This window comes from Bradyrhizobium sp. USDA 3256 (assembly GCF_054058275.1).
Window position 1 is genome coordinate 7851828 of sequence record NZ_JBSSAE010000002.1, and the last position, 222004, is coordinate 8073831.

Here is a 222004-nt window from a genome sequence, read left to right on the forward strand (position 1 = left end):
CGAGGTGTCAATCCCGCTCGTCGCCGCCGATACCGGCGAGGCCAGCGGCTTCGCCGCGCCCGACTTGACGGGACAGTCGATCATGCTGGTGGCGCCGCACAGCATCGAGGTCTCGCTGATCTCGCGGCGGTTGCAGCGCTGGGGCGCGCAGACCTGCATCGTGTCGGATGCCAACGTCGCCGAGGCGCTGCTGCCAGAGCGGAGCTGGCACGCGGCCCTGATCGACCACACGCTCGGCACCCCGGCGATGGAGGCATTTGCCGACGCCGCCCGCCTCCATGCAACCCATCGCATCGTGATGTTCACGCCGGCGACGCGGCAGGACCTTTCGGCCTCCGAGTCAGCCATGTTCACCGGCTACCTGGTGAAGCCATTGCGCGCGTCGTCGCTCGCCGCGCGCCTGACCGCATCGCCGGAAATCGCGGCGCCGAGCCTCGCGATCGAGGCGGCCGCCGAGTCCGCACCCACTGCGCCCGCATCCGCGTTGCCGGACAAGGGGCTCTCGATCCTGGTCGCCGAGGACAATGAGATCAACGCGCTGTTGATGCGCTCGCTGCTCACCCGGCTCGGCCATAACGTGGTCATCACCACCAACGGCGAGCAGGCGATGGAGTCCTGGCTGTCGGCGACCTCGGCCGGCACGCCCTATGATCTCGTGCTGATGGATATCCAGATGCCGCGCCTCAACGGCATCGAGACCACCAAGCAGATCCGCGCCCATGAAGCGGCGCAATCCGTCCGCCGGACCCCGATCCTGGCACTGACGGCAAATACCCTGGTGGAGGACCGCTATGCCTGCTTCGAAGCCGGCATGGACGGTTTTCTGATCAAGCCGCTCGACCGCGAAAAGCTGGAAGAAGCGCTTGCGGGCCTCGCCGCCGCGCGGCATATCGCGGCGTAGTGCGCCACCTAACCCCGCGTCGTCCCGGCGAAGGCCGGGACCCATAACCACGAATGCCAATTGGTGAGCGACCGTCTCGCCGCGTGCCTTTTGCAGGGGCCGCAGAGTATGGATCCCGGCCTACGCCGGGACGACGCCGTTGATGTGGTCAGCTTTGGCGGATCAAACCTTACAGCCGGCGCAGCGCGACCGACTGCACCACGTGGTCGGCGCCCTTCTTCAGGATCAGCGTCGCGCGCGGGCGGGTCGGCAGGATGTTGTCCTCGAGATTGGCGAGGTTGGTACGCTCCCAGATCGCGATCGCGGTCGCCGTGGCTTCCTCGTCCGACAGCGGCGCATAGCGGTGGAAGTAGGATCTTGGATCGGTGAACGCGGTGTCGCGCAGCGCCAGGAAACGCTTGATGTACCACTCCCGCAGCACGGCCTCGTCGGCGTCGATATAGACCGAGAAATCGAAGAAGTCGGAAACGAACGGCACCGCCTTGCCGTCGCGCGGCAGCCGCCCGGTCTGCAGCACATTGACGCCCTCGACGATCAGGATGTCCGGCTGGTCGATCTCGACCCATTTGTTCGGCACGATGTCGTAGGTCAGATGCGAATAGACCGGCGCGCGCACGCGGCGCCGCCCCGCCTTGATGTCGCTGAGGAACGACAGCAGCGTCGGCAGGTCGTAGCTTTCCGGGAAGCCCTTCTTCTGCATGATGCCCTGCCGCTCGAGCACCGCATTCGGAAACAGGAAACCGTCGGTCGTGATCAGGTCGACCTTCGGCCGCGGCGACCAGCGCGCCAGCAGCGCCTGCAGCACGCGTGCCGTGGTCGACTTGCCGACCGCGACGGACCCGGCGACGCCCACGATGTAGGGCATCTTGCGGTCGCGGATGTTGAGGAACTGGCGCTGCGAGTAATATAGCCGCTGCGTCGCATCGACATAGATCGAGAGCAGCCGCGACAGCGGCAGATAGATGTCCTCGACCTCCTGCAAATCGAGGCGGTCGTGCATCGAACGCAGGCGGTCGAACTCGCCCGGCTCGAGCGTCATCGGCGTATCGTCACGCAAATGCGACCATTGCTGGCGCGTGAAGATGCGGTAGGGGTTGTACTGTTGATCTGGTGCCCGGATGTCCATGAGGCCGCCCCTCTCGATGCGCTCGATCATTTGCGCTAGTCGCGCTTGCGCGACGCCTTCTCTTCCAGTCCCGACATCGAGGTGCGCTTCTCCAGCGCGGCCTCGACATCCTCCAGCCTCACGCCGCGGGATTTCAACAGAACCAGCAGGTGAAACACGAGATCGGCACTTTCCGCGATGAGGTGATCGCGGTCATTCTCGACCGCGGCGATCACGGTCTCGACCGCTTCCTCGCCCAATTTCTTGGCGCAATGCTCCGCGCCCTTGTCGAGCAGCTTGCGGGTGTAGGACGCCTCACCGCCCGTTGCAGCGCGGGCGTCGATGGTGGCGGCCAGATCGTGGACCGTGAAACGCGACATCAACTCAACTCAAGCATGCACAGCGGCACCGCACGGGTGCCATCCCTCAGGTGGGGACTTAGCATTTTTGTGACAAGGAGTCCTCAACCACTCCGTTTGAGCGTGGTCTTTTCGGAAAACCGGTTTCCACTTTTCCGGACCACGCTCACGCTAGGGATCGAGCCGCATCGGCAGGCCGGCGCGCACCATGTGATCCTTGGCCTGGCGGATGGTGAATTCCCCGAAGTGGAAGATCGACGCGGCCAGCACACCGGTGGCGTGACCCTCGCGGACGCCGTCGACCAGGTGGTCGAGATTGCCGACACCACCGGACGCGATGACCGGTACGGGGACACTGTCCGCGATCGCCCGGGTCAGCGGCAGGTCAAAGCCCTGCCTGGTGCCGTCCCGGTCCATCGAGGTCAGCAGGATTTCGCCGGCGCCGAGCGCGACGACCTCCTGGGCGTATTCGATGGCGTCGATCCCGGTGGCATTCCGTCCACCATGGGTGAAGATCTCCCAGCGGTCCGAGCCGCCGGCGCGCTTGACCCGCTTGGCGTCGATCGCGACCACGATGCACTGCTCGCCGTATTTCTCGGCCGCTTCCTTGACGAACTCGCGCCGGCTGACGGCCGCCGAATTGATCGAGACCTTGTCGGCGCCGGAGCGCAGCAGGGTCTTGATGTCGTCAACGGTGCGGACGCCGCCGCCCACGGTCAGCGGCATGAAGCAGGCCTCCGCGGTCCGCCGCACCACATCCAGCATGATGCCGCGGTTTTCGTGGGTGGCGGTGATGTCGAGGAAGGTGAGCTCGTCGGCACCAGCGGCGTCATAGGCGATCGCGGCCTCGACCGGGTCGCCGGCGTCGCGCAGATCGACGAAGTTGACGCCCTTGACCACGCGCCCGTCCTTGACGTCGAGGCAGGGGATCACGCGAACCTTGAACATGATCTCCTCCTACGCGCCGCGGATCAGCTGAAGGGCAGCGGCCGGATCGAGCCGTCCGTCATAGAGTGCGCGGCCGACGATCGCACCGGCGAGCTTTTTGGCGCGCGGCTCCAGCAGCGCCTTGACGTCGTCGATCGAGGCAAAGCCGCCGGAGGCGATCACCGGAATCGAGATGCGATCGGCAAGCGCAATGGTCGCATCGAGGTTGAGACCCTTGAGCAGGCCGTCGCGGGCGATGTCGGTGAAGATGATCGCGGCGACGCCGGCATCCTCGAAGCGCTGTGCGATCTCGAGCGCGGTCACATGCGAGGTCTCGGCCCAGCCTTCGACCGCGACCTTGCCGTCGCGCGCATCGAGGCCCACGGCGACGCGGCCGGGGAATGTCTTCGCCGCGCCCTTCACGAGCTCGGGATCGCGCACCGCGGCGGTGCCGATGATGACGCGCGTGATGCCCTTGTCGAGCCAGGCCTCGATGGTCTTGAGGTCGCGGATGCCACCGCCGAGCTGCACCGGCATGGTGACGGCCTTCAGCATCGCCTCCACCGCATGCGCATTCATCGGCTTGCCGGCGAAGGCGCCGTCGAGATCGACGACGTGGAGATATTCGAAGCCCTGCGCGGCAAAGCTCGCCGCCTGCGCCGCCGGATCGAGATTGAACACGGTGGCGCGCGCCATGTCGCCCTGCTCCAGGCGCACGCACTGGCCGTTCTTCAGATCAATCGCTGGAAAGAGAATCACGGCTTCCACTTCAAGAAATTGGCGATCAAAGCGAGGCCGAAGCGCTGGCTCTTCTCGGGGTGAAACTGGGTGCCGATCGCGGTGTCCTTGCCGACGATCGCGGTCACCGGCCCGCCATAGTCGGCGCGCGCGAGCACGTCCGCCTCATTGGCGGCGTTGAGGTGATAGGAGTGCACGAAATAGGCGTGACGTCCCTTCGGCCCGAGCGGCAGCCGCTCCAGCACCGGATGCTCGCGCACCATGTCGAGCGTGTTCCAGCCCATATGCGGGACCTTCAGACTCACGTCGCGCGGCTCGATCTTCTCGACATCGCCGCCGATCCAGTTGAAGCCCTCGGTGATCACGTGCTCCTTGCCGCGCGTCGCCATCAGCTGCATGCCGACGCAGATGCCGAAGAACGGCCGCGCCTTGACCCGCACCGCCTCGGTGAGCGCTTCCAGCATGCCGTCGACCGCGTCGACGCCGCGGCGGCAATCGGCGAACGCGCCGACACCGGGCAGCACGATGCGATCGGCGCGATACACTGCGTCGGGATCGCGCGTCACCTTGATGGCTTGCGGATCCTCCACGCTGCGTGCGGCGCGCTCAAAGGCCTTGGCGGCCGAATGCAGATTGCCGGAGCCGTAATCGATGATTGCAACGGTCATCGCGATCCTCCTGGCTCTGGAAACAATCCGATGATGCCGCCCTGCGGCATCGGCGGGGCTTTTGAAAATGACTGACCCGGAATGTCGCGGGTCGGGGGCGGCGCGCCGCGATCGACGGACCGCTGGTCGTTGACAGCGCCGCGATGCCGCGCGGTCCAGCGCGCGAAGAAACGGCGCTCGGCTGCCTCCGCATCGTCGCCCACGACGATGTCGATCTGGCGCCACCTGCGCCGCGACAGCGTCCAGCGTTGCAGGGTCGCAGCCTCGAGGCCGAGCAACACCATCAGCACCAGGTCGACGAAGAAGATCGCGCTACGGCCGACGCCAAGCTTGGCCAGCGCGTAATCGATCACGAAAGTCAGAACGAACCAGCCGATCAGCGCCAGCCAGAGCCGATGCCAGGCCAGCCAGATCACGCCCGCAACCGCGGCCCAGAAATGGAAGCCGTCGCGCACGAAGACGAACTTGTCGGCCGCCGCGAGATCGGCGCCGTTGGCCACGGGGGCATGCACTGTATAGACCGGCATCGAACGCTCCGCCGAGGATGGACTCTTATTTAAAGCATGATCTTTCGGAAAACCGGCATCCACTCTTCCGGATCATGCTCCAGAGATCAGCCGCCGAGCTGACCCTTGGTCGAGGGCACTTCGCCCTGGGCACGCGGATCGATCGCAATTGCCGTCCGCAGCGCCCTCGCCAGACCCTTGAAACAGGATTCGGCGATATGATGGCTGTTCTCGCCATATAGGGTCTCGACGTGCAGAGTCACGCCGGCGTTCATCGCGAAGGCGTTGAACCACTCGCGCACCAGCTCGGTGTCGAACTCGCCGATCTTGTCGCGCGGGAATTCGGCCTTGAATACCAGCACCGGGCGGCCGGAAATGTCGATCACGACGCGCGACAGCGTCTCGTCCATCGGCATGTGGATCGAGGCGTAGCGGGTGATGCCGGCCATGTTGCCGAGCGCCTGCTTCACGGCCTGCCCGAGCGCGATCCCGACGTCTTCGGTGGTGTGGTGGTAATCGACATGGAGATCGCCATCCGCCTTCACCGTGATGTCGATGCGCGAATGCCGGGCCAGGAGGTCGAGCATATGGTCGAAGAAGCCAATCCCGGTCGAAACCGTGGATACGCCTGCTCCGTCGAGGTTGACCGTCACCTCGATGTCGGTCTCCTTGGTCTTGCGCTTGATGGTTGCGGTGCGCATGAAAATTGAGCTTTCCCGTGCCGAAAACGCCGGTCTTTTAACAGGCTGATGTCACCTTCGCTACTGCGGGATGACCTCGAAACGCCCCAACTTCCGGCCATGGTGACCGGAATTCGTTGTCGATCTGGTTCTGCCGCGTTTTCTTCACGCGAACCGGTGCCACCTCGCCTGAAAACGCTCCGATTTCGTCCCGATTGTAACCCCCTGCCCGACCGCCTAAATCTGCCCGGAAGAGAGGTAACCTATGCAAGCATCCCCAAATGAGCTGCCGGTCTGGCATGGCACCACGATCTGCACGGTCCGCAAGGGCGGCAAGGTGGTGATCGGCGGCGACGGGCAGGTCTCGATCGGCCAGACCGTGATCAAGGCCAATGCCAGGAAGGTCCGCCGGATCGGCAAGGGCGACGTGATCGGCGGCTTTGCCGGCGCCACCGCCGACGCCTTCACCCTGTTCGAGCGGCTGGAAAGCAAGCTGGAGCAATATCCGGGGCAGCTGACCCGGGCGGCCGTCGAGCTCGCCAAGGACTGGCGGACCGACCGCTATCTGCGCCGGCTGGAGGCCATGATGATCGTGGCCGACAAGGACGTTTCCCTGGTGCTGACCGGAACCGGCGACGTTTTGGAGCCCGAATCCGGAGTCATGGCGATCGGTTCCGGCGGCAATTACGCCCTTGCCGCGGCCCGCGCGCTGGTCGACACCGACAAGGACGCCGAGACCATTGTCCGCCGCGCGCTGGATATCGCCGCCGATATCTGCGTCTACACCAACCGGAATGTGACGATCGAGACGATCGGCGGCTGAGCATGGCCGGCCCCTATCATTTCCGCCCGATGACGCCGGCCGACCTGCCGCTGGTCAAGCGGTGGCTGGCGTTGCCGCATGTCCGCCAATGGTGGGGCGATCCGGCCGAGCAATATGAACTGGTCAGCAGCGACCTCGATGAGCCGGCCATGGACCAGTTCATCGTCGCGGCCGATGGCGGCGACCTCGGCTATATCCAGTGCTACGACCTGACGGCGTGGAATTCCGGCTTCGGGGCCCAGCCGGAGGGCACGCGCGGGATCGACCTCTTCATCGGCGAGCCCAGCATGATGGCAGGTGGCCACGGCTCGGCGCTGATCCGCGCCTTTGTCGACGACCGGCTGGCGCAGGGCGCGCCACGCATCGTCACCGATCCCGATCCGGCCAATGCGCGCGCGATCCGCGCCTATGAGAAGGCGGGTTTTCGGAAGATGGGTATGGTCGATACGCCGGACGGGCCGGCGCTGCTGATGGCGCGCGACGCATGACGATCGCGCACAAGCCCGTCGGCGTTTCAGCGTGGCATTGGCTGGCGATCGCGGCAGCGCTGCTCGTGCTGCAGGCGGCGCTGCTCTATGCGATGGGTCGTCTGCCGATCTGTGCCTGCGGCTATGTCAAGCTATGGCACGGCTCGGTTATGAGCTCGGAGAATTCGCAGCACATCGCCGATTGGTACACGCTGTCGCATGTGCTGCATGGCCTGCTGTTCTACGGTCTGAGCTTCCTCCTGGTGCCGCGCCTCGCCTGGCCCGGGCGGCTGATTGTCGCGATGCTGATCGAAGGCAGCTGGGAGCTCGTCGAAAACTCCAACTGGATCATCGAGCGCTACCGCGCCGGCACGATCTCGCTCGATTATTACGGCGACACCATCGTCAATTCGGTGTCGGACACGCTCGCGATGGTTGTCGGCTTCCTGCTGGCGCGCAAGCTGCCGATCGCCGCGACCGTCGCGCTCGGCGTTTTGTTCGAAACCGTGCTGCTGCTTCACATTCGCGACAATCTGACACTGAACATCATCATGCTGATCCACCCGTTCGAGACAATCCGGCAGTGGCAGGCCGGGCCGCCGATTCTTTAGAGGACGATGCCTTGGAGGACTGCCGCTTGCCGAGACCGCGATTCCAACCTAGCTAGAGCCAATGACTCACTTCTCTCCCCGTGAAATCGTTTCTGAACTCGACCGCTTCATCGTCGGCCAGACCGACGCCAAGCGCGCCGTCTCGATCGCGCTGCGCAACCGCTGGCGGCGGCTGCAGCTCGCCGGTTCCCTGCGCGAGGAGGTTCTGCCCAAGAACATCCTGATGATCGGGCCGACCGGCGTCGGCAAGACCGAGATCGCGCGGCGGCTGGCCAAGCTCGCCGGCGCGCCGTTCCTCAAGGTCGAGGCCACCAAGTTCACCGAGGTCGGCTATGTCGGCCGCGACGTCGAGCAGATCGTCCGCGACCTCGTCGAGGTCGCAATCGCACAGACCCGCGAGCGCAAGCGCAAGGATGTCCAGGCCCGCGCCCAGCTCGCCGCCGAGGAACGCGTGCTGGACGCGCTGGTCGGCCCGGGATCGAGCCCGGCGACGCGCGAGTCGTTCCGCAAGAAGCTGCGCGCCGGCGAGCTCAACGACAAGGAAATCGAGATCGAGACGCAGTCGGGCGGCAGCGGCATGCCGATGTTTGAAATCCCCGGCATGCCCGGCGCCCAGATGGGCGCGATCTCGCTCGGCGACATCTTCGGCAAGATGGGCGGACGCAGCAAGACCCGCCGCCTGACGGTGGAGGGCTCGCACGAAATCCTCGTCAACGAGGAATCCGACAAGCTGCTCGACACCGATCAGCTGGTGCAGGAGGCGATCAACGCGGTCGAGAACAACGGCATCGTGTTCCTCGACGAGATCGACAAGATCTGCGTCCGCGAGAACCGCGCCGGCGGCGACGTCTCCCGCGAGGGCGTGCAGCGTGACCTGCTGCCGCTGATCGAGGGCACCACGGTCTCGACCAAGCACGGCGCCGTCAAGACCGACCACATCCTGTTCATCGCCTCGGGCGCGTTCCATATCGCCAAGCCGTCGGACCTTTTGCCGGAGCTGCAGGGCCGCCTGCCGATCCGCGTCGAGCTGCAGGCGCTGACCCGCGACGACATGCGCCGGATCCTGACCGAGCCGGAGGCGTCGCTGATCAAGCAATATGTCGCGCTGATGAAGACCGAAGGCGTCACGCTCGACATCACCGACAACGCCATCGACGCGCTGGCCGATGTCGCCGTGGCGGTGAATTCCACGGTCGAGAACATCGGCGCAAGGCGGCTGCAGACCGTGATGGAGCGGGTGCTGGACGAGATCTCCTTCACCGCGCCCGATCGCCACGGCGAGACCATCCAGGTCGACGCCGACTACGTCACCAAGCATGTCGGCGACCTCGCCAAGAACGCCGACCTGAGCCGGTTTATTTTGTAGGCGGCCACCATAGTCGTCCCGGCGAAAGCCGGGACCCATAACCCCGACAGTCTGCGGTGACAAAGACTCGGGCCGACATTCCTTCTAGAACTACCTTCGGTGGTTATGGGTCCCGGGTCGCGCTTCGCTTGCCCGGGACGACGAGAGTGGGCGATCGATGAATCTGCGGGTGTGGCAAAACCCCTGGCGCCTGATGCTGGCCATCAATGCGGCCGTGCTGGTCGGCGTGTTCCTGCACAAGATCGCGCTGCCGCCCTTCGTTCCCTACATCCATCTGCTGGTCGACTATCATTACGGCTTCACCAAGCGCGCGCTGGTCGGGGCGATCGTGTCGCTGTTCACCGACAAGGTGCCCGTATGGCTGGTGTTCGCGCTGGCCGGCGCGATCTGGCTGGTGACGCTCGGACTGTTCATCAAACTGTTCCGCCGCACATTCGGCTTCAACGATGCGCATTGGCCGTTGTTCGTCTTCATCGCGGGCTCGCCGTTCTTCCTGAAGAACTTCATGCACACGCTCGGCCATTTCGACATCTATGGCTGTGCGCTGACGATCGTGCTGCTGCTGATCCCGGCGCGCTCAATGGCGTATGTGCTGATTGCCGCGCTGTTCTCGATCCTGCTGATCCTGGTCCATCATATCTTCGTCCTGATGTATGTGCCGACCATCACGGCGATCGTGGTGCTGCGCTTCTATCTGGTGCAGGGCGTGACGCCGAGGAACGCCGTCTTCGGCATCGCGGCCCTCGCAGGGGTCGGCATCCTGTTCCTGGTCGCGCAATTCGCTGGCACGGTCGACGTGCCCTATGACGAATTCATCCGTCATCTGCAGAGCCGGATGGCCGATCCGTCACGCACCGACTTGCTTCAGTTCGGCTACATCTGGTACCAGCCGCTGTCGAAGGAGTTCGCCGACACCTGGGCGCGCATGCCCTCGAACATCCTGGGCGTTCCGGTGTTTGCGCTGCTGATCTGGCTGCATACGCCACTATGGCGCTATTTCGCGCGGCTGATTGGCGCGCTCGCGAGTGAACTGCATCGCCGGATCGTGCTCGGCGCGCTCGTCATGATCAGCGCCGGCTATTTCGTGATGTTCGTGACCGTGTTCGACTATTCGCGCTGGATCTCGAACTGGGCGGTCTGCATGTTCCTGATGCTGCATGCCACCAGGATGCTGCCGGCGTCGAAGGACGTCCCGCTGATCCCGGCGGACGACCGCAAGACGACGATATCGGGCTGGATCGTGACGCTGATCCCGCGCGTCGGGATCGTCAGGCCGTTCTAACATTTTCGTTGAGCACGCTCAGCGCGCGCGCCGGACCCGCACATAGAGCGCGCCCTCGCCGCCATGGCCGATATGCGCTTCCTCGAAGCCGACGACCAGCGAGCGGAATTCCGGCAGGCTGAGCCATTCCGGAACCTGGCGGCGCAGCACGCCGCGTTCGGAATCGAGCCCGCCGACCTTGCCCTTGCCGGTGATGACGAGCACGAAAGTGAGCCCGTCGCTGTGCGCGCGCTGCAGGAAGGTGAACAGCACGCGATGCGCGCGCATCTGGGTCATGCCGTGCAGATCAAGCCGCGCATCGATCTCCTGCCGGCCGCGCGAGAGCTTTGCACGTTCGCGACGGCCGATCGGCGCCAGCGGCGGCACGTGCGGGCGTTGCGCCGGCGCAGCCTTGACCGCTGTCGCCGGCTTGACCGGGATGGGTTTGGCAATCGCGTGATGGGTGGCCGGATCGGAGGCGACGGCGTGTGCCTTCGCGGCGACCGGCCGCTTGCGCAGTGGCTTGACCTGCTTTGCCACGCTTTCCCAGAGCGCACGCTCCTCTTCGCTCAGCGCGCGCTTGCGCCGCAACGGAGCGGACAGATCGGGGATCGGCGCGGGTCGTTTCATTGCTCGCGGTGATGGCGATAGCGCCGGAAGCGCCGCTTCTCCGGTTGCGGAATATCGGGCCGGGCGACCGGCAGCGGCACCGGTTCTGCCACAGGTGCGGCCTGCGCGACAGGGGTCGTTGCTGCCGGCGCTGCGGGCGCGACATCCTTCGCGGCCGGGTTCCTGGCGGCGCTATTGCCAGAGTCTTTCGCCGCGCTTTTGGCGATGCCGGCGGTCGGCACATCCGCGGCCTTCGCCGCCGGCTTGTCCTTCGGCGGCTCGGTCTGCGGAAACAGCTTTGCGATCTTGGCCGAGGGCCGCTCATCCGGAACCGGCAGCTTGTGGCCGCGCGCGACGGGGTCGAGACCCCTCGGCACCAGCATGACGAACTGCATATTGTGCCGCAGCCGGCCCGAGACCTTTCCGGCTTCCGCGCCGGCGCCGAAATAAAGATCGGCGCGCGCCGGGCCGACGATCGCCGACCCGGTGTCCTGCGCGATCATGAGCCGGTGGAACGGCGTCTTCGACTGTTCGGATTCAATCGGCAGTTCGCCGGCGATGAAGAACGGCGTACCGTAGACATGCAGCGCCTTGTCGACTGCGATCGAGCGGCCCGGCGTCAACGGCACGCCCTGCGCGCCGACGGCCTCGTCCTTGTCGGACAGCGGGACCTCGCGGAAGAAGACGTAGGAGCGGTTCTGCCGGCGCAGGTCCTTGGCGCCGTCAGGGTTCTGCTCCATCCACTCCCTGATCTTCTGCATCGACATCTGATCCTTCGGGATGATGCCGCGGTCGATCAGAACGCGTCCGACCGGCGTATAGGGATAACCATTATGCGCATCGTAATTGATGCGCAGCGTGGTGCCGTCCTCGAGCTTGATGCGCGCCGAGCCCTGGATCTGCGCGAACAGGAGATCGGTCTGGCTCTTCAGCCAGCAGATCTCGAGCCCGCGGCCGGCGATCGCGCCGTCCTCGATCTGGCCGCGGTCGTAATAGGGCACGAGCTTGCGCCGGCCGATCTTGCGATACACCGCACCGCCATTGGGCAGGCCGACCGAATTCTGCGTCTTGCCGCGCACGAACAGGTTGGACGGACGTCGATAGACCGGCACGTTATAGACGTCGGTCTGGGTCCGCGATCCATCGAGCACCGGCTCGTAGTAACCGGTGACGAAGCCGGCGTCCTCGCCGAGCCGCGAGATGCGCAGTGGCACGAAATTCTGCTCGAAGAAGTCCTTCGCCCTGACGCCGTCGCTCAGCGCGAGTCCCTTGGCGATCCGGCAGGGATCGCGCAGCGAGCTCCCGAGCGCTTTCGAATCGGCAGGCGCACCCTGCTGGGCCGCGATCGGCTTGCAGCTGGTGCGGAACGCCTTGTAGGCTGCCAGATGATCGTCGTCGCGCCAGCCGGCGACGTTGGGCCAGGCGAGCGGCTCGTACTGGCTGCCGCTGACTTGCAGCGGCATTTCCAGATTGGGATAGGGGATCGGGTGGCTATGCTCGTGTCGCGGCGGAGGGTGCCGGCTTGATCTGTAGCGCGCAGCGATCGCTGCGGTGGAGCACAGCACCGCGAGCGCGCAGCACGCGACCGCGAGCCGCCCGTAGCTGAGATGCTTAGTGAGCGCTTCCAGTGCCAACCAGCTTCCAATTCGGATCGCGGGAAGTCGAGTCGCGGGCGAATGTCCAGATATCGGTGATGTCGGCGACCTTGTCCGGGCTGCCGTCGACGATGGTGCCGGCCTTGTCGCGCGTGACCGAGATCATCTGCGACACGAAGCGGACGGTGAGCTGGGTCGAGCGGTCGCGCGCCTCCGCGCTGACGATCTCGGCCTTGTCGATCGAGACGAACCGCGTCTCGGTCTTCTGCTCGTGCTTCTCGCGATCCTTGATCGCGGCCTCGAAGCTTTCATAGACCTCGGTCGACAGCAGGTCGCGCAGCGCACGGCGATCGCCATTGGCGAAGGCCAGCACGATCATTTCATAGGCCGAGCGGGCACCTGAGAGGAAATGCCGCGGATCGAACGAGGAATCCTGGACGGCCACCGCGTCGAGACCCTGCGCCAGCGCCGTGCCGGGCTCGGCGATGCCCTTCCAGCGTTCCGTGGGCTCGACCGGCTCGGCGGGCGCCGCCGAGGCCGGCTGGTCGATCACCGATCCAGGGATCGGAACGACGTTGTTGTCCTGACCGCGCTGCACGACGTTGGGCGCGGCGCGATCATAAGGCGGCCGCTCGCTTCCCGTGCGCTGTCCGAGAACGCTGCGCAGGCGCAGGAAGATAAACACGGCCAGCGCCAGGAAGATGATGGTGTAGATATCCACGTCGAATTCGCTTTCTGGTCTCTGCCGGCAACGGGCCGGCCGTCAAAGCGTTCCCGGTCGGGAACAGCAGAGATTACATCACCGATAGAGTCCGCAGATGTAGGCACGAAACTATGCCCGGCCAATGGCGCTTTTTGGCACGGGCAAGTGTAGCGCGTTTTGACCCCCGGGGGAAACCGTTCCTTTTCAGGAAATCGCGCATCTTCAATAATTTAGGAAGCTGTTAAGAGATTGGGCAGGCTCGCGCGCGCTGCCCTTTGCCGGGAGAACTTGCCGCCGGCCCGCCCTTTCGTCGTCCTTGTGGACCGAGCCGGGCCTATGATAGCCACTCGCCCGGCATCGGCATTCTCAACACCTTAACGCGTGCCGTCGGACATTCTGTCCATCGAGCGCTGCTCCAGGAGACATTTTCATGACCAATGGCAACGGCGCCCCCGTCGAACAACCCGCTCCCCAGCTCAACGTACTGGCGCAGTACACCAAGGACCTGTCGTTCGAGAACCCGAATGCGCCAGCCTCGCTCGGCCAGCAGCAACAGCAGCCGGCGATCAACATCCAGATCAACGTCTCCGCCAACAACCTGTCGGAGAACGAGTACGAGGTGATCCTCTCGATCGAGGGCAAGGCCGAGACCGCAGGCAAGGTGATGTTCAGCTTCGACCTCGCCTATGCCGGCGTCTTCCGGATCGTGAATGTGCCGAAGGAGAACCTGCACCCGCTGGTCATGATCGAGTGCCCGCGGCTGCTGTTCCCGTTCGCACGCGAGATCGTCGCGACCTCGGTCCGCGACGGCGGCTTCCCGCCTTTGTTGCTCGACCCCGTCGATTTCCTCGGTCTCTACCGCCAGAACATGGAGCGGCAGGCGGCCGCCCAGGCTGCTCCCGGCGTCAAGCCGAGCTGATTTGAGTCAGAGAATACCGGAGCCTAATCCGCCATCCTGAGGAAGCCGCAACGCGGCCGTCTCGAAGGATCGACGGCCCGACTGTGGCCGCGCATCTTTCGAGGCTCGCCCCATCAAGATGATGGGGATAGAGTCCAATAGGAGCTCAAGCCGCCGGTGCTGCCGCAGGCGCTGGCGGCGGCAGGTAATCGTTCCAGATCGGCTTGTCGCCGAGCGTGGCAATGAAGGCCCTGTGGGCCTCCCGATCGGTGTCACTGACCCGCGCGAGTAGCGGGATCTCGCGCTGCCGCCGCGGCGTGTCACCACTATGGCCGCCCACACGCGCATCCGACGTTTCCGATGCCAGGATCAGCTGCGACTGCCGCGCGCCGATCAGGTCGATATAGACCTCGGCCAGCAGCTCGGCGTCGAGCAAGGCGCCGTGCTTGGTACGGCGGGAATTGTCGATCTGATAACGCGAGCAGAGATCGTCGAGCCGGTTCGACACGCCGGGATGCTTGCGCCGTGCCAGCAGCAGCGTATCGACCAGCTGGTCCTTCGGGATCGCCTTCCGCTTGATACGGTCGAGCTCGGCGTTGATGAAGCTGACGTCGAACGACGCGTTGTGGATCACCAGCGGCGTATCGCCGATGAAGGCCAGGAACTCGTCGACCACTTCAGTGAACAGCGGTTTGGAAGCCAGGAACTCGGTCGACAGCCCGTGCACAGCGAACGCTTCCGCCGGCATGTCGCGCTCGGGATTGATGTAGACGTGGTAGGTCTGTCCCGTCGGCATCCGGTTGAAAATCTCGACGCAGCCGATCTCGACCAGCCGGTCGCCGCGCAGCGGATCGAGGCCAGTGGTTTCGGTATCGAGAACGATTTCGCGCATGACGTGATGGAATCCGAAAAGGCGGGCGAATCAGGCGCGCCGCTTCGGCATCTTAACAACCTCGGCCAGAATGTCGCGGATACGCGCCCGCACCGGATCGAGTCCGTGCGAGGTATCCACTATGAAATCCGCGCGTTTGCGCTTCTCGGCGTCCGGCATCTGCTTGGCGATGATGGCGTCGAGCTTGGCCACATCCATCGTGCCGCGGGCGAGCACCCGCTCGCGCTGCAGTTCCGGCGAGGTGGTGACGACAACGACGGCATCGACACGCTTCTCGCCGCCGGTTTCGAACAACAGCGGCACGTCGACGACGACGATCGGGTTGCCTGCGGCTTCCGCATCGGCGAAGAATTTCTGGCGCGAGGCGCCGAGCATCGGATGCACGATCTGCTCGAGCTGCTTCATCGCGGCAGGATCGTGCACCACGCGCGCCGACAGTTTCGCGCGATCGACCTTGCCGCCGGCGGTGGTGCCGGGAAAGGCGGCCTCGATCGCCGGCGCGGCTTCGCCTTCGTAGAGCTGATGCACGGCCGCATCGGCGTCATACACCGGCACGCCGGCCTCCATGAACAGTTTGGCCGTGGTGGATTTTCCCATCCCGATCGAGCCGGTCAGTCCCAGAATCAGCATCGCATCAACATCGGTTCAGCATCTCTCCCGTCGCCACGCCTCCGCGCCTCACACCACGAGCAGCTTCTCGCCGCGCAGGAACGCCAGCAGCGACAATAGCGGCAGGCCGAGGATGGTGAAATGGTCACCTTCGATCCGCTCGAACAGATGCACGCCGAGGCCCTCGAGCTGGTAGGCGCCGACGCTGGTCGTCACCGCCTCGCCGGCCTGGTCGAGATAGCTCTCGATCTCGCCGGCGGCGAGCCGCCGCATCGTCATGCGGGCCACGCTCACATCACTGAACAGGACCTTTCCATCGCGCGCGACCGAGACGGCGGAATGCAGCTCATGGGTCCGTCCGGCGAGCAGGCCGAGCTGCTCGGCGGCCTGCGTGCGGCCGGCGGGCTTGCTGAACATCCGTTGCCCCAGCGCCAGCGTCTGGTCGGCGCCGACGACGTATTGACCGGGCCTCTGCCTGGAGACGAACAACGCCTTCTCGCGCGCCAGGAGCGATGCGATCTCGCCCGGCGCCGAAAGGCCGGAATTCTTCTGCACCGCGCGTTCGTCGATGTCAGCCGGCAGCGCCTCGAAATTGAGGCCGGCATTTTCAAGCAGCATCTTTCGCGCGCGGCTCTGCGACGCGAGGATCAGCTTCTGTGGGCCACACCAGATGCTCATGACGTGAGAATCATTCCGACGGCCGAGAACGCTGGCGGTCGTTGAAGAGTTTCATCACCGCGGCCGCGGTCTCCTCGATCGAACGCCGTGTGACGTCGAGCAGCGCCCAGTTGAATTTCGCGCTGAGGCGCCGGGCAAAGGCGACCTCGTCGGCTACCGACTGCTTGTCGATGTAAGTGTCATTGTCGCGGTCGCCCATGGTGAGCAGGCGGTTCTGCCGGACCTGGATCAGGCGCTCGGGCGTCGCATGCAGGCTGACCACCAGCGGCTTCTTCAGGGTCTCGAGCTGATGCGGCAGCGGGATGCCCGGCACCAGCGGCACATTTGCCGTTCGGATACCGCGGTTGGCGAGATAGATCGAGGTCGGTGTCTTCGAGGTACGGGATACCCCGACCAGCACGACGTCCGCCTCCTCGAGGCCTTCGACATGCTGACCATCGTCATGCATCATCGTGTAGTTCAGCGCATCGATGCGGCGGAAATATTCCGCGTTCAGCACGTGCTGCGCGCCGACGCGCCCGGTCGTCGCGGCACCCAGATACGCCTCGAACAACTGCATCACAGGCCCGATGATCGACAGGCTCGGAACGTTGATCTCCTTGCACTTGCCCTCGAGCCGGCCGACCAGATCCTTCTCCAGCAGCGTGAACAGGACAATGCCGGGCGATTCCTCGATCTCGTCGAGCACACGATCGAGCTGCTTCTGGCTGCGCACCAGGGGGTAGACATGCTCGACCGCGGTCACATTGGCGTATTGCGCGGCGACCGCGCGCGCCACGGTGATCAGCGTCTCGCCGGTCGAGTCCGACACCAGATGCAAATGGAAGTAGTTGGAGGTCGTCGGCACCAGAGCCCCTGTCTATCCTGTGAATCCCTGTGGAGGTCGAGGAGAAGAATCAGGGTCCAGGGCCAGGCCCCTGTATATCTCGCCCCCTTCTTCACAGCACGTCGCAAAAGGATAAGTCGACGTCATGGCGAAGATGATAGTGAAGCAATGTGGATTTGTCTCTTCATAAGCTGGCCACAGAGGCGCGCAACCAATTGAGTCCTGCGACAGATTCCGGATATCCGCCGCTGCCGACCAGAATGTTGAGAGATGTGAACAAGCGCGCAGCAACCGCTGGACCGCCTTGCATGAGTCAAATTCACTGCCATTAAGACTCAAACCTTAGATTCTAAAATTAATTAGGTTTAGGAGAGCCGTGTGTGCGGATATGTATCCGTCCCTCGCCGGCAAAGCCTTGCGCGCAACGCTGAGTCCTCCCGAACTGTTCCCCGAAAGGCATCACTGCGATGTTCGACTGGATCAACGCCCTGCCGATCTATGCCTGGGTCAAGGCCCTGCACATCGTCGCCGTGATCTCGTGGATGGCCGGCATGCTCTATCTGCCGCGGCTGTTCGTCTATCATTGCGAGGCCGAGGTCGGCTCCAGGCAATCCGAGACCTTCAAGGTCATGGAGCGGCGGCTTTTGAAGGGGATCATCAACCCCGCGATGATCGTGACCTGGCTGGCCGGGCTTTTCCTGGTCTGGGCCGGACACTGGTACCTATCCGGCTGGTTTCACGTCAAATTTGCGCTGGTGCTCGCCATGTCGGGTATCCACGGCTTTTTGTCCCGCTGCGTGAAGGATTTCGCCGCCGACCGGAATCAGCGAACACAGAAATTCTATCGTATTATCAATGAGGTGCCGACGGTTCTGATGATCCTGATCGTGATCATGGTGGTGGTGAAGCCGTTCTAGACATCACGATGTTCAAGACGCATGCTTCAGTCCTTCTTGCGAAGGACGAATCGATTTTCTATATAGGATTTATCCCACCCCACGCAGGCGGATGTGGTCGCGTTCCGGTTCTTTTCGGACCGGCGCCGCATCAGGTTTGAAAGCCCAAACGGCACTTTCCTGGCTGAGACCTGCGGACCTTCCTTTGGCGTCCGCTTTTTCCAAAGCCACCTCGCACCCCTTCCCTACTTACTTCCTCACAGGACGACCCCAATGCGGGAAATCAAACTCCAGGACCTCAAATCGAAAACGCCGGCCGAGCTCGTCTCGTTCGCGGAAGAGAATGGGGTCGAGAATGCCAGCACCATGCGCAAGCAGGAGCTGATGTTCGCAATTCTCAAGCAGCTCGCGATCGCCGAGACCGACATTATCGGTGAGGGCGTTGTCGAGGTGCTGTCCGACGGCTTCGGCTTCCTTCGTTCGCCCGACGCGAACTACCTGCCCGGCCCCGACGACATCTACGTTTCGCCGTCGCAGATCCGCCGTTTCGGCCTGCGTACCGGCGATACGATCGAAGGCCATATCCGCAGCCCGAAGGAAGGTGAACGCTATTTCGCGCTGCTGAAGGTCAACACGCTCAATTTCGAAGACCCGGAGAAGTCGAAGCACAAGGTCAATTTCGACAACCTCACGCCGCTGTTTCCCAATCAGCGTTTCCGCATGGAGCTTGAGGATTCCACCAAGAAGGACCTTTCCGCCCGTGTGATCGATATCGTCGCGCCGATCGGCAAGGGCCAGCGCGCGCTGATCGTGGCACCACCGCGCACCGGCAAGACGGTGCTGATGCAGAACATCGCGCACTCCATCACCGCCAATCATCCTGACTGCTATCTGATCGTGCTTCTGATCGACGAGCGTCCGGAAGAAGTCACGGACATGCAGCGCTCGGTGAAGGGCGAGGTGGTGTCGTCGACCTTCGACGAGCCAGCGGTGCGTCACGTCCAGGTCGCCGAGATGGTGATCGAGAAGGCCAAGCGCCTTGTCGAGCACGGCCGCGATGTCGTGATCCTGCTCGATTCGATCACGCGCCTCGGCCGCGCCTACAACACCGTCGTGCCGTCATCCGGCAAGGTGCTGACCGGCGGTGTCGACGCCAATGCGCTGCAGCGTCCGAAGCGCTTCTTCGGCGCCGCGCGCAACATCGAGGAGGGCGGTTCGCTGACCATTATCGCGACCGCGCTGGTCGATACCGGCAGCCGTATGGACGAAGTCATCTTCGAAGAGTTCAAGGGCACCGGTAACTCCGAACTGATCCTCGACCGCAAGGTTTCGGACAAGCGGACCTTCCCGGCGATCGATATTGCCCGTTCCGGCACCCGCAAGGAGGAGCTGATCACCGATCCGCAGGTGCTCAAGAAGATGTACGTCCTGCGCCGCATCCTCAATCCGATGGGCACCATGGACGCCATCGACTTCCTGCTCGACAAGCTCCGCAACACGAAGAGCAACTCGGAATTCTTCGATTCCATGAACACCTGAGGCCACGGCCGAAAAGAACAGGGCGCTCCGCAAAAATGGGGCGCCTTTTTTCATGCTGCGGATTTGCTGCAGCGACGTGCAGCATAAAAGGAGCGGCCCACCGCACTGGCCTTTTCATTTAACTATCTGAATTTATTTATATTTATATCGTAGCCTTGTGATCTAGCTGACGACACCGCAGCAAAATTGCTGCGCGGCTGCTGCGGTGAAGTCAGACGATGCTGCATCGCAGCATTTTGCGGTATGGGGCGCGCAATCGGAGCGGCATTGCCTTTCCCGATTTGCTGGAAGAAATAGGCGATGCATCCGCGTGACCAGACCATCTTCGCGTTATCCTCGGGGCGTCCACCGAGTGCGATTGCCATCGTCAGGCTGTCTGGCCCAATGGCCGAGTCGGTCATTGCAGGACTGGCGGGCAAAACGCCGGTGCCGCGGCTGGCAACCCGCGCGCTGCTCCACGATTCGAACCATCAACCGATCGACGACGCGGTCGTGCTGTGGTTTCCAGGCCCGGCCAGTGCCACCGGCGAGGACGTCGCCGAACTTCATGTCCATGGCGGACGCGCGGTGTTGTCGGCGATGTTCGATGCGATCGCGGCATTCGACAACGTGCGGCCGGCCGAGCCGGGCGAGTTCACGCGGCGGGCCTTCGAGAACGGTAAGCTCGACCTGACCGAGGCCGAGGGCTTGGACGATCTGATCCACGCCGACACTGACCGGCAGCGGCGCCAGGCGCTGCGCCAGTTGAAAGGGTTGCTCGGCGACCGGGCGCGGGACTGGCGCGAGCGAATCATCGCGGCGTCGGCGCTGATCGAGGCCGGCATCGATTTCTCCGACGAAGGCGATGTGCCGGCCGAGTTGATCGCACCGGCGCTCGATAAGATCCGGGCGCTGCATGAGGAGATCAAGCAAGTCCTTGCAGGGCAGGGGCAAAGCGAGCGGCTGCGCGACGGCCTCGTGGTCGCGATCGCCGGTCCGCCGAATGTAGGCAAATCGACCCTGATCAATCAGCTCGCCAAGCGCGAGGTCGCGATCGTCTCGCCGCATGCCGGCACGACCCGCGATGTGATCGAGGTGCAGCTCGATCTCGACGGCTATCCAGTGACGATCATCGACACCGCCGGGATTCGCGAGACCGACGACCCGGTCGAGCAGGAGGGCGTCCGCCGCGCCCGCGCCCGCGCCGCCGAGGCCGACCTGGTGCTGTGGCTGGCCGACAGCGGCAATGCAAAGACGGGACATGGCGGCACGACGCCGACCTGGCTGGTGCGGAACAAGATCGACCTTGTCAGGACCACGGCGGGTGAGGGCGGCAGTTACCCTGAATTCAGGATCTCGGCTGCTCGCGGCGACGGGTTGTCAGAGCTCATCGCGGCGTTGGTCGGGTTCGCTCAGGACTATTTTGGAACCAGCGAAGGCGGCTTGATCAGTCGGATGCGGCAGCGCGGTTTGCTGCAGGAGACCATCGAATCTCTCCAGCGCAGCATCGACGTGGTCGGGCAGGGCGAAGAACTGGCGGCGGAGGAACTCCGCCGGGCCGCCTACTCACTCGGTCGCCTGCTCGGCCGGGTGGACGTTGAAGACATCCTCGATGTCATCTTCCGCGAATTCTGCGTCGGGAAGTAGCGGGCGTCCGTCTGTTTCACGTGAAACATGGTTTCGATCCGGTTAAGGACCCTCGTCCTGTTTCACGTGAAACAGCTCCCTCCGTTATTGCGAGCGAAGCGCAGCAATCCATATTTACCTCGGGTTTCGGTCTCAAAGCGGCGACCCCAACTTCGTTCTTCCGGCTTTCATGACTCCACGATAGAAGTCCCGCCATGATTTCCAGGGCAGACTCATTTGACGTCATCGTCATCGGCGGCGGCCATGCCGGCTGCGAGGCCGCGAGCGCTTCTGCCCGGATGGGCGCAAAGACCGCCCTGGTGACCCATCGTTTCGCGACCATCGGCGCGATGTCCTGCAATCCCGCCATCGGCGGGCTCGGCAAGGGCCATCTGGTCCGCGAAGTCGACGCGCTGGACGGTCTGATGGGCCGCGTCGCCGACGCCGGCGGCATCCAGTTTCGTATGCTCAATCGCCGGAAGGGTCCGGCGGTCCGCGGCCCCCGGGCCCAGGCTGACCGCAAGCTCTACGCCGCGGCGATGCAGGCGGCGATCACCGAGACCGCGAACCTCAGCGTCATCGAAGGCGAGGCGGATGAACTGGGCGTCGTCGATGGTCGCGTGACCGGCATTTGCCTGGGCGATGGCCGTCAGCTATCGGCGGGGGCGGTTGTCATCACGACCGGGACCTTCCTGCGCGGCCTGATTCATCTCGGCGAGAAGAACTGGCCGGCGGGCCGGGTCGGCGAGGCGCCGGCCATGGGCCTGTCTGCCTCGTTCGAACGGGCAGGGTTTGTGCTCGGCCGGCTCAAGACCGGGACGCCGCCGCGCCTCGACGGCACCACGGTCGATTGGTCTGCGGTCGAAATGCAGCCCGGAGACGAGCCTCCGGAGCCGTTTTCGGTCATGACTGACCGGATTGCGACCCCGCAGATCCAGTGCGGCATCACTCGGACCACGCCGGCGACCCATGAGGTGATCCGGGCCAATGTGCACCGCTCGCCGATGTATTCCGGCCAGATCAAGAGCTCCGGACCGCGCTATTGCCCTTCGATCGAGGACAAGATCGTCCGCTTCGGCGACCGCGACGGCCATCAGATCTTCCTGGAGCCGGAAGGGCTCGACGACACCACGGTCTATCCGAACGGCATCTCGACCTCGCTGCCGGAAGAGGTCCAGCTTGCGATCCTCGCCAGCATTCCAGGCCTCGAGCGGGCGAAGATGGTCCGGCCGGGCTATGCGATCGAATACGACCACGTTGACCCGCGCGAGCTCGATCCGACCCTGCAGACCAAGCGTCTGCGCGGGCTTTTCCTGGCCGGCCAGATCAATGGCACCACGGGCTATGAGGAGGCCGCGGGGCAGGGTGTTGTCGCCGGACTCAATGCCGCGCTCGCTGCCGGCAGTGCCGATCCGATCGTGTTCGACCGCGCCGACGGCTATCTCGGCGTGATGATCGACGATCTCGTGACCCGTGGGATCACCGAGCCGTATCGCATGTTCACCTCGCGCGCCGAATACCGGCTGACGTTGCGGGCCGACAACGCCGACCAGCGCCTGACCGACAAGGGCATTGCGCTCGGATGCGTCGGAACGGCGCGCGCCGAGCGCCATCGGATCAAGATGGCGGCGCTGGAGGCGGCCAAGCGGCTGGCAAAGTCGCTCGCGATCACACCGAATGAAGCCGCCAAGCACGGACTCGCGCTTAATCGCGACGGCCATCGCCGGTCGGCCTTCGAGCTGCTGGCTTACCCCGAGATCGAATGGCCCGCAGTCCAAGCGATCTGGCCGGAGTTGTCGGCCATTGACCCCGCGATCGCGGTGCATCTCGAGATCGATGCCAAATACGATGTCTATCTGAAGCGTCAGACGGCCGATGTTGACGCTTTCCGGCGTGACGAGGGTCTGGTTCTGACCGACATCGACTATGCCGATGTCCCCGGTCTTTCGAACGAAGCGCGCGCCAAGTTGCAGAAGGCGCAGCCGCGGACGGTCGGGCAGGCGGGTCGGATTGACGGCATGACGCCGGCGGCGCTGGGTATTCTGGCGGCCTATCTCCGGCGTGAGGCGCGAGGGAAGACTGCGAAGGCCTCTGCCTAACGTTTCACGTGAAACGGCAGGCGGTCCATCATTGCGAGGAGCGGAAGCGACGAAGCAATCCATCGCTTCCTCAGGTGGCACTATGGATTGCTTCGCTTCGCTCGCAATGACGAGCTCGATCGGCATTCCAGAGAATGGCTTCAATTTCGCAATCCGCTGAACTCCGCGTCGCCACCAAGGACAAGGCCGCGGCGCTCGCGCTGACCCCCGTTTCACGTGAAACAGAGGCGCGGCTCGACCGCTACGTCGCCCTCCTCCTGGCGTGGCAGGCCAAGACCAATCTCGTCGCGCCATCGACGCTGCCGACCCTCTGGACCCGCCACGTCTCCGATTCGCTGCAGCTCCTAGGTCTGGTGCCGACGGCGAAGTCGTGGGTCGATCTCGGCAGCGGCGGCGGCTTCCCCGGTGTCGTGCTGGCCTGCGCTCTGGCCGAGACCCCGGGCGCGTCGATTCATTTGGTTGAGCGAATCGCCAAGAAGGCGGCATTCTTGCGCGAGGCGATACGGGTGACCGGCTCGCCGGGGACGGTGCATCTGGCTGATATCGGGGATACTGTGGATAGAATCCCGGGGCCCATCGATTGCGTCACCGCGCGGGCGCTGGCTCCGTTACATCAACTCATCGGCTTTGCGGAGCCGTGGGTCAAAAACGGCGCCAAGGCGCTGTTTTTGAAGGGTCAAGATGTAGAGGCCGAATTGACCGAGGCCACTAAATATTGGATTATTGAGCCAAAGCTACACGCCAGCCGGACCGGCGGACAGGGCTGGATCGTCGAACTCGGGTCAATCGAGCGGCGCTAGGGGACTCCGCGAGAGCAAATGGTATTTTGGTATGACTGTGATGGACGAGGTTTATCAAGAGGATAAGGCGTCCCAGCCGCCTGGCCATCCGCGCATCCTGTCGCTCGCCAACCAGAAGGGCGGCGTCGGCAAGACCACCACAGCGATCAATCTTGGGACTGCACTCGCTGCGATTGGTGAGCGTGTCCTGATCGTGGATCTCGATCCGCAGGGCAACGCCTCGACCGGCCTCGGCATCGATCGCCGCAACCGCAGCTGCTCGACCTACGACGTCCTGATCGGCGAGGCGCCGCTGCGCGATGCCGTGGTCGCGACCGCGGTGCCGCGGCTGCATATTGCCGCCTCCACCATGGACCTTTCCGGCCTCGAGCTCGAGCTCGGCACGACGCCGGGCCGCGCGTTCCGGCTGCGCGATGCGATCGCGGGATTGAACAACAACGTCTCGCCGGAAGCCGACTACACCTATGTGCTGATCGACTGCCCGCCCTCGCTCAATTTGCTCACGGTGAATGCGATGGCGGCGTCGGACGCGATCCTGGTGCCGCTGCAATGCGAGTTCTTCGCGCTCGAAGGTCTGTCGCAATTGCTGCAGACCGTGGAGCAGGTGCGCTCGACGCTTAATCCGAACCTGTCGATCCACGGCATCGTGCTGACCATGTTCGACTCGCGCAACAACCTCTCCAACCAGGTCGTTGCCGACGTGCGCCAGTTCATGGGCGACAAGGTCTACGACACCATGATCCCGCGCAACGTGCGCATCTCCGAAGCGCCGTCCTACGGCAAGCCGGTCCTGGTCTACGACCTCAAATGCGCCGGCAGCGATGCGTATCTCAAGCTCGCCACCGAAGTGATCCAGCGCGAGCGTGAGCTGCGCACGCATTGATGTTGCGTAGGATGGGTAGAGCGAAGCGAAGCCCATCACTCTCATTGCGAGCCGCGATGGGTTTCGCTTCGCTCTACCCATCCTACGTTTCTTCTGAAATTCAAGTCTGGAGTACTGCGTGTGAATCCAAGGGAGCTCGCAACAATGGCCGATGAAGCGCGTTCGCGACTGGGGCGCGGGCTGGCAAGCCTGATCGGAGATGTCGGCGGCGAGGCGGCCGCGCATGTCGAGCGGCCGCGCAACCAGCGCAAGGTGCCGATCGAATTCCTCAAGGCCAACCCGCGCAACCCGCGGCGCACCTTCGCCGACACCGAGCTCGGCGAGCTTGCCGATTCGATCAGGCAGCGCGGCGTGATCCAGCCGATCGTGGTGCGTGCGATCAAGGGCACGCAGGACCGCTACGAGATCATCGCCGGCGAGCGGCGCTGGCGCGCCTCGCAACTCGCCGGCCTGCACGAAGTGCCGATCGTGCCGGTCGAGGTCTCTGATTCCGACGCGCTCGAGATCATGATCATCGAGAACGTCCAGCGCGAAGATCTCAACGCGATGGAAGAGGCGCAGGGCTATCACGCGCTCGCCGACGAGTTCAAGCGCAGCCAGGAAGAGATCGCCAAGATCGTCGGCAAGAGCCGCAGCCATGTCGCCAACATGATGCGGCTGACCAAGCTGCCCGCCGAGGTGCAGGCGCTGATCTCGAAGGGCGATCTCTCCGCCGGCCACGCCCGCGCGCTGATCGGCGTGCCGGATCCGCTCGCTGCAGCGAAGCGCATCGTCGCCGAAGGCCTCAACGTCCGCCAGGCCGAGGCGCTGGCGCATGAGGAGGGCGTGCCGGAGCGCAAGCCGCAGAAGGCGCGCAACGGCAGCGCGGCCAAGGTCGACAAGGATGCCGACACGCTGGCGCTGGAGAAGCGCGTCAGCGATGCGCTCGGCCTCACCGTCACCGTCAGCCATCGCGATCCCGGCGGCACCGTCCAGATCAGCTACCGCAATCTCGAGCAGCTCGACGAGGTGGTGCGGCGGCTGGAGGGCGGTTAGAACTTCCGGCATCTCTCCACGTCATTGCGAGCGAAGCGAAGCAATCCATTTCTCCGCTCCTGTGGAGCGATGGATTGCTTCGTCGCTTCAGCGCAAAATTGCTTTGCAATTTTGTCGCGAGCTCCTCGCAATGACGGCTGTACGACCATTGCGTCTCACCCCCGCCGCTTCGCATTCGCCGCGATCGAGAGCAGCGCGCGCTGTGCGATCACGGCCGCAAGCGCGGCCTGCTTGCGCATGTCGAGCGCCGCGGTCGCGAGTTGATCGATCACGTTCACCAGCCGCGGCGGCGTGAAGTTGCGCAGCGCGATCTCGACTGCGGGTTTGCGCGAGAAATGCAGCCGCGGAAATCCGCCTTCGAGCACGGCTGACGCCGGCGTGCCGTCCGCGATCGCCAGCGCCGATTTGTGCAGCCATGCCGCCTGGCGCTGCGCGGCCGAGATGATCACGCCGGGATAGGTGCCGGCGACCATTGCTTTCGTGAACTCGCTCTCGACCAGCGCGGCATTGCCGGCGAAGGCGCCGTCGACGATCGGGTCGAGCTTCAGCTCGGAAGCGTCGGACACCACGGTCATGACGTCCTCGAGCGTGATCTCACCCTTGCCGTGCGCGAACAGCGCCAGCTTGCGCAGCTCATTACGCGAGGCCATGCGGTCGCCGCCGAGCAGCGACATCAGCACCGCGCGCGCATCTTGTGCGAGCCGCAGGTTCGACACGCGCAGCTCGTCCTCGATCAGCTTGGTGAGGTCGCGCTCGGTGTCGGGATAGCAGCCGATCGCCACCGCATTCTTGGCGCGCTCGCAGATCTTGCGCAGCGGCGATTCCGGCCTGAGCTCGCCGGCCTCGATCACGATGCGGCAATCCCTGAGCGCGGTGGTCTCGGTCAGCGTCTCGACGCCACTCGAGAAGTTGCGCGAGCCGGCGCGGACGCGGATGGCGCGGCGGCCGCCGAACAGCGGCACCGTCATGGCTTCGTCGACCAGCCGCGACGGCTCGGCCGCAAGCTCGTCGCCATCGAGCCGCACCAGCGAGAACGGATCGTTGGGATCGTCGACCGCGGAGGCCATCAGCGCGTCAGCGCGCTCGCGCACCAGCCCGAGGTCCGGGCCGTATAGCAGGATGATCGGACGGCCGGCGTCAGGCCGGGCGAGGAAGCTGTCGATCTCTTTTCCGCGAAGCGCGACCATCTAGCCTTGAACCGTCATTCCGGGGCGCCTCGCCAGAGGCGAACCCGGAATCTGTAAATGATGGATCGAGATTCCGGGTTCGCGCCGCTGGCGCGCCCCGGAATGACGCCAACGCATCAAGTTCCGGTGGAGAAGAAGGAGGCGAGCCGGGTCTGGATGTTGTCGGCGATCTCCTGTGCGGCGCGGTCCTCGGCGTCGCGGAAGGCGCGGGCGCGGGCGAAGCGCTGGTAGGAGCCGGGCATGTCATAGGACACGCGCGAGAAGGTGGTGCCGGTCATGACAGACTTGTTCGACGCGATCTCGACCAGGTTGAACTGGGCGTCGATGCCGTAGTTCTCGCTGGTCGGCAGCGCCGTGGCCTGGTCGATCATCAGCGAGGAGCGGCTGGTGGTGAAGCGCAGCACCAGCCGGTGCGTCGGCGCCACGCCGGTGGCGGTGCCGTAGAGCTTGAAGGCGAGGGCGTTGCGGACCTCGACGCCGACCCGGGCCTCGCGCGAGGCGTTCGGCTTGTCGACCGGCGGAACTTCGACGGCCATCAGCTTTTCGCGCAGGGCGGACGACTGACCGTCGAGGGTGCGCTCGGCATACATCGGCTGGAAGCAACCGGCCGTCAGCGCGGCCAAGGCAGCCACGGCCACGAGCCGGGCGGCGATCCTGATCCTAGCCGACAACATTGACGATCCTCATGGGCACCACGATCACCTTGCGGACGGGTTTGCCGCCCAAGGCGGCTTTTACCGCATCGAGCGCCAAAACGGCAGCCTCTATATCCGCATTTTGGGCCGCCCGTGGCACGGTAACATCACCTCGTTTTTTACCGTTGACCTGGACGACCAGGGTCACGCTGTCTTCAACCAGCAAATCGCGCTCGATTTGCGGCCAATCGGCCTCGGAAACCAGCCCGGTCTGGCCCAGAACCACCCAGCACTCCTCGGCCAGATGCGGCATCATCGGCGAAAACAGCTGCACCAGGATGGTCGCCGCTTCCTTGACGGCCCAGGCCAGGTCCGGCGCTGGCTTGTCGCCTTTCGCCAGCACCTCAGACAGCGCATTGGCGAACTCGCGGATATGGGCGAGACACACGTTGAAATGCAGCCGCTCGATCCCGGACGACACCTTGTCGAGCGCGCCATGGGCGGCCTTGCGCAGCGCCAGCGCCTCGGGCCCGAACATGGCCGGCCGGGCCGCCGGCGCCGTCTTGGCGATCTCGGCCGATTCGTTCACCAGCCGCCACAGCCGCTGCACGAAGCGCGAGGCGCCTTGCACGCGTTCGTCGCTCCAGATCACGTCGCGATCCGGCGGCGAGTCCGACAGCATGAACCAGCGCGCGACGTCGGCGCCGTAGCTCGCGATGATGTCGTCGGGGTCGACGGTGTTCCTCTTCGACTTCGACATCTTCTCGATCGGGCCGATCTCGACGTCTTCGCCGGTCGCCATCAGCACCGCGCGGCGGCCATTGCCGGCAACCTCGATCTTCACCTCGGCCGGTGTGACCCAGCTGCCGTCGGCCTTCTGGTAGGTCTCGTGCACCACCATGCCCTGGGTGAACATGCCGGCGAACGGCTCGCTCATGTCGATGTGGCCGGTGGCCTTCATCGCGCGGGTGAAGAAACGGCTGTAGAGCAGATGCAGGATCGCGTGCTCGACGCCGCCGATATACTGGTCGACCGGCATCATCCGGTTGGCAACCGCGGGCGTGGTCGGCGCCGTCTCGTTCCACGGGTCGGTGAAGCGCGCGAAGTACCACGACGAGTCCACGAAGGTGTCCATCGTGTCGGTTTCGCGCACCGCCTTGCCGCCGCACTTCGGACAAGTGACGTGCTTCCAGGTCGGGTGATGGTCGAGCGCGTTGCCCGGCTTGTCGAAGCTGACATCCTCCGGCAGCGTGACCGGCAACTGGTCGTCGGGCACCGGCACCACGTCGCAGGTCGGGCAGTGGATCACCGGGATCGGGCAGCCCCAATAGCGCTGGCGCGAAATGCCCCAGTCGCGCAGTCGGAAATTCACCTGCCGCTCGCCGACCGGCGCATTGCCGCGCAATTCAGCCTCGAGGCGCTTGGCGACCTCTTCCTTGGCCGCTTCGATCGTCATGCCGTCGAGGAAGCGCGAATTGATCATGCGGCCGTCGCCGTCATAGGCAACGTCGGTGATCACGAACGTCTTAGGGTCCTGGCCCTCGGGGCAGACCACCGGCACGTTGCCGAGATCGTACTTGTTGACGAAGTCGAGGTCGCGCTGGTCGTGCGCCGGGCAGCCGAAGATCGCGCCGGTGCCGTATTCCATCAGCACGAAGTTCGCGACATAGACCGGCAGCTTCCAGTTCGGATCGAACGGATGCACCGCCTTGATACCGGTGTCGAAACCCTGCTTCTCGGCGGTGTCGATGATCGACTGCGCGGTGCCGATCTTCTTGATGTCGGCAATGAACTCCGCGAGCTTCGGCTTCTTCGCGGCAGCCGCCTGCGCCAGCGGATGATCCGCCGAGATCGCCATGAACTTGGCGCCGAACAGCGTATCCGGCCGCGTGGTGAAGATCTTCAGCTCGCTCTCGCCGGCCGGCGTGGTCGCCGCATCCAGCGCGAAGCGGATCAACAGGCCCTCGGAGCGGCCGATCCAGTTGCGCTGCATCAGCCGCACCTTGTCGGGCCAGCGGTCGAGACCATCCAGCGCTTGCAGGAGCTCCTGCGAGTACTTCGTGATCTTGAAGACCCACTGGCTCATCTCGCGCTGCTCGACGACGGCGCCGGAGCGCCAGCCGCGGCCGTCGATCACCTGCTCGTTGGCGAGCACGGTCATGTCGACCGGATCCCAGTTCAGCTTGCGCTTCTCACGCTCGGCGAGGCCGGCGCGCAGCATGTCCAAAAACATCTTCTGCTGATGCTTGTAGTAGCTGGGATCGCAGGTCGCGAACTCGCGCGACCAGTCGAGCGACAGCCCGATCGACCGCAGCTGCTTCTTCATCGCGGCGATGTTGTCGTAGGTCCAGGCCTTCGGCGCCACCTTGCGCTCGATCGCGGCATTCTCCGCCGGCAGGCCGAACGCGTCCCAGCCCATCGGGTGCAGCACGTTGTAGCCCTTGGCGCGCATGAAGCGGGCCAGCACGTCGCCGAGCGTGTAGTTGCGGACATGGCCGATATGGATGCGCCCCGACGGATAGGGGAACATCTCGAGCACGTAGTATTTCGGCCGCGGATCGTCGTTCTTGGAGGCGAAGATCGCCTTTTCGTCCCACAGGCGCTGCCAGCGGGGCTCGGATTCACGGGCGTTATAGCGTTCGGCGGTCATGAAATCGCAAGGATTTTGGGTGGCTTTGGGTGGTTTTCGGGTCCCGTCCGGGGACGGCGGACTAGGCCACAAAAGCGCCTGCGCGGTCAACGGCTTGGGGCCTCCAAACGCCCCATCCTCTCGCGCAGCCGCCCTGCCGCTGTCGCAGGGGCTCCGTCTGCAGCCTCCTCGTCGTCCTGGCGAAAGCCGGGACCATAACCACAGGGCGTTGTCGCGGCGTCGCCGATGGTCACGGTTCCGCGCTCATCGCGCCGCTCGACCAGGCACAATCTCAGCTCGCCAGCGCCATCCCGGCTTCGTCCAGCGTCTGCAGGAAGCCGTGCTCGATCACGGCGTTGCGGCCGCGGCGCTTGGCGGCGTAGAGCGCGGCATCCGCAGCTTCGATCAGGTCGCCGGGGCGCTGGGTCTCGTTGGGCCTGGTCGTCGCGACGCCGACGCTGACGGTGACGACGCAATGGCTCGAGGATGCATGCGGCACGGCGAGGCCGAGCACCGCGGTGCGCACGGTCTCGCCGATCGCGAGCGCATGCGCGGCGTCGGTGTTCGGCAGCAAGAGGCAAAATTCCTCGCCGCCATAGCGGCCGGCGAAGCCCATGGTGTCGGCGGCGATCCCGGACAGCACTTCGCCGATCCGGGTCAGGCAGGCATCGCCTTCGGGATGGCCGTAGGTGTCGTTGTAGAGCTTGAAGTGATCGACATCGATCATCATCAGCGACAGCTCGCATTCATATTGCTGCGCCCGCATCCATTCGAAGTCGAGCCGGCTCTGGAAGCCGCGGCGGTTGGCGAGGCCGGACAGCGCGTCGATCGAGGCCATCACGGTGAGACGATCGTTGGAGGCGACGAGCTCGCGCTCGCGCTGGCTGAGCTGCGCCGCCATCGCGTTGAAGGCGCGCGCCAACGGCACGAATTCCGCCGGCAGCTTGTGCTTGGCGACGCGCGCCGACCAGTCGCCTTCGCCGAACCGTCGCGCCATGCCGGTCATCAGCTCGATCGGATGGATGACGAGCCGCTCGGCGCCGACCAGCGCACCTAGCAAAACGAAAAGGCAGACGAATCCGAGCTGCAGATAGGCGGTGCGGATCTCGCGGTTGATCGCCGCCGTCACCTTGGCCTCGTCCATGCTCACGATCAGGCGGGACTGCGTGCCGGCGATGCGCGCGAAGCTCAGCGTGCGCTGTGCGCCGTCGGACGCGGTGAACGACACCGAGCCGGACGGCTCGTCATAGCTCAGTGCCTTCTCGGCGATCGCCGCCATCAGCGGGATGGTATCGAGCGAACGGCCGATCAGGCTCGCATGGTCGGCGGGCGCGGCGATCACGACGCCGGTAGAGTCGACCAGCACGGCCGACATGCCGGGCTGGCCGCCGAGATTGGCCATGATCTGCGACAGCCAGTCGATATTGATGCCGGCGACCACGACGGCATCCTGCTCCGGATTGATCGCGGCCACCGGATAGGCGGCCATCATCATCGGGCGGCCGTTGGTCCTGCCACGCAGATAGTCACTGAACACGAAGCCGCGGTTGTCCTGCGCCTTCTTGAAATATTCGCGGTCGCCGACATTGAGGCCGACCTGGACGTTGAGGGTCGAGCACTGCACCAGCCCGTCCCTGGAGACGAACATGATGCTGCGGATCCAGGGCAGCACCGTCGGCAGGCTGGCGCGCAGCACCTCGCAGCTCTGCGCGATGCCGCCGGAAGCGCGGATGTAGGCTGCGGATTTCAGCATGGTCTCGACCGAGGAGACCACCTCGCGCTGGGTTTCCGCGGCATGCGCGGTGAGGCTGGCATAGCCGGCCGCGGCCTGCGCGATCTGCTTGCTGCGGGAATCCTCGAGCGTGCGGACGCGGTCCAGCATCAGGGGCGCGACCAGCATCAGCGCAAGCAAGGCCAGCCGGGCACGAATTCCCAGAACCTTCTTGAGCCTGACCCGGTTGCGGTTGAAAGTGACGCCCGACATTCTGTTCCCTTGCCCGTGCGCAAGGTAGAATGCAGGGCTTCAAAAAGCCTTTCCCGAATTTGGTAAAATTCGAGCCAACCCCCCGCACCTGTCAGAGAACGGCACAAGCATGACGCAAAGCCCGACCACGCCGTTACCGGCCGATTCACCACATGGCCTAGCCGCCGTCGAACGCGAGATCGCGCATGCCTGCAAGGAAGCGCGGCGCGATCGTGCGTCGGTGACCTTGATCGCGGTGTCGAAGACGTTCGCGGCCGACGCAATTTTGCCGATTATCGGCGCCGGACAGCGCGTATTTGGCGAAAATCGCGTGCAGGAGGCCAAGGGCAAGTGGCCGACGCTAACCCAGGCTCATCCGGGACTGCAGCTGCATCTGATCGGACCGTTGCAGTCGAACAAGGCCAAGGAGGCGGTTGCGCTGTTCGATGCGATCCATTCGGTCGATCGCGCCAGCATTTGCGAAGCGTTAGCCAAGGAAATCAAAAATCAAGGCAAGCACCCGGAACTGTTCGTCCAGATCAATACCGGTGAGGAGCCGCAGAAGGCCGGCGTCGCGCCGCAGGATGCGGATACCTTCATCGCGGCATGCCGTGACACCTACGGCCTGTCGATCTCGGGACTGATGTGCATCCCGCCGGTCGACCAGGCGCCGGCGCCGCACTTCGCGCTCTGCGCCAAGATCGCCGCGCGCAACGGCTTGACGAATCTCTCGATGGGCATGAGCGCGGATTTCGCGGTGGCGATCCAGATGGGCGCCACCCATGTGCGGGTCGGGTCGGCGATCTTTGGCACGCGGACGGTGCCGCATAACTGACTGTCGTCCTGGCGAATGCCAGGACCCATAACCACCGTTGTCGCTTGCAGGATGAGTGTCTCGCCGCGCGCCCTTTTCTGAGGCCGCGGTGTATGGGTCCTGGCCTTCGCCAGGACGACATTGGTGCATGTGGCGGGTGCGCAGCCTACGCGAACTTCACCGACACATTTCCGATCGCGCCGAAATCGGCCGCGAATTCATCGCCGGCGGCAATCGGCAGCGGTGGGTGGCAGGTGCCTGTGGTGACGACCTCGCCTGCCCGCAAGGTCAGCCCCAGCGCGCGCAGCTCGTTGGCGCACCAGGCGAGCGCTGCGCGGGGATCGCCGAGCACGTTCTTGCCATGGCCGATATAGCGCTCGCCGCGCAGCGTGATGACCGGGCGGTCCTCGACCAGGTCGATCGCACGCCAGTCGGCTGTCGTTGCGGGTCCGAGCACGAACAGATGCGCACAGGCATTGTCGGCGATCAGCTGCGCCTCGCCAGCGGCGACGAAATCGGCGAAACGCGAATCCGGAATCTCGATCGCCGGATGCAGCGTCCCGACGGCCTCCAACACCTCCTGCACGCTGTAAGGCGTCGTGCGCGGCGCGAGATCGCGCGCCATGCGGAAGGCGTATTCCGGCTCGCCGACGCGCATCTCGTTACCCTGCATCGACGCGGTGCCGCCATCCGGTATCACCGTCTCGGCAAGGATGCGCCCGGCGAGCGGTCCGGTGACATTGATGTGCTTCTGGCCGGCCGCGCTGGTCGCCGCGATCTTCCAGCCGAACAGTTTTTCGCGCGACGTCTTTTCCAGCTCGGCCTGCACCGCATAGCCCTCGGCGCGATCGCGCGGCCGAATTGCGCCATCGAGCGCTGTGAGCTTGGTGCCGGCGTGCCAGTGATCGTGCAGGACCTTCGAGGCGGCGGCGATCCGGTTGTTGTCGAGCATGCTGTTTCGCTCCCCGCGGGAATTATTCTCTTCTGTGCACGATCTCAGCACAAACGCGTCGCGTCTGTCGCGTGGGAAAAGCGATGTTCAGCCATTCGACAACTCTAGCCGATGATGATCCTGGTCTGCGGCGACATCCGCCGCAACAGCCGCAGCATCGACGCCTTCGTCATCGAGACGCAGCCCGCGGTAGGCGAGAAATTCGGCCGCGCCAGATGCAGGAACACAGCGCTGCCGCGGCCGGCGACGCGCGGTGCGGCGTTGTGATCGATCTCGATAATGAAGTCGTAGAGATGGTCCTCGCGAGTCAGGCGGTCGCCGCCCTGCGCGCGATCGAGCCGGATCGGCTGGTTGTAGTGACGGTCGGCGGGGTCCTCGCACCAGGCGTCCTCGCGGCGGATCGGCCGGGTCGGCAGGAAAGTCGTCGGACGCTGGTGCCGGTCGGCGCGCCACCAGAGCTGGCGCGGATGGAAGACGCCGCGCGGCGTGCCGCCGTCGCCCTCGCGCTTGTTGGCGATGATTCCGCCGCGTCCGAGCGCCACCGGCACGGTCCAGCCGTCGGCCGACAGCCAGCCCCGGCGCGGGTCGCCGGCGGCTGCTCGGACCTCGATGATGGAGAGCGGGCGATCACGTTTAACTGTCATATAAGTGATTGAAATAGCTGACCTTCCCTTAAGAATCGTTCCAAACAGAGCTTGCCTTGGAGGTTCAGAACATCCTATCTCCCGGCATTACAGGACATTCACGTCCTGCCCCGCCGGATTTGAGGTAGACTGCGTTGCCTTGTGAATCGGTAACAATCGCCTACCTGAACACATATCTAGCCGATGTTACGGCCATAAGCGTCCTTCGCTTCTGACCGCCCCGCCCCCGAAGGATTGTACCTATGGCCAATGCCCGCAAGATCTTGATCGTGGATGACGATACCGATCTGCGCGATACGCTGGTCGAGCAGCTGTCGCTGCACGAGGAATTCGAAGCCTCCGCAGTCGACACCGGCGCCAAGGGCGCCACTGCCGCCAAAGCCAATTCCCCCGATCTGGTCCTGATGGACGTCGGCCTGCCCGACACCGACGGCCGCGAAGTGGTTCGCTCGCTCCGCAAGGGCGGCTTCAAGGCTCCGATCATCATGCTGACCGGCCACGACACCGATTCCGATACGATCCTGGGGCTCGAATCCGGCGCCAACGACTATGTGGCGAAGCCATTTCGGTTCGCGGTGCTGCTGGCCCGGATCCGGGCGCAGCTCCGCCAGCACGAGGCCAGCGAGGACGCGGTGTTCTCGGTCGGCCCCTACTCGTTCCGGCCCGGCTCGAAGATGCTGACCGGCGCCAATGCCAGGAAGGTGCGGCTGACCGAGAAGGAAACCGCGATCCTCCGCTTCCTCTACCGCGCTGGCCAGATGCCGGTGTCGCGCGAGACCCTGCTCCAGGAAGTCTGGGGCTACAATTCCGGTGTCACCACCCACACGCTGGAAACCCACATCTACCGCCTCCGCCAGAAGATCGAGAAGGACGCCGCCAACCCGGAAATCCTGGTGACGGAAGCCGGTGGCTACAAGCTGGTGCCGTGATACGCTTTGCGCTCAACGATTCGTGAAATCGAGGCGCACCGCGGTTACCGGACCTGAATGTCGATCGATGATGACGTAGCCCTGCTCGAGCGGGTCCCGACAATGCGTCTGTTGGGCGAGAGCTCCTTGCGCATGCTGGCGATCGGCTCCGAGCAACGTGATTTCAACGCAGGCGACGTGCTGTTCAAGGCCGGCGACGCTGCGGACGCCGGCTATGTCGTGCAGCGCGGCACCTTCCGGGTCGAGGAAGGCGGCGCCGAGATCATCGCCGGCCCCGGCGCGCTGATCGGCGAGCTCGCCTTGATCGTCGCCATGAAGCGGCCGTCGACCGCCACCGCGCTGGAGCGCGGCTCGGTGATCCGCGTCGCGCGCAGCCTGTTCCAGCGCGTGCTGGAAAGCGATCCCGCCGCGGCCCGCCGGCTGCGCGACGAGCTCGCGCTGCGCACCAGCCAGCTCGCAAGCGATATCCTGATGGCGGGCGGGAAGCTGAGCACTTAGCTGCTGAGATTTTGGCCGACAGCGGAACCGCGTACTCCACCTCTCCCCTTGTGGGAAAGGCAATCCGAGCAAGTTGACAGGATTAGTCCTAAACCTCCATCACCGCCGTGACCGGCACGTGATCCGACGGGCGCTCCCAGCTGCGGGCGTCGCGGGTGATCTTGAAATCGCTGACCTGGTCCTTCAGCGCGCGCGAGACCCAGATGTGATCGAGCCGTCGGCCGCGATCGCCGACGGTCCAGTCCGCCGCGCGGTAGCTCCACCAGGTGTAGACCTTTTCCGACATCGGGATCCGCTCGCGCGCGATGTCGAACCATTCGCCATGCGCCTGCGCGGCCAGCAGCTTCTCGGTCTCGACCGGCGTGTGCGAGACCACCTTGAGCAGCTGCTTGTGCGACCACACGTCGTTCTCATGCGGGGCGACGTTGAGGTCGCCGACCAGGATGTGGCGGTCGTCGCCGCGCGGATGCAGCGGCTCGCAGGCCTTCATCTCGTCGAGGAATTGCAGCTTGTGCTCGAATTTCGGATTGAGCGCGGGATCGGGAATGTCGCCGCCGGCCGGCACGTAGAAATTATGCAGCACCAGCGGCTTTGACAGCTGCGCCTTCTCGCCGAAGGACACCGAGATGTGTCGTGAATCGATCTTGTCGCAGAACGTCCTGATGTCGGTCGTCTCGAACGGCAGGCGCGAGACGATGGCGACGCCGTGATAGCCCTTCTGTCCGTTCAGCGCGACGTGCTCATAGCCGAGCCGCTTGAAGCGCTTGAGCGGAAACGCATCGTCGATGCATTTGGTCTCCTGCAGGCACAGCACATCCGGCCGCGCGCTCTTGATGAACTTGGCGACGGTGTCGATGCGCAGGCGCACCGAATTGATGTTCCAGGTGGTGACGGAGAACCGCATGAGGACAGCGTCTTAGCACGGTTCTCGGTGCGGGTTGGCGCTTTGTCCACAAGCAAGCGCTCTACCCATCCTACGCAACTACGCAGCGCGCCTACCCCGGCGAGGTGCCGGGATAGGTCGTGAAGTCGATCTTGAACAGCGCCGGATCGGGCTTCTGCGTCGCGTCGAGATTGTAGACCGCAACGGTCGTGTCGTAGCCCTGCGGGTCGGTGACGGTCCACTGCTTGAGCTTGCCGTCCTTGGCGCCGATCATCAGCAGGAAGCGGCTGGTGCCGACCAGCGCCTGCTTTTCCTCGATCGTGATGCTGACGAACACGTCGTCGGCGGTGACGCTGATGACGTTGGTGTCCTTCATCAGGTCGATGCGGTCCGACAGCAGATAGCGCAGCGGGGTCTGCGACAGCGGATAGACGTCCTGGGTGGCGAGCCTGCGGTCGCGCACCGCGACCGAGGAGCCGTCGGCGATCACCTCGATCGGGCTCGGATCGTCATATTCGAAGCGCAGCTTGCCGGGTTTCTGGATGTAGAAATCGCCCTTGGTCTTGGTGCCGTCGGGGCCGACCTGGACGAAATTTCCGACCAGCGTTTGCAGCGACGAGAGATAGGCCGAGACCTTGGCCGCCTGCGCCTTCTGGTTGGCGTCGAAGGTCTGGAAGATGTTGGCGGGCACGTTGCGGCGCGGATCGGGAATCACCGGGTTCGGCGGTGCCTGGGTGGCGCCGGTCGTCGTCGGGCCCTTGTCCGCATTGGTCTGCGCGCCGGCGTCCTTCTTTGGCGCAGCCTTGGATCCGGCGTTGGGCGCGGGCTTCGGGGGCGGCGCATTCTGCGCAGTCGCCGCGCCGGCGATCGCGGCGGTGACGAGAAGAGCCAGCGCGGTGCGCGTGCCGCGGTCAATGAGGTGTTTTGCCATCAGATGTGTCAGGTCTCTGTTCGACGCTCGTCCCGCTGCGCCGGATTTTATCCCGCCTCTTCCGAGGGAGATATGGTTTTTCCGTGATGATCGCCCCCGATCAGAACTGGCCTTCTTCCTCCCCGACCAGGATTTCGCGCTTTCCGGCGTGATTCGCCGGACCAACGATGCCCTCAAGTTCCATCCGCTCCATCAGCGAGGCCGCGCGGTTATAGCCGATCTGCAGCCGGCGCTGAATGTAGGAGGTCGACGCCTTGCGGTCGCGCTTGACGATCGCAACCGCCTGCGTGAACAGATCGCCGCCGCCGTCGCCGCCCATGCCGGTGGCATCGAACACGGCTCCGTCCTCGTCGGTCGGCTCATCCGCGGTGACGGCTTCGAGATATTCCGGTGCGCCTTGCGTTTTGAGGTGACGCACGACCTTCTCGACTTCCTCATCCGAGGCGAACGGTCCGTGCACGCGGCTGATGCGGCCGCCGCCCGCCATGTAGAGCATGTCGCCCTGGCCGAGCAGCTGCTCGGCGCCCATCTCGCCAAGGATGGTGCGGCTGTCGATCTTCGACGTCACCTGGAAGGCGATCCGGGTCGGGAAGTTCGCCTTGATCGTGCCGGTGATGACGTCGACCGACGGACGCTGCGTCGCGAGGATGACATGCAGGCCGGCGGCGCGCGCCATCTGTGCGAGGCGCTGCACGGCGCCTTCGATATCCTTGCCGGCGACCATCATCAGGTCGGCCATCTCGTCGACGATGATGACGATGTAGGGCAGCGGCTCGAGGTCTAGCTTCTCTTCCTCGTAGATCGCCTTGCCGCTCTCCTTGTCGAAGCCGGTGTGGACGGTGCGCGTCAGCTCTTCGCCCTTGGCCTTGGCTTCGACGAGGCGCGCATTGTAGCCGTCGATGTTGCGCACGCCGAGCTTGGCCATCCGCTTGTAGCGCTCTTCCATCTCGCGCACGGCCCATTTCAGCGCCACCACCGCCTTCTTCGGATCGGTGACGACGGGCGTCAACAGATGCGGGATGCCGTCATAGACGGAGAGTTCGAGCATCTTCGGATCGACCATGATCAGGCGGCACTGGTCCGGCCGCAGCCGGTAGACCAGGCTGAGGATCATGGTGTTGATCGCGACCGATTTGCCGGAGCCGGTGGTGCCGGCGATCAGCATGTGCGGCGTGCGCGCCAGGTCGATGATGACGGGGTCGCCGCCGATCGTCTTGCCGAGGCACAGCGGCAGCTTCGCAACCGAATCGACGCTTTCCTTGGCGACCAGAAGCTCGCGCAGATAGACCTTCTCGCGGTGTGCGTTCGGCAGCTCGATGCCGATCGCGTTACGGCCGGCGACGACCGCGACGCGGGCCGACAGCGCGCTCATCGAGCGCGCGATGTCGTCGGACAACCCGATCACGCGCGACGATTTGATGCCGGGCGCCGGCTCGAGCTCGTACAGCGTGACCACCGGGCCGGGATTGGCCTTGACGATTTCGCCGCGCACGCCGAAGTCCTGCAGCACGCCTTCGAGCGAGCGCGAATTGGTTTCGAGCTCGGCCTTGCTCAGCGGCTGGCGATCGCTGGCCTTCGGCGCACTGAGCACGGAGACCGAGGGCAGCTCGAACTTGTCGGAATTCTTCTTCTTCGGCTTCGGCTCGGCCTTCTTGCGCGGGGCGCGGGCGGCGGGAGCTTCTTCCTCCTCGTCCTCCTCTTCCTCATCGTCGTCGAAAGCTTCAGCCTCGTCCTCATCATGGTCTTCGTGTGCGGGTGCGATCGAGGGCGCCGAGCGGCCGCCGCCGATATTCGGCTCCTGGCGCTCGAACGCAGCACTGCGACCCTGGGCTCCGCTCGAGACCAGCGATTTGTAGGCGGTGGTCAGCAGCCAGCCGAGCCGCGCTTTCGCGCTCATCAGCGCATGGAACAGCCAGCCCAGCGAAACCGAGCTGCGGTCGTTGTCTTCGTCCTCGACGAAAGGCTCGTCATCGTCGGAGATCGGCGTCAGCTCGTCGTCCTGCTCCTTGGCGCCCCAGCCGCAGGCGAACAGGAAGCTTGCCGCCATCGCGACGAACAGGATCAGGCCGAGCACGACGCGATAGATGAAGCCGGGCGGGCCGAACACGACGGCTGGCGCGCGCAGCAACGCGTCGCCGACCACGCCGCCGAGCCCGGTCGGCAGCGGCCATGCGGTGTTGTGCGGCCAGCAGCTGGCGAAGCCCGCCGCGATCACCGTGCACAGGATCCAGCAGCCGAGCCGCAGCGCCTCGCGGTCGAACGGGCGATGCGTCAGCATCCGCCAGCCCCACACCGCGACCGGCAGCACCAGCATGATCGCGCCGAGGCCGAGAATCTGCATCAGGAGGTCGGCGCCGATCGCGCCGGGATAGCCGAGCACGTTGCGGATCGCGCGCGAGGTGGCGTGGCTCAGCGACGGATCCTGCACCGACCAGGTCATCAGGGCCGCCGTGATGGCGCCGGACAGCGCGATCAGGCCGAGCCCGGTGAGTTCGCGCAGCCGTCGCGCCAGCGCCTCGCGGAGCGAGAGCGGCAGATGGCCGACCAGGGGGATGACACGTTCGATCGCTGGCATACTCAATCTTCGCGCTTCGCGATTAACCCAGGGTTTCGACCAGGCGATGCATCGCCTCGGCCGTCGATTCACTGTCGGAGACGAGCGCAAGGCGGATATAGCCCGCGCCCGGATTGGAACCGTCGTTCTGCTGGCGCGCCAGATAGCTGCCGGGAATCACGCGCACGCCGGCGTCGCGATAGAGCCTGACCGCCGCGGCCTCGTCGCCGCCGCGCTCGGAGACGTCGAGCCAGACGCAGAAGCCGCCGGCGGGACGCTTGTAGCCGTAGCGGTTGCCGAGGATCTGGTCGGCGAAATCGAACTTGATGCGATAGAGCCTGCGGTTTTCCTCGACATGCGCCTCGTCGCTATAGGCGGCGACCGCGACATGCTGCAGCGGCACCGGCACCTGCGGTGCGGCGACATTGCGCAGCTCGTGGAATGCGGCCAGAAACTTTCTGTCGCCCGCGGCGAAGCCGACGCGCATGCCCGGCAGGTTCGAGCGCTTCGACAGGGACTGGAACGCCACCACATTGCTGAAGTCGGGACCGGCGCATTCGAGAATGCTGCCCGGCGCCTCGCGGGTGTAGATCTCCGAATAGCACTCGTCGCTCAGGATGATGAAGCCGAAGCGATCGGCGAGCTGCTTCAGCCGCGTGAAATAGGCGCGCGAGGCGACCGAGCCCTGCGGATTGGCGGGCGAGGCGATGAAGAACGCGACGGTCCGCGCCAGCGTCGCCTCGTCGATCGAATCAAGGTCGGGCAGGAAACCGTTGCCGAGCGTCGTCGGCAGGTAAATCTGCTCGCAGCCGGCCGCGCGGGCGCCGGCGCCATAGGCCGGATAGAACGGGTTCGGCATCAGGATCGCCGGCCGGCCCTTGCGCGGCGCGACGTAGCGCGAGGCTGATATCGCGGCAAAGAACAGCCCCTCGCGGCTGCCGTTCAGCACCATCACCTCGCTCTCGGGGTCGACCGGCCGCGGCAATTGGAACCGGCTTTCCAGCCAGCTCGCCACGGCGCGGCGGAACGGTTCGATGCCCTTGGCGATCGGGTAGCGGCCGAATTCGGCGGTATGCCTTGCCAGCACCGGGTCGACGAAATCGGGCACCGGGTGCTGCGGCTCGCCTAATGACAGCGTAATCAAGGGTTTGGCAGGCTGATAGGGCGCCAGCAGCTCGGTGGTACGCAGGAAAGGGGAACGCTCGGCCTGGCCGGCGGATGCGACATCGCCGGCGCCCTGCGCCAAGCCGGATGAGGCGGTCATTGCCATGATTGAAATGCCAGCACTTTCACTGCGGTCGGAGGGTAAGGGCGCCGACCGTAAACCGATCAAGTCACCATAGATAGGGCGAGGTTAAGACGCGATTAACCATCGGCGGTGCGGCACGATCGGCCGTCGCGTGATATCAGCGCTGACGCCAGAAAACCGCATCGAAGTTGCTCCGAGACATGATCCATCGCCGCGCCGTCCGGGCGCTCATCATCACCGGCGAGCGCGAAGTCCTGCTGATGCGGATTCGCCCGCCGCACGGCGGCGACTGCTTCTGGATCGCGCCGGGCGGCGGCGTCGAGAACGACGAGACGGCGGAAGCGACGCTGCAGCGGGAACTGGCCGAGGAATTGGGGCTGATCGATTTCGAGCCCGGGCCCGCCGTCTGGCGGCGTCACCACACCTTCAACTGGGGCGGCCGGCGGATTTCCCAGAAGGAGGAGTACCGGATCGTTCACGCGGATCGCTTCGCGCCCGTGATGGCCGACGAGGCCGAGGCGCGCATGCTCGATTGCTTCCGCTGGTGGCCGATCGCCGATCTATCAAGCGCGCGGGAGCGCCTGACGCCGGTGTCGCTTGCCGATATCCTGGAACGCTATTTGCGCGACGGCGCACCCAGCGAGCTGCCGGATGAGGAGGTCCTGATCGACTGACGCTCGACTATCGTAACCTCCCCTTGAAAAGGGGAGGTCGCTTTGCTCGCGGGAGCAAAGCGGGTGGGGATCTGCTCTCTCCGCTTGCAGCGTCGCCTGCGGCTGACCCCCATCCCGACCTTCCCCCTTTCAGGGGGAAGGAGAAGCGGGACCCGTCAGCTCGATCTGCGCTTCGGCCTCGATGTCTACCGCGCCGGCAGCTTCTCGAACGACGGCTTGCCCTCGGGCAGGTGGTGGAAGGTCTGCTTGTCGCAGGTGTAGATCGTCATCTGCGGGGTGAACACCGAGGGGTCGTCGAAGGTGCCGACCTTCAGGATGGTGGCGGGCAGGCCCGGCACCTTGGTCACGAGATGCGTGCCGCATTCCGGGCAGAACTCGCGCGTCACGGCGCGGTCGAGATCCTTGCGGGTGAACTGCTTGGGCTCGCTGGCGGTGTATTTGAAGCCGGTGGTCGGCATCGCCATGAACATGTTCGGTCCGCCGCCCGTGATGTACTGGCATTCGCGGCACAGGCACTGCGCCGCCATCATCGGCTCGCCCTCGGCCTCATAGCGCACGTTGCCGCAATAGCACCTGCCTTGCACCTTCATGACGTCCTCCCGTTTTCGTTGTTCGTAGCCTGTCATTCCACAATGGCAGCCAATTCCGACAATATTTTCTCAAGCCGCGGAAAAAAGAAAGGGGCCCCAGCTTGCGCTGGAGCCCCTCAACGGCCCGGACATTGCCGGGTATGTGTCCGGACCGTAGTTCTGGGAACGACCGCTTGGGGAGGTCGCGCCCCGGGAGAACCCAAATTAACGGCCCTCAAGGGCCGTTAATTTTACATGTTGTAGGCGCGCTCCGTGTGCTCGGTGATGTCGAGGCCTTCACGCTCGGTCTCGACGTTGGCGCGCAGCCCGACGATCACGTCGACGATCTTGTAGAGGATCGCCGAACCGATGCCCGACCACACCAACGTGGTGGAGACGCCCCAAACCTGCGAGATCATCTGCGCCGCGAAGTCGTAATCGGCGACCTTCGGCGGGATCGCGGTGTAGTCGATGATGCCAGCGCCACCGAGCGCCGGGTTGACCAGGATGCCGGTGCCGAGCGCGCCGACGATGCCGCCGACGCAGTGGACGCCGAACACGTCGAGCGAGTCGTCATAGCCGAGCGCGTTCTTCACGACCGTGCAGAAGAACAGGCAGACCACGCCGACCACGAGGCCGAGCACGATGGCGCCCATCGGACCGGCATAGCCGGCCGCCGGGGTGACCGCGACGAGGCCCGCGACCGCGCCCGAGAGCGCGCCGAGCAGCGAGGGATGGCCCTTGATGATCCATTCCGCGAACATCCAGGACAGCGCCGCCGCGGCGGTCGCCACGAAGGAGTTGGTCATGGCGAGCGCCGCGCCGCCATTGGCTTCGAGGTTGGAGCCGGCGTTAAAACCGAACCAGCCGACCCAGAGCAGCGAGGCGCCGATCATGGTCATGGTCAGCGAGTGCGGAGCCATCAGCTCCTTGCCGTAACCGGTCCGCTTGCCGATCAGCAGCGCGCCGACCAGGCCGGCGATACCCGCGTTGATGTGCACGACGGTGCCGCCCGCGAAGTCGATCGCGCCCTTCTTGAAGATCCAGCCGGCATCGGCGTTGATCTCGTCGAGCTTGGCCTGCGCCGCGGTCTTGGCCGCGCCGTCAGCCGCAGCGGCGAGCGCCTTGGCGGCATCCTGGATCGCGTCCGGGCCCGGCCAATACCAGACCATGTGCGCGATCGGGAAGTAGATCAGGGTGACCCAGAGCGGGATGAACAGCGCGATCGCCGCAAACTTCATGCGCTCGGCGAAGGCGCCGACGATGAGGGCCGGCGTGATCGCCGCGAACGTCATCTGGAAGCACATATAGATGAGCTCCGAGATGTTGGCGTCGACCGAGAAGGTCGCCGCCTTCGAGTCCGGCGTGACGCCCATCAGGAACGCCTTGGAGAAGCCGCCGATGAAGTCGGAGCCGCCGGTGAAAGCGAGGCTGTAGCCGTAGAGGGCCCAGAGCACGGTGACGAGGCAGACCGTGTAGAACACCTGCGCCAGCACCGAGAGCATGTTCTTGGAGCGGACCAGGCCGCCATAGAACAGCGCGAGGCCCGGGATGGTCATCAGCAGCACCAGCACCGTCGAGGTCAGCATCCAGGCGTTGTCGCCCTTGTTGACGGTCGGCTCGGCGTAGGCGGCGGTCGCGGCGAACAGGCCGACTGCAAGGGCCGCCAGTCCCGCGCCATAGGGACGCTTGAACGTCATGTTATTTCACTCCTGAGGTCTTAAGGTTTGAGCGCGAAATCAGAGGGCCGCGGCATCGGCCTCGCCGGTGCGGATGCGCACGGCGTGTTCGAGGCTGATGACGAAAATCTTGCCGTCGCCGATCTGGCCGGTCTTGGCGGCGGAGGTGATGGCGTCGATGGTCTTGTCGACCTGATCGGAATTGACCGCGACCTCGATCTTGATCTTCGGCAGGAAGCTCACGGCATATTCGGCGCCGCGATAGATTTCCGTGTGGCCTTTCTGACGGCCGTAGCCTTTGACTTCCGTCACCGTGAGACCGTGAACGCCAATGGCGGTCAGGGCGTCACGGACCTCTTCGAGCTTGAATGGCTTAATGATCGCCATAACAATTTTCATGAGTCCTATCCCCGCTTGGCCCGGTGCGAATGAACACCGGGAGTTTCGACTGAGGTTCACCACGCGGAGGACATCCACTACGCGGGCACAGCCTGGACCCTTAGAATCAAATGCCGTGCCAAACGGCCGGAGTTCGCTAATGGATTATGAATCCGGACCTTTTCCCGCTTTGCGGGAGGGGGTTGCCCCTGCGCTATTCCGCCGCGCCTAAAATATGGTCAGGCCTGTCTAGAACGCAGGCAGGGCTAACTCCGGACACAATTCTGCTCAGCCGCGGTGCAGTACGCGGTATCCGGCGAGGGCTTCCGGGCCCGCCCCGCGGTCCGCGGCCACTCTCTCGATCATGTCGCCATTCGCGTCTGCCGGACGGTTGCGCGATGGGAATTTGATGTTGGGTTTCATCGGCTTGTTTGGGTTCCCACCCGAAACAGGACCGGCGCAAAGACATTTGCGGGCACCTCGCCGCGTCGTTCTGCGCGAAGCGGACAAGGGCTCGCATCAGGTACGCCCGCCAGGATGGCAAATGCCGGACTTTTGCGGACGCTCGTTACGGATCGTTAGCTGTCTGTAGCATTGTAGTTCCGGCGTTAACGCCGCGGTTGCCGTCGTTGCGCTATTGCCGCCGCATAAGAACTTCAATGACAGGTGGGGCAACCAATGATTGAACGTATCCGCGCGCTGCTCGAGCAGCAGCCGATGATTTCGCTGGATTTCAACACAATCACCGACGACACGAATCTCTATGACGCAGGGCTGACATCGTTCGCCACGGTGCAGGTAATGCTGGCGCTTGAGGAAGAGTTCAACATCGAATTTCCCGAAGCGATGCTCACGCGACGGACCTTCTCGTCGCTCGCCAACGTCGCGGACGCCGTTTCACGGCTGACACAGCGGGCGGCGTAAAACCATGAGCGTGGTGAGAAAGATAGAGCCCGTGCCGGCCTCTGCCGCCACGCCGGCCGAGCGCATGCATCGGGTCGCCAAGGTCGCGGCGCAGCAGGTCGATGCGGTAGACCGTGAGGGCCGCTTCCCGGCCGATACCATCGAAGCATTGAAGCGCGAGCGCCTGCTCGGCGTCGCGATTCCCGTCGAGCATGGCGGGGAGGAATTGGGCACGATGGAGATCGCGGAGCTGATCGTTCAGCTCGCCCAGGCGTGCGGCTCGAGCGCCATGATCTACGCCATGCACCAGATCAAGACGTCGAGCTTCGTCAGCCATGGCGGCGCCAGCGACTGGCATCTGGCCTATATGCGCCGCATTGCGGCGGAGCAGTTGCTGATGGCCTCGGCGACCACGGAAGCCGGCATCGGCGGCAATTTGCGCAATTCGATCTGTGCGGTCGAAGTGGCAGACGGCCGCTTCTCGCTGACAAAGGAAGCAACCGTTATTTCCTACGGCCGCCACGCCGACGCGATTCTTGCCACGGCGCGGCGCGCTCCCGACGCGGCAAGCTCCGATCAGGTGATGGTTGTCATTCCCGCGGACCTGAACCGCACGCTGGAGCGCACCTCCGTATGGGATACGCTCGGAATGCGCGGCACCTGTTCGGACGGTTTCCATCTCGTCGCGCATGGCGACGCGGCGCAGATCTTCCCCAAGCCGTTCTCGGAGATCGCGGCACAGTCGATGCTGGCGAGCTCGCATATCTTCTGGGCGGCGACCTGGTTCGGTATCGCCACCGACGCCTTCAATCGCGCGCAAGCATTCGTCAAGGCAGCGGCGCGCAAGCAGGCGGACGGAAATCTGCCGCCGGGCGCGCTTCGGCTCGCCGAGGCGGCCGCCCTGCTTCAGGAGATGAAGGGTCATCTCACGGCCGCGATTGACCGCTTCGATGCGGCCAAGGGCAATGACGACGCGCTCTCCTCGATTGGCTTTACCGCCGAGATCAACGCGTTGAAGGTCGCTGCGAGCGAGAAGGCTGGGGCGATCGTGCGGCTCGCCATGCTGGTCAACGGCATCGTCGGCTACAAGAACGGCACGCCGTTCAGCGTCGGCAGACACCTGCGCGATGTGAGCTCAGCGCCGCTGATGATTTCGAACGACCGTATTCTTTCCAACACCGCGACGCTCCTGCTGATGAGCCGCTTTGACACCAGCCTGAGAGGTTGAGATGGACGCCAAGACGTTCGATGCCAAGAGCCTGCTCGACACCCTGTTCGACAAGAGCATCCTGTTCAAGACCGGAGTAGACGGGCTTTATGGCCGCTCCGGCGTTTTCGAAGACGTGATCGAGCGCTTTGAGCGGCTCGTGACCAGCATCGGAGCGCCAGACAAGGCAACCCGCATCCACTTCCCACCGGGCATGAGCCGCGCCACGCTTGAAGGCAGTGGCTATATGAAAAGCTTCCCGCAGCTTGCAGGCTGCGTGCATTCCTTCATGGGCGGTGAGCGCGAGCATGCGCAGCTTCTCGGTATGATGGCTGCGGGGGAGGACTGGACCGAACTGCAGCAGGCGACGAACGTCGTGCTGACGCCAGCCGCCTGCTATCCGCTCTATCCGACCGTTGCCGCGCGTGGTCCGGTGCCGGATGACGGTGTGCTATTCGAGCTTTCCTCTTATTGCTTCCGTCATGAGCCTTCCAAGGATCCCGCGCGCATGCAGCTGTTCCGCATGCGCGAATTCGTCCGCATCGGAACGGCCGAGCAGGTGTGCGCCTTCCGCGAAAGCTGGCTGGAGCGCGGCAAGGCGATGATCGAATCCCTCGACCTGCCCTGCGAGGTTGATCTCGCCAACGATCCGTTCTTCGGTCGCGGCGGCAAGATGATGGCCAACAACCAGCGCGACGAGGGACTCAAGTTCGAGCTGCTGATCCCGGTAACCAGTATCGAGAAACCGACGGCCTGCTTGTCCTTCAATTATCATCGCGACCATTTTGGCCAGACCTGGGGCCTCAAATTCGCGGATGGCAGCCTGTGCCACTCAGCCTGCGTCGGCTTCGGGCTGGAGCGCGTGGCGCTCGCGCTGTTCCGCCACCACGGGCCTGAGGTCGAGGCATGGCCGGCTTCCGTGCGCGACACGCTTTGGGGCAACTGAAATGCAGAGTGCCATCGCCGGGCTCGATCCGGCCGACTACAAACCGCACCTGCTCCACGACGCGGAGCGGCGATGGCCGCAAACCAACTGCTATGTCGATCTTCTGATCGAGGTCATGCATGCGAACGGGAATGACCCGGTCGCTGCGCTCGGCTTCACCGTGGCGCAGGATTTCGAAGGCGACCAGTTCACGTTCTTCAAGTTCCCGACGGCCGACCTGCAGCGATTGGCCGGCCTGGATATCCAGGAACTGTCCGTGTTCGATCGTCTGGAGGCGCACGTTCTCAATCAGATCGAGCGCGGGCGGCTGCCGCTGGTCGAGGTCGATGCTTTCTACCTGCCCGACACGAAGGGCATCACCTATCGCAGTGGCCATTCCAAGACGACGATCGGCGTCAACGTGCTCGTTCCCGGGCGCCGCCACATGGCCTACTTCCACAACGACGGCTACTTCGCCCTGGACGGCGAGGACTATGATGGCATTTTCGAGCAGCGCAACGGCGCGCCGGCCGGCGGCCTGCCGCTGTTTCCCTATGCCGAGTTCGTCAAGTTCGACACCACGCGCCCCTCGCGCGATCCGGTCAGTGCGGCCACGGAAATCCTCGCGCAGCATCTGCGGCGGAGGCCGAAGCGCAATCCGCTCGATGCCTATGCGGCCGTGTTCGGCGGCCATGCTGAGGCACTGGCCGCCCGGTCACCGGAGTATTTTCACGTCTACGCCTTCAACACGTTGCGGCAGGTGGGCGCCAATTTCGAACTCCTCTCCAGTCATCTGGAATGGCTGGGACGGCACGGCGAGACCGGTCTGGCCGAGGCGGTCGAAGCCGCCGCGACAATCGCCGAGGGCGCCAAGGTCATGCAATTCAAGCTCGCCCGCGCCATGGCCCGGCATCGGTTCGATGGGCTCGCGGACGCCATCGGGCCGATGGCCAAGGCCTGGCAAACGGTGATGAACGCTCTGGACGGTCGCATGGCGGATCTCGCCAGCAAGGCAGCGTAGGACCGGCCTTCCGGTCATGGGAATGCATGTGTATGGACGCTTTGGTGTCGACGACCGACACGGCCGAGCCTCTGGACAGCGGCTGGTGCATGGTCGTCTCGCCGGCCGGCGCGTGGGCGTCTCCGGCGGCGATCGACGGCAGCGCCGAATGGCTCGAGGCGGCGTGCCCCGGCACGGCCGCTGCTGCACTGGAACGGCTTGGCCGCTGGGACCGCAACCATCCCACTCCGCTGCACGACCAGGACGTTTGGTATCGTCGCCGGCTCGATGTCACCGGCCCGGCCCGTCTCGTATTTGACGGCTTGGCGACGGTTGCAGAGGTCTGGCTCGACGATCGCCTCGTGCTGTCCTCGACCTCGATGTTCGAGCGCCATGATGTGGCCCTGACGCTTGCCGGCGGCGAGCAACTGGCCATCGCATTCCGCAGCCTCGACCGCCATCTGGAAACCCTGACTGGTCCGCGTGCGCGCTGGCGGCCGCGCATGATCGACGATCAGCGGCTGAGGCTCGTACGGACCACGCTGATCGGTCATATGCCGGGTTGGTCCCCTGGCTTCGACATCGTCGGACCATGGCGACCGATCAAGCTGATCCGCGGTACCAACCGGCAAGGCGTGCGCGATGTGCAAATGCAGGCCGACCTCGCCGGCACAACAGGGCATCTTTCCATCGCGATCACGCTGGTCGAGCCGTTTGATGACGCGCCGGCCACGGTCGCCTGTGCGGGCGCTGTCGCCGCACTGATCTCAGAGACAGCGACGCGGCTGACGGCGAAACTGGATATTGCGAACGTTGCGCCATGGTGGCCGAGCAGCCATGGCGATCCGGCGTTGCACGAGGTTGTCGTCACGCTCGGCTCGATGCGAGTAACGCTCGGCCGCGTCGGCTTCCGGCATATCGAGATCGATCGCGGCACCGACGGACGCGGCTTTCGGCTGGTCGTCAACGGCGTATCCGTCTTTTGTCGCGGCTCGGTGTGGACGCCGTCCGACCTGGTGCGGCTGCCGTCCTCACGCGAAGAGATCGCGCGCGACCTCGATCTTGCACGACGGGCGGGCGTCAACATGCTCAGGGTCGGCGGCACGTTCGTCTACGAGGGCGACGCATTTCACGAGCTTTGCGACGAGATGGGCATCCTGGTCTGGCAGGACCTGATGCTCGCCAATTTCGACTATCCGGCGAAGGACGAAGCCTGGCAGGCGTCGCTCTCGCGCGAGGTCGGGAATTTGCTCGGGCGGCTCAGGCATTCGCCGTCACTCGCCGTCCTGTGCGGCGGCAGCGAGGTGGCGCAGCAGGCGGCGATGATGGGCTTGCCGATGTCGATGGACCCGACGCCCTGGTTCGACAAGGTGGTGCGCCCCATCGCCGAAGCGAAGCGTCCCGACGTGGTGCTTGTGACGTCATCGCCATCCGGCGGCAACCTGCCTTTCACGGCTGATGGCGGGCCGATGCATTATTACGGGGTCGGCGCCTATTGCCGCCCGCTGGATGACGCGCGCCGGGCCGAAGTGCGCTTCGCGAGCGAATGCCTTGCCTTTGCCAATGTGCCTGACCAGGCAACGCTGGATGCGCATCTGCCGGTGCCGCCGGTGCACGATCCGCGCTGGAAGGCGGGTGTGCCGCGCGACGTCGGCGCGTCGTGGGACTTCGAGGATGTGCGCGAGCACTATCTGGAAACGCTTTTTTCCGTCGACGCGCGCCGGCTGCGCATCGAAAATACCAGACGCTATCTCGAACTCTCCCGTGCGGTGACGACCGAGGTGGTGGAGCGCACCATCGACGAATGGCGCAGACCCTGTTCGCCGACGGCAGGAGCGCTGCTGTTCTTCTGGAAGGACTTGCGGCCGGGCGCGGGTTGGGGCGTGGTCGATTCGACCGGCCGGCCTAAGCCCGTCTGGCACGGGCTGAGGCGCGCATTTGCCCCGCTACGGCTGATCCTGAGCGACGAGGGCGTCAACGGGCTGACCGTCCATGCCGTCAACGATACCGCGAAGACCGTTCGGGCGACATTATCGCTGACCTGTCTGCGGGACGGCGTCACGCCGGTGGTGTCAGCGCGCCGACCGGTCAGCGTGCCGGCGCACGGCGGCCTGTCGCTTTCGGCCTTCTCGGTGCTCGGGGCCTTTTTCGATATCTCCTACGCCTATCGCTTCGGGCCGCCCGGACATGAAGTCACCGTTGCAAAACTGGAAGGCGATGACGGCAAGGTCTTTGCCGAGGCCTTCCATGTGCTGCCGGATGTCATGACCGCGCGGCGCGACGTCGGCCTGACTGTGAGTTTGGTGCGTCGGAAGGACGCGTGGCGGCTGCGGCTGGCCTGCAAACGCGCGGCCTACCACGTCTCCATCCAGGATGATCGGTTCGTTCCGACGGAGAACAATTTCCACCTGATGCCGGGCATCGAGCGGGAGGTCGGCCTTGACGGTCCGCCCCTGGCGACCCCTGGCGGCGCGGTGACGGCGCTCAATGCCGATCGCGACGCGAGCTACGAGGTGCCGAGAGCGGAAGAATTGGAAGTCGTGCGGACAAAGGAGTCCGCCGGGAGCATGACATGAAACCAGTTGTCTTTGCCGATACCATCGGCTGGCTGAACGGAGCGAAGGGGCGGCGGGGCGTTGTCATCGCCGGCGCGCATGGTCATGAGGATCTGTGCAGTCGCCGATTCCTGAAGCTGTTGTCCGACAAGGCGGCCGCGGCGGGCCTGCCTGTCCTGCTGTTTGACTATCCCGGCTGCGGCAACGCCGCCGGCGACCATTCGGCGCCGGGCCGGGTGATGGCCTGGACCGCAAGCATCGGCGCGGCGATCGACCGGTTGAAGCGGGATTGCGGCGTGGAGGATGTCATCCTCGCCGGCTTCCGTCTCGGCGCGCTGCTGGCCCCGCTCGCTGCGGCGGGGCGGGACGACGTGGCAGGCCTCGCGCTGCTCGCGCCACCGAGTTCCGGCAAGACCTATGTGCGCGAAATCACCGCGATGTCGCGCGTGATCGATGGGTCGCTCGCGAAGAGCGCCGTAAGCGACGCGACGTTCGCCGAGGGACGCGAGGCCGTCGGCTTCCGGCTTTCGCATGAGACGCTCGCCGATCTGTCGAGGCTGGATTGGCGGCGGGCCGTCGCGGCCCTTCCGCCCCTGCCGATGCTTTTGATCGCGAACGGAAAGCCGTTGGCAGGCTCTGACATCCGCGACGGTCAAACTTCTTTCGAAGGCGCGACAATCGCGGAGTTCAAGGACTATCACCTGCTCATGTGCGACCCGACCGCGAACCGGATCCCGGCCGACGTTGTCGATTGCTGGGCGGATTGGTTGTCCGACCGGGCCGTCGCCGGCGTAGCTCAGGGCGTCGTATCCTTGACCGGCCGCGAGCTATTGGAGGGATCGCACTACACGGAGGAACCGGTTGTGATCAGGCAGGCGCCATTGATCTGTGGCGTGCTGACCCGGCCACGTGACAGCCATGCTGCGGCCGATCCGGTCATCTTCCTCAACTCCGGCGGCGTGCCGCATGTCGGTTGGGCGCGCGGCACGGTCGAGGCGGCGCGCGAGCTTGCCGCCGCCGGCGTGGCGTCGCTACGCATTGACCTGCCGGGCCTCGGCCTGAGCGACGATCCCGGGAGCAATCGTCTGTTCCTCTACGATTCCCGCACCCGCTTCGACGTCGGCGCGGCGATTGACTGGATGCAGCGGGCTGGCTTTGCCAAAGTCGAGCTTGTGGGCACATGCTCGGGCGCCTTCCAGGCTCTTCACACGGCGCGCGCGGACCGCCGCGTCCGCGCCCTGACCATGATCAACCCGCTCTGCTTTGCCTGGAACAGTTCCTACGCGCTGGAGCTTACGGCCTGGAAAGCATACGAAGCCTCCAAGGCGAATCGCGGAAGCCAGCAGCAGATCGGTCCGGCGGAGGGGTCTGCGATGACGACCAAGTTCGCCTGGAAGCTGCCAGTGTCAGGTAGCGCCAGGCGGCTGGTGCGGCGCGGATTGGAAGCCGTCAAGTCGACGCTGTCGGCGATGCATCCGTCCGCATTGCTTGGTCGTAACCGTGTCGAGCGCTGGATGCGCGAGCTTTGCAGCCGCGGCGTGCGCGTCCTCATGGTCACCTCGGACGGCGATCTCAGCCTGCAGGAGATCGCACGGCATTTTGGTCAGGACGGCAAACGGCTCACAAGCATCCCTGGAGTGACGCGGTTGACGCTGCCGAACGCCGACCATTCGCTGACGCCTCGTCATGCGCGGCGCGCTGTCGTCGCGCGCCTGATCGACCACCGCGGCGGCGGCAGGCGCGGAGGATCGAGCCGTCCCGATGCCGTGCGGGTCACGGTGCAGCATGCCGAGGTGAAGCCTAAATCGATGGCGCTGTCATGAACGGTTTGGCCGCTCCAGCGACGAAGATCAGCGCGGCACCGGATCACGTTTTTCGGCGGCGTCGCGTTCGGCGAAGACCTTGTCGATCAATCCCCATTCGAGCGCCTGCTGCGCGGACATGAAGTGATCGCGATCCAGGGTCCGTTCCACGTCGGCTTCGGTGCGCCCGCAGTGCTGCGCATAGAGCCGGATGATGCGCCGCTTGGTCTCCTGCATCTCGGTGGCATGGATCAGGATGTCGGACGCCTGACCCTGGAAGCCGCCGAGCGGCTGATGCACGTGGAGGCTTGCATTCGGCAGCGCGGCGCGGTGACCGGGCTCGCCGGCCATCAAAAGGAACGATCCCATCGAGCGCGCCGTGCCCATGCACAGCGTGTGCACCGGTGCCTTGATGAACTGCATGGTGTCGTACATTGCAAGCCCGCTGGTGATCACGCCGCCATAGGAGTTGATGTAGAGGTTGATCGGCTTGTTGGGGTTGTCGGCTTCGAGGAACAGCAGCTGGGCGCAGACCAGTCCGGACATCGCATCATTGACCTCGCCGTTCAGGAAGATGATGCGCTCGCGCAGGAGCCTGGAATAGATGTCGAAGGAACGTTCGCCGCGGCTCGACTGTTCGACGACCATAGGGACGAGTTGCATCATGTCGCGCATCGGCGACCTCCATTGCTGCAGGTGATGAAGTTTCAGGGGGGTGACGAGGTTTGTGATCAGGCCGCGCGCATCAGGCAGCGGTTGTTGCTGTTGGCCGGTTGCGGCTGCTTTCCCCTGATGTCGCAGGCTTGCTGGATGATGCGAAAGCGGGTGCCGCCGGCCTCGTTCGGCTCGATCCGGAAGGTGACATGGCTTTCGCGAAACGGCGGCTCGGACTCGCGCAGCCGGAAGCGCACCTCTTCGCCAGCGATCGATGAGAGGGGTTCAGCGTCCGCGAGATCGCAATCCGGGAGCCAGCGTTCGCGCAGGGCCGGAATGGTCACCGCGCGCCACACTTTTTCAGGCGGTGCATCGAGCTCGTATTCGAGCACCAGGTCGGCGTCGGCATGATCAGGCTCAACTGCGTCGCTCATTGATCCATGTCCTTCAGCAGGTCGGAGAGCGCTTCGATGCGCTTCGGCCAATAGGCGCGGTAGCGGGCGAGCCAGGTCCCGATGCTGGCGATGCCGTCCGGGTCGACCTCATAATTCACGAAGCGGCCCTGCCGCTGCTCGCGCACCAGCCCTGCCGCGCGCAGCACCGCCAGATGCTGCGACATCGCCGGCTGGCTGATCTCCAGTCCGTCGCGCAAGGCGCTGGCGTTCAGGCTGCCGCCGGCCAGCTTCTCAAAGACCTTGCGGCGGGTCGGATCGGCCAGAGCCTTGAATATGTCGGTGTCGACCATGACGACACATAACCATACACTTATGTGTCGCGCAAGCCGGAACTGGCTCGACGTTCGGGACGGGGCGAGCCGGACGGCTTACTGCAGCGCCTCGCCGTGCTGGGAGATGTCGAGACCTTCGAGCTCCTGCTGCATCGAAACGCGCAGCGGGACGAAGGCGCTGACCAGCTTGAGCAGCACGAAGGTGACGCCGCCGCACCAGACAAAGGTAGCCGCGACGCCGTAGAGCTGGATCAGCAGCTGCCTCGGATTGCCCTCGAGCAGGCCGGACGTGCCGCCGATCGCCGAGGCCGCGAACACGCCGGCAAGCAGCGTGCCGGTCAGGCCGCCGATGCCGTGCACGCCGAACACGTCGAGCGAGTCGTCGTACTTGAAGCGATGCTTCAGCCAGGTGCAGGCCCAGAAGCAGACCAGGCCGGCAATGATGCCGATGATGACGCCGTGCCACGGCGCGACGAAGCCGGATGCCGGGGTGATGGTGCCGAGCCCCGCGACCGCGCCCGAGATCATGCCGAGCACCGACGGCTTGCGGCGCGTCGCCCATTCGATCGCGCCCCAGGTCAACGCGCCGGCGCAGGCCGCAAGGTGGGTGGCGGTGATCGCCATCACCGCGCGCGAATTGGCCGCGAGCGCCGAGCCGCCGTTGAAGCCGAACCAGCCGACCCAGAGCAGGCCGGTGCCGACCACCGCGAGCGACAGGTCGAACGGCGACAAATTGTCATGGCCATAGCCGTGCCGGTTGCCCATCACCTTGGCCGCGACCAGGCCGCTGATGCCGGCGGAGAGATGCACCACGAGACCGCCGGCGAAATCCAGCACGCCCGCTGAAGCGAGGAAGCCGCCGCCCCACACCCAATGCGCCAGCGGCACATAGGCGAAGATGAACCAGCCGATCGAGAACAGTACATAGGCGGAAAACCGCATGCGGTCGGCGACCGAGCCTGCGACCAGCGCCACCGTGATGATCGCGAACGTCATCTGGTACAGCATGAACAGCGCTTCGGGGATGGTCTTCGCCGCCGGATTGATGCTGTCCATGGTGATGCCGGCCAGGAACCAGCGATCGAGCGAGCCGAGCCAAGGACCGTCGCCGACGAAGCTCAGCGAATAGCCGAAGGTGACCCAGAGGATCGAGACGAGCGCAACGGCAGTGAGGCTCTGCGCCATCGTCGCCAGCACGTTCTTCTTGCGCACCATGCCGGAGTAGAACAGCGCCAGTCCGGGGATCGTCATCATCAGCACCAGCGCGGTGGCGACGATCATCCAGGCGGTGTCGGCGGCGTTGACGCCGGCGCTGGATGCCGAGTCTTGCGCGAAGGCCGGCGTGGCTTGCGCGAACAGGATTGCAGCAGTGATCGGCGCAGCTGATATCGCTGCACGAAGAGCTCGTGCCCCCATCATCATTCCCCGGCGGTCGTGGTTTCTTGGTGTGCGGTTGTGGCGTGCGCCGGCGTCGTTGCCGGCGATGATCTCGATCGTTTTGTTTGGGCATGATCTCCGCGCAAACGCTTTCCGCGTTTGTCGCGAGGGATCATGCTCCAGGGTTCAGAGCGCGTCGTTGTCGGTCTCGCCGGTGCGGATGCGCAGCGCATGATCGATCGGCGTCACGAAGATCTTGCCGTCGCCGATCTGGCCGGTGCGGGCGTGCTCGGTGATGACGCTGACCGCCTTGTCGGCGAGCTCGGTATCGACGGCGATCTCGATCCGAAGCTTGGGCAGGAAGTTCACGACATATTCGGCGCCGCGATAGATCTCGGTGTGGCCCTTCTGGCGGCCATAGCCCTTCACCTCGGTCACCGTCATGCCGTGGACGCCGATCGCGGTCAGCGCCTGGCGTACCTCATCGAGCTTGAACGGTTTGATGATCGCGACGACGAGTTTCATGGTTCAGGCCTTCATTCCCTTGAGGTTTTCCGTGTGCGCCCGTCCCGGAGCGGCACTTGCCGTCCCGTGAGCCGGCACCTGCTGCCTCCCGGAGCGGCAATTTGCCATCCCCGAGCGGCACTTCGCGTCCGCCAAATCTGGCAGCTTTCTGGGCAAATGGCATAAAAAACTTGCAGGTTGAAGCGGAAAACATGCGCAGCGCGTGCGCTCCCTCACTGTACGGAATGGAAACGCTCGGCCACAATGTGGCTTTCCCGCCCCGGCCAGCGCTCTTGCTGGTTCGTTTCGCCTATCGCGCGTCCCTGCGCGCGCGCCTGAGGAAACAAGAAATGTCGAACCGAAACTGGTTTTATGCATCCGAAGGCCAGCAAAAGGGCCCCTTGCCTGAAACCCAGCTCCGCGACCTGATCACCCGGGGCATGGTGGGGGCCGACACCCTGGTGTGGACCGAGGGCATGGCCGGCTGGCAAAAGGCCGGGGAGATTCCGGGCCTCGTCCCGAGCGCCGGCGCGCCGCCGGCATTTCCGCAGGCCGGCGGACCGCCGCCGGTGGTGGCGTCTGGAAGCTATAGCGGCGGCACGCTGTCCGCCGACTTCCCGATCTGGGGCCTGTTCGGCCGCAGCCTCCTGATGTTCATCGGCCAGATTCTCGTCATCCCGGCGCCGTGGACCGCGACCGGCCTGTACCGTTTTGCGATCCCCTATATCCGCGTGCCGGGCCGGCCGCATTTCGCCTTCACCGGGCAGCCGCTCGACATCTGGTGGGTCTTCATCGTGCTCGGCCTTCTGACCTATGCCGGCGCGGCCAACAGCAACATCGTGACGCTGCTCTCGCTGCTGTTGCAGGGCTTCCTGAGCTGGATGATCGTGCGCTGGATCATCGGCCATCTCAGCTCGAGCGGCCAGGATCTGCCGATCTCGTTCAGGGGCAGCCCGGTCGCCTATGTCGGCTGGTACGTGGCGATGGTGGTCTCGGCCATCACCATCATCGGCTGGGCCTGGGTGCTGACCGCCTGGATGCGCTGGATCTGCCGCAACATCGACGGCACGCGCCGCGAGGTCAGCTTCAATGCGTCCGGCATCGAGGTGCTGTGGCGAACCATCGTGTTCACGATCGCCTGCGGCTTCCTGATCCCGATTCCGTGGGTGCTGCGCTGGTACGGCAACTGGTTCGTCTCGCAATTCGCGCTGACCGAGCGCGGCTCCTACGCCGGCCAGTAAGCGCGATTGCATCGTGCCGACCGGCTCTGTTCGAGCGTGAGCTCTACGCCTTTCGCTCGCGCACCGAACCTTCTTGCGCGACGGATGCTACCAGCGTGCCGTCGGGCTTGAAGATCAGGCCGCGTGTCAGGCCGCGGCCGGACTGCGCGCTCGGCGAATCCTGGGCGTAGAGCAGCCATTCGTCGGCGCGGAACGGGCGATGAAACCACATCGCGTGATCGAGGCTCGCCGGCATCATGCGCTTGTCGAACAGCGTGCGGCCGTAGCGCGCCATCACGGCATCGAGCAGCGAGAAATCCGACGCATAGGCGAGCGCGCACAGATGCAGCGCGGGATCGTCGGGCAGCTTGGCCGCGGTGCGGATCCAGACATGGATGCGGCCGTCGTCGATCTTCTGGCCGAAATAACGGCCGAGCTCGACCGGGCGCAGCTCGATCGGCCGGTCGCTCTCGTAATAGCGGCGGATGAACTCCGGCATCTCCTTGAACATCGGCTGCTTCGACACTTCCTCCGCGGTCAGCTTCTCCGGCGGCGGCACGTCGGGCATCTTCTCCTGATGATTGAAGTTGCTCTCCTCCTCGGCATGGAACGACACCATGATGGAGAAGATCGCGTTGCCGTGCTGGATCGCGGTGACCCGGCGGGTGGTGTAGCTCTTGCCGTCGCGCAGCCGCTCGACCTGGTAGATGATCGGGATCTGCGGATCGCCGGGCAGGATGAAGTAGCAATGGATCGAGTGCGGCAGGCGGCCCTCGACGGTGCGGCAGGCCGCCACCATCGCCTGGCCGATCACCTGGCCGCCGAACACGCGCTGCCAGCTCGTCTTCGGGCTGTTGCCGCGGAACAAATTCACCTCGAGCTGCTCGAGATCGAGGATGGACAGCAGGTCGATCAGGCTCTTGGACATGGATAGGCCCCGGAATGACGATTGGGGCTGTTAGCCGCCCTTGTTTCTAAACTCTGTTTCGCCCAGCTAATATCAGGTAGCAAGTCTCCTTTGATGGCGTAATCGAGCAAGGATCGCATGCCGGCACAGCGAAGTATTGTCATCTGCGGGGGCGCATTTGCAGGGTTGGCGCTGGCCGTGGCGCTGCGCCAGGGGCTTGGGCCCGACATCCCGGTCATCGTGGCCGATCCGGCGCTGAGCCAGCGCCCGAGCCGCGATCCGCGCGCGACCGCGATCGTGGCGGCCTGCCGGCGGCTGTTTGAGACCCTCGGCGTCTGGGGCCAGGTGGCGCCGACGGCGCAGCCGATCACGGATATGGTCGTGACCGACTCCAAGCTGGAGGACGCGACGCGCCCGGTATTCCTGACCTTCGCCGGCAATGTCGCGCCCGGCGAGCCGTTCGCCCATATGGTCGAGAACCGCTATTTGATCGATGCGCTCGCGAGCCGTGCCGAGGCCGAGGGCGTCGAGCTGCGTGCCGCCGCGGTGTCGAGCTTCGCGTCGCGGCCCGACGGCGTCGGCGTTACGCTGGCCGGCGGCACCGTGATCGATGCGAGCCTGCTGGTTGCCGCCGACGGCGCCCGCTCGAAGCTGCGCGAGCGCGCCGGGATTGCGACCCATGGCTGGGACTACGACCAGTCCGGCATCGTGGTCACGGTCGGGCACGAGCGTGAACATCAGGGCCGCGCCGAGGAGCATTTCCTGCCCGCGGGGCCGTTCGCGATCCTGCCGCTGACCGGCAATCGCTCGTCGCTGGTGTGGACCGAGACGCGCAACGATGCCGCGCGCATCGTCGCCTTGAACGAAGAGCAATTCCACGCCGAGCTCGAGCAGCGCTTCGGCCTGCATCTCGGCGAGATCAAGCCGCTCGACAAGCCGCGCGCCTTCCCGCTCGGCTATTTCGTCGCGCGCTCGTTCATCGCCGAACGGCTGGCGCTGATCGGCGACGCCGCGCATGTGATCCATCCGATCGCGGGGCAGGGGCTCAACATGGGCCTGAAGGACGTCGCTGCGCTTGCCGAGGTCGTGGTCGATGCGGCGCGGCTCGGCATGGACCTCGGCCAGGCCGACGTGCTCGAGCGCTACCAGCGCTGGCGGCGCTTCGACACGATGGCGATGGGCGTCGCCACCAACTCGCTGAACTTCCTGTTCTCCAACGAATCGACGCTGCTGCGCACCGTGCGCGACATTGGCCTCGGTCTCGTCGATCGCGCGCCGCCGTTGAAGGAGATGTTCATCCGCCAGGCGGCGGGACTGTCAGGCGAGGTGCCGCGGCTGCTGAAGGGCGAGGCGCTTTAGCCCTCGTAGCCCGGATGAAGCGAAGCGAAATCCGGGGCAGACTATCCGCGGTGAGACTTTCCCGGATTGCGCTGCGCTTCATCCGGGCTACGCTTACATCAATCGATCTTCCTCGCCTCTTCCGGCAGCATGATCGGAATGCCGTCGCGGATCGGATAGGCGAGCTTGGCCGAGCGCGAGATCAGCTCCTGCCGCGCGGCGTCGAATTCCAGCGGCCCTTTGGTGATCGGGCACACCAGGATTTCGAGCAGTTTTGGGTCGGCGGTGCTCTCGAGATGGTCGGTCGTGGAATTCATTGCGGTCTCCGACTGGAGCGTTTTCGAGCGAAGTGGGCGCCGGTTCGCGTGAAGAAAACGCGTCAGAATGAACTGGCCGTGATGTAGCACATCCAAATGTCAGCTGTCAGCGCCTGGCCATCCGCAGCAGCTCGTCGATCGCGGCCTGCTGACGCGGCTTCGGCAGCGCCTGCTCGGACAGCGCGTAGCCGATGAAGGCCCAATAGAAGATCTGCGCGCGGCCGCGCGCCACGTCGTCCGGGAATCCGGACTGCCGCAGCAGGCTTTCGATATAGCCGATCCGGCGCTGGTCAACCTCGAGCACGGCGGCGCGCGCTTCGGCGTCCGCGGTGGCCCAGCTGCGCACCGCGCGTTCCAGCGCCAGCCGCGCCGAGAAGGCACGGCGTAGCAACAGCGCCAGCGCGTCGCCGCCTTGCGGAATGGTCTCGAGCTCGGCGATCACCTGCTCGGCCGCGACCTCGCGCCAATGGGTGAGGATCGCCGCGCGGTAGGCGCCGATGTCGGCGAAATGCCAGTAGAAGCTGCCGCGCGAAACGCCCATGGCCTTGGCCAGCGGCTCGGCCTTGAGCGCCGTGAAGCCGCGTCGCGCCAGCGTCTTCAGACCCTGATCGAGCCAGTCCTTGACCGAGAGCTGTTCCGTCATGGTTCCCCGTCCGCGCGGCCCACCATACACAAGTGTATTGACAGGCGCCAGCGGCCGGTATCATATCCATACAGTAGTGTATGGAGGCATCGCGATGCGTGATCTTCTGCTGCAAGGCGCCGGCGTCGTCGCCTTCCTGGTCAGTCTGATCCATGGCGTGCTCGGCGAGACCAGGATATTCGCGCGCGCCACCGTCGAGCCGCCGCGGCTGCGGCTCTTGCTTCGCCTGGTCTATCAGGCCGGCACCGTCGCCTGGATCGGCGGCGGCGTGCTGCTGATCGCCGCGCCTCTGATGGCCTCCGATGCCGCGCGGCACTGGATCGTGGCGACGCTCGGTGTCGTGTTCGGCGTAGCGGCACTCGCCAACGCGGTGGCGACCCGCTTCCGCCACTTCGGCTGGATGGCGATGAGCGTCGTCGTGGCGCTCGCCGCCGCCGGCTACTAGCGAGGGCGAGCATGACGGCCGATCGCGTCAGCCTCAGCATTGCCGATGGCGTCGCGGACGTCAGGCTCAACCGCCCGGACAAGCTCAATGCGCTCGATCCGGCGATGTTCGCCGCGATCGCCGAAATCGGTGCGCAGCTCGCGGATAACCGCAAGCTCCGCGCCGTGGTGCTCTCGGGCGAAGGGCAGGCCTTCTGCGCAGGCCTCGACATGGAGCGTCTGGTCGCAACGACGGAGGGCGAATCCATCCTGCCCTTCGCTGATCTCGGCCGTCGGACCCACGGCATTGCCAACTTTGCGCAGCATCTGGTGTGGCTCTGGCGCGAGCTGCCGGTGCCGGTGATTGCCGCCGTTCATGGCGTTGCGTTCGGCGGCGGCTTTCAGCTGATGCTCGGTGCCGACATCAGATACCTCGCACCCGGCACGCGCCTTGCGATCATCGAAGCCAAATGGGGGTTGGTGCCCGACATGGCCGGCACGCAGCTGATGCGTCATCTCGCGCGCGAGGATGTGGTCCGTGAACTCACCTACACCGCGCGCGTCTTTTCCGCGGACGACGCGCTTGGTCATGGCTTCGCGACCCGGATCGTCGAACAGCCGCGCGAGGCCGCGCTGGAGACGGCGCGCGCGATCGCGGACCGCAGCCCGGATGCGATCCGCGCCGCCAAGCGGTTGCTCAATCTTGCAGCCGATCGCGATGCGGCGACCGGACTTGCGGCCGAAACGGCCGAACAGGCGCTTCTGCTCGGCTCGCCCAATCACATCGAGGCCGTCAGGGCGAATCTCGAACGGCGGCCCCCGCAATGGAGTTTTACATGACGACTGGCCCGGGCTTCGATCTCGAACGTCTCGTTGCGACCAACGCGTCGGCGGCCTTCAACCGGCTTGCCGGCTTCGAGGTCGTCACCGCCGGCACCGGCACGGTGGAACTACGGATGCCCTGGCGCGACGATCTCACCCAATATGCGGGACACCTGCACGCCGGGATGATCGCGGCGCTGCTCGACACCGCCTGCGGCTTTGCCGCGGCGTCGATCGCGGGTTCCGTCACCGCATCCCATTTCTCGATGAACTGCCTGAAGCCCGCGCTGGGCCGCTGCTTCATCGCCAAAGGAACCACATTGCGTGCCGGGCGCAGGCAGGTCTTCGCGCGCGCGGAACTTTTTGCGGAGAACGCGCTGGGTGAAACCTCGCTGGTTGCAACCGGTGAAACCGTACTCGTTCCGCTGGCTGGCTGAGCCGCGCGGATCGCGCATCGCTGTGAAATTTATGGAGCCATCAATTTCGGTGCGGAATCGGCTTACGCGCGGATAACCATGCTACTGAAAGTTGCAGAATATTATCGAGAAGACAATTCAATCAGCCTAGCCTGTGCGTACGGACAACCATGGACCGACGCATGTTTCGTGTTCTTACGTGCCTTTCAGGTGAGCATGACTGGCGGCTCGTTCTGCTCGCCGGGCTGGTCTGCTTCGTCGCCAGTATTGTGGCGGTCAATATTTTTCATCGCGCAATTGCATCGCAGGCGAGGACACGGCTGATCTGGATTGCGATCGCGGGCGCCGCGATCGGCTACGGCATCTGGGCAACGCATTTCATCGCCATGCTGGCCTATGAGCCGGGAATCCCCACCGGCTACGGTATCGTCCTCACCGGGCTGTCGCTCGCCGCGGCGATGATGCTGACCTCCGGCGGCCTCGGCCTTGCCGCCAGCGACTCCAGCCGCTGGCGCGCGCCGGTCGGCGGCGCCGTGATCGGAGCCGGCATCGCCAGCATGCACTATCTCGGGATGTGGGCGCTGGAAGTACCGGGTCACGTGGTCTGGTCGCTCGATCTCGTGGCGGCTTCCGTGGTGCTCGGCATGCTGTTCGGTTACGCCGCGCTGGCGATCGCGGTGCGCCATCAGGATCGCTGGATGTCGCTCGCCGCGGCGCTGCTGCTGACGCTTGCGATCGTGTCGCATCATTTCACCGCGATGGGCGCGGTCGAGATCGTTCCGGATCCGTTGCTGGCTCCGGCGGCCCTGTCGCTCTCGCCGGCCTTCCTCGCTATCGTGATCGCCGGCGTGGCGCTCTCGGTGCTCGGCATGAGCCTGGTCGGCGTGCTCGCGGATCGCCGGCTGGCGCTTCGCACCCGCCGCTTCGAGGAGATCATCAGCCAGCTTTCGTCGGCGCGACAGCAGGTCGAGGCGTCGCAGAAGGAGCTGGAGGAGCAGAGGTTCCGGCTGGATACCGCGATCAACCACATGGGTGAGGGCCTCTGCATGTTCGATGCGGAGAAGCGCCTCGTCGTCTGCAATGATCGCTACGCCAAGATGTACCGGCTGCCGCCGGAATTGCTGCTGCCCGGCACGTCCCATCGCGAGATCATCAGGCATCGGATCGCCAACGGCATTCTCAAAGGCGAGACCAGCGACAGCGCCGCCACGCAGGTGCTCGCGACATTGAACGCGCTCCCGGCCGGCGAGATCAGCAGCCGGGTCGACGAGCTCGCCGACGGCCGCTTGATCTGCGTGACGCGGCAGCCGATGCCCGGCGGCGGCTGGGTGGCGACGCATCGCGACGTCACCGAGCAGCGGCGCTCCGAGGCCAAGATCACCTATATGGCGCAGCACGACGCGCTGACCGATCTGCCGAACCGCGTGCTGCTCAAGGAATGGATGGAGCGCGCGCTGTCCGGTGCCCGGTGCGGCGGACCGAGCCTTGCGGTGCTGATGCTCGATCTCGACCGCTTCAAGGACGTCAACGACACGCTCGGGCATCCGGCGGGCGACGCGCTGCTGAAGTCGGTGGCCGCGCGCTTGCGCAGATCCGTCAGCGATACGACGCTGGTCGCGCGGCTCGGCGGCGACGAGTTCGCGGTGATCGACTATGTCGGCGATCCGGTCACGGAAGCGGGCCTGCTCGCCGAGAAGATCAGGAAGGCGCTCAGCGAGCCGATCGATCTCGGCGATCATCGGGTGACCACCACGACCAGCATCGGCATTGCGATCGCACCGCGCGACGGCACCGATTCGGACGAGGTGCTGCGCAGCGCCGATCTCGCGCTTTATTCGGCCAAGAGCGGCGGGCGCGGCTCGTTCCGCTTCTTCGAGCCGGAGCTCGATCGGCTGCTGCAGGCCCGGCGCGGCCTCGAGCGCGACATGCGCAGTGCGCTCGCCAATGGCGAGTTCGAGCTGCACTATCAGCCGTTCATCCATGTCGCGAGCGGGGAGACCTGCGGCTTCGAGGCGTTGCTCCGCTGGCACCATCCGCACCGCGGCATGGTATCTCCGGCGCAGTTCATTCCGCTGGCGGAAGAGACCGGCCTGATCGTGCCGCTGGGGGAATGGGTGCTGCGCACCGCGTGTGCGGAGGCCGCCAAATGGCCGGGCGACCTCAAGATCGCGATCAACCTGTCGCCCGTGCAGTTCAGGAGTCCGGAGTTGGTCCCGGTGATCGTGCACGCGCTGGCGAGTGCCGGAATTTCGCCGGAGCGCCTCGAGCTCGAAGTCACCGAAACGGCCATCATTCAGGACAGCGAAGCGGTGTTTACCGCGCTTAGCCAACTGCACGATCTGGGGGTGCGGATCGCGCTCGACGACTTCGGCACCGGCTACTCGTCGTTGAGCTTTCTGCAGAAGTTTCCGTTCGACAAGGTCAAGATCGACCGCAGCTTCGTGTCCGAGCTCTCGGGCGCGACCGACGAGTCGCGCCGGATCGCGCGCGCGATCGTGCGCTTTGCCGTCAGCCTCGGCAAGACCACGACGGCCGAAGGCGTCGAAACCAGGGAGCAGCTCGACATCCTGCGCGCCGATGCCTGCGTGGAAGTGCAGGGCTTCCATTTCAGCCCGCCGGTGCAGAGCGAGAAGGTCGCGCAGATGATCGGCGGGCGAATCCCGGCAGCGGCCGAACGGCCTGCGGTTCGTTTCGCCATGGCGGGTGCCGCATCCTGATCGATGGGCTGCGCCGGGCGGCCGCGATACGCATGAGGCGTAAGGCCGCAGCACGCCGCCAAAACCAAACTGCGCGTGGAGCGCAAAGCGGTTTTCGCGACCGTTAGAATTCCTCTAAAGCCAGCCGTCGCGGCGCTTCCTTGACTTGGCAATCGCCTCAGCATTCTTCACGCATGTGCCCTGCGCGAAGGCGTTGTGGGTATGATTGTCAACGGAGGGGATATGCGCGTGAGAGTGATTTTGAGCGCTGCGCTTGCAGCATGCGTATTTGGGAGCGTTCTTGGGCTGACCGGATCGGCGGCGTTTGCCGACGGCTACAAGAATTGCACCAAGCTCGACAAGGCGTCGTGGAAGCCGGCAAGCGAGGCCGAAGCCAAGGCCAAGGCGCTCGGCTACGAGGTGCGCCGGTCGAAAATCGAGGGCTCCTGCTACGAGGTGTACGGCGTCAAGGAAGGCAAGCTCTACGAGCTGTTCTACAGCCCGGAAGACCTCAGCCTGAAGCACACGATCGCGAAGTGAAGCAGGCGCGATGACGAAGGCGGCGCCGGGCGCCCGCGGCGCGACCAGCGTGCAGGTCTGGGACCTGCCGCTGCGGCTGTGGCACTGGGCGCTCGCCATCCTCGTCCTGGTCGCCTGGGTGACGCCCAGCACCTATGACCGAGTGCACCGGGTGGCGGGGTATTCGGTGATCGCCCTGCTGGCATTCCGGCTGATCTGGGGCTTTGCCGGCACGCGCTACGCGCGTTTCGGCAGGCTCGGCGTTCGCCTGCGCGCGGCGCCGCGCTACATCTGGAATCTCCGCCGCGGCATCACCGGGCGCTATATCGGGCTCAATCCGGCGGGCACCGTGATGCTGGTGGCGCTGCTGTTCCTGCTTACGATCTCGACAATCACGGGCGCGATGGAGGTCACCGTGACCTTCTTCGGAGTCTGGTGGGTCGAGGACACCCACGCCTATGCCTCGGATGCGGTCATGGTGCTGGTCGGGCTGCACGTGCTCGGCGTCGTCGTGGTCGGCTTGCTGCAGCGTCAGAACCTGGTGCGCGCGATGTTCACCGGCCGCAAGCAGCTGCGCAATCGCTGATGGGTGGGAAGCTTTTCGGTTTGACGCGTTTCCTTCACGCGAGCCGGTAGCCGCTTCACTCGAAGCGCCTTACTGCACCGGCGGGTCGCCCGAGGTGCGCTTCTTGGCGAGGTCCATCTCGGTGACCGCGATCAGGATCTCGGCGCGGGTCTTCAGGTCCGGCGCCTCGAGCATCGCCTGCTTCTCGGCCGGACCATAGGGCGACATCATCGCCAGCGCATTGACCAGCGCCTCGTTGGGCGCGGACTCGATGCCTTCCCAGTCGACCTTCAGATTGTTGGCTTCCAGGAAATCGGCCAGCACTTCGAGCAGCGCCTTGCGGTCGACGGCCTCCTCGCCCTTGCGCGCGGTGAAGTCGCCGGCGAAGGAGAAGAAGTCGACCTTGCACTGCCGGTACGGCGTCTGCACGGTCAGCTCCTCGACCACCTTGAAGCGCGCGACGCCGGTCAGTTCGAGGATGTAGCGGCCGTCGCCGGATTCGGCGAGCTGGGTGATGCGGCCGACGCAGCCGATCCGGAACAGGACCGGCTTCGCCTCTTTCTGCGAATGCGTCACGTCGGGCTGGATCATGCCGATCAGGCGATGGCCGTCGCGCAGCGCGTCGTCGATCATCGCGAGATATCGCGGCTCGAAGATGTTGAGCGGCATCTGGCCGCGCGGCAGCAGCAACGCGCCGGGCAGCGGGAACACCGGGATCACCTCCGGGAGCTCGCCGGGCCCGCGATATTCGGCATTGATCGGCATCTGCGGTCCCGCTGCTGTGACGGGCGTGCTTTACGAGAACAGGATGGTCGACAACCGCTTGCGCCCCTCGACGGTTGCCTCATCGGTGCCGCCCCACGCCTCGAAGAACTGCACCAGCTGCTTGCGCGCGCCGTCGTCGTTCCACTTGCGGTCACGCCTGACGATGGCGAGCAATTGCTCGGTCGCTTCCGTGCGCTTGCCCATCGCGTTGAGCGCGGTGGCGAGATCGAATCGAGCCTGATGATCGAGCGGGTTTGCGGCGACTTTCTGTTCCAGCTCCGCGACCGGGCCGACCGCTTCCGCCTGTTCGGCGAGATCGATCGCCGCCTGCACCGCCTTCACCGCGGCGTCGTTGCGCTTGGATTCCGGAACCATCGCCAGCGTCTGCTTGGCCTGCTCCATCGCACCCGACGTGACGTAGCACTTGGCGAGGCCGGCGAGGGCCGCGATGTTGGTGGCGTCGTGCGCCAGCACCTCGGCATAGATCTGCGCGGCCTGGGCGGCGTCGCCCTCGGCAAGCACGGCGTCGGCCTCGGCCAGGATCTCGGCGAGATTAGGCTCGCCGGCGGCCGGCACGCCCTTGGTGATCTTCTCGATGAAGGCGTTGACCTGGCTCTCCGGCACCGCGCCCATGAAGCCGTCGGCGGGCTGGCCGTTAACGAAGGCGATCACGGCCGGGATCGACTGGATGCCCATCTGGCCGGGGATCTGCGGATGCTCGTCGATGTTCATCTTGACCAGCTTGACCCGGCCCTTGGCGTTGCGAACCGCCTTTTCCAGGATCGGCGTGAGCTGGCGGCATGGACCGCACCACGGCGCCCAGAAGTCGATCATGACCGGCTGACGGCGCGATTCCTCGATGACGTCCTTGACGAAGGTCTGGGTCGTCGTCTCCTTGATCAGATCGGGCGCTGCCTCGGGCGTGGGGCCGCCCTGCTCCATTATCGTCACGTTGTCCTCGCCTGCTTCTGAGGTCGGAAATCCGGGGGCGTTCTAACACGCCCGGAACGGCACGTTCAGCCGTTCTGTCAGCTAGAGCATGATCCCGGAAAAGTGGGAACCGGTTTCCGGGATCATGCTCCGTAAATGGCAGTCAGCCAGCAAAATTCAATCGCTTGGCCGTCCGTCCCGTTCCATCGGAGATCGGGTGGGTTGGTGCCGCGGAACGGCCGATGATGGCGATCCTTCATGACAGCAGGGGAGCGCCCGTGGCAAAGGCCTATTACAGCACGGTGTTCGAGCAGCCGGCCGGCGAAGTCTGGAAAATCATCCGCGATTTCAACAATTACCCGGTCTGGGTCCATGGCGTGGGGACGAGCGAGATCGAGGACGGCAAATCCGGCGATACCGTCGGGGCCGTGCGCAATGTGCTGTACCGGGGGCGGCGGATCCGGCAGCGGCTGCTCGCGCAGTCCGACGTCGAACGCTTCCAGACCTACGAATTTGTCGACACCCCGACCTTGCCGGTGACGGATTTCAGCGCGACGGTGCAGGTAACCCCGGTGATCGACGGCAACCGGGCCTTTATCGAATGGTGGGCCAAGTTCGATTGCGACCCGCCCCGCCGCGTCGAGCTGACGCAGACGCTGACCGGCTGGTTCGAGATCTGGCTCGAATCGCTCCGGGACGAGATGGCCCTGAGGCCGGTTCCGGCGGAAATCTGAAAAGAAATCGGCGGCGCAGCCGGTTTCGGCCGATTCGGGGTCAATTTTTAGAGAAACCATGCGATTTCGTGAGGTTCGGACCGCGCTCTTGTGTTGCATTCACAGACAGCTTTTGGCATAGGTCTGCCGTTGCCGGCGAGCGATCGCCGCCATTTCGGATGCGGGTGTAGCTCAGTGGTAGAGCACGACCTTGCCAAGGTCGGGGTCGAGGGTTCGAGCCCCTTCGCCCGCTCCAAAATTTCTCGCTGACCGAGCTGACAGTCTGATGAAGGCCTGCCATTGGCGCGGGCTTTTTGCTGTCCGGCCCGCGCCGCATCTCCAAGGCGTGATTGCGAGGTCAAGATGCCGCGGCCCGCCGTGGCGCTTTCCGGCTTTTGTTAACCGGCAAACGTTGCATTCTCAAAACTGATAGAAATCTGTGGTTGTGTTGGCGTTGGAATGGTTGCCGCCGGTTTTGCCGGCGCGGCAAACGCGTGAACGATGTCGATCAGTTGGAAGCCGGCTCCCGGATTAAATCGCCGCTTGGCTCGCGCAAACATTGCTGCGCTGGTCGTGCTCGTCGGCGTCTGGACATGTTCGGGCGCATCAGCGCAGCAATTGCCGAGCGACTCGGCGTATGCCCCGGCGCCCAGCTTCTCTCCCATGCCTGGCTTTGGGCCGGCGCCTGACCTCGAGCCGGCCGAACGGCCGCGAGCGCGGGTCTACATCACGACGCGGTCGCACCGGGGCGGCCAGCAAAACTTCTGCGTCAGGACCTGCGACGGCCGCTTCTTTCCGCTGCCGCGCGTGAGCGAGACGGCAGACGTCAAGGCATGCGAGGCGGCCTGTCCCGCCGCCGAGGTGAAGCTGTACTCCGGCTCCGATATCGACAGCGCCAGAACCGAAGCGGGCGAGACCTACAAGACGCTCGCCAATGCATTCCGCTTCCAGCGCGAGATGGTGCCGCAATGCTCGTGCAGCGCCGGCGCGTCTACCGGCCTGTCGCCGATTGCGATCGAGGACGACATGACGCTTCGGACCGGCGACATCATCGCCGCCGATGACGGCTTCAAGATCGCGGCGATCACGAGCGGGCAGCGGCGCAGCGTGTTGTTCAGGCCGCTGTCGAAGGCCAAGGCGCAGGCGCTCGGTCTGGCGCGCCTGTCGTCGCGATAGAGACGATCACGAGCGCTAGCTTCATTCGAATATCACGCTGCGGTGCAGAATGCCTTGTTATCAGGCAGGCTGCTCAGGAAAATTTCGTCTCAAATATCGTCTCAACTAGTTTTGACGCAGCGCACACCGGCGGACGCGCTTTTCAGCGTCGATGGATGTGCTACCATTTTGCCGTCTGACCTACCTCACAGACCGCCACCATCATCTCTCAGGGCGTTCAAAATCAATAACAGGCAAGCTGCAACGGCTTGCGTAGGGGAGTGACGCGATGAAATCCGCTTTCAATCGATCAATACTTGCGTTCGCGGCGATCGCGCTGCTGGCGGGGACGACCTTCGCCAGTGCGCAACAACAGACAGACAAGAATCGTGCGCTGAAGAAGTACGAATCGGGCACCAAGGAATTCTGGACCCATCCGCCGGATGACTGGTTCCTCGGCGACGAGACCGAAGCGCAGAAGGGCCTTGCCCCGCCGTCCGGTCCGCCGACCGGCGCGTCCGATTCCGAACTCGCGGCGATGATGAAGAAGATCAAGCTGCCGCCGGGCTTCAAGATCGAGGTCTATGCCTCGAACGTACTCGCGGCCCGGCAGATGGCCTGGGGCGACAAGGGCACGCTGTTCGTCGGCTCGTTCGGGCTCGGCAACGTCTATGCGATCAAGGACAACAACGGCAAGAAAGAGGTCAAGACCATCCTCAAGGGCCTCAACATGCCGACCGGCCTCGCCTTCCGCGACGGCGCGCTCTACGTCATCGCGGTCGACAAGCTGATCAGGTACGACAATGCCGAAGCCAATCTCGACAATCTCGGCAGCGGCAAGGTGGTCTATGACGACATGCCGTCCTACGCGGCGCATGGCTGGAAATACATCGCCGTCGACAAGGAAGGCTGGTTCTACATTCCGTTCGGACCGCCCTTCAACATCGGCATTCCGCCGACCTCGGTGTCGCAGATCCGCCGCGTCGATCCGAAGACCGGCAATGCGGAAATCTGGGCGCTCGGCGTGCGCAACTCGGTCGGCGGCGACGTCGATCCGCGCACCGGCAAGTACTGGTTCACCGAGAATGCCCGCGACTGGATCAGCGACGATCTGCCGAGCGACAAGCTCAACATGATCTCGAAGATCGGCGAGCACTTCGGCTATCCCTATTGCCACCAGGGCAACCTGCCGGACACCAAGTTCGCGATGGGTCACAAGTGCTCGGAGTTCACCCCGCCGGTGTACAATCTCGGTGCGCACGTCGCTCCGCTCGGCATGAAGTTCTATACCGGCAGCCAATTCCCGGCCGATTACAAGAACAGCATCCTGATCGCCGAGCACGGCTCCTGGAACCGGCATAAGTACCAGGGCGGCCGCATCGTGAAGATCACCGCGAGCCCCGACGGCAAGAACGCCAAGCAGGAGATCTTCGCCGACGGCTGGATCCAGGGAGACCAGGGCTATCTCGGCCGTCCCGCCGACATCCTGCTCGACAAGGATGGCTCGATCCTCGTCGCCGATGACTGGGCCGGTGCGATCTATCGCATCAGCTACAGCAAGAAGTAGCGGTTGAAACAATGCGGGGCTGCGGTGGCCGATCAGGCACCCGCAGCCGCGTTTACGTGGTTCGGCAAGCCCAACGACGGAACAGACTCGTCATGCCCGGACTTGACCCGGGCATCCATCCAAACAAAAACCCTTCTGCAAGCCAGATGGATTGCCGGGCCAGGCCCGGCAATGACCCGTGGAGAAAACTGGCAATGCGTGTTGCGTCCCTTGCAATCCTGTTCGCGGCGGCTATCGCAGTTGCGTCGTCCGCCAACGCCGCCGATGTCGCCGCCGGCAAGGCGAAGGCCGAAATCTGCGCCGCTTGTCACGGCGACAACGGCATCTCGCAGACCGAGAACATTCCCTCGCTCGCCGGCCAGCTCGACCAGTACGTTCAATGGCAGCTGGTGTTCTTCCGCGCCGGCGCGCGCAAGAACGAGCAGATGCAGCCGATCGTCGAGCAGCTCAACAACGACGACATCCGCAATCTCGGCGCTTATTTCGCGTCGCTGACGCCGTTCAAGGGCGGCAAGGACGACAATCCGGACTTGTCCGAAAAGGGCAAGCAGGCCGCCGCCGGCCGTCGCTGCGCCTCATGCCATGGCGATACGTTTGCCGGCACCAAGGCGGTGGCCCGCATCGCCGGGCAGCGCGAGGAATATCTCGTCAAGGCGCTGCACGATTACAAGTCGGGCCAGCGCTCCGGCGGGGCCCAGGCCGCGATGGCCGATGTCGCCTATCCGCTGAGCGACGAAGAGATCACCGCACTCGCGCATTATCTGGCGCATTTGTAGCTGCAAGTATGCGTAGCCCGGATGAAGCGAAGCGCAATCCGGGGGCCGCTCTATCTGCCGCGAGATGACTCCCGGATTTCGCTCCGCTCCATCCGGGCTGCAAGATCACCCGGCCCGCTGCTTCTCATACGCCTTGAGATGCGTGTAGGCCGTGCGCAGCTTCGGCACCGGGATCTTGGCGGCGTCGGCGCGCACGATCAGGTCGCCGATCACGTGATCGGCCTCGACCGGCAGGCCCGCCTTGATGTCGCGGAACATCGATGCGGTCATCGGCGAGCCCTCGGTGGTCAGGAGCCCGCGGGTGCGCTGGAAGAACGGGCCGCCCGGGCCATGGCCGGCGTCGGCGGCGATCGCGCTGCATTCGTCGAGGATGCCGAGCAGGAAATCCTTGCCGCCGGGCGCGGCCAGGATGTTGCCGACCGAGGTCCGCATCAGGCTGGTGGAGGCGGCGAGCGAGGCCAGGAACACCCACTTCTCCCACATGTCCTGCATCACATGCTCGCTGGCGTTGGCGCCGTTGATCGCCGAGAAGGTTTCAGCGATCGCGCGGACCCGGTCCGACAGGCCGCCGGCGAGCTCGCCGAAGCCGAGCGACTGCATCGGCTGCAGCTGCACCACCTCGCGTTTCTCGTTCAGCGTCGCCGCGATCGCGCACAGACCGCCGAGCACATGCTGAGGGCCGAACCTCTTGTCGAGCGCATCGAGATGCAGCATGCCGTTGAGCAGCGGGATGATCGCGGTCTTTTCGCCGACGGCGGGCGCAAACGACTTGATCGCATCCTCGAGATCGAACGCCTTGCAGCTCAACAGCACGACGTCGAACTTGTCCGACAGCTTGTCGGCCTGCACGGTCGGCGGGTTGTTCAGTGTGACGTCGCCGTTCGGGCTCTTGATCACGAGCCCGACGGAGGCGAGCTCGGAAGCGCGGCGCGGGCGCACCAGGAAGGTGACGTCGCGGCCGGCCTGAAGCATCCGGCCACCGAAATAACCGCCGATCGCACCGGCGCCGACCACGAGAACGCGCATGGGAATTTGTCCTTCTTTGTTGTTGCCCGAGGAGGCGAGCGAATAGGGAGTAGCGAATAGATAAGGATACTGCTCGACTATTCGCTACTCGCTATTGGGCATTCGCTCATCTCACTTTCCCGATACCATTTCCTCGACTTCGCGCAGCTGCTCCTTGCCGAAGAAGATCTCGTTGCCGACGAAAAAGGTCGGCGAGCCGAACGCGCCGCGCTCGACGGCGGATGAGGTATATTCGATCAGCTTGGCCTTCACGTCGGCGTCCCGCGCGCGGGCGAACAGTTTGGCGGCGTCAAGGCCGGAGGAGGCGATGGCTTTGCCGGCGACCTCAGGATCGTCCATCTTCTTCGGCTCGACCCACATGTGATGGAAGGCGGCCTCGATATACTTCTCGAACACGCCCTCAAACTGGGCAGCGACCGCCGCGCGCATCAGGTTCAGCGTATTGACCGGGAAAAACGGGTTCCAGGTGTAGGGCTTGACGTTGAAGCGCTTGAGAAAGCGTTCCGTCTCGATCTTCTGAAACTCCGGCTTGTTCTTGACGCCCGCCAGCGTCTCCGCCGGCGACTTGTTGTTGGTGGCCTTGAAGATGCCGCCGAGCAGGATCGGGACATATTCGAACGTGACGCCGGTGCGTTTTTCGATCGCCGGGATCGCTTCATGGCTGAGGAAAGCGTTTGGGCTGCCGAAATCGAACAGGAATTGCGGATTTTGGCTCACGGCGGTCTCTCCCTCGGCTCGTCTCGTTTGGACTTGTCTAGCATGGACCTGCTGTCGCAGGCGCCATCAGTAGAATATGATAATCATCATGTGAGCCGCGGCGCGCGATGTCAAATCAGCCGCTTGATGGTCTGCTTGCGCCATACCAGGGCGTAATAGGCCATCTGCAGCACGAACATGGTTGCAAAGGTGACGGGATAGGCGATCCAGATGCCGCTGACGCCGATGGCGCGGCTGAGCAGGATCGCGACCGGCACCTCGACCACCGCGATCGCCAGGGTCGAGAGCAACAGCGGCATCCACACCGTGCCGCCGGCGCGCATCGCGCCCGAAAACACCGTCGCCATGCCGAACAGCACCATGCTCCACAGCACGATGTACAAGAGCTGCTGCGCCAGCCCGAGCACGGCACTGTCGACGATGAAGAATCCCATCAGTGGCCGCGCGAAGAGATAGCCGAGCACGACCAGCCCGCCGGTCAATACCAAGTTCAACTCGATCCCGGTCCGGACGATGGCGCCGACCCGGGCGGAATCGCCGCGGCCGATCGCCTGCGCGCCGAAGATCGACACCGATATCGCGATCGAGATCGCCGGAAACTGCACATAGCCGATCACCTGGTTGACCGCGCCATAGGCCGCGGTGGCGTCCGAGCCGAAGCCGTTGACGAGGCCGAGCAGCACCAGCTCGGCAAGCGAGACCACCACCATGCCGATCGCGGTCGGAATGCCGAGCCGCAGCACGATGCGCAGCAGCGCGCCGTTCGGCCGCATCGCGCGCAGGAACGCGGCGTCGAAGGCCAGTGCATGGCGGTGCCGCAGCATATGGACATGCAGCCACAGCAGCGTGACCACGCCCGAGACCGCGGAGGCGATGGCAGCGCTGGCGACGCCGAGCATCGGCAGGCCGAGCCAGCCGCGGATCAGCGCCGGCGTCACAACCAGGCCGATGGCGGTCGAGACCGTCAGCGCAACCAGCGGCGTCACGGTGTCGCCGACGCCGCGCATCATCGCGGTCAGCAGCAGGAAAGCGAAGGTGATGGGCATCGTGATCATCATGATCCGCGCATAAGCCACCGCGGCGTCGAGGACGTCAGATGGCGTCGCGAGCGCGATCAAGAGCGGGCGGGCGAACAGGCCGCCGAGGACCGCGATCGCCAGCGCGAGCAGCAGCGTCACGGTCATGGTGGTGCCGGCGACCGCCTTCACCCGGTCGGGCTTGCCGGCGCCCCAGGCCTGGCCGATCATGACCGAGGCGCCGGCGCTGAGACCGATCACGAAGGAAATGAAGAAGAACATCACCGGAAAGAACACCGAGACGGCCGCGAGCGCGTCGACGCCGATCATCTGGCCGAGATAGACGCCGTTGATGCTGCCGAACAGCGACTGCAGCACGTTGCTGAGCAACATCGGCGCGAGGAAGGCGAGGAAGGCTTTTCGTAAGGAGGCAGGCTTGGACACGTTCAAATTCCAGGAATGATACCGAGCTTGTGGAGCTCGGTGAGTAGATCAGGCAGCAAATACCGCTGTCGTCCCTGCGAAAGCAGGGACCCATACTCCGCGGCCTTTGCTATGGGCACGCGGCCAGTTCGACGCGCTGCAATGCTCTTCGGTGGTTATGGGTCCCTGCTTTCGCAGGGACGACATCCCGTTTGAGGTTACTCGTCCACATTATTCAAAACGCGCTAGTCCGCTTGATCGCTATAGGCGAGCCGGATCGCGTGATCGCGGATATCGGCCGGCCAGTCCGCGATCAGCGTCGCAAAGCGGCGCCGGTCGTGGGCGAACAGCGCGCGGATCGCATCTTCATAGTTCGGCTGGTTGCCGGCCATGGTCGTCATGAAGCGATAGGTGGCTTCCTGCGCGCTGCGCGTGCGGTCCTTGTCGCCGCTGGAGCGCCGCGCCTCGTCGATCAGCTTGCGGATCGCGACCGATGCGCCGCCCTTCTGCTGCGCGAGCCAGTCCCAGTGCCGCGGCAGTAGCGTGATCTCGCGCGCCACGACGCCGAGCTTCGGTCGACCGGGCCCGCGCGGCGCGGTCGGCGCCGCCGGCTCCCCGTCGGGCGCAGGCGCGGGCTGCGGCAGCCGCGCCAGCACGTCATCGACCGAGCCGCGGAAATCGATATCGACCAGCGCCGAGGTGCGGCCGTTGAACACCAGGATCGCAGCGTCCTTGCGCCGGTCGAGGTGTTGCTTGGCGGCGCGCGCAACCTCCGGGAGGTCGCCGGCCCCGATGCGGTGCTCGCCTTCGAAGGCGACATAGGCAGGATTCATGATAGACCTCTCAGATTGCGCGACATACTGCCCGGACAATTCTTGGCAATCGCGGCGCGTGGATCTCGACTTTCTGGTTTCCCGCTGGCACCAAACGCCGCCCGATTGCGCTGATCTTTCAAAGGATGCCCATGCTGACGGTTCATCACCTCAACAATTCCCGCTCGCAGCGCGTGCTGTGGCTGCTCGAGGAATTGGGTGTGCCCTACGAGATCGTGCGCTACCAGCGGCAGCCCGATATGCGGGCGCCGAAGGAGCTGCGCGCGATCCATCCGCTCGGCAAGTCGCCCGTCGTCACCGACAACGGCCACACGATCGCGGAATCCGGCGCGATCCTCGAATACATCATCGCGACCTACGGCAACGGGCGCCTGATCCCGCAGGCCGATACCCCGGAGCGGCTGCGCTATACCTATTGGCTGCACTACGCCGAGGGTTCGGCGATGACGCCGCTGCTGCTGAAACTCCTGTTCACGCTGATGCCGAAGCGCGCCCCGGCGCTGCTGCGGCCCTTGGTGCGCAAGGTGTCCAACACGGCGCTGTCCACGCTGGTCAATCCGCAGCTCAAGCAGCACATGGCCTATTGGGAAGGCGAGCTCGGCAAGAGCGAATGGTTCGCCGGCAACGAATTTTCCGGTGCCGACATCCAGATGAGCTTTCCGCTCGAGGCTGCCGCGGCGCGCGGCGGGCTCGAGGATGGCCATCCCAACTGTGTCGCGTTCCTCGAGCGCATCCACGCCCGCCCGGCCTATGCGCGGGCGCTGGAGAAGGGCGGGCCGTATCAGGTCGGCCGATAAATTCGCGGTCATAACAGCGGCTCGGGTTTCGATGCCGTCTTTTTTATCCGGGTAATATCGCCTTGTCAATAATGCCCGGGTATAAATGGCGTGCCTAGACCACTGGAGCCGCCATGAAGACCCAGGACCGCAAGCAAGCCATCGCCGACTACAAGAAGCGCCCGAGCGTCGCCGGCGTGTTCGCGATCCGCTGCAGCGCGACCGGTGAGGTCTGGGTCGGCCAGGCGCTCGATCTTGACAAGATCGAGAACCGCATCTGGTTCACGCTGCGGATGGGCAGCCATCGTAACGCAGAGCTGCAGCGCGCCTGGACGGCTCACGGCGCGGATCATTTCTCACTCGAAACGCTGGAGCGGATCGAGGACGAGGAGCTCGCCTATGTGCGCGACACGCTGCTGAAGGAGCGCGTGCAGCATTGGCGCGCGGCGCTGGATGCGTTCGCGGTGTAGCCTAGTGTGACGGCAGCGGCTGCACGGTGACGCCGGGCGGCGGCACGTCGTCGTCGGGCACGAAGAAGTCCGACATCAGCGGCACCGAGGGATCGACGCGGTAGCGCTCGAAGTCGCGTACGCCATTGGCATAGAGCACCTTGTCGTCGATGCAGAAATGCCCGGTGAATTCGCGCGACGGCCGGGTGATGATCGCGTAGGCCGCATCGCCCATGATCTCAGGCGTGCGGCTCGCGCGCATCATCGCATCGCCGCCGAGCAGATTGCCGACCGCGGCGGTCGCGATCGTGGTGCGCGGCCACAGCGCGTTGACGGCAATGCCGGCCGATTTCAATTCGCCCGCAAGCCCGAGCACGCACATGCTCATGCCGAACTTCGCCATCGTGTAGGCGGTCGAGTGCTCGAACCATTTCGTCTTCATGTCCAGCGGCGGCGACAGCATCAGGATGTGCGGGTTCTCCGCCTTCTTCAGGTGCGGGATGCAGTATTTCGACACCATGAAGGTGCCACGGGTGTTAATCCCCATCATCAAGTCGAACCGCTTCATGTCGGTCGCCTGCGAATTGGTCAGGCTGATGGCGCTGGCATTGTTGACGCAGACGTCGATGCCGCCGAACTCGGCGACGGTCTGCTCGATCGCCGCCAGCACCTGGGCCTCGTCCCTGATGTCGCAGAGCACCGGCAGTGCCTTGCCGCCGGCGGCGCGGACCTCGTCGGCGGCGGTGTAGATCGTGCCCTTCAGCTTCGGATGCGGCTCGGCGGTCTTCGCCGCGATCGCGACATTGGCGCCGTCACGCGCGGCGCGCAGCGCGATCGCCAGCCCGATGCCGCGGCTCGCGCCCGAGATGAACAGCGTCTTGCCTTTGAGCGATGTCATCTGCTGGCTCCTCCACAGTTAGGGACGCACCATGTCAGGCTCCCTCTCCCCTTGTGGGAGAGGCGAAGCGAAGCAAGCGGCAACCTCATTACGCTACCTCATTAGGCTACCCATCCGCATGCAGCACGCGGCCGCGGGTTTCCGGCAGCGCGTAGGCGGCGAGGAAGAACACGCCGTAGGCCGCCACCGCGAAGATCGCGATCGCGTTGGCGAGCGTGGTCGTGGTCGACAGCGCGCCGACCAGGAACGGGAACAGCGCGCCGATGCCGCGGCCGAAATTGTAGCAGAAGCCCTGGCCGGAGCCGCGCAGCCGGGTCGGATACAGTTCGGTCAGGAACGCACCCATGCCGGAGAAATAGCCCGAGGCGAAGAAGCCGAGCGGGAAGCCCAGCACCCACAGCACCTCGTTGGACAGCGGCAGCTGGGTGTAGAGCAGCACCACCGCGATCGCGCCGATCGAGAAGATCAGGAACAGATTGCGCCGGCCGATCCGGTCGGCGAGCCAGGCGCCGACCAGATAGCCGATGAAGGAGCCGATGATCAGCGTCGCGAGATAGCCGGTCGAGCCGACCACCGAGAGCTTGCGCTCGGTGGTGAGGAAGCGCGGCACCCAGAAAGTGATGGCGTAATAGCCGCCCTGCATGCCGGTGCCGACCAGCGACGCCAGCAGCGTGGTCTTCAGGATCGGTCCGTGGAAGATCTCCCACAACGCGGCGGGGCCGCTGCCGGAGGCTTGCGCCTGCGCCATCGTCGCGGCGGAGATTTCCGGCTCGGTGACATAGCGGCGCAGGTAGAACACGAGCAGCGCCGGCAGCGCGCCGATCACGAACATCCAGCGCCAGGCGTTCTCCGCCGGCAGCACCGAGAACAGGATCGCCTGCGCCAGCACGGCGAGGCCCCAGCCGATCGCCCAGCCCGACTGCACCGAGCCGACCGCGCGCCCGCGATATTGCGGCCGGATCGCTTCGCCGATCAGCACCGCGCCGGCGGCCCATTCGCCGCCGAAGCCGAGCCCGAGCAACGCGCGGGCGACCAGCAGCTGGTCGAAATTCTGCACCACGGCGCAGACCAGCGAGAAGAACGAGAACCAGATGATGGTGAGCTGCAGCGTCTTCACGCGCCCGATCCGGTCGGACAGATAGCCGCCGAGCCAGCCGCCCACGGCCGAGGCCAGCAGCGTCACGGTACCCGCGAGCCCGGCGGTGCCGGCGTCGACCTTCCAGAGCGTGATGATGGTGCCGATCACCAGCGGATAGATCATGAAATCCATGCCGTCGAGCGTCCAGCCCGACGCGCAGGCCCAGAACGTGCGCCGCTCCTGCAGGTTCATGTCGCGATAGAAGGCGAGGAGGCTGGTGTCCTCGATCTCTGCAACTTCCATCGATTTGGATTCGGCTGTGCTCATGCGCGTTCCCCGGAGAAATCTTTCACCGGCTCTTTGCGATCCGCGGCCGGAGGTGCGCGGACCGCCAATCTATCGCGATGTTGCAGGTTGGGCAAAGCCGCTTTGCACGCCCTAGGCGCGGATCATCCTTTAGTATCCCGCGGCCTCCGAGCCGCGCGTGCGGGGATCCGGCGCGCCGAGCAGACCGTTGGTCGTGACGAGGATCGAGTTCGCGGAGGAGTAGCCGAGCGGCTCGACCAGTCTGTGGCCCTTGGCGCGCAGATCGCCCAGCACCGCGTCGGGAAAACCGCGCTCGATCCGGACCTCGTCGGGCAGCCATTGATGGTGCATGCGGGGCGCGGCGACCGCGGCCGCGATGTCCATCTTGTAGTCGATCACGTCGACGATGATCTGCGTGACCGCGGAGATGATGCGGCTGCCGCCGGGCGAGCCCGTCACCAGCACCGGCCTGCCGTCCTTCAGCACGATGGTCGGAGACATTGACGACAGCGGTCGCTTGCCGGGTCCCGGCAAATTGGCCTCGAAGCCGACCAGGCCGAAAGCGTTGGAGGCGCCGGGCGCAGCGGTGAAATCGTCGAGCTCGTTGTTGAGCAGCACGCCGGTGCCATCGGCGACGAGGCCGACGCCGTAGGGAAAGTTCAGCGTGTAGGTGTTGCTGACGGCGTTGCCGCCGGCATCGACGACCGAATAATGCGTGGTGTTGTCGCCCTCGTGCGGTTGCTTCGCGTTGCGCACATCGGTCCAGGGAGTGGCGCGGGCAAGATCGATGGTCGCGCGCTGTTTGGCGGCATAGTCCTTGTCGATCAGCAATTGCGTCGGCGCGTCGACGAAGGCGGGATCGCCGAGATAGCGCGCGCGATCGGCATAAGCCCGCTTCATCGCCTCGATCATCACATGCAGCGAGGCGGCCGAGCCCTGCTTCATGTCGGACATCGAAAAGCCTTCGAGGATGTTGAGGATCTCCAGCAGCACGACGCCGCCGGAGGACGGCTGCGGCATCGAGACGATGTCGTAGCCGCGATAGCTGCCGCGGATCGGCGTGCGGATCACCGGCTGGTAGGATTTCAGATCCTCGAGCGTGAAGATGCCGCCGGCATTCTTGATGCCGCTGACGAGCTTCTCGGCGACGGCGCCTTGATAGAAGCCGCGCGGGCCTTGTTCGGCAATCGCCGTCAGTACGCCGGCGAGATCGCCCTGGATCAGCCGGTCGCCCTCGCGCAGCGGCGTGCCGTCGGCGTGCGAGAACGTTTTGGCCGAATTCGGCCAGCGCGACATGCGGCGATACATGTCGTTCAGCGTGTCCGATGTGTCGTCGGTGACGATGAAGCCGTCGCGCGCGAGATCGATCGCCGGCTTGAGGATCTGCGCCAGCGTAAACTTGCCGGAGCCGTATTTCTCCAGCGCCAGCGAAAGGCCCGCGACCGTGCCGGGCACGCCGATCGCGAGCGTGGAGTTGCGCGACTTGTCGGGATCGGGCTTGCCGTCGGCGTTCAGGAACATGTCGCGGGTAGCGGCCTGCGGTGCGGTCTCGCGATAGTCGATCGCGACATCCTCATTGCGGCCCGCTAGATGGATCACCATGAAACCGCCGCCGCCGATATTGCCGGCGCGCGGATAGGTCACCGCCATCGCAAAGCCGGTGGCGACCGCGGCGTCGACCGCATTGCCGCCCTGTCGCAGGATGTCGGCGCCAACTTGCGCAGCCAGCTTCTCCTGCGCCACCACCATGCCGTTTTCGGCGCGAATGCTGCGAATCGTGTCTGCGGCTGAAGGTTCATAAAAGCGGCGCTGGACCTGGCCGAGGGCAGGCGTCGCGATACCAATCACCAGGAGAGCGGCAAACAGCCGTCGCGACATTGCCGTCAGCGCCATCGAAATGTCCTGCCCTGTTCATCGCCGTATCAGTCCAACCGGCCCATGCTATATGGGAGCGGATTGGAGCGGCAAAAGCCTGCCTGTGGTTCGAGTTGGGGAATATCTTTCGCGATGACGGCAACAATGCAGACGGGCGCCGGTGACGCGAAGGCCACCACCAAGGTCTATCCTGGCCGCGCCGCCGTCATCAGCTGGATCTTCTTCGACTGGGCTGCGCAGCCTTATTTCACGCTGATCACGACCTTCGTGTTCGCGCCTTATTTCGCGAGCTTCGTCGCGCCCGATGCCGCGAGCGGCCAGGCGCTGTGGGGCTTTGCCACCGCAGCCGCCGGACTTGCGATCGCGCTGCTGTCGCCGGTGCTCGGGGCCATCGCCGATGCCAGCGGCCGTCGCAAGCCGTGGATCGCGGGCTTCGGTGCGCTGCTCGTGATCGGCGCCAGCGCAATGTGGATCGGCAAGCCCGGCAATCCCCACATCATCCCGGCGCTGCTGCTTGCCTATGCGATTGCGAGCGTCGGCGTCGAGTTCGCGACCGTGTTCAACAATGCGATGATGCCGACCCTGGTGCCACCCGACCGGATCGGGCGGCTCTCGGGCACCGGCTGGGCCACCGGCTATGTCGGCGGCATCCTCAGTCTCGTGCTGGTGCTCGGCTTCCTCGCCGCCAATGCCGAGACCGGCAAGACGTTGTTCGGCTTCACGCCGCTGTTCGGTCTCGATCCCGCCATGCATGAAGGCGACCGCATCACCGGGCCGCTGACCGGGCTGTGGTTCATCATCTTCGTGACGCCGATGTTCCTGTTCACGCCGGACTATCCGGCGAAGCGCCCAATGCGCGCGGCGCTCCGCGAAGGCCTGCGCGAGCTCAGGGAATCGTTGTCGAGCCTGCCGAAGCAGAAGTCGCTGGCGCGGTTCCTGCTCGCGAACATGATCTACACCGACGGGCTGGTCTCGCTGTTTGCGTTCGGCGGCATCTATGCCGCCGGCACGTTCGGCTGGGACACGATCCGGATCGGCACCTTCGGCATCATCCTCGCAGTGGCCGGCACGTTCGGCGGCTGGATCGGCGGCAAGCTCGATGATGCATTCGGACCGAAGCGCGTGATCACGGCCAGCCTGTTGATTCTGCTGTTTGCGATCGTCGTGATCCTCACCGTGAACAAGGATTCCATCCTGTTCATACCGGTCGCGCCGCCGGTGCCTGGCGATGCGTTGTTCGCGGGCGCCGCCGAGCGCGCCTACATCGTGCTGGGCTGCCTGATCGGCGCCACCGGCGCGCCGCTGCAGGCCGCCTCGCGCTCGCTCCTGATCCGCCTCGCACCGAAGGACCGCATCGCGCAGTATTTTGGCTTGTTCGCGCTCACCGGCAAGGTGACGTCGTTCATCGGCCCGCTCCTGATCGGCGCGATCACCGCGGCGACCGCGAGCCAGAAGGCCGGCATGGCGGTGCTGGTGGCGTTCTTCGTGGTTGGGCTGGCGCTATTGGCGAAGGTGCGCGGATAACTCATCGCCGTCGTCCCGGCGAAGGCCGGCAACTGTTATGTCGGCTTGGTCTGCAGGTAGGGCTTTCTGTCGCGCATCATGGCGTTGAGGACCGTTAGGAGCTTCCTGGCGACGGCAATGAGAGCGAGCTTGGCTGGTTTGCCGACCTGTCGCAGCCGCGCGTAGAAGGCCTTGAATGGATCGGCCCGACGAACCGCGTTCAGAGCCGCCATATAGAGGGCGTCACGAACGCGCTTTCGGCCGCCGGCGATCTTGCGTTTTCCACGGAAGGCGCCGCTGTCGACGTTGAAGGGGGCAAGGCCCGCGAGCGCGGCGATCTGCTTCGCTCCAACATGTCCAAGTTCCGGCATCTTCGCGATCAGCTGCATGCAAGCCACGGGACCCACGCCCGGCAGTGAGCGCATCAACCGCGCATCGTCCGCGATCTCCGGCTCGGCCTTGGTCAATGCGTTGATATCGGCCTCGATCTCGGCGATCTCGCCATCGAGAACCTCAATGAGCCGACTGATCCGTTCGGCCATGGCGCGGTCGTCGGCCTCGCTGCGCCGGTTCTTCTCCTGCGCGCGCATGAGAACCAGTTGGTCCCGCCGTTTTGCAAGCCCTGCCAAAGCGTTGCGGGCGGGATTGGCGGCCCGCTCGGCTGCCGGCTGCATGACCCGGCCAAAGGCCGCCAGCATCCGTGCATCGATCGGATCGGTTTTGGCAAGTTGGCCGCTGGCCCGCGCAAAATCGCGAGCTCGAGCCGGATTGATCCGAGCGAAGCGGACACCGGCCTGGCTTAGGGCCTCGCGAAGCGCGAGGTCATAGGCGCCCGTGGCCTCGAAGACGACCAGCGCATCGCATCGCCAACGCGCCACCTGCTGTGTGATGGCCTGTGCCGCGTTGGCGATGCGCCTGGACACGCCGTCAGCTTCATCAAAGATATCGAGATGCTTCTTGGAGACGTCGATTCCGACATAACGAGGGGGTATGATCACGGTGCCTGTCCCTGTGATGCGAGGTCTGTTGGCGCAGCCTCGTGCAACTGTTCAGGTTGGTAATGGAACGGGCGGGAGGCCGAGCCGGCTCACGGCGTCAAGCGCCAAGGACCCAACGGCTTCCCGCCCAACCCATCCTGACAGACTTCCAAGACACAGGGACCCATACCGCGTGATCTATCAAAGGCGCGCTGGGGCTGGTTGTTGCTCACCAACCAAAGCCGGTGGTTATGGGTCCCGGCTTTCGCCGGGACGACCGTGCTGAGAGTTTAATGCCTGAAGTGCCGCACGCCGGTGAATACCATGGCGATGCCGTGCTCGTCGGCGGCCTTGATCACCTCGTCGTCGCGCATCGAGCCGCCGGGCTGGATCACCGCGGTGGCGCCGGCCTCGACGCAGGCCAACATGCCGTCGGCGAACGGGAAGAAGGCGTCGGAGGCGACCACCGAACCCTTGGTCAGGGGCTCGGCGAGCTTCAACTCGGCCGCCGCATCCAGCGCCTTGCGCGCGGCGATCCGCGCGGAATCGACCCGGCTCATCTGGCCGGCGCCGATGCCGACGGTGGCGAGATCCTTGGCGTAGATGATGGTGTTCGACTTCACGTGCTTGGCGACGCGGAAGGCGAATTTGAGATCGCGCAGCTCGGCGTCGGTCGGTGCGCGCTTGGTCGCGACCTTCAGGTTCATGTCGTCGACCACGGCATTGTCGCGGCTCTGCACCAGCAGGCCGCCGGCGACGGTCTTGGCGGTGAGGCCGACCGCGCGCGCGTTCGGCAGGCCACCGGCGAGCAGCAGGCGCAGATTGCGCCGGCCGGCGATGATCGAGATCGCTTCCTCGGTCGCATCGGGCGCGATGATCACTTCGGTGAAGATGCCGATGATGGCGCGGGCCGCGTCCGCATCGAGCGTGCGGTTGACCGCGATGATGCCGCCATAGGCCGAGGTGGAGTCGCAGGCCAGCGCGCGGGCGTAGGCGGTGGCGAGATCGGGGCCCTCGGCAACGCCGCAGGGATTGGCGTGCTTGACGATCACGCAGGCCGCGGTGCGCTGCGGATCGAACTCGCCGACGCATTCATAGGCCGCGTCGGTGTCGTTGATGTTGTTGTAGGACAGTTCCTTGCCTTGCAGCTGGCGTGCCGTCGCAACGCCCGGCCGCTTCTCCGGCGTGGCATAGAACGCCGCGGTCTGGTGCGGGTTCTCGCCGTAGCGCAACGACTGGATCAGCTTGCCGCCGAAGGCGCGGAAATCAGGCGCCTTGGTGTCGAGCTGCACGGCAAACCAGTTCGAGATCGCGGCGTCATAGGCCGCCGTTCGCGCATAGGCCTTGGCGGCGAGCCGGCGACGCAACTGAAGCGAGGTCGCGCCCTTGTGCGCGGCGAGCTCGTCGAGCACAGCCTGATAATCGTTCGCCTCGACCACCACGGCGACGTCGTCATGGTTCTTGGCCGCGGCGCGGATCATCGCGGGGCCGCCAATGTCGATGTTCTCGATGCACTCCTCGAAGCCGGCGCCTTTGTCGACCGTGGCCTCGAACGGATAGAGGTTGACGACCAAGAGATCGATCGGCGCGATGCCGTGCGAGGCCATTGCTGCCGCATGTTCCTTGTTGTCGCGGATCGCGAGCAGGCCGCCATGCACCCTCGGATGCAGCGTCTTGACCCGGCCATCCATCATCTCCGGAAAACCGGTGAGCTCGGAGACGTCCTTGACCTTCAGCCCGGCCGCCGCGATCGCCTTGGCGGTGCCGCCGGTCGAGACCAGCTCGACGCCATGGTCGGCCAGCGCCTTGGCGAAATCGATCAGTCCGGTCTTGTCGGAAACGGACAACAGAGCGCGGGTCACGCGGCGAAGCTGCTCGGTCATATCGGAAAATCCCTGGCTGTTAAGGCAGCCGGGTAGCATGGTTTGGCAGGGTTCGGAACCGTGAAGGGCCGGTTTGGCCACAAATTTACAGCGGCAGTTCCGGCTCGCGGCGGGCGTTGCGGCGCGCGTTGGTGGCGGAGGCCGAGGTCGAGGAGCGCACGAAGCTCCAGCGGATGGTGCCGGCCTGCCTCGCGTCCTGCCGGATCACGATCTGGGAGGTCCGGCGCGGGCCGTCATTGCCGGCCAGGAATACGCTGTCCTCGAGATCGACCTTGTCGTCCATCGCCTCGAAGGTCCAGACGTCGCGGTTGGGCAGCACCAGCATCACGCCGCGGGCATCCGACAGCCGGCTCGCCTTCACCGAGGGATGCAAATGGAAGCGCAGCGCGAAATCGGCCTCGCTGCCCTTGATGCGGCCGCCCGGCGCCGGCGACAGCGAATCTTCGCCCTCGAGCCGCGTTCCGTCCTGCGAGACCATCAGCACGCGGCGGTGGATCACGCCGAAGCGCGAGAGAAAGCCGTCATGCGAGGCTGTCAGCACATCGCCGTCGGGAACGGCTTCGCGGTAGCTCTCGACATTGCTTGGGCCGCTGGTGATGGGCGCGCCGCGGAGCAGCCGCTTCATCGCCGACAGCTCGACGAACTGGCATGACGACGTATCGCGATAGGTCAGCGTCGAATGCGCCGCGGTGGAGCGCGCGAACGGCCGCCAATTGTCGCGGCCGGTGCTCGGCATGCCGCAATTGACGACAATGCGGCTCACCCCGGAAGAGAGCTCGAACGACAGGCAGCCGGCATGCGCGTCCTGGCTGACGCTTGCCGGCGGCGGCGGGCCGGTATCGATGATCAAGGCGGTGTTGCCGGCATCGAGTCGCTGAAAGCCGGTATGCGGCATGCTCGCCATCGGCACGCCGCGGGTGTCGTCATAGGCGAGCAGCGTCGCGACGAGATCGGACGGCGCGGTGCTCATGCCGTTGAACAGCGCGAAGCTGCCGTCGCCGTGACGGAAGAAGCGCAGCATCGGCATCATGCGGTCGATGGCGTTGAGCAGCGCCGGCGGCGGCGCGATGTTGCGCGCGGCAAAGGTTTGCCGCAACGGCAAGAGATCGCTGAGCAGCTCGACCAGCGCGCCGGGATTGCGCGAGATGTGGCCGCCATCGGGCAGGATCTGGCGCTGCAATTCGTCGGACAGCCTGCGCGTCGCCGATTTGATGTTGCGCGCCTGGTTGGCGAGACAGAGCGAGGCGTAGCACAGCGCGATCAAGACCTGCAGGCGCGGAACGCCGTCATTGTCGAGCGTCGCGTGGCGCAGATAGCGGATCTCGCGCGCCAACCCGCGCAGATATTTGCGGTAGAATTTTCCGTCGGTATCGCCGAGCACCAGTGGTGCCTGCGACAGCAGCGAGATCACCCGCCGCGCGCGCACATCGGCGCGGCGCTCCAGCGGCCGCTTGCGGGCCTGGTTGGAGATCCAGTCGTCGACCAGCGAGCGGGCGTTGGCGCGGGTCAGCGCGGTGTCGGCGGCGCGCAGGTGGCGCAACCAGCCGAAGCCGAGCAGGGCGGCTTCCCAATCCTCCGACGGCGGTTCGAGATCGAAGATCGAGCGGCCGTGGCAGGTGACGATCTTGCCGGCGAAGACGAATCGTCCGGCATAGATCTCGGCCGCGCGGGTGGCGTCGGCGGTCCGCAGATCGTGCGGGGCGATGACCAGCCGGTCGGTGCGGCCGGGCCAGAGCCGCGACAGCGCGACCGTGCTCCCGCTGGCGCGTGCGAGCATGCTGCGGGCAAAGCGGCCAGCAATCAGCGTCGAGATGCGTCTGCTTTGAGCGACCGACACGCCTAACCTTGCGGGGAGGGAATTTTCAACGAATCCTTATTTAATCCGGAAACGCGGCCAAGACACCTGCCAAGATACCTGCCAAGAAACCTGCCCAGACACCCTCTTGATACCGCACGAATCACTTCGAGCTTAGAGGACTGAAGTTTAAAATCAGGATTTAACCAGCCGGGCCGCGTAAAATCCATCCAGCCCGCCGAGCCGCGGGTCGGCATTGGGCAAATGGCTCGGCAAAGTGCGCAGATCGCCGTCGGCGGTGATGATGTCGTCGAGGCCGGCGACCTCGCTCTTCTCGACCGGCGCACGGCGCAGGCCTGATTCGCTCGCCAGCAGCGCGGCGATCGCGTGCTCGCCTTCCTCCGGCTCCAGCGAGCAGGTGCAGTAGACCAGCGTGCCGCCGGGCTTCAGCAGATTGACGGCTTTTTGCAACAGCCGCTTCTGCAGCGCCGACAGCGCGGCGATGTCGCCTTCCTGCCGCAGCCAGGCGACGTCGGGATGGCGGCGGATGGTTCCCGTCGAGCTGCAGGGCGCATCGACCAGGATACCGTCGAAGCTTGCGGCCTCGGCGGGCCATTCGGCGGCGTCGGCAACGACGGTCTCGGCCTGCAAGGCCAGACGCGTGAGATTGTCGCGCAGCCGCGCCACGCGCGCCGGCGAGCGATCGACCGCGGTGACGAGCGCGCCGGCCAGCGCGAGCTGGGCGGTCTTGCCGCCGGGCGCGGCGCAGAGATCCGCGACCGCCTTGTCCCTGATGTCGCCGAACAGCCGCACCGGCAGCGCGGCGGCGGCGTCCTGCACCCACCACTGGCCTTCGGCAAAGCCGGGCAGCATCGTGACGGAACCCTGCAGCAGCGTGCGCACGGTTCCCGTCGGCAGCGCCTCGCCGTGCAGGCGGGTCGCCCATTGCGCCGCGTCCGACTTCACCGTGAGGTCGAGCGACGGCTCGTGGCCGAGCGCAAGCGCCATGTCGCGCGCGGTGGCTTCGCCGTAATGCGCGTTCCAGCGCGCCAGCATCCATGGCGGCAGGTCCAGCGTCTGCATGCTGATCTCATCGATCAGGCCCTGGCCTTCGCGTGCACAGCGGCGCAGCACGGCGTTGACGAGCCCGGCATATTTCGCGGCGCGCCGGTCGGACTGCACCAGCCGCACCGAGAGATCGACCGCGGCATGGTCGGGCACGTCCATCCAGAGAATCTGTGCCGCGCCGATCAGGAGCGCGCTCTGCGCGCGCGGCGCATCGGTCGGGATGCCGCGATCGAGCAGGCGCGACAGCAGATGGCCGAGCGTGCCGAGCTTGCGCAAGATGGTCGACACCAGCCGGCGCATCAGCGCGCGGTCGCGATCGGCGAGCGATTTCAGGCCGGGATGCGCGCCGGCGCCGTCGAGCTGGTCGTCGAGCGTGCGGTGCTTGTGCAGCACGCCATCGAGGATGTCGGCCGCGATGCGGCGTGCCGCGAGACCGGGGACTTCGGCGGGTACTGCAAATCTTGAAGGAGGCATGAAGCGGAGATATCTCGAAGGTGCTGAGTTACATTCGGCTCATGCCCATCAACTCCATACCACCTCTGGCATGCGAATATGCCAAATGTAAGAATCGCCTTGCGGGATTTCGTGATCGTGATGTCGTCACTGAGCCAGCACAGAGATATGGAATCCGCAGCCAGAAAGTTTTGCCATGTCTGATAAATCGCCATCGTCATCGCCGCCGGAGGCGGCGCCGCGCAAGCCGCTGACGCCGGCCGCGCAACGCGCGCTCGCCGAGGCCGCGGCGCGGCGCAAGGCTGCCGAGGAGGCGGCCGCGCAGAACGTGGCGGCGCGGCCGAAGGAGTTCCAGGGTCCGAAGGGGCCGGAACCGACGCGTTACGGCGATTGGGAGACTAAGGGCATCGCCTCGGACTTCTGAGAGTCTTGTCTGACGGCTCGACTCAGGCCAGTCTGGGAATATGTCCCCAATTATATCGTTGACACCACAAGTCCAATATGATGTATTTGGTCGAGCAAAAGGGCTTGGCCATGACCTCCTATACGGAACCCAGGTTTAACAACGACGAAGCCGCCAGAGAGTATCTGGAACGGGTCATGTGGCCCGAGGGCACGATTTGCCCGCACTGCGGCGTTGTCGGCCATTCCTATGCCACTAAGCGCGCTGGCGTTTACCGCTGCGCCGAGCCTGCCTGCCGGAAAGATTTCACGGTCACGATGCGCACCGTCATGGAGCGCAGCAAGATCGCGCTTCACAAATGGGTTTTGGCTTTCGCTCTCTACACCGCGAGCAAGAAGGGCTTTTCCGCCCATCAACTGCATCGGACCCTTGGCGTTACCTATCGCAGCGCTTGGTTCATGGCTCACCGCATTCGCGAGTCAATGCGCGATGGGGGCCTAGAACCTATGGGCGGTGAAGGCCAAATCGTCGAGGCGGACGAGACCTATTTTGGTAAAGCTGAGAAACCCCGCGTTGGCTCGCAGCGGCGTGGCGCGCCCTACCTCAAGAACCGCAAGGTGAAGAACGATCGTCCTATCGTTTCGCTGGTAGAGCGAAGCGGCAACGTCCGCTCTTTCCATGTCGCCGTTGCCGATGCTTCGACGGTTGCTGGCATCGTATTGGCGAACATCAAAAAAGAGAGCCGTCTGCAAACCGACGAAAGCAAGCTCTACAAAAAGGTCGGCGCACAGTTCACCGCGCACGAGACGGTGAACCATGGCGCGAAGGAATATGCGCGCGGTGACGTCACGACCAATACGGTTGAAGGCTACTTCTCGATCTTCAAGCGCGGCATGAAGGGTGTTTATCAACACTGCAAAGAGAAGCACCTGCATAGATATCTGGCAGAGTACGATTTCCGCTTTAATCACAGGGTCGTACTTGGTTACAACGATGGCGACCGTGCGACGCTTGCCGTGAAGAATGCGGCTGGCAAGCGTCTCACGTATCGGGGGTCTCACTAAGAAAGACTTCTCGAAACAGGCGAGACGCTTCCTGCGTTGGCGCTCAAAATTGCCAAAACCAGAGCCACCGTTTTTTAAGTTTTGGCGAAAGTAAACAAAGCTCACCTGTGAATAGCGGGTGCAACTTTTTCTTGGCCGAAGAATCCTTCAACACCTGCATATACTTGCGATGGTGGCAGGCGCGGAGTACCCGCGCTTTCCACCATATTTAGTGTTTGATTCAGAATACCGTACTTATCCTTGACGGGCGTGACGGAACAGCACTAGCTTCGTAAGTGTTCGGCGCGAGGTGTTTGGGTCCCGCCGACGTTCCCGCAAAAGGGTCCCACTGAACGGGATACTTCACAGCTTTACCGCTGCGAAGAACGGGAACTCGTAAGCGATCTGACAGTCGCTTATCGAAAATGAGAAGGCCGGACCTCTGACAAGGCCCGGCCCAGAACTAAACCGCAATGGACCTTGGCAGGCATTGCAGTGGCGTCCTCTCACCCGTGCACACTTGCGCACGCGGATTCCGCTGTCAACGCCTCCAAGGTTCGATTCGAAAATTTAAGGAATCGAACCATGAACGACAACGCTACCAGTATAGCTAAAGCTTATCGCCTCACGTTTGAGGACGCAGTTTACGTGTGGCTTCGCCACTGGCGCGGTGAGTATCAGCATCACATCGCGGCGTCCTACAACGTGAATCCGGGCAGGGTGAATGAGGTTCTGAAAGAACGCATTCACTTCGGCAGCCGTGCAGAGGCTACTAAACGCCTGCAATCAGCAGCCTAGCGCAACCCGAGAAGCCCGGCCTACTTGCCGGGCTTCTCTCGTTTGGCCTTCTTCGGCGCCTTCTTCTTTTGCAGATCGGTCATTTGCTTGTGGCCGGTGATCCGCGAACCACGAAGCGCCGCCTGAAGCCTCCGCTCCGCCTCGTCGTCACTGTACTTGTCGTCTTTGCTCTTAGGCTCTGCCATGCGCGTCCCTGCAAACCCGAACGAGATATTAGAGATTTATCTCGATGAAAGTAGCCAAACCAAGCACAGATACCTTGTGCTCGGCGCTGTCGTTGTTGAGCATCTGCGGGCGAACGAACTCTGTGAACTCCTGATGAAAGCTAGGTTGCCAGATCTGCCCGCCAAGGAAGCGAAGTGGCAGAAGGTATCTCGCACTAAGCTTGCCGCCTACAAGCGCGTGGTGGACGTCTTCTTTGACAATCCGAACCTGGTGCATTTCCACTCGCTATTTGTAGATACGAGTAAACAAGACCATCGCAAGTTCAATGCTGGCGATAAAGAGACGGGCTTCAACAAGGAAGTTTATCTGCTGGGCATGAAGGTTGCGACGCGCCTCTACACCGACAAAATATTTCACCTCTATCCAGACTATCGGAATTGCGTGCAGCAGCCAGACGAACTCCGCCTGATCCTAAACCGAGGTTGCCAGAAGTGCGGCGACAAGAGGGACTGGCCTTTTCGTCGTTCGCAATTTCGGGATTCTTCGGTGACGCTACCGCTTCAGCTTACCGATATCCTAACCGGCTCGATCGCCTATCAGCTCAACGGTCACAGCACTGCGGATGGCGCGTCACCGGCAAAGGTTGAGCTAGCCAACTACATCATGCAGCGCGCCGAAGTTGCCGACGCGTTCAAAGGCACACCGATCGCCGCAAGGTTCACGATCTGGCCGAGGCGATTGCAGTGAGGTGGTCCCGTAACCCTAGGCCATTCCTGACCGCCGCAGAGCGGGTCCACTGCCGAGGCAGTGGGTTCGGGTTACGGGAGTTGCCGTAAAGGTAACACCTCGAAACCAGCCTGTGAATCCCAAGGAAAACTATATTTTTCGCTTTGTATATCAGTAGCTTAAGACACAATTAACGGACAGCAATTCACCGGGCGCGCCAGCCAAATCAAAACCGATTCGGCGCGCCACCCCAACATCTAGGCATTGTGGTGTCAACGATATAATTGGGAATATGTCCCCATACGAAAGAATAAATGCTTATCGTGGGACGGAACGTCCGCCCTTCCGCAGGTCGCCTTCACGAAGGTCGACTTGGGGCCGGCGCGTCTCGGCGGCGCTGCCATGGGTGTTCGTTCTCGGCATCGCCGTGGGCAGCACATTGCCGATCCGCCAATGGGTGCATTTGCCGCCGACTTGGTCGCTCGGCAGGTCTCGCGACACCGATATCATCTGGCAGCGGACCGGCGCGCCCGACATCAGGCACAACGTTGATGTGATCAGGACGATCGACGGCGACACGTTCGAGGCGCGGGTGCATTTCTCGCCGGGCCCGGATCTGTACACGCGAGTCCGGCTGCGCGGCATCGATGCGCCGGAGTTGAAGGCGTCGTGTGCGCGCGAACTGCAAATGGCGCAAACAGCGACGGTGGCGCTGCGCGACCTGCTGGGCCAGGGCGATGTCGCGATCTACAATGTCGGTCCCGACAAATACCAGGGACGTGTCGTCGCCGACGTCGCGACCCGGAAGACCGACAATGTTTCGGCCGCTCTGCTCGCCGCCGGCCATGCCCGCGCCTACAATGGCGGACACCGGTTCGGTTGGTGCGGATATTTTGCGCGCTAAAGCGCGATGAGATTAGGTTGAATCGTCATCGCGCCTTAGCTCTTTGTTTGAGCATGATCTTTTCGGAAAACCGCTTCGCACTTTTCCGGATCATGCTTTAGGCGACAGCGTCAAACCGGGTCGGGTAAACAAAAAGCCGCGCATCCGCGCGGCTTCTCTTTGGACGAGACGCTGTGCCTGATCAGCGGGTGACGACAACGGTCGTGCCGACCTCGACGCGCGAATAGAGATCGGTGATGTCGGTATTGAGCATGCGGATGCAGCCATAGGAGACGAAGCCGCCGACCGAGCCCGGCACGTTGGTGCCGTGGATCGCGTATTCGCCGCCGGCCAGCGTCATCGCAGCGACGCCCATCGGGTTATGCGGCGAGCCGCCGGCGATCACGTTCGGGATGCTCGGCCTGTCGCGCTTCACCTCGGCGGGTGGCGACCAGGCCGGGTAGCGATACTTGCCGTCGATCTTTGTGGTGCCGGCCCATTGCTTGCCGGATTTGCCGACGCCGACCGGGTAACGCATCGCATGGCCGGAATCGAGAATGAGGTAGAGCCGCCGTTCGTTGGTCTTCACCACGATGGTGCCGGGCGAATAAGCGTCACCGTGCATTCCCACCATTTCCGGCCGGGCTTCGGCCGCCTGCGACATCAAAACAACCGCGCCAAGGGTAACAGCAGCCGTGGCAGCCAGCGCCACCGCAAACTTCATCGACATCAACCTCTCCACTTCCCAACAGCTCCCGCGAGGAAGCCAAAAACGAAGATGCAGAGCCCTTGAAAAACCGGGCCTGCCGGTCTCACGCACGCAACATTAACCGCGTGTGTTAACCGGGTGGTTTCACACCGGCCGCGAGACACGTCCTGATGGCGGGAGAGAATGAAAAGTTCGGATTAAAGTAAATGACCTGGAAACAACACTTGGCCACAAACGCGCCTCAATCGCGCCTTGCCTCTGACAATCCCGTGAAGCGCCCGTTGCAGGAAACGGGAAGGGCCGCGGCGGTGATCGCGCGCGGCCCTTCTTTGGTCTTCTGATCCTTGCTGCTGCTGGCCTTACGCCGGCGCGCCCTTCTTGTTCTGACGGTTCTGCACGAGGTCGTCGACCACGGCCGGATCGGCAAGGGTCGAGGTGTCGCCGAGGCTCGACGACTCGTCCTCGGCGATCTTGCGCAGGATGCGGCGCATGATCTTGCCGGAGCGGGTCTTGGGCAGGCCGGGCGCGAACTGGATCAGGTCCGGCGAGGCGATCGGCCCGATGTCCTTGCGGACCCAGGCGACCAGCTCCTTGCGCAGCGCTTCCGTCGGCTCGGTGCCCTTCATCAGTGTGACATAGGCGTAGATGCCCTGGCCCTTGATGTCGTGCGGGTAGCCGACGACGGCGGCTTCCGACACCGCCTCATGCGCGACCAGCGAGCTCTCGACCTCGGCGGTGCCCATGCGGTGGCCGGATACGTTGATGACGTCGTCGACGCGGCCGGTGATCCAGTAATAGCCGTCGGCATCGCGACGGCAGCCGTCGCCGGTGAAATACTTGTTCTTGTAGGTCGAGAAATAGGTCTGCTCGAAGCGCGCATGGTCGCCATAAACGGTGCGCATCTGGCCTGGCCATGACCTGGTCAGGCAGAGATTGCCCGAGGTCTCGCCGTCGAGCGTCTTGCCGTCGGCATCGACGATCTCCGGCACCACGCCGAAGAACGGCCGTGTCGCCGAACCGGGCTTCAGCTTGGTCGCGCCGGGCAGCGGCGTGATCAGGATGCCGCCGGTCTCGGTCTGCCACCAGGTGTCGACGATGGGGCAGCGGTCGTCGCCGACCACGCGGTAGTACCACTCCCAGGCTTCCGGATTGATCGGCTCGCCGACCGATCCGAGCAGGCGCAGTGATTTGCGCGAGGTCTTCTTCACCGGCTCATCGCCGCCCTGCATCAGCGCGCGGATCGCGGTCGGTGCGGTGTAGAAGATGTTGACCTTGTGCTTGTCGACCACGTTCCAGAAGCGCGAATTGTCCGGATAGTTCGGCACGCCCTCGAACATCAGCGTGGTCGCGCCGTTACAGAGCGGCCCGTAGAGAATGTAGCTGTGGCCGGTGACCCAACCGACGTCGGCGGTGCACCAATAGATGTCGCCGTCGTGATAATCGAACACGTATTGATGCGTCATCGACGCAAACACGAGGTAGCCGGCTGAGGTGTGCAGCACGCCCTTCGGCGTTCCGGTCGAGCCCGAGGTGTAGAGGATGAACAGCGGGTCCTCGGCGTGCATATGCTCGGCCGGGCATTCCGTCGTCACCATGGCAGCGGCCTCGTGATACCAGAGGTCGCGGGTCGGGTTCATGTCGATCTTGCCGCCGGTGCGCTTCACCACCACGACCCAATCGACGCCGCCGGTCTTGGCGATGGCGGCATCGACATTGGCCTTCAGCGGCACTTTCCTGCCGCCGCGCAGGCCCTCGTCGGCGGTAATCACCACCTTCGAGTCGCAGTCCTTGATGCGTTGCGCGAGGCTGTCCGGCGAGAAACCGCCGAACACCACCGAATGGATGGCGCCGATCCGCGCGCAGGCCAGCATGGCGTAGGCCGCTTCCGGAATCATCGGCAGATAGATCGTGACGCGATCGCCCTTCTTGACGTTCCGCGTGCGCAGGATGTTGGCCATCTTGCAGACTTCGTCGTGCAGCTGGCGGTAGGTGATGTACTTGGATTCGGAGGGATCGTCGCCCTCCCAGATGATCGCGGTCTGGTCGCCGCGCTTGTCGAGATGGCGGTCGATGCAGTTCCAGGCGACGTTCAGCACGCCATCCTCGAACCATTTGATCGAGATGTTGCCCGGTGCGAAGGAGACGTGCTCGACCTTGGTGAAAGGCTTGATCCAGTCGATCCGCTTGCCGTGCTCGGCCCAGAAGCCGTTCGGGTCCTTGACCGAGTGCGCGTACATCTCGCGATATTTGGCGTCATCGATATAGGCGCGCTTGGCCCAGTCGGCCGACACGTCATAGATCTTCTCGGACATCATTTTCCTCCACTCATTGCCGATCGCGAACGACGCGACGGCAAGCCGTCTTGATCATTGCCGCGATTATGCGTTGCCGCATTCCGGCCCGGCAAGGAAAAAGGACTGTCACTTTCGTCGCGTTGAAGCCGCCGGATAGTCCGCCGGCTTCCGCTTGTGATAGGACGGCTTACCGCAACGCATCGACGAGAGAAACCTATGCGCCATCGCCTGCTCGGGGTCACTGGTCTCTTGGTCGTAGTGGTGTCGTTCTCTGCGACGTTCGCCGCCACCGCAGCAGTGCCGCGTGCGATGACGATGTGCTGACGCTGAATTTGATGGACGGCTTCAGGATAATTGAACGGATTGTCGGACGCCGCCGCGATGAGCTGTGTCAACACGTTCGTGACCGCATAATCCTTGATTGCGGCTAGCGGTTGGACCGGCCCGTGGCTGCCGAACTCGAGCCGCGCCCCGGCGAGAGCGGCGTGCGAAAGGGCAAGGTCGCTGACCTGATCTGGGGATCGCGGTGGTCCGACAGCGGCGTTCAAACGCCGGTTTCCGGTACCGCGCTCGCGTCATTTTGTCCGATCCCGGGCAGCCCAAAATCAACGTTAGCGGGCGAATGGCACCCATGAAAGGTAATTTGACACCTTCAATAACTGATTCGCGACTCGCAATGTCGGCCCCGACGCCCTAAATCGCCAAACCGAGGCCAGACGGCCCACCGGAACGAAGCCCGAAGCAACGGCATTACCGGGAGAACAGCGGAACAAGGCGTCTTGCGAGAATAATGATGGATCAGCAGAATATCGCGGCTGTGCGGCCCGTTTCCGCCGATCCCGCTGTCGCCTTGGCAAAGGCACTGGGCCAGTGGCCGAAGCAGACGCCACGCGCAAAGCTGCGATCGCCATCGACGCTCAAGCTCGACGCGTCCGCTGCCATCAGAACGACGGTTGAAGAACTGGCGCGCGATCTGGGCCTGCGGCTAGGCGACCAGAACGAATTGACCATCCGCCGCATCAAGCGCGGCAAGACCTATTCATTCGTCCGCGCCAACGGCTCGCGCGTCCGCGATGCGCGCACGATCCGCCGGCTGCACGCGATGGCGGTTCCGCCGGCCTATCGCCAGGTGCGCTATTCCAGCGACCCGAGTTCGCATCTGCAGGCGGTCGGCCGCGATGCCGCGGGCCGGCTGCAATATCGTTATCACGCCGACTGGGAGAAGGTCCGCGAGCAGCGCAAGGCGCATCGCCTGGCCAAGCTGGTGGCCGCGCTGCCGAAGATCCGACGCAAGGTCTCGGCGTTCCTGTCCGGCGACGAGCCGACGCGCGAGTTCGCGCTGTCGGCGGTGATCGAGCTGATCGCGCGTACCGCGATCCGGCCCGGCAACGAATCCTATGCGCGCCTCAACGGCACCCGCGGCGCCACCACGCTCTTGAAATCCAACGTCACGCTGGAGGACGACTCCCTGGTTCTGACTTTCAAGGCCAAGGGCGGCAAGGCCGTGCGCAAGGAATGCGATGCGGCCAAGCTGGTGCGTGCGATCGGCATCCTGCGCGGCGTCCCGGGCAAGCGCATGTTTCAGTATTACGACCGCTCCGGCGTGGTGCGGGCCGCCTCGACCACGGCGGTGAACGCGTTCCTGCGCGAGATCGCCGGCATCAAGATCTCGCTGAAGGATTTCCGCACCCTGATGGCGTCGGCGGTCGTCGTGGAATCGCTGTCGCGGATCACGCCGGCCACCAGCCAGCGCGGCCGCAAGCGCCAGGTGCTGGACGCGATCCGCGCCGCCGCCGACCAGCTGTCCAACACGCCGGCGATCTGCCGCAAGAGCTATGTCCACGATACCATCGTCACCGCGTTCGAGGACGGCATCCTCGAACGCTTTGCTGCGACGATGGGAGGCTACCGCACCCAAAGCAAGCGCGAGCAATTGCTGGCGCAGGTGGTGATGGCGGCCGGGGCGTAAGGGCCGCAAATTCTATGTCGTCCCGGCCAAGCGAAGCGCGAGCCGGGACCCATAACCACCAAAGCACGAGATCGAGTGAGCTGGGGCTCCAGCGTGCTTCAACAATGCAAGGCTGTGGTTATGGGTCCCGGCTTTCGCCGGGACGACGATAGAGTTTGCTTACAGCCCGCCCATCTTGCAGACGTACTTCCACTCCTCCGCGGTCACCGGCTGCACCGAAAGCCGCGAATATTTGACCAGAGCCATGTCGGCGAGCTTCTTGTCCGCCTTGATCGCGGCCATCGTCACCGGCGTCTTCAGCGGCTTGTCGGCCTTGATGTCGACGCAGACGAACTTGCCGGTCTTGTCGGTCGGGTCGGGATAGGATTCCTTGATGATCTCGGCGATGCCGACGATCTCCTTGCCCTCGTTGGAATGATAGAAGAACGCCTTGTCGCCCTTCTTCATGTTGACGAGATTCTGCCGTGCCGTGAAGTTGCGCACACCGGTCCAGGCCTCGCCCTTCGCGCCCTTGGCGACCTGATGGTCCCAGGACCAGACCGACGGTTCGGATTTCACCAGCCAGTAATTCATCGCAACTCACCCCATTCGATTGCGCCGCAATCTACAGCGACGTGGATGCCCGCGACAAGCGCGGGCATCCGATCCAGAGCGTTTTCAAGCGAAGTGGGTGCCGGTTCGCGTGAAGAAAACGCATCAAATGGAGAAGCGCAGCGCGGCACCTACTGTTTCAAATATCGATCGAAGAACTTGGCGATATCGGTGAACGCCTCCTTCGTCTCGGGCGCGTCGACGTTGAACTGGTATTGGGGCGTGCGACTGACCCTCATAGACATTGAGATCGGCGATCACGCCGGCGCGGCGCAATTTGCGATGCGTGCGAACCGTGTTGCTGAGGAACAGATCGCGCGTGCCCGATGTCAGGATGGTCGGCGGGAAGCCCTTGAAGTCACCATAGATCGGCGAAATGTAGGGGTTCTTCAGGCTGGTGCCGTTTGCATAAAGCTTGGCCGCGCGGCCGAGCCAGCCGTCCCAGGTCACCAGCACATTGTCGACCCATTCATTGCTCGCGTAGCTGTCGCCGATCTTGTCGATATCGGACCATGGCGTGCCCGGTGCGATGGCTGCGGGCAGCGGCAGCTTCTCATCCTTCGCCCGCAACACCATCGCAAGCGTCATCGCCCCGCCGGTCGACGTGCCGAAGATCGCAAGCCGGCGGTGCTCGTGCGCTTTCAGAACTTCCTTCCAGACCGCCATCGCATCGTCCAACGCCGCGGGATAAGGGAAGTCCGGCGGCATCCGGTAGTCGATCGAGATGACCTTGAAGCCGCCGAAGCCGGCCATCATGATGGCTTCCGGCAGCGCGGCTTCGCCGGGGCCGAACACATAGCCGCCGCCGTGGACGTGGATCAGCAGGCGCCGCCTGTTCTCGAGCGCGATCTTGTTCGGGGTCACGATGTAGCAGTGCACGCCGGCGAGTTTGGTCTCCTCGACCTTGACGCCGAGCTTCGCCTTCAGCGCCGGAATGCCCGCGATCAGAAGCTTGGCGCGGCGATCGATCAACTCCTTCCATTGCGCCGGGGTTTTGGGATCGGCGTTGAAATGCGGCGGATAGGGCGCGCCGATCATTGCCTGCATCTCGGAAGACACGTCGGCTGTTGGATTGCCGATCGATTTGAGCGGCGCAACCCGCTTGCCGTTGTCGGCATTGGCGGCGGCCTCGCTCTTGGCAAGGTCGTCGTAGGTGGCGGCCGTTTGGGCGTGGGCTATGGCGGATGAGGCGGTGAGGGCGACGGCGAGGCTGATCGAAAGGATGGCGCGATGCGGTTGACGCATGGGTTTTCCCTTGGGATCCGCTTTTCGATTTGTTGGACCGGGATCCGACGGTTCGCCGCCACGCTAGTACGGCGCGCACGTATCGTGAAGCTCCGCCACGCGCGACCGTGACGTGCGTTACTCCGCCTTGAACGGCCGCGTCAGCAGGCCTTCGATTGCGGCGTCAACGGTCAGCCGGTCGCCCAGGATCGCGGCGACCGCGTTTGACACCGGCATGTCGACCTTCTGCGCAGCGGCGAGCTCGCACAGCACCGGCGCGGTGAACGCGCCTTCGGCGAGCTTCCCGACCGGTGCGGCTTCGCCGCGTCCGAGCGCGAGGCCGAGTGCGAAATTGCGCGATTGCGCGGTCGAGCAGCTGAGCAGGAGATCACCCAATCCCGACAGGCCCGAGAGGGTTTCGGTGCGGGCGCCGCAGGCGCGGCCCAATCTTGCGAGCTCGCTGAAGCCGCGCGTGGTCAGCGCGGCGAGCGCGGAGGCGCCGAGATTCTTGCCGACCACGATGCCGGCGGCGATCGCCAGCACGTTCTTGGCCGCGCCGCCGATCTCGACGCCGCGCACGTCGGTGCTGTGATAGGGCCGGAAGGTCGCCGAGCCGAGCGCCTGTACCAGCGCGCGTGCGAGCGCTTCGTCCCTGGTGGCCAGCGTGACGGCGGTCGGCAGTCCGCGCGCGACGTCGTCGGCGAAGCTCGGCCCCGACAGGATCGCGGGCACGGCGCGCGGCGCGGCTTCCGCGATCACCTCGGTCATGAATTTATGCGTGCCGTGCTCGATGCCCTTGGCGCAGGCGATGACAGGCGTGTCGGGTTTGAGATACGACGCAAGATGCCCAACCGCGGCGCGCAAATGCTGCGCCGGTGTCACGGCCAGGATGATGTCGGCGTGCGCTGCGGCGGCGATGTCCGACGTCACGGCGATACCGGGATGAAGCTGGACGCCAGCCAGCCTTGGATTGACCCGCGTCGCCTGGATCTGCGCGGCATGCTCGGCATTGCGCGCAAACAGCGTCACCTTGCGCCCGGCGCGCGCCGCGACATCGGCCAATGCCGTGCCCCAGGCGCCGGCTCCGATCACGCTGACTGACATATGCGCGGGCATCAGGCGGGCCTGTCTTCGCTCCATCTCCCCGCTCTTGCGGGGAGAGGGTTGGGGTGAGGGGCTTTATCCGCGAGCGAGCCGAGTGTTGAGACCTGTACCCCCTCACCCGGAATGCTGCGCAATCCGACCTCTCCCCGCAAGCGGGGCGAGGTGCGACGGTGCCTGATGCGCACTCCGTCGTACATTGTTCAATATCCGGCGCGGCTGTTGGCGTAGCCGGCCGGCGCCTTGGCGTTGGCGTCGAGCAGCCAGCGCGCGCGCGGCGGCGCCTCCATCGTGTCGGTGAGGCCAAGCGCCAGCCGCTCGGCACCGGCCCAGGCGATCATCGCGCCATTGTCGGTGCAGAGCGCCGGCGGCGGGATGATCAGCGTGGTCTGCGCCTTCGCTGCAACCTCCTGCAGCGCGCTGCGGATCGCATGGTTGGCCGCAACGCCCCCGGCCGCGACCAGCGCGCGCGGGGTGCCGAACCGCTCCTGAAACAGCTTTAGGCCGACGCTCAGGCGGTCCGCGGTCGATTCCAGCACCGCGGCCTGGAAACTCGCGCAGAGATCGCTGACGTCCTGCGGCTCGAGCGGCTCCAGCCGGCTGGCTGCACTGCGCACCGCGGTCTTCAGTCCCGAGAGCGAGAAATTCGCATCGGGCCGGCCGAGCATCGGGCGTGGAAAGTCAAACCGCGTCGGGTCGCCGCCGGCGGCCGCACGCTCGACCTCCGGTCCGCCGGGATAGGGCAGCGACAGCATCTTCGCCACCTTGTCGAACGCCTCGCCCATCGCGTCGTCGACGGTGGTGCCGAGCCGCACATATTCACCGACGCCGACCACGGCGACGATCTGGGTGTGTCCGCCCGAGGCCAGGAACAGGCAATAGGGAAACGCCAGCGCGCAGGTCAGCCGCGGCGTCAGCGCGTGCGCCTCGAGATGGTTCACCGCGATCAGCGGCGTATCGTGCACCATCGCGATCGCCTTCGCGGTGGTGAGACCGACGATCACGCCGCCGATCAGGCCGGGGCCCGCGGCTGCCGCGACGGCCGACAATTGTCGGTAGCCGACGCCGGCCTCCTTCATCGCGGCGGCGACGATGCCATCGAGCAGGTCGACATGGGCGCGCGCCGCGATCTCCGGCACCACGCCGCCGAAGCGGGCGTGCTCGTCGGTCTGCGAGCGCACCACGTTGGAGAGGATTTTCGCCTGCCCGTCAGCCTGGCGCTCGACCACGGCCGCCGCGGTTTCATCGCAGGTGGTTTCGATCCCCAGCACCAGCATCGGTGGTTCGTGTCCCAATTTCGGTCCTTGTGCTACGAGCATGATCCGGACAGGCCGGAACCGGTTTCCGGCAAGATGATGCTCATCAAAACGTCCGCTCCGGGGTAGCATTGCGAGGTCTTAAAGTGCAATCGGTCGCCAACGTCCAATTTATACGGCTGGAGGCCTGAAACCCTGACAATCCTTGTCACACGACCGCATCCGGACAATGACGCGACGCTCGCGACGCTGCGCCAACGCGGCTTTGACGCCCTGTCGGCGCCGGTGCTGCGCTTCGAGCCGGTGCCGTTCCGCGGCGACGACGATGCGGATTATGATGCCGTCATCCTGACCAGCGCCAATGCGCTGCGCGCGGTCGACCTCGCGACCAGCCGCTTGTTGCGGCTGCCGCTGTTTGCGGTCGGGGCACACACCGCCGATGCGGCGCGCGCCGCAGGCTTCGACAAGGTGATCGTGGCGAAGGGCGATGCGGTCTCGCTGCGCAATCTCGTGCTTGCACGGGTCAAGGCCGGCGAACTCGACGCATCGGCGACGCTGCTCTATCTCGCCGGCGCCGACCTGTCGCGCGATCTCGCCGGCGAGCTCGGCGAGCGCGGGCTCAGCGTCGTCACCCACACCACCTACCGGATGGCGCCGGTGGCCGGCTTCCCGAGGGAGGTCAGCGACGCCTTCATGGCGAACCGGATCACCGCGGTGCTGCATTATTCCCGCCGCAGCGCGCAGGCCTTTCTGGACACGGTCCGCGCCGACGGGATCGAGATTTCGGCGCTCGCCTTGCCGCAATGCTGCATCTCGGCGGCGGTCGCCGCGGTGCTCCATGACGCCGGCGCGACCAAGGTGGTGGTGGCGGCGCGGCCGGACGAAAATGCCCTGCTGGAGGCGCTCAGCCGCACCCTGCGGCCGAGACCGGAATAATTCTTTCGTCTGACCATGATGTTAGGCAATGCTCGGTTATTCGGATCGTGCTCTAAGAACCTGGGCCGATTCTGGCGAGCGTTTTCAAGCGAAGTGGGGACCGGTTCGCGTTAAGAAAACGCGACCAAACAAAAGGATAAGAGCATGATGCAATTCAATCGGATCGCATCATGCTCTAGAGTGTGCGGCCAGTAAGTTTTGAGGACCCCCCGCGATGGCTGAAGAAAGGCCAGACGACCCCGGATCTTCGCCGGATTCCCGGCCCAAGCGCGCGCCGCCGACCATCGATCTTCAGGCGACCGAAATCTCCAGCGAACCGTCGAAGGCGGAGGGGGCCGAGGAAGCCGCCAGGGAGCCTGACCAGGATGCCGGCAAGGCGTCTGCGGATGCGGCGTCGCCTGAGGCCGAGCCCCAAGGCGACGCTGCACCGCAAGCGGAGCCGCAGCCCGAGACCGCCTCCGCGGCGCCGGACGCCGAACCGGCGCGGCCGGTGTCGCCCTGGGTGGTGGCGCCGGTGTCGGGCGCGGTCGCCGCAGCGCTGGTGATCGGGGTCGGCTGGTTGCTCGGCTGGCCGGTCGTGCAGCCGGTTTCGGCGCCGCAACCCAATGCCGCCATCGACGAACTCGGCACGCGCCTGAGTGCGCTGGAATCGAAGGCCGGCAGGCCGGTCGCGGCGGCCGCCGATCCCGCGGCGACGGCGCGGCTGGAGGCGCTCGACAAATCGATCGCCGCACTGCGCACCGAGCTCGCCGCGACGCGGGCGCAATCCGACAGGCTTGCGGCGGCTGTCAATGACGCGAAAGCCGCGCCGCGCGATGGCGCGGCTGCGCCTGATATCTCCGGCATCACGGCGCGCATCGACAAGGTCGAAGGCGCGGTGAAGGCGCAGGGCGCCGCGATCGCCAGGCAGGACAGCAAGATTGCGGACACCAAGGCCGAGGCGAAGGCCGACGACGTGCCGCTGCGCCGCGTCGTCGCGGCATCGCTGCTCGACGTCGCGGTGCGTCACGGCGATCCCTATGCCTCCGCGCTCGCGGCTGCGAAAGCGCTGTCGGATGACGCCGAGGTGCTGAAGCCGCTCGAGACGTTTGCGACCTCAGGCGTGCCGAGCCCGAACGCGCTGTGCCGCGAGCTGGTGGAAATCGTGCCGCGGCTCGCGCCGCCGGCGCCGGAAGCTGCGGCGGCGAATGCCGGGCTGGTCGATCGTCTGAAGGCCGGTGCCTCCACGCTGATCCGCATCGAGCGGACCGACGGCACGGGGACCGATCGCGGCAGCATCGTCGCGCGCGTGACATCGGCCGCCCTGCATAATGACCTCGCATTGACCGAGCGTGAATTGAAGTCGCTGCCGCCGGCGGATCGTACGGCGGCGCAAGCCTGGCTCGCTAAGGTGGACGCGCGCCGCGCCGCGCTCGACGCGTCGCGTAAATTTGCCGACAACGCCATGGCGGCGCTCGCCACGGTCAACCAGTAAGTCTTTGCAATAGGTTCTCGATGATCCGGATCATTCTGTTCCTGCTGCTGATCGCGCTCGCTGCAGCAGGTGCGGCCTGGATGGCCGATCAGCCCGGCGATCTCGTGCTGAATTGGGGCGGCTTGCGGCTGACGTCCAAGCAGCCGATGTACCTGCTCGGCCTCGTCGTCGTCGTCGCGATGGTCGCCGGCGTGATCCTGCGCGGGCTCTGGAAGATCCCCTCGCACATCCGTCGCGGCCGGCGCGAGCGGCGTCACGCCCGCGGCCGCCACGCCATCACGCAAGGCTTGCTTGCGATCGGGCATGGCGACTCCTCGGCGGCGCGCGCGCATGCCGAAGTGGCGCGGCGCCACGCCGCAAACGATCCGCTGGCGTTGCTGCTGCACGCGCAATCGGCGCAGCTCGACGGCGATCGCGACGGCGCGCAGCGTGCCTTCCGCGCCATGGCCGAGCGCGAGGACACGCGGCTGCTTGGCTTGCGCGGTCTGTTCATCGAGGCGCAGCGCGCCGACGATCCAGTGGCGGCCGTGATGATCGCCGAGGAAGCGCTGAAGATGTCGCCGTCATCGTCATGGGCCTCGCATGCGGTGCTCGGCTTCTGCTGCGCCAAGGGCGATTGGGCCGGCGCGCTGTCGATCATCGACAACAACCAGAGCGCCGGATTGATCGACAAGGCGACCTATCGGCGGCAGCGCGGCGTGCTGCTGACGGCACGGGCGCTGGAGTTCGAGACCGTCGATCGCGATCTGTCGCGCTCGAGCGCGATGGAGGCGGTCAAACTGGCGCCGACGCTGATCCCGGCCGCCGTGCTCGCAGCGAAGTTCGAGAGCGAGGCGCATCAGGTGCGCCGCGCGATGCGCATCGTGGAGACCGCGTGGCTGGCGCAGCCGCATCCCGATCTCGCCGACGCCTATTCGCATGTGCGGCTCGGCGATTCCGCGCGCCAGCGCCTGGTGCGGGTCGAGACGCTGGCGGCGAAAAAACCTGGACATATCGAGGGCGCGCTGGCGATCGCGCGCGCCGCGATCGACGCCGCCGAGTTCGCCAGGGCGCGTGCGGCGCTGGAGCCGTTTGTCGCGGCGCCGACGCAACGCGTCGCGCTGTTGATGGCCGAGATCGAGCGCACCGAGCATGGCGACAGCGGCCGGGCGCGTGCCTGGACCCTGCGCGCCGTGCGCGCGCTGCACGATCCGGTCTGGACCGCCGACGGCTATGTGTCGGACCGCTGGCGCCCGGTTTCGCCGGTCACCGGCCGGCTCGACGCCTTCCAGTGGCAGACCCCGGTGGCAGCGCTGCCGTCCGACAAGGGTCATGCCATCGAGCCTTCGCCCTTCGAGGAGGCGATGCTGGCGCCGCGCCGGGTCGAGCCGCCAAGGGAAGTCGCCAGCGAGCCTGAAGTGGCCAAGCCGGTTGAGGTCAAGCCGGCCGAGGTCAAGCCGGCCGAGGTCAAGCCGGTCGAGGTCAAGCCGGTCGAGGTCAAGCCGGTCGAGGTCAAGCCCTTGGAGCCGGCCGCGCCGACGGTGCAGGATAACGCCCCGCTCCCGGCGGCCATCGAGGCCGAGCCCGCCCCGGCCCCGCCCGAACCCGCCGCGCCGGAACCGGCTCCCCCTCCGGCCGCCGAATCGGCGCCCCCGGCGCCGGCCCCCCTGTTCCGGTCCCGGACCGACCTGCCCAAGGCCGCACCGGCGCCCATCCCGGCCGTGATCCCGATCATCCGGGCCCCCGACGATCCCGGGGTCGACGAGGACGGCCCGGTCGACGAATTTGCGGAACAAATCGGCCCGCCCAAGGCCCAGGTGGGCGGTTGGCGCGGATTTCTGTCACGTTTGGGAAGCTAATTCGCGGTTAGATAACCGCTGTATGGTTCGATAACCGCGTTTTCCTTGCCAATCGGGGTCATGCCCGATATCAGGTGGCCGCGTGATCCGGCCGTTGCCGAACGGTTCGCCGCAATAGCTCAGTTGGTAGAGCACGTCATTCGTAATGACGGGGTCGGGGGTTCGAGTCCCTCTTGCGGCACCATTTCTCAGCCAGAAGTGAAGCTTGCTCCCAGCGCGCATTAAGGCGCCTGGATGCGATTTGCTCAGAGCGTCGAACCCCTCGCACGCGCCGGTAGACCAAGTTCTAGAGGCGCTATTTCAAGGGGTTGGGCAGATGCTTCCGAAAATCGCCCACGTGATCATCATCGGGCTCTCGGAAGAAGAGCGCGGCAAGCTCGATGAAAGCACCCGCAAGATACTTCACTTCAGCGATCCTTCCTGGGAATACAAATCGTACGGCTGCGACACCTTGCAGGAAGCCGCGGCGATCGCGAAAGACATGGCGCGAGTCGATATCTTTTATGTTGCGGGGGGCGCTGAGTCCGAATCCATACCGTACGAAAAGTTCGGTCTCGAACTCGACTACGAGATACTAGGGGAGCTGATGGAAAATCATTCCAGCAAGCCGGTGGTCAGCTATGCGAGGCCTGATCGGCCGAACAAGCTCGCAACAGCGATCTTTGCGCTTTGGCGTGACCGCAGCAAGTCAACCTCAGCTTGACGGCATCGATGCTTTTCTCAACCGGGCTCGCTCTTGCCGCCGGCCCTGAAGCCTAGATCCGCGCGCCGCACAATCCGCTCATGATCGCGATCGCGACCAGTCCACCGGCTGCGAGCCCGGTTGCCCAGATCCGGTTGGCGATCGTCGCGGCCACGCCATGCGCGATCAGGATGCCGCGCAATCCCGACGCGAGATGGGCGAGCACGAAGAATACGCCGAGCGCGTAGTGCGGCACCAGGCGAATGCTCCAGGCGTCGTGGATCAGGCCGGTCGGTGCGCCTGACGCCCAGGCCCAGTTGGTGTCGATGTGGTGGACGGCCCGCGCCGAGATCAATGCGGAGTTCAGATGGGTGACGATGAATGCCGCGAGATAAATGCCGGAGCCGATCTGAAAGACGCGGTAGGCATCCGCCGGCAGCGCGTTCCAGCGCCAGGCGAGCCGTATCCCGACGGCGACCTGGAACAGCATCAGGCCGACGAGGATGGGTTCGACGACGGACGATCGATAGACCGAGCGCCCCGCCTTCATCATGGCGGCATGAACCTCGGGTCCGAGCCAACCCAGCAGATGGTTGGTGAGGTGAAACGCGACGTAGAGCAGGATGATCGCCGCGGCGACGCCGTGCGTCACGCGCCATTTGGCGATGGATGGGGCAATCGCGGCTGATCCTGCCGGGCGCTCTTGCTCACCCCCGAACTGTACATAGAGACACGCGGCCAACCAGCCCGCGACCCAGACGAGCTCGTCGCTGACAGGGATGTGCAGCAATCCGAGACCGACGCCGGTCAGCACGAACAAGGGCGGCGCAGCGATGCTGAGATAGGCGAGCCGCCGGCCGCGTAGCTCGAACGACGAAGGCTCCGCCTTGGTCATCCAGTACGCGCAGGCAAGACCCAGCAAGGGCGCGGCGGTCGTGGCCAACAGGCAAAGCGCCGCCAAGACCAGTCGCCCGAACGACATCGGACCAGCAGCGGGAGAGACCGCGAGATGAAATGCATCGAGCAGGAACGGATAGGCCATCGCTCCAGCCGCCGGGATCATCGAACGGAGCTTTTCGGCGGCCGTACTCGCCAAGCCATCGTCGCCGCGCCGTACGCGACCTTGTTCAAATGCGCTCACTGAGTTCCCCAGAGTTCAGGCATCGTAAGGAGAGGGTCAGACCGACGAATCTATTCCCGGGTCATCGCCGGATGCGCGGCACGGAAGCCAGTGCTGTACACGCTGGCGTGCACGGGCAAACGGTGTTGCGCCGAGACCATGTCTCAAGGCGCATAACCGTACAGTGATACGGGCCCACCGATAGGACCAAGTTCGAACAATTCGACAGGACCATGCCAGCTACTGTAGCTGCTGGCGTGATGCATCTCACAAAATCCTGCGCCGACGTGGCTAGTCTTCGGGCAAGGTCTTGTCTAGTTCGGATCGGGAAGGGAAGACGCCTCCGGTCATTTTTTCGCGCTAACAAGCGATTCGATGCGGCGCGAGTGCACGATGGCGTCGCCGAGATCCACGAACGCGGCAAGATCTCGAGGTGCCGCTGACAGCCCAATCCCATCGGCATCACCGGAATGGGGAGCCCATACCGCGCGGCTCTCCAGAAGATAGACGCCATAAACCGCTTTGATACCGGTGTAGGCGTTGGTCCTCAGTTCTTCTTGGATCGAGTAGGCCGCCAGCGCGGCGTTGGTGACAATCGACGTCTCAATCAAGGCGCTTCGATATCCAGGGCGATGCACGACGGTTGGCCCAAACGCGTCGATCAGCTTTCTCTCGGATGTCTGAACCACGACAAGCGCACCGTCGAGAATGCTGCGGAGCGAACGCTTGGTCGCTAGCGGCAGGTATTCGCGCGGATTCAGGAAGACATCGACCGCCGTCGTGAGCGCGCCGCATCCGCTGTGGCCAAGGACGACGATGAGTTTGAGGCTGCCGCCAAGATTCTCGACCGCATATTTGAGGCTCCCAAGCACCTCTATTCCAAGGCCGTTGCCCGCGACGCGGACCACGAAGAGATCATTGGGCCCCTCATTGAAAATGAGTTCAACGGGCACACGGGCGTCGGAGCAGCCGAGCACGGCTGCGAACGGTCTTTGCTTCGGTACGGCGCTGTCGGCCAGCAGGCCCAGGTCACGCAGATCGACCGGGATGATCTGCTGTACCACGCTCTCTCTCTCATCGTGGTCAAGGAGTGTAGCGAAGCTTTTGTTGCCCCGCTCTAGACGGAGCAACGCCGCTTTGCTGTCCGGCGGGAGCGGTCTGATCGCGACATCGCCGCTGCTGTAGCGATACGTGATATCGAAGGTCTTCATAATTGCCGCGCTGTGCTGGAATATTCAGGCAAGCAAATGCGACTCACACAACAAGCAGAAACCTGCAATCCTATTGCACGACCCATTTGAAATCCGCCGTTGATCCAGATCAAGATTTGCTGCAAGGCGGGGATGGCGGACGCCACTTGTTCGTGACGTCGCCGAGGCGGTCTCGTTGCTGCGGCGATCGATCACACGGAGCTGAATGCGGCTGCGCTTGCGGGCAGGGCGATCGCATACGGCAATCGGTCATGTCCCATAGCCCGGCCGTGGCGACGTGGAAGCGTCAGTTGCAGAAGTCGCAAAGGCCATATGGCCCGGCGAGGGGGACGCTTACGTAATTTCGGAATATTAGAATAATATCCCTGATTTGCCCGACGGGTCAAGTTGCCTTTGACGAGCGACGCTGCCCGCCAGCTCCTTTGCATGGGGTTGTTTTCGATATTTTGGCAGCGCGCATCTGCGTCGGGGAACTTCGCCACCGTCGTCCGGAGTAATTTACTGGTAGTCGACGACGCCACAAACGAAAAGCGCCCCTGGATCGGATCCAGGGGCGCTTTGCGTTGAACGTGTTCGGCGTGGTTTGCTGCGTTACTCGGCGACCGTCTGCACGACGTTGCCGATCGGCCGGCCCGTTGCGATCGGCTTCTCGGTCTTCGCCATCATCGCGTCGTATTCGGGCAGCGTCTCGAGCTGGGTCTTGGCCTTCATCCAGACCACCTTGTAGCCGCCGGCCTTGAGCTTGCGGAGCAGCGTCGGCAGCGCCTGCGCGGTGTGCTTCTGGAGGTCGTGCATCAGGATGATGCCCTTGTGCTCCTTGTCGAGCTTGGTCATCACGTTGTTGATCACCTCGTCCGCGCTCTTGGACTTGAAGTCGTTGGAGTCGACGTCGACCGAGAACATCGCGATGTTGCGGGTGCCGAGATAGGCCGTTGTCGCCGGGGTGTGCGCCAGCGCCGGAAAGCGGAAGAACGGTGCCGGATTGGCACCCAGCGCCAGCTTTACCGCACTGAAACCCTTCTCGATCTCGTCCTTGGCCTGCTGCTCGGTCAGCTTCTTGCTGGCGAGATGCGCGTGCGACCAGGTATGGGCGCCGATGGTGTGGCCGGCGGCGGCGACCTGGCGCAGGATGTCCGGGTGATAGGTGGTGTGCAGCCCGATCGGGAAGAACACCGCCTTGGTGCATTCATCGGCCAGCGCCTTGAGCACGGCCGGCGTGGTCGGCCACGGACCGTCGTCGAAGGTCAGCACGACCTCCTTGTCGGTCAGGAAGTCATACTGCTTGTACTGCAGGAAACCGAAGCCCGGCCCGCCATTGGTGTCGACCACGACGGTGCGGCTGATGCCGAGCGCATCGGGGTTGGCGCATTTGGGCGCGGCCGCGACGGGGGCCGGCATCGGAGCCGGAGCAGGAGTGGCGGCCGGTGCCGCGGCCTGGGTAGCATCGGCGCGCTTCGACAGCGCGGCGGTCGTCTCGACATCGTCCTTGGCGGCCTGTTTTGCCGCCGCAGGCAGCGGAACGGCCTTGGCCGCAGCCGTGGTTTGCGGAGGAGCCGCGTCGGCACGCGGCGAGGAGGTCCAGAACCACACGCCGGCGATCACGATCGCCGTTACAACACTGGCCAGCATCAGGCCCAACGCACTACGCATCGCTACACACTCTCTCGGAACTTAAGGATACGCCACAGCCGTAACGAGCGATTAATGCCAACAAGGTCTTAACGCGATCCCAACAAGGCGCCGGAAGGACAAGAAAAAGCGGGTCTTACCCATGCGTGATGACCGTCACAGTCGGTTTCAAGCTTCTTCGCGGCATGGAAACGCTATAGAACCGGCGTCGCATTCCCTGGAGCCGTTTCCGCTGCGATGAAATCGGAACGCGGCTCCGGATTCCCTATTTGACGCGTTTTCTTCACGCGAACCGGCACCACTTCGCGCGGAAACGCTAGAGAGGCTTTGAGAGATGACCCGATTTCTGTTTGCCGTCGTGCCGCTTGTTTTGTTGACGTCGGCCGCCTCGGCACAGCAGCAGGGGCGCGATGCCTGCTCGCGCGATGCCTCGCGGTTCTGCCGCGCCCATCTCAGCGAGGGCGATCAGGTCGTGCTGGCGTGTCTGAAGGAGCATCGCAGCCGCCTCAGCAAGGCCTGCCAGCAGACGCTCACCGATCACGGGCAGTGATTCCAACCGTCGTCATTCCGGGGCACGAAGTGAACCCGGAATTTCGAGATTCCGGGTTCATGCTTCGCATGCCCCGGAATGACGACACGGCCTACGTACTGCTCCCCGCCGCGGTCGCGACCACCGGGATCACCTCCTTGGCGGCGCGGTCCGGGGTCTCGTCCTTCCAGCGCACCGATCCGAACGGACGCTCCAGCATCCGGCGCACGCGGATCGGCTCGGCGCCGATGTGGAAGTCGGCCGCCTTCTGATGCAGTTCGCGCTCGATCTGCGTGGCGCGGTTGCGCTGGCGCAGGAAATCGAGCCAGGTCGGGCAGTGATAGCGCTCGGTCCACAATTCGGGATCGGCGATGTCGCGGGCGATCGACCAGCCATAGGCGCCGTTGCGCTGGCGGCTGAGCTGCACGTCCTGCATCACATTGTGGAAGGCACGGGCATTGTCCTGCGCCACCCGGTATTCGATCTCGACCACCAGCGGTCCGCTGCGCCCGCTCAGTTGCAGCCGCACCTCGGGATCGGCCAGCGCATCCGTCGCGTCCTCGTTGCGTGCGCCGATCGGCGGCATCCTGAGCCAGATGCCGAGCAGCGGCGACAACAGCATCAGACCAGCGGAGATCAGCAGCGCCATCTCGACGCCGCCCACGTCCGTGATGCGGCCCCAGCACCAGCTTCCGATCGCGATGCCGCCGGCGATCGCGGCCTGGAAGGCCGCCAGCGAACGGCCCGCGACCCAGCGCGGCGCGGAGAGCTGCACGCCGATATTGAACAGCGCGATCGCCAGCATCCACACCGCTCCGGCAACCACCAGCGCGGCGGCGGTGATCACCGGCTGCTTGCTCACGGCAACCGCGGCGATCGCCGCGCCCATCGTCAACGCACAGACCCGTATGGCGGCTTCGCCGCTGAGCCGGCTGCGGATCTCGCTGATGTTGAGCGCGCCGATCACAGCGCCCATGCCGAAGGCGCCGAGCATGATGCCGTAGGTCTGCGCGCCGCCGTGCAGGAGATCGCGCGCCACCAGCGGCATCAGCGCCGAGACCGAGCCGCCGATGATGCCGGTCACCATGGTGCGGGTCAGCACGATCTTGATCGACGGCGAATTGGTGATGTAGCGCACGCCGGAGACGATGGCGCGGTTCAGCCGCTCGCGCGGCAGCCGCGACGGCTCGCTGACGCGATTCCACAGGAACAGTACGACGAGCAGCGGCAGATACAGTACGGCATTGGCGGCGAAGGCGGCCACGGCGCCCGCGGACGCCACCACGATGCCGCCGATCGCCGGACCAAAGCTGCGCGCGATGTTGTAGCTGATACCGTTAAGCGCGACCGCGGCGGGCAGCGTCTCCGGCGGCACCTGCTCGCTGACCGAGGATTGCCAGGCCGGGCCGAACAGCGCCATGCCGCTGCCGACGACGAAGCACAGCGCGAGCAGGATGTTCGGCGTCACCAGATTGAGCCAGGCCAGCACGGTCAGGATGGTGGCGCCGGTCAGCGCAATCGCCAGCGACACCAGCGCGACGATGCGGCGGTCGTGCATGTCGGCGATCGCCCCGGCCGGCATCGAGATCAGCATCACCGGCAACATCAAGGCGGTCTGCACCAGCGCGACCTTGTCGGCCTCCGAGGTCATCTGCGTCATCGCCCAGGCCGCGCCGACGCCCTGGATCAAGATGCCGAGATTGGAGAGCAGGCTCGCGAGCCAGATTCGCCTGAAGATTGAATGCCGCAACGGTGCAGTGATACTGTCGGAGCGATCACGCGGTTCGGTCATATCCTGTTCCGGTTGGCCTGCTATGGCGTGTTGGACGATTCCGGCTGCACCAACTGATGCCCGCGAAACGCGTGTCCTGTCCAGCGATTACGGCATCCTTGGCGGCGATAGGACACAGCTAAAGCTCTGAAAGACCTCAGGAAGGCTTCGGAGTAGGCTTGGGGAAGGCTCGGGGAGGGGGACCAATGGCGCTGTCGCGGCGGAGAGTTTTGCAAGGGGCGGGCGCCCTGTCCCTGCTGGCCGGCCGCCTCGCCCCGGCCTTGGCGCAGTCGGCTCAGCCGGCGCTCGCCGGCGACACCCCGCCGATCCTGTTCGTGCATGGCAATGGCGATCATGCCGCGCTCTGGATGACGACGTTCTGGCGGATGGAATCGAACGGCGTGCCGCGCGAGCGCATGGCGGCGATCAACTTCACCGATCCGCTGGCGCGCAGTGACGACAAGATCGAGCAGGCGAGCCGCTCCTCGACCGAGGACCAGCGCCGCGAGCTCGCCGAGGCGATCAGGGAGCTGAAGCAGAAGACCGGCGCGCCGCGGGTCGCGCTGGTCGGCAGTTCGCGCGGCGGCAATGCGATCCGCAATTACATCAAGAATGGCGGCGGCGACATCAGCCACGCAGTGCTGTGCGGCACGCCCAATCACGGTGTGTATGCGTGGGATGACGGGCTCGGCAACGAGTTCAACGGGCGCGGTCCGTTCCTGCGCGGGCTGAACGATGGCGACAGCGAAGTGACCGCTGGCACCCTGTTCTTGACGCTGCGCAGCGACGGCCTCGACAAATATGCGCAAGCCGACGGGCGCTTTGTCGGCAAGCCGGGCACGCCGACCAACGTCACGACGGAAGGCCCGGCGCTGAAGGGCGCGACCAATCTGGTGCTCGGCGCGGTCGATCATCGCGAGACCGCCTTTCATCCGCGCGCCTTTCGCGAGATCTACAAATTCATCGCACGGCACGAGCCGTCCCGGATCGAGATCGTGCCTGAGACGGCGGTGAGGCTGAGCGGCATCGTCACCGGCATGCCCGGCGGCGTGCCGACCAACCGGCCGGTGCCGGGGGCCACGGTCGACATCTATCATGTCGCGGCGGAAACCGGCGAGCGCATCGGCGGCCCGCTGCACAGCTCGCAGACCGGCGCCGACGGCCGCTGGGGTCCGGCGCAGGTCGATCCATCGTGGCCGCTCGAATTCGTGCTGACGGCGCCTGGTGCGGCGACGACGCACATCTATCGCTCGCCGTTTGTGCGCTCGTCCGAGATCGTGCATCTGCGCGCGGCGCGGCCGCTGGGGCCGGCCGATGCCGGCGCAGGCGCGGTCGTGCTGATGTCGCGACCGCGCGGCTATTTCGGCCTGCCGCGCGATATTGTGCTGTTCGACGGCAAGGAGCCGGCCGATGTAAAACCCGGCGTGCCGACGGATTCGGTGACGACGCTGCGGCTGGCCGCGGCCGATGTCGGCCGTCCGGTCGCCGCGATCTTCAACGGGGAACGCATGATGATGCGGGCCTGGCCGGCATCGGAAAATCGGATTGCGGTCGCCGAGCTGACTTATTAGGTCTTGTGCAGGGTCCGCGCGCCGTCTTGGCGCCGGGATCGCATGGCCGGATCGGCCGTCGCGTGAGGCAGGAAGCGAGGACCATGAGCATAGCCGAGGTCTACGATATCACGGTCACGCGGCGTCCCCTGGTCCCGCCGGCCCCGCCGCGCGCGCCGGACGACATGGGCGCGTTCCAGCGCATGCGGGTGATGCGCAACTCGCCGATCGAGACCTGGGGCCAGCGCGCCTATGAGGACGACATCGTCCAGGGCCGCTTCCTCAACCACTCGAGCTTCATCCTCAACACGCCGGATGCGATCCGCCACGTGCTGGTCGACAATTACGAGAACTACACCCGCACGCCGGCCGGCCTTCGCGTGCTGCGTCCGATGCTAGGCGAGGGGCTATTGATCGCCGAAGGGCGTGCGTGGAAACATCAGCGCCGCACGCTGGCGCCGGCGTTCACGCCGCGCGCGGTGACGACGCTGGTGCCTTACATGATTGCGGCGGTCGACGAGACCATCGCCAAGCTGAAGTCCGCGAGTGGCGGTCCGGTCGATCTGCGCGAGGCGCTGCAGCGGATGACGCTGGAGATCGCCGGCCGCACCATGTTCTCGTTCGGCATGGATCGCCACGGCGCCGCGCTGCGCGATTTCGTGATGGAGTATGGCGATACGCTGGCGCGGCCGCACATGCTCGATCTGGTGCTGCCGTTGAACTGGCCGACGCCGCAGGATTTCCGGCGCGCCCGTTTCCGCAAGCGCTGGACCGCGTTCGTCGGCACGCTGATGGCCGAGCGACGTGCGGCCGGCAAGGATGACAACGCGCCGGCCCGCGACCTGTTCGACCTGATGGGCGCCGCGCGTGATCCTGAAACCGGCGAGGCCTTCACCGATGCCCAACTCGGCGACCAGGTCGCCACCATGATCCTGGCCGGCCACGAGACGACTGCGACCGCGCTGTTCTGGGCGCTCTATCTACTGGCGCTCGATCCCCTAACCCAGGAACAACTGGCGGCAGAAGTCACGAGCGCGGCGACGTCTGGCGCGCTCGACATCGAGCGGCTGAAATTCACCCGCGCGGTGATCGACGAAACCATGCGGCTTTATCCGCCGGCGTTCCTGATCGCGCGTGCGGCGGGCGGTCCCGATACCATCGCGGGCCGTCCGGTCAGGAAGCGTGACGTAATTCTGATCGCGCCGTGGCTGTTGCACCGGCATGAGAAGCTGTGGCGCGATCCGAACGCGTTCGTGCCGTCGCGTTTCATGACGGGAACGCCGCCCGATCGGTTTGCCTATCTGCCGTTCGGGGTCGGCGCCCGGGTCTGCATCGGTGCGCATTTTGCGCTGGTCGAGGCGACGCTCGCGCTTGCGAAGATCATCGGCGCATTCCGCGTCGCGCTGGCGGACAAGGATCCGGTGCTGCCGATCGGCGTGGTGACGACACAGCCGAACCGTTCTCCGGTGTTTACGATCAAGCCGCGTTGACCTTGCGCGGCGGTGTCCCAATGCTCATCTAGGGGCTCACCATGAGCGATACGCAGGCCCATTTCGCAGTCCTCAGGCAGACGACCGATCCGGCCGTCGTCGATGCCATGCAGCAGCTGATTGCGGACGGCCATGATAGGGATCTCAATCGCATCAATCTGCTGGATTTCTCGAGCCGCACCGGGCTCGACCAGGAGAAGGTGATCTCCGGTTTCCTGCATGCGTCGCGGCTCGGCCTGTTCGACATGAGCTGGAATGTGCTGTGTCCGGGCTGCGGCGGCGTGCTCGATGCGCATTCGACGCTGAAGTCGTTGCGTCATGACGACTATAACTGCGCGCTGTGCGCGGCCGGTTACGAGGCGTCTGTCGACGACCTGGTCGAGGTCGCGTTCACCGTCAGCCCGCGCGTGCGCCGCATCGGCGCGCATGATCCGAACACGCTGCCGATCTGGGAATATGTCCGCCAGATGTTCTGGAGCTCTGGCATCGAGCTCAACGAAGATTCGCTGGAGCGCCTGCTCAAGGAGGTGACGCTGGAATCGCTGGAATTGCCCGCCGGCGAAAAGGCGCTGCTGTCGCTGCAATTGCCGAAGCAGTTCCTGATCGTGTTCGAGCCGGTGACGCACTCGGCGCATTTCTTCGACGTGCAGGGCGAGCCGACCACCGAGCGCCAGCAGTTCTCGATCGTGTTCAACAAGCTGCAGGCGCCGACCGGCACCACGGTGCTGCGGCCGGGGCCGCTCCGGCTGTCGCTGGACAACCAGACGGACACCCGCGTGCTGCCCGCTGTTTGGGTGGCGGCCGATGCGCTGCATGAGCTGCTCGGCAAGCGCAAGCCGATCCTCACCGCGAAGCGGATGCTGTCGAACCAGACCTTCCGTGATGTGTTCAAGGCCGACAACCTCACGGTCGACCAGCGGCTGAAGATCACCGCGCTCACCTTCCTGTTCACCGACCTCAAAGGCTCGACCGCGCTCTATGAACGGGTCGGAGATCTCGCCGCGTTCGATCTGGTGCGCGCGCATTTCCACGCGCTGCTCGAGATCATCGCTTCCGAGCACGGCGCCGTCGTGAAGACGATCGGCGATGCCGTGATGGCGACCTTCATCCGGCCAGAGCATGCATTGTCGGCGGGCCTGCGCATGCGGGCGGCGATGAAGCAGCTCAACACCGAGCGCGGCAAGGAAGATCTGATCGTCAAGATCGGCATCCATGAGGGGCCGTGCCTTGCGGTGACGCTCAACGAGCGGCAGGATTATTTCGGCCAGACCGTGAATATCGCAGCCAGGGTGCAGAGCCTGTCGACCTCGCAGGAAATCCATTTGACCCAGCCGGTGATGGAATCGGCTGAAGTCGCGGGCATCCTCGATCGCGCCGCGATCAAGCCGATCCAGAAGGAAGCGGCACTGCGCGGCATTGCCGACAAGCTCGTGGTGTACGAGATACCGTAGTCATATTGCTGAAACGTAATGCTTGCCGAAACGTAATGTCGCAGCGGGAACCTGCGCGGATTGCACCGGTTCTGTTTCCACGCCATATAGATTTCAACGGAGCATGATCCGGACATGCGTATAGCCGGAAAGATCATGCTCAAATCAGGCAGGCTTCATTCCACAGAGAGAACGATGCTCGACGGACTTCGCCAATTCATTGCCGATATCGTTTCCCCCGACGCCCAGGCCGACCGCACCTTCGATGACGGCGACTATCGCCTGGCGGCGACCGCGCTGCTGGTGCATGTCGTCTCGCTGGACGGCGAGCCGACGCCGGCCGAGACGCGCAAGCTGCACGGCCTGATCGAGAGCCGTTTCCAGCTCGACCGCGGCGCGGCCGACAAGTTGATCGCCTCTGCCATGCGCGTCGAGGGCGAGGCCGTCGATCTCTATCACTTTACCAGCGTCATCATGCGCTCGGTGAACGAGGAGGGACGGCTGCGCATCGTCGAGATGATGTGGGAGCTGGTCTATGCCGACGGTCAGGTCAGCGAGTTCGAGGACAATGTGGTCTGGCGCGCCGCCGATCTGCTCGGCATTTCCTCGCGCGACCGCATCGATCTCAAGCATCGGGTCGCCGAGAAGCAGGCGGCGCTGCCAAAGGGCCCCTGGGGCACCGCGGACGCCGCAATCTGACGCGATTGCCCGCGCCGGCCGACGCATCGTCACCGGTATCAGGGATGACGAAATTTTAATGTCCGCCGCGATTGTGGGCGATCCGACTGAAAATCTGGCGTTTCATCACAAAACCAGTGCCTCGCCGCTGTCCACAAGCTTACACACGGCTTGCGTCCCACCGCATGCCTATGCTCTCGTCGCCTTGTTGGGGACCTCACTAGAATTTGCAGTAAGAGTTTGAAACGTGACCGAGCGTGTGACGCTGATAACCGGGGCATCGGCGGGCATAGGCACCGAACTGGCGCGCGTGTTTGCATCGAATGGTCACCGTGTGGCGCTGGTGGCGCGGCGCGCCGACCGCCTGAAGGCGCTCGCCGACGAGCTCGGGGCCAAGGGCGGCGCAGCGCCGATTGTGATCCCCTGTGATCTCCAGCACGCCGATGCGGGCGACCGGATCGCGCAGGCCCTGACCGACGCCGGGGTCGAGGTCGAATTTCTCGTCAATAATGCCGGCTTCGGCCTGTTCGGCCGCGCCATCGAGCGCGACCGTGCCGAGCAGCTCAACATCATCAACGTCAACATCCGCGCGCTGACCGATCTGACGCTGCGCTTTGCCGACCAGCTGATCCGCAACCGCGGCGGCATCCTCAATCTCGGCTCGATCGCGGGATTCCTGCCGGGCCCCGGCATGGCCGTGTACTACGCCAGCAAGGCCTATGTGCTGTCGTTTACCGAGGCGTTGCGCTGTGAGCTGGCGCCGCAGGGCGTGCGTGTCACCGTGGTTTGCCCGGGCCCGGTACCGTCGGAGTTTCAGGATCGCGCCGGGTTTGCCCCTGGATTCGATTCCGCCATCCTCAACGTTTCGCCGGAAGAGGTGGCCCGCCAGGCCTATAGCGGGTTGATGGCCAACAAGCGCGCGGTGCTGCCTGGCGCCTTCATCAAGCTGGTGCCGTTCCTGCTCCGGCTGTTTCCGCGCTCCTTTATCCTGACGGCGGTCGGCGGATTTCAGCTCCGCAAGCGCTAGCTGTCCCTGAAAAGCCCCACTCGTCGCCGCTAAGACTGTTTCTGGCCCGCGATTTGCTTCGCCTGGGTGTGCGCAAACTCACACGATGTTAACGACCACTTAGCTATGATCGCGCCTTACGTGCCGAAACTTTAAGCAGAGGCAATGTCGTTCCGGTCTGACCAGAGCCGTGTCGTGGTGCCCTTCGCCAGCCGAAGGCCGGCCGCGGTCACGCCCAGGGATCAGATTTTGGATCAGGTGTCGCTGCGGCCGGTGCTGATCGTGCTGCATCAGGAGACGTCGACTCCCGGCCGGATCGGCAACGCCCTGCGCGCGCTGGGCTACCGTCTCGACATCCGCCGCCCGCGCTTCGGCGACGCGCTGCCCGAAACGCTCGACGCGCATGCCGGCGCCGTGATCTTCGGCGGTCCGATGAGCGCCAATGATGGCGACGACTACGTGCGGCGCGAGATCGACTGGATCGCCGTTCCGCTGCGCGAGCGGCGCCCGTTCCTGGGCATCTGCCTCGGCGCGCAGATGCTGGCGCGGCAGCTCGGCGCCAAGGTCGCGCCGCATCCGCAAGGCCGTGTCGAGGTCGGTTATTATCCGGTCAGGCCGACCGAGGCGGGCCGCGCGCTCTGCCCCAACTGGCCGGCGCGGGTCTATCACTGGCACGGCGAGGGATTTCAATTGCCCGCCGGCGCCGACCTGCTCGCGGCGGGCGATGATTTCCCGGTGCAGGCGTTCCAGTTCGGCAACGCCTTCGGCCTGCAATTCCATCCCGACGTGACCTACGCGATGATGCATCGCTGGACCACGCGAGGTTGCGCACGGATGGATTCGCCGGGCGCACAACCGGGCCATCTGCACTTCGCCGAGCGTGCCGTCCACGATGCCGCCGAGCGCGCGTGGCTGAAGCATTTCATCGACGGCTGGATCGCGCGCGTGCCCCAGCGGCAGCTGCTGCAGGCCGCGGAATAGCCGCCACGCGGAATTTCGCGTCGGCTTTTCAGTCTCGTGAATGTGTTACTGTCGGCCGCCGCGCGCAGGCCGCATCGCCGCGCGTATCAATAACAACAAGGCACAGGGAGATCGCCGTGAGCTACGAGCACATCCTCTATGAGGTCAGCGACCGGATCGCGACCATCACGCTCAATCGCCCCGATCGCATGAATGCGTGGACCGCGATCATGGAGCGCGACGTGCGCCACGCCATGGAGGCGGCGGCCAACGACGACAACGTTCGCGTCATCGTGCTGACCGGCGCGGGCCGCGGCTTCTGCGCCGGCGCCGACATGGACGCGCTGAAGGGGATCGATCCCAACGAGGTCAGGCGCGGCGAGAACATCCCGTTCGACATGAACCGTCGCGCCGACTGGCAGACGCGCTACGCCTACTACCCCGCAATCAGGAAGCCGGTCATCGCGATGCTCAACGGCGCCACCGCCGGCATCGGCCTGGTCCACGCGCTCTATTGCGATTTGCGCTTCGCCGCCGACACCGCGGTGTTCACCACCGCCTTCGCGCGGCGCGGCCTGATCGCCGAACACGGCATCAGCTGGATGCTGCCGCGGATCGTCGGCCACGCCAACGCGCTCGATCTGTTGATGTCGGCGCGCCGGGTGTCGGCGGAGGAGGCGCTGCGCATCGGCCTCGTCAACCGGCTCTCCTCGCCGGAGAAGCTGCGCGAGGAAACCTATGCCTACGCCCGCGACCTCGCCGATTTCGTCTCGCCGAGCGCGATCGCGGTGATCAAGCGCCAGGTCTATGACGTGCCGTTCCAGACGCTCGCCGAAGCCACCATCGATGCCAACCGCGAGATGCAGATCGCGCTGAAGGGCAATGATTTCAGGGAAGGCGTCGCGAGTTTCGTCGAGAAGCGGCCGCCAAGGTTTACCGGGACGTGATAGGGAGGGGGCTAACGGATAAAGTCTGTCTCCGCCCCTTGGGCTTCGCCGGACACCACGCTTCGCCCTCCAGGCCCCTGCGCGGCTACGCCACGCGCAGCCCGATGGGCGAAGCGTGGTGGAGCCAGGCGGGATCGAACCGCCGACCTCGTCATTGCGAACGACGCGCTCTCCCAGCTGAGCTATGGCCCCATCGCGGCCGGGTGTTGCTGAGTATCCCGGCCGTCAGTCGGGCGCCATTTACAGTCCCGTCCAAGGTCAAGTCAAGAACGGTGAAAGCGCGGTTTTCAGCCCGTCCCACCGGGAACTTCCCTTGTTTGCGGGGGGATGAACCGATATCTAGGGCGTGATCCCGACCCGGCGGACCGCCCGAGCGCCCAGTGCATAGCGGTTTTCCGAAACGATCCTGCTCAAACAAGAAGCGCGATGGCGGCTCAGTCCGGTCTCGTTGCGCTTCAATCGGTTGTCTTACCCGCGAGCCCCCCTCACATGCGCGCTGTTCTCGACATCGTCATCATCATCCTCGACCTCTATGTCTGGCTGCTGATCGCCTCCGCCATCCTGTCCTGGCTGGTCGCCTTCAATGTGGTCAACACGCGCAACCAGTTCGTTTCTGCGGTGGCCGAGTTCCTCTACCGGATCACCGAGCCGGTGCTGCGGCCGATCCGCAACGTGATGCCGAATCTGGGCGGACTCGATATCTCGCCGATCATCGTGATCCTGATCATCATGTTCATCCAGCGGGTGATCGCCTATTACATCTATCCCAACGTGATCTGACCCTTTCTCGACGGGGCCTTGATGGATCCGTGGCGCTATTCCACCGAGGGCATCAGCATCGCGTTGCGTGTGACGCCGCGCGGCGGCCGCGACGACATCGACGGGATCGAGACGCTGGCCAACGGCCGTTCGGTGGTGAAGGTGCGGGTGCGCGCCATCGCCGAGGGCGGCGAGGCCAACCGTGCGGTGACTGAGCTGCTGGCCAAGGCGCTCGGCGTGCCGAAAGCCAGGGTGAAGCTGTTGTCCGGCGCCACCTCGCGGCTCAAGCAGGTCGCGGTGGACGGCGATCCGAAAGGGCTCGGCGATACATTGAGGAAGCTGACTGCGGCCAAGCCGAACCAGCAGACAAGGGACTGACATGACTGCCCGCATCATCGACGGAAAAGCCATCGCCGCCGAGCTTCGCGCCCGCGTCGCCGACGAGGTCGCCCGCGTCAAGCGCGACCACCAACTCACGCCGGGGCTCGCTGTCGTGCTGGTCGGCCATGATCCCGCGAGCGAGGTCTATGTCCGCAGCAAGCACACCCAGACCCAGGCCGCCGGCATGGCCTCGTTCGAGCACAAGCTGCCGGAGGATGTGTCGCAGGCCGATCTGCTGGCGCTGATCGCTCGGCTCAACCGCGATCCCATGGTGCATGGGATACTGGTGCAGCTGCCGTTGCCGAAGTCGCTGCACACCGAGACCATCATCAACGCGATCGATCCGGCCAAGGACGTCGATGGCCTGCACCCCAACAATGCCGGCCGGCTCGCCGGAGGCTTGGCCGCGCTGTCGCCCTGCACGCCGCTCGGCTGCATCATCCTGACCAAGAGCGTGCACGCCTCGCTCGAAGGCATGAACGCGATCGTGATCGGCCGCTCCAATCTGGTCGGCCGTCCGCTGGTGCAATTGCTGCTGAACGAGAACGCGACGGTGACGATCGCGCATTCGCGCTCGCGCGATCTGCCAAAGCTCTGCGCCCAGGCCGATCTGGTCTATGCCGCAGTCGGCCGGCCCGAGATGGTGCGGGGCGACTGGCTGAAGCCGGGCGCGACCGTGATCGATGTCGGCATCAACCGCATCCCGGTGCCCGGCGGCAAGCCGAAACTGGTCGGCGATGTCGCGTTCCAGGAAGCCCTCAATGTCGCCGGCGCAATCACGCCGGTGCCCGGCGGTGTCGGGCAGATGACGGTGGCGTGCCTCCTGGTCAACACGCTGCGCGCCGCCTGCGCGATTGCCGGCCTGCCGGCGCCGGCGGTGTAGCTCTTACCTCGCCCCGCTTGCGGGGAGAGGTCGGATTGCATCGTCAGATGCAATCCGGGTGAGGGGGTACAAGTCTCTCGACGTTCGCAACTCGTGGAGGGAAACCCCTCACCCCAACCCTCTCCCCGCAAGAGCGGGGCGAGGGAGCCCAGGCAGCGTGCCTATTTCTTCTTCGCGCGCTCGATGCCTTCGAGGATCAGCCTGCGGGCTTCGTCGGCGTCGCCCCAGCGCAGCACCTTCACCCACTTGCCCTTCTCGAGGTCCTTGTAGTGCTCGAAGAAGTGCTGGATCTGCTGCAGCGTGATGTCGGGCAGGTCGCTGTAGTTCTGCACCTTGTCGTAGCGCTGGGTCAGCTTCGATGACGGCACCGCGATGATCTTCTCGTCGCCGCCGGCCTCGTCCTCCATCAAGAGCACGCCGACCACGCGGACGCTCATCACCGCGCCCGGCACGATCGCGCGGGTGTTGACGATCAGCACGTCGCACGGATCGCCGTCGCCGGACAGCGTGTGCGGGATGAAGCCGTAATTGCCGGGATAGCGCATCGGCGTGTAGAGGAAGCGGTCCACGACGAGCGTGCCGGCTTCCTTGTCCATTTCGTACTTGATTGGCTCGCCGCCGACGGCAACCTCGATGATGACGTTGACGTCGTGGGGCGGATTTTTTCCGATCGATATGGCGTCGATACGCATGGATTGCTCCGCGTGGCCTCTGGAAGTTGAGAACGATGTGATTTTTTGGTTGGCGCCGCCGGGCCGCGAAACGGCTCCCGGCCCGGCCTTGAGGCCGGGCTGGCCGACGCGTGCAGCGCTGGAGGCTGGTTTAGCCTTGCTGCAGCTGCGAGAGAAGCAGGATTTTCAGTTGGCCCAGGCGAAAGCGACCTTGTCGAGCGACTTGGGGCCAAACCGCTCCGAGGAACGCGCCACCATCCGGCCGCCCAGCGCACGGTAAAACTCCGTCGCCGGCTCGTTGTCGGAGAGTGCCCAGATCACCATGCTCTTGAGGCCGCTCTGCATCAGGTCGCGGCGCGCGGAGGCAAACAAGCGCCGGCCGAAGCCAAGCCCCTGGAATTCCGGCCGCAGATAGAGCTCGTAGATCTCGCCTTCGAAATGCAGGCTGCGGGCGCGGTTGCGACCGTAATTGGCGTAGCCTGCGATCCGGTCGCCGAACACCAGCACGCTGACGCGGCTGCCCTTGCGGATGGCGCTGTCCCACCACTGCGGGCCGCGGCGATTGATCAGCTTTTCGAGTTCGGCGCCGGGGATGATTCCCTGATACGCCGAGCGCCAGGCTTCGTCATGGGTAGACGCCACCGCCGCTGCGTCTGCAGCTTTGGCCGGCCGGACCTCGATTAGCGTTGTGCTCATGCCTGTAATCAAAGCAAGTCGGCGGGCCGCCTTCAAGGTCCATCGTTAATTATCGGTTAACCTGTGGATTTTTTGCATCAGTGTGATGAAAACTTGTACCGAAAGAGGACACTCGCCGGGCTTGAGCGACCGATCGCGGATCGGGGCGCTGTGCAAAGCCCGGATCGCGGGCGCCGGATGACAATGCCGCAGTTCAGAAAAAGGCTGGCCGCGGCTGATTCGCGGTCGGAATTTTACGAGCGAATCCGGCCGCAGCGCGGGTGCGTTGATCCCTCGCCGCAGTGGATTTTCGCGGCCGGCCGGCCTATGGCAGCGGCGGTATCTGTGCGCGGCGACGTTGGCCTGATCATGAGCGGACTGCGATGACGCTCTACTTCCTGATCAAATATCTGCACGTGCTCGGCGCCATCGTGATCCTGGGCACCGGGACCGGCATCGCCTTCTTCATGCTGATGGCGCATCGCACGCAGGATGCGGCGTTCATCGCGCGCACGGCGGCGACCGTGGTGATCGCGGACATGATCTTCACGTTGAGCGCCGTGCTGCTGCAGCCGGTGAGCGGCGGACTGCTGATGCTCGTGTCGGCAACGAGCATCACCGAGCGCTGGCTGGTGGTTTCGCTCGCGCTCTACGCGCTGGCCGGCCTGTTCTGGGTTCCCGTCGTCTTCATGCAGATGGAGATGCGCGACCTCGCGCAGGCGGCCGTCGAAAAAGGTCTTCCGCTGCCGCCGCGTTATTTTGCGCTGTTTCGCCGCTGGTTCCTGTTCGGTATTCCCGGTTTCGGTTCCGTGATGATCATCCTCTGGCTGATGATCGCGAAACCATTTTAGCGCATGATCCGACTTCCATGAGTGACGACGCATCACACAACATCCTCGTGTTCGGCGCGTCAGGCCTGATCGGGCGCGCCATCACCGACGATCTGAGGGCGCGCGGCTTTCACGTGATCGGGGTCGCGCGGCACTTCACGCCGGCGCAGAAAATGAGCGCGGCCGATCTTGAGCTGCCCGTCATGTCGATGGATGCCGCGGCGCTGACGCAGCTGCTTCGCACGCATGAGGTAGACGTCGTCGTGAACTGCCTCGGCGTGCTGCAGGATGGTCCGGGCAGCGACACAAGCGCGGTGCATCGCGACTTCGTCGCGCGGCTGTTGCAGGCGATTGGTGACAGCCACCGCGCCATCCGTCTCGTCCACATCTCGATTCCCGGCGCGGCCGATGCGGACCGCACCGCCTTCAGCACCACCAAGCGCGAGGCCGAGCGGCTGATCGTGGCGTCCGGGATACCCCATGCGATCCTGCGTCCGGGCTTCGTCATCGCGCCGTCGGCCTATGGCGGCAGCGCCATGCTGCGCGCGCTGGCGGCGCTGCCGGTCGACCTGCCGGCCGACGAGGCGGCGACGCCGTTCCAGCCGGTCGCAGTCGAGGATATCGCCGCCACCATCGCCTGGCTTGCGGCGCGCGATGTCGCCGATGAAGCGGTGCGATCGGTGATATGGGACCTGATGCAGGAGCAGCCGATTTCGCTCGGCGGCGTCATCGCCCAGTTCCGCCGGTCGTTCGGCACGGCAAAGCATGTCCGGATCGCGACGTCGCCGTTCCTGATCGATCTCGGCGCCCGCCTCGGCGATCTCGCGAGCTGGCTCGGCTGGCGGCCGCCGCTGCGCTCCACCGCGATCGCCGAGCTGCGCCGCGGCGTCACCGGCGATCCCGCAGGCTGGATGCAAGCGACCGGCATCGTGCCGAAGACGATTACTCAAGCGATTGGCGGGCGCCCCGCGACCATTCAGGACAAATGGTTCGCGCGGCTGTTTTTGATCAAGGCGCTGATCTTCGTAAGCCTCGTGCTGTTCTGGGTCGCATCCGGCTTCATCGCGCTGGTGATCTCCTATGACGCCGCCGCCGGCATCCTGAGCGCGCACCATTTCCCGCCCGCTTTGGTCGGGCCGATGACAGTGCTGACCAGCCTGATGGACATGGGCATCGGTGTGCTGATCGCGATCCGCCGCACCGCGGCGTTCGGTCTGATCGCAGGCATCATCGCCTCGCTCGGCTACATGGTGGGATCGGCGATCCTGGCGCCGGATCTCTGGATCGAGCCGCTCGGCGCGCTGGTGAAAACGGGACCTGCGATCGTGCTGATGCTGGTCGCGCTGTTGACCTTGGATAACCGATGAGCACTTGGCCCGACGACGACGTGATCCTCTATGACGGCGTCTGCATCTTCTGCTCGCGCTGGGTCCGCTTCGTCATCGCCCGCGACACGGCACGCCGCTTTCGCTTCACGCCGATCCAGTCCGGCTACGGCACGCGGCTGGCGAAGACCTTCGGCATCGATCCTGACGACCCCGACACCAACGCCGTCGTCCATGGCGGCATCGCCTACACGAAATCCGATGCGGCGCTGACGGTGCTGAGCCATCTGCCCGGCTGGCGCTGGACCCGCGCGCTGTTCGCGGTGCCGAAGCCGCTGCGCGACGCCGTCTACAGCCTCATCGCCCGCAACCGGTACAAGATCTTCGGGAAATACGAGACGTATTTTGTGCCCGACGCGGATATGCGGGCGCGGGTGCTGGAGTGAAGTTCGTCGTTCCGGGGCGATGCGAAGCATCGAACCCGGAACCTCGAGATTCCGGGTCTGGTCCTTCGGACCATCCCGGAACGACAAATCTAACGGCTACCCCTTACGTGGAAATCCACCCACCACTTCCCTCGCCGCCCGCTCCCCCGAATCCCGCGCGCCGTGCGCGGTCGAGAAAAACTCCGGCGAAGTCGCTTCGCCGGCGAAGAACAGCCGCCCATTGACCGGCGCGGCCAGCACGGCGCGCTTGTCCGCGTGGCCGGGCAGAGCGTGCGAGTAGGAGCCGCGGGCGAACGGGTCGTGGGCCCAGCGGGATTCGCTGAGCGGCTTCAGCTTGCGGCGGAAATCATTGCCGAGGAAGGAGACGATCTCGTCGATGCTGTGCGCGGCGATCGCGCCGTCGCCGGCATCTTCAAGCTGTCGTGCAAAACGGCCACCGAAGAAACCTTCGATGCAGGGCTGGCCGAACGGGCGGATGTGGTAGGTGCCCATCTCGGTGCGCATGGTGGCGCCGCGCAGATTGCCTTCCTTCGGCAGCGCCTCGGGCTCGGCGAGCGCCAGCGTCACCTTGTCGGCGAGGCCGAGCGGCAGGCCGCGCGCGGCGTCGAGCTTGTCGGGCAGCGCAGGCGAAAAGCGGATCGCCTGATCGGCGATCAGGTTGGTCGGCACGGTGACGATCACCTTGTCCGCCTCAAGCGCGCCGCGCGAGGTCTCGATGCGGATGCGCTTGCCGGAGTGATCGATCAGCCTGACCTCGCAGTTCAGCGCGACCGGCACCTGCGCGCCATAGGCCGCGACCAGCGTGCCATAGCCGCGCCGCACCCGCCAATTGATGTCGGTGTCTTCATAGGCGTCGACATCGAGGATCGAGACCTGGTCGAGCTCGCTGCCGTTCACATAGGTCGAGATCGCATCGATCATCGGGTTCCAGCGGTTGCCGGGCTCGAGGTACAGGCTGGCCGGGCTGTCCTTGCCCTGCTGCGCCGCCTGCTCGATGCGGTCGTAGAATTGGTCGAGTGCGTGCGTGAAGTCGTCGCGAGCGGCCTGCGGGAACGCCTCGCCGTAGGCGCGCTCGCGCCACGGCGGCAGGTCCTTGTTGAGCTCGAAGTTGAGTTGCCGGGCGATGCCGACAAAGCTGTTCTGGTCGGCCGAATGCAGCCAGCCGCAGCCGACGTCGAACACGACGTCAGGCGCGGCCTGGATCGTATGCGCGCGGCCGCCGAGGCGGTCGCGGGCCTCCAGCACGATGGTGGAGAGGCCGGAGTCCTTCAGCGCATTCGCGGCACCGAGGCCCGCGGCGCCGGCGCCGATGATGGCAACATCGATCGTGGAGGGAAGGGAACTCATAGCCCGGCTCTAGCACGTCCGGAGGCGCGTCTAAAGCCACCGCGCGCATGACTGCATCACGCGCGGAAGCGGGTGATCCAGTATTTCAGAGGCGATGGTGCTTGAACCGAGGGGCCGCGGCGTACTGGGTGCCCCGGTCAAGCCGGGGCACGACAGATGAGGCTTACGCTACGGCCTCCTTGGCCTTTTCGGCGCGCTTGCGGTCGTTCGGGTCGAGGTGCTTCTTGCGCAGCCGGATCGACTTCGGCGTCACCTCGACGAGCTCGTCGTCCTCGATATAGGCGAGCGCCTTTTCCAGGGTCATCCGGATCGGCGGCGTCAGGCGCACCGCTTCGTCCTTCGAGGTGGTGCGGATGTTGGTGAGCTGCTTGCCCTTCAGCACGTTGATCTCGAGGTCGTTGTCGCGGGTGTGCTCGCCGACGATCATGCCCTTGTAGACCTTCCAGCCCGGCTCGATCATCATCGGGCCGCGGTCCTCCAGCTTGAACATCGCATAGGCCACCGCCTCGCCCTGGTCGTTGGAGATCAGCACGCCGTTGCGGCGGCCCTGGATCTCGCCCTTGTAGGCGGCATAGCCGTGGAAGATGCGGTTCATGATCGCGGTGCCGCGGGTGTCGGTGAGCAGTTCGCCCTGGTAGCCGATCAGGCCGCGGGTCGGCGCGTAGAACACCAGCCGCAGACGGTTGCCGCCGGAGGGGCGCATCTCGATCATCTCGGCCTTGCGCTCGCTCATCTTCTGCACGACGACGCCGGAATGCTCCTCGTCGACGTCGATCACGACTTCCTCGATCGGCTCCTGCCAGGCGCCGGTCGCCTCGTCCTTCTGCAGCACGACGCGCGGGCGCGACACCGAGAGCTCAAAGCCCTCACGGCGCATGGTCTCGATCAGGATCGCGAGCTGCAATTCGCCGCGTCCGGAGACTTCCATCGAATCCTTGTCGGCGGCCTCGACGACGCGCAGCGCGACATTGCCCTCGGCCTCGCGCATCAGGCGGTCGCGGATCATGCGCGAGGTCACCTTGTCGCCTTCGGTGCCGGCAAGCGGCGAGTTGTTGACGATGAACGACATCGACACCGTCGGCGGATCGATCGGCTGCGCCGGCAGCGGCGTCTCGACGGTCGGATCGCAGAAGGTGTCGGCAACGGTGCCCTTGGTGAGGCCCGCGATCGCGACGATGTCGCCGGCCTCGGCCTCCTCGAGCGGCGTGCGCTCAAGGCCGCGGAAGGCGAGGATCTTGGTCAGGCGGCCGCTCTCGATCAGCTTGCCGTCGGCGGACAGCACCTTGACCTGCTGGTTCGGCTTGATCGAGCCCGAGGAGATGCGGCCGGTGATGATGCGCCCGAGATAGGGGTTGGCCTCGAGGATGGTGCCGATCATGCGGAACGGACCTTCCTCGACCTTCGGCGGCTCGACGTGGCGCACGATCAGGTCGAACAGCGGCTGCATGCCGAGATCCTTCGGACCCTCCGGGCTTTCCGCCATCCAGCCCTGCTTGGCCGATCCGTACAAAATCGGGAAATCGAGCTGCTCCTCGCTGGCGTCGAGCGCCGCGAACAGATCGAACACCTCGTTGATGACTTCGGTCGGGCGTGCGTCGGGACGGTCGACCTTGTTGATCACGACGATCGGCTTCAGCCCGATCTTGAGCGCCTTCGACACCACGAACTTGGTCTGCGGCAGCGGGCCCTCGGCGGCGTCGACCAGCACCAGCGCGCCGTCCACCATGTTGAGGATACGCTCGACCTCGCCGCCGAAATCGGCGTGGCCGGGGGTGTCGACGATGTTGACGCGGATGTCCTTCCACTGCACCGAGGCGGCCTTCGCCAGGATGGTGATGCCGCGCTCGCGCTCCAGGTCGTTGGAGTCCATGGCGCGCTCGGTGACCTTCTGGTTCTCGCGGAAGGTGCCGGATTGCTGCAGCAGGCGGTCGACGAGGGTGGTCTTGCCGTGGTCGACGTGGGCGATGATGGCGACGTTGCGAAGGTTCATGGCTCTTCTTCTGGTCGTGCAATGGTCAGATGCGCGATCTCGCCGGACCAGTTTGGCCGGCCGCTCGCTCGCGTGGCCCATTCGGGCCCGGATCACGCTCATACCCAAGAAATTTGACGGGGACGCATCACCCCAAAAAGGAAGCCCGGTCAGAGGACCGGGCACCTTGCGCGTTGCGGCGCAATATAGTCAGAAAACGCCAAAAAACAATGATTTATTGCCTGTTTGGAGGGCTGATTTTCGCGCCAAAGGCGGGTTTTGAGGGGCTTTCAGGTCTTACTTCCGGGTAATCGCGAACACGATCAGGCCAAGCCCGCCCAGCGCCACCATCATCACGAACATGGTGATGGGGTCGCCGCCGGCCCCGGCACCCATCTTGGCGTTGAGAATGGCGCACAGGACCCCCGGGATCAGCAGGATCACCCCCACCGCCAGCATGAGGGCGGTCAGGCAGCCGTTGCGCTGCACGGGTTCCGGAGGCCTGTATGGCGGTGGTGTGTCGGACATGCGTCGTCGAATGGTCCGTCAGCGCCTTCCCGTGATCGCGGCGCGGATCAGCATCACGCCGGCAAAGCAGACCGCGAGCCCGAGCAGGATCAGGAAGAGAATGGAGGGATCGGTTTTCGACTCGCTCAGGACGCCGAACCCGAACAGCAGGGCGCAGAGCCCGGGCAGCAGCAGGACCAGCCCGAACAGCACCATGAACGCGGTGGCGCAGCCGCTGCGTGGCGACGGTGGCGGCGGGACGGATTGGTAGGGTGGCTCCGGTGGTGCAGGCGGGATGGGCGGTGGATTGGTCTCGCTCATCGCGGCAGCTCCTCGCTTTGCCGGGCTTCGCGGTAGGTCTGGCCTGCCAGCGCGGCGCGGATGCCGTCGATCTTTCCGTCACGGTAGAACAGATTGTAAGTGTCGAACGGGATGATCGCGCCGCTCTCGGTGACGAAGTGGATGCAGCTTCGCTTGACGTTGCCGACACAGAAATTGAAGCGGTCGAGAAACTGCACGATGGTGACGCGGAACACGTTCTCGTAGGTCAGGCCCTCGGGCACCTCGAAGCTCGGCAGGCAGCACAGCAATTCGCAGACCCGCTCCGAGGTGTTCAGCGGTCCCGACGACAGCGAGAACAGGTCGACAAACTTCTCCCGCAACACCGGATATTTCTCCGGGCTGATGGTGTTGGGCATCACGGCGATGAGTTGCTCCTGCGGGATCAGCGAGGTCAGCGGCAGCACCTTGTCACCGTTGCGCAGGCCGTAGCCGATCGAGATGCTCTCGGGATTGCACGGCAACGGGATCATGTCGTCAGCGCCGAACACCCCGGTCTCGATCACGCGCCGGCGGATCTCCGACAGCATGATGCGGTCGGTGTCCTTGTTGAAATGCTCGTTGCGGCCGGCATCCTGCACCGGCTGCAGCGTGACGCCGCGGACGCATTTCCAGGTCAGTGCGTGACGGACGATGTCGCCGATCTCTCCGTCATTGACGCCGCGCTTGATGGTCGCGACCAGCGTGGTCGAGACGCCGTGGCGCTCGAGATTCTCCAGTGCCTGTTGGCGGATTTTTCGCAAATCCGCGCCGCGCAGATTGACCAGCGCCTCGCGCTGCAGCGAATCGAACTGCAGATAGACCTCCAGCCCGCGCTTGTTCTCGGCGAGCTTCGCCACGAAGTCAGGCTCGCGCGCGATCCTGAGGCCGTTGGTGTTGATCATGACATGGCGGATCGGCCGCGCGCGCACCGCATCCAGAATGGCGAAGAAATCCGGATGCAGCGTCGGCTCGCCGCCGGAGATCTGAACCAGATCGGGCTCGCCCTCGCTCGCGACCAGCGCGTCCAGCATCTTCTCGATCTTCGCCAGCGGCGTGAAGCTGGTGCGCGCCGGCGAGGAATCCGCAAAGCACACCGGGCAAGTCAAATTGCAATGCTCGGTAATCTCGATCAGCGCCAGGCAGGAGTGCTGCTCGTGGTCCGGGCACAGCCCGCAATCATAGGGGCAGCCGAATTCGGTGTGGCGCTGGAACGCGAGCGGCCGGTCGCCGGGCTTGATGAAATCCTTGCACAGCCGCCAATAGGCCGCATCCGTCGAGACCAGCGTCGACTGCACGCCATGCTGCTTGCAGCGCTTCTCGTACCAGACCTCGTTGCCTGATATCTGGATCTTGGTCGGCACCAGGGTGAGGCAAGTTTCGCAAAGCGACTGGGTCTGGCCCCAGAAGATGTAAGGGCGTGCCTTACGCAGCGGCGCGTTCATGCTTCAAGCTCACATTCGGCGCCGTCGCCAGCATGACGGCGGCGTAAATCATGACAAACAGCGACAGCAGGTGAAACAGCGAGAATGGTCCGATCAGCGCGCCATAGGGCTTGATGAACTCCCACAGGAAGCGCTGCAGCCCGTAGTAGAACAGCACGAGGTAGAATCCGTTGGTGATGACGGCGGCATTTCGGTTCAATACGGCCCAGACATAGAATGCCGCGAACCCCGCCATCGCCAGGCTCTCGTAGAGCTGCACCGGGTGGCGCAGCACGCCGTCGCCGAAATCATGGCCCCAAGGCAGCGTGGTCGGCGTGCCATAGGTGAAATCCTCGAGTCCCGCGAAATAGCAGCCGAGACGGCCGGCCGCGACGCCGATCGCAAGCGGCAGCGCGAACCGCGCGCCGGTGCGCAGCGAAATCCCGTGTCGCCATTTGTAGAGCTCGATCGCGACGATGCCGCCGGCCAGCGCGCCCTCGACCGAGCGGGCGACGCCCGCCATGCCCGAGAACCACAGGTTCAGCGTGCCGAAGATGTAGGCGCCGATCCCGGCGCCAAACACCAGCGCGGCGATGTAGGACAGCTCGAAGGATTGCCGGGGGAATTGCAGCCCGCGCCGGTGCGACAGCCACCACATGGCGAGCGCGGCCGCACCCCATGCTGCAACGTCGAAGACGGCGTGAAGTTCAGCCCCACTCATGAGGCGAGTGTAGCGTGATTTTCGCGGTCCGTGATAGCGACTTCCCGATTGCAATGGCGGAGCGAGGTTATCAACCCGTCCGCCTGGGAGCGGCGAGCTGATGGACCACGCCGGCCCGCGCAAAGCTACCAAGGCTGTAACCGCGCCAGAACGGATATAGCCGATGTTACGGCGTCCATCCGAAGCGCTATATCCGAACTGACGGCTGGGCTTTCGACCTTCCCAGGATGACATTCTGTCCGCAGTGCAGAACCCGTCCCGATTGCGCGGAGCGATTGCGATGAGGAAGGCTACGATGGATTTTTCGCGGATGTCGGATGGGATCCGGCTGCATCACGCCTCTCATCGCCACGATGGGCACGATGGGCACGATGGTGACGACGAGCCGGGTCCGGCACCGAGCAGCCCGTTTGCAGGGCTCGATGCGCATCCCGCGACCCCGAATTCCCCGCCTCATGACTCTGGCCCAGGCCAATCCGACCATCCCACCGCGTCGGGGGACGGCACCGGCGGCCACGTCGGCAGCCACACTGCGGCGAGCCTGGATGCTTCGGCAACGAAGCCTGCTGCCGGCGCATCCCATTCCGCGACAGGCATCGCTTCGATCGAGAGCGGGGCGAACACCGCCGGGAACGGCGGAGACGGTTACTTTTACGGAGGTATCATTCACGCATCCCTGTTGATCTATGAACCGATCAACATTTCGGTGAATTTGGGATACGGCTCGGTCGCCGTGGCCAACCAGTCCAACGATTTGAGTGTCGATCAATCCGCCTTTCAGATGGCCGGCGTCGGCGGACATGGTGGGAATGACAACCTTGCATCGGGAGGCAGCATCAGTGCTTCCCTGGGCTCCGGCGTGATCGGGAGCGGCGACAACGGCGCCGGAAACGGCGGCAGCGGCTATTTCTCGGGTGCGTTGGTGGACGCTCCCGTGGTGATCTATCATCCGATCAATATTGCGGTGGCGAGTTCAGGCGGCACGGCCTATGCAAGTCAATCGAACACAGTCGACATCGATCAATCGGCTACGCAGATCGCGGGCGTCGGCGGAAGTGGCGGAAATGGCAATGTGGCCTTCGGCGGCAGTATCATCACGCTCGACCCCAGTTGGGGATCAAGCAACGGAGGAAGCGTCTGGGACGTTCAAACGGGCGGGAGTCAGGCCGGCAATGGCGGCGACGGCGCGTTCTACGGGAGTCTCGTGCATTCCTCGATCTTAGTTTACGACCCGATCAACATCGCAGTCGCGGGCTATGGCTCCAACGTTCATTCAGTCCAGACGAATGACGCCGACGTGGATCAATCCGTAATTCAGATCGCCGGCATGGGCGGGCACGGCGGCAATGGCAACGCCGCGACGGGCGGCCATGCAAGCCTTCCTTCCCACGGCTTGTGGGGCGGCTCCGACGCGATTGCGACCGGCTCGAACGGCGCAGGCAACGGCGGCAACGGCTATTTTGCCGGCAGCCTGATCGATGTCAGCGTCGCGATCTATGCACCCATCAATATCGCAATCGCGGGGCCCCATTCGACGGCCGTGGCCGATCAGGTCAACAACGTGCACATCGACCAGAGTGCGGTCCAGATTGCCGGACTTGGTGGGGACGGCGGCTACGGCAATCTCGCGCTGGGTGGCGATCTTTCCGCCCATCTTCTGTCGGATCTTCACCTGTTGGCATAGCGGAACATCGCACCGCTCGCGCAGGCCGGTCGCAAGGTAGCGGACTCCCTGCGCATGCAAATCTCGCGCAGAGTCGTCCTCCCCGATGTTTCGAGCTCCGATGTTGCGCGACGAATGTCATACTTTCGTACGTAGGTCGACCAACCCGGATGGTGTCCGATTTGACATCTATCGGCAGCGCGCATCGCCGGATCAGACTCGCCCGTGTGCGTCCGCCTGATCGGGATGGATGACGCACGACAGCCAACACAAGGACGGAGGCTCAAATGTTGCCCAAGGCGATCAGCATCTCGGATTCGATCGAATTCAAATCGATCAACACCGGTGGTCAAAGTGTCGGAAATGGCGGCGACGGTACCTTCAAGGGAGCTATCATCAGCAAGCCGACCCTCAACTTCGATCCAACCAACAAGGCAGAAGGCGCCGATGTGCATGTGAACACCGGCGACCACGTCACTCAGACGGCAGATTGGGACGCCGGCGGCGCAAACGCGACGGCCTCGGTGTTTGCGAAGGCCCACGGCGGAAGCGCCGAGTCGAACGGAAGCCAGAAATCCTACAGCGGCCACGATACCTCCAAGGTATATGCCCATACGGATGCCACTCAGATCAACAAGCTCGCGGTGGACCAGCACCAGGATGTCCTGGCTGGCATCGGCGGCAATGGCGGAGACGGCAACGCCGCGCTGGGTGGAGAAGTGAGCTTCCACCTCGATACATTCTGACCATCGGCTCGTCCGACCGTGGCGGGACCGGCGGCCATTGCTGCCGGTCCCGCAGTTCAAGCCGATGCCCCGCCGATGCCTTTCTTGGCAGATCGCGTTGGCCGTCGGGCAAGTGCGCCGGACTTCGATTTCAGGCGGTGACGATCATGCTGATGCCGCCCATTCGGTTGCCTGTCCTGCCGCAGATCTCGACGCCACTGCACGCGGCCCTTTGGTCCTGTGCGGGACCGCTTGGTCTCGTATTCGCGTATAGCTGCAGCTACAACCTGCTTTTGTTTGCGCCCTCCATCTACCTTCTTCAGATCTACGACAGGGTGTTGTCGAGCAGGAGCGGCGACACGCTGCTCCTGCTCACGCTCATTGTCGCGATCACGGTCGTGGTCGGCGGCGTGTTCGATGCCTTGCGGCGCGCTGTCCTGGGTCGCCTTGGCGCCTGGCTCGACGATCGGCTCCGTCCTTGCGTGCTTTCGGCCAGCCTCGAATCCGCGTTTCGCAGCGATTGGACGCGGGCGTCGGACGCATATCGGGATCTCACCGTGCTGCGCCAGTTCATCGATTCCGGCGCATGTCCGATGCTGTTCGACGCACTCTGGGCGCCCCTGTTCCTCCTGGTCCTCTTTCTCATCCATCCCCTGCTTGGCGTGGTGGGCGCCTGCTGTGTGGCTTTCCTCTTCGCTCTCACGGTTGCCGGAGATCTGGTTACCGAGGACGTTCTGCTCAGATCCGGCGCCGCGCTGTCCAGAAGCTACGGTCGCCTCCAGGCCGCCGCAGGCAACATCCACATGATTCGCGCCATGGGAATGCTCGATAGCGCTGCGCGCACGATCTACCATGACGCGCAGGAGGCACGCAGAGAGCACGATGTGGCAGTCCGGCGAAGCGAGTTCGTGATGCTGGTCACCAAGCCGGTCCGCGCGCTGTCGCAGGTGTTGATAATGGGAGCTGCCGCGTGGCTTGTCCTCGATCACGGAAAGAGCCCGGCGATCATTTTTGCTTCGACACTGATGTTCAGCCGCGCGCTCGCGCCGGTCGAAAGTGCGATCGCAGGCTGGAAGTCACTCAGGACGGCCGTGAGTGCCTGTCAGCGGCTCGGCGCGGTTCTCGCCGCGTCCCCGGCCGCCGGACAGCAGGATCCGGAGGTTTCGCAGCGGCAAGCGTCGAGCGGTCTCATTGTCGACAACGTCAGCGTGAGGCTATCGGGGACCAACCACCTTTTGCTGAACGGTGTCTCGTTCACGCTCGCGAGCGGAGAATGCCTTGGCATTATCGGTGCGTCCGGGTCAGGCAAGTCCCTGCTTGGCCGGGTGATTGCCGGGCTGTCGACGCCAACTCATGGCTGTGTCCTGCTCGACAATACCGACGTCTCGCTGCTTCGCGAGGGCCCAAGCGGTCACCGTCTCGGTTATCTCCCCCAGGACATTGACCTGCTCGGCGATACGATAAGCGATATCATCGCACGGCTCGATCATGCCGATCGGCGGAAGGTCGTGGAAGCGGCCAAGCTGGTCGGAATTCACGAGGCGATCATGCGCCTGCCGAACGGGTACGACACGGTGCTTCACCGTGAGAAATCCTTCTCGCGCGGATATCGGCAGCGCCTCGGTCTTGCCCGGGCCTTTTTCGGCGGTCCACGCCTGATCGTTCTCGACGAACCGAATGCCAGTCTCGATTACGGCGGCGAGCGAATGCTGCTGGACGCTATCGAGCGCATGAAGCTCGCCGGTGTCATCCTGGTCGTCGTCACTCATCGTATGGGTCTCCTCGCAGCCACAGACAAGATTGCCATTATGGAAGAGGGGGCGGTCGTCGCTTTCGGCGACAGCGAGGAAATCTTTGAGCGGCACCTGAATCGACCCCAGGTTACATCGCGGATTGCGCCATGATCCGGAATCTCACCATCTGGAAGCTTCCCACGATATCGAGGCTACCCACGATCTGGGACCGGCTCGTGCGAACGCCGGCAAGCCCCCCGCTCGCCGGACGGCTCGGAGTCGTGGTTACCGCGATCGACGATTTCGAGCCCCTCGAATATCCATGGTGTGCGACCCCGACACCCATCTCTCCGCGTAGACGGCTTCGCGGTATCACCCTGGCGGGCAACCTGCTGGTGCTCTGCTTCATGCTGGGGCTTGGCACATGGGCGTGCCTCGCGCCTCTCGAGAGCGCCGCGATCGCTTCCGGCGTCGTGGAATCAGAATCGAGCCGCAAGACGATTCAGCACCTGGAAGGCGGGATCGTCAGGAAGATCCTGGTTTCGGACGGCGATATCGTGCGAAGCGGACAGACGCTGATCGCGCTGGACGATACCCGGCCCGGTTCGGAGGTGCAAAGCCTTCAAGGCCAGTTGTGGGATGCAATTGCTCGTGCCGCACGGCTTCAGGCCGAGCAGCAGAACTTTGAGAGCATCGCAATCCCGAGCGCGCTGGAACAGCACAGCAAGCGAAATGGGGTGGCCGCCGCCGCGGTATCGGCGCAACAGTTCATTTTTCAGGCGCGGCGGCAGGTTCATGAGTCGCAGCTTGCGGTCATTCGCGAACGGAGGCTTCAAGTCGAGAGAGAGATCGAAGGTCTCAAGGCTCAGCAGACCGCCACCGGGCAGCGGGTCGACATCGTCCGGGAGGAACTGGATATGGTCACGACGCTCGTGAACAAGGGACTCGAACGGCGGCCGCGGCTTCTGAACCTGCAACGTGAACTGGCCGACGTTGAGGGTCGTCGCGGCGAGATCACCGCGCAGATTTCTCGCGCCGGGCAGGTCATCAGCGAGCAGCAGGCCACATTGTTCAAGCTCGAGAGCGATAGGCAGAACGAGATCGCACAGTCGCTTCGTGAAGCACAGAACCAGATATTCCAGCTCCGCGAGCGGTTGCTTGCGGCCAGGGATCAGCTATCGCGAACGGAGGTGAAGGCGCCCGAGGACGGCGTGATAACCGACTTGCGGATTCATACAGCGGGCGGCGTCATCGGGGCGGGTGCTCCGCTCATGGAGCTGGTGCCCCGGCAAGACCGCCTCATCGTGACCGCCCGCCTGAGGCCGGAGGACATTGATGTGGTTCATCCCGGCCTGAATGCCGAGGTGCATCTCGTGCCGTACAATCAGCGTCGCGTACCGCGCCTGAAGGGCATCGTTGTGCACGTATCGGCAGACCGGCTACTCGACAAGCGTACCGACCAGCCATACTACGCGACCAAGATCCGGATCGACGACGCGCAGATCGCCGCAAACGACTTCCAGATCGTCCCCGGTATGCCGGTTCAAGTGTTCATCACCACGGGGCGCGGTACCGTCGCACTTTACGCGCTCAGGCCCCTGCTCGACAGCTTCCGCGGTGCATTCAGAGAGGATTGATCCCCCTCAGGGTGACTAGGTCTCCGGCATTGGGGCTGCACCCGGGTCGTGATCGCGATTCTGCGCGAGCGACCGGCCGCGCCAGCGGAGGACCGCTTCCGTGCGATTGTGAGCGGCACATTTCCTCATGATATGCTGAATGTGCATTTTGACGGTGCTTTCCGAGAGCTTCAATTTGGCTGCGATCAGCTTGTTGGGCAGGCCGAGCTCCAATTCCGCCAGAACGTGCTGCTCTCGAGGGGTGAGATCGCTCCTGTCGATGACCGCCCTGGCTGCCTCGTTCATCAGATATGCGGACGCAAGCCCGCGCGCGTCCGGCGGATCGAAACCCGGCATCCTGTTCATTTCGGCGACCGGCAACGGCCTGTAGACGCCGCCGACAAGAACAAGGCGCAGGCCGGCTATGACGACCTCGATTGGTAGCGAGGTGGGAAGAAAGCCGCGAACACCCCGCTGCATCGCGGCTTGTGCGGTCGGCTCGTCGTCATGGTTTGACAGGATTGCGACGGCAGCATTGGGACAGTACTCGGCCACGAAGGCGAGATCGTCCTCGACCGAGGGATCGCCGATGGGCTTGTCCGCGATACTCAGCAGCACCAGACGAATGTCGCGGGCTGACATGCAGTCCAGGCCTCGGACCGTTGCCATGTCGAGGATCTCGAAGTCGGCCAATTCCCGTCTGAGGACGTTGAGAATACATGTGCGCGGCAACAGGTGCGGCTCGATGATCACCAGAACCGGTACGTGAAGCGCTCCATTGAGCCGTTTTGAGGAGTCCGTTATGTCGTCCATGATTTCCTCGGAATGAAAAGAATTTCTGCGACAGTTCCATCGATCCGTATTGCGCATTTACCGTTGCGGCATTCATCCTGAATGCATCATCACGCGCAGCCCCGACATCAGGATCGCATCCATTGCGGGATAGCCTGGCGCCTCGGTGGAAATTCTTTCCGATCAAATCATTTGAACGCGCGCCGTGGCGCGGTCGACGCATCCCCTATTTGCAGATATTTCGATACGCCGTTGACGCCGCCGACCCCGACTTGCCGTCGACGACATACGCTTCATCCTCCTTCACAAGATACAGAAACGGCCTCCCTCCAGTCTCTCCGCCCGACGCACTTCTTCCTTTCACGCGCCCGCAAATCGTATCCACGGCGCGTCCGAACGTGTTCTTTCGCATGGCGCGCTTCATGTCGCTGAATTCGGCCGATCCCGGATCCTCTATCTGCGCTGCAATCGTGACCTTCGCTTTGGTGAGGACAGGATCTGCTGCGTCCGCGGCGTGTTCGGGTGTCGGGACGTTGATCCTCGTCCGCGGGGACGCCGCCTTGGCGAGGTCGGGCGGTCCGTGTTTCTTCGATGATGGTCTCCTGCCGGATTTTGCCAGGGTTGCAGAATTCGATTTCACGATCGCAGGCGCTGGCGCTAACGCCGCCGGCATTGGCTCTGTGGGTCGGGCGACTGCAACCTTGTCGAAACAGGGTCTTGACCCACACCCAAGGAAATACCCTCGGGAAGGCGCGAACCAGCCAAAGCCGACCAGGATTCCTGCCAGCGCTCCGACAAAAAGCAGTCCCATCCGATTCCCCTCCTCGGGAGCTCGGCTCGCACTCATAACTAGGACTAATTCCGCGCTGGTGATCCTATCTGTTGCGCAAAAGCGTTAAGCGCTCATTAAGCGCGCGGGCTTGGGGCGATAGGACGACCCCTACGGCGATGTCGGGTTTAGCGGGCTTCCGGAAGCATGGCGGATGCGATGAATTATAAGTACACACCCTAGTTCGCCGGGTTGTCCTCGCTTGGATACACGCCGCGCAGCACTTCCTCGAAATGATCCTTGACGGCGTCGTTGCACAGGCAGGAGCGCTGCCGCAGCTTGTCCGCGTCGCGGATCACGATCGCGCCGCGGCGCGTTTCCAGCACGCCTTCCGCCTTGAAGTTCTGGATCACGCGGCTGGTGTAGCTGCGGCCGACGCCGAGCAAAGTCGAGAGCTGTTCATGGGTAAGCGGCACCATGCCGTTGCCATTGGTGCGCTCCATCGCCGAGATGATCCATTTCGCCGCGCGCTGCTCGATCGAATGGATCGCGTTGCAGGCGGTCGACTGGAAAATCTGCGCCAGCATGCAATCGGCATAGCGCGCGAAGATGTTGCGCACGGAGATCGATTTCAGCTTGGCGGCGTCGAGCTTGCTGATCGGCAGTCGCGCGAACGGGCCGCCGAACTTGACGGTGATGCGGGTATAGGCCGGCAGGAAGCCCTGGCTGACGATGCCGCCGACCGCGCCCTCGCGACCGACCAGAATGGTCTCGACATCGCGGCCGTCCTCATTGGGCACCATGTACGAGACGAGGCTCGGCCCACACGGGTAAATGCACGGTCTGAACATCATCGCCGGGGCTGTAGAGCAGGTCATTGGCCTGCGTGTCGATCAGCCCCAGATGCGGTGCGATCAACTGGTAATCGGCGTCATTCAGCCGGCGCAAAAGATTATTGAACGGCCGGTCACTCGTCCCGGCCAACTCGGTCCGTTTCGCGATCATGGGAAATTCCTGAAAACCCAACGCCGACAATAATCGAAAGGTTCCCGGATTTATGTTCACTAGTGAACAGACGGCGCGGCCAGCGATGTGATGGTTTCACCTCGGGAACAGCCGGCGTGCTCTCAGGCGCCGGTCGTGGGCCATCCGGCCGGAGCGATCCGGTCTTTCATCCATGCCTTGGAGCGTTTTCGAGCGAAGTGGACATCGGTTCGCGTGAAGAAAACGCGTCAAGACAAGAAGCTCTAGCAAACGGAAACTGGCACGCCCATGGACTTCGCTCCCAATGCCGGCATGCCCGGCGATGTTCTCGTGGTCGAGGACGATCCGATCATTTCGCTCTATTTCGAGGACACCATCCTCGGCTTCGGCGCCCGCACGGTGCGCACCGCTGCGAGCGTCGCCCGCGCGCTCGAGCTGATCGCCGAACGCGCGCCGGATTTCGCGCTGCTCGACGTCGGCCTCGTCAGGGGCGAGAAGACGTTCGCGATCGCCGAGCGGCTGGATGCGCTCAAGGTGCCGTTCGCGTTCGTCACGGGTTATGGTGCGGACATCCGGCTGCCGGCATCGCTCGCCGACAAGCCGCGGCTGACCAAGCCGTGCTCGAGCGAGGCGCTGGAGGCGGCGCTGCGAAGGCGACAGTGACGGATTGCGGGGCTTCGGCCTCGCCGCCGGCGCGTTCGTCGTCTACGATCCGGTGCGTCGGATTCGGTGACGAATCGGGAAGCCGTCATGGCGAACAGGACATCTGCTGCTGCGCCCGCAGCAGTGCTCTCTCTTGGGCTGTTCCTCGCGCCGGGTGCAATGCATCCGATCGCCGGTTTCGTGTCGCCGGCGATCGCCGAGCCGGCCGCGCTGACGAGCGCGCAGTCGGCTGCCCGCGAAACCTACGACAATGCCCTGAAGAATTTCGAGGCCATCCTGCGCCAGCGCCGCGCCCAGATAGATGCCAATCAGCCGCTGCCGAATCTGCCGGGCCAGGCTCTCTATCTGGCCCGCGTCGAGATGATGAGCGCATACAAGGATCTCACCGATGCGCTTCCGTCCAGGATTGGACGGCCTGGCCACTCCGGAATCCCTCCGGCCTATTTCGACGCCGCCAATGAGCCGCTGCTCGATGAGTACAGGAAGCTCTTCGACGTCATGGAGGCGCCGCCCGCCGGTGCGCAAACATCCGATACGCCATTCAAGGACGTGGTCGATCTGGCGACGGTGATCGCGCGGGCCAAGGGTCTTGACGCCGCCGACGCCGCCGTCGCGGGCCGTATCAGCCTCGGCCTCTTCTTTGCCGAAACGAACGGCAAGCAGAATGCGGGCAATGCACGATCGAACACCTATAAAGGAAGCCTGCAGACCGGCCCGTCCGAGGATCGCGACGGCCGAAGGAAGTGGGCCGCCATCAAGGGGTCGATCGCGACGCTCGATCCTGCGCTGAGCCGTCGCGACGACCGGGAAGAGGCACGGGTCGGCAACCTCGACCACAGGTTCAACCACTGGACCGCCGTGCGGGACGGCCTCATGAACGCGCACGCCGAACTTTTCCCGCAGGTCGCGGCGATCCAGAAAGCCCTGCCGGACCCGATCGATCAGATGAAGGTCTTTGAGCTGATCCAGATCATTCCCACGCCGACCAGGGCAGCGCTCAAATCGGGCAACCTCGTCGGCTACAGAATTTCCGATCCCAGGATCATGCGATATCTGCGCAACAACAGCGTCTTCGCGTTCGGTCGGGCCGACCGGGCAAGAACATCCGCGACCTTCCGCGAGATCCTTGATGCGATGTGGCTGTTCAACGCCAAGTTCGAGCAGGCGCTTGCCAAGTTCAAGCAGATCAAGTCGGGCAAGCCGGGCTGAGGAGGAGTTGATCGCTCGGCCGTCAGGGTGGACCGAGCAGCGCCCATCGCGGCTCGCAGAATTCCTTCACGGCGGAAGCGACGCTGCTGCTGATGAGGTTTTGGCGCTCGGGCGAGTTCATCTCGCGTTCCTCGTCCCGGTTGATGATCGAGCCCGCCTCCAGCAGGATCGCGGGCATCGCGGTCTTTCTCAGCACGATGAGTTCATCATTGCTGTAGACGCCGGTATCCTTGTTCAGCAACGGGTGCTGGTAACGACCCATGATAGCCTGGCTGTATTGCTCGGCATAATGCAGGCCCTGGGCCTTCATTTCCCCGGCGACCAGTTCGGCGAACCGGAGGCTGGTCTTGAAGTCCGGATTGTCCCGGGAGACGAACACGGAGTAGCCGCTGAAGCGGTCGCTGAAGTGGCTTTTCTTGCCCTCGAACTCCCAGTCCTCGAGCATCTTGTTGGGCACGGAGTCATGGTGGATCGACATCAGCAGATCCGCGTGCAGATTGTTGGCGGCGGCGACCCGCTTGAAGAGGCTCGGTCTCGCTTTGCCTTCGGTCAGCAGCAGCCTGGTTTCGGCGAAGCCTTCGGCTTTCAACCTCTCCTCGATCAGCTTCGCAAGGCGCAGGTTGAAGGTGAACTCGGCAACATTCCGCGCACTGATCGCGCCTTCCGATTGCGCGGTATGTCCGACATCCAGCACGATCCGGAACGTCGCGGGATCGCATTTGGCAGCGGCCGGCTTGAGAGCTGAAAGCGGCAGGGTGACTGGCCCAAGGGCGGCCAGCCGCATGGCGCGGTGCCTGGGCGGAGCGCGGTGCCTTGCCAATTTGCCAGCCCTTGTCGCCTTCGCGCGCTTCGGCGACTTGGCATGCTTGGGTGAGCTCCTGAAGAGATCGGGCAGCCAGCCGGCATCGCTGGCTTCGATCGGCAGCAGCGCGAACACTGCGATCGCGACGACCAAAAAGCGGCGAGGCCGAAACCTCGCGACGATACCACCGAGCACGCGAAAGAATTCGCAGCGCCTCATGCTCCGCCCCTCCGGGCCCCCAGCATAACGGCTCTGACATCGGTACCGGAAGAGGCCGGGAAGGTCCATCCCCGGCAATCGCGTTGCCTCGCCTTGGAGGCAAGGCCGTCAAGACAAAGAGTCCGGTTCCGCCGTGGCTGTGACCGAACTAGACCGGCTTCGGGTCGAGCGTGATCGCCCACAGCTCGGCGTCGACGCGGTCGCGTAGGCTCACCATCATCTGCCCGCTCTTGCCGTCGATCCTGACGTGGCCGAAGAACTGCATGCCCGCCGACGGCGGCAGGTTCTGGTTGCCTTCGCCCGGCGCCTTGATGAACTTCACCTCGGGGCCGAAGGTGTTGTCGAGCTCGTTCGGACCGAACGTGCCGGCATGCAGCGGGCCGGAGACGAATTCCCAGAACGGATCGAACTCCTGGAACTGGGCCTTGTTCGGGTTGTAGTAGTGCGCGGCGGCGTAATGCACGTCGGCGGTCAGCCACACCGTGTTGACGATTCCCGCGGTCTTGATGAAGCGCAGGATATCGGCGATCTCGAGCTCGCGGCCGCGCGCCGGGCCATCGCCCTGCGCAAAGGCTTCCGAGCCCTTCTTGTTGGCCGCATCGTCATAGACGATCAGCGAGAGCGGCATGTCGGAGGCGATCACCTTCCAGGTGGCGCGCGAGTTGAGCAGCGCGCGCTTGAGCCAGGCCATCTGGTCCGGGCCGATGAAATAGGCGTCGGGGCCGTATTGCTCCTGCAGGTTCGGGCCGTTGGAGCCGCGATAGCTGCGCTCGTCGAGCATGAAGACGTCGAGATGCGGACCGTAGCTCAGCGTGCGATAGACGCGGCCCGGCTCGACGATGCTCTCGCGCATCGGATACATCTCGTGGAAGGCCTTTGCCGCGCGCGCCGCGAGCACGGTGATGTCGCGCTCCTTGTAGGCCGCCGGCAGCTGTTTCGACAGCGACCAGTTGTTGGTCACCTCGTGATCGTCCCACTGCACGAAGATCGGCACCTCGGCATTGAAGGCGCGGACGTTGTTGTCGAGGAAGTTATACTTGTGGGCGGCCCGGTATTCGTCGAGCGTCTCGGCGACCTTGGCCTTCTCGGGTATCGTGACGTTCTTCCAGATCTTGCCGTCGGGAAGCTTCACCTCGGAGGGGATCACGCCGTCGGCGTAGATCGTGTCGCCGGAGTGCAGAAGGAAATCCGGAGCGTGCTTCTTCATCGCGGCGAAGGTGATCATGCCACCGTCGTCGGGATTGATGCCCCAGCCCTGGCCGGCGACATCGCCGCCCCACACGAAGGAGACGTCGCGGCGATCGCTCGGCGCGGTGCGGAAGCGTCCGACCACCGGCTCGCCGACGATGTCGATATGGGCGAGGTCGCGGAAGCGGACGCGATAGAAGATGTCCTGGCCGGAGGGCAGGTTCTCCAGCAGCATCTTGGCGGTGAAGTCGCTCTCGGGCAGCGCCGTGACCGGCGGCAGCGTATGGGCGTCCTTGAAGGACTCGGTGGTCGCGACCTCGACCATCATCTGCGACGGCCGGTCCGCACGCGCCCACACCACGCCGCCGTCGACGCCGACATCGCCGGACTGCACGCCATGGGTGATCACGGGGCGGTCGGCGGCGCGCGACAGATAGGGCATCGCGATCACGCCAGCGCCGGCCGCAGCCGCCGTGGAGAGAAAGCGTCGGCGGGTGAGATTTCGCGAGAACCGGATCGTCATGGGGAGCCTCCTCAGGTCACAGCGACAATGCGCCGCAGGCGCGCCAAGACCTAGAAAAATTCCATGACGGAGAGATTACAGGGAAGCGCGGGAGCGGGAGACTGGGCAACTGCCCAGATCGTAAGGTGTGCACGCCTCTCAGGCTCCCTCCCCCCGCAAGCGGGAGAGGCAAGGGGAGTTTGCGGATAGAGAATGGGGGCGCCCTCTACGCCGTGCCCGCCGCCCGGAACTGCGTCGCAGCCCGTTGCAAATTCTGCGGCATGCTAAACAGCAGCGCCTTGCGGTCGGCGACGGCGTTATGAAGCTGCTCGAGCGCGATGTTGAACGCGGTCAGCGTGCCTTCCTCGATGGCGCCGTGCTCGAAGCAGTCCAGCGTGTGGCGCAGGATGTCGTCGGCCTCCGCCTGCATCTGGTCGAGTTCCTCGATCGAATCGCTTTGCCGTGCGGTCTTCAGCATCTCCAGCAGGCGTTCGCGCTGCGAGGTGTTGGTGTTGCGTTCGTCCTGCTTGAGATAGCCGGCGAACCACGCGCCGGCCGAGCCCATCGCCGAGAACGCCATCAGGCTCCACCAGATGTAGTCGCTGTAGCGGTCGAGGAAGGTTTTCTCCTCGCCGTCGACAAACGCGGCGGCGCCGGGATGCACCGGAATGGTGGCATCCTTGTCGGTGTCCGGCGTCTCGATCTTGGCGGCGAGCGGGAAATCGGTCTTGAGCGACTGCCGGATCGCGAACAATTGCCGCGTGAATGCTGCGACCGTCGAGTCCGACAGGCCCTTCCGCGCAACGATGTGGTGCGAGAAGCTGATCGTCTTCACCTCGTCGTCGGGCCGGTCGGCGGAGCCGAGCGAGCCCGCGGGGATTTCCGCGGCCTCATAGGCCGGATGGTTCTGCGCGATCGCCTCGGAGGCGTCGATCGCAAGGAAGCTGGGCTCGCCGCCGTCGCGGACCGACGCCGTGATCGCATCGATCGTGATCTTGCTGTTGGCCGGGCCGACGGCGAGATAGGCGTCGGCCTTGAGATTCTTGATCGCTTCCGCCGCCTCATTGGCCGGGAATTGAACGATCTCGACCTTCATCGGGTCGACGCCGTATTGCGTCAGGATCAGCTTCAGCAAATTGACATTGGCCGGGGTGCGGCCGACGACGCCGATCTTGCGGCCGGCGAGCTGTGCGATCTTGGTGATCCGCGCGGATTTCCGAACCTTGCCCTTGGCGGGCGGAACCCACATCACCACGACATTCTTGCGCAGGGTCGCGACCGCCTGGGCATTCTTCGGCACCTCGAGATCGCCGCGGATGATGGCGAGATCGGCCTTGCCGTCGGCCAGCGTCTGGGCGCTGGCGGTAGCGCCCTCGGTCTGCACCGGCCTCAGCTTGACCTGGGTGTTCTGCTGGTTGTTGAAGGCCTGCGCCAGCGCCTGCACGACCTTGAGGTCATCGCTGTTGGCAGGACCGACCGCGATCCGCAGCGTCACCGGACGCACGGCGAAATAATAGCCGGCCAGCAACGTGCCGATGATGGCCAGCGCGCCCGCGATCAAAACGAACATCAGCCGCCGCTTTGCCGAACGCAGCGGCTTGGGCGACATGCTGGCGGAGCCGTCTGTCATCGATCTCGCAAACAATCGTCGGGGCTCAATCTCGCAAAACTACCAACGCGCATACATCCTCTATGTGTAGCAAATTACTGAATGGACAGATGTTACAACTCCGTCATGGTTACCAGCGGCGATAGGACGCGATTTCGGCCTTAATTTGGGCGTGGATCCCATCCCGGAGGCCGGTTGTTAGGCTAAAATCGGCGCTAAACGGGAGGGTTACCATGGTCGAACGGCTGTCAGCGGAGGCGAGGAAGGCCGCCCTTTGGGAACTGGCCGGCTGGTCGGAGACGTCCGGCCGCGAGGCGATCGCCAAGACTTTCGTGTTCAAGGACTTCAACGAGGCTTTCGGGTTCATGGCCCGCGCCGCCCTGGTCGCCGAGAAGAGCGACCATCATCCCGAGTGGAAAAACGTCTACAAGACGGTCGAGGTGGTGCTGTCGACCCACGATGTCGGCGGGGTGACCAAGCGCGACATCGACCTCGCCAAGGCCATGAACGCGATCGCAAGGCAGCTTGGGGTCAGTTGACCCCGCGGTGGAACCTTGCACGGGTCCGCTGATATCCCCAGATTCGCATCGCCCGCCGCCGAACTGGCGCGGCGTCGAGGAACCTTGCGATGACATCGAGCGAACACGGCGTGGGATTTGGGCCTGCCGACCGGCTGGCGCAGGACCCCGAAAGCGTGCGCCGCCGTTTCTGGATCAAGTTCAAGAAGGTGGTGGCGAGCCTGCCTTTCGCGGAGGACCTGCTGGCCGCCTATTACTGCGCCTTTGACCGGCAGACGCCCCGCCATGTGCAGGCGGCGCTGCTCGGGGCGATCGCCTATTTCATCCTGCCGTTCGATTTCGTGCCCGACATGCTGCCGATTCTCGGCTTCACCGATGACGCCGCGGTGCTCGCAACCGCCATCCGCATGGTGACGAGCCACATCACGCCGGAGCACCGCGATGCCGCCCGCGCCGCGCTGAAGCGCGGGGTGCCGGAAGAGAAATGAGCGTGGCGTGAATGGAGGCTCTTCCCCTTCCCCCTGAAAGGGGGAAGGTCGGGATGGGGGTCAGCGGCGGGCGCCGCTGTATGTGGAGAGAGCCGATCCCCACCCGCTTTGCTCTGATGAGCAAAGCGACCTCCCCTTTTCAAGGCGAGGTTAAGGCGTAACCCGGGTTCGCTTTGCTCCATCCGGGCTGCGGAATTCTTCAGCTTCCCGGGTGCAGGATCACCTTGCCCATCGCCTTGCGGCCGGCGAGCACCTTCAGGGCTTCCGCGGTTTGCGACAGCGGGAAGGTGCGGTCGACATGCGAGGAGATCTTGCCTTCCGCGGTCCATTGCACGAGCTTCTCGAGGTTCTTGCGGTTCTTCTCCGGATTCTGCCGCGCCCATGCGCCCCAGAATACGCCGCGGATATCGCAGCCTTTCAGCAGCGCGAGGTTGAGCGGGATCTTCGGAATGTCGCCGGCGGCAAAGCCGATCACCAGGAAGCGGCCTTCCCATGCGGTCGAGCGCAGCGCAGCCTCGGCGTAGGAGCCGCCGACCGGATCGAACACGATGTCGGCACCCTTGCCGTCAGTCAGCTTGCGCAGGCCTTCCTTCAGATCTTCCTTAGCATAATTCAGCGTCAGCTCGGCGCCGTGTTGCTTGGCGAATGCCAGCTTCTCATCCGATGAGGCGCAGGCGATCACCTTCAAGCCCATCAGTTTGCCGAGCTCGCACGCAGCAAGGCCGGTGCCACCGGCGGCCCCGAGCACCGCGAGCGTCTCGCCCGGCTTCGGGCTTGCGCGATCTTCCAGCGCATGCAGCGCGGTGCCGTAGATGATGATGATGCCGGCGGCGCGGTCGTAGTCGAGATTGTCGGGAATCTTCACGATCGAATTCGCCGGCAGCGCGATCTTGTCGCGCGCGCCGTTGTGGCCGCAGGAAGCGACGACGCGATCGCCGACCTTCAGGTCAGTGACGCCGGCGCCGACGCTTTCGATCATGCCGGCAACTTCGGCGGCCGGCGAGAACGGGAACGGCGGCTTGATCTGGTACTTGCCCTGGATCATCAGGATGTCGAAGAAATTCAGCGCCGCCGCCTTGATCGCGATCACGGCTTCGCCTGGCGCGGCCACCGGATCGGGCACATCAGCCAGCACGAGATCGTCGGGTTGACAGTATTGCGAGCAGAGGATGGCTTTCATGGACACACCTGAGTTTCGGACGCAAAAGAGCTGAAAGCTTCATGCCGGATTTGCGGCGGAGCGACAATACAGTGCGGAGGGATCAAACTATGTTTGAAAAAGGCCTGCTAGCGAAAAAGCGCATCCTGATCACCGGCGGCGGCTCCGGCCTTGGCGCTGCGATGGGCTACCGCTTTGCTGAACTCGGCGCCGAACTGATCATCTGCGGGCGGCGCGAGGGGCTGCTGGAGGAAACCGCAGCAAAATTCCGCAGCGAGCTTGGCGCCAAGGTTTCCATCGCGCGCTGCGATATCCGCGACGGTGCAGCGGTCGAAGCGATGATGGATCAGGTCTGGCAGGACGCGCCGATCGACGTTCTCGTCAACAATGCTGCCGCAACCTTTATTGCGCAGAGCGAACATTTGTCATTCCGTGCGGCGGACGCGATCCTCGCGCCAACTCTGCATGGCACGATGTACTGCACGCTCGCCGCCGGCCGCCGCTGGATCGACGGCAAGCACAAGGGCGTGGTGCTCTCGATCCTGTCGACCTCGACCATCACCGGGCGCGCGTTCACGGTGCCGTCCTCGATGGCCAAGACCGCGGTGCTGGCAATGACCAAGAGCCTGGCGGTGGAGTGGGGCCCGAAGGGCATCCGCACCGTCGCGATCGCGCCCGGCGCGTTCCCGACCGCAGGTGCGACAGGACAGTTGCGTCCCGAAGGGCGCGGCGAGAGCTGGGCGCATCGCAATCCGCTCGGCCGCGCCGGCGAGCATGCGGAGCTCGCCAATCTCGCGACCTTCCTGATCTCGGATCAGGCTGGCTACATCAACGGCGAGATGGTGGTGCAGGATGGCGGCGCGCACTTGCGCAGTTCCGGTGCCGAGGACCTGCTGCAATGGACCGATGCGCAATGGGAGAAGCAGCGCGCTGCGCGCGCCAGGTGATAACGCGTCGCGATTACGCGCGCGACGGTGAGCGGCGTTCGTCTTTCGGCCTAACTGCCTTCCCAAAAAAGCGTTTCCCGGTTATCCATCCGAGCCGGCGGAGGGGAATCGCCGGGCCATCTTGCAGTCACAATGATGGGGGAACCAGTTGGCCGTGCGGCAGATTCTGACATCACTGGTTGCTTGTATCCTGTGCGGGTTCATCACCCTCGCGCCGGCGCATGCTGCGCCCAAGAAGGATACGGCCAAGGAAGCAGCCAAGCCGGCGCCTTCGGCTGCCGCGGCTGCGGCCGGCGGCGCGGAGCCGACGCTGATCGGCCAATTCGGGACCTGGGGCGCGTACACGGCATCGCCCAACGGCAAGAAGGTGTGCTTTGCGCTCGCCAAGCCGTCGTCGTCGAAGACCAATCCGGCGAACCGGCCGCGTGATCCGGCCTATGCCTTCATCTCCACCCGTCCGGCGGAGAAGGTCGTCAACGAAGTCTCGATCATGATCGGCTACACGGTGAAGTCGGGCTCCGAATCGACGCTTCAGGTCGGCGGCGGGACCTATGCGATGTACACGCAGGGTGACGGCCTCTGGATCAAGAATGCGGCCGAAGAGGAGCGGATGGTGGAATCCATGCGCAAATCGGCCGAACTGACCGTAAAAGCCGTCTCGGCCAAGGGCACCGAGACGACGGACACCTTTTCGCTGAAGGGCCTGGCGCAGGCGCTCGACCGGCTCGGGCAGGACTGCCGACGCTAGAGAAGCGACTTAAGGCCTGAAATCGAGGTATTTGGTGGCTTTCCAGCACAGGCTGGAAGGCCTATTTGAGGTTTCATGACCGACACCGTGACCACCCATGCCGTCTCCGGCGCCAGCGCGCTGGTCGAGAAGGTTCCGCTCGAGACCTATGTGCCGCTGGCCAAGCCGTCGCTGATCGGGCTGTCGCGCGCCGAGATCGCCGATCGCCTGGGCGAGATCGGGGTGCAGGTCGGCCAGCGCAAGATGCGCACCCAGCAGCTCTGGAACTGGATGTATTTCCGCGGCGCCAAGAGCTTTGCCGAGATGACCAACGTCTCGAAGGACATGCGCGCCGAGCTCGAGAAGCATTTTACCGTCGACCGTCCCGAAGTGGTCGCCGAGCAGATCTCCAACGACGGCACCCGCAAATGGCTGCTGCGGTTGCCGAGCGGCGACAAGGTCGAGCGGCCGCACGAGGTCGAGTGCGTCTACATCCCCGAGACCGACCGCGGCACGCTGTGCGTTTCCTCGCAGGTCGGCTGCACGCTGAACTGCGCGTTCTGCCACACCGGCACGCAGCGGCTGGTGCGCAACCTCACCGCCGGCGAGATCGTCGGCCAGGTGATGGTGGCGCGCGACCGGCTGAATGACTGGGCTGACCGCGAGGACGGCACGCGCCGCGTCACCAACATCGTGATGATGGGGATGGGCGAGCCGCTCTACAATTTCGACGCGGTGCGCGATGCGCTCCTGATCGTCGCCGACAATGAGGGCATCGGCATTTCCCGCCGCCGCATCACGCTGTCGACCTCTGGCGTGGTGCCGAACATCCAGCGCACCGGTGACGAGATCGGCGTGATGCTCGCGATCTCGCTGCATGCGGTGCGCGACGAGCTGCGCAACGAGCTGGTGCCGCTGAACCGCAAATATCCGATCAAGGAACTGCTGCAGGCCTGTCGCGACTATCCCGGCGCCTCCAACGCGCGGCGCATCACCTTCGAATATGTGATGCTCAAGGGCGTCAACGATTCGCTCGACGACGCGAAGCTCCTTGTGAAGCTGCTCAAGGGCATTCCTGCGAAGATCAACCTGATCCCGTTCAATCCGTGGCCGGGCACCGCCTACGAATGTTCGGACTGGGAGCAGATCGAAAAATTCTCCGAATACATCTTCAACGCCGGCTATTCCTCGCCGGTGCGCACGCCGCGCGGTCGCGACATCCTCGCCGCCTGCGGCCAGCTCAAGTCGGAGACCGAAAAGCTCTCCGCCCGCGAGCGCCAGGCGCTGCGCGCGATGGCGATGACGGATTGAGACGTGTCCACATATTCCGTCGTCATGCCCGGGCTTGACCCGGGCATCCACGTCTTCTCTCGCCGAGACAAAGGTAAGACGTGGATGGCCGGGACGAGCCCGGCCATGACGGTGGAGGATCTCGTGTCAACGTTGTCCAATGATGGGATGACCTCATGGCCTTGATCGGCCGCCTGTTTGTCGTCGCCTTCGGCTTCCTGATGGCCTGCTTCGTGGCAGGGATCATCGTGGTCGTCGCGGTGCTGTATCCCGAGATCAGCGATTTCGGCGGGCAGATCGACCAGAGCGCGGTGAACGTCGTGCTCGGCTTCGGTTTCATCTTCATCTCGGGTTTTGCACTGCTGCCGGCGCTGATCGTGGTGCTGATCACCGAGGCGTTCTTCATCCGGAGCGTGCTGGCCTACGCCGTCGGCGGCGCCATCGTCGGCGCGGCCTGCTATCTCGGCCTGGTTCCGTTCGATCCCGATATGATGCAATTCCACGGCATCGTGCGCCGGCACATGGAGATCATGACCGGCGCCGGCATCGTCGCGGGCCTGGTCTACTGGCTGATCGCCGGCCGCACCGCCGGCGCCTGGCGCGAGTCGTCGCGACCGTTGCCGCCGCCCCCGCCCTTGCCGTCGCAATCGCCGCGGCCGTGATGACAGCTCTCACCCTCCCCTCCAGGGGAGGGTAAAGAATGACCGCGCACTTTTCATGCTCATCCGCCTCGGCTAAACCGCGCGCCATGAACCGGACCGGACTTTTCATCGCGCTGGCGCTGGCGCTCATCGTCGGCATCCTGTTCGGGATCTATCCCGAGCTCGACCTGAAGCTCGCGGCCATGTTCTACGATGCCGCGCAGAAGACCTTTCCGATGAAGCTCGACGCGGTGGCATCGTTCGCGCGCGATGCGGCGATGTGGATCGCCTGGGCGCTGGTGCTGCCGGCGATCGTGACCATCGTCTGGAAATTCATCCGCCCGGACCGGCCGATGCTGATGTCCGGCCGCGCCGCGGTGTTCCTGCTCACCACGATGCTGCTCTCGGCCGGCGTGCTCACCAACCTCACCTTCAAGAATTATTGGGGCCGGCCGCGGCCGGTGTTCGTGACGCAGTTCGGCGGCGACCTGCAATTCGTGCCGTGGTGGGACCCGCGCGGCGGCTGCCCGCGCAACTGCTCGTTCTTCTCCGGCGAGGGCGCCACCGCGTTCTGGACCTATGCGCCGGCGGCGCTGACGCCGCCCGCGTGGCGGCCGCTGGCCTTCGCCGGGGCCACCGTGTTCGGCATCGTCACCAGCGGGCTTCGCATGGCCTTCGGCGGCCATTTCTTCACCGATGTGGCGATCGCGGGCCTGGTGTCGTTCTTCACGGTCTGGCTGTTCTACGCGCTGATCTACCGCTGGGCAGCGACCCGGCTGACCGACGCCCAGGTCGATGCCGCGCTGACGCGCCTTGCGATGCCCGGCTACCGGTGGATGCAGCGTTGGCGCCTGGGCGGCAAGGCTGCGTCCAGCCAGCCCGAGGCCTGATGGGGGCCTGATTAAAGGCGTGCCCCGCCAGCGGAAATTTGATATTCGCCGCAGAGCATGATCCGGAAAAGTGGAAGCCGGTTTTCCGAAAGATCATGCTCAGAACAGAAACATCATTGATTTCGACCGATTGGACCGTCCTATGAGTACGATTCTGAAAAGCCTGCCCACCGGCGAAAAAGTCGGCATCGCGTTCTCGGGCGGGCTCGACACGTCGGCGGCGCTGCTCTGGATGAAGCTGAAAGGCGCCAAGGTCTTCGCCTATACCGCCAATCTCGGCCAGCCCGACGAGGCCGACTACGACGCGATTCCGCGCAAGGCGATGGATTTCGGCGCCGAGAAGGCCCGCCTGGTCGATTGCCGCACCCAGCTGGTCCATGAGGGCATCGCCGCGATCCAGTCCGGCGCGTTCCACATCTCGACCGGCGGCATCACCTATTTCAACACCACGCCGCTCGGCCGCGCGGTGACCGGCACCATGTTGGTCGCGGCGATGCAGGAGGACGGCGTCAACATCTGGGGCGACGGCTCGACCTTCAAGGGCAACGACATCGAGCGCTTCTATCGCTACGGCCTGCTGACCAACCCGAGCCTGCGCATCTACAAGCCCTGGCTCGACCAGCAGTTCATCGACGAGCTCGGCGGCCGCGCCGAGATGTCGGCGTTCATGACCGCGCAAGGCTTCGCCTACAAGATGAGCGCGGAGAAGGCCTATTCGACCGACAGCAATCTGCTCGGCGCGACGCATGAGGCCAAGGATCTCGAGAGCCTTGCGAGCGGCATCACCATCGTCAACCCGATCATGGGCGTGCCGTTCTGGCGCGCCGACTGCGACGTCAAGGCGGAGAAGGTCGTGGTGCGGTTCGAGGAGGGCCAGCCGGTCGCGCTGAACGGCAAGACGTTTGCGGATCCGGTCGCGCTGTTCCTCGAAGCCAATGCGATCGGCGGCCGCCACGGCCTCGGCATGAGCGACCAGATCGAGAACCGCATCATCGAGGCCAAGAGCCGCGGCATCTACGAGGCGCCGGGCATGGCGCTGCTGCACATCGCCTATGAGCGTCTCGTCACCGGCATCCACAATGAGGATACGATCGAGCAGTACCGCATCAGCGGCATGCGGCTCGGCCGGCTGCTGTACCAGGGCCGCTGGTTCGATTCGCAGGCCTTGATGCTGCGCGAGACCGCGCAGCGCTGGGTGGCGCGCGCCGTCACCGGCGAGGTGACGCTCGAGCTGCGCCGCGGCAACGACTACTCGATCCTTAACACCGAGAGCCCGAACCTGACCTATGCGCCGGAGCGGCTCAGCATGGAGAAGGTCGAGGACGCCGCCTTCACGCCGGCCGACCGCATCGGCCAGCTGACCATGCGCAACCTCGACATCGCCGACACCCGCGCCAAGCTCGGTCTCTACAACAAGACAGGCCTCATCTCGAGCGGCGAAGGCTCGCAGATCTTCCAGCTTGAGAACGACAAGGACTGAGGCGGCGCTCTCTCGCCTCGTCGTCCCGGGCAAGCGAAGCGCGACCCGGCAACTGTTATGTCGGCTTGGTCTGCAGGTAGGGCTTTCTGTCGCGCATCATGGCGTTGAGGACCGTTAGGAGCTTCCTGGCGACGGCAATGAGAGCGAGCTTGGCTGGTTTGCCGACCTGTCGCAGCCGCGCGTAGAAGGCCTTGAATAGATCGGCCCGACGAACCGCGTTCAGAGCCGCCATATAGAGGGCGTCACGAACGCGCTTTCGGCCGCCGGCGATCTTGCGTTTTCCACGGAAGGCGCCGCTGTCGACGTTGAAGGGGGCAAGGCCCGCGAGCGCGGCGATCTGCTTCGCTCCAACATGTCCAAGTTCCGGCATCTTCGCGATCAGCTGCATGCAAGCCACGGGACCCACGCCCGGCAGTGAGCGCGTCAACCGCGCATCGTCCGCGATCTCCGGCTCGGCCTTGGTCAATGCGTTGATATCGGCCTCGATCTCGGCGATCTCGCCATCGAGAACCTCAATGAGCCGACTGATCCGTTCGGCCATGGCGCGGTCGTCGGCCTCGCTGCGCCGGTTCTTCTCCTGCGCGCGCATGAGAACCAGTTGGTCCCGCCGTTTTGCAAGCCCTGCCAAAGCGTTGCGGGCGGGATTGGCGGCCCGCTCGGCTGCCGGCTGCATGACCCGGCCAAAGGCCGCCAGCATTCGCGCATCGATCGGATCGGTTTTGGCAAGTTGGCCGCTGGCCCGCGCAAAATCGCGAGCTCGAGCCGGATTGATCCGAGCGAAGCGGACACCGGCCTGGCTTAGGGCCTCGCGAAGCGCGAGGTCATAGGCGCCCGTGGCCTCGAAGACGACCAGCGCATCGCATCGCCAACGCGCCACCTGCTGTGTGATGGCCTGTGCCGCGTTGGCGATGCGCCTGGACACGCCGTCAGCTTCATCAAAGATATCGAGATGCTTCTTGGAGACGTCGATTCCGACATAACGAGGGGGTATGATCACGGTGCCTGTCCCTGTGATGCGAGGTCTGTTGGCGCAGCCTCGTGCAACTGTTCAGGTTGGTAATGGAACGGGCGGGAGGCCGAGCCGGCTCACGGCGTCAAGCGCCAAGGACCCAACGGCTTCCCGCCCAACCCATCCTGACAGACTTCCAAGACACAGGGACCCATTACCACCGGCCGTGGTTTATGAAGCACGCTGGTGCTCCAGCGCGCTTCCACGATCCCTTCCTGTGGTTATGGGTCCCGGCCTTCGCCGGGACGACGTGGAGAGAGCGTTCGGCTACTTCACCCTGAGCGCATCCAGCAGCGAGCGGAACGCCCGCGCGTAATCGGTGCCGGTCTTGCTGATGTCCGGCCCCGCGGAGACCGCAACCGCCGCCTCCGTGACCGCGCCGAGCAGCAGTCGCGCCAGCGGCTCGATCGGCTGCTTGGCGATCACGCCCGCGTCCATCGCGGCGGCCAGCGCGCGCGGAAACTTGCCGCCGAAATGCTTGGCGTCGATCTCGCGCCAGCGTTCCCAGCCCAGCACGGCGGGGCCGTCGCGCAAGATGATCTGGCCGGTCGGGCCCTTCGAGCACGCCGCGAAATAGCCCTGCGCGCCCGCCGCCATCGCCGCCAGCGGATCGTTCTCGGCGCGCGAGATGCGGTCGAGATCGGCGACGAGGTCGAGCGACACCTGCTCGAACACCGCCTCGAACACCGCCTCCTTGGTCGCGAAGTGATGATAGACCGCGCCCTTGGCGACGCGCGCGCCGGCGGCGATGCCGTCCATCGTCGCAGCGGCGAAGCCGCGCTCGCCAAAGATGCGCCGCGCCGCCCTGACGATGGCGGCTCTGGTTTTCTCGCGCCGTTCGGCCTGGGTTGCCATCGTCCATCTCTAGCCCAGGTTCCGTAGCGGCGCCAGTTGACTTACCGACTCTTGGTCGATAAATACCGACTATCAGTCGGTAAATGGAGAGTGCTGATGCCCTCGCTTAGGACCTTGCAAGCCTTCGCTGACACGGTGGAATCCAACGATCATGTCGGCGCGATCAGGAATTTCTATTCGGTCGATGCCCGCACCCAGGAGAATGACGGCGAGTGGCGCGTCGGCCGCCAGGCGCTGGCGGCGCGCGAGGCGGCGGTGCTGGCCGCGGTCGCCGGCGTCAAGACCACGCGGATCGGGCCGCTCCTGCTCGATGGCGATCATTCGGCGATCTGCTGGCGCTTCGAATTCACGGCTAAGGACGGCAAGGTCCGCAGCATGGAGGAGGTCGCCTGGCAGACCTGGCGCGGTGAGGAGCTGGTCGAGGAGCGCTTCTTCTACGATCCGCAGCAGATGGCGCGCTGAAATCACGCCGGCCCTTGCGGCAATACGCCCCGGCGGCGCCTCATTGCGCCGTCATCCGCCGCCACTAGCCTCCGCCCCGATGCGCATGGATGCGCAAGGAGCGGAGCATCGATCATGATCAATCGAGTTGCCGGCGTGGCCGTCACGCTGGCGTTGTCGGCAGCGCCGGTGTTCGCCCAGACGATCTATCCGATCGACCGCGCCGATATCCTCGTCGGCGCCAAATTCGACTTCAAGGTCGAGCTTCCGGGGGTGGTCGATCAAGCCAGGCTCAAGGTCACGCTGAATGGCGCTGACTACGCGACCGCTTTCGGCCAGTCCGGAACATTCACCGAGCGGGAGGCTGGAAAAGACCAGTCGGCGCTGTTGCTGCGCGATGTCTCGCTCGCCAAGCCCGGGCCGGTCGCCGTCGAAGTCAGCGACGGCACGCAGGGCCGGAAGGTGACGTGGACCGTCTATGACACCGGGGCACGCAAGGCCAGGAACGTGATCCTGTTCATCGGCGACGGGATGTCGCCGTCGCATCGCGTCGCCGCGCGAATCCTTTCCAAGGGGATTGCGGAGGGCAAGAGCCGCGGCAAGCTCGCGATCGACGACATGCCGCATATGGCGCTGGTTGCGACCGCGGGCTCGGACTCGATCATCACCGATTCGGCGAATGCCGCGAGCGCTTACGCCACCGGCCACAAGGCCGCGGTCAATGCGCTCGGTGTCTATGCCGATCGCACGCCCGATCCGCTCGACGATCCCAGGGTCGAGACCATCGCGAGCCTCGCCAAGCGCCGCGCGGGCCTCGCCGTCGGTATCGTCACCAACACCGAGGTCGAGGATGCGACCCCGGCGGCGATGGTTGCGCATACCCGCCGCCGCGCCGCCTATGACGCGATCGTCGCGCAATATTTCGACGCGAAGCCCGACGTGATGATGGGAGGTGGGTCCGCGAACTTCCTGCCGCAATCCACGTCCGGATCGAAACGCAAGGACGATATCGATTATCTCGCGCGCTTCCGCGATGCCGGCTATCCGGTCGCGACCACCGCAAGTGAACTGACCACGCTCGCGGCCAAACCTGATACCCGCCAATTGCTCGGCCTGTTCGCCGTCGGCAACATGGACGGCGCGCTCGACCGCAAATTCCTCAAGGGAGGCGGCGTCAGGAAATTCCCCGAACAGCCGGACCTGACCGAGCAGGGTCCAGGCCGCGCTCACGGTGCTGTCGAAGCACGAGTCCGGTTTCTTCCTGATGGTCGAGTCCGGCCTGATCGACAAATACGCCCATCTGCTCGACATGGAGCGCGCGGTCTACGACACCATCATGCTCGACAATGCGGTGCGGCTGGCGAAGGATTGGGCGAAAGCGCGCAACGACGACACGCTGATCCTGGTCGTGGCCGATCACAACCATCCGAACAGCCTGGTCGGCACCATCAATGACGACATGGCGGCGACACCTAACGTGCCGCTGCGTGAGCGCGTCGGCGTCTATGAGAAGGCGGGCTTCCCGAATTATCCGGCGCCGGACGCCGAAGGTTATCCGTCACGCGTCGACGTCAGCCGGCGGCTTGCGATCTTCTCGGCCAGCCTGCCGGATCACTACGAGACGTTTCGTCCCAAGCTCGACGATCCGAACGAGCCGACCGTGAAGGGCGATCAGCCCGACACCTTCAAGGCCAACGACAAGTACAAGGACGTCCCCGGCGTCGTGCTGCGGTTCGGCAATCTGCCGGCGATGATCGGCGCCAGCGTGCATTCCGGCGAGGATGTCATCCTCACCGCGACCGGGCCGGGCAGCGAGCGCGTCCACGGCTCGATGGACAACACCGAGGTGTTTCGCGTCATGGTCGAGGCGCTGGGGCTCGGCGCGGGGAAATAATCTCGCCGCCATTGCGAGGAGCGTAGCGACGAAGCAATCCATCTGTCCGCGCGCGTGGATCGATGGATTGCTTCGCTCCGCTCGCCATGACGAGGAGGGGCCAAGCTTCTGCTCCCAAATCTCGCAAAGCAAAATGGCCGGGATCGCTCCCGGCCATTTCGTAACGTGATGTCGCGGCTCAGCGCGGCGGCGCGGCGGAGGCGGTGCCGCCGTTGAGCAGCGGGGTGATGCGGCGGACGGTGACGCGCCGGTTGATGCGGCTCGGTCCGTCGGTCTGCTCCTTCGGATATTGCGAGCCGTAACCCTGCGAGGTCAGGTTTTCCGCCGGCACGCCGAACTGCTGCGTCAGCAACTCGGCGGCGGATTGCGCGCGGCGGTCGGACAGCGACAGATTGTCGGTGTCGTTGCCGGTCGCGTCCGTATGGCCTTCGATCAGGAACACCTCGCGCGGATTGCGCTGGATGGCCCGGTTGAGGCCGTCGGCGATCACTTGCAGCCTCGCCGCCTGGTCCGGCGGGATGGTCCACGATCCCGAGTCGAAGTTGATCGTGTTGACGTCGATGCTCGGCATCTGCATGCGGACATTCGGGCTGTAGCGGATCTCGTCGAGCGAATAACGCCGATCGATCCGCTGCACCGGGGGTGCCTCCATGGTCTCGTAGATCACGTCGGGCGACGCGTCCTGAGCGTCGACGATGTAGCGATCATAGGGAATGTTGACCACCGGCGGCGGCGCGTCGACATAGAAGCCGCCGACCGCCCGCGGATCGCGATAGCTGTTGTCGATGATGACGACCTCGCGTCCGCCGGTATCCCTGCGAATACGGCGCAACATCTGGCCGTCGGAGCCGACCACGGTGATGATCTCGCTGCCGTCGGGACGAACCACGACGGTGCGGGTTTCGCCGCCGACCGTCTCGGTGCGGATGTCACGCGCGCCATAGCGGAAGCGATAGACGTCGTCGCCGCGCACGTAGGCCTGCCCGCCCGGATCGCGGATGATGACGCGGTCCGGCTCGGTGTAGATGGTGCGGCCGCCTTCGACGACCTCCTGCCGCTGGCTGTGCAGGTCGGCGATGCTTCCGCCGATGATGGCGCCGGCCACCACGCCGGCGCCGACCGCGGCACCGATCGCGAGCGGCTTGATGTTGTCATGCCGCGGAGGCGGCGGCAGCGGCGCTGCGACCGCTGGCGCGGCGCGGAAGGCCGGCGCAACCGTCGGCGGCGCGTATTGCGCGCGGCCGGGCGGTGGCGTTGCGGCGGGCGAGCCGGGAACGACCGACGGCGCCGGCGCGCCCATGGCAGCTCCCTGGGCTGGCGACACGCCGGGCGCAACGCCCGGTCGTGCCGGTTGACCCGGAGCCGGGGTCGCGCCAGGCGTGCCCATTGCCGCGCCCGGGGTCGCAGGCGTTCCGGGTGGTGTCGCCGGACGTCCCTGCTGACCTGGCGCCGGTGGCGTCGGCGTCGCGCCGGGTGCCGGAGGCGTTGTTGCGGCAGGCGGGGTGCCTGGACGTGCGGGCTGTGCGCCGGCTGCCGGAGGCGTCGGTGTCGCACCGGGAGCTGTCGCGGCGGGCGGAGTGCCCGGTCGTGTCCCTGCTGCCGGAGGCGTTGTCGTTGCCGAAGGCGCGGGCGTTGACGTCGCCGCGGGCGGCGTGCCCGGTGGTTGCTTGGCGCCGCCAGGACGTTCACCGCGTTCGCCACCCGGACGATCGCCAGGGCGGCGTTCGGCCGGAGCCGTTGTCGGAGCTCCCGGCGTTGCGGGAGTCGGTGTCGGCGTTGCCGCCGCGGGCGGGGTGCCGGGACGAGCTGCCGGCGCGGCATTCGGCGTGGCGCCGGGCGTCGGCGGCGTGTGCGCGGGTCCCGCGCCAGGCGGCGGCGTGCCGGGTCGCTGCGGTGCTGCGGCCGGCGGCGGTGGCGTCGGCGTGGGATGTGCGGGGGCAGCCGTCGGCGCTGGCGGGGTTGGCTTCGCAGGCGCCGCTGCGGGCGGCTCCGGCCGCGCCGGTGCCGGCGCCGGTTTCGCGGGGGCAGCCGCGGGCGGAGGCGGTGTGGGATGTGCGGGAGCAGCCGACGGCGGAGGCGTCGTCGGGCGCGCCGCAGGCGGCTCGGGCCGTGCGGGAGCCGGCGGCGGTGCCGGATGTGGTGCGGCTGCCGGAGGCGGCGTCGGCTTTGCCGGTGCGGCCGCGGGCGGCTCGGGCCGGGCAGGTGCCGCAGGCGGGGTCGGCTTCGCGGGCGCTGCGGCCGGCGGAGCAGGATGCGCGGGTGCCGCAGCGGGAGGTGGCGCCTGCGGATGCGGTGCTGCGGCCGGCGGTGCGGGACGTGCAGGAGCACCCGGCGCGCCCGGCGCTGGCCGCGCCTTCGGCTTTCCGTCAGGTCCGGTTTCTTCCTTCTGCTGCGCCTGTGCGACGACCAGCGGCGAAGTTTGGGCGTGCGACGCTGAGGTGGCGAACTGCATCACCGTCAGCGCAGTCGTGGCAAGCAGCACGAGACGAAGCTTTGTCATTGTCTAGGAGTCCCCGGCGGAAAGTCTGGGCAGGAAAGCAAAGTGAGAACCGAACAATTCGGCAGGACGATGAACCGCCAGCCGTTAGGCCGGATTGTGGCGAGCCGCGAATCATCGGCGAAGTTTATTTCGACATTATAACGGGTTGCATGTGTGGTTGTTCACCGCGCGTTCAGAAGAAACGCGCCGACACATTTGCAATCGACGTGGAACTTGGGCGCAAGAGCGACTCACCGGCCGGCGAGTCGATCTGTCGCAGGTGGCGGGCCGGACGGTCCAGGCGGTCCGCGCACCGGTGATTCGTCAGGTGTCTTGCCGGGCAACTCGTCCGGTCGCGGCGGCTCGCCGGGTTCGCGCACCGGCTCCGGAACCTCGGGGCGTGGACTGCCGGGCGGAATTCCCGGCGGCGGTTCGCTCGGTGTGCCCGGCGTCGTCGGTGGAATCTCGGGAGGCTCGATCGGCATCATATCGAGGCCCCGCGGCGGTTGCCGATGGCAGATCGCGTCGCGCGCATTGATCGCTCCATCGAAGTTCGCAGCGACAACGGATCGCGCGCCGCGGCGTTCCGATGTTTCACCCGGGCGTGTGGCAGACCGCCTCGATATTGTGGCCGTCGGGATCGAGCACGAATGCGCCGTAATAGTTCGGGTGGTAATGCGCGCGAACGCCGGGCGCGCCGTTGTCGCGGCCGCCGGCCGCCATCGCGGCCTTGTAGAAGGCGTCGACGGTGGCGCGGTCCTTGGCCGTGATGGCGATATGCACCGGCTTGTTCATCGCGCCTTCGCCGCCGATCCAGAAATCCGGCTTGCCGTCGGCGCCGAAGCCCGCGGCGGGCGCGTGCCCGGTCACCTCCGCGGGCACTTCCATGATCAGGCCGTAGCCGAGCGGCGCCAGCGCCGTCTGGTAGAAAGCCTTCGCGCGTTGATAGTCGGAGACAGAAAAGCCGATATGGTCGATCATCGCGAGCCTCCCTTGTTGTGATGCACTTGCATCCGAGTTGTTTTACCTTCCCTTGGAAAGGGGAGGTCGCTTTGCTCGCAAGAGCAAAGCGGGTGGGGATCAGCTCTCTTCGCAGACAGTGTCATCTGCGGTTGACCCCCATCCCGACCTTCCCCCTTTCAGGGGGAAGGAGAAGACAAGCATCGACTGGCGCGGCCGATCTCAGCCGCAGACATCTCAGCTCCGCACCAGCAGCGTGTTGCTCCGCGTCCGGCCCTGCTCGACGTAACCGCGTGCATGCATGTCCGCGATGCAGTCGTCAGTCCATTCGTCCTTCGACAGATGCTCGATCACCACCGCGCCGGGCCACAGTGACTGCGGCGCGTCGCGGAAGAAGCCGATCAGCACGCGGTCCTCGAAACCCTCGACGTCGATCTTGAGTGCATCGACCTTGCTCGCGCCGGTCTCGTCGAGGATGCGTTGCAGCCGTAGCGACGGCACCTTGAACGCCTTGCCCGTCGGCGTGCCGGTGACGATGTGGCTGGCGCCGAGATTGTCGCCGTCGGTCTCGATCATCAGTTCGCCATCGGTCGGGCCGGCGGCCGCCGCAACCAGGCGCACCTGCGGAAAGCCGGAGGCCTGGGTGTTGAACTTGAGCCGCGCATGCGTCACCGGATGCGGCTCGATCGCGATCACCTTGCCACCGGGCCCGACATCGCGCGCCAGCGCCAGCGCATAGGTGCCGACATTGGCGCCGAGATCGACGAAGGTGCCATCCGCGCCGACATGAGCCCGCAGGAAGGTGAGTTCTTCAAGGTTGTAATCGGGATTGAACAGCGCGCCGCGCTCGGTCGCGCTCGCCTGATGATAGAAGCGGAACGATGCGCCCTGATAGGTCACGTCGAGCGGCCCCGCGCCGAACAGATTGACGAGCCGCGAGAGCCAGGGCCGGAATGCGCCGCGCTTCAATCCTGAGCCATGCGCCAGGCGGATGATGGCGGCCTGCGCCGCATTGGGCGCGAAGGCGCCGAACGGCGCCGGCGATATGTCGTTGCTCGGGATCACGCATGGCCTCGTCAAAAGCGCGGCATGCATAGCCGGTTTTGACGGCAGCGCCAACGCCCGTTACGCCGCCTTGCCCGCTGCCTGCCGTTGCCGCAGGAAGCGGCCGAGCAGCCTTCGTTTGCCCTTGCGCGGGATCAGGTCGACGTCGCTGACCAGTTTGGCGCCGCCCTTGCGGCGCTCCAGCACGATCTTGCGGCTATGGAACGCTTCGAGCTCGACGCGGTGGGCGACGCTGACGATGGTCGCCTTCGGCAGTTCCGTCGTCACCATCTCCATCATCTTGTCCTGGCTCTTCTCGTCGAGCGCGGACGTCGCCTCGTCGAGCACGACGATGTCGGGGGCGTGCAGCAGCAGGCGGGCAAAGGCGAGCCGCTGCTTCTCGCCGCCGGACAGGGTCTGGTCCCACGGCGCGTCCTCCTCGATCTTGTCCTTGAGATGGTCGAGGCCGACCTTGTGCAGGGCACGGCTGATCTCATCGACGCTCCAGTCCTCCGCCGCGCCGGGATAGGCCACCGCGCGCCGCAGCGTGCCCGAGGGCACGTAGGGCTTTTGCGGCAGCATGAACAGGCGGCGGTCCGCGTGCAGGCCGACACTGCCGCCGCCCCACGGCCACAGGCCGGCGATGGCGCGCACCAGCGTGCTCTTGCCGGTGCCGGATTCGCCGGCGACCAAAAGCCGCTCGCCCGGTTCGATCACCACTTCGGTCTCGCCGACCACGGCGGTGCCGTCGTCCAGCGTGACGGAGAGATCGTTGAGGCTCAGCATGGCCTCGCCCTCGGTCTCGCCGCGCTCGATGCGGCCGAAGCCGTCGCCGGTCTCGGCGCGTTCCAGCCCGTCAAGCGACAACATCAGCGAGGCGATGCGCCGTGCGCAGGCGTTCCAGTCGGCGAGTCGCGGATAGTTGTCGACCAGCCAGCCGAACGCGGTCTGCACGATGGTGAAGGCCGAGGCCGCCTGCATCACCTGACCGAGCGACATGCTGCCGTCGAGGAATTTTGGCGCACACAGCAGCAAGGGTACCACCGGCGCAATGAGATTCGATCCCTGCGACACCAGCGTCGTGCGCATGTGTTGCCCGGCGAGCCGCGCCCATTGCCGCAACACGTTCGAGAACGTCTTGTCGATGCCGTCGCGCTCCTCGGTTTCGCCGCCGAGCAGCGCGATGCTTTCGCCATTCTCGCGCACGCGGGTCAGGATGTAGCGGAATTCCGCTTCCGCCTGGTTCTTGTCCTCGGAGATCTGCACGAAGCTGCGGCCGATTGCCGCGATCGAGCCCGACGCGATCGCCGCATAGATGATCGCGGCAATGACCAGGAAGCCCGGGATGCTGATCGACGAGCCGCCCAGCGTCACCGTCAGCGCGCCGCCGATGGTCCAGAGCACGACGATGAAGGTGACGGCCGAGAGCAGCGCCGACGTCACGCCGGCGATGAAGTCGACCGGAGAATCGGTCGCGATCCGCAGATCCTCCGCGATCCGGTACTCCGGATTCTTGTGATCGCCGTCGACGAGGTTGAGCTGGTAGTAGCGGCCGTTTGTCAGCCAGCGCGACACGACGGCGTTGGTCAGCCAGGCACGCCAGCGCCGCTGGATGCCCATGCGGCCGAACACCTGCGCGACCCCCAGCAGCACGCTGCCGATCGCCAGCGGAAAGAAGATGGCCGTCAGGTGGAAGACACTGGCTGCGTCGCGCTTTTCGATCGCATCGAAGATCGCGCGATTCCAGACATTGATGCCGTACTGAACGGCGACATTGGTGACGATCAGCAGCAGCAGGCCGATCGTGAACAGCCACGCCAGCCGGTCGCCGCTTCGGCCCCAATAGCCGCGCGCGCTGATCCAGAACCGCGTCAGCAAATAGTCCTTGCGCGCCTGCTCGGCCTCTTCGGCCGACAATTCGGGATCGGGTTCGACGATTTCCGGCGGCGGCGGCTCGACATGGTCGCCGCCTTCGGCGATCACCTCGACGAATTCCGACTTCTCGTCCGCTTCGCTTGGCGCGGGATCCTTGCGCTCTTGATCGGCCGCCTTTGCGCTCGCTTTCCGAGGCGATGCAGTCCTGGCCGACGACGGCCCGTCCGACGATTTGGATTTTGCCTCAGCTTTGCCCATGGCACGATAACGCCAGGCAAATTACCCGGTTCCGCCTCCGGCGGTCACTCGCGTGCTGCTCGGGTGATGACACCGCGTTGTTTGGTATCTTGAATCGAGAACCATCCTCATCGTCGTCCTGGCGAAAGCCAGGACCCATTACCCCGAATGCCAATTGTTGCGCGACGCTGGAGCCGCGACCCCGTTCCCAATCAACTGCGGTGGTAATGGGTCCCCTGAGTTCACAAACGAAGTGCAACACTTCCTTGAGGAGGTGTTGCCATGGGGCGGAGTTACAAGCAGCTCTCTCTGGACGACCGATGCGAGATTGCCTGCCTATCGGCCAATGGCAGCTCGGTCCGGCAAATCGCGGCAGCTCTGGATCGCTCGCCATCAACGGTCTCTCGGGAACTGAGGCGCAATCGGGGGAGCCAGGTCGGCTACAAGCCAAACTATGCCCAGCACCAGATGCGAGCGCGGCGCTGGACGGGCGGACGCCTCGAACGGGAGCCCGGCCTGCGCCGCGCGGTGTTGGAACGCCTTCGCCGGGGCTGGTCGCCCGAGCAGGTCGCCGGCCGGCTGGCCCGCGAGTCCGGGCGCAAGGTGATCTCGCACGAGACCATCTACCGCTTCATCTATGCCCAACTCAGGCGCACCACGAACTTCAACTGGCGGCGCTATCTGCCGCGCGCCAAGAGCAAGCGCGGCCGCCGCGGCAAGAGGGGCGGCAGCCCCGCAAGCTTCATCGAAGGCCGTGTTTCCTTGGCAAATCGGCCGATCGAAGTGGCCGACCGCAGCGTGCCCGGACACTGGGAGGCCGACCTGATGATGTTCTCGAAATACGGTCAGGCCGTGCTGACCGTGCACGAGCGCACCTCGCGTCTGCTGCTCGGCATCCGCCTTGCCAGCAAGGTCGCGCGCGGTGTCGCCCGCCATCTCGTGGGCTTCTTCGCGACCCTGCCACAAGAGCTGCGCCAGACCGTGACCTTCGACAACGGCACCGAGTTCGCCGGTCACCTGGCGCTGCACCGCCTCTCGATCGAGACCTTCTTCTGCGATCCCCACGCCCCCTGGCAGAAGGGCGGCATCGAGAACGCCATCGGCAGGATGCGCCGCTTTATTCCCCGCAAGACCGATCTCGTAACCCTCTCGACCGCCAGATTCCGCCAGTTCATCGCCGCCTACAACAACACCCCGCGCAAATGCCTTGACTACCGCACGCCTGCCGAGGCTTTTGCTCAAGTGTTGCACTTCGAATGTGAATCCACCTCCCGGCTTTCGCCAGGACGACAGCGTGCTTGAGATGTGCCGCGCAACTACCTCACTCCGCCGGCGCCTGGTCGCGCCTCAGCCGGCGCGAGCGCGTTGCTTTGTGCAGCACGCGCGCGAGCTGCTCGGCCGAATAGGGCTTCTGCAGCAGCTCGAAGCCGCCGCTGCCCTGTTGCGACAGCACTTGGCTGTAACCGGAGGCGAGCACGATCGGAAGATCGAGGCGCTGCCGGCGGATCTCTTCCGCAAGCTCGATGCCGCTCATGCCGGGCATCACGACATCGGTGAACACCAGGTCGAACCGGTCGGCGTCGACGGCCAGCTCCTCCAGCGCGTGGGTGGCGTTGTCCACCAGCACGCAGGTGCAGCCGAGCTGGGTCAGCGTGTCGGCGGCAAACTTTCCGACCTCGGCATTGTCCTCGACGATCAGGACCGATGCGCCGGTCCGATAGACCGAGGGCGCGTCGTCGGTGCGCTGCGCTCGCGCGCCATGCCCGCCGACGACGCGCGGCAGATACAGCGTGAATGTCGCGCCCTTGCCGACTTCGCTGGTGACGGTCACCTCGCCGCCCGACTGCTTGGCGAAACCGAACACCTGGGACAGGCCGAGGCCGGTGCCGTGACCGACTTCCTTGGTGGTGTAAAACGGCTCGAAGATGCGGCCGAACAGCTCCTGCGGAATTCCGACGCCGGTGTCGGTCACCGACACCGCGACATGGCCGGGCGAGTTCGGCGGCGTGCTGGTCGCGGACGGCAGTCTGTCCACGGCGCGGACCGCGATCGTGAGCCGGCCGACGCCGTCCATGGCGTCGCGCGCGTTGACCGCCATGTTGATGATGGCGGTCTCGAACTGGCCGGCATCGGCGTTGACGAGACAGGTCTCGTCCGGCACTTGCGCTGTGATCTCGATGCGCGCGCCGATCAGGGTTGCGATCATCTCGCTCAGGGTGCGGACATTCTGGCAGGCGTCGAACACCTCGGGCTTGAGGGTTTGCCGCCGCGCGAATGCAAGCAGCTGGTTGGTCAGCTTGGCGGCACGGTTCACGGTGTTGGAGATCGCATCGATGTAGCGCTGCCGCCGCGGCTCCGGCAGGTCCGGCCGCCGCAGCATGTCGACCGACGCGCGGATCACGGTGAGCAGGTTGTTGAAGTCGTGCGCGACGCCGCCGGTGAGCTGCCCGAGTGCCTCAAGCCGCTGGCCGTGCCGCAATGCCTCCTCGGCCTCGATGCGCCGGTTGGCCTCCTCCTGCAGGCGCTGGGTTCGCCGGAAGGCGAGTGCGAGCAGGCCGAACAGCAGGGCGGTGGCCGGGATCCCGAAGATCAGGTGCTGGGCCATGGTCGACCTCCAGCGCGACTGGATCGCCGAGGTTTCGAGGCCGGCGCTGACATAGATCGGGTATCCAGCCAGCCGCTGGTAGCGCATGCGCCGCTCGATGCCGTCGGCCGGGGATTGGATCGTCATCGTCCCGGCCTCGGGATTGGCGACGATCTGCCGCCCGAGCGGGCCGCTCGGCTCGAACCGGACATCGTGGTCAACGGCAGGGAAGTGCGCCAGCACGGCGCCGTCGGTCCGGATCAGCGCCAGGAAGCTGCCGGGCTCGCGGCCGATCCTGGCGTAGAAATTCTCGAAATATTCCGGAAGCACGGAGGCTTGGATCACGCCGGCAAAGCTGCCGTCGTCGCCATTGCGGCGCCGGCCGACGCTGAAGAACCGCGAGCCCAGATAAGGCGGTCGCGGCGTCAGCACCTCGCCGATATAGGTGCCTATGTCGCCCTGGGCATGGATCCGGAAGTAATCCCGGTCCGAGAAGTCGACGTCGGGGGCCGGCTGCACCAGGCTGTTGACGAGGGCACGGCCGTTGGCATCGAACACCCAGACCGATTTCACCTGGGGAAGCGCCATGGCGACCTGCCGCAGCCGCTGGTGCAGGCTCTTCTCGCGCGCGACGATATCGGCATCGCCCATGCCGCGGACGACCTCGGTGACCTCGGCGAGGCCTCGATCGATGGTCTCGAACACCTTCAGCGCGTGCTCATGGGCGACATCGAGCGTGCGCTGGATCTCCTGGTCGGCGGCCTCGCTGGTCGAGATCCAGGACATTGCGGAGGCAAAAACGAACAGCGCCAGCGGAAGGGCCAGCGCGGCGGCCATCATCCATTGCAGCAGTCTCAGCGAATTGCGTTGTGCGGTCTGCACGGGCGCTCCGGCTCCGCGCGGACCATAACGCAAACCGTTGCGCGGGAGGAAGCGAAACGGCGCCGCCGGGCGCGGCGCGGACGCTCATTCGCCATTCCGCGACCTGTCAAGGTTACCGGAGGCCAACCCGGATCGATCAATTCGCAGCCGGCTCGCGTCCGGGGCAGCACGGGCGGCTGCGGCGCGGCGGTATCACGACCTCGTTAGCAGCTCGCCGGCAGTCAAGCGGAAAATCGGCCTGGATGGCGCTTCCGGGCGCTGTTTTTAGGAGTTCTAAAACCTCTCACGGGCAAACGCTTGACCCTGTGACTACCTGCTGAAAAACAGGCCGCATGACAGGCGATCCAAACAGCCCCCGGGATAATTTGCAGGACGTCCGGCTCGGACATGCGGATCGCGGTTTTGTCGGAAAGATCATCAGGCTCGATGCGCTCGTGACGGGCTCATCGCTGTCTCCGCAGGAGCTGGAGCAGCGCCTGGTCGAGATGGGATTTGTCGAGGGCGCGCGTGTGGAAATCCTGCATGAAGGCACGATCCGAAAGGACCCGATCGCGGTGCGCGTCGACAACATCACGATCGCGCTGCGCCGGAGCGAAGCCATGGCTGTGATCGTCGAATGACCACTGCATCCCTGCGCCTGGCGCTGGTCGGCGCGCCGAACACCGGCAAGACGTCGCTGTTCAACAGCCTGACCGGCAGCCGTCAGAAGGTCGCCAACTATCCGGGCGTCACGGTCGAGCGCAAATCCGGCGGCTTCGTCACGCCGGAGGGCCGCAGCGTGACCGTGCTCGACCTGCCCGGCACCTATTCGTTGCGCGGCCGCAGCCCGGACGAGGAGATCACCCGCGACATTGTGCTCGGCCGCTTCGACGGCGAGGCGGTGCCCGATCTCGTGCTCTGCGTCGCGGACGCCACCAATCTGCGGCTGACCTTGCGGCTGGTGCTCGAGCTGAAGCGGGTCGGTCGGCCGATGATGCTGGTGCTCAACATGATCGATATCGCGAAGCGCCGCGGCGTCACGATCGACATCGATCGGATGTCGCAGGAGCTCGGCCTGCCGATCGTGACGTCGGTCGCGGTCCGCAAGGGTGGCATCGACGAGCTCCTGAAGCGGACCGACGAATTCCTGGCCAAGTCGCATGAGGCGGCGGCCAGCGAGTGGACGACGCCGACAATCGCCGACCTCAAGGCGGCACAGCGCGAGGCGGACCGCATCATCGCCGCGGCGGTGACGCTGCCGACCAAGCCCGACACGCTGACCAACCGGATCGATTCGGTGGTGCTGCATCCGGTCTGGGGTCTCGTGATCCTGGCCGTGATCCTGTTCGTGATGTTCCAGGCGGTGTTCACCTGGGCGCAGCCCGCGATGGAATTTCTGTCGGACAGCTTCGCCGCGCTCGGGCAGCTGATCCACAATTTGCTGCCCGAAAGCTGGAGCCTGTTGCAGAGCTTCCTGCAGAACGGCGTGATCTCCGGCGTCGGCAGCGTGATCGTGTTCCTGCCGCAGATCATCATCATCTTCCTGTTCATCCTGCTGTTGGAAGATTTCGGTTACATGGCGCGCGCCGCGTTCCTGATGGACCGCATCATGGGCGGCGCCGGGCTGCATGGCCGCGCCTTCATTCCGCTGCTGTCGAGCTTTGCCTGCGCAATTCCCGGCATCATGGCGACGCGCGTCATCGACAACCGCCGCGACCGCCTGACCACGATCCTGATCGCGCCGCTGATGACCTGCTCGGCGCGCATTCCGGTCTACACGCTGATCATCTCCGCCTTCGTTCCGGCGACCACGCTGTGGGGTTTCGTCAACCTACAGGGGCTCGTGATGTTCGGCCTCTATGCCGCCGGGATCACCAGCGCGCTGACGGTGTCGGCGATCGCAAAGTTCTTCCTGTGGCGCGACCATGCGCCGGCGCCGTTCATGCTGGAATTGCCCGACTACAAGATGCCGCGGCTGAAGAGCATCGCGATCGGCGTGTTCACCCGCGCCAAGATGTTCCTGTACCGGGCCGGGACCACGATCCTCTCGATGATGGTGCTGATCTGGTTCCTGGCCTCGTTCCCGCAGGCGCCGGCCGGCGCCGAGGGACCGGCGATCAATTACAGCTTTGCTGCGATGATCGGCCATGCGCTCGAGCCGCTGCTGCGGCCGATCGGCTTCAACTGGCAGATCGCGGTGGCGCTGATCCCGGGCATGGCGGCGCGCGAGGTCGCGGTCGCAGCCCTTGGCACCGTCTATTCGATCGAGGGCGGCAAGGAGGCGGCGGACCAGATCGGCCAGGTGCTGGCGCAGAAATGGACGCTGGCGACCGCGCTGTCGCTGCTGGTCTGGTACATCTTCGCCCCGCAATGCGCCTCGACGCTCGCGGTGATCCGCCGCGAGACCGGCGGCGCGAAGTGGATGGTGGTGACGTTCATCTACATGCTCGCGCTGGCCTATGTCGCGAGCTTCCTGACCTTCAATCTCGCGCAGGCGCTCGGCCTGCATTGATCGGCAACGCAGTTTCACCATCTCTATTCGAAACTGCGATAGGTGCATGCAGCCAAGCGAAGCAGTAGAGTTGGTCGAGGGCGCATGAAGCGGGCGCCTCCGCGTGTTCCCTGCGAGACCCTGCAATGTCGACGTACGGCCTGGAGCGGCTATTTTCGCCTCGAAGCATCGCAATCGTCGGCGGCAGCCCGCGTCCGTCGTCGCTCGGCGCGGCGGTGCTCAGGAACATCAAAGCGAGTGGCTTCACCGGCCGCGTCGGCGTCGTCAATCGGAACTATGCCGACGTCGATGGTGCGCCGACAGTTCCCGACCTGAAGTCGCTGTCGTTCGTTCCGGATCTCGTCGTCATTAGCGCACCGGCGGCGGCGGTTCCGGAGATCGTCGCGGAGGCGGCTTCGGCCGGCGTTGCCGGCGCGGCGATCCTGTCGGCCGGTCTTGGCCATGGCGCAGGCTCGCTCGCGGAGACCGCGGGGCAGACGGCGCGACGGCATGGCATGCGCCTGATCGGGCCGAATTGCCTCGGCGTCATGGTGCCGCGCGTCAAGCTGAATGCGAGCTTCGCCTCGCATCAGCCGTCCGACGGGCACGTTGCCCTGATCTCGCAGTCCGGCGCGGTCGCGTCGGCGATGATCGAATGGGCGGCGGAACGGCGGCTCGGCTTCTCCGGCATCGCGTCGATCGGCGACCAGCTCGATGTCGACGTCGCCGACCTCCTGGATTATTTCGCGCTCGACGACCACACCAGCGCGATCCTGATCTACCTCGAAGCCGTCAAGGACGCGCGCAAGTTCATGTCGGCGGCGCGCGCCGCGGCGCGGTTGAAGCCGGTCGTCATCGTCAAGTCGGGACGGATGGCGCAGGGCGCCAAGGCCGCCGCGACCCACACCGGCGCGCTGGCCGGCTCCGATGCGGTCTATGATGCCGCATTCCGCCGCGCCGGCATGCTGCGCGTCTACGACCTGCGCCAGCTGTTCGATTGCGCCGAGCTGCTCGGCCGCGGCTTCGTTCCGCGCGGCAACCGGTTGGCGATCCTGACCAATGGCGGCGGGCTCGGCATCCTCGCGACCGACCGGCTGGCCGAGCTCGGCGGCGTTCCGGCGACTTTGACGGCGGAGACCATCGCGCGGCTCGACAAGGTGCTGCCGTCGGGCTGGTCCTGCGCCAATCCGGTCGACATCGCGGGCGATGCCGATGCCGACCGCTACGTGGCGGCGCTCAGCGCACTGCTCGATGATTCGAACAGCGACGCGGTGCTGGTCGCGAATGTGGAAACCGCGGTGGCTCCGGCCGAGGGGATTGCCGAGGCGGTGGCGCGATGCGTCCGCGACCGCAGGACGAAGCGGAGTGCGGTCGCCGCACTGGTGCTTGCGGCCTGGGTCGGCGCCGACGAGCGCACCGGCGCGATCTTCGAGGCGGCGCGCATTCCGCATTTCCCGACCGAGGACGATGCGGTGCGCGCCTTCATGTATCTGGTGCGCTATCGCGAGGCCTCCACCGCGCTCGCCGCAACCCCGCCGGGCGTCGCATCGGTGTTCACGCCGGAGACGGCGGCGGCGCGGCACGTCGTCGTGAACGCGCTGTCGGAGGGACGTGCCTGGCTCGATCCGGCCGAGATCGTTGCGCTGTTCGCGGCCTATCATATTCCGATCGTGACGACGCTCGTCGCCGATAGTCCCGAGGACGCTGCCAAGAAGGCGGCACCGTTCCTCCCCGAAGGACATGCGATCGTGATCAGGGTGTTCTCGCGCGACATCCGGCACGCCTCCGACGTCGGCGGCGTGATCCTCGACCTGCGCACCAAAGACAGCGTCGTTGAAGCTGCACGGACGGTCATGGCGCGGGCACGAAGTGCCCGGCCCGATGCCATCCTGCAAGGCGTGACGATCCAGCCGATGATCGTACGGCGCGCGGCGCGCGAACTGATCCTCGGCATCGCCGAAGATCCGACCTTCGGTCCGGTGATCGTGTTCGGGCGTGGCGGCCCCGCGGTCGAGGTGATCAACGACAAGGCGCTGGCGCTGCCGCCGCTCGACATGAATCTCGCCCGCGAGTTGATCGGACGCACCCGCGTCTCGCGGCTGCTCGGCGGCTATGGCGATGTGCCGGCGGTCCCGGCCGATGTGGTGGCGCTCACCCTCGTCAAGCTGGCGCAGATGGCGGCCGACATTCCCGAGGTCGCTGAGCTCGACGTCAACCCGATGCTGGCGGACGAGAGCGGCGTGCTCGCGCTCGATGCGCGGGTCGCGATCCGCAAGCCCACCCGGCTATTTGCCGGCCACACCCGGCTCGCGGTGCGGCCCTATCCGTCGCAATGGGAAGGTGAGCTTGCGCTGCGCGACGGCTCGCGTGTCACGGTGCGCCCGATGCGGCCGGAAGACGAGCCGATGGTCAGCGAGTTCTTCAAGCGCGTCACCGCCGAAGACCTCAGGCTGCGCTTCTTCCATGCGATGAAGGAATTCTCGCACGCCTTCATCGCGCGCCTGACCCAGCTCGACTATGCGCGCGCGATGGCGTTTGTGGCGCTCGATCCGAACACCGGCGAGATGATGGGTGCGGTCCGGCTGCACTCGGATTCGCTGTACGAGAATGCCGAATACGCGATCCTGCTGCAGTCCGATCTCAAGGGCAAAGGGCTCGGCTGGGCGCTGATGCAACTCCTGATCCACTATGCGCGATCGGAGGGCTTGAAGCGCCTGTCCGGCCAGGTGCTGACCGAGAACACCACGATGATCGGGATGTGCCGCGATCTCGGCTTCACCGTGACGATGGATCCGGACGATCACAGCATCGTCGATGTCGTACTCGACCTCGATCGATCCGGCGTCGATGCGGTCGGCGCCGATATCCTGATCCGGCCTGCCGCGGCCGGCCGCTGATACCAGCGCCAGCCGCGGCCGCGTCGGATCAGATCTGGCGTTCGACCAGCTTGAACTTGAGTTCGGCGATCGCTTCGGAGGGATTGAGGCCCTTCGGACACGCCTTGGCGCAGTTCATGATGGTGTGGCAGCGATAGAGGCGGAACGGATCCTCGAGATTGTCGAGTCGCTCGCCGGTCGCCTCGTCGCGGGAGTCGGTGACCCAGCGGTTTGCCTGCAGCAGCGCGGCGGGGCCGAGGAAGCGCTCGCTGTTCCACCAGTAGCTCGGGCACGAAGTCGAGCAGCAGGCGCACAGGATGCACTCGTAGAGGCCGTCGAGCTTCTCGCGGTCCTCGTGGCTCTGCCTCCATTCCTTCTGCGGCGTCGGCGTCGTGGTCTTCAGCCACGGTTCGATCGAGGCATACTGGGCGTAGAAATTGGTGAGGTCGGGGACCAGGTCCTTCACCACCGGCTGGTGCGGCAGCGGATTGACCTTCACCGCGCCGCCGGCGCCGACGTCGTGCATCGACTTGGTGCAGGCCAGCGTGTTCTGGCCGTCGATGTTCATCGCGCAGGAGCCGCAGACGCCTTCGCGGCAGGAGCGGCGGAAGGTCAGCGTCGGGTCGATGTGGTTCTTGATCCAGATCAGGCCGTCCAGCACCATCGGACCGCAATCATTGGTGTCGACATGATAGGTGTCGACGCTCGGATTCTTGCCGTCGTCCGGGTTCCAGCGATACACCCGAAATTCGCGCGTCTCGGTGGCACCCGCCGGCTTCGGCCAGGTCTTGCCGCCTGAAATCTTCGAATTCTTCGGAAGTGCGAATTCAACCATGCTTGCTCGCCTTCGTTCTCAGTAGACCCGCGCCTTCGGCGGGATGTACTGCACGTCATTGGTCATCGTGTAGCTGTGCACTGGACGGTACTCGATCGCAGTCTTGCCGGCCGGATCAATCCAGGTCAGCGTGTGCTTCATCCAGTCCTTGTCGTTGCGGTCCGGGAAGTCCTCGCGCGCATGCGCGCCGCGGCTTTCGGTGCGGTTCGCCGCCGAATCCATCGTCACGACCGCCTGCACGATCAGATTGTCGAATTCCAGCGTCTCGATCAGATCGGAATTCCACACCAGCGAGCGGTCCGACACCGAGATGTCGCCGACGCCGCCATAGACCTTGTGGATCAGGTTCTGGCCTTCCTGCAGCACGTCGCCGGTGCGGAACACCGCGCAATTGTTCTGCATCACATGCTGCATGCTGTCGCGCAGCTTCGCGGTCGGCGTGCCGCCGGAAGCATGGCGGAAATGATCAAGCCGGCCGAGCGCGAGGTCGGCGGAATCCTTCGGCAGCTCCGGCTGCTTGGCGTTGGCCGTCAGTTTGTCGGCAAGCCGCAGCGCGGCGGCGCGGCCGAACACCACGAGGTCGATCAGCGAGTTGGAGCCGAGGCGGTTGGCGCCATGCACCGAGACGCAGGCCGCTTCGCCGATCGCCATCAGGCCCGGCACCACCGAATTGTCGTCGCCGTTGCGCTTGGTCAGCACCTCGGCGTGATAGTTCGTTGCGATACCGCCCATATTGTAGTGCACGGTCGGCACGATCGGGATCGGCTCGCGGGTGACGTCGACATTGGCGAAGATCTTCGCCGATTCGGAGATGCCCGGCAGCCGCTCATGCAGCACCTTCGGATCGAGGTGATCGAGGTGCAGGAAGATGTGGTCCTTCTTCTTGCCGACGCCGCGGCCTTCGCGGATCTCGATCGTCATCGCGCGCGAGACGACGTCGCGCGAGGCGAGGTCCTTGGCCGACGGCGCATAGCGCTCCATGAAGCGCTCGCCCTCGGAGTTGACGAGATAGCCGCCTTCGCCACGGGCGCCTTCGGTGACGAGGCAGCCCGAGCCGTAGATGCCGGTCGGGTGGAACTGGACGAACTCCATGTCCTGCAGCGGCAGTCCGGCGCGCAGCACCATGCCGCCGCCGTCGCCGGTGCAGGTGTGCGCCGAAGTGCAGGAAGCATAGGCGCGGCCATAGCCACCGGTCGCCAGGATCGTGGTCTGGGCGCGGAAGCGATGCAGCGTGCCGTCATCGAGCTTGAGCGCGATCACGCCGCGGCAGACGCCCTGATCGTCCATGATCAGGTCGATGGCGAAGAACTCGATGAAGAACTCGGCCGAGTGGCGCAGCGACTGGCCGTACATCGTGTGCAGCATGGCGTGGCCGGTGCGGTCGGCGGCGGCGCAGGTGCGCTGCGCCTGGCTCTTGCCGAAGTCGATGGTCATGCCGCCGAACGGGCGCTGATAGATCTTGCCGTCCTCGGTGCGCGAGAACGGAACGCCCCAATGCTCGAGCTCATAGACCGCGTCGGGCGCGTTGCGCACCATGTATTCGATCGCGTCCTGGTCGCCGAGCCAGTCCGACCCCTTCACGGTGTCGTACATGTGCCAGCGCCAGTCGTCCTGATGCATGTTGCCGAGCGAGGCCGAGATGCCGCCCTGCGCCGCCACGGTGTGCGAGCGGGTCGGGAACACCTTGGTGATGCAGGCGGTGCGCAGCCCGGCTTCCGAGCAGCCGACCACTGCGCGCAGGCCGGCGCCGCCGGCGCCGACCACGACGACGTCGTAGGTATGGTCCTGGATCGGGTAGGCCTTGCCGTTCGTGGCCGGGCCACCGTTGGTGGCCTTGCCGTTTCCTTCACCGGCCATGGATCAAACTCCCGACGACAATTTGAGGATTGCGTAGATCGAGGCCAACGCGACCGCGACGCAGAAGAAGTTGTTCGCCATCACGCTGGCGATCTTCAGCTTTTCGTTATGGATGTAGTCCTCGATCACGACCTGCATGCCGATCTTCATGTGCCAGGTGCTGGCGATGATGAAGAGCAGCAGGATGATGGCGATCGGGATCGAGCCGAGGATCTGCGCCGCGCCGGCATGGTTGCGGCCGATCAGCGTGATCACCACAACGATCACGGGAACGATCAGCAGCGTCATCGCAACGGCGGTGAGGCGCTGGCGCCAGAAATCGCCCGTGCCGGTGTGCGCGGAGCCGAGGCCGCGGACGCGCTCCAGCGGCGTGCGCATTGAGGAGGGGCCGCTCATCGTCCACCTCCCACGGCGTAGGCAATGATCCAGACCAAAACGGTCAGCGCGATGCCGGCGACCAGCGCGCCCCAGGTCAGGGCTTCGCGCTCATTGGCCTTGAAGCCGTAGCCGAGGTCCCAGACGAAATGCCGGATGCCGCTGCACAGATGGTGCATCAGCGCCCACGTGTAGCCGAACACGATCAGCTTGCCGATCGCGCTGCCGGTGAAGGCCTGGACGTTGGCGTAAGCTGAGGGGCCGGAAGCGGCGGCGATCAGCCACCAGGCCAGCAGCAGCGTGCCGAAATAGAGGGCCAAACCTGTGGCGCGGTGGACGATGGACAGCGCCATCGTCAGCGTCCACCGGTAGGTCTGCAAATGGGGTGAAAGCGGTCGTTCGATCCTGGCGGTCATCGGCGGGCTTTATGTTGTGAGGGACCGCGGCCGGCCCATCGGGGAACGCGGTAGAGGAGTTCTATTTACGGAGTCGGATCACCCCGCGCAACGGCCAAATAGCCTTCGGTCGAACCGAAGTTCATTGTTAGAGTTGCCGAATTCTGGTTGATCCGCAGTGTGGTATACCAGATGCAAGGTCTGGCGAACCAAGTAGTGAATCTAAATATTCGTGGATCGATCGGCGCGCTTAGCTGCCCGAAAACGGGCTCCGCAATGCATCGATTTTACCCCACTGTTCCACCAGATAATCGACAAATGCCCTGATCTTAGGCGATGCGAGGCGTGACGGCTGAAGCATCAGATGCAGCGGAGTCGGCGCCGGCTCGTGGTCGATCAGCAGGCGTGCCAGGCGACCGTCGGCGAGCTCGGACTGCACCTGCCAGGACGGCACGCGGACGATGCCGGCCCCCTCCCGCGCCGCGCTGACCAGCGCGTCGAGGCTATTCATCCAGAGCCGACCGGATATGCGGATTTTGCGACCCGTCTTGCTGCCGTCGTCGGCAAAGCGCCACTCCGCGCTGCCGGGCGAATCGGAAAACACCAGGCAGTCATGCCCGGCAAGATCGTCCGGTGTCCGCGGCGCGCCGCGCCGAGCCAGATAGTCCGGCGACGCGCACACGATCATCTGCAGATCGGTGAGCTTCCGCGCGATCAGCTGCGAGTCACGCAAGCGGCCGATGCGTATTGCCAGATGGATGTCCTCCTCGACCATGTCGACGGCGCGGTCGACCAGAAGAAGGTCGACGGACAGTGCCGGATAGCGGCGCAGAAACTCGACCAGCAGCGGCGCGATCACGAGCCGACCGATCAGACCCGGCGAGCTGACGCGGATCCGCCCTGATGGCTGATGCGGGTCGCGCGCCAGCGCCGCCTCGATCTCCCTGACCTCGCCGAGGATCGATTTCGCGCGCTCGTAGAGAATGCGCCCGTCGTCGGTCAGCGCGAGCTGGCGGGTGGTGCGCAACAGCAGGCGGGTGCCGAAATGCTCCTCGAGCGCGCTGATCTGCCGGCTCACCGAGGTGAGCGAGCTCGGCAGCGAGCGCGCGGCCGCCGACAGGCTGCCGCTCTCGACCGCGCGGACAAAGGCCGCCATCGCCGCAAGCTGGTCCAAGCCCGATCCTTCCGCATTTCGCAAGAGAGCCTGCTCAAGAGCATAGATACTCCCGAATCCCAAAAGGGGCTATTGCTCACCGCGAACAGTCACAGGACAGCGCCGGAGAGCCTGGCGTGGCCCTACATCGATACTGCTAAGGACATGATGGCCGGCCTCGATCCCAAGGAACTGCTCGAGCTTGCGCTGCTGCTGATCGCGGTCGGGGCGCTGTCGGGCTTTCTCGCCGGCCTGTTCGGCATCGGCGGCGGCGCGATCCTGGTGCCGGTGTTCTACGAATGCTTTCGCCTCGCCGGCGTGCCGCTCGAGGTGCGGATGCCGCTGTGTATCGGCACCTCGCTCGCGATCATCATCCCGACATCGCTGAGCTCGTTCCGCGCCCATTATCGTCGCGGCGCGGTCGACATGGAGATCCTGAAGCGCTGGTGGCTGCCGATCGTGATCGGCGTCGCCGCCGGCAGCGTCACCGCGCGCTTCGCGCCGGAGCGGCTGTTCAAGATCGTGTTCGTGATGGTGGCGTGGTCGGCGGCCGCGCGCCTGCTGCTGGCGCGCGAGACCTGGAAGTTCGGCGACGACGTGCCGAAGGATTTCTTGATGCGCGTCTACGGCTTCTTCGTCGGCCTGCTCTCGACGCTGATGGGCATCGGCGGTGGCCTGTTCGCCAATCTGCTGATGACCTTCTACGGCCGGCCGATCCATCAGGCGGTCGCGACGTCTTCCGCGCTTGCGGTGCTGATCTCGATTCCCGGTGCGCTGGGCTATGTCTATGCCGGCTGGCCCGCCGCCGCGCGCTTTCCCGAGGTCGCCGCGCTGCAACTGCCATTCGCGCTCGGTTACGTCTCGCTGATCGGGGCGCTGCTGGTGATGCCGACCACGCTCGTCACCGCGCCGCTCGGCGTCAAGGTCGCGCACGCGCTGTCGAAGCGGGCGCTGGAGGTGGCGTTCGGGGCCTATCTCTTCATCGTCGGCGGGCGGTTCGTGATCAGCCTCGCCGGCGGGCATTAGCCGCAGCGCGTAGCCCGGATGGAGCGAAGCGTAATCCGGGGTTCATGCCGGTGAACAGCCGGAGTCAGTGCTTCAACCGGACCTCGCTGTTGCCCCAGTATCGCAGATCGCCAGCGCTCTCGATACGATCCAAATCAGAGAGCGCCTGCAATCGGGCCGCCGTCGCCTCATAGGTGATAGTCCAACCGAGTTCCTTGAAGCGCTTTTCCGCATCGGTCACGAACGCCACAACTTTCCGCCAGCGGGACTTCAAAAGCGAGAAGATGACTTCGTCCAGTTGATCTTCGGTCACCGATGGCGGGAGAAGTACCTCGCTCCACGTCAATTCGCCGAAGAAATGCGGGGGCCTCGGTGGAGGTTTTAGGTCCGGATGCTGGGCATAGATGCCCACCAACAGCTTTCGGTGGACGATTTCGTACAGTTCGTTGAGATGCCCCCACAAGGCGTCGCGCTCGGCCTGGTCGATTTGCCCCGTGGCCATGACGGTACGATCGAGTGCTCGGCCCACGTTCAGTAGGCGCTTTTTCAGTTCGGCCGCCTGCTCTCGATCCATGCCGGGTCCCCGTCACCGCGTCCTGTAAAGATCCTTGCGCACTTATTTCCGCAGCGCCTAGCCCAGATGGAGCGAGGCGCAATCCGGGGGTCTCGCAGCTGATAGAGTGGTCCCGGATTTCGCTTCGCTCCATCCGGGCTACGGAGCTTATTTCGCGTAAATATCCTTGTAGGTATCCCGCAGAATGTTCTTCTGCACCTTGCCCATTGCGTTGCGCGGCAGTTCGTCGACGACGAAGACGCGCTTCGGCATCTTGAACTTCGCGAGCCGCCCGTCGAGCGCCTTCAGCACCGATGCCTCGCTGACATCGGCACCCGTGCTGCAGACCAGCACGGCGGTGACGCCTTCGCCGAAATCGGCATGCGGCACGCCGATCACGGCCGACTCGATCACGCCGGGCATGGCATCGATCTCGCTCTCGATCTCCTTCGGGTAAACATTGAAGCCGCCGGAGATCACCAGATCCTTGCCGCGGCCGAGGATGTGGACATAGCCCTTGTCGTCGATCTTGCCGAGGTCGCCGGTGATGAAGAAGCCGTCGGCGCGGAATTCGGCCTTGGTCTTCTCCGGCATCCGCCAGTAGCCCTGGAACACGTTCGGGCCCTTGACCTCGATCACGCCGATGGTTTCCCGCGGAAGCTCCTTGCCGGTCTCGGGATCGGTGACCCGCACCGAGACGCCGGGCAGCGCGAAGCCGACCGCGCCGGGCACGCGGTCGCCGTCATAGGGGTTGCTCGTGTTCATGTTGGTCTCGGTCATGCCGTAGCGCTCGAGCACGGCGTGGCCGGTGCGATCGGACCATTCGCGGTGGGTATCGGCGAGCAGCGGCGCCGAGCCCGAGATGAACAGCCGCATGTGCCTGGTCGCGTCCTTGTTCAGGCCGGGGTTCTGCAGCAGGCGGGTATAGAAGGTCGGCACGCCCATCATCACGGTGGCGCGGGCCATCAGCTTGATGATCACGTCCGGATCGAACTTCGGCAGGAAGATCATCGAGGCGCGTGCGAACAGCGTCACGTTGCTCGCCACGAACAGGCCGTGGGTGTGATAGATCGGCAGCGCGTGGATCAGCACGTCCTTGTCGCTGAAGCGCCAGTAGTCGACCAGCGAATACGAGTTCGAGGCCAGATTGTCGTGCGACAGCATCGCGCCCTTGGAGCGGCCGGTGGTGCCCGACGTGTAGAGGATCGCGGCGAGATCGTTGTTGCCGCGCGGCACCGTGGCGAATTCCTTCGCCGCCTTGTCGGCGGCCACGGTCAGCGAACCCTTGCCGCTGGCATCGAGCGTCTCGACCTTGGCACCCACCTTGGCGGCGATCGCCTTGATGCCATCCTGCTTGGAAGGATCGCAGACCACCAGCACCGGTTCGGCATCGGTGATGAAGTATTCGAGCTCGTTCAGCGTATAGGCGGTGTTGAGCGGCAGGTAGACGCCGCCGGCGCGCACGGTGGCGAGATACAGCACGAGGGCCGAAACCGACTTCTCGGTCTGCGCCGCGACGCGGTCACCGGGCTTGACGCCGTGCTCAACCAGCACATTCGCCATCTGGCCTGCGCGCGCGATTAAATCGCCATAGGAGATGCGGCTGCCGTCGAGCTGCTCGATCGCGAGCCGGTTGGGGTCGTCGAGGCCGTCGAACAGGCGGGAAAACAGATTGGCGTTGGTGGTCGTGTTCATGCAAACATTCCCCGAGGGGCGAAGGGCCGGAAGATTTCGGCTGGATTAGCAAAAACGCCCTTCAGAAAGCAACGGAGACAGTTTGCATGACAAATAATGGGAAACGCGTGGCTTGGGTCACCGGCGGCGGCACCGGAATCGGCGAATCCGGGGCGGAGTTCCTGGCTGCGGACGGCTGGACGGTGGTGGTCTCCGGCCGCCGCAAGGAAGAGCTCGACCGCGTGGTGGCCAACATCACCAAAAAGGGCGGCAAGGCCGAGGCGATCCCGCTCGATGTCAGCAACAAGACCGACGTCAACAAGGCCGCCGAGACGATCGTCGGCAGGCACGGCCGCATCGACCTTTTGGTCAACAGCGCCGGCATCAACGTGCCGAAGCGGAGCTGGGCCGACATGGAACTGGAAGGCTGGGACAAGCTCGTCGAGATCAACCTCAACGGCGTGCTCTACTGCATGCGCGCCGTGCTGCCGACGATGCGCAGGCAGAAGGACGGCTGCATCATCAACGTCGCCTCCTGGGCTGGCCGCCACGTCTCGAAGATGCCGGGCCCCGCCTACACCACGACCAAGCACGCGGTGTTGGCGCTGACCCATTCCTTCAACATGGACGAATGCGTCAACGGCCTGCGCGCTTGCTGCCTGTCGCCGGGCGAGGTCGCGACCCCGATCCTGAAGCAGCGGCCGGTGGTGCCGAGCGAAGCCGAGCAGGCCAAGATGCTGCAGCCCGAGGATTGCGGCCGCACCATCGCCTTCGTCGCCAGCATGCCGGCACGGGTCTGCATGAACGAGATCCTGATCAGCCCGACCCACAACCGCGGCTTCATCCAGACGCCGGCGAACCGGGATTAGGCCAAGCTCTCTCAACGGGTCGTCCCTGCGAAAGCAGGGACCCATAACCACAGGGTCGGATTGTTGGTCGCGCTGTGGCTCCGGCGACGCCCGATAACGGCCGTTCGTGGTTATGGATCCCGGCTCGCGCGGAGCCTGTCATCGGGAGGCGCTTCGCGCCGACCCGTTGGCTTGGCCGGGACGACAGTGTGCCATTAATCCGCAGTCCGGATTGGCGACTACGCTACGACTCACTCGATGATCTCGTTCAATTCCTTCCCGGTATGCTCCGGCACGAACAGGAACACGCCGACCGCCATCGCGATCATCAGCACGGGGATGCACAGGAACGACAGTGCGAACGAGCCGGTGTGCTGCTGGAGCGCGATCGAGACGAACGGGAACAGCACGAAGCCGACGAAATAGGCGATCGCCCAGACCACGCCGTTGGCGGCGCCGCGGATCCGGGTCGGGAAGATCTCCGCGGTCAGCGTTGTGCTCGGTCCCCAGAAGCCGAGGAAGCCGAGACACCAGGCGAGCCCGAATGCCCATAGCAGTACGCGGTCCTCGGAATAGACCCAAAGCGTCATGAAGATCGCACCCTCGATCAGGGTGATGATGAAGGTGCGGCGGCGGCCGATCTTGTCGATCAGCCAGCCCACCACGCACAGTCCAAGGAAGCCGCAGAGCCCGTAGAACACGTAGAACAGGCTGTACTCGGCGGTCGACCAGTGCTTCTCGGTCGACAGATACAGCGGCATCCAGGCGCCGACCGTGCCGTAGATGCAGGTCGAGGCGCAGGCGACGAACAGCGCGACAAGCGTGGCGGGCAGCACGTCGGGCATGAACACCTGGCGGATGCCGACTGACTTGGCCTTGCCGAACCAGGCGCTGTCCTCGGCGCTGACCGTGCCGCCGCGCGCCAGCTTCTCCGAGATGCGCCGCTTGCGGTCCTGCGCGCGCACCCAATAGGGCGATTCCGGGCAGGTGGAGCGGATATAGATCGCGAGCAGCGCGATCACGCCGGGCACCATGACAGCGATGCGCCAGCCGAAATTGGCGGCCACCAGGCCCGTGATCGCACCGGCGAGCGTGGCGCCGAGACACCAGGCCGAGCGGGTGATGCTGATGACGCGGCCGCGGAGCCGGGCCGGCCAGGTTTCCGCCACCAGCATCGAGCCGAGCGACCATTCGCCGTTCAGCGCGAAGAACAACAGCGAGCGCGCGATCACGAACACCGCGAAGGTCGGCGACATCGCCGCGACCGGCATCAGAAGCGAGAACAGCGCGATGTTGACGGCGAGCAGCGTGCGGCGACCGTAGCGGTCGGCGAGCCACGGCCAGAAATAAAGCCCGGCGATGCCGACGAACAGTGCGATCTGCATGCCGGAGCGGTATTCCGGCAGGCTCAGCGAAAATTCCTTGATCACCATCGGCGAGATCAGCGCGAAGATCACGCCGTCCATGCCGTCAAAGCCCCAGCCGAGCGCGTTGGCGGTGGCGATGTGCCAATGCGTTTTCGTGATCTCGGTCGTGTCCGCAACCGCGCGGTAGTTGGCGTATTGCAGGTGCTTCTGCTCGAGCGGACCGACGTCGCTGCTTGCATCGTTCACCGCAGGTGCGGCGTGGTCGTCAGCCGTGATGCTGCTCATGCTGCCTCCCCGCGGCCGCTTTCTGCGAAGCCGTGCCGCAACCTCAAGCTGAACCAATCGAAGAGCAGCGGCAAGCAAATTGCTCGCGGCAGCGCACGCGTCCATTCCGCTGAATGGAATGCCTGGCGGGTTGCGCGAAGCGTCGCGCGTACGCAGCGCACGCCGCTCGGTTTCAACAATCACAAAGAATTATTTCCGGAAACCGTCCGGAAAACCTGCCGTAGCTCGGCCAACGACGACGCACTCATCAACCAGCACGCGCCGTTGTTGCCCCTTCAACGCCGGCGAAGCCTCGCCGGTCGGCCTACTCATCGGGAGACGAAACCATGTCGAAGCGTATTGCCTATCTCGCCGCCGCCTTCAGCGCGCTTGCGATCACGTCCACTGTCGTGGCGCCGGTCCGCGCCGAGGAAAAGACCGTGATGGTCGGCGGCGCCGCGATGTTCCCGTCGAAGAACATCGTGCAAAACGCCGTCAACTCGAAGGACCACACCACGCTCGTCGCCGCGGTGAAGGCCGCGGGCCTGGTCAGCACGCTGGAAGGCAAGGGCCCGTTCACGGTGTTCGCGCCGACCAATGCCGCGTTCGGCAAGCTGCCGGCCGGAACCGTCGACAGCCTCGTCAAGCCCGAGAACAAGGCGACGCTGACCAAGATCCTCACGTACCATGTGGTGCCGGGCAAGCTCGAGGCCTCCGACCTTACCGACGGCAAGAAGCTGAAGACCGCCGAGGGCGAGGAGCTGACCGTCAAGAAGCAGGACGGCAAGGTCTGGATCGTCGATGCCAAGGGCGGCAGCTCGATGGTGACGATTTCCAACGTCAACCAGTCGAACGGCGTCATCCATGTGGTCGACACCGTGCTGATGCCGGCGACGTAACACCCGACGGCCCGATTTGGTCCCAAACGCCTTACGAAACCGCGAGCCGGCGCCTCGCCCCGGCTCGCATTTTTGTGACCAAATGAAGCAGCCTATATCAAACTGATGATGCCTGCCCCCGTAACGGAACGCCGGTTCCGGGCGTATAACCCGGTAACGACCACGAGCAGAGATATCCCATGACGAGCCTTGCCGTCAGCGACCACCAGGCAGAGACCGCGACACCCGCGAAGGCGATCCAGCCGGTCTGGGTGCGCATGGTGCACTGGATCAACGCCTTCGCGATGATCCTGATGATCATGTCCGGCTGGCAGATCTACAACGCCTCGCCGCTGTTCGGCTTCACCTTCTCGCGGAGCATCACGCTCGGCGGCTGGCTCGGCGGTGCGCTGCTCTGGCATTTCGCCGCGATGTGGCTGTTGATGGTCAACGGCCTGGTCTATCTGGCGCTGGGTTTCGCCACCGGCCGCTTCCGCAAGAAGCTGCTGCCGATCACCCCGGGCGGCGTGATTGCCGATACCAAGGCGGCGCTGACCTTCAAGCTGTCGCATGACGATCTCAGCAAATACAATTCGGTGCAGAAGCTGCTCTATGCCGGCATCATCGTGGTCGGCGTCGTCATCGTGCTGTCCGGCCTGTCGATGTGGAAGCCGGTGCAGCTGCATTGGCTGGTGTCGCTGTTCGGTGGCTACGATTTCGCCCGCTATGTTCATTTCACCTGCATGGCGCTGATCGTCGCCTTCCTGGTGATCCATGTCGCGCTCGCGCTGCTGGTGCCGAAGAGCCTGCGCGCCATGATCATCGGACGCTAAAGTGCGATGAGATCGTCATCGCGCTTTAGCTTCTTGTTTCTTGAGCATGATCTTTTCGGAAAACCGCTTCGCACTTTTCCGGATCATGCTGTAGGAGGTCTGTCATGGGTCGTCTCCGCAAGCTCCTGATCCCCGGTGTCGACAAGAAGCTGCTCGTGCGCGATGCGGTGAAGACGATGCCGGAGCTGACGCGCCGTCGCTTCATCACGACGGGCACCAGCCTCGGCGCGCTAACGCTGCTCACCGGGTGCGACGTGGTCGATTCATCGTCGGCCGAGGAAATGCTGAAGCAGGTCTCGAAGTTCAACGACGCCGTGCAGGCCTGGATGTTCAATCCGGATGCGCTGGCGCCGACCTTCCGCGAGAGCATGATCACCAAGCCGTTCCCGTTCAACGCCTATTACGATCTCGACGACGCGCCTGAGATTGCGGCAGCGGACTGGAAGCTCGAAGTGCGCGGGCTGGTCGAGAACAAGAAGTCTTGGACGCTCGACGAATTGTACAAGCTGCCGCAGGTCAAGCAGGTGACGCGCCACATCTGCGTCGAGGGCTGGAGCGCGATCGGTAGCTGGACCGGCACGCCGTTGCGCGATTTCCTCAAGCTGGTCGGTGCTGACACCCGTGCCAAATATGTCTGGTTCCAGTGCGCCGACAAGGACGGCTACAACTCGCCGCTCGACATGCGCTCGGCGCTGCATCCGCAGACCCAGATGACGTTCAAATTCGCCGACGAGATCCTGCCGCGCGCCTACGGCTTTCCGATGAAGATCCGGGTCCCGACCAAGCTCGGCTTCAAGAACCCGAAATACGTGCTCTCGATGGAAGTCACCAACGATTACAAGGGCGGCTACTGGGAAGACCAGGGCTACAATTCGTTCAGCGGGAGTTAGCCGTCGTCCCGGCGAAAGCCGGGACCCATACTCCGCGGCCGAGGGAATAGCTACGAGGGGAGACGCTTCCTTCCATCACAACCAGCTGTGGTTATGGGTCCCGGCCTTCGCCGGGACGACGCAGGCTTACGGCCCGACCTTCCTCTGAAACGCCGACAGCAGCGCGCCGAGCGCGAGCATCGCGGCCGAGACGTTCAACGCAAATGACAGGCTGCCGACCGCGTCGGTGATGGCGCCGACCACGATCGGTCCGAGCGTCTGGCCGATGCCGAACGCGATGGTCATCGCCGCGATTGCGGTCGGCCAGGATTGCGGCGGGTAGTTGAAACGCACGAAGGCGGTGGTCGAGCCGACCACGGCGAAGAAGGCGACGCCGAACACCAGCGCCGAGATCGCCAGCAGCAGCGGCGAATGCCCGAAGATCGGCAGGCTGGCGCCGAGCGCGTTGACGCCGAGGATGATGGTGGTGGCGAGCCCGCCGCGGTCGAGCGCCAGCACCCGCCCCCAGACCCAGGGCGTCACGAATGCGCTGACGCCGATCAGGCTCCAGAACGCGCTCTGTGCAGCCGCACCGCCGCCGCCGTCGCGGACATAGGCGATCATGAAGGTCATGTAGGCGATGTAACCAGCGCCGAACAGGAAGTAGGCGGCGAGGTAGATCAGGACCGGCATGACAGGCAATTGGGTCCGCACGATGCCGCCGGCGGCGCTGTTCGCGTGGAGCGGCGCCAGCATCAGGGGCACGGTCATGATCGCGGAAAGCAGCGTCATCGCCCACCACACGATCCACCACGAGCCGGCGCCGAAACCCTGCAGCACGAAGGGCGCGATCAAGCCCGATGCGAGGATGCCGACGCCCGGTCCGGCATAGAACAGGCTGAGCAGGAAATTCGCGCGTTCGGGTCGCGATTGCGCGATGGTCGCCGCGAGCGCGCCGCCGCCGACAAAGCCGATCGCGGCGGCGAAGCCGACCAGCAGGCGGGCAAAGCTCAGCACCACGAAATTGCCCGTGAGGGCGCAAAGCGCCAGCGACAGCGCGCAGGCCAGCGTCGACCAGCGCACCGATGCGGCAAGTCCGAAGCGTTCGATCAGGCGCGAGGCGAGCAGCGCGCCGACCAGATAGCCGGCGGCATTGATCGTGTTCATGAAGCCGGCGGCCGAATACGACCAGGCCAGCGAGTCGCGCATGTCGGGCAGCACCAGCGAATAGGCAAATCGGCCGATGCCGAGACCGACCGTCGGTGCGAGCGACAGAATAAGGATCAGCCGCGCGGGATGCGGGTAGGACGGGGCGGGGGCTCTCACAATTCACTCCGGCAATGCGGCCATTGTGACAGGCCGCGGCGGCGCTGCCCAGCGCCGATGCCCGCAACACTGTCTTGCGTATCAGGCAATCAGGCGATCAGGACCAGCGCAACGCCGATCACGGTCAGCAGGGTGCCGCCGACGATCCGCGCCGTGATCTCGACATGCTTGAGCATCATCGCGCTCATCACCACGGTGACCAGCGGATAGATCGCGGCGAGCGGCGCCACCAGCGTGATCGGGCCGTTGCGGACCGCGGCGAACAGGCTGAGCGCGCTGAGCCCGTTGCTGATCCCGGTCAGCGCGAACCAGAATCGGCCCTCGCGCGGCGCCTGCACCATGAAGCTGCCCTTGCGGACCCGTTGCACGGTCAGCACCACCAGCGAGGACATGACATAGCCGACCAGGCAGGCCCATAGCGGGCTCGGCCAGATCGCAAGGCCGAGCTTGGCGATCGGCGGCACGATGCCGCGCACCAGCGCGCTCGCGAGCGGCAGCAGCAGCGCCCAGCTGCGCCAATGGCCGAGGCCGCGCGGCCTCGTCACGGTGATGATGGCGGCGCCCGCGACCGCGACGACGAGGCCGATGAGCTGCTGCGGCAGCAAGGGCTCGTGCAGCAGCACCACGGCGGCGGTGACCGCAAACAGCGGTGCCAGATTGCCCAGCGTCGAGGTGATGACCGGCCCCAGCGCCCGGTTCGACGCAAAGGTCAGGAGCGTCAGCGAGGCCGGGAAGAACAGCCCGATCGCTATGAAGATCGGCAGTGCGCGCCAGACCACCGGCTCGCCATGCAGGATCAGCGGCGACAGCACCAGGAATAGCAGGGTGAAAGAGGGTACGCTGATCGCGGCGCCCGACAGCGGCTCGACGGTGCGCAGGCCAAGCTGCGCCAGCACCACCCCGGCGCCGAGGAAAATGGCCGAGGCGAAGGCGTAGACGATGGCTGCGGTCATGGGATCCGTCTTGTTGGCTTCTGAAGGCGCGGGTTGCCCGTTGGGACCATTCTGGGCCGATCCGGGGTGCCTTGCCAATCCGGCTCCGGCGTTTTAGCACTCCGGCCGGATTTCCCCCGCTCGTCGTGCCCGGGCTCGACCCGGGCATCCATCCATCTTCAGAGAGACCTTTCGAAGCGGGATGGATTGCCGGGTCATCTGTGCGAGGACGCGCTTCGCGCTCTTGCCCGGCAACGACAACAACGATTAGCTCGAGGTAACACCATGGCGACCCATAAACTGCTGCTTCTCCCCGGCGACGGCATCGGCCCCGAAGTGATGGCCGAGGTGCAGCGCCTGATCGACTGGCTGAATGCGCAGGGCATCGCGAAGTTCGAGACCGAGCAGGGCCTGGTCGGCGGCTCCGCCTATGACGCCCACAAGGTATCGATCTCCGAGGGCGACATGGCCAAGGCGACGGCGGCGGACGCCGTGATCTTCGGCGCGGTCGGCGGTCCAAAGTGGGACAGCGTGCCCTATGAGGTCCGCCCCGAGGCCGGCTTGCTGCGGCTGCGCAAGGATCTCGGCCTGTTCGCCAATCTGCGTCCGGCGGTGTGCTACCCGGCGCTCGCCGAGGCCTCGAGCCTGAAGCGCGACGTTGTCGAGGGCCTCGACATCATGATCGTGCGCGAGCTCACCGGCGGCGTCTATTTCGGCGAGCCGAAAACCATCACCGATCTCGGCAACGGCCAGAAGCGCGCGATCGACACCCAGGTCTACGACACCTACGAGATCGAGCGTATCGGCCGCGTCGCCTTCGACCTGGCGCGTAAGCGCCGCAACAAGGTGACGTCGATGGAGAAGCGCAACGTCATGAAGTCGGGCGTGCTCTGGAACGAGGTCATGACGGCGGTTCACGCGCGCGAATACAAGGACGTCACGCTGGAGCACCAGCTCGCCGATTCCGGCGGCATGAACCTGGTCAAGGCGCCGAAGCAGTTCGACGTCATCGTGACCGACAATCTGTTCGGCGACATGCTGTCCGACATCGCGGCGATGCTGACCGGCTCGCTCGGCATGCTGCCGTCGGCCTCGCTCGGCGAAGTCGACTCGAAAACGAAGAAGCGGCGCTCGCTGTTCGAGCCGGTGCACGGCTCGGCGCCCGACATCGCGGGCAAGGGCCTCGCCAACCCGATCGCGATGATCTCGTCATTCGGCATGGCGCTGCGCTATTCCTTCGACATGGGCGAACTTGCCGACAAGGTCGATGCCGCGATCGCGGCCGTGCTCGCCAGCGGCCTGCGCACCGCCGATATCAAGTCGGAAGGCACCACGCCGGCCAGCACGAGCCAGATGGGCGAGGCGATCCTGAAGGAATTGCAGAAGCTGCACGCGTGACAGCTCTGCCGTCATTCCGGGGCGATGCGAAAGCATCGAACCCGGAATCTTGAGATTCTCAGATGCGCAATTGCGCATCTGCGGTCTGGTCCTTCGGACCATCCCGGAATGACAGCGAATAAAAAAATGCCCGGCCGGAGCCGGGCATTTTCGTATCGGCTGTTGGCCGAAATTCTCAGTACAGCGGGAAATTCCGCGGATAGCCGCCGAGATCGGCCGGCGGGCTGAGCGGCTGGCGATCGATCGGGCGGTTGTTGTTCTCGCGCGCGAACGTGGGATAACCGATCTCCGGCGGATAGGCGTAGTCGTTGAACTTGCGGTCGCCCGGCAGCACTTCGGTGCCGGCGTCGAGCCAGGAGCGCGTGGTGACGTAAACGCGGGTGCGCGGACCCTGCTGATAGACACGGTTCGGACCTTGGGCGCCGTAATAGCGGCGGCCGTCGCGGTCATACTGCTCCTGCTGCTTGCGCTTGGCCGGGCTCTGCGCGCTGGCCGCGGTCATGCCGAACGCGGTTGCGGTGACGGCAGCCGCGGCAAGCAACACCACGAGCTTGTTCGCGGCAGGGAATTTCAAGGTCATCGCATCCTCGTCATTACGGCCCCATCGGGGCTGGCGCGTCCGCCAAAATCACTCGGAACACATTGTAGCCATGGTGGGGAGGTCGTCACTAGGTCAATTGCGCCACACCGGCTGAGATAATGCGTGTCCAAGCGCAAAAGTTTCATGAAAACCAGTGCCTTGCCACGGTCTCGCCATCAAAGGGCGCCGCGCAGGCGTGGGTTCTCGCTGCCCATGACCCAGTCGGCCGACAGGGCGGGCGCGCCGGAGGTAACGCAGTCGGTGCGCTTGAGCTCGGCATGCGCGAACAGGGCGGCGAGCCGCGGATCGTTGCCCGCGGCCAGCAGGGTCAGGCGGTTCAGCATGCAGACGATCGCGGCGCGCCGGGCCGGCAGGCTGGCGCCCTGGCAGGTCCAGCCGGAGATCCGGAGGTCAGGCGCGTCGGCCTGCTTGAGGAAGCTGAGGCAGGCGCGGTCGCCGTCCTGCCGCGCCGGGCGCAGCAGGGTGACGCCGCCGAACTTGCTGTCGACGATGCCGGCAGCCTCGAGCTCGCGGACGCCGCTCGGGTCGAGCCGCCCGGCAATCTCGGTGACCGCGGGCCCCATGGCCTCGCCGCCGGGGCGATAGATTTCCAGCTCGGCGACCGCTGCACCGGTGGCATCGGCCCAGCGGAAGACGTCCTTGCGGCCGCCCTCGGGGTGCCGGAGGATCTCGTAAGTCTCTGTTTTATCTCGAAGATCGATCCGGCTCACGGCAAAGGCCGGCGCCGTGCGGCCGGCCGGGCTCCAGCCTGCGGCGGCAGGGGCCGCCATCGCCGTTGCGTCGGGCAGTTGCTGCCATAGATAGTTGCCGAGGACGACGAACAGCGCGAGCACGGCGACATAGGCGAACAGCCGGGAGAGCGTGGCGTACACCTCGTCGACGAAGCTCGTCAGTGCTGACGGAATTCTCGTATGATGGGGCGCGGCCGGATCGGCCCGAAATAAACGCATCAAAACGCTCAAAAGCTACGCAACGTTGTCTTGACGGGGTTTCTCGCATAGAAGCGCTGCCTCTTCCCTTTCCGCAGCTGGCGGGGGAACGGGCATTTTTCGTCGGAGAGTGAACGATGGGTTACAAAGTCGCGGTGGTCGGAGCGACCGGCAATGTCGGGCGCGAAATGCTCAACATTCTCGACGAGCGCAAATTCCCCGCCGACGAGGTCGTCGTGCTGGCCTCGCGCCGCAGCGTCGGCATCGAGGTTTCCTATGGCGACCGTACGCTGAAGGTGAAGGCGCTCGAGCACTATGACTTCTCCGACATTGACATCTGCCTGATGTCGGCTGGCGGCTCGGTCTCCAAGGAATGGTCGCCCAAGATCGGCGCCGCCGGCGCGGTCGTGATCGACAACTCCTCGGCCTGGCGCATGGACCCGGACGTGCCGCTGATCGTGCCGGAGGTCAACGCGGATGCGACCGCCGGCTTCACCAAGAAGAACATCATCGCCAACCCGAACTGCTCGACCGCGCAGCTCGTGGTCGCGCTGAAGCCGCTGCACGACAAGGCGACGATCACGCGCGTCGTGGTCTCGACCTATCAATCGGTGTCGGGCGCCGGCAAGGACGCGATGGACGAATTGTTCTCGCAGACCAAGGCCGTCTACACCAATGACGAGCTGGTCAATAAGAAGTTTCCGAAGCGCATCGCCTTCAACGTCATTCCTCAGATCGACGTCTTCATGGAAGACGGCTACACCAAGGAAGAGTGGAAGATGATGGCGGAGACCAAGAAGATCCTCGATCCGAAGATCAAGCTCGCCGCGACCTGCGTGCGCGTGCCGGTCTTCGTCGGTCACTCCGAAGCCGTCAATGTCGAGTTCGCCAATCCGATCACGCCGGACGAGGCGCGCGACATCCTGCGCCGCGCGCCAGGCTGCCTCGTGATCGACAAGCACGAGCCGGGCGGCTACGTCACGCCCTATGAGGCGGCCGGCGAGGACGCGACCTATATCAGCCGCATCCGCGAGGACGCGACGGTGGAGAACGGCCTGTCGTTCTGGTGCGTGTCGGACAACCTGCGCAAGGGCGCGGCGCTCAATGCCGTGCAGATCGCCGAAGTCCTGATCAACCGCAAGCTGATCACCGCCAAGCAGAAGGCGGCATAAAAGCTGCCGCGGGAATACGGTGTCAGGAAGCGCGTGGCATGGCGGAAGCGGAACAACCGGGGACCTATCGGCCCAATCCGACGCTGAAGCGGATTGAACGTCGTTTCGAGAACCTGCTGTTCAACAGCCGCTGGCTGATGGCGCCGTTCTATTTCGGCCTCGTCATCAGCCTCGCGGCGTTGCTGTTCAAGTTCTGCATGGAGCTGTGGCACTTCATCCTGCATGTGCCGGATGCCAAGGAATCCGACATCATTCTCGGCGTGCTGGCGCTGATCGACATCTCGCTGACCGGCAATCTGATCCTGATCGTGGTGTTCTCGGGCTACGAGAACTTCGTCTCGAAAATCGATCCGGAAGGGCATCCGGATTGGCCGGACTGGATGACCAAGGTCGATTTCGGCGGCTTGAAGCAAAAACTGCTCGCCTCGATCGTCGCCATCTCGGCGATTCAGGTGCTGAAGGCGTTCATGAACCTCGATACCGCGTTCGATCCCAGCAAGCTCGCCTGGCTGGTCGGCGTGCACCTGGTATTCGTGGTGTCGTCTTTCATGCTCGCGATCTCCGACCGCTGGGGCAGCGGCCATCACGGCAACGAGTAGATCTACTCGCCCGATTTCAGCTCGTCGCGGACGCTGATGAATTCCTTCGCGACCCGGTCGAGCACGAACAGCGAGCCCTCGGCGACGCCGAAATAGGCGCCGTGCAGCTGCATCTCGCCGCTCTCGACGCGTTCGCGCACGAACGGGAAGGTCATCAGGTTCTCCAGCGAGCGGAACACCGCGGCCTTCTCGATGCGGGTGACGAAGTCCTGCATGGTCTCATGGTCGCGCTGCTCGACGACCTCGCCTGGCTTGATGAACATCTGCATCCATTTGCCGATGAAGTCGCCCGGCGTGAGCGGCTTGATCTTGTCGACGAAGGCGCGGATGCCGCCGCACTGGGCATGGCCCAGCACCACGATATTCTTCACCTTCAAAACGGTCACGGCATATTCCAGCGCGGCCGAGACGCCGTGGGCGTTGCTGTCGGGCTGATAGACCGGAACCAGATTGGCGATGTTGCGGACCACGAACAATTCACCGGGGCCGGCGTCGAAGATCACCTCCGGCGAGACGCGGGAGTCGCAGCAGCCGATCACCATGGTCTCGGGAAACTGGCCGCGCTCCGAGAGGTCCCGGTAGCGCGACTGCTCGGTCGGCAGTCGCTGGGTCGCGAACGTCCGGTAGCCGTCGATCAATTGTTTCGGAAAGAATTTCATGGCCTCTGGCTAACCACATGCGGGTAACGGGAACAAGACTTTCGGCGCGTGGCCTGAGATGATACGGCAGCCTTGAAGAATGGTTCCCGCCCGATGCCCAAACAATGGACACCGGCGGAGCCCGAGCCCCCAAGGAGAATGTCGATGACCCGTCCGCGCCGCAGCCTGTTGTTCATGCCGGGATCGAATGCACGGGCGCTGGAAAAGGCCCGGACGCTGCCGGCTGACGGCATTATCCTCGACCTTGAGGATTCGGTCGCCCCCGACGCCAAGGCCACAGCCCGCGAGCAGATCGCCACGGCGGTCGCGGCCAAGGGCTTTGGCAAGCGCGAGGTCCTGATCCGCATCAACGCGCTCGACACGCCCTGGTGGGTCGACGACATCGGCATGGCCGGCAAGGCGCAGCCGGATGGAATTCTGGTTCCCAAGATTTCGACCGTCGACGATCTCAACGCCGTCGCCGATCGCCTCAGCGACATCAATGCGCCCGCCTCGATCCGGGTCTGGGCGATGATCGAGACCGCGCGCGCGGTGCTCGACGCCGACAAGCTGGCCGCGGCATCGAAGGATTCCGAAACCCGGCTCGCCGGCTTCGTGTTCGGCCCGAACGACATTGCGCGTGAAACCCGGATCCGGATGAAGCCGGGCCGCGCGGCGATGATCCCGATGATCACGCATTGCATCCTGGCGACCCGCGCGCACGGCCTCGAGATCCTCGACGGGCCCTACAGCGACATCAGCAATGTCGACGGCTTCGCCGAGGAATGCGCGCAGGGCCGCGATCTCGGCTTCGACGGCAAGACGCTGATCCATCCGAGCCACATCGATGCCTGCAACGCGATCTTCACGCCGCCGGAGGCCGAGGTCGCCGAGGCGCGCAAGATCATCGCCGCCTTCGAAAAGCCGGAGAACGCCTCGCGCGGCGCGATCCAGCTCGACGGCCGCATGGTCGAGCGCCTGCACGCCGAGATGGCCAAGCGCACCATCGCGATCGCCGACGCGATCGCGGCGATGGGGCATTAATTCCACCCTCCCCTGGAGGGCAGGGCAATTGCATTTGGAATGAACCGATTCTTCCGCGCCGTCATGGCCGGGCTTGTCCCGGCCATCTACGTCTTTTCTTTGCGTGGAAACGAAGACGTGGATGCCCGGGCCCGGGCATGACGAGTTTGTGGGAACTCCGATTGCCTCAAACGGCCATATGCGATTGCCCTCCCCTGGAGGGGGAGGGTCGGATCGCGTCGAGCGTAGCGAAATGCGAGCCGGGGTGGCGTGATCTCTCAACACGAGCAGAGTATGCGTGGAGAGACTGTCACCCACCCCGCCGCTCACTTCATTCGCGTCGACCCTCCCCCTCCAGGGGAGGGTGATTATCGCGCCCCAAACCTCTCCGCCGCCCACGCGTAGAGACTGCCCGGGATCGGCGCCTCCTTGCCGCGTCCTTTCGGCGAGATGTGCAGGCCGATGATCCCGGGATCGTTCAGGTAGCGCGAAAAATCCGACGGCTCGAAGAACAGCTTTGGCTCGGCATGCACGGCGTAGAACGATCGCTTCGGCAGCGCGTGCTGCAATTCGCCTGCGCGGCGCGCCAGCGCGGTGAGCGCCGCCGGGCCGTAGATCGCGACACGGATGTCGGCGAGGCGGTTGGATTTGCCGCGCAGCCGGCGCATCGCAAAGGTCAGGCGGTGGCGCAGCGCCAGCCAGTCCGGGATCAGCTCGTCCTGCTGCATCAGCGCCTCGAACGCGCGCACGATCGGATCGTCGGGCGGCAGATACAGCACGGAGTTGCCGAGCTGCCGCGGCCGCTCCCAGGCAAAGTAGGGCTTTGCCAGGTCGAGCTCGACGCCCTTCAGCAGCAGCACGTCGGCGTCGAGCCAGAGACCGGCGCGCCGCGCCATCAGCCGCATGCGGAAGAAGTCGCTGAACTGCAGCATGGTCCAGTCGCGCCACGAGCCGTCGGGCTCCGCCGGGCGGAGCTTCTCGGCGAACGAATGCGGCAGCACGGCTTCGGCTTCGGCATTGCCGATACCGTCGGGCAGGCCGGGAATCGGATCGAAGCTGTAGACGGTGACCTTGTGCCCCGCCGCCGCCTGCGAGCGCAGGCAGGTCTGGCGCAGCGCGTCCATCGAGCCGTGCCAGAAGGTGACGATGTCAGGCAGCATGCGCGTCAGCTATCAGCGGGTTTGTGGCGAGCGAATTTGGCAAAGAAAAGCCCCGGCGCCTGACGGCACCGGGGCACGATGATGCGCTGAGCCTCAAGCCCAGGCGCGTTCCCTGAGCTTGGTCTCGTAGCTGTCGATCGACGATTTCTTTTCCATCGTCAGGCCGATGTCGTCGAGGCCGTTGATCAGGCAGTGCTTGCGGAACGGGTCGATCTCGAACTTGACCTTGCCGCCGTCGGGACCGCGGATCTCCTGGTTGGGGAGGTCGATGGTCAGCGTCGCGTTGGCGCCGCGCTCGGCGTCGTCGAACAGCTTGTCGAGGTCCTCCTGCGACACGCGGATCGGCAGGATGCCGTTCTTGAAGCAGTTGTTGTAGAAGATGTCGCCGAACGAGGTCGAGATCACGCAGCGGATGCCGAAGTCGAGCAGCGCCCAGGGCGCGTGCTCGCGGCTCGAGCCGCAGCCGAAATTGTCGCCGGCGACCAGCACCTTCGCGTTGCGATAGGCGGGCTGGTTGAGGACGAAATCGGGGTTCTCGCTGCCGTCATCCTTGTAGCGCTGTTCGGAGAAAAGCCCCTTGCCAAGGCCGGTGCGCTTGATGGTCTTGAGGTACTGCTTCGGAATGATCATGTCGGTGTCGACATTGATGATCTTCAGCGGCGCCGCGACGCCTTCCAGCGTGGTGAACTTGTCCATCGGTGCTCTTCCCGGGCAAAAAATAGCGGATATCGGCCGGATGTTTATCGCGAATGTGACAGCGGTAAAAGGGCCATTTCTGCAGGGCTGGAGCCCTTTTCCGTTTTAGCCCGCATCGGCCTCAATCGCCTCCATATCGGCGTCGGAGAGGCCGAAATGGTGCCCGATCTCATGGATCAGCACGTGGCGGACGATGTGGCCGAGGGTCTCGTCGTGCTCGGCCCAGTAGTCCAGGATCGGCCGGCGGTACAGCCAGACCAGGTTGGGCAGCCGGGCCACGTCGCCATGGCTCTGCTGCGGCAGGCCGATGCCGTGAAACAGGCCGAGCAGGTCGAACTCGCTCTCGGCCTGCATCTCGTCGAGCACCTCGTCGGTCGGAAAGTCGTCGACGCGGATGATCAGGCCCTCGCAGAGGGCCCGGAACGTCTTGGGCAGGCGCTCGAAAACCTCGTGCGCCATGGCCTCCATCTCGGCGAGCGAGGGGGCTTTTTCTGTGGTCCACATGACACTCCTTTAGCGCGAGTGCTATCGGCGGCGCCAGCGCAGTTGACCTTGGCGGCGCAATGGGAGACCGTGCCGCCCACGAATGGGGCTCAAGAATCGAGCTTGGGTGGGCGTAATGAAACGGATCGTGGCGGCAGCGCTGTTGGCTGTAGCAGTCGGGCTCTCGCTCCCGGCGACAGAGGCGCAGGCTCAAAGCGCGGCGGCTGAGGCGCGCGTCGGCGAGGCTGCACCGGTCGCGCGCGCGCGCGTCGTCGAGCGCCGCCGGCTGAAGCGGGTGCCGATCTACCGGTCGCAACCCGATCATTGGGAACCCGATGTCATCCCGCGCTACAATCCCGGTCCGAACGCCGTGCGCGACTGCACCGCGACCTATGTGCAGGAGCACCGGCCGAGCGGTACCGTGATCACGCCGCGCATGAATTGCTTCTGGCGGCCGGGCTAGTTGCGCATACGTCGGCGCGTCGCGCCGATCACCGCAACAGCCGCGACCAATCCTGTCGTTCAATAAACCACCGCCGCCATCGGCATCCGCGTGAGATGGCTCGCGGTGCCCATGCCGCCGCCCGGTCGCGAGCGCGACATCGGCGAGCATGATGGAACCGCTGGGCGCCGCTAGGGCTGTTCGAAGCAGCCACCTTCGTGTGCTTGTTCGTGTCGCGGCAATCTCCTGCAACGGACAGAACGCGAGATACGACCATCGTCTATGTCGTTTGCATACGAACGCGAAAAATCGCACGCAGTGCCGGAAAAAAATCGCACGCAGTGCCGGAACCTGATCGCGCCAGCAGCATTCATGTTCGTGGCGCAGTCATTCACTTCCCATTCACGTCGTCCGCATTCTGCTAGCGATCTGCGTCGCGGCAACGGGGTCGATTCGAAAGCTCGAGCGTTTTCCAGCGGAGCCTGTCCCGCACGCGATGCGGGACGGACACCGGTTCGCGTGAGGAAAGCGCATCAAGCAGAAGTTCGAGTCGTCGTTGCAAGACGTGACTTAAAAGGATCAAGGAGACAATTCATGAAGGCGATGAAGGTTCTGGGGCTCGCGGCTGTCGGTGCCGTGTTGGTGTTGGCGGCGCCGGCCGAGCGTGCAAGCGCGATGTCGCTCGCCACGCCGGGTACAGCCGCAACGGTTCAGGACGACGCGAACCAGGCGACCACGCAGGTACGCTGGGGCGGGCGCGGCTGGCATCGTGGCTGGCATCGCGGACATCACCGCGGCTGGGGCTGGGGGCATCGTCGCCACTGGCGCCGTTGATCGCGCGGCGTATCAGCGCAGTTGAGACACAGGCCCGTGAGCAGCGGGCCTGTTGTCGTTCTCAGCCATCAAACCAGCAGATTCAGCCACGCGAGATGATATCCATCGCAATCTGCAGGAGTTGATCATGATGAGATGGATCGGTGTTGCGGCTGTCGCGTGTGCATTCGCGTTGACGGCGCCGGCATCGGCAACCGCCGCGGCATCAGCCACGCCGCAGGCCGCGGCACCACAGCGGCAAGCGGGCAAGGCGACTGATATCAGCGCGCAGCGCCATCATCACCACTACCATCGTCGCTACTATCACCGCGGCTACCGTCCCTATTACCGTCCGTATTATCGGCCCTATTCCTACTATCGTCCGTACGGCTCCTATTATTACGGGCGGCCTTATTACTATCGGCCGTACCCCTATGCTGCGCCGGCGCCATTCACTTTCGGCTTCGGGTTCGGCCCGTTCTGGTGATGCGTGCAGTCGCGCAATGCGCGACACCAGCGCTGCAACGAGAGAGCAGCTCCGATCGGAGCTGCTCCGTCCGTCTCAGGGCGCGAAGCCCTTCGCCAGCAGCACAATGCCTTGCGCACCCGCCTTGCGATCCCTCGAGATCTCGACATATTCGGGCGATTCCGACCATGCACGGAATGCGGCTTCGTCAGGGAATGACATCAGCACCAGCTTGTCGCGATCCCAGCTGCCCTCGAGCACCGCGGGCCGTTCGTCGGCCGACAGCAGGCGTCCGTTGAACTTCCTGAACACGTCGAAGAAGCGCGCCTGATACCGATCATAGGCGGCGCGATCGGTCATCTTGAGTTGCACGATCACATAGACAGTCACTGACGTTTCTCCCGGACGTTTCGCCGCAGCGTTTTGCGCGTTCATGGCGCATTCACGTCGGCATTTCTAGCGTCATGCCGGGAGCGACTGCAATGAACGCAATGAAACCGGCTGCCGAGCAGCGTGGTGCTCATTGCCGTTGTCAGGGAGGTTCAGAGATGAGGGAGAGCTATTTGCGGCGCGGATTGGTGCGCCGTCTCGGCGTTGCGGCGGCCGCGGTCTTCGCATTGTCGGTCGCTTCGCAGCAGCGCGCCGAAGCGCTGTCGCTGGTGAGCCCGGGCGCCGCGCCCGCGGCAAAGTCTGCGGCCGATGCCATGACGACCCAAGTCCGGCATGGCGGTGGCGGCCATGGCAGCGGCGGTTTTCATGGCGGCGGCTTCCGCGGTGGTGGATTCCACGGCGGCGGATTTCACGGCCGCAGCTTCCATGGTGGCGGCTTCCGCGCCGCGCCGGCGTTCCATGGCGGCTATCGCTATGGCGGCTTCCATCGCCATTATGGTGGCTACCACCGCTTCGACGGCGGCGGTTACCGCTACGGCTATCGGCCCTATTACCGCCGGCACTTCTATCACCGGCGCTTCTTCTACGGATCGTCCTACTATTACCCGGCCTACTATCATCACCGCCGTTGCCGGGTGGTCTGGACCTATTACGGTCCGCGCCGGATCTGCCGGCCGTGGTGGCACCATCGCCACTACTGGCGGCCGTACCGGGTCTATTGGTAAAGTTTGAAATGACAGCGGGCCCCACGGCGCCCGTCTTGCTGGGTCCCTCTCTTTGCGCGCTGGAGCGTGTTCGAGCAAAGTGCGCGCCGGTTCGCGTGAAGAAAACGCGTCAAGAAAGGGGCGTTAATCCCAGTTCTTCAGCTTCCAGGACTTTATCTTCCACGGCGTCAGGTTTTCCATCCGCCATTGCGTCCAGCGCTCCGGCGGCCAGTGGCTGAGGCGCGAGGTTTCCTTCCCCTCGGGAAGCGGATCGATGATGCGCGCCACGGCACGACGGCGCTTCTGGCGCGTCGCGTCGCTGATCATGTCGACGAATTCGGGTTTATCGGCCACGGCACGCGCTCCTTGCGAAGGCTGGTTTTCGCAAGGAGGCAGTGTGCGTGCGCCCCGTTAACGAGCCGTTTCCGAAACGGCTCGAGCTTGAGACGAAGCAATAGCGTTTTCGAGCGAAGTGGCCCGGTTCGCGTGAAGAAAACGCGGCAAAGAGAATCTGGCGCTTGCCCTAGCGCCAGTCGCGGACGTCGACGAAGTGTCCGGCGATCGCGGCGGCCGCGGCCATCGCGGGCGACACCAGATGGGTGCGGCCCTTGAAGCCCTGGCGGCCCTCGAAGTTGCGGTTCGAGGTCGAGGCGCAGCGCTCTTCCGGCTTCAGCTTGTCCGGGTTCATCGCTAGGCACATCGAGCAGCCCGGCTCGCGCCAGTCGAAGCCGGCCGCAATGAAGATCTTGTCGAGGCCTTCGGCTTCCGCCTGCTCCTTCACGATGCCCGAGCCTGGCACGATCATCGCGTTGACATTGGCGTTGACGGTCTTGCCCTCGGCGATCTTCGCAGCGGCGCGCAGATCCTCGATGCGGCCGTTGGTGCAGGAGCCGATGAAGACGCGGTCGAGCTTGATGTCGGTGATCTTCGTGCCGGCGGACAGGCCCATATATTTCAGCGCGCGATGCTTGGAGATGCGCTTGGCCTCGTCCTCGATCTTGTCCGGATCGGGGACGAAGCCGGTCACCGAGATCACGTCCTCAGGGCTCGTGCCCCAGGTGACGATCGGCGGCAGCTTGGCGGCGTCGAGCCGGATCTCGTGGTCGAAATGCGCGCCCTCGTCGGAGCGCAGCGTCTCCCAGTAGCGCATCGCGGCGTCCCAGGCGGCGCCCTTCGGCGCCTTCGGGCGGCCGCGCAGGAAATCGAACGCCTTCTGGTCGGGCGCAACCAGGCCGGCGCGCGCGCCGCCTTCGATCGACATGTTGCAGACCGTCATGCGGCCTTCCATCGAGAGCGCACGGATCGCCTCGCCGGCATATTCCAGCACGTAGCCGGTGCCGCCGGCGGTGCCGATCTCGCCGATGATCGCCAGGATGATGTCCTTGCCGGTCACGCCTTCGGGCAACTTGCCGTCGACGATCGCGCGCATGTTCTTGGCCTTCTTCTGGATCAGCGTCTGCGTCGCCAGCACATGCTCGACCTCGGAGGTGCCGATGCCGTGCGCGAGCGCGCCGAACGCGCCATGCGTCGAGGTGTGGCTGTCACCGCAGACGATGGTAGTGCCGGGCAGCGTAAAACCCTGCTCCGGGCCGATGACGTGAACGATGCCCTGGCGCTTGTCGAACTCGTTGTAATACTCGATGCCGAACTCCTTGGCGTTCTCCGCCATCACCCGCATCTGCTCGATGCTTTCAGGATCGGGGTTCGGCTTCGAACGATCGGTGGTCGGGATGTTGTGGTCGACGACGGCGAGCGTCTTCTCGGGCGCGTGCACCTTGCGGCCGGCGGCGCGCAGCCCTTCGAACGCCTGCGGCGAGGTCACCTCGTGCACCAGGTGGCGATCGATATAGAGCAGGCAGGTGCCGTCGTCGGCCTCGTGGACCAGATGGTCGTTCCAGATCTTGTCGTACAGCGTGGTCGGTTTGGACATGAGCTTCAGCTCCAGAAGAAATTCAGTGGTGGGATGGCATGAGCGCGTCTTAAGCGCGCGAGCAGGCGAAAGCGTCCAGGCAGCGTTACGCTGCGCTTCTAAGCTCAGACGTTGCCGACGTTGCAAAGCGCCCGAAGAAGCGGCCGGGCAGCCGCGAGCGATCGTCAATCACGACGCGCTGGCAGGGCTGGCTTGCTTGATCCGGAACCATTCTAAATTTCTAACACAGGGCTCGCGCCCGCGACAATCGATCCATGCGCGGGCCTGCAAGTCAGATAAATATGCCGCAACAAAAAAGCGCGGGGCAGGCCCCGCGCTTTTGGTCACATCCCCTGAGGGAAACGTTACTCGCCGACGGCGGTCTGGCGGTCCTGCTTCTCGACGATGCGGGCCGACTTGCCGCGCAGGTTGCGCAGATAATAAAGCTTGGCGCGACGAACCTTGCCGCGACGCACGACCTTGATCGAGTCGATCATCGGCGACATCACCGGGAAGACGCGCTCGACGCCTTCGCCGTAGGAGATCTTGCGCACGGTGAAGCTCTCGTTGAGGCCCTGACCGGAGCGACCGATGCAAACGCCCTCATAGGCCTGCACGCGGGTGCGCTCGCCTTCGACCACCTTCACGTTGACGATGACGGTGTCGCCGGGTCCGAATTCCGGGATTTCCTTGGTGGCGGCGAGCTTGTCGAACTGCTCTTTTTCGAGCTGCTGAATAAGGTTCATTGAAATCTCCATCGGCGGCGCGCCCAGCCTTTCGCGGGCTGCGCAAACGTCCATCTATCCTGCGCGGGTGCGGATTTGGCCGCCCGTATAAGGCAAAGCGCAGGGTTTGTCACCCGTCTGTCGTGTTTTTTGTCCGGCGCGGAGCGGCTTTTTGGCCGGCTTTGTGGGCCCAGAGATCGGGCCGCCGCGCCGCCGTCAGGGCCTCGGATTGGGCCAGTCGCCAGGCCGCGACCTTAGCGTGATCGCCGGAAATCAAAATTTCCGGGATTTGCCGGCCCTCGAACTCCTGCGGGCGAGTGTATTGAGGGTATTCCAGTAGTCCTTCGGAAAAGCTTTCCTCGGTTCCCGAGGCCTGCTTGCCCATCACCCCCGGCAGCAGGCGGACGCAGGCGTCGATCAGGGCCATCGCGGCGATTTCGCCGCCGGACAGCACATAATCGCCGATCGAGACCTCCTCGAGGCCTCGCGCCTCGATCACCCGCTGGTCGATGCCCTCGAAGCGGCCGCAGACGATCAGGGGGCCGGGCCGGGCCGCCAGCTCCGCGACCTGGGTCTGGGTCAATGGCCGACCGCGCGGGCTCATCAAGAGGCGCGGACGGTCAGCCGCGATATCAGCGGCGTCGATCGCCGCCGCCAGCACATCGGCCCGCAGCACCATGCCCGGACCGCCGCCGGCCGGCGTGTCGTCGACGCTGCGGTGCTTGTCGGTGGCCGAGGCCCGGATGTCGCGCGCCTCCAGCGCCCAGAGTCCGCCAGCCAGCGCCTTGCCGGCCAGGCTCACGCCGAGCGGCCCCGGAAACATGTCCGGGAACAGGGTCAGCACGGTGGCGCGCCAGAGTGTCGCCTGGGCTGGTGTCTCTTGCGATGTCATGGCCTCTGGTTACGGCACCACGGCCGTGAGGTCGAGGCTCTGCATCATCGCGGCCGCATCCACTGCGCGGCGGAAGTCGGCGAGCTTGAAGGTCGCGACGTTGATCTTGCGCAGGTCCAGCAGGCCTTCGGCGGCAAGGCCGGCGAGCTGGCCTGGCGCCGTGCGGTCGTACATGAACTGCCCGACCACCTCCCAGTCATTGGCCAGCATCTCCCGGAACGAGAGTTCGAGCGGCACCTCGGCGCTACCCATCAGCACCATCCGGCCGCCACGCCTGAGCGCGCGCAGAGAGGACAGTGTGGTCGAGGTGCTCTTGGCGGCGCCGAGCAGATCGAGCGCAACATCGGCGGTGCCGCCGGCGGCGCGGCGGATGACCGCAAGGTCGGCTGCCGCATCGCCGCTGACGACGGCGGGAATGACGCGCGGGCCGAACGCGTCGCGCAACTGCTCGAGCGCGGCTTCCTTGCGTCCGACGGCGACGACGCGGCCCGCGCCCATCGCGACCGCGAGCATCACGCCGCCCGAACCGAAATAGCCGGTCGCGCCGTTGACGATGATGGTCTGCCCGCCGCGCAGGCCAGAGCGCTGCAATCCGCCGAACGGCACGATCAGTTTTGCGAGCCCGATCAGCTCGGCGGCCGGCTTGTCGTCGAGATTGGCAAGCGGCGTGACGCAGGCGGCCGGCCAGTGCGCGATCTCGGCGAACACGCCGTCGCGCCAGCGCGCCTCCAGTGCGAACGCCTCCGGCGTCGTCACCGTGGCGGTGAGGCCGATCAGGATCTGCGGCGGATCGCGATCCGGCACGTCGCCGCGCAGATGCGGGCTGAGGAACACGCGGTCGCCGCCCCGCACATGCGTGACGTTCTCGCCCGCGGCGACGACGCGCGCGATCGCGTTGGTGCCCGGCACGAACGGCATCGGCGGCAGGCTGTAGGGTAGCGCGCCCGACAGAAGCTTGTTGGTGTAGGACAGCACCATGCCGGCCTCGATCCGCACCACGACGCCGTCGGGCGCAGGCCTCGGCGTCGCAGCATCCTCGAAGCGCAGATCGTTGTGGGCGTGCAGCCGCCAGGCCTTGTGCGTGCTTGTCATTATTGTCCTCCGTGGCACCATTGCTTAGGTAGCCCGGATGGAGCGAAGCGCAATCCGGGCACAGCGCCAACCTCCCCTTGAAAAGGGGAGGTCGCTTTGCTCGTCAGAGCAAAGCGGGTGGGGATCTGCTCTCAGCTTGCAGCGTCGCCCGCGGCTGACCCCCATCCCGACCTTCCCCCTTTCAGGGGAAGGAGAAGACAGGCAGTCGCGCGGACTTAGGCATGTTATGCGTCACGCCTTCGTCGCATCATCCGCGAGATGCCGCGCCAGCACGACGGCAAGCGGACAGATCGCCAGCGCCGTGAGCGCGGTTGCTGCGGTCGCGAGCCTCGGGCCGAGCGCGTCGCCAAGCAGGCCGTAGATAACAGGCGCGATCGCGCCCGATCCGATCGTTCCGGTATAGAACAGCGCGAAGGCGCGCTCGGTCTGATGCGCGGGGGTGAGCTCGGGCACGGTGCCGTAGAGCACCGATGACGTGCCGTTGAGCATCAATCCGAGCAGCGGCAGCAGCACGATGGCCGGTGCGAGCGGCAACGCCAGCACCGCGACGATCAGCGCCGCCGTGCCGCCTTCGGTGATCAGCACGGTGCGCAGCGTGCCGACCCGCGCGCCGAGCCAGCCGCAGGTGAATTTTCCCGCGGCGCCGCCGATGAAGACCAACGCCAGCGCGAGGCCGTTGGTCGGCAGCGAGGCGCCCTTGTCGCGCAGCAGGAACGGCAGGAAGGTGAGAAAGCCCATCCTGACCGCGGTGTCGAGAATTCCGATCGCGAGCAGCCAATGAAAGCCGCGGCCTGTGCTGGCGCCGCGCGATGCTGATGTCGCCTTGTGCTCGGCGCCCCTGCCGACGGCCGGCATCCAGAGCGCAATGCAGACCGCGACGAGCAAGCCTGCGAGAGCGAGCACGAGCAGCGTGTGCCGCCACGACATGATCACCAGCAGGATCGAGGTCAGGGCCGGGATCGCCGCCTTGCCGAGATCGCCCGAGAAATTGTAGATGCCGAGCGGCCCGCGCGCCGCCGCGCCATAGGCACGCGACACCGCGGCAGATGCGATCGGATGCTGCGTGCTCGAGCCCGCGCCGGAGAGCGCGAGCGCCAGGCCGAGGCCAATGACACCGCCGGAGAATCCAGCAAACGCGTAGCCGAGCGCCGACAGCGCCGTGCCCGCAATCAGGATGATCTTGCCGTCGATCCGCTCTGCCATGCGTCCGACCGGAATCTGCAGCCCGGCCATGGCGCCGGCATAGAGCCCGCGCAGCAGCGCCAGCAGCCCGTAGCTCAGCGCAAATTCGGCCTGCCAGACCGGCAACAGCACGTAGATGACGTCGGTGTAGCCGTCGTGGAGGGCGTGGTTGAGCCCGGTCACGGTCAGGGTGCGGGTTGACCGGGCACGGTCGGGCCGCGTCGTGCCGGTTTCGGCCGACACGCTCATTGCCGCCCTCTAATGCAAGAAAATCTAAAGCTTGGGCGGGCGAGCATCAGGAGGGGACCTCAGAAAAGAAAGCTATGCAAGGAGCTTGCATGGCAGTATGCGCCGCCAAGGCGCTTGTCACAAATCAGTAATGATCGGATCATGCGTTAGAAAATCTTGTATTGAGGGATCATGTTCGTCCCACGCCGCAGCCTGCCGCCGCTCAATGCGGTGCGTGCCTTCGAGGCCGCCGCCCGGCTCGGCAGCTTCAAGGAAGCCGCCGCCGAGCTCAGCGTGACCCATGGCGCGGTCAGTCAGCAGATCCGCCTGCTCGAGGAATGGCTGGGCGCGCCATCGCTGTTTCGGCGATCGGTGCGGCGCGTGGTGCTGACGCCGGCGGGCGCGGCATTGCTCGCAGAGTTCGCACCTGCGCTCGACCGGATTTCCGCCGCCGTGCAGCAGCATCGCGAGCGGCGCGGCGATCTGGCGGTCGCGGTGTTGCGCGTCAATGCGCTCGCGACCTTCAGCCTGCGTTGGCTGCTGCCGCGGATGAGCCGGTTTCGCGCCGAGCATCCGGACATCGAGGTACGCCTGAGCACGTCGAACGATCCGGTGGATGCGTTGTCTGAATCATTCGACGTCGTGATCCGCGGTGGCCCCGACACCTTCCACGGCTTCTCGTCACGTTTCCTGGTGTCCGAGCGCAGATTGCCGGTGTGCAGTCCGTCGCTAGTGGCGCAGCTGCCGCTCAATGAGATCGCGGATCTCTCCAGGCACACGCTGCTGCATGTCACGTCGATGCCGCGGCTGTGGCGCGACTGGCTCACCGAGGCCGGGCAATCCGCGCTGGAGCCGGCGGCCGCGCTGACCTTCGATCACTTCTATCTGACGATCCAGGCCGCGCTCGATGGTCTCGGCGTCGCGATGGGACCGACCGCGCTGATCGCGGACGATCTCGCGGCCGGGCGCCTGGTGACGCCGTTTCCGGATGTCAGCCTGCCGGCGCGGAGCTACTTCGCTTACTTCCCGGCGGGGCGCAGCAACGATCCGCACAGCGCGGTGTTCTGCGACTGGCTCGAGCAGCAGGGCCGGATGACAGGTTGAAGATTATTCTCGGTCAGGCCGCCGACGGATCGTCGCCGTCGATTTCCTTGGGCAGGTCGATCACCACGCGGCCGCCGTCGAGATCAACGGTCGGCACCACGGCATTGGTGAACGGCAGCAGCATCGTCGCGCCCTGCGGCGGGGCGATCTCGATGATGTCGCCGGCGCCGAAATTATGGATCGCGATCACCTTGCCGAGCGGCTGATCCGTCGTGGTCACCGCGGCGAGCCCGATCAAATCGGTGTGGTAGTATTCGCCGTCGTCGGTGTCCGGCAGCCGGTCGCGCGGAACGTAGAGCTCGAGACCGTTGAGCCGTTCGGCATCATCGCGGCTGGCGACGCCCTTCAGCGTCACCACCAGATGGTCCTTGGCCTCACGCACATGCGTGACCTCGAACTGGCGCGTGCCGTCCTTGGTCATCAGCGGACCGTAGTCCTTCACGGCCAGCGGATCTTCGGTGAAGGTCCAAAGCCTGACGGCGCCGCGCACGCCATGCGCAGCGCCGATACGGGCGACACAGACCGGTGCAGCCACCGTGGTCGCCGTTCAGCCTTAAGCCTTGGCGGCGGCTTCGGCCTGCGCCTTGCGCTCCTTGCGCGGCACGGCCTTTTCCGGGTTGTTGCGCGGTGCGCGCTTCTTGACGCCGGCGGCGTCGAGGAAGCGGGTCACGCGATCCGACGGCTGCGCACCCTTGGCGAGCCAGGCCTTCACCTTGTCCATGTCGAGCTTCAGGCGCGACTCGTTGTCCTTCGGCAGCAGCGGGTTGAAGTGGCCGAGACGCTCGATGAAGCGGCCATCGCGCGGGAAGCGCGAGTCGGCGACGACGACGTGATAGACCGGACGCTTCTTGGTGCCTGCGCGAGCGAGGCGGATAACAACGGACATTCAGTTCTCCTTCAAAGGTCGATGTGTTCGATTGATTGGCATTCCGCGTCGCGCCGGCCGTATGCGAGCCGTCGCGACGAATCCTCATTTCTTCTTGCCCGGGAAACCGCCGAGGCCCGGCAGCATCGGCTTGCCGGAAAGGCCGGTCAGGCCCGGCACGTTCGGCAGGCCGCCGCGCAGCCCGGCCGGCAAATCCTTCGGCAGATTGGGCAGGCGCGCCGCCGGCGCCGCCCTGCATCTTCTCGGCGAGCGCCTTCATCTCCTCGGCCGAGGGCGGCTTCATGCCGCCGCCAAATCCCATCGCCTGCGCGATGCCGGCGAGCGGGCCGCGCTTGCCGCTGCCCATGGCCTTCATCATGTCGGCCATGTTCCGGTGCATCTTCAGCAGCTTGTTGACGTGCTCGACGCTCTGGCCGGCGCCCGCCGCGATGCGCTTCTTGCGGCTCGCCTTCAATATGTCCGGGTTCTTGCGCTCCTGCCGCGTCATCGAATCGATGATCGCGACCTGGCGCTTCAGGATCTTGTCGTCGATGCCGGCCGCCGCGATCTGGTTCTTCATCTTGGAGATGCCGGGCATCATGCCCATCAGGCCGCCGATGCCGCCCATATTGGCCATCTGCTGCAGCTGCTCGCGCATATCGTTGAGGTCGAACTGACCCTTGCGCATCCGCTCGGCCGTGCGCGCGGCCTTCTCGGCGTCGATATTGGCGGCGGCCTTCTCGACCAGCGAGACCACGTCGCCCATGCCGAGGATGCGGCCGGCGATGCGGTTCGGATGGAAGTCCTCCAGCGCGTCGGTCTTTTCGCCGGTGCCGATCAGCTTGATCGGCTTGCCGGTGACGGCGCGCATCGACAGCGCCGCGCCTCCGCGGCCGTCGCCGTCGACGCGCGTCAGCACGATGCCGGTGAGGCCGACGCGCTCGTCGAACGAGCGCGCGAGGTTGACCGCGTCCTGGCCGGTGAGGGAGTCGGCGACCAGCAGCACTTCATGCGGGTTGGCGGCGGCTTTGATCTCGGCCGCCTCCTTCATCATGTCTTCGTCGAGCGTGGTGCGGCCGGCGGTGTCGAGCAGCACGACGTCGTAGCCGCCGAGCTTGCCGGCCTCTAGCGCGCGCCTTGCGATCTGCGGCGGCATCTGGCCGGCGACGATCGGCAGCGTCGGAATGTCGAGGTCGCGGCCGAGCACCGCGAGCTGTTCCATCGCCGCCGGGCGGTAGACGTCGAGCGAGGCCATCAGCACCTTGCGCTTGTCGCGCTGGACCATGCGGCGCGCGAGCTTCGCGGTGGTGGTGGTCTTACCGGAGCCTTGCAGACCGACCATCATGATCGGCACCGGCGGCACGGAATTGATATCGATGGTCTGGCCGTCGGCGCCGAGCGTGGCGACGAGCTCGTCATGGACGATCTTCACCACCATCTGGCCCGGCGTCACCGACTTGACGACGGTGGCGCCGATCGCCTGCTCGCGGACCCGGTCGATGAAGCTGCGGACCACCTCGAGCGCGACGTCGGCCTCGAGCAGCGCGCGGCGCACCTCGCGCATCGCGGCATCGACGTCCTTTTCGGTCAGCGCGCCGCGCCCCGTCAGACGATCGAGAATGCCACCAAGCCGTTCCGACAGATTGTCGAACAATGCCGTTGTCCTCTTTTACCTCTCCCCGCCTGCGGGGAGAGGTCGCCGCGCACGTGCGCGGCGGGTGAAGGGGGTACCGGGCTATCCACACGCATAGTGCGCGGAGAGAGCCCCTCACCCCGACCCTCTCCCCGCAAGAGCGGGGCGAGGGAGAAGGAAATCCAAACACTTTCGCGCCCGAGGGCGCATCGCGCTGTCGGACGTTGGCCTCTGGCCTCCAGGACCAGTCGGCGGGTCGAAAAGACGGAGCTTTCCGAGAAAGTGGCCGCGTTAAACGCTGCCGGGGCGGCAAAGTCAAGGAAAGTTTCGCTGAAATCCGCTCAGTTCGGACAGTAAGGTACTGAAATTACGTCGATTTGCCGTCTTGGTTCCGAAATTCGCCGCTGCCACCCATATAACCGGAGCCTGCCTCCTATTCCGGAACCCGCGTGCTGATCACCCGCCGCCGCCTTCTTGCAACCTTGACCGGAGCCGCCGCGGCGATCGGTGTGCCCTCGATCTGGATGACTGCCATGAAAACCTACGACGGCCCCGTCTCCGATCATTTCGACGGCCTGCACTTCTTTGATCCGGACGGCTCGCCGCCGAAATCGCTTGGTGAGGTGCTGCGCTGGCAGTTCGGGGGCGGCCGGAAGCGCGCGGTCTGGCCGGAATGGGCGCCGAGCCCCCATGCCGATACGCCGCCGTCCCGCGTCGAGGGCGACAAGGTGCGGCTCTGCTTCGTCGGCCATGCCAGCTGGCTGATCCAGACCGCGGGCCTCAACATCCTGTTCGATCCGGTCTGGTCGATGCGGGCCTCGCCGTTCAGCTTTGCCGGGCCGAAGCGGCACAACGATCCCGGCATCGCATTCGATAAACTGCCGAAGATCGACGTCGTGCTGGTGTCGCACGGCCATTACGACCATCTCGACGTCGCGACGCTGTCGAAGCTTGCGGGGGCATTTGGACCTCGCGTGATCACACCGCTCGGCAACGACGTCACGATGCGTGCATCCGATGCCGCGATCAAAGCCGAGGCCTTCGACTGGCATCAGCGCGTCGAGCTCGGCAGTGGCCTTGCCGCGACGCTGGTTCCGACGCGGCACTGGTCGGCGCGGGGGCTGTTCGACCGCAACAAGGCGCTGTGGGCGAGTTTTGTCTTGGAGACGCCGGCCGGAAAGCTCTACATCGTCGGCGATTCCGGCTACGGCGACGGGGGACATTTCCGCCGGGTGGCCGAGGCGCACGGTCCGTTACGGCTGGCGATCCTGCCGATCGGCGCCTATGAGCCGCGCTGGTTCATGCGCGACCAGCACATGAACCCGGAGGATGCGGTGAAGGCGTTGGCCGATTGCGGCGCCGCCCAGGCGCTGGCGCATCACCACGGCACATTCCAGTTGACCGACGAGGCGATCGACGCGCCCGCGATCGCGCTTGGCGAAGCGCTCGACGCGGCGAGCGTGCCGCGCGAGAAGTTTCTGACGTTGAAGCCCGGGCAGGTGTTCGAGATTTAGGAAAAGAGTAGCCCGGATGGAGCGCAGCGTAATCCGGGAAAGTCCATCCGCGGAAAAGTCGGCCCCGGATTGCGCTGCGCTCCATCCGGGCTACGATTTCACCTCCCCTTGAAAAGGGGAGGTCGCTTTGCTCGTCAGAGCAAAGCGGGTGGGGATCTGTTCCCTCCACTTGCAGCGGAGCCTGCGGCAGACCCCCATCCCGACCTTTCCCCCTTTCAGGGGGAAGGAGACGAGAGATCTGTAGCCTCTTACTTCTCCTTGATCGCCCAGGAGACGCTGACATTGACCGTCAGCGTTTCCTCGCCTTGCGCCACCGGCGTCGGCGCGGCGAAGCCTGCCGTCGCCATCTTGGGACGGAACACCGGGACCGGCGCCGAGCCGACCTCCGCGATATTCACGGGCGCGCCGAGCGTGACGCCGGCGGCCTTGGCGTAGATCTCCGCCTTGCGGCGGGCGTCGGCGATCGCCTTTTCGCGCGCCTCGTCGAGCAGCTTCGAGGCCTGCGACACCGAGAAATTGAGCCCGCCGATATCGTTGGCGCCGGCGCCGACCAGCACGTCGATGACGCTGGCGACCTTGCTCACATCGTGCAGCCTGATCGTGACACGATTGCTCGCGTGGTAGCCGACGATGCTGGGCGGGGCGTTCGGCGACGACGGCCCGCGATTGGCGAATTGCGGCTGCAGCGACAGCCGCGAGGTCTGAAAGTCCTTCTCCGCGATCCCGGCGCCCTTCAGTGCGGCCAGCACCTTGGCCATCGTCATATTGTTGGCTTCGGCGGCTTCGCGTGCGGTCTTGGCGTCGGTGGTGACGCCCGCGTCAAGCTGCGCCTGGTCGGGCGGCGCCGACACGGTCGCCTCGCCGGTGACCGAAATCGCCGGCGGAAAGTCGTCATTGGCGAGTGCCGGCGCAGCCAGCAGCGTGGTCGCGATCAGGGTGGCGGCGAAGGGGAGGCCGAAGGGGAGGCCAAGGGGTAGGCGATGGGTCATCTGGCTCACTTCAGGGGTACGTAGACGTTGATCACAAGCTTGTCCTCCGCGGTCTTCAGCGGATCGGTGATGTATTCCTCGATAAAGGTGTCCTTGGCTTCGAGCTTCTTGTCGTCGAGGTGGTTGGTGATCGCCTCATAGGTGTTGTCCATGTTGTCGTAGGAACCGCGATGAACGAACTTCAGCGCCTTGCCGTCGGGCGAATTGCCCATGCTCATGTTCTTGCCGAGGTTCCTGACGTCCTGATCGACCGGGATCTCGGCGATGAAGGTGAAGCCGGTGTCGTCGGTCGAGGTGTAGACGATCATCGGATTGCCCGATGCCTTGACGCCGTCCTTGTCGAGCAGCGCGGTGAGCTGCTTGAACGCCTCGATCAGCGCGTCGAAGGCGGAATCCCAATTGGCGGTGCCCTTCAACATCACGACCTTTTTCGGCTCCAGCGTGAACGGCTCGCCGAAGGGATCGGCGGTCTGCACCGGGGCTGCCGGCGCCGGCGCCGGGGTCTGCGCTGCGGCCGGGCTGTCGGCCGGCGACTTGGTCTCGGCCGGCGGGGGCACCGGCGTCGCCGATGGTGTCGGGGCAGGAGTTGGGCTCGGGCTCGCTGCGGGAGCGGGCGAGGCTGACGGCGACTGGGCAGGGGCCGGGCTTGCCAGTGCGATCGCGGCCAAGGGCAGCAGCGCGACCAGGGCCGCGCGGAGCGTGTTGATACGGTTCATTGGTATTCTCCATCCCCTTCCTCGAACGGCCGCTCGATCTGTCCCGGCGCGCGGTCCGCGAGATGCGATATTCCTAACACGCTGGTTCTGCATTCGTCCCATGACAGATGTGTCATGGGGCCATTCAGGCTGGCTAACGGCCCACCACTCGCCATATAACCGGGCAGAATTTGGGAAAATCGATGAGCGCGCTCGCCAATCACGCATTCGCCAAGATGAACGGCATCGGCAACGAGATCGTCGTCGTCGACCTGCGCGATTCAGCGGCACAAGGTCGGGCACAGGTGTCGGCGGCGGAGGCGCGCGCCGTGGCTTCGCCGGCCGGTGTGCCCTATGACCAGCTGATGGTGCTGCAGCCGCCGCGGCTCGACGGCACCGAAGCGTTCATCTCGATCTACAACAATGACGGCTCGGAGGCCGGCGCCTGCGGCAACGGCATGCGCTGCGTGGTGCGGCGGATCTTCGAGAAGACCGGCCAGACATCAGCGACGTTCCAGACCCGCGCCGGCCTGCTCAATTGCTGGCAGGGGCCGGCGCCCGATCTCTACACCGTCGACATGGGCGCGCCGAAGTTCGGCTGGCAGGACATTCCGCTGGCTGAGGAATTTCGCGACACCCGCTACATCGAGCTGCAGGTCGGGCCGATCGACAATCCGGTACTGCACTCGCCATCGGTGGTCTCGATGGGCAATCCGCATGCGATCTTCTGGGTCGATGACGTCAATGCCTACGATCTCGAACGTTTCGGGCCGCTTTTGGAAAACCATCCGATCTTTCCGGAGCGCGCCAACATCACGCTCGCCCATATCGTCGATCGCGACCACATCACGATCCGCACCTGGGAGCGCGGCGCCGGCCTGACCAGGGCCTGCGGCTCGGCAGCCTGCGCGACGGCGGTCGCGGCGGCACGGCTGAAGCGTGCCAACCGCGTCGTCGAGATCACGCTGCCCGGCGGCAAGCTCGGCATCGAGTGGCGCGAGCGCGACGATCACGTGCTGATGACCGGCACCGCCGATTTCGAGTATGAGGGCCGCTTCGATCCGGCGCTGTTCGCCAGCGTTGCTTGATCGTTATGGGCGTCGATGTCGTCACCTTTGGCTGCCGCCTCAATTCCTTCGAATCCGAGGTGATCCGCCGCGAGGCCGAGCAGTCGGGGCTTTCGGACACCATCGTCATCAACAGTTGCGCCGTCACCAACGAGGCGGTGGCGCAGGCGCGGCAGTCGATCCGCAAGCTGAAACGCGAACGCCCGCATGCGCGCATCGTCGTCACCGGCTGTGCGGCGCAGACGCAAAGCCGGATGTTCGCCGAGATGGCCGAGGTCGATCGCGTCGTCGGGAATGACGAGAAGATGCGCGGCGACGCCTGGCAGGCGACGCGCACTGCGTTCGAGGCGCCGTTCGGCATCGATGCGAGCGAGAAGGTCGCGGTCGCCGACATCATGGCGGTGACCGAGATGGCGCCGCATCTGCTCGACGGCTTCGAACGCGGCCTGCCGCGGGTGTTCGTTCAGGTGCAGAACGGCTGCGATCATCGCTGCACCTTCTGCATCATCCCCTACGGCCGAGGCAATTCGCGCTCGGTGCCGATGGGCGCGGTGGTCGATCAGGTCCGCGCGCTGGTCGAGCGCGGCCATGCCGAGATCGTGCTGACCGGCGTCGATCTCACGAGCTATGGCGCCGACCTGCCCGGCGCGCCGAAACTCGGCCAGTTGACCCGGCAGATCCTGCGCCATGTGCCCGAGCTGAAGCGGCTGCGCATCTCGTCGATCGATTCGATCGAGGCGGATCGCGACCTGCTCGATGTCATCGCCGACGATGCGCGGCTGATGCCGCATCTGCATCTGTCGTTGCAGTCCGGCGACGACATGATCCTGAAGCGGATGAAGCGCCGGCATTCGCGGAAGGACGCGATCGATTTCTGTGCGCAGGTCCGCCGGCTGCGGCCGGACATCGCTCTCGGCGCCGACATCATCGCGGGCTTCCCGACCGAGTCTGAAGAGATGTTCGCGCGTTCGCTCGATCTGGTCGAGGAATGCGATCTCACCTTCCTGCACGTGTTTCCCTATTCGCGGCGTCCGGGCACGCCGGCCGCACGGATGCCGCAGGTCGATGGCGGCGCGATCAAGGAGCGCGCCAGGCGGCTGCGCGCGGCAGGCGAAGCCGCGCTGCTGCGCCGGCTTGATGCGGAAGTCGGCGCGACGCGCGAGGTGCTGATCGAGAGCGGCACGCAGGGCCGCACCGAGCACTTCCTGCCGGTCGCGATCGAGAGAGATGTGCAGGGCATGGTGCGCGCGATAACTATCCGCGGCCATGACAATGCGCGGCTCATTGCATCCGGCCGCTGAGAAAGTTCGCTCCCATTGTGGTCCCGGCGCAGGCCGGGACCCATTGCCGCAGATCTCAATTGTTGCGCGACGCTGGGGCCGCGATCTCGCACGGTCACCGAATGCGGTGGTTATGGGTCCTGGCTTTCGCCAGGACGACGAATATGGGGAGCCCGCGCATGGCGCCTCCGGAGCAGCGGATCACCTGTATTTCGCAGGTGATGATACTGAACGAGCTATTTGACAGGTTGAATCTCTACATGCGCATCGTGCATGACGCACTCAGTGCGTGCGCCCGCCCAGCCTTGCCGGCTGCGACGCGCGAACCTGCCAGAACCGCAGCAGGCGATCGGCGTTTTCGCGGGTCAATTTCGTGAACTGGCCCTTCGCATGGGCGAGTTCGACCGGTCCCATGGAGCCGGTGGTATAGCGACATTCCATTACCGCGGCGGCGGTATCCCAACTCAGGCCTGCCGCCCGGCACGGCACCAGCAGGCCTTCACTGCGCAGGCTTTGCATCAGGGAGCGGATCACCTCGATGTTCGACTGCGCAAGATACGCCAGCGCAACGATGGTCTCTTCATATTTTCGCTGCCTGGCGAAACCGAGCAGTGAGGCTTCGTTGAGCTCGCCGTCGTCCTTCAGCTTCGCGACGTGGTGCTTGGCCGCGGTGAAGTCGCGGACCTGCGACATGTCGCGCTCGACGCCGGCGGCGACCGCGGCGATCGCGTGCCGGATCTCTTCGAACAGATAGGGCGGGGCGCGTTCCAGCAGACGGCCGCGAACCTCTTCCGTCGCGCGGCGCAGGAGCTGAAGGCGGAGCTCCGACGGCAGGTCCGCGCGAATGCCGGTCTCGACCGCAAGCACCGGATCGTGTTCGGCCTGCGCGAGGATGACAGCAAATCCGCCCGGCGATACTTTGGCGCCGGGATTGGTGACCAGGCGGTGGCTCACGCTCGCAAAGCGACGCGCCAGAAGCGCGTCAGTGACGACCTCCTTCAGCCACCAGCGGCCGGCGACGGCGAGCAGATGCTGCTCGCTCTTGGTCCGTGCGATCTCGACCAAATCGTCCGCGCTGAGCCGCGACGATTCCTGCAGGATCGGCCGCGCGATCCTGATCTCGTCATTGCTGGCGAGACGACGAATGATCGCGGGCGGTGCCTGGGCGACCGGTGCGAGCTGCTCGCTGATGTCGGTGAGCGCCATCCGGGCGCTGATGTCGGCGAGCGCGCGCAACTCGATGGTCTTCACCAGACGCTCGAGCACGTTGTCGAACAGCTCGATCTGTTCGCTGTTGAACTTGCCGGCGGATGCGAGGAAGAGGCTGGTGACGCGTCTTGCCGTGGCCAGGCATTTATCGGCGGAGCCGGCGCGTATCGCAGCCTCGACCTCGTCGACAATAGCTTGTCCATCATTCAGCATTGCTCGTCCTGAGCCGTCGCGGCGCGCTTTTTCTAAGCCGCCTGCAGGACTATCCGATGGGCCTGAATGTTCCGTAAAGGATAATTGTCCGTAAAATCACGGAGGCTAAAGCGCGATGAGGTTGGGGCTGGAAAACCGCTTCGCACTTTTCCGGATCATGCTTAGTCGCCGTTCCAGCCGCAGGCCCTGAGCCGCTCCCGCATGTGTTCGGGTGCCGGCGCCACCACATGCACCGGGTCCTTGTTCCTGGAGATCGGGATGCCGATCTCGCGGGAATGCAGATGCAGGGTCGGCTCACCGAAGCGCGGACCGTTGCCGTAGATATTGTCGCCGACGATCGGCCAGCCCATCGCCGCCGAGTGCACCCGCAGCTGATGGGTGCGGCCGGTGACCGGCTCCATCGCGAGCCAGGTGAGGCCGTCGCCACGCCCCAGCACCTTCCAGTTGGTGATCGCCTTCTGGCCATCCGGGTCCGGCTTCTGCCACCAGCCGCGCTCGGCGTTGAGCCGGCCGAGCGGCATGTCGATGGTGCCTTCATCCTCGGCAGGGCCGCCCTCGACCACCGTCCAATAGGTCTTCGAGATCTTGCTGTGCTTGAACAACAGCCCGAGAGAGGCGGTCGCCTTGCGGTGGCGTCCCAGGACAAGGCAGCCAGACGTGTCCTTGTCCAGCCGATGCGCCAGCACCGGCGGCCGCGGCAGGCCGAACCGCAGCGCGTCGAACGAGGCCTCCAGATTGGGCCCGCCCTTGGGACCACGATGCACCGGCAGGCCCGCCGGCTTGTCGATCACCAGCATCAGCCCGTCGCGGTGGAGCACCCGGCCCAGGATTTCTTCCGCGGTCAATTGGGGAACATCGATCAATTCGTCGAGACTTTCGTTTATGGGCCGAAACGGCTAACACGTCCGCGCCATGAACGATACCACTGCGGGAACTCCAAAACAGAGCTGGTGGCAGCGGCTGAAGGGCGGCCTGAAGCGGACCTCGAGTTCGATCGGGACCGCGGTCGCCGACCTCGTCACCAAGCGCAAGCTCGATTCGGCCATGCTCGATGACATCGAGGATGTGCTGCTGCGCGCCGATCTCGGTACCGATGTCGCGGTCCGCATCGCGGAGGCTGTCGGCAAGGGGCGCTACGACAAGGCGATCTCGGCCGACGAGGTCAAGGAGGTGGTCGCGACCGAGGTCGAGAAGGTGCTGTCGCCGGTGGCGAAGCCGCTCGAGATCGATGCCGCGAAGCAGCCGTTCGTCATCCTGGTGGTCGGCGTCAACGGCTCCGGCAAGACCACGACGATCGGCAAGCTGGCCGCGAAATTCTCCGCCGAGGGCCGCAAGGTCATGCTGGCCGCCGGCGACACCTTCCGCGCCGCGGCGATCGAGCAGCTCAAGGTCTGGGGCGAGCGCACCAAGTCGCCGGTCATCGCCGGCGCCCAGGGCTCGGATTCGGCGAGCCTTGCCTTCAGCGCGCTGACCGCGGCCAAGGAGCAGCAGCGCGACGTGCTGCTGATCGACACCGCCGGCCGCCTGCAGAACAAGTCCGAGCTGATGAACGAATTGGAAAAGGTCGTGCGCGTCATCAGGAAGGTCGATGCGTCGGCGCCGCACGCGGTGCTGCTCGTGCTCGACGCCACGGTGGGACAAAATGCGTTGTCGCAAGTCGAGGCGTTTCATCGTACGGCAGGCGTCACGGGGCTCGTGATGACCAAGCTTGACGGCACCGCGCGCGGCGGCATCCTTGTCGCGCTGTCGGAGAAGCACAAGCTGCCGGTGCATTTCATCGGCGTCGGCGAAGGCGTCGAGGACCTCGCGCCCTTCGCCGCGAAGGATTTTGCCAAGGCAATTGCCGGAATCGATTGATGGACAAGACCCAGCCGCACCCGCTGTTCAAGCTGGCGACCGAACTCGGGCCGCTGCTCGTGTTCTTTATCGCCAACGCCAAATACCATCTGTTCGTCGCGACCGGCGCGTTCATGATGGCGATCGTGGCCGCGATGATCGCATCCTATGTGGTCACCAGGCACGTGCCGATCATGGCGCTGGTGACCGGCGCGATCGTCTTGGTGTTCGGCACGCTGACGCTGGTGCTGCACG

The 222004-nt window shown here is 64.9% G+C and carries 212 protein-coding genes, 3 tRNA genes and 4 pseudogenes (2 of these 219 only partly in view); 104 read left to right on the forward strand and 115 right to left on the reverse strand.

Features of this window, described 5'->3' with window-relative positions; all coding sequences use genetic code 11:
- Positions 1–901, forward strand: the 3' end of a protein-coding gene (locus ACVWY5_RS38985) for a PAS domain-containing hybrid sensor histidine kinase/response regulator (RefSeq protein WP_028335792.1). The gene continues 1349 nt to the left of window position 1, outside the view; 901 of the gene's 2250 nt are visible here — the last part of the coding sequence; the start codon falls outside the window, past its left edge; it ends in the stop codon at positions 899–901.
- Positions 902–1070: 169 nt separating this feature from the next.
- On the opposite strand, the gene coaA is transcribed toward ACVWY5_RS38985, so the two are convergent.
- From coaA to hisB, 7 genes are all read right to left on the reverse strand, one after another.
- On the reverse strand, positions 1071–2027 hold the full coding sequence (gene coaA / locus ACVWY5_RS38990; RefSeq protein ID WP_026192056.1) for a type I pantothenate kinase: 957 nt from the start codon (positions 2025–2027) through the stop codon (positions 1071–1073).
- Positions 2028–2062: 35 nt separating this feature from the next.
- On the reverse strand, positions 2063–2386 hold the full coding sequence (locus ACVWY5_RS38995; protein ID WP_028335793.1) for a phosphoribosyl-ATP diphosphatase: 324 nt from the start codon (positions 2384–2386) through the stop codon (positions 2063–2065).
- Positions 2387–2536: 150 nt separating this feature from the next.
- The gene (hisF, locus tag ACVWY5_RS39000) at positions 2537–3313 is read right to left on the reverse strand and encodes an imidazole glycerol phosphate synthase subunit HisF (protein WP_028335794.1); all 777 of its coding nucleotides are present in this window, start codon (positions 3311–3313) and stop codon (positions 2537–2539) included.
- Positions 3314–3322: 9 nt separating this feature from the next.
- Complete coding sequence (hisA, locus tag ACVWY5_RS39005) at positions 3323–4051, reverse strand: 1-(5-phosphoribosyl)-5-[(5-phosphoribosylamino)methylideneamino]imidazole-4-carboxamide isomerase (protein WP_028335795.1); 729 nt, start codon at positions 4049–4051, stop codon at positions 3323–3325.
- Positions 4048–4698 (reverse strand): imidazole glycerol phosphate synthase subunit HisH, encoded by a 651-nt coding sequence (hisH, locus tag ACVWY5_RS39010; RefSeq protein WP_028335796.1) that lies wholly within the window; start codon positions 4696–4698, stop codon positions 4048–4050. The genes hisA and hisH overlap by 4 nt, the downstream gene beginning before the upstream one ends.
- Positions 4695–5225: a DUF2628 domain-containing protein gene (locus tag ACVWY5_RS39015; RefSeq protein ID WP_028335797.1), complete on the reverse strand. Its 531-nt coding sequence runs from the start codon at positions 5223–5225 to the stop codon at positions 4695–4697. Before ACVWY5_RS39015 ends, hisH begins: the two co-directional genes overlap by 4 nt.
- A gap of 86 nt (positions 5226–5311) precedes the next feature.
- Positions 5312–5905, reverse strand: coding sequence for an imidazoleglycerol-phosphate dehydratase HisB (gene hisB, locus ACVWY5_RS39020; protein ID WP_016841476.1), 594 nt, complete (start codon positions 5903–5905; stop codon positions 5312–5314).
- A 244-nt stretch (positions 5906–6149) separates the two neighbouring features.
- On the opposite strand from hisB, the gene hslV reads away from it, so the two are divergent.
- The 5 genes from hslV (at position 6150) to ACVWY5_RS39045 (ending at position 10433) form a co-directional block, all read left to right on the forward strand.
- Positions 6150–6707: an ATP-dependent protease subunit HslV gene (gene hslV / locus ACVWY5_RS39025; RefSeq protein WP_028335798.1), complete on the forward strand. Its 558-nt coding sequence runs from the start codon at positions 6150–6152 to the stop codon at positions 6705–6707.
- A 2-nt stretch (positions 6708–6709) separates the two neighbouring features.
- Positions 6710–7195: a GNAT family N-acetyltransferase gene (locus ACVWY5_RS39030; RefSeq protein WP_028335799.1), complete on the forward strand. Its 486-nt coding sequence runs from the start codon at positions 6710–6712 to the stop codon at positions 7193–7195.
- Positions 7192–7785 carry a DUF2585 domain-containing protein gene (locus tag ACVWY5_RS39035; RefSeq protein ID WP_028335800.1) on the forward strand — a complete coding sequence of 198 codons (594 nt, stop codon included), beginning with the start codon at positions 7192–7194 and terminating at the stop codon, positions 7783–7785. The genes ACVWY5_RS39030 and ACVWY5_RS39035 overlap by 4 nt, the downstream gene beginning before the upstream one ends.
- 61 nt (positions 7786–7846) lie before the next feature.
- Positions 7847–9151 (forward strand): ATP-dependent protease ATPase subunit HslU, encoded by a 1305-nt coding sequence (gene hslU, locus ACVWY5_RS39040; RefSeq protein WP_016841472.1) that lies wholly within the window; start codon positions 7847–7849, stop codon positions 9149–9151.
- A gap of 157 nt (positions 9152–9308) precedes the next feature.
- On the forward strand, positions 9309–10433 hold the full coding sequence (locus tag ACVWY5_RS39045; protein ID WP_028335801.1) for a hypothetical protein: 1125 nt from the start codon (positions 9309–9311) through the stop codon (positions 10431–10433).
- An 18-nt stretch (positions 10434–10451) separates the two neighbouring features.
- On the opposite strand, the gene ACVWY5_RS39050 is transcribed toward ACVWY5_RS39045, so the two are convergent.
- Genes ACVWY5_RS39050 through ACVWY5_RS39060 form a run of 3 tightly spaced genes read right to left on the reverse strand, consistent with a single transcriptional unit; the run spans position 10452 to position 13337 of the window.
- Positions 10452–11042, reverse strand: a complete 591-nt coding sequence (locus ACVWY5_RS39050) for a Smr/MutS family protein (RefSeq protein WP_028335802.1) — start codon at positions 11040–11042, stop codon at positions 10452–10454.
- The gene (mltA, locus tag ACVWY5_RS39055) at positions 11039–12655 is read right to left on the reverse strand and encodes a murein transglycosylase A (protein ID WP_456671758.1); all 1617 of its coding nucleotides are present in this window, start codon (positions 12653–12655) and stop codon (positions 11039–11041) included. The genes ACVWY5_RS39050 and mltA overlap by 4 nt, the downstream gene beginning before the upstream one ends.
- Positions 12633–13337 (reverse strand): Tim44/TimA family putative adaptor protein, encoded by a 705-nt coding sequence (locus ACVWY5_RS39060; RefSeq protein WP_028335804.1) that lies wholly within the window; start codon positions 13335–13337, stop codon positions 12633–12635. Before ACVWY5_RS39060 ends, mltA begins: the two co-directional genes overlap by 23 nt.
- Before the next feature lie 412 nt (positions 13338–13749).
- On the opposite strand from ACVWY5_RS39060, the gene secB reads away from it, so the two are divergent.
- A complete protein-coding gene (gene secB / locus ACVWY5_RS39065) occupies positions 13750–14238 on the forward strand; it encodes a protein-export chaperone SecB (protein ID WP_016841467.1) in 489 nt (162 codons plus the stop codon).
- Positions 14239–14383: 145 nt separating this feature from the next.
- On the opposite strand, the gene dnaQ is transcribed toward secB, so the two are convergent.
- Genes dnaQ through ACVWY5_RS39085 form a run of 4 tightly spaced genes read right to left on the reverse strand, consistent with a single transcriptional unit; the run spans position 14384 to position 17243 of the window.
- Positions 14384–15109 carry a DNA polymerase III subunit epsilon gene (gene dnaQ / locus ACVWY5_RS39070; RefSeq protein WP_028335805.1) on the reverse strand — a complete coding sequence of 242 codons (726 nt, stop codon included), beginning with the start codon at positions 15107–15109 and terminating at the stop codon, positions 14384–14386.
- Between the two features lie 30 nt (positions 15110–15139).
- A complete protein-coding gene (gene coaE / locus ACVWY5_RS39075) occupies positions 15140–15739 on the reverse strand; it encodes a dephospho-CoA kinase (RefSeq protein ID WP_028335806.1) in 600 nt (199 codons plus the stop codon).
- A 48-nt stretch (positions 15740–15787) separates the two neighbouring features.
- The gene (locus ACVWY5_RS39080) at positions 15788–16396 is read right to left on the reverse strand and encodes a Maf family protein (RefSeq protein WP_028335807.1); all 609 of its coding nucleotides are present in this window, start codon (positions 16394–16396) and stop codon (positions 15788–15790) included.
- A 10-nt stretch (positions 16397–16406) separates the two neighbouring features.
- Positions 16407–17243 carry a pyruvate, water dikinase regulatory protein gene (locus ACVWY5_RS39085; RefSeq protein ID WP_028335808.1) on the reverse strand — a complete coding sequence of 279 codons (837 nt, stop codon included), beginning with the start codon at positions 17241–17243 and terminating at the stop codon, positions 16407–16409.
- Positions 17244–17716: 473 nt separating this feature from the next.
- On the opposite strand from ACVWY5_RS39085, the gene hemJ reads away from it, so the two are divergent.
- Both hemJ and rho read left to right on the forward strand, forming a co-directional pair.
- Entirely contained in the window at positions 17717–18139 is a 423-nt protein-coding gene (gene hemJ / locus ACVWY5_RS39090) for a protoporphyrinogen oxidase HemJ (RefSeq protein ID WP_028335809.1), read from the forward strand.
- A gap of 252 nt (positions 18140–18391) precedes the next feature.
- Positions 18392–19657: a transcription termination factor Rho gene (gene rho / locus ACVWY5_RS39095; RefSeq protein WP_021078151.1), complete on the forward strand. Its 1266-nt coding sequence runs from the start codon at positions 18392–18394 to the stop codon at positions 19655–19657.
- Between the two features lie 122 nt (positions 19658–19779).
- On the opposite strand, the gene ACVWY5_RS39100 is transcribed toward rho, so the two are convergent.
- Positions 19780–20058 (reverse strand): hypothetical protein, encoded by a 279-nt coding sequence (locus ACVWY5_RS39100; RefSeq protein WP_321176973.1) that lies wholly within the window; start codon positions 20056–20058, stop codon positions 19780–19782.
- Between ACVWY5_RS39100 and mnmE the strand changes: the two genes are divergently transcribed.
- The 5 genes from mnmE (at position 19958) to ACVWY5_RS39125 (ending at position 26079) form a co-directional block, all read left to right on the forward strand.
- Positions 19958–21283 (forward strand): tRNA uridine-5-carboxymethylaminomethyl(34) synthesis GTPase MnmE, encoded by a 1326-nt coding sequence (gene mnmE, locus ACVWY5_RS39105; protein WP_028335810.1) that lies wholly within the window; start codon positions 19958–19960, stop codon positions 21281–21283. The two genes, ACVWY5_RS39100 and mnmE, sit on opposite strands and share 101 nt — an antisense overlap.
- A gap of 194 nt (positions 21284–21477) precedes the next feature.
- Complete coding sequence (mnmG, locus tag ACVWY5_RS39110) at positions 21478–23361, forward strand: tRNA uridine-5-carboxymethylaminomethyl(34) synthesis enzyme MnmG (protein WP_028335811.1); 1884 nt, start codon at positions 21478–21480, stop codon at positions 23359–23361.
- Between the two features lie 134 nt (positions 23362–23495).
- The gene (gene rsmG / locus ACVWY5_RS39115) at positions 23496–24161 is read left to right on the forward strand and encodes a 16S rRNA (guanine(527)-N(7))-methyltransferase RsmG (protein WP_321176969.1); all 666 of its coding nucleotides are present in this window, start codon (positions 23496–23498) and stop codon (positions 24159–24161) included.
- A 31-nt stretch (positions 24162–24192) separates the two neighbouring features.
- Entirely contained in the window at positions 24193–25044 is an 852-nt protein-coding gene (locus ACVWY5_RS39120) for a ParA family protein (protein ID WP_028335813.1), read from the forward strand.
- A gap of 144 nt (positions 25045–25188) precedes the next feature.
- Positions 25189–26079: a ParB/RepB/Spo0J family partition protein gene (locus tag ACVWY5_RS39125; protein WP_028335814.1), complete on the forward strand. Its 891-nt coding sequence runs from the start codon at positions 25189–25191 to the stop codon at positions 26077–26079.
- Between the two features lie 155 nt (positions 26080–26234).
- Here the strand turns inward: ACVWY5_RS39125 and holA are convergent, their stop codons facing one another.
- The 4 genes from holA to ACVWY5_RS39145 all read right to left on the reverse strand — a co-directional run bounded on the left by holA (position 26235) and on the right by ACVWY5_RS39145 (position 32514).
- Positions 26235–27266, reverse strand: coding sequence for a DNA polymerase III subunit delta (holA, locus tag ACVWY5_RS39130; RefSeq protein ID WP_028335815.1), 1032 nt, complete (start codon positions 27264–27266; stop codon positions 26235–26237).
- 116 nt (positions 27267–27382) lie between these two features.
- A complete protein-coding gene (lptE, locus tag ACVWY5_RS39135) occupies positions 27383–27940 on the reverse strand; it encodes an LPS assembly lipoprotein LptE (protein ID WP_028335816.1) in 558 nt (185 codons plus the stop codon).
- Positions 27927–30551 carry a leucine--tRNA ligase gene (gene leuS / locus ACVWY5_RS39140; protein ID WP_028352285.1) on the reverse strand — a complete coding sequence of 875 codons (2625 nt, stop codon included), beginning with the start codon at positions 30549–30551 and terminating at the stop codon, positions 27927–27929. Before leuS ends, lptE begins: the two co-directional genes overlap by 14 nt.
- Positions 30552–30822: 271 nt before the next feature.
- Positions 30823–32514 (reverse strand): sensor domain-containing diguanylate cyclase, encoded by a 1692-nt coding sequence (locus tag ACVWY5_RS39145; RefSeq protein WP_028335818.1) that lies wholly within the window; start codon positions 32512–32514, stop codon positions 30823–30825.
- A gap of 109 nt (positions 32515–32623) precedes the next feature.
- Here ACVWY5_RS39145 and ACVWY5_RS39150 point away from each other — a divergent pair, with 109 nt between their 5' ends.
- Complete coding sequence (locus tag ACVWY5_RS39150) at positions 32624–33328, forward strand: YggS family pyridoxal phosphate-dependent enzyme (protein WP_028335819.1); 705 nt, start codon at positions 32624–32626, stop codon at positions 33326–33328.
- A gap of 145 nt (positions 33329–33473) precedes the next feature.
- Here the strand turns inward: ACVWY5_RS39150 and ACVWY5_RS39155 are convergent, their stop codons facing one another.
- Together ACVWY5_RS39155 and ACVWY5_RS39160 are read right to left on the reverse strand one after the other, a co-directional pair.
- Complete coding sequence (locus ACVWY5_RS39155; protein ID WP_028335820.1) at positions 33474–34259, reverse strand: 2-keto-4-pentenoate hydratase; 786 nt, start codon at positions 34257–34259, stop codon at positions 33474–33476.
- A 104-nt stretch (positions 34260–34363) separates the two neighbouring features.
- Positions 34364–34903 (reverse strand): L,D-transpeptidase family protein, encoded by a 540-nt coding sequence (locus ACVWY5_RS39160; RefSeq protein WP_028335821.1) that lies wholly within the window; start codon positions 34901–34903, stop codon positions 34364–34366.
- A gap of 242 nt (positions 34904–35145) precedes the next feature.
- Here ACVWY5_RS39160 and ACVWY5_RS39165 point away from each other — a divergent pair, with 242 nt between their 5' ends.
- Positions 35146–35832, forward strand: coding sequence for a response regulator transcription factor (locus tag ACVWY5_RS39165; RefSeq protein WP_016841446.1), 687 nt, complete (start codon positions 35146–35148; stop codon positions 35830–35832).
- 57 nt (positions 35833–35889) lie between these two features.
- Positions 35890–36330 carry a cyclic nucleotide-binding domain-containing protein gene (locus tag ACVWY5_RS39170; protein ID WP_016841445.1) on the forward strand — a complete coding sequence of 147 codons (441 nt, stop codon included), beginning with the start codon at positions 35890–35892 and terminating at the stop codon, positions 36328–36330.
- 88 nt (positions 36331–36418) lie between these two features.
- On the opposite strand, the gene ACVWY5_RS39175 is transcribed toward ACVWY5_RS39170, so the two are convergent.
- From ACVWY5_RS39175 to ACVWY5_RS39190, 4 genes are all read right to left on the reverse strand, one after another.
- Positions 36419–37234 carry an exodeoxyribonuclease III gene (locus ACVWY5_RS39175; RefSeq protein ID WP_028335822.1) on the reverse strand — a complete coding sequence of 272 codons (816 nt, stop codon included), beginning with the start codon at positions 37232–37234 and terminating at the stop codon, positions 36419–36421.
- Between the two features lie 91 nt (positions 37235–37325).
- The gene (locus tag ACVWY5_RS39180) at positions 37326–38144 is read right to left on the reverse strand and encodes an outer membrane lipoprotein carrier protein LolA (protein ID WP_028335823.1); all 819 of its coding nucleotides are present in this window, start codon (positions 38142–38144) and stop codon (positions 37326–37328) included.
- A gap of 100 nt (positions 38145–38244) precedes the next feature.
- Positions 38245–40725 carry a DNA translocase FtsK gene (locus ACVWY5_RS39185; protein WP_028335824.1) on the reverse strand — a complete coding sequence of 827 codons (2481 nt, stop codon included), beginning with the start codon at positions 40723–40725 and terminating at the stop codon, positions 38245–38247.
- Between the two features lie 16 nt (positions 40726–40741).
- A complete protein-coding gene (locus tag ACVWY5_RS39190) occupies positions 40742–41968 on the reverse strand; it encodes an aminotransferase class I/II-fold pyridoxal phosphate-dependent enzyme (RefSeq protein ID WP_028335825.1) in 1227 nt (408 codons plus the stop codon).
- 179 nt (positions 41969–42147) lie between these two features.
- Between ACVWY5_RS39190 and ACVWY5_RS39195 the strand changes: the two genes are divergently transcribed.
- A complete protein-coding gene (locus ACVWY5_RS39195) occupies positions 42148–42621 on the forward strand; it encodes an NUDIX domain-containing protein (RefSeq protein WP_028335826.1) in 474 nt (157 codons plus the stop codon).
- A 185-nt stretch (positions 42622–42806) separates the two neighbouring features.
- Here the strand turns inward: ACVWY5_RS39195 and ACVWY5_RS39200 are convergent, their stop codons facing one another.
- The 3 genes from ACVWY5_RS39200 to ACVWY5_RS39210 form a co-directional block, all read right to left on the reverse strand.
- Positions 42807–43211: a GFA family protein gene (locus ACVWY5_RS39200; protein WP_016841439.1), complete on the reverse strand. Its 405-nt coding sequence runs from the start codon at positions 43209–43211 to the stop codon at positions 42807–42809.
- A 230-nt stretch (positions 43212–43441) separates the two neighbouring features.
- Positions 43442–44890 (reverse strand): ammonium transporter, encoded by a 1449-nt coding sequence (locus ACVWY5_RS39205; protein ID WP_028335827.1) that lies wholly within the window; start codon positions 44888–44890, stop codon positions 43442–43444.
- Between the two features lie 39 nt (positions 44891–44929).
- Positions 44930–45268: a P-II family nitrogen regulator gene (locus ACVWY5_RS39210; RefSeq protein ID WP_024583097.1), complete on the reverse strand. Its 339-nt coding sequence runs from the start codon at positions 45266–45268 to the stop codon at positions 44930–44932.
- A gap of 657 nt (positions 45269–45925) precedes the next feature.
- Between ACVWY5_RS39210 and ACVWY5_RS39215 the strand changes: the two genes are divergently transcribed.
- From ACVWY5_RS39215 to ACVWY5_RS39240, 6 genes are read left to right on the forward strand one after another with little or no spacing between them, the layout of a single operon-like run.
- Positions 45926–46171 (forward strand): acyl carrier protein, encoded by a 246-nt coding sequence (locus tag ACVWY5_RS39215; protein WP_028335828.1) that lies wholly within the window; start codon positions 45926–45928, stop codon positions 46169–46171.
- Positions 46172–46175: 4 nt separating this feature from the next.
- Positions 46176–47378, forward strand: a complete 1203-nt coding sequence (locus tag ACVWY5_RS39220; protein ID WP_051376240.1) for an acyl-CoA dehydrogenase family protein — start codon at positions 46176–46178, stop codon at positions 47376–47378.
- A gap of 1 nt (position 47379) precedes the next feature.
- Entirely contained in the window at positions 47380–48303 is a 924-nt protein-coding gene (locus ACVWY5_RS39225; protein WP_028335830.1) for an amino acid--[acyl-carrier-protein] ligase, read from the forward strand.
- A 1-nt stretch (position 48304) separates the two neighbouring features.
- On the forward strand, positions 48305–49303 hold the full coding sequence (locus ACVWY5_RS39230) for a DUF1839 family protein (protein ID WP_028352286.1): 999 nt from the start codon (positions 48305–48307) through the stop codon (positions 49301–49303).
- A gap of 44 nt (positions 49304–49347) precedes the next feature.
- Complete coding sequence (locus ACVWY5_RS39235; protein WP_321176970.1) at positions 49348–51858, forward strand: glycosyl hydrolase 2 galactose-binding domain-containing protein; 2511 nt, start codon at positions 49348–49350, stop codon at positions 51856–51858.
- Positions 51855–53660, forward strand: coding sequence for an alpha/beta hydrolase (locus ACVWY5_RS39240; RefSeq protein ID WP_028335832.1), 1806 nt, complete (start codon positions 51855–51857; stop codon positions 53658–53660). Before ACVWY5_RS39235 ends, ACVWY5_RS39240 begins: the two co-directional genes overlap by 4 nt.
- Before the next feature lie 27 nt (positions 53661–53687).
- Here ACVWY5_RS39240 and ACVWY5_RS39245 read toward each other — a convergent pair whose 3' ends face one another.
- The 5 genes from ACVWY5_RS39245 to ACVWY5_RS39265 form a co-directional block, all read right to left on the reverse strand.
- Entirely contained in the window at positions 53688–54314 is a 627-nt protein-coding gene (locus ACVWY5_RS39245; protein WP_028335833.1) for an ATP-dependent Clp protease proteolytic subunit, read from the reverse strand.
- 56 nt (positions 54315–54370) lie between these two features.
- On the reverse strand, positions 54371–54727 hold the full coding sequence (locus ACVWY5_RS39250; protein WP_028335834.1) for an SRPBCC family protein: 357 nt from the start codon (positions 54725–54727) through the stop codon (positions 54371–54373).
- Positions 54724–55038 (reverse strand): ArsR/SmtB family transcription factor, encoded by a 315-nt coding sequence (locus ACVWY5_RS39255; protein ID WP_016841428.1) that lies wholly within the window; start codon positions 55036–55038, stop codon positions 54724–54726. The genes ACVWY5_RS39250 and ACVWY5_RS39255 overlap by 4 nt, the downstream gene beginning before the upstream one ends.
- 78 nt (positions 55039–55116) lie before the next feature.
- The gene (locus tag ACVWY5_RS39260; protein WP_028335835.1) at positions 55117–56436 is read right to left on the reverse strand and encodes an ammonium transporter; all 1320 of its coding nucleotides are present in this window, start codon (positions 56434–56436) and stop codon (positions 55117–55119) included.
- Positions 56437–56583: 147 nt separating this feature from the next.
- Positions 56584–56922: a P-II family nitrogen regulator gene (locus ACVWY5_RS39265; protein WP_028335836.1), complete on the reverse strand. Its 339-nt coding sequence runs from the start codon at positions 56920–56922 to the stop codon at positions 56584–56586.
- Between the two features lie 329 nt (positions 56923–57251).
- On the opposite strand from ACVWY5_RS39265, the gene ACVWY5_RS39270 reads away from it, so the two are divergent.
- Entirely contained in the window at positions 57252–58142 is an 891-nt protein-coding gene (locus ACVWY5_RS39270; RefSeq protein WP_028335837.1) for a DUF4339 domain-containing protein, read from the forward strand.
- Between the two features lie 43 nt (positions 58143–58185).
- On the opposite strand, the gene tesB is transcribed toward ACVWY5_RS39270, so the two are convergent.
- Positions 58186–59049 carry an acyl-CoA thioesterase II gene (tesB, locus tag ACVWY5_RS39275; RefSeq protein WP_016841424.1) on the reverse strand — a complete coding sequence of 288 codons (864 nt, stop codon included), beginning with the start codon at positions 59047–59049 and terminating at the stop codon, positions 58186–58188.
- 117 nt (positions 59050–59166) lie between these two features.
- Here tesB and ACVWY5_RS39280 point away from each other — a divergent pair, with 117 nt between their 5' ends.
- A complete protein-coding gene (locus ACVWY5_RS39280) occupies positions 59167–60387 on the forward strand; it encodes a ubiquinone biosynthesis hydroxylase (protein WP_028335838.1) in 1221 nt (406 codons plus the stop codon).
- A gap of 98 nt (positions 60388–60485) precedes the next feature.
- On the opposite strand, the gene ACVWY5_RS39285 is transcribed toward ACVWY5_RS39280, so the two are convergent.
- Both ACVWY5_RS39285 and ACVWY5_RS39290 read right to left on the reverse strand, forming a co-directional pair.
- Positions 60486–60683, reverse strand: a complete 198-nt coding sequence (locus ACVWY5_RS39285) for a Trm112 family protein (RefSeq protein ID WP_018269337.1) — start codon at positions 60681–60683, stop codon at positions 60486–60488.
- A 106-nt stretch (positions 60684–60789) separates the two neighbouring features.
- Complete coding sequence (locus tag ACVWY5_RS39290) at positions 60790–61326, reverse strand: TetR/AcrR family transcriptional regulator (RefSeq protein WP_028335839.1); 537 nt, start codon at positions 61324–61326, stop codon at positions 60790–60792.
- Positions 61327–61420: 94 nt separating this feature from the next.
- Here ACVWY5_RS39290 and ACVWY5_RS39295 point away from each other — a divergent pair, with 94 nt between their 5' ends.
- The 6 genes from ACVWY5_RS39295 (at position 61421) to ACVWY5_RS39320 (ending at position 66788) form a co-directional block, all read left to right on the forward strand.
- Positions 61421–61771, forward strand: a complete 351-nt coding sequence (locus ACVWY5_RS39295) for a hypothetical protein (RefSeq protein ID WP_028335840.1) — start codon at positions 61421–61423, stop codon at positions 61769–61771.
- A gap of 11 nt (positions 61772–61782) precedes the next feature.
- On the forward strand, positions 61783–62589 hold the full coding sequence (locus tag ACVWY5_RS39300; protein WP_028335841.1) for a crotonase/enoyl-CoA hydratase family protein: 807 nt from the start codon (positions 61783–61785) through the stop codon (positions 62587–62589).
- The gene (locus ACVWY5_RS39305; protein ID WP_028335842.1) at positions 62586–63008 is read left to right on the forward strand and encodes a PaaI family thioesterase; all 423 of its coding nucleotides are present in this window, start codon (positions 62586–62588) and stop codon (positions 63006–63008) included. Before ACVWY5_RS39300 ends, ACVWY5_RS39305 begins: the two co-directional genes overlap by 4 nt.
- Before the next feature lie 161 nt (positions 63009–63169).
- A complete protein-coding gene (locus ACVWY5_RS39310; RefSeq protein WP_028335843.1) occupies positions 63170–65704 on the forward strand; it encodes an EAL domain-containing protein in 2535 nt (844 codons plus the stop codon).
- Between the two features lie 222 nt (positions 65705–65926).
- Positions 65927–66223 (forward strand): PepSY domain-containing protein, encoded by a 297-nt coding sequence (locus ACVWY5_RS39315; RefSeq protein ID WP_152977450.1) that lies wholly within the window; start codon positions 65927–65929, stop codon positions 66221–66223.
- Positions 66224–66233: 10 nt separating this feature from the next.
- Positions 66234–66788: a cytochrome b/b6 domain-containing protein gene (locus ACVWY5_RS39320; protein ID WP_028335845.1), complete on the forward strand. Its 555-nt coding sequence runs from the start codon at positions 66234–66236 to the stop codon at positions 66786–66788.
- 69 nt (positions 66789–66857) lie between these two features.
- On the opposite strand, the gene ACVWY5_RS39325 is transcribed toward ACVWY5_RS39320, so the two are convergent.
- Entirely contained in the window at positions 66858–67532 is a 675-nt protein-coding gene (locus ACVWY5_RS39325) for an LON peptidase substrate-binding domain-containing protein (protein ID WP_028335846.1), read from the reverse strand.
- A gap of 30 nt (positions 67533–67562) precedes the next feature.
- On the reverse strand, positions 67563–68483 hold the full coding sequence (trxA, locus tag ACVWY5_RS39330; RefSeq protein ID WP_028352287.1) for a thioredoxin: 921 nt from the start codon (positions 68481–68483) through the stop codon (positions 67563–67565).
- Between the two features lie 221 nt (positions 68484–68704).
- Here trxA and ACVWY5_RS39335 point away from each other — a divergent pair, with 221 nt between their 5' ends.
- Complete coding sequence (locus ACVWY5_RS39335) at positions 68705–69196, forward strand: SRPBCC family protein (RefSeq protein ID WP_051376241.1); 492 nt, start codon at positions 68705–68707, stop codon at positions 69194–69196.
- A 160-nt stretch (positions 69197–69356) separates the two neighbouring features.
- A tRNA-Gly gene (locus ACVWY5_RS39340) sits at positions 69357–69431 on the forward strand.
- 142 nt (positions 69432–69573) lie between these two features.
- Here ACVWY5_RS39340 and ACVWY5_RS39345 read toward each other — a convergent pair.
- On the reverse strand, positions 69574–69840 hold the full coding sequence (locus ACVWY5_RS39345; RefSeq protein ID WP_321176971.1) for a hypothetical protein: 267 nt from the start codon (positions 69838–69840) through the stop codon (positions 69574–69576).
- Between ACVWY5_RS39345 and ACVWY5_RS39350 the strand changes: the two genes are divergently transcribed.
- From ACVWY5_RS39350 to ACVWY5_RS39360, 3 genes are all read left to right on the forward strand, one after another.
- Positions 69839–70351, forward strand: coding sequence for a DUF2865 domain-containing protein (locus ACVWY5_RS39350; protein WP_244481786.1), 513 nt, complete (start codon positions 69839–69841; stop codon positions 70349–70351). The genes ACVWY5_RS39345 and ACVWY5_RS39350 overlap by 2 nt on opposite strands.
- A 268-nt stretch (positions 70352–70619) precedes the next feature.
- Positions 70620–71897 carry a PQQ-dependent sugar dehydrogenase gene (locus ACVWY5_RS39355; RefSeq protein ID WP_028352288.1) on the forward strand — a complete coding sequence of 426 codons (1278 nt, stop codon included), beginning with the start codon at positions 70620–70622 and terminating at the stop codon, positions 71895–71897.
- Positions 71898–72091: 194 nt separating this feature from the next.
- Positions 72092–72673 (forward strand): c-type cytochrome, encoded by a 582-nt coding sequence (locus ACVWY5_RS39360; RefSeq protein WP_028335850.1) that lies wholly within the window; start codon positions 72092–72094, stop codon positions 72671–72673.
- Positions 72674–72778: 105 nt separating this feature from the next.
- Here the strand turns inward: ACVWY5_RS39360 and panE are convergent, their stop codons facing one another.
- The 4 genes from panE to ACVWY5_RS39380 all read right to left on the reverse strand — a co-directional run bounded on the left by panE (position 72779) and on the right by ACVWY5_RS39380 (position 76688).
- Positions 72779–73699 carry a 2-dehydropantoate 2-reductase gene (gene panE / locus ACVWY5_RS39365; protein ID WP_028335851.1) on the reverse strand — a complete coding sequence of 307 codons (921 nt, stop codon included), beginning with the start codon at positions 73697–73699 and terminating at the stop codon, positions 72779–72781.
- A gap of 111 nt (positions 73700–73810) precedes the next feature.
- A complete protein-coding gene (locus tag ACVWY5_RS39370) occupies positions 73811–74416 on the reverse strand; it encodes a 2-hydroxychromene-2-carboxylate isomerase (RefSeq protein WP_028335852.1) in 606 nt (201 codons plus the stop codon).
- Between the two features lie 110 nt (positions 74417–74526).
- The gene (locus tag ACVWY5_RS39375) at positions 74527–75825 is read right to left on the reverse strand and encodes an MATE family efflux transporter (protein WP_051376244.1); all 1299 of its coding nucleotides are present in this window, start codon (positions 75823–75825) and stop codon (positions 74527–74529) included.
- Positions 75826–76100: 275 nt separating this feature from the next.
- The gene (locus ACVWY5_RS39380) at positions 76101–76688 is read right to left on the reverse strand and encodes a DUF2239 family protein (RefSeq protein WP_028335854.1); all 588 of its coding nucleotides are present in this window, start codon (positions 76686–76688) and stop codon (positions 76101–76103) included.
- Between the two features lie 131 nt (positions 76689–76819).
- Here ACVWY5_RS39380 and ACVWY5_RS39385 point away from each other — a divergent pair, with 131 nt between their 5' ends.
- Complete coding sequence (locus tag ACVWY5_RS39385; protein ID WP_028335855.1) at positions 76820–77485, forward strand: glutathione S-transferase family protein; 666 nt, start codon at positions 76820–76822, stop codon at positions 77483–77485.
- A 113-nt stretch (positions 77486–77598) separates the two neighbouring features.
- Complete coding sequence (locus ACVWY5_RS39390; protein WP_028335856.1) at positions 77599–77934, forward strand: GIY-YIG nuclease family protein; 336 nt, start codon at positions 77599–77601, stop codon at positions 77932–77934.
- Position 77935: 1 nt separating this feature from the next.
- On the opposite strand, the gene ACVWY5_RS39395 is transcribed toward ACVWY5_RS39390, so the two are convergent.
- The 3 genes from ACVWY5_RS39395 to ggt all read right to left on the reverse strand — a co-directional run bounded on the left by ACVWY5_RS39395 (position 77936) and on the right by ggt (position 82088).
- Entirely contained in the window at positions 77936–78811 is an 876-nt protein-coding gene (locus ACVWY5_RS39395; RefSeq protein WP_028335857.1) for an SDR family oxidoreductase, read from the reverse strand.
- Between the two features lie 106 nt (positions 78812–78917).
- A complete protein-coding gene (locus ACVWY5_RS39400; RefSeq protein ID WP_028335858.1) occupies positions 78918–80216 on the reverse strand; it encodes an MFS transporter in 1299 nt (432 codons plus the stop codon).
- A gap of 129 nt (positions 80217–80345) precedes the next feature.
- Positions 80346–82088, reverse strand: coding sequence for a gamma-glutamyltransferase (gene ggt, locus ACVWY5_RS39405; RefSeq protein ID WP_028335859.1), 1743 nt, complete (start codon positions 82086–82088; stop codon positions 80346–80348).
- Positions 82089–82214: 126 nt separating this feature from the next.
- Between ggt and ACVWY5_RS39410 the strand changes: the two genes are divergently transcribed.
- Entirely contained in the window at positions 82215–83594 is a 1380-nt protein-coding gene (locus ACVWY5_RS39410) for an MFS transporter (protein ID WP_028335860.1), read from the forward strand.
- A gap of 35 nt (positions 83595–83629) precedes the next feature.
- On the opposite strand, the gene ACVWY5_RS39415 is transcribed toward ACVWY5_RS39410, so the two are convergent.
- The 4 genes from ACVWY5_RS39415 to ACVWY5_RS39430 all read right to left on the reverse strand — a co-directional run bounded on the left by ACVWY5_RS39415 (position 83630) and on the right by ACVWY5_RS39430 (position 89770).
- Positions 83630–84571: an IS110 family RNA-guided transposase gene (locus tag ACVWY5_RS39415; protein ID WP_283089771.1), complete on the reverse strand. Its 942-nt coding sequence runs from the start codon at positions 84569–84571 to the stop codon at positions 83630–83632.
- Between the two features lie 269 nt (positions 84572–84840).
- A complete protein-coding gene (purH, locus tag ACVWY5_RS39420) occupies positions 84841–86433 on the reverse strand; it encodes a bifunctional phosphoribosylaminoimidazolecarboxamide formyltransferase/IMP cyclohydrolase (protein WP_028338215.1) in 1593 nt (530 codons plus the stop codon).
- 85 nt (positions 86434–86518) lie between these two features.
- Positions 86519–88270 (reverse strand): heparinase II/III domain-containing protein, encoded by a 1752-nt coding sequence (locus ACVWY5_RS39425; RefSeq protein ID WP_038378155.1) that lies wholly within the window; start codon positions 88268–88270, stop codon positions 86519–86521.
- Between the two features lie 153 nt (positions 88271–88423).
- Positions 88424–89770 (reverse strand): RsmB/NOP family class I SAM-dependent RNA methyltransferase, encoded by a 1347-nt coding sequence (locus ACVWY5_RS39430; protein ID WP_028338213.1) that lies wholly within the window; start codon positions 89768–89770, stop codon positions 88424–88426.
- A 175-nt stretch (positions 89771–89945) separates the two neighbouring features.
- Between ACVWY5_RS39430 and ACVWY5_RS39435 the strand changes: the two genes are divergently transcribed.
- The 3 genes from ACVWY5_RS39435 to ACVWY5_RS39445 all read left to right on the forward strand — a co-directional run bounded on the left by ACVWY5_RS39435 (position 89946) and on the right by ACVWY5_RS39445 (position 91993).
- Positions 89946–90173 carry a DUF1674 domain-containing protein gene (locus ACVWY5_RS39435; RefSeq protein WP_028338212.1) on the forward strand — a complete coding sequence of 76 codons (228 nt, stop codon included), beginning with the start codon at positions 89946–89948 and terminating at the stop codon, positions 90171–90173.
- A 110-nt stretch (positions 90174–90283) separates the two neighbouring features.
- Positions 90284–91216: an IS1595 family transposase gene (locus ACVWY5_RS39440; protein WP_028338211.1), complete on the forward strand. Its 933-nt coding sequence runs from the start codon at positions 90284–90286 to the stop codon at positions 91214–91216.
- Positions 91217–91780: 564 nt separating this feature from the next.
- Positions 91781–91993: a hypothetical protein gene (locus ACVWY5_RS39445; RefSeq protein ID WP_028338210.1), complete on the forward strand. Its 213-nt coding sequence runs from the start codon at positions 91781–91783 to the stop codon at positions 91991–91993.
- A 20-nt stretch (positions 91994–92013) separates the two neighbouring features.
- Here the strand turns inward: ACVWY5_RS39445 and ACVWY5_RS39450 are convergent, their stop codons facing one another.
- A complete protein-coding gene (locus ACVWY5_RS39450; protein ID WP_321177246.1) occupies positions 92014–92178 on the reverse strand; it encodes a hypothetical protein in 165 nt (54 codons plus the stop codon).
- Here ACVWY5_RS39450 and ACVWY5_RS39455 point away from each other — a divergent pair.
- The gene (locus tag ACVWY5_RS39455; protein WP_028338209.1) at positions 92177–92905 is read left to right on the forward strand and encodes a DUF3800 domain-containing protein; all 729 of its coding nucleotides are present in this window, start codon (positions 92177–92179) and stop codon (positions 92903–92905) included. The genes ACVWY5_RS39450 and ACVWY5_RS39455 overlap by 2 nt on opposite strands.
- A 385-nt stretch (positions 92906–93290) precedes the next feature.
- Positions 93291–93788 (forward strand): thermonuclease family protein, encoded by a 498-nt coding sequence (locus ACVWY5_RS39460; protein ID WP_028338208.1) that lies wholly within the window; start codon positions 93291–93293, stop codon positions 93786–93788.
- Between the two features lie 181 nt (positions 93789–93969).
- Here the strand turns inward: ACVWY5_RS39460 and ACVWY5_RS39465 are convergent, their stop codons facing one another.
- Both ACVWY5_RS39465 and acs read right to left on the reverse strand, forming a co-directional pair.
- Positions 93970–94497, reverse strand: a complete 528-nt coding sequence (locus ACVWY5_RS39465; RefSeq protein WP_028337404.1) for a L,D-transpeptidase — start codon at positions 94495–94497, stop codon at positions 93970–93972.
- 338 nt (positions 94498–94835) lie between these two features.
- Positions 94836–96788: an acetate--CoA ligase gene (gene acs, locus ACVWY5_RS39470; RefSeq protein ID WP_028337403.1), complete on the reverse strand. Its 1953-nt coding sequence runs from the start codon at positions 96786–96788 to the stop codon at positions 94836–94838.
- 772 nt (positions 96789–97560) lie between these two features.
- Between acs and ACVWY5_RS39475 the strand changes: the two genes are divergently transcribed.
- Positions 97561–98739, forward strand: coding sequence for a DNA topoisomerase IB (locus tag ACVWY5_RS39475; protein WP_028337402.1), 1179 nt, complete (start codon positions 97561–97563; stop codon positions 98737–98739).
- A gap of 159 nt (positions 98740–98898) precedes the next feature.
- Here ACVWY5_RS39475 and ACVWY5_RS39480 read toward each other — a convergent pair whose 3' ends face one another.
- From ACVWY5_RS39480 to tsaD, 4 genes and pseudogenes are all read right to left on the reverse strand, one after another.
- Positions 98899–99312, reverse strand: a complete 414-nt coding sequence (locus ACVWY5_RS39480; RefSeq protein ID WP_028337401.1) for an EVE domain-containing protein — start codon at positions 99310–99312, stop codon at positions 98899–98901.
- Positions 99313–99461: 149 nt separating this feature from the next.
- A pseudogene (locus ACVWY5_RS39485) lies at positions 99462–100575 on the reverse strand (alpha/beta hydrolase).
- Positions 100576–100692: 117 nt separating this feature from the next.
- Positions 100693–101670, reverse strand: coding sequence for an NAD(P)H-dependent glycerol-3-phosphate dehydrogenase (locus ACVWY5_RS39490; protein ID WP_028337399.1), 978 nt, complete (start codon positions 101668–101670; stop codon positions 100693–100695).
- 188 nt (positions 101671–101858) lie between these two features.
- Positions 101859–102932 (reverse strand): tRNA (adenosine(37)-N6)-threonylcarbamoyltransferase complex transferase subunit TsaD, encoded by a 1074-nt coding sequence (gene tsaD / locus ACVWY5_RS39495; protein WP_028337398.1) that lies wholly within the window; start codon positions 102930–102932, stop codon positions 101859–101861.
- 174 nt (positions 102933–103106) lie between these two features.
- Here tsaD and ACVWY5_RS39500 point away from each other — a divergent pair, with 174 nt between their 5' ends.
- The 5 genes from ACVWY5_RS39500 to ACVWY5_RS39520 all read left to right on the forward strand — a co-directional run bounded on the left by ACVWY5_RS39500 (position 103107) and on the right by ACVWY5_RS39520 (position 107862).
- Positions 103107–103847, forward strand: coding sequence for a uroporphyrinogen-III synthase (locus ACVWY5_RS39500; RefSeq protein ID WP_028337397.1), 741 nt, complete (start codon positions 103107–103109; stop codon positions 103845–103847).
- 214 nt (positions 103848–104061) lie between these two features.
- Positions 104062–105321, forward strand: a complete 1260-nt coding sequence (locus tag ACVWY5_RS39505; RefSeq protein ID WP_028337396.1) for a hypothetical protein — start codon at positions 104062–104064, stop codon at positions 105319–105321.
- Between the two features lie 20 nt (positions 105322–105341).
- Positions 105342–107159: a heme biosynthesis HemY N-terminal domain-containing protein gene (locus ACVWY5_RS39510; protein WP_028337395.1), complete on the forward strand. Its 1818-nt coding sequence runs from the start codon at positions 105342–105344 to the stop codon at positions 107157–107159.
- Between the two features lie 108 nt (positions 107160–107267).
- Positions 107268–107343: transfer RNA gene (locus tag ACVWY5_RS39515), tRNA-Thr, on the forward strand.
- A gap of 132 nt (positions 107344–107475) precedes the next feature.
- Entirely contained in the window at positions 107476–107862 is a 387-nt protein-coding gene (locus ACVWY5_RS39520; RefSeq protein ID WP_321177105.1) for a hypothetical protein, read from the forward strand.
- 52 nt (positions 107863–107914) lie between these two features.
- Here ACVWY5_RS39520 and ACVWY5_RS39525 read toward each other — a convergent pair whose 3' ends face one another.
- From ACVWY5_RS39525 to ACVWY5_RS39535, 3 genes are all read right to left on the reverse strand, one after another.
- Complete coding sequence (locus ACVWY5_RS39525; protein ID WP_028337393.1) at positions 107915–108937, reverse strand: hypothetical protein; 1023 nt, start codon at positions 108935–108937, stop codon at positions 107915–107917.
- Positions 108938–109308: 371 nt separating this feature from the next.
- Positions 109309–110172 carry a carbonic anhydrase gene (locus tag ACVWY5_RS39530; protein ID WP_051376340.1) on the reverse strand — a complete coding sequence of 288 codons (864 nt, stop codon included), beginning with the start codon at positions 110170–110172 and terminating at the stop codon, positions 109309–109311.
- A 591-nt stretch (positions 110173–110763) separates the two neighbouring features.
- Positions 110764–111822, reverse strand: a complete 1059-nt coding sequence (locus ACVWY5_RS39535) for a polysaccharide deacetylase family protein (RefSeq protein ID WP_028337392.1) — start codon at positions 111820–111822, stop codon at positions 110764–110766.
- A 313-nt stretch (positions 111823–112135) separates the two neighbouring features.
- Here ACVWY5_RS39535 and ACVWY5_RS39540 point away from each other — a divergent pair, with 313 nt between their 5' ends.
- A complete protein-coding gene (locus ACVWY5_RS39540; RefSeq protein WP_028337391.1) occupies positions 112136–112351 on the forward strand; it encodes a cysteine rich repeat-containing protein in 216 nt (71 codons plus the stop codon).
- A 91-nt stretch (positions 112352–112442) separates the two neighbouring features.
- Here ACVWY5_RS39540 and ACVWY5_RS39545 read toward each other — a convergent pair whose 3' ends face one another.
- Entirely contained in the window at positions 112443–114122 is a 1680-nt protein-coding gene (locus ACVWY5_RS39545) for an MFS transporter (RefSeq protein ID WP_028337390.1), read from the reverse strand.
- Between the two features lie 185 nt (positions 114123–114307).
- Between ACVWY5_RS39545 and ACVWY5_RS39550 the strand changes: the two genes are divergently transcribed.
- From ACVWY5_RS39550 to ACVWY5_RS39580, 7 genes are all read left to right on the forward strand, one after another.
- A complete protein-coding gene (locus ACVWY5_RS39550) occupies positions 114308–115672 on the forward strand; it encodes a hydrolase (RefSeq protein WP_028337389.1) in 1365 nt (454 codons plus the stop codon).
- A gap of 83 nt (positions 115673–115755) precedes the next feature.
- Positions 115756–117141 carry a cytochrome P450 gene (locus ACVWY5_RS39555; RefSeq protein ID WP_028337388.1) on the forward strand — a complete coding sequence of 462 codons (1386 nt, stop codon included), beginning with the start codon at positions 115756–115758 and terminating at the stop codon, positions 117139–117141.
- A gap of 41 nt (positions 117142–117182) precedes the next feature.
- Complete coding sequence (locus ACVWY5_RS39560) at positions 117183–118592, forward strand: adenylate/guanylate cyclase domain-containing protein (protein WP_028337387.1); 1410 nt, start codon at positions 117183–117185, stop codon at positions 118590–118592.
- A 174-nt stretch (positions 118593–118766) separates the two neighbouring features.
- The gene (locus tag ACVWY5_RS39565; protein ID WP_016847256.1) at positions 118767–119270 is read left to right on the forward strand and encodes a tellurite resistance TerB family protein; all 504 of its coding nucleotides are present in this window, start codon (positions 118767–118769) and stop codon (positions 119268–119270) included.
- Positions 119271–119496: 226 nt separating this feature from the next.
- Positions 119497–120276: an SDR family NAD(P)-dependent oxidoreductase gene (locus ACVWY5_RS39570; protein ID WP_028337386.1), complete on the forward strand. Its 780-nt coding sequence runs from the start codon at positions 119497–119499 to the stop codon at positions 120274–120276.
- 144 nt (positions 120277–120420) lie between these two features.
- Positions 120421–121236: a glutamine amidotransferase gene (locus ACVWY5_RS39575; RefSeq protein WP_028337385.1), complete on the forward strand. Its 816-nt coding sequence runs from the start codon at positions 120421–120423 to the stop codon at positions 121234–121236.
- 116 nt (positions 121237–121352) lie between these two features.
- A complete protein-coding gene (locus ACVWY5_RS39580; protein WP_028337384.1) occupies positions 121353–122162 on the forward strand; it encodes an enoyl-CoA hydratase in 810 nt (269 codons plus the stop codon).
- Between the two features lie 116 nt (positions 122163–122278).
- Here the strand turns inward: ACVWY5_RS39580 and ACVWY5_RS39585 are convergent.
- A tRNA-Ala gene (locus tag ACVWY5_RS39585) sits at positions 122279–122354 on the reverse strand.
- 297 nt (positions 122355–122651) lie between these two features.
- Between ACVWY5_RS39585 and ACVWY5_RS39590 the strand changes: the two genes are divergently transcribed.
- Genes ACVWY5_RS39590 through folD form a run of 3 tightly spaced genes read left to right on the forward strand, consistent with a single transcriptional unit; the run spans position 122652 to position 124185 of the window.
- Positions 122652–122942, forward strand: a complete 291-nt coding sequence (locus ACVWY5_RS39590; protein ID WP_016847252.1) for a YggT family protein — start codon at positions 122652–122654, stop codon at positions 122940–122942.
- A 21-nt stretch (positions 122943–122963) separates the two neighbouring features.
- Entirely contained in the window at positions 122964–123299 is a 336-nt protein-coding gene (locus tag ACVWY5_RS39595) for a DUF167 domain-containing protein (protein WP_016847251.1), read from the forward strand.
- Position 123300: 1 nt separating this feature from the next.
- Positions 123301–124185 (forward strand): bifunctional methylenetetrahydrofolate dehydrogenase/methenyltetrahydrofolate cyclohydrolase FolD, encoded by an 885-nt coding sequence (gene folD / locus ACVWY5_RS39600; protein ID WP_028337383.1) that lies wholly within the window; start codon positions 123301–123303, stop codon positions 124183–124185.
- A 161-nt stretch (positions 124186–124346) separates the two neighbouring features.
- Here the strand turns inward: folD and ppa are convergent, their stop codons facing one another.
- Together ppa and ACVWY5_RS39610 are read right to left on the reverse strand one after the other, a co-directional pair.
- Positions 124347–124877, reverse strand: a complete 531-nt coding sequence (ppa, locus tag ACVWY5_RS39605; protein ID WP_028337382.1) for an inorganic diphosphatase — start codon at positions 124875–124877, stop codon at positions 124347–124349.
- Positions 124878–125042: 165 nt separating this feature from the next.
- Positions 125043–125552, reverse strand: a complete 510-nt coding sequence (locus tag ACVWY5_RS39610) for a GNAT family N-acetyltransferase (protein ID WP_016847248.1) — start codon at positions 125550–125552, stop codon at positions 125043–125045.
- Between the two features lie 362 nt (positions 125553–125914).
- Between ACVWY5_RS39610 and ACVWY5_RS39615 the strand changes: the two genes are divergently transcribed.
- The 3 genes from ACVWY5_RS39615 to ACVWY5_RS39625 are packed head-to-tail and all read left to right on the forward strand — an operon-like array spanning position 125915 to position 128132.
- Positions 125915–126382, forward strand: a complete 468-nt coding sequence (locus ACVWY5_RS39615) for a DUF2269 family protein (RefSeq protein WP_028337381.1) — start codon at positions 125915–125917, stop codon at positions 126380–126382.
- Between the two features lie 17 nt (positions 126383–126399).
- Positions 126400–127728, forward strand: coding sequence for an SDR family oxidoreductase (locus ACVWY5_RS39620; protein WP_028337380.1), 1329 nt, complete (start codon positions 126400–126402; stop codon positions 127726–127728).
- Positions 127725–128132 (forward strand): thiol-disulfide oxidoreductase DCC family protein, encoded by a 408-nt coding sequence (locus tag ACVWY5_RS39625; protein ID WP_028337379.1) that lies wholly within the window; start codon positions 127725–127727, stop codon positions 128130–128132. Before ACVWY5_RS39620 ends, ACVWY5_RS39625 begins: the two co-directional genes overlap by 4 nt.
- 96 nt (positions 128133–128228) lie before the next feature.
- Here ACVWY5_RS39625 and ACVWY5_RS39630 read toward each other — a convergent pair whose 3' ends face one another.
- The 6 genes from ACVWY5_RS39630 to ACVWY5_RS39655 form a co-directional block, all read right to left on the reverse strand.
- On the reverse strand, positions 128229–129479 hold the full coding sequence (locus ACVWY5_RS39630) for an NAD(P)/FAD-dependent oxidoreductase (protein ID WP_028337378.1): 1251 nt from the start codon (positions 129477–129479) through the stop codon (positions 128229–128231).
- A 163-nt stretch (positions 129480–129642) separates the two neighbouring features.
- Positions 129643–131469: a translational GTPase TypA gene (gene typA / locus ACVWY5_RS39635; RefSeq protein WP_016847242.1), complete on the reverse strand. Its 1827-nt coding sequence runs from the start codon at positions 131467–131469 to the stop codon at positions 129643–129645.
- A gap of 276 nt (positions 131470–131745) precedes the next feature.
- A complete protein-coding gene (locus ACVWY5_RS39640; protein WP_321177106.1) occupies positions 131746–131937 on the reverse strand; it encodes a hypothetical protein in 192 nt (63 codons plus the stop codon).
- A gap of 57 nt (positions 131938–131994) precedes the next feature.
- On the reverse strand, positions 131995–132276 hold the full coding sequence (locus ACVWY5_RS39645) for a hypothetical protein (protein WP_028337376.1): 282 nt from the start codon (positions 132274–132276) through the stop codon (positions 131995–131997).
- Positions 132273–133718, reverse strand: a complete 1446-nt coding sequence (locus ACVWY5_RS39650; RefSeq protein ID WP_028337375.1) for a radical SAM protein — start codon at positions 133716–133718, stop codon at positions 132273–132275. The genes ACVWY5_RS39645 and ACVWY5_RS39650 overlap by 4 nt, the downstream gene beginning before the upstream one ends.
- Positions 133699–134418, reverse strand: a complete 720-nt coding sequence (locus tag ACVWY5_RS39655) for a prolipoprotein diacylglyceryl transferase (protein ID WP_028337374.1) — start codon at positions 134416–134418, stop codon at positions 133699–133701. The genes ACVWY5_RS39650 and ACVWY5_RS39655 overlap by 20 nt, the downstream gene beginning before the upstream one ends.
- A 295-nt stretch (positions 134419–134713) precedes the next feature.
- Here ACVWY5_RS39655 and ACVWY5_RS39660 point away from each other — a divergent pair, with 295 nt between their 5' ends.
- The 4 genes from ACVWY5_RS39660 (at position 134714) to ACVWY5_RS39675 (ending at position 140176) form a co-directional block, all read left to right on the forward strand.
- Positions 134714–136102: a hypothetical protein gene (locus tag ACVWY5_RS39660; RefSeq protein ID WP_321177107.1), complete on the forward strand. Its 1389-nt coding sequence runs from the start codon at positions 134714–134716 to the stop codon at positions 136100–136102.
- A gap of 266 nt (positions 136103–136368) precedes the next feature.
- The gene (locus tag ACVWY5_RS39665) at positions 136369–136827 is read left to right on the forward strand and encodes a hypothetical protein (protein WP_028337372.1); all 459 of its coding nucleotides are present in this window, start codon (positions 136369–136371) and stop codon (positions 136825–136827) included.
- Between the two features lie 146 nt (positions 136828–136973).
- Positions 136974–138710 (forward strand): type I secretion system permease/ATPase, encoded by a 1737-nt coding sequence (locus tag ACVWY5_RS39670; RefSeq protein WP_080667273.1) that lies wholly within the window; start codon positions 136974–136976, stop codon positions 138708–138710.
- The gene (locus tag ACVWY5_RS39675) at positions 138707–140176 is read left to right on the forward strand and encodes an HlyD family type I secretion periplasmic adaptor subunit (protein ID WP_028337370.1); all 1470 of its coding nucleotides are present in this window, start codon (positions 138707–138709) and stop codon (positions 140174–140176) included. The genes ACVWY5_RS39670 and ACVWY5_RS39675 overlap by 4 nt, the downstream gene beginning before the upstream one ends.
- A 15-nt stretch (positions 140177–140191) precedes the next feature.
- Here the strand turns inward: ACVWY5_RS39675 and ACVWY5_RS39680 are convergent, their stop codons facing one another.
- The 3 genes and pseudogenes from ACVWY5_RS39680 to ACVWY5_RS39690 form a co-directional block, all read right to left on the reverse strand.
- Positions 140192–140968 (reverse strand): response regulator transcription factor, encoded by a 777-nt coding sequence (locus ACVWY5_RS39680; RefSeq protein ID WP_028337369.1) that lies wholly within the window; start codon positions 140966–140968, stop codon positions 140192–140194.
- Positions 140969–141173: 205 nt separating this feature from the next.
- Entirely contained in the window at positions 141174–141758 is a 585-nt protein-coding gene (locus ACVWY5_RS39685; protein WP_321177108.1) for a hypothetical protein, read from the reverse strand.
- Between the two features lie 197 nt (positions 141759–141955).
- Positions 141956–142721, reverse strand: a pseudogene (locus tag ACVWY5_RS39690) (Crp/Fnr family transcriptional regulator).
- 267 nt (positions 142722–142988) lie between these two features.
- Between ACVWY5_RS39690 and ACVWY5_RS39695 the strand changes: the two are divergent.
- Positions 142989–143363 (forward strand): response regulator, encoded by a 375-nt coding sequence (locus ACVWY5_RS39695; protein WP_028337367.1) that lies wholly within the window; start codon positions 142989–142991, stop codon positions 143361–143363.
- Positions 143364–143450: 87 nt separating this feature from the next.
- Positions 143451–144572, forward strand: coding sequence for a hypothetical protein (locus tag ACVWY5_RS39700; RefSeq protein ID WP_028337366.1), 1122 nt, complete (start codon positions 143451–143453; stop codon positions 144570–144572).
- Positions 144573–144594: 22 nt separating this feature from the next.
- On the opposite strand, the gene ACVWY5_RS39705 is transcribed toward ACVWY5_RS39700, so the two are convergent.
- From ACVWY5_RS39705 to ACVWY5_RS39715, 3 genes are all read right to left on the reverse strand, one after another.
- Positions 144595–145356: an N-acetylmuramoyl-L-alanine amidase family protein gene (locus ACVWY5_RS39705; protein WP_410712229.1), complete on the reverse strand. Its 762-nt coding sequence runs from the start codon at positions 145354–145356 to the stop codon at positions 144595–144597.
- A gap of 385 nt (positions 145357–145741) precedes the next feature.
- Complete coding sequence (locus ACVWY5_RS39710) at positions 145742–147304, reverse strand: alkaline phosphatase D family protein (RefSeq protein WP_028337364.1); 1563 nt, start codon at positions 147302–147304, stop codon at positions 145742–145744.
- Positions 147305–147509: 205 nt separating this feature from the next.
- Positions 147510–148913 (reverse strand): TAXI family TRAP transporter solute-binding subunit, encoded by a 1404-nt coding sequence (locus ACVWY5_RS39715; RefSeq protein ID WP_244978827.1) that lies wholly within the window; start codon positions 148911–148913, stop codon positions 147510–147512.
- Between the two features lie 212 nt (positions 148914–149125).
- Here ACVWY5_RS39715 and ACVWY5_RS39720 point away from each other — a divergent pair, with 212 nt between their 5' ends.
- Positions 149126–149431, forward strand: a complete 306-nt coding sequence (locus tag ACVWY5_RS39720; RefSeq protein ID WP_016847224.1) for a 4a-hydroxytetrahydrobiopterin dehydratase — start codon at positions 149126–149128, stop codon at positions 149429–149431.
- A gap of 89 nt (positions 149432–149520) precedes the next feature.
- A complete protein-coding gene (locus ACVWY5_RS39725) occupies positions 149521–149898 on the forward strand; it encodes a YkvA family protein (protein WP_028337362.1) in 378 nt (125 codons plus the stop codon).
- A gap of 199 nt (positions 149899–150097) precedes the next feature.
- Here the strand turns inward: ACVWY5_RS39725 and ACVWY5_RS39730 are convergent, their stop codons facing one another.
- Complete coding sequence (locus ACVWY5_RS39730; protein WP_028337361.1) at positions 150098–151078, reverse strand: NADPH:quinone oxidoreductase family protein; 981 nt, start codon at positions 151076–151078, stop codon at positions 150098–150100.
- Positions 151079–151167: 89 nt separating this feature from the next.
- Between ACVWY5_RS39730 and ACVWY5_RS39735 the strand changes: the two genes are divergently transcribed.
- The 6 genes from ACVWY5_RS39735 (at position 151168) to argG (ending at position 157032) form a co-directional block, all read left to right on the forward strand.
- Complete coding sequence (locus tag ACVWY5_RS39735) at positions 151168–152004, forward strand: SDR family oxidoreductase (RefSeq protein WP_028337360.1); 837 nt, start codon at positions 151168–151170, stop codon at positions 152002–152004.
- 154 nt (positions 152005–152158) lie between these two features.
- Positions 152159–152752 carry an invasion associated locus B family protein gene (locus ACVWY5_RS39740; RefSeq protein WP_051376342.1) on the forward strand — a complete coding sequence of 198 codons (594 nt, stop codon included), beginning with the start codon at positions 152159–152161 and terminating at the stop codon, positions 152750–152752.
- Between the two features lie 75 nt (positions 152753–152827).
- Positions 152828–154042: a 23S rRNA (adenine(2503)-C(2))-methyltransferase RlmN gene (gene rlmN, locus ACVWY5_RS39745; protein ID WP_038377935.1), complete on the forward strand. Its 1215-nt coding sequence runs from the start codon at positions 152828–152830 to the stop codon at positions 154040–154042.
- Positions 154043–154197: 155 nt separating this feature from the next.
- Positions 154198–154683, forward strand: a complete 486-nt coding sequence (locus ACVWY5_RS39750; RefSeq protein ID WP_028337357.1) for a hypothetical protein — start codon at positions 154198–154200, stop codon at positions 154681–154683.
- Between the two features lie 86 nt (positions 154684–154769).
- Positions 154770–155552, forward strand: coding sequence for a phosphatase PAP2 family protein (locus ACVWY5_RS39755; RefSeq protein WP_028337356.1), 783 nt, complete (start codon positions 154770–154772; stop codon positions 155550–155552).
- A gap of 142 nt (positions 155553–155694) precedes the next feature.
- Positions 155695–157032: an argininosuccinate synthase gene (gene argG, locus ACVWY5_RS39760; RefSeq protein WP_028337355.1), complete on the forward strand. Its 1338-nt coding sequence runs from the start codon at positions 155695–155697 to the stop codon at positions 157030–157032.
- A gap of 55 nt (positions 157033–157087) precedes the next feature.
- Here argG and ACVWY5_RS39765 read toward each other — a convergent pair whose 3' ends face one another.
- Together ACVWY5_RS39765 and ACVWY5_RS39770 are read right to left on the reverse strand one after the other, a co-directional pair.
- Positions 157088–158029, reverse strand: coding sequence for an IS110 family transposase (locus ACVWY5_RS39765; RefSeq protein ID WP_456671759.1), 942 nt, complete (start codon positions 158027–158029; stop codon positions 157088–157090).
- Between the two features lie 279 nt (positions 158030–158308).
- Complete coding sequence (locus ACVWY5_RS39770) at positions 158309–158896, reverse strand: TetR/AcrR family transcriptional regulator (protein WP_028338193.1); 588 nt, start codon at positions 158894–158896, stop codon at positions 158309–158311.
- Between the two features lie 96 nt (positions 158897–158992).
- On the opposite strand from ACVWY5_RS39770, the gene ACVWY5_RS39775 reads away from it, so the two are divergent.
- Both ACVWY5_RS39775 and ACVWY5_RS39780 read left to right on the forward strand, forming a co-directional pair.
- Entirely contained in the window at positions 158993–159358 is a 366-nt protein-coding gene (locus ACVWY5_RS39775) for a hypothetical protein (protein WP_028338194.1), read from the forward strand.
- Between the two features lie 114 nt (positions 159359–159472).
- Positions 159473–161231, forward strand: a pseudogene (locus ACVWY5_RS39780) (alkaline phosphatase).
- A 178-nt stretch (positions 161232–161409) separates the two neighbouring features.
- Here ACVWY5_RS39780 and ACVWY5_RS39785 read toward each other — a convergent pair.
- The 5 genes from ACVWY5_RS39785 to ACVWY5_RS39805 all read right to left on the reverse strand — a co-directional run bounded on the left by ACVWY5_RS39785 (position 161410) and on the right by ACVWY5_RS39805 (position 167847).
- Complete coding sequence (locus ACVWY5_RS39785) at positions 161410–162531, reverse strand: OmpA family protein (RefSeq protein ID WP_080667384.1); 1122 nt, start codon at positions 162529–162531, stop codon at positions 161410–161412.
- Between the two features lie 1430 nt (positions 162532–163961).
- A complete protein-coding gene (locus tag ACVWY5_RS39790) occupies positions 163962–164195 on the reverse strand; it encodes a hypothetical protein (RefSeq protein ID WP_080667385.1) in 234 nt (77 codons plus the stop codon).
- Between the two features lie 109 nt (positions 164196–164304).
- Positions 164305–164691: a VOC family protein gene (locus ACVWY5_RS39795; RefSeq protein WP_028338198.1), complete on the reverse strand. Its 387-nt coding sequence runs from the start codon at positions 164689–164691 to the stop codon at positions 164305–164307.
- Positions 164692–164907: 216 nt separating this feature from the next.
- A complete protein-coding gene (locus ACVWY5_RS39800; protein WP_321177244.1) occupies positions 164908–165765 on the reverse strand; it encodes an FkbM family methyltransferase in 858 nt (285 codons plus the stop codon).
- Between the two features lie 30 nt (positions 165766–165795).
- Positions 165796–167847: an ABC transporter ATP-binding protein/permease gene (locus ACVWY5_RS39805; protein ID WP_028338200.1), complete on the reverse strand. Its 2052-nt coding sequence runs from the start codon at positions 167845–167847 to the stop codon at positions 165796–165798.
- Between the two features lie 261 nt (positions 167848–168108).
- Between ACVWY5_RS39805 and ACVWY5_RS39810 the strand changes: the two genes are divergently transcribed.
- Positions 168109–169128 carry an IS30 family transposase gene (locus ACVWY5_RS39810; RefSeq protein ID WP_456671760.1) on the forward strand — a complete coding sequence of 340 codons (1020 nt, stop codon included), beginning with the start codon at positions 168109–168111 and terminating at the stop codon, positions 169126–169128.
- Positions 169129–169147: 19 nt separating this feature from the next.
- Here ACVWY5_RS39810 and ACVWY5_RS39815 read toward each other — a convergent pair whose 3' ends face one another.
- Positions 169148–171292, reverse strand: coding sequence for a hybrid sensor histidine kinase/response regulator (locus tag ACVWY5_RS39815; RefSeq protein WP_028337897.1), 2145 nt, complete (start codon positions 171290–171292; stop codon positions 169148–169150).
- A 332-nt stretch (positions 171293–171624) separates the two neighbouring features.
- On the opposite strand from ACVWY5_RS39815, the gene ACVWY5_RS39820 reads away from it, so the two are divergent.
- The 3 genes from ACVWY5_RS39820 to ACVWY5_RS39830 all read left to right on the forward strand — a co-directional run bounded on the left by ACVWY5_RS39820 (position 171625) and on the right by ACVWY5_RS39830 (position 176659).
- Positions 171625–171912 carry a FeoA family protein gene (locus tag ACVWY5_RS39820; protein WP_028337896.1) on the forward strand — a complete coding sequence of 96 codons (288 nt, stop codon included), beginning with the start codon at positions 171625–171627 and terminating at the stop codon, positions 171910–171912.
- Complete coding sequence (feoB, locus tag ACVWY5_RS39825) at positions 171909–173783, forward strand: ferrous iron transporter B (protein WP_028337895.1); 1875 nt, start codon at positions 171909–171911, stop codon at positions 173781–173783. The genes ACVWY5_RS39820 and feoB overlap by 4 nt, the downstream gene beginning before the upstream one ends.
- 125 nt (positions 173784–173908) lie before the next feature.
- Entirely contained in the window at positions 173909–176659 is a 2751-nt protein-coding gene (locus tag ACVWY5_RS39830) for a bifunctional acetate--CoA ligase family protein/GNAT family N-acetyltransferase (protein WP_028337894.1), read from the forward strand.
- A 28-nt stretch (positions 176660–176687) separates the two neighbouring features.
- On the opposite strand, the gene ACVWY5_RS39835 is transcribed toward ACVWY5_RS39830, so the two are convergent.
- The 5 genes from ACVWY5_RS39835 to ACVWY5_RS39855 form a co-directional block, all read right to left on the reverse strand.
- Positions 176688–177473: a succinate dehydrogenase iron-sulfur subunit gene (locus tag ACVWY5_RS39835; RefSeq protein WP_028337893.1), complete on the reverse strand. Its 786-nt coding sequence runs from the start codon at positions 177471–177473 to the stop codon at positions 176688–176690.
- Positions 177474–177491: 18 nt separating this feature from the next.
- Positions 177492–179330, reverse strand: coding sequence for a succinate dehydrogenase flavoprotein subunit (gene sdhA, locus ACVWY5_RS39840; RefSeq protein ID WP_028337892.1), 1839 nt, complete (start codon positions 179328–179330; stop codon positions 177492–177494).
- A 3-nt stretch (positions 179331–179333) separates the two neighbouring features.
- Positions 179334–179708 carry a succinate dehydrogenase, hydrophobic membrane anchor protein gene (gene sdhD, locus ACVWY5_RS39845; RefSeq protein ID WP_085964893.1) on the reverse strand — a complete coding sequence of 125 codons (375 nt, stop codon included), beginning with the start codon at positions 179706–179708 and terminating at the stop codon, positions 179334–179336.
- Positions 179709–179722: 14 nt separating this feature from the next.
- Positions 179723–180121: a succinate dehydrogenase, cytochrome b556 subunit gene (gene sdhC, locus ACVWY5_RS39850; RefSeq protein WP_028337891.1), complete on the reverse strand. Its 399-nt coding sequence runs from the start codon at positions 180119–180121 to the stop codon at positions 179723–179725.
- A 229-nt stretch (positions 180122–180350) separates the two neighbouring features.
- A complete protein-coding gene (locus ACVWY5_RS39855) occupies positions 180351–181256 on the reverse strand; it encodes a LysR family transcriptional regulator (protein ID WP_321177177.1) in 906 nt (301 codons plus the stop codon).
- Positions 181257–181418: 162 nt separating this feature from the next.
- On the opposite strand from ACVWY5_RS39855, the gene ACVWY5_RS39860 reads away from it, so the two are divergent.
- Complete coding sequence (locus ACVWY5_RS39860) at positions 181419–182279, forward strand: sulfite exporter TauE/SafE family protein (RefSeq protein ID WP_028337890.1); 861 nt, start codon at positions 181419–181421, stop codon at positions 182277–182279.
- A 64-nt stretch (positions 182280–182343) separates the two neighbouring features.
- Here ACVWY5_RS39860 and ACVWY5_RS39865 read toward each other — a convergent pair whose 3' ends face one another.
- A complete protein-coding gene (locus ACVWY5_RS39865; RefSeq protein ID WP_028337889.1) occupies positions 182344–182832 on the reverse strand; it encodes a hypothetical protein in 489 nt (162 codons plus the stop codon).
- Positions 182833–182979: 147 nt separating this feature from the next.
- Positions 182980–184506: a malonate--CoA ligase gene (locus ACVWY5_RS39870; RefSeq protein WP_028337888.1), complete on the reverse strand. Its 1527-nt coding sequence runs from the start codon at positions 184504–184506 to the stop codon at positions 182980–182982.
- Between the two features lie 86 nt (positions 184507–184592).
- Between ACVWY5_RS39870 and ACVWY5_RS39875 the strand changes: the two genes are divergently transcribed.
- Entirely contained in the window at positions 184593–185354 is a 762-nt protein-coding gene (locus ACVWY5_RS39875) for an SDR family oxidoreductase (protein WP_028337887.1), read from the forward strand.
- Positions 185355–185584: 230 nt separating this feature from the next.
- Here ACVWY5_RS39875 and ACVWY5_RS39880 read toward each other — a convergent pair whose 3' ends face one another.
- The gene (locus tag ACVWY5_RS39880; protein ID WP_028337886.1) at positions 185585–186985 is read right to left on the reverse strand and encodes an MFS transporter; all 1401 of its coding nucleotides are present in this window, start codon (positions 186983–186985) and stop codon (positions 185585–185587) included.
- Between the two features lie 326 nt (positions 186986–187311).
- Between ACVWY5_RS39880 and ACVWY5_RS39885 the strand changes: the two genes are divergently transcribed.
- From ACVWY5_RS39885 to ACVWY5_RS39895, 3 genes are all read left to right on the forward strand, one after another.
- Positions 187312–187863, forward strand: coding sequence for a fasciclin domain-containing protein (locus ACVWY5_RS39885; protein WP_028337885.1), 552 nt, complete (start codon positions 187312–187314; stop codon positions 187861–187863).
- Between the two features lie 179 nt (positions 187864–188042).
- Positions 188043–188675 carry a cytochrome b/b6 domain-containing protein gene (locus ACVWY5_RS39890; protein WP_028337884.1) on the forward strand — a complete coding sequence of 211 codons (633 nt, stop codon included), beginning with the start codon at positions 188043–188045 and terminating at the stop codon, positions 188673–188675.
- Between the two features lie 104 nt (positions 188676–188779).
- Complete coding sequence (locus ACVWY5_RS39895) at positions 188780–189565, forward strand: molybdopterin-binding protein (protein WP_028337883.1); 786 nt, start codon at positions 188780–188782, stop codon at positions 189563–189565.
- 126 nt (positions 189566–189691) lie between these two features.
- Here the strand turns inward: ACVWY5_RS39895 and ACVWY5_RS39900 are convergent, their stop codons facing one another.
- Both ACVWY5_RS39900 and ACVWY5_RS39905 read right to left on the reverse strand, forming a co-directional pair.
- Positions 189692–190870, reverse strand: coding sequence for a YbfB/YjiJ family MFS transporter (locus ACVWY5_RS39900; RefSeq protein WP_321177176.1), 1179 nt, complete (start codon positions 190868–190870; stop codon positions 189692–189694).
- 89 nt (positions 190871–190959) lie between these two features.
- A complete protein-coding gene (locus tag ACVWY5_RS39905; protein WP_028337881.1) occupies positions 190960–191823 on the reverse strand; it encodes an EamA family transporter in 864 nt (287 codons plus the stop codon).
- Between the two features lie 264 nt (positions 191824–192087).
- Between ACVWY5_RS39905 and leuB the strand changes: the two genes are divergently transcribed.
- Positions 192088–193200 carry a 3-isopropylmalate dehydrogenase gene (leuB, locus tag ACVWY5_RS39910; protein ID WP_028337880.1) on the forward strand — a complete coding sequence of 371 codons (1113 nt, stop codon included), beginning with the start codon at positions 192088–192090 and terminating at the stop codon, positions 193198–193200.
- Between the two features lie 175 nt (positions 193201–193375).
- Here leuB and ACVWY5_RS39915 read toward each other — a convergent pair whose 3' ends face one another.
- Complete coding sequence (locus tag ACVWY5_RS39915; protein ID WP_028337879.1) at positions 193376–193780, reverse strand: hypothetical protein; 405 nt, start codon at positions 193778–193780, stop codon at positions 193376–193378.
- Positions 193781–193956: 176 nt separating this feature from the next.
- On the reverse strand, positions 193957–194751 hold the full coding sequence (locus ACVWY5_RS39920; RefSeq protein ID WP_028337878.1) for a hypothetical protein: 795 nt from the start codon (positions 194749–194751) through the stop codon (positions 193957–193959).
- A 116-nt stretch (positions 194752–194867) separates the two neighbouring features.
- Here ACVWY5_RS39920 and ACVWY5_RS39925 point away from each other — a divergent pair, with 116 nt between their 5' ends.
- Entirely contained in the window at positions 194868–195902 is a 1035-nt protein-coding gene (locus ACVWY5_RS39925; RefSeq protein ID WP_028337877.1) for an aspartate-semialdehyde dehydrogenase, read from the forward strand.
- A gap of 38 nt (positions 195903–195940) precedes the next feature.
- Complete coding sequence (locus ACVWY5_RS39930) at positions 195941–196501, forward strand: TIGR00645 family protein (protein ID WP_028337876.1); 561 nt, start codon at positions 195941–195943, stop codon at positions 196499–196501.
- Between the two features lie 2 nt (positions 196502–196503).
- Here ACVWY5_RS39930 and ACVWY5_RS39935 read toward each other — a convergent pair whose 3' ends face one another.
- Positions 196504–197160, reverse strand: a complete 657-nt coding sequence (locus ACVWY5_RS39935) for a carbonic anhydrase (protein ID WP_028337875.1) — start codon at positions 197158–197160, stop codon at positions 196504–196506.
- 144 nt (positions 197161–197304) lie between these two features.
- Between ACVWY5_RS39935 and ACVWY5_RS39940 the strand changes: the two genes are divergently transcribed.
- The gene (locus ACVWY5_RS39940; protein WP_028337874.1) at positions 197305–198183 is read left to right on the forward strand and encodes an HpcH/HpaI aldolase/citrate lyase family protein; all 879 of its coding nucleotides are present in this window, start codon (positions 197305–197307) and stop codon (positions 198181–198183) included.
- Between the two features lie 347 nt (positions 198184–198530).
- On the opposite strand, the gene ACVWY5_RS39945 is transcribed toward ACVWY5_RS39940, so the two are convergent.
- The 3 genes from ACVWY5_RS39945 to ACVWY5_RS39955 form a co-directional block, all read right to left on the reverse strand.
- Positions 198531–199322, reverse strand: a complete 792-nt coding sequence (locus tag ACVWY5_RS39945; protein ID WP_028336268.1) for a glycosyltransferase family 32 protein — start codon at positions 199320–199322, stop codon at positions 198531–198533.
- Between the two features lie 93 nt (positions 199323–199415).
- A complete protein-coding gene (gene leuD, locus ACVWY5_RS39950; protein WP_028336269.1) occupies positions 199416–200018 on the reverse strand; it encodes a 3-isopropylmalate dehydratase small subunit in 603 nt (200 codons plus the stop codon).
- A 105-nt stretch (positions 200019–200123) separates the two neighbouring features.
- Complete coding sequence (locus ACVWY5_RS39955) at positions 200124–200522, reverse strand: metallopeptidase family protein (protein ID WP_028336270.1); 399 nt, start codon at positions 200520–200522, stop codon at positions 200124–200126.
- A gap of 115 nt (positions 200523–200637) precedes the next feature.
- Here ACVWY5_RS39955 and ACVWY5_RS39960 point away from each other — a divergent pair, with 115 nt between their 5' ends.
- The 3 genes from ACVWY5_RS39960 (at position 200638) to ACVWY5_RS39970 (ending at position 202243) form a co-directional block, all read left to right on the forward strand.
- On the forward strand, positions 200638–200964 hold the full coding sequence (locus tag ACVWY5_RS39960) for a hypothetical protein (RefSeq protein ID WP_028336271.1): 327 nt from the start codon (positions 200638–200640) through the stop codon (positions 200962–200964).
- Positions 200965–201537: 573 nt separating this feature from the next.
- The gene (locus ACVWY5_RS39965; RefSeq protein WP_028336272.1) at positions 201538–201777 is read left to right on the forward strand and encodes a hypothetical protein; all 240 of its coding nucleotides are present in this window, start codon (positions 201538–201540) and stop codon (positions 201775–201777) included.
- A 127-nt stretch (positions 201778–201904) separates the two neighbouring features.
- Positions 201905–202243, forward strand: coding sequence for a hypothetical protein (locus ACVWY5_RS39970; protein WP_028352299.1), 339 nt, complete (start codon positions 201905–201907; stop codon positions 202241–202243).
- A gap of 75 nt (positions 202244–202318) precedes the next feature.
- Here the strand turns inward: ACVWY5_RS39970 and ACVWY5_RS39975 are convergent, their stop codons facing one another.
- Positions 202319–202612 carry a DUF1330 domain-containing protein gene (locus ACVWY5_RS39975; protein WP_028336273.1) on the reverse strand — a complete coding sequence of 98 codons (294 nt, stop codon included), beginning with the start codon at positions 202610–202612 and terminating at the stop codon, positions 202319–202321.
- 158 nt (positions 202613–202770) lie between these two features.
- On the opposite strand from ACVWY5_RS39975, the gene ACVWY5_RS39980 reads away from it, so the two are divergent.
- Positions 202771–203337, forward strand: coding sequence for a hypothetical protein (locus ACVWY5_RS39980; protein WP_038377759.1), 567 nt, complete (start codon positions 202771–202773; stop codon positions 203335–203337).
- A gap of 123 nt (positions 203338–203460) precedes the next feature.
- On the opposite strand, the gene ACVWY5_RS39985 is transcribed toward ACVWY5_RS39980, so the two are convergent.
- The 6 genes from ACVWY5_RS39985 to ACVWY5_RS40010 form a co-directional block, all read right to left on the reverse strand.
- Positions 203461–203670, reverse strand: coding sequence for a hypothetical protein (locus ACVWY5_RS39985; RefSeq protein ID WP_028336275.1), 210 nt, complete (start codon positions 203668–203670; stop codon positions 203461–203463).
- 169 nt (positions 203671–203839) lie between these two features.
- Positions 203840–205246, reverse strand: coding sequence for a 3-isopropylmalate dehydratase large subunit (gene leuC / locus ACVWY5_RS39990; RefSeq protein ID WP_028336276.1), 1407 nt, complete (start codon positions 205244–205246; stop codon positions 203840–203842).
- 344 nt (positions 205247–205590) lie between these two features.
- Positions 205591–205971 (reverse strand): 50S ribosomal protein L19, encoded by a 381-nt coding sequence (gene rplS, locus ACVWY5_RS39995; protein ID WP_028336277.1) that lies wholly within the window; start codon positions 205969–205971, stop codon positions 205591–205593.
- A 109-nt stretch (positions 205972–206080) separates the two neighbouring features.
- Positions 206081–206842 carry a tRNA (guanosine(37)-N1)-methyltransferase TrmD gene (gene trmD, locus ACVWY5_RS40000; RefSeq protein ID WP_038377760.1) on the reverse strand — a complete coding sequence of 254 codons (762 nt, stop codon included), beginning with the start codon at positions 206840–206842 and terminating at the stop codon, positions 206081–206083.
- Positions 206843–206851: 9 nt separating this feature from the next.
- Complete coding sequence (locus ACVWY5_RS40005; RefSeq protein ID WP_028336279.1) at positions 206852–207934, reverse strand: quinone oxidoreductase family protein; 1083 nt, start codon at positions 207932–207934, stop codon at positions 206852–206854.
- A gap of 231 nt (positions 207935–208165) precedes the next feature.
- Positions 208166–209365 (reverse strand): MFS transporter, encoded by a 1200-nt coding sequence (locus ACVWY5_RS40010; RefSeq protein WP_028336280.1) that lies wholly within the window; start codon positions 209363–209365, stop codon positions 208166–208168.
- A 171-nt stretch (positions 209366–209536) separates the two neighbouring features.
- Here ACVWY5_RS40010 and gcvA point away from each other — a divergent pair, with 171 nt between their 5' ends.
- Positions 209537–210448 (forward strand): transcriptional regulator GcvA, encoded by a 912-nt coding sequence (gene gcvA, locus ACVWY5_RS40015; protein ID WP_028336281.1) that lies wholly within the window; start codon positions 209537–209539, stop codon positions 210446–210448.
- A gap of 13 nt (positions 210449–210461) precedes the next feature.
- On the opposite strand, the gene rimM is transcribed toward gcvA, so the two are convergent.
- The 3 genes and pseudogenes from rimM to ffh form a co-directional block, all read right to left on the reverse strand.
- Positions 210462–210983, reverse strand: coding sequence for a ribosome maturation factor RimM (rimM, locus tag ACVWY5_RS40020; protein ID WP_028336282.1), 522 nt, complete (start codon positions 210981–210983; stop codon positions 210462–210464).
- 18 nt (positions 210984–211001) lie between these two features.
- Positions 211002–211334, reverse strand: coding sequence for a 30S ribosomal protein S16 (rpsP, locus tag ACVWY5_RS40025; RefSeq protein WP_016847621.1), 333 nt, complete (start codon positions 211332–211334; stop codon positions 211002–211004).
- A gap of 84 nt (positions 211335–211418) precedes the next feature.
- Positions 211419–212967, reverse strand: a pseudogene (gene ffh / locus ACVWY5_RS40030) (signal recognition particle protein).
- Between the two features lie 428 nt (positions 212968–213395).
- Between ffh and ACVWY5_RS40035 the strand changes: the two are divergent.
- The gene (locus ACVWY5_RS40035; protein ID WP_028336284.1) at positions 213396–214460 is read left to right on the forward strand and encodes an MBL fold metallo-hydrolase; all 1065 of its coding nucleotides are present in this window, start codon (positions 213396–213398) and stop codon (positions 214458–214460) included.
- Positions 214461–214708: 248 nt separating this feature from the next.
- On the opposite strand, the gene ACVWY5_RS40040 is transcribed toward ACVWY5_RS40035, so the two are convergent.
- Together ACVWY5_RS40040 and ACVWY5_RS40045 are read right to left on the reverse strand one after the other, a co-directional pair.
- The gene (locus ACVWY5_RS40040; RefSeq protein ID WP_028336285.1) at positions 214709–215449 is read right to left on the reverse strand and encodes an SIMPL domain-containing protein; all 741 of its coding nucleotides are present in this window, start codon (positions 215447–215449) and stop codon (positions 214709–214711) included.
- A 5-nt stretch (positions 215450–215454) separates the two neighbouring features.
- Entirely contained in the window at positions 215455–216165 is a 711-nt protein-coding gene (locus ACVWY5_RS40045; protein WP_028336286.1) for a GyrI-like domain-containing protein, read from the reverse strand.
- A 182-nt stretch (positions 216166–216347) separates the two neighbouring features.
- Here ACVWY5_RS40045 and dapF point away from each other — a divergent pair, with 182 nt between their 5' ends.
- On the forward strand, positions 216348–217232 hold the full coding sequence (dapF, locus tag ACVWY5_RS40050) for a diaminopimelate epimerase (protein ID WP_028336287.1): 885 nt from the start codon (positions 216348–216350) through the stop codon (positions 217230–217232).
- 5 nt (positions 217233–217237) lie between these two features.
- Complete coding sequence (mtaB, locus tag ACVWY5_RS40055; RefSeq protein WP_028336288.1) at positions 217238–218512, forward strand: tRNA (N(6)-L-threonylcarbamoyladenosine(37)-C(2))-methylthiotransferase MtaB; 1275 nt, start codon at positions 217238–217240, stop codon at positions 218510–218512.
- Between the two features lie 261 nt (positions 218513–218773).
- On the opposite strand, the gene ACVWY5_RS40060 is transcribed toward mtaB, so the two are convergent.
- The gene (locus tag ACVWY5_RS40060; protein ID WP_028336289.1) at positions 218774–219913 is read right to left on the reverse strand and encodes a DUF2336 domain-containing protein; all 1140 of its coding nucleotides are present in this window, start codon (positions 219911–219913) and stop codon (positions 218774–218776) included.
- 161 nt (positions 219914–220074) lie between these two features.
- The gene (locus ACVWY5_RS40065) at positions 220075–220776 is read right to left on the reverse strand and encodes an RluA family pseudouridine synthase (protein WP_028336290.1); all 702 of its coding nucleotides are present in this window, start codon (positions 220774–220776) and stop codon (positions 220075–220077) included.
- Positions 220777–220825: 49 nt separating this feature from the next.
- On the opposite strand from ACVWY5_RS40065, the gene ftsY reads away from it, so the two are divergent.
- Positions 220826–221770: a signal recognition particle-docking protein FtsY gene (gene ftsY / locus ACVWY5_RS40070; protein ID WP_028336291.1), complete on the forward strand. Its 945-nt coding sequence runs from the start codon at positions 220826–220828 to the stop codon at positions 221768–221770.
- Positions 221770–222004 carry the 5' end (the start) of a septation protein A gene (locus tag ACVWY5_RS40075; protein WP_028336292.1) on the forward strand. 368 nt of this gene lie beyond the right edge of the window, so the window shows 235 of its 603 coding nt (coding positions 1–235); the start codon lies at positions 221770–221772; its stop codon lies beyond the right edge, outside the window. Before ftsY ends, ACVWY5_RS40075 begins: the two co-directional genes overlap by 1 nt.

Excerpts from the sequence above, each read along its gene's own strand:
- rplS (WP_028336277.1), bottom strand. The coding sequence starts at position 205,971 with ATGAACCTTATTCAGCAGCTCGAAAAAGAGCAGTTCGACAAGCTCGCC.
- ACVWY5_RS39400 (WP_028335858.1), bottom strand. The coding sequence starts at position 80,216 with ATGAGCACAGCCGAATCCAAATCGATGGAAGTTGCAGAGATCGAGGAC.
- mtaB (WP_028336288.1), top strand. The coding sequence starts at position 217,238 with ATGGGCGTCGATGTCGTCACCTTTGGCTGCCGCCTCAATTCCTTCGAA.
- ACVWY5_RS39250 (WP_028335834.1), bottom strand. The coding sequence starts at position 54,727 with ATGAGCGACGCAGTTGAGCCTGATCATGCCGACGCCGACCTGGTGCTC.
- rho (WP_021078151.1), top strand. The coding sequence starts at position 18,392 with ATGCGGGAAATCAAACTCCAGGACCTCAAATCGAAAACGCCGGCCGAG.
- ACVWY5_RS39960 (WP_028336271.1), top strand. The coding sequence starts at position 200,638 with ATGAAACGGATCGTGGCGGCAGCGCTGTTGGCTGTAGCAGTCGGGCTC.
- typA (WP_016847242.1), bottom strand. The coding sequence starts at position 131,469 with ATGAACCTTCGCAACGTCGCCATCATCGCCCACGTCGACCACGGCAAG.
- ACVWY5_RS40060 (WP_028336289.1), bottom strand. The coding sequence starts at position 219,913 with ATGCTGAATGATGGACAAGCTATTGTCGACGAGGTCGAGGCTGCGATA.
- ACVWY5_RS39665 (WP_028337372.1), top strand. The coding sequence starts at position 136,369 with ATGTTGCCCAAGGCGATCAGCATCTCGGATTCGATCGAATTCAAATCG.
- coaE (WP_028335806.1), bottom strand. The coding sequence starts at position 15,739 with ATGCTGATTCTGGGACTGACCGGCTCGATCGGGATGGGAAAATCCACC.
- ACVWY5_RS39520 (WP_321177105.1), top strand. The coding sequence starts at position 107,476 with ATGCTTCCGAAAATCGCCCACGTGATCATCATCGGGCTCTCGGAAGAA.
- ACVWY5_RS39925 (WP_028337877.1), top strand. The coding sequence starts at position 194,868 with ATGGGTTACAAAGTCGCGGTGGTCGGAGCGACCGGCAATGTCGGGCGC.
- sdhC (WP_028337891.1), bottom strand. The coding sequence starts at position 180,121 with ATGACCGCCAGGATCGAACGACCGCTTTCACCCCATTTGCAGACCTAC.
- ACVWY5_RS39800 (WP_321177244.1), bottom strand. The coding sequence starts at position 165,765 with ATGCATGCCGCGCTTTTGACGAGGCCATGCGTGATCCCGAGCAACGAC.
- ACVWY5_RS39855 (WP_321177177.1), bottom strand. The coding sequence starts at position 181,256 with ATGGCGGCCTTTGTCCGCGCGGTCGAGAGCGGCAGCCTGTCGGCGGCC.
- ACVWY5_RS39680 (WP_028337369.1), bottom strand. The coding sequence starts at position 140,968 with ATGGACGACATAACGGACTCCTCAAAACGGCTCAATGGAGCGCTTCAC.
- ACVWY5_RS39890 (WP_028337884.1), top strand. The coding sequence starts at position 188,043 with ATGACGAGCCTTGCCGTCAGCGACCACCAGGCAGAGACCGCGACACCC.
- ACVWY5_RS39700 (WP_028337366.1), top strand. The coding sequence starts at position 143,451 with ATGGCGAACAGGACATCTGCTGCTGCGCCCGCAGCAGTGCTCTCTCTT.
- ACVWY5_RS39735 (WP_028337360.1), top strand. The coding sequence starts at position 151,168 with ATGTTTGAAAAAGGCCTGCTAGCGAAAAAGCGCATCCTGATCACCGGC.
- ftsY (WP_028336291.1), top strand. The coding sequence starts at position 220,826 with ATGAACGATACCACTGCGGGAACTCCAAAACAGAGCTGGTGGCAGCGG.
- dapF (WP_028336287.1), top strand. The coding sequence starts at position 216,348 with ATGAGCGCGCTCGCCAATCACGCATTCGCCAAGATGAACGGCATCGGC.
- ACVWY5_RS39305 (WP_028335842.1), top strand. The coding sequence starts at position 62,586 with ATGACGACTGGCCCGGGCTTCGATCTCGAACGTCTCGTTGCGACCAAC.
- ACVWY5_RS39870 (WP_028337888.1), bottom strand. The coding sequence starts at position 184,506 with ATGAACACGACCACCAACGCCAATCTGTTTTCCCGCCTGTTCGACGGC.
- ACVWY5_RS39450 (WP_321177246.1), bottom strand. The coding sequence starts at position 92,178 with ATGGCAGAGCCTAAGAGCAAAGACGACAAGTACAGTGACGACGAGGCG.
- ACVWY5_RS39560 (WP_028337387.1), top strand. The coding sequence starts at position 117,183 with ATGAGCGATACGCAGGCCCATTTCGCAGTCCTCAGGCAGACGACCGAT.
- ACVWY5_RS39935 (WP_028337875.1), bottom strand. The coding sequence starts at position 197,160 with ATGAAATTCTTTCCGAAACAATTGATCGACGGCTACCGGACGTTCGCG.
- ACVWY5_RS39575 (WP_028337385.1), top strand. The coding sequence starts at position 120,421 with ATGTCGTTCCGGTCTGACCAGAGCCGTGTCGTGGTGCCCTTCGCCAGC.
- ACVWY5_RS39390 (WP_028335856.1), top strand. The coding sequence starts at position 77,599 with ATGAAGACCCAGGACCGCAAGCAAGCCATCGCCGACTACAAGAAGCGC.
- ACVWY5_RS39555 (WP_028337388.1), top strand. The coding sequence starts at position 115,756 with ATGAGCATAGCCGAGGTCTACGATATCACGGTCACGCGGCGTCCCCTG.
- leuB (WP_028337880.1), top strand. The coding sequence starts at position 192,088 with ATGGCGACCCATAAACTGCTGCTTCTCCCCGGCGACGGCATCGGCCCC.
- rsmG (WP_321176969.1), top strand. The coding sequence starts at position 23,496 with ATGGCTTCAATTTCGCAATCCGCTGAACTCCGCGTCGCCACCAAGGAC.
- ACVWY5_RS39625 (WP_028337379.1), top strand. The coding sequence starts at position 127,725 with ATGAGCACTTGGCCCGACGACGACGTGATCCTCTATGACGGCGTCTGC.
- feoB (WP_028337895.1), top strand. The coding sequence starts at position 171,909 with ATGACCACTGCATCCCTGCGCCTGGCGCTGGTCGGCGCGCCGAACACC.
- ACVWY5_RS39210 (WP_024583097.1), bottom strand. The coding sequence starts at position 45,268 with ATGAAAATTGTTATGGCGATCATTAAGCCATTCAAGCTCGAAGAGGTC.
- folD (WP_028337383.1), top strand. The coding sequence starts at position 123,301 with ATGACTGCCCGCATCATCGACGGAAAAGCCATCGCCGCCGAGCTTCGC.
- leuC (WP_028336276.1), bottom strand. The coding sequence starts at position 205,246 with ATGTCCAAACCGACCACGCTGTACGACAAGATCTGGAACGACCATCTG.
- ACVWY5_RS39930 (WP_028337876.1), top strand. The coding sequence starts at position 195,941 with ATGGCGGAAGCGGAACAACCGGGGACCTATCGGCCCAATCCGACGCTG.
- sdhD (WP_085964893.1), bottom strand. The coding sequence starts at position 179,708 with ATGCGCACGCCGCTGGAGCGCGTCCGCGGCCTCGGCTCCGCGCACACC.
- ACVWY5_RS39175 (WP_028335822.1), bottom strand. The coding sequence starts at position 37,234 with ATGCGGTTCTCCGTCACCACCTGGAACATCAATTCGGTGCGCCTGCGC.
- ACVWY5_RS39145 (WP_028335818.1), bottom strand. The coding sequence starts at position 32,514 with ATGTCGGGCGTCACTTTCAACCGCAACCGGGTCAGGCTCAAGAAGGTT.
- ACVWY5_RS39120 (WP_028335813.1), top strand. The coding sequence starts at position 24,193 with ATGACTGTGATGGACGAGGTTTATCAAGAGGATAAGGCGTCCCAGCCG.
- ACVWY5_RS39125 (WP_028335814.1), top strand. The coding sequence starts at position 25,189 with ATGGCCGATGAAGCGCGTTCGCGACTGGGGCGCGGGCTGGCAAGCCTG.
- panE (WP_028335851.1), bottom strand. The coding sequence starts at position 73,699 with ATGCGCGTTCTCGTGGTCGGCGCCGGTGCGATCGGCGGTTATTTCGGT.
- ACVWY5_RS39165 (WP_016841446.1), top strand. The coding sequence starts at position 35,146 with ATGGCCAATGCCCGCAAGATCTTGATCGTGGATGACGATACCGATCTG.
- ACVWY5_RS39865 (WP_028337889.1), bottom strand. The coding sequence starts at position 182,832 with ATGGATCGAGAGCAGGCGGCCGAACTGAAAAAGCGCCTACTGAACGTG.
- ACVWY5_RS39645 (WP_028337376.1), bottom strand. The coding sequence starts at position 132,276 with ATGAGCGAGACCAATCCACCGCCCATCCCGCCTGCACCACCGGAGCCA.
- ACVWY5_RS39260 (WP_028335835.1), bottom strand. The coding sequence starts at position 56,436 with ATGGGGGCACGAGCTCTTCGTGCAGCGATATCAGCTGCGCCGATCACT.
- ACVWY5_RS39285 (WP_018269337.1), bottom strand. The coding sequence starts at position 60,683 with ATGAATTCCACGACCGACCATCTCGAGAGCACCGCCGACCCAAAACTG.
- ACVWY5_RS39755 (WP_028337356.1), top strand. The coding sequence starts at position 154,770 with ATGAACCGGACCGGACTTTTCATCGCGCTGGCGCTGGCGCTCATCGTC.
- ACVWY5_RS39205 (WP_028335827.1), bottom strand. The coding sequence starts at position 44,890 with ATGACGTTCAAGCGTCCCTATGGCGCGGGACTGGCGGCCCTTGCAGTC.
- ACVWY5_RS39980 (WP_038377759.1), top strand. The coding sequence starts at position 202,771 with ATGAGGGAGAGCTATTTGCGGCGCGGATTGGTGCGCCGTCTCGGCGTT.
- ACVWY5_RS40045 (WP_028336286.1), bottom strand. The coding sequence starts at position 216,165 with ATGAACCGTATCAACACGCTCCGCGCGGCCCTGGTCGCGCTGCTGCCC.
- ACVWY5_RS39245 (WP_028335833.1), bottom strand. The coding sequence starts at position 54,314 with ATGCGCGACATGATGCAACTCGTCCCTATGGTCGTCGAACAGTCGAGC.
- ACVWY5_RS39920 (WP_028337878.1), bottom strand. The coding sequence starts at position 194,751 with ATGCGTTTATTTCGGGCCGATCCGGCCGCGCCCCATCATACGAGAATT.
- ACVWY5_RS39170 (WP_016841445.1), top strand. The coding sequence starts at position 35,890 with ATGTCGATCGATGATGACGTAGCCCTGCTCGAGCGGGTCCCGACAATG.
- secB (WP_016841467.1), top strand. The coding sequence starts at position 13,750 with ATGACCAATGGCAACGGCGCCCCCGTCGAACAACCCGCTCCCCAGCTC.
- trmD (WP_038377760.1), bottom strand. The coding sequence starts at position 206,842 with ATGACATCGCAAGAGACACCAGCCCAGGCGACACTCTGGCGCGCCACC.
- ACVWY5_RS39240 (WP_028335832.1), top strand. The coding sequence starts at position 51,855 with ATGAAACCAGTTGTCTTTGCCGATACCATCGGCTGGCTGAACGGAGCG.
- ACVWY5_RS39590 (WP_016847252.1), top strand. The coding sequence starts at position 122,652 with ATGCGCGCTGTTCTCGACATCGTCATCATCATCCTCGACCTCTATGTC.
- mnmE (WP_028335810.1), top strand. The coding sequence starts at position 19,958 with ATGCATCCGCGTGACCAGACCATCTTCGCGTTATCCTCGGGGCGTCCA.
- ACVWY5_RS39945 (WP_028336268.1), bottom strand. The coding sequence starts at position 199,322 with ATGCTGCCTGACATCGTCACCTTCTGGCACGGCTCGATGGACGCGCTG.
- ACVWY5_RS39710 (WP_028337364.1), bottom strand. The coding sequence starts at position 147,304 with ATGACGATCCGGTTCTCGCGAAATCTCACCCGCCGACGCTTTCTCTCC.
- ACVWY5_RS39880 (WP_028337886.1), bottom strand. The coding sequence starts at position 186,985 with ATGAGCAGCATCACGGCTGACGACCACGCCGCACCTGCGGTGAACGAT.
- ACVWY5_RS39315 (WP_152977450.1), top strand. The coding sequence starts at position 65,927 with ATGCGCGTGAGAGTGATTTTGAGCGCTGCGCTTGCAGCATGCGTATTT.
- ACVWY5_RS39395 (WP_028335857.1), bottom strand. The coding sequence starts at position 78,811 with ATGACATCGCTCAAAGGCAAGACGCTGTTCATCTCGGGCGCGAGCCGC.
- gcvA (WP_028336281.1), top strand. The coding sequence starts at position 209,537 with ATGTTCGTCCCACGCCGCAGCCTGCCGCCGCTCAATGCGGTGCGTGCC.
- ACVWY5_RS39955 (WP_028336270.1), bottom strand. The coding sequence starts at position 200,522 with ATGTGGACCACAGAAAAAGCCCCCTCGCTCGCCGAGATGGAGGCCATG.
- ACVWY5_RS39685 (WP_321177108.1), bottom strand. The coding sequence starts at position 141,758 with ATGGGACTGCTTTTTGTCGGAGCGCTGGCAGGAATCCTGGTCGGCTTT.
- ACVWY5_RS39290 (WP_028335839.1), bottom strand. The coding sequence starts at position 61,326 with ATGACGGAACAGCTCTCGGTCAAGGACTGGCTCGATCAGGGTCTGAAG.
- ACVWY5_RS39860 (WP_028337890.1), top strand. The coding sequence starts at position 181,419 with ATGATGGCCGGCCTCGATCCCAAGGAACTGCTCGAGCTTGCGCTGCTG.
- hslU (WP_016841472.1), top strand. The coding sequence starts at position 7,847 with ATGACTCACTTCTCTCCCCGTGAAATCGTTTCTGAACTCGACCGCTTC.
- ACVWY5_RS39030 (WP_028335799.1), top strand. The coding sequence starts at position 6,710 with ATGGCCGGCCCCTATCATTTCCGCCCGATGACGCCGGCCGACCTGCCG.
- leuS (WP_028352285.1), bottom strand. The coding sequence starts at position 30,551 with ATGACCGCCGAACGCTATAACGCCCGTGAATCCGAGCCCCGCTGGCAG.
- ACVWY5_RS39015 (WP_028335797.1), bottom strand. The coding sequence starts at position 5,225 with ATGCCGGTCTATACAGTGCATGCCCCCGTGGCCAACGGCGCCGATCTC.
- mnmG (WP_028335811.1), top strand. The coding sequence starts at position 21,478 with ATGATTTCCAGGGCAGACTCATTTGACGTCATCGTCATCGGCGGCGGC.
- ACVWY5_RS39225 (WP_028335830.1), top strand. The coding sequence starts at position 47,380 with ATGGACGCCAAGACGTTCGATGCCAAGAGCCTGCTCGACACCCTGTTC.
- ACVWY5_RS39830 (WP_028337894.1), top strand. The coding sequence starts at position 173,909 with ATGTCGACGTACGGCCTGGAGCGGCTATTTTCGCCTCGAAGCATCGCA.
- ACVWY5_RS39465 (WP_028337404.1), bottom strand. The coding sequence starts at position 94,497 with ATGTCGATGAAGTTTGCGGTGGCGCTGGCTGCCACGGCTGCTGTTACC.
- ACVWY5_RS39565 (WP_016847256.1), top strand. The coding sequence starts at position 118,767 with ATGCTCGACGGACTTCGCCAATTCATTGCCGATATCGTTTCCCCCGAC.
- ggt (WP_028335859.1), bottom strand. The coding sequence starts at position 82,088 with ATGGCGCTGACGGCAATGTCGCGACGGCTGTTTGCCGCTCTCCTGGTG.
- ACVWY5_RS39410 (WP_028335860.1), top strand. The coding sequence starts at position 82,215 with ATGCAGACGGGCGCCGGTGACGCGAAGGCCACCACCAAGGTCTATCCT.
- ACVWY5_RS39715 (WP_244978827.1), bottom strand. The coding sequence starts at position 148,913 with ATGACAGACGGCTCCGCCAGCATGTCGCCCAAGCCGCTGCGTTCGGCA.
- ACVWY5_RS39270 (WP_028335837.1), top strand. The coding sequence starts at position 57,252 with ATGTCGAACCGAAACTGGTTTTATGCATCCGAAGGCCAGCAAAAGGGC.
- ACVWY5_RS39670 (WP_080667273.1), top strand. The coding sequence starts at position 136,974 with ATGCTGATGCCGCCCATTCGGTTGCCTGTCCTGCCGCAGATCTCGACG.
- ACVWY5_RS39255 (WP_016841428.1), bottom strand. The coding sequence starts at position 55,038 with ATGGTCGACACCGACATATTCAAGGCTCTGGCCGATCCGACCCGCCGC.
- ACVWY5_RS39940 (WP_028337874.1), top strand. The coding sequence starts at position 197,305 with ATGACCCGTCCGCGCCGCAGCCTGTTGTTCATGCCGGGATCGAATGCA.
- ACVWY5_RS39355 (WP_028352288.1), top strand. The coding sequence starts at position 70,620 with ATGAAATCCGCTTTCAATCGATCAATACTTGCGTTCGCGGCGATCGCG.
- ACVWY5_RS39630 (WP_028337378.1), bottom strand. The coding sequence starts at position 129,479 with ATGAGTTCCCTTCCCTCCACGATCGATGTTGCCATCATCGGCGCCGGC.
- ACVWY5_RS39350 (WP_244481786.1), top strand. The coding sequence starts at position 69,839 with ATGCCTGGCTTTGGGCCGGCGCCTGACCTCGAGCCGGCCGAACGGCCG.
- ACVWY5_RS39300 (WP_028335841.1), top strand. The coding sequence starts at position 61,783 with ATGACGGCCGATCGCGTCAGCCTCAGCATTGCCGATGGCGTCGCGGAC.
- tesB (WP_016841424.1), bottom strand. The coding sequence starts at position 59,049 with ATGTCCAAGAGCCTGATCGACCTGCTGTCCATCCTCGATCTCGAGCAG.
- ACVWY5_RS39535 (WP_028337392.1), bottom strand. The coding sequence starts at position 111,822 with ATGCGTAGTGCGTTGGGCCTGATGCTGGCCAGTGTTGTAACGGCGATC.
- ACVWY5_RS39480 (WP_028337401.1), bottom strand. The coding sequence starts at position 99,312 with ATGAATTACTGGCTGGTGAAATCCGAACCGTCGGTCTGGTCCTGGGAC.
- argG (WP_028337355.1), top strand. The coding sequence starts at position 155,695 with ATGAGTACGATTCTGAAAAGCCTGCCCACCGGCGAAAAAGTCGGCATC.
- ACVWY5_RS39810 (WP_456671760.1), top strand. The coding sequence starts at position 168,109 with ATGGGGCGGAGTTACAAGCAGCTCTCTCTGGACGACCGATGCGAGATT.
- acs (WP_028337403.1), bottom strand. The coding sequence starts at position 96,788 with ATGTCCGAGAAGATCTATGACGTGTCGGCCGACTGGGCCAAGCGCGCC.
- ACVWY5_RS39160 (WP_028335821.1), bottom strand. The coding sequence starts at position 34,903 with ATGACAGTTAAACGTGATCGCCCGCTCTCCATCATCGAGGTCCGAGCA.
- ACVWY5_RS39795 (WP_028338198.1), bottom strand. The coding sequence starts at position 164,691 with ATGATCGACCATATCGGCTTTTCTGTCTCCGACTATCAACGCGCGAAG.
- ACVWY5_RS39335 (WP_051376241.1), top strand. The coding sequence starts at position 68,705 with ATGATGGCGATCCTTCATGACAGCAGGGGAGCGCCCGTGGCAAAGGCC.
- rpsP (WP_016847621.1), bottom strand. The coding sequence starts at position 211,334 with ATGTCCGTTGTTATCCGCCTCGCTCGCGCAGGCACCAAGAAGCGTCCG.
- holA (WP_028335815.1), bottom strand. The coding sequence starts at position 27,266 with ATGGTCGCGCTTCGCGGAAAAGAGATCGACAGCTTCCTCGCCCGGCCT.
- ACVWY5_RS39875 (WP_028337887.1), top strand. The coding sequence starts at position 184,593 with ATGACAAATAATGGGAAACGCGTGGCTTGGGTCACCGGCGGCGGCACC.
- ACVWY5_RS39905 (WP_028337881.1), bottom strand. The coding sequence starts at position 191,823 with ATGACCGCAGCCATCGTCTACGCCTTCGCCTCGGCCATTTTCCTCGGC.
- ppa (WP_028337382.1), bottom strand. The coding sequence starts at position 124,877 with ATGCGTATCGACGCCATATCGATCGGAAAAAATCCGCCCCACGACGTC.
- hisB (WP_016841476.1), bottom strand. The coding sequence starts at position 5,905 with ATGCGCACCGCAACCATCAAGCGCAAGACCAAGGAGACCGACATCGAG.
- ACVWY5_RS40010 (WP_028336280.1), bottom strand. The coding sequence starts at position 209,365 with ATGAGCGTGTCGGCCGAAACCGGCACGACGCGGCCCGACCGTGCCCGG.
- ACVWY5_RS39530 (WP_051376340.1), bottom strand. The coding sequence starts at position 110,172 with ATGAAGACCTTCGATATCACGTATCGCTACAGCAGCGGCGATGTCGCG.
- leuD (WP_028336269.1), bottom strand. The coding sequence starts at position 200,018 with ATGGACAAGTTCACCACGCTGGAAGGCGTCGCGGCGCCGCTGAAGATC.
- ACVWY5_RS39045 (WP_028335801.1), top strand. The coding sequence starts at position 9,309 with ATGAATCTGCGGGTGTGGCAAAACCCCTGGCGCCTGATGCTGGCCATC.
- ACVWY5_RS39230 (WP_028352286.1), top strand. The coding sequence starts at position 48,305 with ATGCAGAGTGCCATCGCCGGGCTCGATCCGGCCGACTACAAACCGCAC.
- tsaD (WP_028337398.1), bottom strand. The coding sequence starts at position 102,932 with ATGCTGGTGCTGGGGATCGAAACCACCTGCGATGAAACCGCGGCGGCC.
- ACVWY5_RS39200 (WP_016841439.1), bottom strand. The coding sequence starts at position 43,211 with ATGAAGGTGCAAGGCAGGTGCTATTGCGGCAACGTGCGCTATGAGGCC.
- ACVWY5_RS39190 (WP_028335825.1), bottom strand. The coding sequence starts at position 41,968 with ATGGCAATGACCGCCTCATCCGGCTTGGCGCAGGGCGCCGGCGATGTC.
- ACVWY5_RS39475 (WP_028337402.1), top strand. The coding sequence starts at position 97,561 with ATGATGGATCAGCAGAATATCGCGGCTGTGCGGCCCGTTTCCGCCGAT.
- ACVWY5_RS39805 (WP_028338200.1), bottom strand. The coding sequence starts at position 167,847 with ATGGGCAAAGCTGAGGCAAAATCCAAATCGTCGGACGGGCCGTCGTCG.
- ACVWY5_RS39195 (WP_028335826.1), top strand. The coding sequence starts at position 42,148 with ATGATCCATCGCCGCGCCGTCCGGGCGCTCATCATCACCGGCGAGCGC.
- ACVWY5_RS39895 (WP_028337883.1), top strand. The coding sequence starts at position 188,780 with ATGGGTCGTCTCCGCAAGCTCCTGATCCCCGGTGTCGACAAGAAGCTG.
- ACVWY5_RS39835 (WP_028337893.1), bottom strand. The coding sequence starts at position 177,473 with ATGGTTGAATTCGCACTTCCGAAGAATTCGAAGATTTCAGGCGGCAAG.
- hslV (WP_028335798.1), top strand. The coding sequence starts at position 6,150 with ATGCAAGCATCCCCAAATGAGCTGCCGGTCTGGCATGGCACCACGATC.
- ACVWY5_RS38995 (WP_028335793.1), bottom strand. The coding sequence starts at position 2,386 with ATGTCGCGTTTCACGGTCCACGATCTGGCCGCCACCATCGACGCCCGC.
- ACVWY5_RS39320 (WP_028335845.1), top strand. The coding sequence starts at position 66,234 with ATGACGAAGGCGGCGCCGGGCGCCCGCGGCGCGACCAGCGTGCAGGTC.
- ACVWY5_RS39380 (WP_028335854.1), bottom strand. The coding sequence starts at position 76,688 with ATGAATCCTGCCTATGTCGCCTTCGAAGGCGAGCACCGCATCGGGGCC.
- ACVWY5_RS39385 (WP_028335855.1), top strand. The coding sequence starts at position 76,820 with ATGCTGACGGTTCATCACCTCAACAATTCCCGCTCGCAGCGCGTGCTG.
- ACVWY5_RS39545 (WP_028337390.1), bottom strand. The coding sequence starts at position 114,122 with ATGACCGAACCGCGTGATCGCTCCGACAGTATCACTGCACCGTTGCGG.
- ACVWY5_RS40005 (WP_028336279.1), bottom strand. The coding sequence starts at position 207,934 with ATGACAAGCACGCACAAGGCCTGGCGGCTGCACGCCCACAACGATCTG.
- ACVWY5_RS39310 (WP_028335843.1), top strand. The coding sequence starts at position 63,170 with ATGTTTCGTGTTCTTACGTGCCTTTCAGGTGAGCATGACTGGCGGCTC.
- ACVWY5_RS39770 (WP_028338193.1), bottom strand. The coding sequence starts at position 158,896 with ATGGCAACCCAGGCCGAACGGCGCGAGAAAACCAGAGCCGCCATCGTC.
- ACVWY5_RS39620 (WP_028337380.1), top strand. The coding sequence starts at position 126,400 with ATGAGTGACGACGCATCACACAACATCCTCGTGTTCGGCGCGTCAGGC.
- ACVWY5_RS39615 (WP_028337381.1), top strand. The coding sequence starts at position 125,915 with ATGACGCTCTACTTCCTGATCAAATATCTGCACGTGCTCGGCGCCATC.
- ACVWY5_RS39430 (WP_028338213.1), bottom strand. The coding sequence starts at position 89,770 with ATGCCTCCTTCAAGATTTGCAGTACCCGCCGAAGTCCCCGGTCTCGCG.
- ACVWY5_RS39455 (WP_028338209.1), top strand. The coding sequence starts at position 92,177 with ATGCGCGTCCCTGCAAACCCGAACGAGATATTAGAGATTTATCTCGAT.
- ACVWY5_RS39050 (WP_028335802.1), bottom strand. The coding sequence starts at position 11,042 with ATGAAACGACCCGCGCCGATCCCCGATCTGTCCGCTCCGTTGCGGCGC.
- ACVWY5_RS39820 (WP_028337896.1), top strand. The coding sequence starts at position 171,625 with ATGACAGGCGATCCAAACAGCCCCCGGGATAATTTGCAGGACGTCCGG.
- ACVWY5_RS39790 (WP_080667385.1), bottom strand. The coding sequence starts at position 164,195 with ATGCCGATCGAGCCTCCCGAGATTCCACCGACGACGCCGGGCACACCG.
- ACVWY5_RS39505 (WP_028337396.1), top strand. The coding sequence starts at position 104,062 with ATGGCTGAAGAAAGGCCAGACGACCCCGGATCTTCGCCGGATTCCCGG.
- ACVWY5_RS39775 (WP_028338194.1), top strand. The coding sequence starts at position 158,993 with ATGCCCTCGCTTAGGACCTTGCAAGCCTTCGCTGACACGGTGGAATCC.
- ACVWY5_RS39595 (WP_016847251.1), top strand. The coding sequence starts at position 122,964 with ATGGATCCGTGGCGCTATTCCACCGAGGGCATCAGCATCGCGTTGCGT.
- ACVWY5_RS39650 (WP_028337375.1), bottom strand. The coding sequence starts at position 133,718 with ATGAACGCGCCGCTGCGTAAGGCACGCCCTTACATCTTCTGGGGCCAG.
- ACVWY5_RS39660 (WP_321177107.1), top strand. The coding sequence starts at position 134,714 with ATGGATTTTTCGCGGATGTCGGATGGGATCCGGCTGCATCACGCCTCT.
- purH (WP_028338215.1), bottom strand. The coding sequence starts at position 86,433 with ATGACCGAGCAGCTTCGCCGCGTGACCCGCGCTCTGTTGTCCGTTTCC.
- ACVWY5_RS39220 (WP_051376240.1), top strand. The coding sequence starts at position 46,176 with ATGAGCGTGGTGAGAAAGATAGAGCCCGTGCCGGCCTCTGCCGCCACG.
- ACVWY5_RS39445 (WP_028338210.1), top strand. The coding sequence starts at position 91,781 with ATGAACGACAACGCTACCAGTATAGCTAAAGCTTATCGCCTCACGTTT.
- ACVWY5_RS39180 (WP_028335823.1), bottom strand. The coding sequence starts at position 38,144 with ATGGCAAAACACCTCATTGACCGCGGCACGCGCACCGCGCTGGCTCTT.
- ACVWY5_RS39100 (WP_321176973.1), bottom strand. The coding sequence starts at position 20,058 with ATGACCGACTCGGCCATTGGGCCAGACAGCCTGACGATGGCAATCGCA.
- rlmN (WP_038377935.1), top strand. The coding sequence starts at position 152,828 with ATGACCGACACCGTGACCACCCATGCCGTCTCCGGCGCCAGCGCGCTG.
- hisF (WP_028335794.1), bottom strand. The coding sequence starts at position 3,313 with ATGTTCAAGGTTCGCGTGATCCCCTGCCTCGACGTCAAGGACGGGCGC.
- ACVWY5_RS39265 (WP_028335836.1), bottom strand. The coding sequence starts at position 56,922 with ATGAAACTCGTCGTCGCGATCATCAAACCGTTCAAGCTCGATGAGGTA.
- ACVWY5_RS39550 (WP_028337389.1), top strand. The coding sequence starts at position 114,308 with ATGGCGCTGTCGCGGCGGAGAGTTTTGCAAGGGGCGGGCGCCCTGTCC.
- ACVWY5_RS39785 (WP_080667384.1), bottom strand. The coding sequence starts at position 162,531 with ATGGGCGCGCCGGCGCCGTCGGTCGTTCCCGGCTCGCCCGCCGCAACG.
- ACVWY5_RS39280 (WP_028335838.1), top strand. The coding sequence starts at position 59,167 with ATGCCGGCACAGCGAAGTATTGTCATCTGCGGGGGCGCATTTGCAGGG.
- ACVWY5_RS39440 (WP_028338211.1), top strand. The coding sequence starts at position 90,284 with ATGACCTCCTATACGGAACCCAGGTTTAACAACGACGAAGCCGCCAGA.
- ACVWY5_RS39540 (WP_028337391.1), top strand. The coding sequence starts at position 112,136 with ATGACCCGATTTCTGTTTGCCGTCGTGCCGCTTGTTTTGTTGACGTCG.
- ACVWY5_RS39035 (WP_028335800.1), top strand. The coding sequence starts at position 7,192 with ATGACGATCGCGCACAAGCCCGTCGGCGTTTCAGCGTGGCATTGGCTG.
- ACVWY5_RS39675 (WP_028337370.1), top strand. The coding sequence starts at position 138,707 with ATGATCCGGAATCTCACCATCTGGAAGCTTCCCACGATATCGAGGCTA.
- ACVWY5_RS39885 (WP_028337885.1), top strand. The coding sequence starts at position 187,312 with ATGTCGAAGCGTATTGCCTATCTCGCCGCCGCCTTCAGCGCGCTTGCG.
- ACVWY5_RS39150 (WP_028335819.1), top strand. The coding sequence starts at position 32,624 with ATGACGCAAAGCCCGACCACGCCGTTACCGGCCGATTCACCACATGGC.
- ACVWY5_RS39970 (WP_028352299.1), top strand. The coding sequence starts at position 201,905 with ATGATGAGATGGATCGGTGTTGCGGCTGTCGCGTGTGCATTCGCGTTG.
- ACVWY5_RS39915 (WP_028337879.1), bottom strand. The coding sequence starts at position 193,780 with ATGACCTTGAAATTCCCTGCCGCGAACAAGCTCGTGGTGTTGCTTGCC.
- ACVWY5_RS39080 (WP_028335807.1), bottom strand. The coding sequence starts at position 16,396 with ATGAGCATCTGGTGTGGCCCACAGAAGCTGATCCTCGCGTCGCAGAGC.
- ACVWY5_RS39720 (WP_016847224.1), top strand. The coding sequence starts at position 149,126 with ATGGTCGAACGGCTGTCAGCGGAGGCGAGGAAGGCCGCCCTTTGGGAA.
- ACVWY5_RS39730 (WP_028337361.1), bottom strand. The coding sequence starts at position 151,078 with ATGAAAGCCATCCTCTGCTCGCAATACTGTCAACCCGACGATCTCGTG.
- lptE (WP_028335816.1), bottom strand. The coding sequence starts at position 27,940 with ATGTTGTCGGCTAGGATCAGGATCGCCGCCCGGCTCGTGGCCGTGGCT.
- ACVWY5_RS39750 (WP_028337357.1), top strand. The coding sequence starts at position 154,198 with ATGGCCTTGATCGGCCGCCTGTTTGTCGTCGCCTTCGGCTTCCTGATG.
- hisH (WP_028335796.1), bottom strand. The coding sequence starts at position 4,698 with ATGACCGTTGCAATCATCGATTACGGCTCCGGCAATCTGCATTCGGCC.
- ACVWY5_RS39510 (WP_028337395.1), top strand. The coding sequence starts at position 105,342 with ATGATCCGGATCATTCTGTTCCTGCTGCTGATCGCGCTCGCTGCAGCA.
- coaA (WP_026192056.1), bottom strand. The coding sequence starts at position 2,027 with ATGGACATCCGGGCACCAGATCAACAGTACAACCCCTACCGCATCTTC.
- dnaQ (WP_028335805.1), bottom strand. The coding sequence starts at position 15,109 with ATGCGCGAAATCGTTCTCGATACCGAAACCACTGGCCTCGATCCGCTG.
- ACVWY5_RS39295 (WP_028335840.1), top strand. The coding sequence starts at position 61,421 with ATGCGTGATCTTCTGCTGCAAGGCGCCGGCGTCGTCGCCTTCCTGGTC.
- ACVWY5_RS39435 (WP_028338212.1), top strand. The coding sequence starts at position 89,946 with ATGTCTGATAAATCGCCATCGTCATCGCCGCCGGAGGCGGCGCCGCGC.
- ACVWY5_RS39610 (WP_016847248.1), bottom strand. The coding sequence starts at position 125,552 with ATGAGCACAACGCTAATCGAGGTCCGGCCGGCCAAAGCTGCAGACGCA.
- ACVWY5_RS39375 (WP_051376244.1), bottom strand. The coding sequence starts at position 75,825 with ATGTTGCTCAGCAACGTGCTGCAGTCGCTGTTCGGCAGCATCAACGGC.
- ACVWY5_RS39215 (WP_028335828.1), top strand. The coding sequence starts at position 45,926 with ATGATTGAACGTATCCGCGCGCTGCTCGAGCAGCAGCCGATGATTTCG.
- ACVWY5_RS39965 (WP_028336272.1), top strand. The coding sequence starts at position 201,538 with ATGAAGGCGATGAAGGTTCTGGGGCTCGCGGCTGTCGGTGCCGTGTTG.
- ACVWY5_RS39360 (WP_028335850.1), top strand. The coding sequence starts at position 72,092 with ATGCGTGTTGCGTCCCTTGCAATCCTGTTCGCGGCGGCTATCGCAGTT.
- ACVWY5_RS39345 (WP_321176971.1), bottom strand. The coding sequence starts at position 69,840 with ATGGGAGAGAAGCTGGGCGCCGGGGCATACGCCGAGTCGCTCGGCAAT.
- ACVWY5_RS39695 (WP_028337367.1), top strand. The coding sequence starts at position 142,989 with ATGGACTTCGCTCCCAATGCCGGCATGCCCGGCGATGTTCTCGTGGTC.
- ACVWY5_RS39325 (WP_028335846.1), bottom strand. The coding sequence starts at position 67,532 with ATGCCGATCAATGCCGAATATCGCGGGCCCGGCGAGCTCCCGGAGGTG.
- sdhA (WP_028337892.1), bottom strand. The coding sequence starts at position 179,330 with ATGGCCGGTGAAGGAAACGGCAAGGCCACCAACGGTGGCCCGGCCACG.
- ACVWY5_RS39705 (WP_410712229.1), bottom strand. The coding sequence starts at position 145,356 with ATGCGGCTGGCCGCCCTTGGGCCAGTCACCCTGCCGCTTTCAGCTCTC.
- ACVWY5_RS39725 (WP_028337362.1), top strand. The coding sequence starts at position 149,521 with ATGACATCGAGCGAACACGGCGTGGGATTTGGGCCTGCCGACCGGCTG.
- ACVWY5_RS39155 (WP_028335820.1), bottom strand. The coding sequence starts at position 34,259 with ATGCTCGACAACAACCGGATCGCCGCCGCCTCGAAGGTCCTGCACGAT.
- ACVWY5_RS40040 (WP_028336285.1), bottom strand. The coding sequence starts at position 215,449 with ATGACCCATCGCCTACCCCTTGGCCTCCCCTTCGGCCTCCCCTTCGCC.
- ACVWY5_RS39490 (WP_028337399.1), bottom strand. The coding sequence starts at position 101,670 with ATGCCCGCGCATATGTCAGTCAGCGTGATCGGAGCCGGCGCCTGGGGC.
- ACVWY5_RS39655 (WP_028337374.1), bottom strand. The coding sequence starts at position 134,418 with ATGAGTGGGGCTGAACTTCACGCCGTCTTCGACGTTGCAGCATGGGGT.